The sequence below is a fragment of the Streptomyces sp. NPDC088810 genome (genome assembly GCF_044750305.1).
GTDB lineage: Bacteria > Actinomycetota > Actinomycetes > Streptomycetales > Streptomycetaceae > Streptomyces.
The window spans coordinates 57,672-281,331 of record NZ_JBIVJQ010000010.1; the positions used below are offsets into that span (position 1 = coordinate 57,672).

Genomic DNA, 223,660 nt, shown 5'->3' on the forward strand with positions numbered 1-223,660 from the left:
ACCAGTTCCTTCTCCTCGGCCTTCGGCTCCGGCGTCTCCGCCTCGCGGCGCGGCAGCAGGAAGGCCACCAGGACCGTGCCGACGCCGAGGATCACCGCGCCGACCAGGCTGGTGTGGGCGACCGCGTCGGAGAAGGCGGAGCCGACCGCGTCGGCCATCTGCCGGGCGCCGGAGGCCAGTTCACCGGCCTGCTGCTTGTACTGCGCGGCCTGCTGCGGGTCGCCCGCCTGCTGGGCCCGCGCGGCGGCCTGCTGCGCCTTCTCGCCGATGCCCTGCGCGACGGCGTACCCGGCGCCGACCGAGTCCTGCGCGGTGTCCAGGGCGCTCGCCGGGAGCTTGCTGCCGGCGGTGGCGTCGGAGAGGTGGTCGCCGTAGGAGGTGGCGAGCAGCGAGCCGAGGAGGGCGATGCCGAGCGAGCCGCCCAGCTCCAGCGAGGTGTCGTTGACGGCACCGCCGACGCCCAGTTCGGACTCCGGGAACGCGCCCATGATGGCGTCGGTGCAGGGCGAGAGGGCGAGGCCGATGGCGAGGCCCAGGATGACCAGGGGCGCCACGAAGTCGCCGTAGGCGGAACCCGCGTCCACCCGGGTGAGCAGGGCGAGGGCGGTCGTACCGCCGACCATGCCCGCGCTGACGGTCCACTTCATGCCCACCTTGGGAGTGAGCCAGCCGGTCAGGGCGGAGCCGACGAAGACCGCACCGGCGAGCGGCAGCATGCGCACACCGGTCTCCAGGGCGTCGTAGCCGAGGACGAACTGCAGGTGCTGGGTGAGGTAGTAGAAGGCGCCGAAGACGGCGAGGAAGAACAGCGCGACGGCGAGGTTGGAGCCGGCGAACCGGCGGCCGGCGAACCGGCGCACGTCCAGGATCGGGCGCGGGTGGCGCAGCTCCCACAGGACGAAGGCGACCAGGCCGACACCGGCGACGACGGCCGCCCCGACGGCCTTGGGGCCCCAGCCGAAGTGCGGGCCCTCGATGATCATGTAGACGAGCGCGCCGGTCCAGAGCACCGACAGCAGTCCGCCGACGTAGTCGATGCGGTCGTGGTGGCCGGCCTTGGAGGGCGGTACGAGGACGAAGGCGCCGACGATCGCGACGGCCGCGATGGGCACGTTGATCAGGAAGGTGGAGGACCAGCCGTGGTCGCGCAGCAGGGCGCCGGCGACCACCGGTCCGGCGGCGATGGCGAGCCCGGCGGTGGCGGTCCACAGCGTGATCGCCTTGGCCCGCTCGGCGCGCGGGAAGGTCGCGGCGAGCAGGGAGAGCGTGGCCGGCATGATCAGGGCCGCGCCGACGCCCATCACGGCCCGGGCCGCGATGACGGTCGTGGAGCTGTCGGCGAGGTAGCCGAAGACGGCCCCGCCGCCGAACACCAGCAGGCCGAGGACGAGCGCCCCGCGCCGGCTGTACTTGTCGCCGATCGCGCCGAGCAGCAGCATCAGCGCCGCGTAGGGGACGGTGTAGCCGTCGATCACCCACTGCAGGTCGGCGCTGGAGAGCCCGAGGTCCTTCGTCATGTCGGGCGCCGCGACGGTGAGGGCGGTGTTCGCCATCACGATGATCAGCAGGCTGAGACAGAGCACCAGGAGCGCCCACCAGCGCCGGGCGTAGGGGCGGTCCGTCCTGTCGACCGGTTCGGTCATGACGAGTCGCATGGCAGGGGTCGCCTTCCTCGGGTACGCGACGGATTTGCACAGTGGCGTGCAATTGCACAACCATGTGCAATGTACGTCGTTGCACAGTACTGTGCAAGTCGACTCGGGAAGGCCGCCAGAGGCTGCGGGGAGGCACAATGACCGCCATGACCACGGGTAACACCAGCCGCGCCGACGCCAACCGGCGTCGCATCCTCGACGTCGCCCTCGCCGAACTGCTGCGCGATCCCGACGCCTCCATGGACCAGATCGCGCGCGCCGCGGGCGTCGTACGGCGCACGGTCTACGGCCATTTCCCCAGCCGGGAAGCGCTGATCAGCACGCTGGTGGACGGGGCCGTGGAGGCGCTGGCGGACGCGGACGCGCACGCCAGCGCCGGCGTCACCGACCCGGCGGAGGCGGTGGCCCGCTCGGTGCTCGCCCTGTGGCCGATCGCCGACCGCTACCGGCTGCTGATCGCCCTGGCCCAGCGCACGGTCACCGTGCAGGGCATCCGCGACCGCCTCGCACCACTGCGCGAGGACAAGGTCCGCCTCCTCCAGCGCGGCCTGGACGAGGGAGCCTTCGCCTCCCCGCTGCCCGCGCCGGCCCTCGCCTACGTGCACGAGCAGATGCTGTTCGCGGTCATGGAGGCGGTGAACGACGGCCTCCTGGCAGCGGAAGAGGCGGGCCGCTCCGCCACGGTCGCCGTGCTGACCGCGGCGGGCGTACCCGCCTCACGGGCCACCGAGCTGGTGGCCGGGGTGTCGTAGCACCCCCGGAGAGAAGTGGAACCGAGCGGGGAAAGCCGCCCGGAGAAAAGCACAAGCCGGGCGGCTGGGTCACGGGGGGAGCCTCAGCCGCCCGGCGGCGTGGACCGGACGCCCGGCCCGGGTTCAGGCGGGGCCGGACGTCCGGAGCTTTCTGTGCCGGCTCAGGCCTTGGCGAGTTCCTTCTCGCCGCTCCCCTGCGCCTCGGGAACCCCGGCCACCTCGGACCGGTTCTCGTCCAGCAGCGTGGTCTCGTCGAAGGGCAGCTCACCGGCCAGCACCTGGCGCACCCGGACCTTGTCGATCTCCTTGGTCCACGTGCCCACGAGCACCGTCGCGACCGCGTTGCCCGCGAAGTTCGTCAGGGCCCGTGCCTCGCTCATGAACCGGTCGATGCCGACGATCAGCCCGACCCCGTCGACCAGGGCCGGCTTGTGCGACTGCAGACCGCCGGCCAGGGTGGCGAGCCCGGCGCCGCTGACGCCGGCCGCGCCCTTGGAGGCCAGCAGCAGGAACAGCAGCAGCGGGATCTGCTCGCCGATCGACATCGGCGTACCCAGCGCGTCCGCGATGTACAGCGACGCCATGGTCATGTAGATCATCGTGCCGTCGAGGTTGAAGGAGTACCCGGTCGGCACGGTGATGCCGACGACCGGCCGGCTGACGCCCAGGTGCTCCATCTTGGCGATCAGGCGGGGCAGCGCGGACTCCGACGAGGACGTCGACAGGATCAGCAGGAACTCGCGGCCGAGGTACTTGAACAGGGAGAAGACGTTCAGGCCCGCGACGATCCGCAGCAGCGCGCCGAGCACGACGAAGACGAACAGGAAGCAGGTGACGTAGAAGCCGAGCATCAGGACGGCGAGGCTCTTGAGCGCGTCGATGCCCGCGGAGCCGACCACGGCCGCGATCGCGCCGAACGCACCGATGGGCGCGGCCCACATCACCATGGACAGGATGCGGAAGACCAGCCGCTGGATGTGCTCGATGCCGCGCAGCACCGGCTGCCCGGCCGAGCCCATGGCCTGCAGCGCGAACCCGGCGAGCAGCGCCACGAGCAGGGTCTGCAGGACCTGGCCCTCGGTGAAGGCGGACACGAACGTGGTCGGGATGATCGACAGGACGAAGTCCACCGGCGGCAGCGCGTCGGGCGAGACCTGGCTGTGCCCGGTCGCCTTGATCGCGTTGGTGACGTGCAGCCCGTCACCGGGGTGCAGCACGTTGCCGACGACGAGCCCGATGGCGAGCGCGACGAGCGACATCACGAGGAAGTAGCCGAGGGCGATGCCGCCGACGGCGCCGACCTTGGCGGCCTTCCGCACGGATCCGATGCCGAGCACGATCGTGCAGAAGATGATCGGCGAGATCATCATCTTGATCAGGTTCACGAACCCGGTGCCCAGCGGCTTCAGCTCCACCGCCGCGTCGGGCCAGATCAGGCCCACGGCGATGCCGAGCGCGACCGCCGCGATGACGGCGATGTACAGGTAATGAGTCCGGTCCCGCTTCACGCGGGCTGCGGCAGGTGCCGTATCGGGAGTGCTGGCGGCCACGGCTGCCCTCCTTGACGTCTTCGTCGGCGTAACTACCGGCGTGCGGCTCACGTCCGGGCGTTATTGGGGAATGCCGTGACTATCTCCCGGCCTGTGAGGGCGGTCACCCTTCCGTTCATTTAGTTCACACTTAACCGGAGAGGCACACTGCTGACATGCGTCTGCCCACCCTCCCCGGACCCCGCAGCCTGGCCGGCCAGCTGTTCGCCATGCAGGCCGTGCTGATCGCGGTGGTCGTGGCCGGGTACGCGCTGTTCACCTACGTCAACGACCAGCGGCAGGCCGAGGACGCCGCCGCCCGGCAGGCCACCGCGGTGGCCCGGTCCATCGCCGACTCCCCCTCGGTCCGCGTGGCGATCCGCACCGCCGACCCCACGGCCCGGCTGGAGCCGTACGCCCTCCAGGTCATGCGGGACGCGAACGTCGACTTCGTCACGATCATGAACCCGTCCGGCATCCGCTGGACCCACCCCGACCGCAAACAGATCGGCAAACGCTTCCTCGGCACCATCGGCCCCGCCCAGCACGGCCGCACCTTCACCGAGACCTACACCGGCACGCTCGGCCCGTCCGTCCGCGCGGTCACCCCCATCACGGACAACGGCCGGATCGTCGGCCTGGTCAGCGCCGGCATCAAGGTGGAGACGATCAGCGCCCGGGTCCAGGACCAGGTCGCGGCCCTGCTCGGGGTGGCCGGCGGGACGCTGCTGCTCGGCGCCGTCGGCACCTACGTGATCAACGCCCGGCTGCGCCGCCACACCCACGGCATGAACGCCACCGAGCTGAGCCGGATGCACGACTACCACCAGGCGGCACTGCACGCCGTCCGGGAAGGGCTGCTGATGCTGGACGGCCAGTACCGGGTGGCGCTGATCAACGACGGCGGCCGGGAACTCCTGGGCGTGGGCCCGGAGGAGGAGGCGATCGGACGCTCGGTGGCCGACCTCGGCCTGCCTGCCCCGCTGACCGGCGCCCTGCTGTCCGCCGAGCCCCGCGTGGACGAGGTGCACCTCACGGAGTCCCGGGTGCTGGTCGTGAACACCTCCCCGGTGTCGGGGGGCGAGCGGCGGGGCACGGTCGTGACCCTCCGTGACGTGACCGAGCTGCAGTCCCTGATGGGCGAGCTGGACTCGGAGCGCGGCTTCACCCAGGCCCTGCGCTCCCAGGCGCACGAGGCGGCCAACCGGCTGCACACGGTCGTCTCCCTGATCGAGCTGGGCCGGGCCGAGGAGGCGGTGGAGTTCGCCACGGCCGAGCTGGAACTGGCGCAGGCCCTGACCGACCAGGTGGTGGCCGCGGTGAGCGAGCCGGTCCTGGCCGCGCTGCTGCTGGGCAAGACCGCGCAGGCGAACGAGCGGGGCGTGGAGCTGGTGGTCTCGCCGGACAGCCGGCTGGACGACGGGCTGCTCCCGGCGAGCCTGTCCGCCCGCGACCTGGTGACGATCCTCGGCAACCTGATCGACAACGCGGTGGACGCGGCGCAGGGCAGCGCCCGGGCGCGGGTCACGGTGACGGCGTACGCTACGGCCGCCGAAGTGGTGCTCCGGGTGTCGGACACCGGCCCGGGGGTCGACCCGGACCATACCGACCTGGTATTCCAGCGGGGGTTCTCCACCAAGCCGGCCGGGCCCGGCGGACGGGGACTCGGGCTGGCCCTGGCCCGGCAGGCGGTGAACCGCCACGAGGGCACGCTGACGGTGACGGAGTCCGGCGAGGACGGCGAGGGCGGAGCGGTGTTCGAAGTGCGGTTGCCGTTGCGCACACCCCTGGGCGGCGGCAGATGACGAACGAGCAGCAGCCCATCCGCGTCCTCGTCGTCGAGGACGACCCGGTGGCCGCCGACGCGCACGTGATGTACGTCGGCCGGGTGCCGGGGTTCGTCGCGGTCGGAAAGGCGCACACGGGCGCGGAGGCGCGGCGGATCCTGGACCGCACGCCGGTGGACCTGTTGCTGCTGGACCTGCACCTCCCCGACGTCCACGGCCTGCAGCTGGCCCGGTCCCTGCGGGCCGCCGGGCACCACGCGGACGTGATAGCGGTGACGTCGGCGCGGGACCTGGCGGTGGTGCGGGAGGGTGTCTCCCTGGGTGTCGTCCAGTACGTCCTGAAACCGTTCACTTTCGCGACGCTGAGGGACCGGCTGGTGCGGTACGCCGAGTTCCACGCGGCGGTGGGCGAGGCGAGCGGCCAGGACGAGGTGGACCGCGCCCTGGCGGCCCTGCGCGCCCCGTCGCCGGCCGCCCTGCCGAAGGGGTTGAGCGGGCCGACGCTGGAACGGGTCACGTCCACCCTGCGGGAGGCTTCGGAGGGGCTCACCGCGGCGGGGGTGGCCGAGGCGGTGGGGATCTCCCGGATCACCGCGCGGCGGTACCTGGAGCATCTGGTGGATGCGGGGCGGGCGGGGCGGAGTCCGTTGTACGGGCAGGTGGGGAGGCCGGAGCTGGTGTATCGGTGGGTTTCTCAGGGGCGGTGAGGGCGGCGGCGCGGGAACGGGCTCGGGCGGCTTCTGCGGGGGCGTTGGCTCGGGTGTAGGCGTCGGCGGCCTGGAGGTAGGCGGTGCAGGCTTCGGTGGAGCGGTGGCCGACTTGATGAACAAGCCCCATGTTTTCCAGGGCCCGTCCCTCATTGAACGAGTCCTCAAACTCCCGGAGGATTCCCAGGGATTTGTTGTACGCCCCGATTGCCTCCTCCACCCGGCCAGTCTCCGCCAGGGCGAGGCCCAGGTTGTTCCACGCCGTGCCCTCGCTATGGCGGTCTGCGACGGCTTGGTACAGGCCACGGGCGCGGATATGGGCGTCGATCGCCTCGTCCGCCCGGCCCGCACGCCGTAGGACGAGACCGAGGTTGTTCCACGCCATAGCCTCGCGGCGGCGGTCTCCGGCGACTTGGTACAGGCCGCGAGCGCGGGTGTGGGCGTCGATCGCCTCCTCCGTCCGGCCCGCCAGTCGCAAGGCGTTGCCCAGGTTGTTCCACGCCATGGCCTCACGGTGGCCGTCTCCGGCGGCTTGGTACAGGCCACGGGCACGGGTGAGGACGTCGATCGCCTCCTCCGTCCGACCGGCCTCCACCAGGGCATTGCCCAGGTTGTTCCACGCCGCGGCCTGACTCAGCCGGTCCCCGCTTCGCTCGGTGGCTCTCCGGGCGGCATCCGTAACGGCGATCAAGTCATCGAAATGCCGCCGCCAGCGCAGGAACTCCCCCAGGTACGGAGCGAGCCGCACCGCCGCGTCCGCGAACCGCTCCTCCCGTGCCCACGCCACTGCCGTCACCAGGCCAGCCCGCTCCCTGTCCAGCCAGGCCAACGCCTGCCCCCGGTCCTGAAACTCCTGCGGCTCCTCCCTCCCTGGCAGCCACCGCAACCGGTCATCCGCCGCGCGGGCCCGCTGGCAGTAGTACCCGAGCACCCGTTCCCGCGCCGCATCCCTCTCCTCCGCCCGCCCGACCAGAGCGCCCGCCCCGAACGCCCGCACCAGGTCGTGCATCCGCCAGGACCCTGGGATGCTCCCCCGCTCCACCAAGTGCGCGCGGGCCAGGGCCTTCAGCCCGGCCGACGCAGGCTCCTGCGCCCCGACCAGCACGCCGGCCACCTCCTCGCTCACCTCCGGCCCAGGCGCGAGAGCGAGCAGGCTCAGCAGACGTGCCTGGTCGGTCGGAAGCCTGCGGTACGAGAGGTCGAACGCGGCCCGCACGCTGCGGTCGCCGTCGTCAAGAGCGGAGAGACGGTCGTACGATGTCGCCAGCTCGTCCACGAATTCGGCGACGGACCGGCCCGGATCCTCCGCCAGCAACGCCACCGCGATCTGCAGAGCCAGCGGCAGATACCCGCACAGCCCAGCCAGCCGCGCCGCTGCCTCCGCCTCCTCCACGACCCGGTTGTCCTCCGGGTCGGCGATACGGAGCGCCCTGTCGAGAAGTTCGTACGCGGCGCCAGGCGTCAACTGATCCAACGGCACCAGCCGAGCCCCCAGCTGCGCCAGCCGGTCCCGCGAAGTGACCAGCACCCGGTGCCGCACACCCCCCGGCAGCAACGGCCGCACCTGCTCCGGCGAGGACGCGTTGTCGGCGACGATCAGGACCGCCTCCCGCTCGGCCAGCACCGACCGGTACAGCCCCGCCCGTTCGTCCGCCGTGGCCGGGATGTGCTCGGGATCCACGCCGAGCGCCCGCAGCAGGGACTGCAACGCCTGGTCGGCCGTCACCGGAACGTCGTCGTAGCCGTGCAGGTCCACGAAGAGCACGCCCCCCGGGAACCACCCGGCCTCCCGCGCCGCGTACGCCGCCTGCACCGCCAGCGCCGTCTTGCCGATGCCCCCGAGCCCCGAAACGGCCGTCACCACGACGGCCTGCTCGGCGCCGACGGCCGATGGGTCCAACGCGGCCCGCAGCCGGCCCAACTCCTCGTCGCGGCCGGTGAACCCGGCGGCAGCCGGTGGCAGCGCGTCCAAGGCGGTCGGCGCCGGCGCCTGCTGCTTGTACTCCGCCTTGCCGATGACCGGCCCCCGGAAGTCCCCGCCCCGGAAGTCGACGACATCGCTCACCCGGCCCCGCCCCCCGCCCCGAACGGCACGGCGTACTGCACCATGCACACCCCCAGCCCCACGACCGCGACCGCCTCCGGCACGGACACGATCACCAGCCCGGCCGAGACGTCACCGCCCGCCCAGTACACGACGAGCGCGCTCAACGGCACGACGCAGAAGGCCAGCAGGTCGACCACGCACTGCACGGCCTTCCGGGAGAATCGCCGGGCGTCCCCCCGGTGCGCGGTCTCCCAGCGGAAGACCTCGCCGCCCTCGGCCCGGGCCAGCGCGGCGAGGCGGGGCCCCAACTCGGCCCGTACGTACGCCCCGATCGCGGAGATCTTCTGGTCGTTGACCAGGTACGTCCAGCCCAGCACGACGCACACCGGCGGCAGCGCGAGCAGCATCGCCGGCTGCCTGGCCTGGGCCGCCGCGGCGATGACGGCCGCCACCACCGTGAGGGTGACGTAGAGCAGGTTGTCCCGGAAGCCGATCCGGGTCTTCTGCTCGTCCTTCACGGTCTGGTACTCGGCCAGCAGCAACTGCCCCACGGTGACGTCTCGTTCCGGCACACAAGCCCCTTCCCCCAGCAGTACCTTATGAGTGTGCCGGAGACTCAATCCACTGTTCTGGTCCTGACCGCGCTGCCCCTGGAATACGCCGCTGTCCGGGCGTACATCCCGGAGCGGGAGGAACTCGTCCACGCCCAGGGGACCCGTGTCGAGACAGGCCGTCTGCCGGACAGTGCCTGGCACCTGGCGATCAGCGAGCTCGGAGTGGGGGCCGAGCGTGCCGCCGCACTCACGGCCCAGCTCATCGACTGGCTGCACCCCGAGGCCGTCCTCTTCGTGGGGGTCGCGGGGAGCCTGAAGGACGACATCGAGATCGGCGATGTCGTGGTGGGCACCCAGGTCTACGAGATCCACGGCGGCAAGCAGACCCACAAGGGTTTCAAGGTCCGCCCGAAGGCCCTGCCCGGCTCGCACGCGCTGGAGCAGGCGGCGCGTTCCGCGGCGCGGGACCTGCCGGAGATGCGGGTGCACTTCGCGCCGATCGCGACCGGTGACGTGGTACTGGCCGACTCCAGATCCGACATCGCCCGGCACGTCGAGGAGCACTACAACGACGCGGGCGCCATCGAGATGGAGGGCTCCGGGGCGGCCCAGGCGGCGCACCTGAGCGGGCAGGTGGACGCCCTCGTCGTGCGGGGTGTCAGCGACCGAGCGGACCGGAACAAGCGCCGGGCCGACGCCGGCGGCTCACAGCAGCGGGCGGCCACGCACGCGGCGACCGTGGCGGTCGAGCTGCTACGCAAGCACCAGCCCCGCCGCACCGGGTCCGGCGACTCCCAGGAGGGGCCCCAAGGGGGGTACGGGGGCGACCACATCGACTTCCGGGGCGGGACCTTCCACGGGCCCGTCACCGGTAAGCAGGTCGGAGGCCGGTAAGGGCACGGTCCACGGCCCGGTCCCGCGCGCGACCGCCGCCCTGCCGCCCCGCCCCCTCGGTTTCACCGGCCGGTCGGCGGAGCTGGACCGCCTGCTGCCGCACCTCGCGCCCGGTGAGGACGACACGACCCCGCTGCCGCTGCTCATCTTCGCCGTCACCGGCATGGGCGGCATCGGCAAGACGGCGCTCGCCCTGGAGGCGGCGCACCGGGCGCGCGCGGCGGGCTGGTTCCCGGGCGGGACGCTCTTCGTGGACCTGCGCGGGTACGACGACGACCCGGTCACGGCCGATCAGGCGGTCCTGGCCCTGCTCGACGTGCTCGGCGTACGGGACCGGGACCTCCCGCCGACGACCGAGCGCCAGTACGACGCGTACCGTGCACTCCTCGCCGAACGGCGGGACCGGATGCTGCTGATCCTGGACAACGCGTCGGACCCGTCCCAGTTCGTGCCGCTGCTGCCCGGCACGGACCGGCACCGGGTGCTCATCACCTCCCGGGACCGCCCCGACGCCCTTCCGGTACGCCTGATCGACCTGGAGACACTCGATCCGGATGATTCGGTCGCCCTGGTGACCCGCGCCCTGCACGGCACCGACGAACGCGACGACCGCCCGGCACGCGAACCGGCCGCACTACGGGAACTGGCCGACCTCTGCGGACACTTGCCCTTGGCCTTGCAGATCGCCGCGGGCATGCTGCGCCGGCGCCGCCAGCGGGACGTCGCGTCCGTGGTGGCCGGGATCCGGGACGCCGGAGACGCGACCGCCGTCCTCGACCACGGCAGTCCCGGAGCGGACCTGTACGGGCGCTCACTCGTCCTGCGCCCTGTACTGGAGACCTCCTACCGCCGCTTGCCGCCCGACCAGGCTCGCCTGTTGCGCCTGCTCTGCCTCGCTCCGGGCACGGAGACCGGGACGGAGGCGGTCGCGGCCCTCGCGGACCTCGGTGCGGAGTCCGCACTGTCGCTTTTGGAGGACCTGGCCGCCACACATCTCGTCGCGCCGGTGCTGGGCGGCAGCGGGGCGGCTTCCGCAGTGCGGTGGCGGTTGCACGACTTGGTGCGGGGGTTCGGAGCGAGTGTGGTGGCGGGGGACGCGGAACTGCGGGAGGAGGGGGAAGCGGCACGGGAAAGGGTGCTGGGGTTCTACCGGCGGTGGGCGGATGCGGCCGACGACCGGTTGCGGTGGCTGCCGGGGATGGAGGAGCCGGAGCGGTTCGGGGAGCGGGGGCAGGCCTTGGCGTGGCTGGACGGGGAGCGCGCGGGTCTGGTGGCTGCGGTGGAGTGGGGGCGGGAGGAAAGGTTCGCGAAGACGGCGGTGGCGCTGGCCGTATCCCTGGGCGAATATCTGGCCTGGCGACGGTATTTCGACGACTGGATCACCGTCGCGGAGGCGGCGCGGGAGGCCGCCCGCCTTGCCGGGAACCGGCTGGGCGAGGCCATCGCGTGGGACCACCTCGGCCTCGCCTTGGAGGCGGTGGGCCGAGTGGAAGAGGCGATCGACGCCCACACCCGGGCCCGCGACCTGTACCAGACCGCCGGGGACCGCGACGGCGAGGCCGGCGCGTGGAACAACCTCGGCCTCTCCCTGGTGGCGGTGGGCCGAGTGGAAGAGGCGATCGACGCCCACACCCGGGCCCGCGACCTGTACCAGACCGCCGGGGACCGCCACGGCGAGGCCCGCGCGTGGAACAACCTCGGCCTCTCCCTGCGGGAGGCGGACCGGGTGGAAGAGGCGATCGACGCCCACACCCGGGCCCGCGACCTGTACCAGACCGCCGGGGACCGCCACCGCGAGGCCAGCGCGTGGAACAACCTCGGCCTCTCCCTGCGGGAGGCGGACCGGGCGGAAGAAGCCATCGAGGCGTACGGCAGGTCCCTGAAGCTCTGCCGGGAGTACGAGGACTGGTACGGCGCCGGGCAGACCCTGAACAACCTGGCAGTCGCCCACCGGGCCACCCACCACCCCGCCGAGGCACGCGCCGCCTACCTCCAGTCCGCCGACGCCTTCACCCGCGCCAACGCCCCCGAGCAAGCCGCCCGAGCCCGCGCCCGAGCCGCCGACCTACCGGATTGACACCGCACGCGCATTGACCTGACTAGACCACTCCTCTTACCTTCACACGGCAGCAATCTCCGCGCCACCCCCACGTGTGCTCAGGAGGTCATGCCCGTGCGCCCCACCGCCGCCCTCCCTCTCCTCCTCACCGCCGCCCTCGCCGCCACCGGCCTCACCGCCTGCGGCAGCGGCTCCGGCAGCAGCCCGGACACGATCAAGGTGTCGTACAAGCAGTCCACCGACAACTCCGTCAAGGTGATGGACACCTATCTCGCCGGGATCAAGAAGCAGTTCGAGCACGAACACCCCGGCAAGAAGGTCGAGTTCGTACCGGTCAAAGCACCGGACGCCGAGTACTACACCAAGCTCCAGCAGATGCTGCGCTCGCCGCGGACCGCCCCGGACCTGGTCTACGAGGACACCTTCCTCATCAACTCCGACATCACCAGCGGGTACTTGAAGCCGCTCGACCCGTACCTCGCGAAGTGGCCGGACTGGCGTCAGTTCATCGGCACCGCGAAGGCGGCGGCGAAGGGCCAGGACGGGAAGACGTACGGTGTTCCGGACGGGACCGACACCCGAGGGCTCTGGTTCGACAAGCGGGTGTTCGAGAAGGCCGGGCTGCCTGCCGACTGGCAGCCGAAGACCTGGGACGACGTGCTCGCCGCCGCCCGGACCATCAAGCGCAGGGTCCCCGGTGTCATCCCGCTCAACGTCTACACCGGCAAGCCGGCCGGTGAACGGGCCACCATGCAGGGCTTCGAGATGCTCCTGTACGGCACCGGCGACGGCACACAGGATCCGCTCTACGACAGCGGCAGCAAGAAGTGGATCACGGGGTCGCACGCCTTCGAGGACTCCCTGGGCTTCGTGGAGACGGTCTACAAGGAGCAGCTCGGCCCCGACGTCTCCGACGCCCTCGACCCGAACTTCAACACCACCGTCAACGGCGAACTGCTCCCCCGGGGCAAGCTCGGCATCGCCCTCGACGGCTCCTGGCTGCCGCAGGCCTGGCTGCCGGGCAGCGGGCACGAGTGGCCGGACTGGTCGAAGCAGCTGGGGATCGCCGCCATGCCGACCCAACACGGGCAGGCGCCCGGGCGGGTGAGCATGTCCGGCGGCTGGACCTGGTCCATCCCGGCCAAGGCGGCCAACCCGGACCTCGCCTTCGCGTTCGTCCGGACGATGCAGACGAAGGACAACGCCCGCACGTGGTACATCGCCAACTCCGGGATCGCCGTACGGAAGGACGTCGCCTCCGACCCCGCCTACGCGAAGGCCCAGCCCGGCCTCGCGTTCTTCACCGACCTGGTGGCGAGCACGCACTACCGGCCCGCCTACCCGGCGTACCCGAAGGTGTCGACCGCCATCCAGGAGGCCATGGAGGGGGTCACGACCGGTGACCTGTCCGTGGCGGAGGCGGCGAGCGGCTACGACGCCACGGTCGAGGACGTCACCGGCGGCCGAATGGTCCGGAAGTGAGGCGCGGGAACCCGGCCGTCCGGGCCCTTCCCCTCGCCCCCGCCCTGGTCCTGCTGCTCCTCTTCCTCGCCGGGCCGATCGCCTACTGCGTCTGGATCGCCTTCACCGACCTCCAGCTGACCGGCCAGGCCCACTCCTCGTTCGTCGGATTCGCCAACTTCCGCCGGGCGTTGCGGGACGACGCGTTCCTGAACGCGGTCTGGCTGACCCTGGTGTTCACGGTGGTGTCCTCGCTCGTCGGGCAGAACACGCTGGGACTCGCGCTGGCCGCGCTGATGAAGCGCGCGTCGAAGCCCGTCCGCACCCTCACCGGCGCGGTCGTCGTCACCGCGTGGGTGCTGCCGGAGGTCGTCGCCGGATTCCTGCTCTACGCGTTCTTCCGGCGCGAGGGCACCCTGAACGCGATCCTGGACTGGCTGCACCTGCCAAGACAGAACTGGCTGTTCACGCTGCCCATCCTGGCCGTGTCCCTCGCCAACGTCTGGCGCGGGACGGCGTTCTCGATGCTCGTGTACTCCGCCGCGCTGGACGAGATCCCCGCCGAGATCACGGAGGCCGCCGAGGTGGACGGGGCCGGCGGGTGGCGGCTGCTGTGGCACATCACGCTGCCGATGATCCGGCGCTCCATCGGCACCAACCTCATGCTCAACACCCTCCAGACGCTCTCCGTCTTCGGGCTGATCTGGGTGATGACCCGGGGCGGGCCCGGCGACCGGAGCCAGACCCTGCCGCTGTTCATGTACGAGCAGGCCTTCCAGAACAGCATGATCGGGTACGGCACCGCGGTGGCCCTGCTCCTGCTGGTCGTCGGCTCCCTGTTCTCCGTCGTCTATCTGCGGCTGCTGCGGACGGAGGTCTGATGGCCAGGAAGCGCTCCGCCCGGCGGCTCGCCGCCGATCTCTCGCTGCTGGCCGTGGCGGCCGCCTTCGTGCTGCCCCTCGCCTGGGTGCTGCTGTCCGCCGTGGACCCGCACGCCGGCCTCCGGGTCCGGGTCCCGGACGGGGTCACCCTGGACAACTTCCGGGCGATCCTGACCCCGGACATCACCTACACGCCGTTGCTCAACAGCCTGATCCTGTGCGGGGGCGCCACGGCGCTGACCGTCGGCTGCGCCGCCCTCGCCGCCTATCCGCTGTCCCGGTTCCGGTCCCGGCTGAACCGGCCGTTCCTGCTGACGATCCTGTTCGCCACGAGCCTGCCCGTCACGGCGATCATGGTGCCGGTGTACGCCCTGTTCGTCCGGGTGAACCTGATCGACACCCTCCAGGGCACGGTCTTCTTCTTCGCCGCCTCCCAGCTGCCGTTCGCGATCTGGCTGATGAAGAACTTCATGGACGGCGTGCCGCGGGAGCTGGAGGAGGCGGCCTGGACGGACGGAGCCTCGGCGGCACAGTCCCTGCTGCGGATCGTGCTGCCGCTGATGGGGCCCGGGCTCGCCGTGGTGACCGTGTTCTCGTTCGTGATGATGTGGGGGAACTTCTTCGTCCCGTTCATGCTGCTGCTGACTCCGGACCGGATGCCGGCCTCGGTGAGCATCAACGACTTCTTCGGCAACCGGGGCATGGTCGCCTACGGTCAGCTCGCCGCGTTCTCCGTCCTCTACTCGACGCCGGTGATCCTTCTGTACGTCCTGGTGGCACGGCGGCTGGGCGGCGGATTCGCGCTGGGCGGCGCGGTCAAGGGGTAGAGGAAAGGGTGTTCCGTCCGTTACATACCGAACGGCCGGAACTGTGCGTTCACACAATCCGTGGTCCTGGCTGAACGGACCGTAGCCATCCGGGGCGCGGCCCCCTAGCTTGTGCCGGGTGCGTGAACCCTCAGCTCCCCCCTTCAACGCTCCGGCCGCCCGCAGACTGCGCGCCGCGCTCGGCATGGGCCCCGAGCACGTCGCCTACGGCATGCGGGTCTCGTACGGACTGCCCTACGTCACACCCGACCTCGTGATCGCCTGGGAACGCGGTACGGCCGCGCCGAGCCACCCCGAACTCACCGCGCTGGCGGGCGTGCTGTGGTGTTCTCCGGGTGAACTGTTCGGCCGGCCGCAGACCCTGCGCGAGCACCGCATCGCCCGTGCCGTCGCGCCCGAGGACGTCGCCCGTGCCGTCGGCGTGGACGTGCGGTCGTACCTGCGGATGGAGGAGAGCGGGCAGTGGCGCGGCAACGAGCGCCAGTCGGCCGTGCTCGCCCAGGTCCTCGATCTCGCCCTGCCCGACTTCGTGAGCGTCACCGGCCGCGAGGCGAAACTCGCCGACCTGCTGCGCAGCGCGGTGACCACGCGCTGGCAGGCCTATGTACGGCCGGTACGCAAGCTGGTGCCTCTGGCCCCGGACGTCCTCGAAGGGGTGCTGCAGGAGCTCCACGAGGACTACCAGGGGCACATGGCCGCCACCCTCAGCTGGGGTGGCGGCAGCAGGAGCGCCAGCGAGTCCGGTCGGGAGTTCCTCGACCGGATCGTGGAGAACTTCTGGGCGGCGGTGGAGAAGCGGACCGCCTAGAAGACCGACTCGGCCTCGTCCATCCGGTCCTTGGGCACCGTCTTCAGCTCGGTGACCGCCTCCGCGAGCGGCACCATGACGATGTCGGTGCCGCGCAGCGCGGTCATCCGGCCGAACTCGCCGCGGTGCGCGGCCTCGACGGCGTGCCAGCCGAAGCGGGTGGCGAGGACGCGGTCGTACGCGGTCGGGACGCCGCCGCGCTGGACGTGGCCGAGGATGACCGGCTTGGCCTCCTTGCCGAGGCGCCGCTCCAGCTCATACGCGAGGGCGGTGCCGATGCCCTGGAAGCGCTCGTGGCCGTACTGGTCGATCTCGCCCTTGCCGTAGTCCATGGAGCCCTCGGCGGGGTGGGCGCCCTCGGCGACGCAGATGACGGCGAACTTCTTGCCGCGGGCGAACCGCTCCTCGACCATCTTGACCAGGTCGGCGGGGTCGAAGGGCCGCTCGGGCAGGCAGATGCCGTGGGCGCCGGCGGCCATGCCGGACTCCAGGGCGATCCAGCCGGCGTGCCGGCCCATGACCTCGACGACCATCACGCGCTGGTGGGACTCGGCGGTCGTCTTCAGGCGGTCCATCGCCTCGGCGGCCACAGTGACGGCGGTGTCGAAGCCGAAGGTGCGGTCGGTGGAGGAGATGTCGTTGTCGATGGTCTTCGGGACTCCGACGACCGGGAGGCCGGCGTCGGAGAGCATGCGGGCCGCGGTCAGCGTGCCCTCGCCGCCGATCGGGATCAGCGCGTCGATGCCGAACTCCTCGACCATGTCGGCGGCGCCCTCGCAGGCCTCGCGCAGCCGGTCGCGCTCCAGCCGGGAGGAGCCGAGGATGGTGCCGCCGCGGGCCAGGATGCCGCTGACCGCGTCCAGGTCGAGGGTGCGGTAGTGGCGGTCGAGCAGACCCCGGTAGCCGTCCTCGAAGCCGATGACCTCGTCGCCGTACTGCGCCACGGCCCGGTGCACGACCGACCGGATCACGGCGTTCAGGCCGGGGCAGTCGCCGCCTGCGGTGAGAACTCCGATGCGCATCGTGCTGTGTCTCCTGCTCGCTGTCGGTGCCGGTGAGCCGCTGTCGATTCTTTCACGTCCGCCGGGCAGGTGAAGTCTTGACGGGCGCCTTATCCGTCGGCGGGGGTATTGTCAAGAGGGTTCTGCTCACCTTGGTGGGCGATTTTTATGCCAAAGAGGCGACACAAGCGACAAGAGGAACGGAGTGGACACGTGACGCGCAGCGTGTACGTGACCGGGATCGACCGCGGTGACGGCCGCCAGGTCGTGGAGCTGGGAGTGATGGAACTCCTGACCCGGCAGGTCGACCGGGTGGGGGTCTTCCGTCCGCTCGTCCACGACGGCCCCGATCGGCTGTTCGAGTTGCTGCGGGCGCGCTACCGCCTCTCGCAGGACCCGGCGACCGTCTACGGCATGGACTACCACCGGGCGTCCGCGCTCCAGGCCGAGCAGGGCACCGACGAGTTGGTCTCCGCGCTCGTCGACCGCTTCCACCTGGTGGCCCGGGACTACGACGTCGTCCTGGTCCTCGGCACCGACTACGCCGGCACCCAGCTGCCGGACGAGCTGTCCCTGAACGCACGGCTCGCCAACGAGTTCGGCGCCTCCGTGATCCCGGTGGTCGGCGGCCGCAAGCAGTCCGCCGAGTCCGTGCTGGCCGAGACCCGCAACGCCTACCGCGCCTACGACGGCCTCGGCTGCGACGTGCTGGCCATGGTGGCCAACCGGGTGGCCCGCGAGGACCGCGACACGATCGCCGAGCGGCTCGCGAACCGGCTGCCGGTGCCGTCGTACGTGCTGCCCGACGAGCCCGCGCTGTCCGCGCCGACGGTCGCCCAGATCGCCCAGGCCCTCGGCGCCAAGGTGCTGCTCGGCGACGACTCCGGGCTGTCCCGCGACGCGCTGGACTTCGTCTTCGGCGGCGCGATGCTGCCGAACTTCCTCGGTGCCCTGACCCCGGGCTGCCTGGTCGTCACGCCGGGCGACCGCGCCGACCTGGTCGTCGGCTCGCTCGCCGCGCACAGCGCCGGCACCCCGCCGATAGCCGGCGTGCTGCTCACCCTGAACGAGGTGCCGCGCGAGGAGATCCTCACCCTGGCCGCCCGCCTCGCCCCGGGCACCCCGGTGCTCTCGGTGTCCGGCAACAGCTTCCCCACCGCCGAGCAGCTCTTCTCCATGGAGGGGAAGATGACCGCGGCCACCCCGCGCAAGGCGGAGACCGCGCTCGGCCTGTTCGAGCGGTACGCCGACACCGCCGGCCTGGCCCGCCGGGTGTCCGCGCCGAGCGGCGACCGGGTCACCCCGATGATGTTCGAGCACAAGCTCCTGGAGCAGGCCCGCTCCGACAAGCGCAGGGTCGTGCTGCCGGAGGGCACCGAGGAGCGGGTGCTGCACGCGGCCGAGGTGCTGCTGCGCCGGGGCGTGTGCGACCTGACCCTGCTCGGCCCGGTCGACCAGATCCGCAAGAAGGCCGCCGACCTCGGCATCGACCTCGGCGACAGCGAGCTGATCGACCCGGCCACCTCCGAGCTGCGCGACGCCTTCGCCGAGCAGTACGCGGCCCTGCGCGCCCACAAGGGCGTCACCGTGGAGCTGGCCTACGACGTCGTCTCCGACGTCAACTACTTCGGCACCCTGATGGTCCAGGAGGGCCTGGCCGACGGCATGGTGTCCGGCTCGGTGCACTCCACGGCGGCCACCATCCGCCCGGCCTTCGAGATCATCAAGACCAAGCCGGACTCCTCGATCGTCTCGTCGGTGTTCTTCATGTGCCTGGCCGACAAGGTGCTGGTCTACGGCGACTGCGCGGTCAACCCCGACCCGAACGCCGAGCAGCTCGCGGACATCGCCATCCAGTCGGCGGGCACGGCCGCGCAGTTCGGCGTGGAGCCGCGGATCGCGATGCTGTCGTACTCCACCGGTACGTCCGGGTCGGGCGCCGACGTCGACAAGGTGCGCGAGGCCACCGAGCTGGCCCGCTCGCGCCGGCCGGACCTGAAGATCGAGGGGCCGATCCAGTACGACGCGGCCGTGGAGCCGTCCGTCGCCGCGACCAAGCTGCCCGGCTCCGAGGTCGCCGGCCAGGCCAGCGTGCTGATCTTCCCCGACCTGAACACCGGCAACAACACCTACAAGGCCGTGCAGCGTTCGGCCGGTGCGATCGCCGTCGGCCCGGTCCTGCAGGGCCTGCGCAAGCCGGTCAACGACCTGTCCCGGGGCGCCCTCGTCCAGGACATCGTCAACACCGTGGCCATCACGGCGATCCAGGCCCAGAACTCCGCCCAGTCCCCGAACGAGAAGGCGTCCCAGCAGTGACCTCCCCCACCCGTGTCCTCGTCCTCAACTCCGGCTCCTCGTCCGTGAAGTACCAGCTGCTGGACATGCGGGACAGCAGCCGGCTCGCGATGGGCCTGGTCGAGCGCATCGGCGAGCAGACCTCCCGGATCGAGCACACCTGCCTCACCAGCGGCGACACCCGTGAGCACACCGGTCCGATCGCCGACCACGACGCCGCCCTGAAGGCGGTCGCCGAGGAGCTGGGCCGCGACGGCCTCGGTCTGGACTCCCCCGAACTGGCCGCGATCGGACACCGGGTCGTGCACGGCGGGATGTTCTTCACCGAGCCCACCGTCGTCGACGACGAGGTGCTCACCGAGATCGAGCGGCTGATCCCGGTCGCCCCGCTGCACAACCCGGCCAACCTCACCGGCATCCGCACCGCGCAGGGGCTGCGCCCCGACCTGCCCCAGGTCGCCGTGTTCGACACCGCCTTCCACACGACGATGCCGGAGTCCGCGGCGCGCTACGCCATCGACCCGAAGATCGCCGACCGGTACCGGATCCGCCGCTACGGCTTCCACGGCACCTCGCACGCCTACGTCTCCCGGGAGACGGCGCGGCTGCTGGGCAAGGACCCGGCCGAGGTCAACGTGATCGTGCTGCACCTGGGCAACGGCGCCTCCGCCTCCGCGGTGGAGAAGGGCCGCTGTGTGGACACCTCGATGGGACTGACCCCCTTGGAGGGGCTCGTGATGGGTACGCGGTCCGGTGACCTGGACCCGGCCGTCATCTTCCATTTGGCGCGTGTTGGGGATATGTCCATGGACGAGATCGACACTCTTCTCAACAAGAGGAGCGGTCTGTTCGGTCTGTGCGGGGACAACGACATGCGGGAGATCCGCCGCCGGATCGACGAGGGTGACGAAGAGGCCGCACTCGCCTTCGACATTTACATTCACCGGCTCAAGAAGTACATCGGCGCATATTTCGCGGTGCTCGGCACCGTGGACGCGGTGGCCTTCACCGCCGGGGTCGGCGAGAACGCCGTCCCGGTGCGGGAGGCGGCGATCGCGGGCCTGGAGGGCCTGGGCCTGGCGGTCGACCCGGAGCGGAACGCCGTACGCGGCGGCGGGCCGCGGCTGATTTCGCCGGACTCCGCGCGGGTGGCGGTCGCCGTGGTGCCGACCGACGAAGAACTGGAGATCGCGACGCAGACCTACGCACTGGTGGGAAAGAACAACTGAATAGCACCTGAGCGGTGTGGCACTCATTTGTATCTTCCGCCAGACGGAATATTCCGTAGCGAAACAAACCGATAGGATCGCCCCATGCGCCGTTCGAAAATCGTCTGTACTCTCGGCCCCGCGGTCGACTCCCACGAGATGCTCGTCGCCATGATCGAGGCGGGCATGAATGTGGCCCGGTTCAACTTCAGCCACGGCACCCACGCCGAGCACCAGGCGCGGTACGACCGCGTCCGGGCCGCGTCCAAGGAGACCGGCCGTCCCATCGGCGTCCTCGCCGACCTGCAGGGCCCGAAGATCCGCCTGGAGACCTTCGCCGAGGGTCCGGTCGAGCTGGAGCGCGGTGACGAGTTCGTCATCACGACCGAGGACGTGCCGGGTGACAAGCACATCTGCGGTACGACGTACAAGGGACTGCCCGGCGACGTCTCGCGCGGCGACCAGGTCCTGATCAACGACGGCAACGTCGAGCTGAAGGTCCTGGACGTCGAGGGCCCGCGGGTGAAGACGATCGTCATCGAGGGCGGTGTCGTCTCCGACCACAAGGGCATCAACCTGCCCGGCGCGGCCGTCAACGTGCCCGCGCTGAGCGAGAAGGACGTCGAGGACCTGCGCTTCGCCCTCCGCATGGGCTGCGACATGGTGGCGCTGTCCTTCGTCCGGGACGCCAAGGACGTCCAGGACGTGCACCGCGTCATGGACGAGGAGGGCCGCCGCGTCCCCGTCATCGCCAAGGTGGAGAAGCCGCAGGCGGTGGAGAACATGGAGGACGTCGTCGCGGCGTTCGACGCCGTGATGGTCGCCCGTGGTGACCTCGCCGTCGAGTACCCGCTCGAGAAGGTCCCCATGGTGCAGAAGCGCCTGATCGAGCTGTGCCGGCGCAACGCCAAGCCGGTGATCGTCGCGACCCAGATGATGGAGTCGATGATCACCAACTCGCGCCCGACCCGCGCCGAGGCCTCCGACGTCGCCAACGCGATCCTGGACGGCGCCGACGCGGTCATGCTGTCGGCCGAGTCCAGCGTGGGCGCCTACCCGGTCGAGACGGTCAAGACCATGTCGAAGATCGTCACCGCGGCCGAGCAGGAGCTGCTCTCCAAGGGCCTGCAGCCGCTGGTGCCGGGCAAGAAGCCGCGCACCCAGGGCGGTTCGGTGGCCCGCGCGGCCTGCGAGATCGCCGACTTCCTCGGCGGCCGGGGCCTGATCGCGTTCACCCAGTCCGGTGACACCGCGCGCCGCCTGTCCCGCTACCGGGCGACCCAGCCGATCATCGCCTTCACCACGGACGAGGGCACCCGCAACCAGCTGACCCTCAGCTGGGGCGTGGAGTCGCACATCGTGCCGTTCGTGAACACCACCGACGAGATGGTCGACCTGGTGGACCAGGAGATCGCCAAGCTGGGCCGCTTCGACACGGGCGACACCGTCATCATCACCGCCGGCTCGCCCCCCGGGGTCCCCGGCACCACCAACATGCTCCGCGTCCACCACCTGGGCAGCCAGAGCGGCTGACCCGCCCCGCACGGGCCTTGAACGGCACCGAGGGCGCCCCTGTCGACAGGGGGCGCCCTCGGTTTTGTGCGGCTCCCGAACCGGCTTGTGCGACCGCTCAGTCGGTCGTGTACACGTGCATGCCGGGCACGTGCAGGTTGCCGCCGAACTGCGCCGCCTGCGTCACCTTGACGTTGGTGAAGTAGATCAGCGGAATGTTCAGCGGGGGCGGGCTGTCGGGGCTGAAGGTCACCGGTATCAGCCCGAACAGGTTGCCCGAGATGCTCTCGGTGTACATCACCGTGTCGCCGCCGGTGATGGTGGACGTCGAGCCCTTGGCCGCCTGGACGTGGTAGGTCTTGTTCGCCTGCTTGTCGTTCACCGTCTGGTGCAGGTCGCCTATGTCGGTGCCGCCGGAGATGACGTACTTCAGCACCTTCTTGGTGGTGCCGTTGGCCGTCTTCACCTTGACGATGCCCTGGTAGTCGGCGCCCTTGAGGAGCAGGGAACTGGCGTTCAGGTACCAGGGGTCGTCCGCGACCGGCACCTTGTTGTCGACGCCGCCCTCGTCGTCCGTGGCCACCGGGCAGTCCTCGGCGGAGGCCGATTCGCTCGCGGACGGGCTCGGGGTGGCCGACGCGGTCGCGTCCCCGGCCGTCCCGGCGGCGTCCTCGCCGGTCTTGGAGACGGTGCCGGTGGTGTCCTTCACCGTGTCCTTGGCCGTGTCCTTGACCGTGTCGGTGGTCTTCTTCGCCGTGTCCTTCACGGTGTCGGAAGCCCCGGAGTCCTTGCCGCCGCCCGACGAGGTACCCGTCGAGGAGGTGTCCGCGGACGAGCTGTCCGCGGCCGACGACTGCGACGCGGACGGCGTCGGGGTCGCGGTCTGCGACGCCGTGCCGGAGTCCTTGCCGCCGCCGGTGAGGATGTCACCGACCGTGTCGCCGATGGTGTCCAGGACGTCCCCGCCGCCCTGGGTCGCCGTGGGCGTCGGCGTGGCCGTGTCACCGCCGGTGGCCGGACCCGAGCCGGACGAACCGGAGTCCGAGCCGCCGGAGCCGGACCCGGAGCCGGAGCCGGAGGTCGCGGTCGCGGTCGGCTTGGGCTCGGCCGTGTCACCGCCGGAACCCGGCTCATGGGTGGAGGTCTTGCCCGACTCCTGCGTCGTGCCGCTCTCGGCGGTCTTGGACGGCGACGGCGAGGCCGTGGTGCTCTGCGACGCGGACGGCGACGGCGAGGCCGAGGGGTTCTTGTCGTCGCCCAGCGCCTTGACGCAGTCCTTGTACTCGTCGGCCGTCAGGCTCTTCGCCGACGTCGACGGGGACGGGCTGCCGTTGTTGTCGGCGAGGGCGAGCGTGGAGGTGAAGCCCATGCCCATGAGCACCGCCGTGGGCATCGCCACGGAGGCTATGGCCTTGCCGGCCGGCATGTGGAACCTGGTGAACAGGGGCTTCCTGGGGGCCGCGTGGCGGGGCCCGGTTCTCGCGCGGGACCCGTCCACGTCGGTCCCGCGGGTCACCTCGTCAGCCGGCACTGTGCCTCCCGTTCGCCCCGTTGGCCGGGTTCGTTTCTGACAGGTCGTTCGGCTTGTCCAGTCCGTACACGCGCTGCTCCGGCCGGGGCGCGTCGACGGGGGAACCACCGGGGTCCGGTGCGGGGGCCGGCGACTGCGGCTGCGCAGGCGCGCCCGGTGACCAGGCCACGGCCATCGCCCCGCCGGTCAGCGCGCACAGGAAGCCGACGATGAAGCCGCCGATGTTGGACAGCGGAATGGACACCAGCGCCAGCAGGATCGCCGCGACGCCCCCGAAGACCCGGATGTGCTGCTGGAACCAGAGGATGATCCCGAGGACGAAGAGCAGCCCACCGATGATCAGGGAACTGGAGCCGCCGGGGGTCCCCATCGTCATCGTGAGGTGACCGAGCTGCAGGTGTGCGTACGGGAAGTACAGGATGAGAAAGCCGCCGAGCATGACGAACAGGCCGGCCCAGAACGGACGTGTGCCCCGCCAGGCGCGGAACTGCTGCCTCCGGCGGGTGAACTGGCCGGGCTCGGCGGCAGGGGTCTCGGCGCTCATGGAAAACAGCTCCCTGGTGCGGCGTTGCTGTGGTGGTGATGTGTGCCGCGTGTGAGAACGCGGCCGGAGTGGGGACGGGCGGGGGCGCCACCGGCTCCCCCGCCCGTCAGCGAGTGCTTAGTAGCACTCCTTGACACCCGTCGACAGCGACATCTTGAGGCCGCTGAGCTTGAAGGTGCCGGCGGTGGTCGCCCACGCCGTCTGCTTCACGTTCTTCAGCGTGGCCTTGTCGGCCTGCTGCGCGAACCCGAAGGGGTTGGCCTGCTCGCCGCCGCCCTTCATGCCCGGACCCTTGGAGGCGTCCTTGGCGGCCACGCCGATGTCGATGTTGTCGAACGTCGCGTCGGCGCTGAGGTCGGCAACGTCGATGTAGATGTTGTCGGCCTGGACCTTCTCGGCGCCCTCGCCACCGGCCCGCAGGATCAGGCTGACGTTGCCGAAGATCGGCACGTCGGGCGTGACCACGGACTGGCACAGGTTGGTGATCTCGGCGTGCTTGAACGCCGAGACGGCCACCGGGTGAGCCGTCTTCTTGCCGTCCATCGTGTAACCGCTGTCGATGGCGCCGTACTGCGAGAAGCCGGTACCGACCAGCTGGTCCGCCGACACCTTGAACGACTGGCCGGACACGCTGAACGACGCGGCGAGAGCGCCCTGCGCGAGGGCGACACCTATACACGCCGTGGCGGCCACGCTGGGCACCATGACCACAGCGAACCGCTTCCATCTGGTCCCGCCACGCACCTGGGACTCCATATTTCCTCCTTCTCGGACGTACATCTCCTGGCCCGGACTCGCCCCAATCGGCGGCTCAGCCGGGCAGGGATGGGAGAAGTGCTACGTCCTCGGAAAGGAGAGCGCCCGCGCTCGGCGGCGCGTACCGCGCCCGAATCACCGGCGATCACCCCCGAGCGACAACCACTGGTCGCGCCTGACACGCATCACGCACAACCTTGCTGGACAGGCTTCACCGGCCGGCGAAGACCCCCCTGCCCTAGACCCGGCGCCACTGCCGCCGGCTCTGCTCGGTGGGGACCCAGAGTCTCCCGTGACCCGACCGGGTGCCGGGGTACGGGAATGGACCGAGCGTCGCCGATCGTGGTGCATTCTCGGCCCGGGCACAAGGGGGTTCGTTACTGGCTAGTAACGGCCGGATAACCGGAGGACGACCGGCCGGTCTCGGAGCGCGACGCTCGGTGGTGGCGATGGGCAGAGCAAAGCCGTTGATCCCTGGACGAATCCAGACAGACCAACGGCCTCGATTTACTCGCAGTAACAGCGACCGCGATTGCCAAGATTTGGCAAAGTGCGGTCACCGTGACGCCTCGTCGGCGAACCTTTCACCCCGGCACCACATGCCGGGGCGTTTAGCGACTGGTCAGAACAGGGCGCGCGCGAGCGCGCGGCGCGCGCCCACCACGCGCGGGTCCTCCTGGCCCACGACCTCGAACAGCTCCAGCAGCCGGCGCCGTACCGCGTCCCGGTCGTCACCCGCCGTGCGCTGCACGGTCTCGATCAGCCGCCCGAAGGCGTCCTCGACGTGACCGCCCACCAGGTCCAGGTCGGCGGCGGCGATCTGCGCCTGGATGTCCTTCGGCTTCTCGGCGGCCTCCTGGCGCACCTTCTGCGGGTCCGCACCCTGCACCCGCTGGAGCAACTCGGCCTGCGCCAGGCCCAGCTTGGCCTCCGGGTGGCCCGGGTCGTCGGCCAGCACGTTCTTGTACGCCTGGACGGCCCCACCCAGGTCGCCGGCGTCCAGCGCCTGCGCGGCGGCGTTCAGCAGGGCCTCGTACGGCCCCTCCGGCGCCGCGGCCGGGGCGGCACCGCCCGGCTCGGCGTCCGGGTCGACGGTCAGGCCGGTCAGGCCGAAGCGCTGCTCGGCGACCTGCACCAGCTGGTCCAGGGTCTGCCGGATCTGCTGCTCGCCGGCCGCCCCCTGGAAGAGGGGCAGCGCCTGTCCGGCCACCACCGCGAAGACGGCCGGGATGCCCTGGATCCCGAACTGCTGCATCAGCATCTGGTTGGCGTCGACGTCGATCCTGGCGAGCAGGAAGCGCCCGTTGTACTCGACGGCCAGCCGCTCCAGGACCGGGCTCAGCTGCTTGCAGGGCTCGCACCACTCGGCCCAGAAGTCGATGACGACGGGGACTTCGGCGGAGCGTTGCAGGACGTCCCGCTCGAACCCTGCCTCATCGACGTCGATGACGAGATCGGCCGGGGAGACGGCTCCCGTCCCGCCCTGCCGGGCGGCTTCGGCGCGCGCCTGCTCGGCCTTGGCCTTGGCCTCTTGGGCCGCCTTCACCGCGGCGAGGTCGACGACACCGCTCATGGACATGTTCCGTGGCTGCATGCGTCTATCCTCCCCCGATCCCGCGCCTGAGTGAAAAAGCGATGTGCGGCGCCGGGTCCCCACCCCACGCCTCGGTCGTCGCCCGTGTACGTCCCTCACGAGCTTTCGCTACGACTCGTAGCGTAATGCCATGAGGGCACCCCGCGACACCACACCCCGGTGATCTCCCTCACGACCGCACAGATCCCGCCGGTTATGGTCGTGGCATGCAGAGCCGCACTCCCGCCAGCCGTACCGGACGCCCGCGCAGCGCCGCCGCGGACACCGCGATCCTGGCCGCGACGCGGGAGGCTCTGGTCGAGCTCGGCTGGTCCAAGCTCACCCTGGGAGACGTCGCCACCCGGGCCGGGGTTGCGAAAACCACGCTCTACCGCCGCTGGGCCGGGAAGAACGAGCTGGTCGTGGACGCCGTCGCGGAACTCTTCGACGAGCTGGAACTGCCCGACCGGGGCAGCCTCGCGGCCGACATCGAGGGCGTCGTGCTCCAGTTCGCCGCGATCCTGGCCCGGCCGGAGGCCAAGAGTGGCCTGATGGCGGTGGTCGCCGAGGCCACCCGCGACGACGCCCTGCGCGAACGCATCCGCGCCTCCATCGTGGACCGCCAGATGCGCCTGGTCCTGGAGGGCCGCGCCCGGGCCCAGCAGCGGGGCGAACTCCCGCCGGAGCCGGACCCGGGCGAGTCCGCCCGCACGGTGGACCTCATCTTCGACGTGGTCGCGGGCGCGGTGGTCCACCGCACCCTGGTCAGCGGCAAACCGGCGGACGAGAACTGGGTCCGCAGCTTCACCCGGGTACTGCTACAGGGCCTGACCTCCCAGCCGGCCGAGGGCGCCTAGAAGCCGGGGGGCTCGGTGTACACCCCCCACTCGTCCCGCAGCACCCCGCAGATCTCGCCCAGCGTCGCCTCGGCCCGCACGGCCTCCAGCATCGGCTCGATCATGTTGGCCCCCGACCGGGCAGCGGCCAGCATCCCGTCCAGCGCCCCCCGCACCGCCGCCTCGTCCCGCGCCGCCTTGCGCTCGGCGAGCACCCGCACCTGCTCCCGCTCCACCTCGTGGCTGACCCGCAGGATCTCGAGGTCGCCGGTGACGGAGCCGGTGTGGACGTTGACGCCGACGACCCTCTTCTCGCCCTTCTCCAGCGCCTGCTGGTACCGGAACGCGGACTCCGCGATCTCCCCGGTGAACCACCCGTCCTCGATCCCGCGCAGGATCCCGGACGTGATGGGCCCGATCGGGTGCCGCCCGTCCGGGTGAGCCCTGAGCCCCCGCTCCCTGATCTGCTCGAAGATCTTCTCCGCGTCCGCCTCGATCCGGTCCGTCAGCTGCTCGACGTACCACGAACCGCCCAGCGGATCGGCCACGTTGGCGACCCCGGTCTCCTCCATCAGCACCTGCTGGGTCCGCAGCGCGATCTCCGCGGCCTGCTCGCTGGGCAGCGCGAGGGTCTCATCCAGGGCGTTGGTGTGCAGCGAGTTGGTCCCGCCGAGCACGGCGGCCAGCGCCTCCACGGCCGTACGCACCACGTTGTTGTACGGCTGCTGGGCGGTCAGCGAGACACCCGCGGTCTGCGTGTGGAACCGCAGCCACTGCGCCTTGTCGCTCTTCGCCCCGTACACGTCCCGCATCCACCGGGCCCAGATGCGCCGGGCCGCGCGGAACTTGGCGATCTCCTCGAAGAAGTCGACGTGCGCGTCGAAGAAGAAGGAGAGCCCGGGCGCGAAGACGTCGACGTCGAGACCGCGGCTGAGCCCCAGCTCGACGTACCCGAACCCGTCCGCCAGCGTGTACGCCAGTTCCTGCGCGGCCGTGGCCCCCGCCTCCCGGATGTGGTACCCGGACACGGACAGCGGCTTGTACGCGGGGATGCCCGCCGCGCAGTGCTCCATCAGGTCGCCGATCAGCCGCAGATGGGGCTCCGGCTGGAAGAGCCACTCCTTCTGGGCGATGTACTCCTTGAAGATGTCGGTCTGCAGGGTTCCGTTGAGCACCCGCGGATCGACACCCTGGCGCTCGGCGGCGACCAGGTACATGCAGAAGACCGGCACGGCCGGCCCGCTGATGGTCATGGACGTCGTCACGTCCCCCAGCGGGATGTCCTTGAACAGCACCTCCATGTCGGCGGCCGAGTCGATGGCGACCCCGCAGTGCCCGACCTCGCCGAGCGAGCGCGGATCGTCGGAGTCGCGGCCCATGAGCGTCGGCATGTCGAAGGCGACCGACAGGCCCCCGCCGCCGGCGGCGAGGATCATCTTGTACCGCTCGTTGGTCTGCTCGGCGTTGCCGAAGCCGGCGAACTGGCGGATCGTCCAGGTCCGTCCGCGGTAGCCGGTCGGATGGAGCCCGCGCGTGAAGGGGTATTCCCCGGGCCAGCCGATCCGCTCGAATCCCTCGTACGTGTCGCCCGGTCGGGGCCCGTACACCGGCTCCACGGGATCGCCGGAGAGCGTGGTGAAGTCCGCGTCGCGCTTGCGCGCGGCGTCGTAGCGGGCCTGCCAGCGTCGGCGGCCCTCCTCGATGGCGTGAGCATCCATACCCACGAATTTACTAGGACGTCCTAGTAAATGTCGATGGCAGACCGCCGCACGGCATCCGTACGGCGGTGTCCGCTAGACCTTGGCGGCGGCCGGGGCCTCGTCGGCGACCCGGGCCTGGAACTCGCGGCTGATCTTCCGCTCCACGAAGAAGGCGGCGGTGGGGATCGTCCCCGCGAGCAGCACCCACAGCTGGCGTCCGACCGGCATCTTCGCCTTGGAGCCCAGGTCGAAGGCGAAGATCAGGTAGACGACGTACAGCCAGCCGTGCGCGATGGCGACGACCCGGGTGAAGTCGGCGGCACCGTCGACGTCGAGCCCGTACTTCGCGATCATGCTCAGGCACAGCAGCACCAGCAGCACACCGGTGGTGTAGGCCATGACGCGGTAGCGGGTCAGCACGCTTTTTTTCATGGAGTCGAGCGTAACCACCCGTTCCGGGAGATCTTGCCCCGGGTCACTGCTCGTCGAAGTCGTGTGCGGCGATCCGCAGCGGGCGGAGCATCGCGAAGATCTCCCGGCACTCCTCGGCGTCGTACACCCCGAGCCCGAAGTCCATGGCCATCAGGTCGCGGGTGGCCGCGTCGACCACCTCGCGGCCCTTGTCGGTGATGACGGCGAGGGTGCCGCGGCCGTCGTTGGGGTTGGGCCGCTTGGCGACCAGCCCGGACCTGACCAGCCGGTCCACGGTGTTCGTCACGGACGTGGGATGCACCATCAGCCGCTCGCCGATCTTGGACATCGGCAGCTCACCGGCCTTGGAAAAGGTGAGCAGCACCAGTGCCTCGTAGCGGGCGAACGTCAGCCCGTACGGCTTGACCACCGCGTCGACCTCGGCGAGCAGGATCTGCTGGGCCCGCATGATCGAGGTGATCGCGGCCATGGACGGCACGTTTCCCCAGCGCTGCTTCCAGAGCTCGTCGGCGCGGGCGATGGGGTCGAAGGGAAGGCTGAGAGGCTTCGGCACGTCTTCAGACCCTACCGGCCGGTCATATGGCGGTCAGCTCTGTCTCGGGTTTCGGTCACCGGACGTTCGCCATGGCCGCCCGCACCAGCACCGCCTGCACGGCCACCCAGGCCGGCGCCCTCGCCGGCCTGGGGACCGACCCCGGCGCCCGGACCCCCGCGCCCCTGGTACGCCTGCTGCCGCAACCGCGCCACGGTCCTGACCGCCCGCCGCTACGGCCACCGGGTGCTGTACGAACGGACACCCCTGGGGATGGCACTCACATCAGGAGCCTGAACCGGAGCCGGCCGAGCTAGGAGCCCCGCCCCCGCCGGCGCAGATGGAGCCGCACGGCCCGCTGGGCCACCGGCCCCAGGGACTCCACCGCACTCACCAACGCCCCCAGTTGCTCGAGCGCGTCCAACGCCGCGCCCGCCCCCGCCTCGTCCACGCCCTCGTACAACTCGATCCCCACGAACGCCGCCGCCACGGCCCGCGCCAGCCCCACCGGATCGGCGAACTCCCCGAGCGGCGTCGCCGCCAGCACCCGCCGCAGCACCTGCTCGATCTCGGTGATCCACAGCTGGAGACCGGCGGCCGTGGCCGGCCCGAGGGCGGGGTGGGCCGGGGCCCCGGCCAGCAGCTGCCCGAGCAGCGCCACGTGGCCACCGGCCCGCTCGTGCTCGTGGATCTCCCGCCCGACGGCGAGGAGTTCGGACAGCGAGCCCACCGCGGCGAGCCGCTCCCGGTACCGGCCCACGGCCTTCTCCGCGCCGTACCGGCAGGCCGCGGCGAGCAGTTCGTCCACCGATCCGAAGTGGTAGAAGACGAGCGCCTGGTTGACGCCGGCCGCCGCCGCCACCGTACGGGCCGACGTCTTGGCGATGCCCTGTTCGGTGAGCGTCCGCAGGGCGCCCTCCAGCAGCTTCGTCTTGGTCTCCTGCGACTTCGCCGTCTCGGGGCTCATGCGCGCGCCTCCTCCCGCACCGGCCGCAGTCCCGGCCGCACACCCCGCGCGCGGACGTCGGTGTACGACGCGGTGAAGGAGCCCTCGTAGCCGAAGAGCGGCCCGAACCAGCGGTTCACCACGCGCACGCGGATGCGGAAGCGGCCGGCCGTGTCGTCGTACGACTCCCGTACCTCGGCCGTGGCGCCGACGAGTTCGGGGACCCGGACGTCCACCGGCCCCTCCCGGAAGCGGTGTTCGCCGGAGCGGATCAGCAGGGAGCCGTCGGGCTCGGCGTGGAAGTGCAGCTCGCTGGCGAGGTGCTGGTGGGTGCCGAGGTAGTCGAGTACGCGGTCGCCCCGGGGGTCGAGCACCATCTGCGCGTCGAAGCGGCGGGCTCGGCCGGGGAGGTCGAAGGTACGCACGAAGCTCACCGTCTCACGGCCGAAGGTGTCGGCGTACGGCACGTTCTCGATCACGAACGGGATGTTCCGGCCGACGCGCGGGACGAGGATGTTGCGGGTGGCGCCGAGGACGAGGAAGGGCCTGACGAACGCCGGTCCGTGCCAGATCCGGTCCATCACACCCCGGCCGGTGCACGCCTCGCCGCCGGCCAGACCCACCGAGAAGCGGCGCCGCAGGGCCGGGTGGAGGCGGTGGAAGTCCGGGCCCATCGCGGTCTCGAAGATCGACGTCATCCGTGCTTCTCCAGGGTCTTCAGCAGCCGGGGCGCGCGGGTGAGGGTGGCGGGGGCGCGCCGGCAGCGGCGGGCGGCCGGGGTTGCGGCGAGGGGTGCCTTGAACAGGGCGAGGAAGATGCCGAGCACGAGCAGCAGCGGGCACAGGTAGGCCATCGAGTCCGCGAGGGGGGCCGGGCCGGGGAGCGAGCCCCGGCCGAGCGCGGTCAGGCACAGGGCGAGCAGGAGCGCGCGGGCGGTCAGTTCGGCCAGCCAGTTGGCCAGGGCCCGCTCGGGGGTGATGCCCCGCTCCAGCCAGAGCCGGAGCCGGTCGAAGGACCAGGCGGTCGCCCAGCCCATGAGGGGGCGGAACAGCAGGCGGTCGGTGAGGGCGCCGAAGGCTCCCCAGCGGGGGCGGTAGTCGTAGCCGGTGAGGAAGCGGACGCCGTGGGCGTCGGGGACGTAGCGCCAGTAGCCGCTGCCCTCGGCGATCAGGGAGAGGGGGTGCGGGGAGGCGAAGCGCAGGGCGGAGGTGCGGGTGCCGTCGGGGCGTTCCTTCTCGCCGGCGGCGACGCCGGTACCGGAGACGGTGAGGAACGGCAGTACCCGGGTGGCGTAACGGAACCGCTGCGGTTCGCCCTCCGCGCGCGGGAGGTGGTGGATCTCGGTGAAGCGCAGGTCCCAGCGCTGGTGCCGGGCCGGGTCCTGGGTGCGGTCCCATAGCTCGCCGAGATCGGCGCGGATGTGCGTCTCTATGTAGAGACCCATGTGTTCCCCCACGTGGGCACGGCGTTTGAGCGACTGCTCAAATCATCTGGCAGCGAACCTACACCCTCTTTGAGCGATCGCTCAAACAGCGGGGACGGGAAAACCCCGGCCCAGAGGACCGGGGTTCGGGCTGCCGGGGCGGGCCGGCTACTGCGCGAGGTGCCGTTCGACGGTCTCGACCTTGGAGGTGAGTCCGTCCGTCACCCCGGGCCGGATGTCCGCCTTGAGGACGAGCGACACGCGCGGGGCGCGCGCCTCCACGGCGGCGACGGCCCGCTTGACGACGTCCATGACCTCGTCCCACTCCCCCTCGATCGAGGTGAACATGGCGTCGGTGCGGTTGGGCAGGCCCGATTCGCGGACCACGCGCACGGCGTCGGCGACGTACTCCCCCACGTCCTCGCCGACTCCGAGGGGCGTCACGGAGAAGGCGACGATCATGCGTTCACGACCCCTTCCTGGCGGGCCCGGGCGGCGATGACGGCGTCCTCGGCCTCGCGGCGCAGCTTGCGCTCGGCGAAGAAGCCGCCGGTGGGCAGCACCGAGAGGACGAAGTAGAGGGCCGCCGTCCGCAGCGGCCACTTGGTGCGGTTCCACGCATCCGCCCAGAAGATCACGTACAGGACGAACAGGACGCCGTGGATCGCGCCCATCACGGGGACCGCGTTGAAGTCCGTGGTCCGCTTCAGCACCGAGCAGAGGAGCAGGATCAGGAAGGACACGGCCTCCGGGGCCGAGACCAGGCGGAGACGGCGGAGGGAGGTGGCGGTCTTGATGTCCACGGGTCACCTTCGGTGGGAGTAATCGTTTGTGAACGCACGCACAAGCGTTCCCCCATTGTGGCAAACGGCGCCCTTAAGGGTCCGCTCAGGGTGGGTCTCCACCCATGGGCCCTGTTCCGTCCACCCGCCCGGCCGCTACTTTCGCAGCGTGGCGATGTTCCGGCTCCAGGGGAGCAAGGTCCTTGCCGTCGACATGACCGGGGACGCCGTCAAGGCGAAGAACGGCTCGATGGTCGCGTACGACGGGCAGATGGCCTTCAAGAAGCTGAGCGGTGGCGGCGAGGGGCTGCGCGGGATGGTGACCCGGCGGCTCACCGGTGAGCAGATGACGGTGATGGAGGTGAGAGGGCACGGGACCTGCTGGTTCGCGGACCGGGCGTCCGAGATCAACCTGGTGAGCCTCCAGGGGGACAAGCTCTACGTCGAGGCGGGCAACCTGCTGGCCACGGACGCGGGGCTCAGAACGGGCACGACGTTCACGGGGCTGCGCGGGGCCTCGCAGGGCAACGGCCTGTTCACGACGACCGTGGAGGGCCACGGCCAGGCGGCCATCGTCTCGGACGGTCCGGCGGTCGTGCTCCGGGTCAGCCCGCAGTATCCGCTGATCGTCGATCCGGGCGCCTATGTGGCCCATCAGGGCAACGTCCGGCAGTCCTTCCAGTCCGGTGTGACGTTCCGCACGCTCCTCGGGGAGGGCGGCGGCGAGGCCTTCCAGATCCGCTTCGAGGGCGACGGCCTGGTGTACGTGCAGCCGAGCGAGCGGAACACGATCGCGGGGGACCTGTGACATGACCTTCCGAGAGATCAACTCCAAGATGGTCGAGGCGACGGTGGCACCGGGGCAGCGGCTGTTCAGCCAGCGCGGGGCGATGCTCGCCTACAAGGGGGAGGTGTCCTTCACCCCCAACGTCCAGGGCGGCCAGGGCGGCCTGATGTCCATGATCGGGCGCCGGGTGGCCGGCGAGGCGACCCCGCTGATGACCGTGGAGGGCAGCGGCACGGTCTTCTTCGGGCACGGCGGCCACCACGTCCATGTGATCACCCTCTCCGGCGACACGCTCTACGTCGAGGCCGACCGGCTGCTCGCCTTCGAGGGCACGCTGCGCCAGGGCACGGTGTTCATGGGCTCCCAGGGCGGGGTCATGGGCATGGTGCGGGGCCAGGTCACGGGCCAGGGCCTGTTCACGACGACCCTCCAGGGACAGGGCGCGGTGGCCGTGATGGCGCACGGCGGCGTCTTCGAGATCCCGATCACACCGCAGCGCCCGGTCCACGTCGACCCCCAGGCCTACGTCGCCCACCACGGCGACGTCCGCAACAAGCTGTCCACCGCGCTCGGCTGGCGCGACATGGTGGGCCGGGGCTCCGGTGAGGCCTTCCAGCTGGAGCTGAGCGGCAACGGCACGGTCTACGTCCAGGCGTCGGAGGAGAAGCTGTGAACACCTACGGAACGCCGGGCGCCGGACCGGTGGTGTACGACCCGGTGACGCTGCCCGTCGACGACAACGTGAACAAGTACACCTTCTGCGTCGAGCTCAAGAGCGGGCAGTGGTTCCTGCAGAAGGGGAAGATGATCGCCTACTACGGGGCGATCGAGTTCAACGGCATCGGGCACGGGCGACTCGACCGACTTGTCCGTACCTCGTTCCATTCGCCACTGCACGCGAGCGACTGGGTCGTGGCGGAGGGCTCCGGCAAGATGCTGCTGGCCGACCGGGCCTTCGACGTCAACTCCTACGACCTGGACGACGGGAACTTGACCATTCGCGCGGGCAATCTGCTCGCTTTTCAGCCAAGTCTCGCGCTCAAGCAATCGATCGTGCCGGGTTTTCTGACCCTTATCGGAACCGGAAAGTTTGTGGCCGCATCTAACGGGCCGGTGGTGTTCATGGAACCTCCGATCCGGGTCGACCCTCAGGCGCTCGTCGGGTGGGCCGACTGCCCGTCCCCGTGCCATCACTACGACCACGGGTACATGGCGGGTGTACTGGGCGGACTACGTGCAGTGACGGGCCTCGGCGGGGTCTCCGGGGAGGAGCACCAGTTCGAGTTCGTGGGCGCCGGGACGGTCCTGCTGCAGTCGACGGAGACCCTGATGGCCGATGCGGCCACGGGGGCGGTTCCGCCCGAACCGGGGGTCCCCGGAGGTGGCGGAACGGCACCGGGTGGACACGGTCCGCAATCGTCGGGCGTACCGCGCCTTCCCGGACAGCTGGGGGACCTCCAGCGTCGCTTCGGGCTGTGAGCGGTAGTCTGCGGAGTGTGACGTCGAACGCGTGCGCACTGTCACACCACCCGAAGTAGTTCGTCATTCAACTTCTTAGGTAGACTTCATTCATGGAGACCGAGACGGCCACGCGCTGGCTGACCGATGCGGAGCAGTGCGCTTGGCGCACCCACCTGGAGGTCAACAGGCTGTTGACGTACCAGCTCGAAAAGGATCTGCAGCCGTTCGGCCTGACAATGAACGACTACGAGATCCTGGTGAACCTGTCCGAGTCGGACGACGTGCGGATGCGGATGAGCGACCTCGCCTCCGCGACCCTGCAGTCCAAGAGCCGGCTCTCGCACCAGATCACGCGGATGGAGAACGCGAATCTGGTGCGCCGTGAAAACTGCGAGTCGGACCGGCGGGGGCTGTACGCCGTGCTCACGGAGCACGGCATGGAGACGATGAAGAAGGTCGCGCCGCACCATGTGGCATCGGTGCGGCGGCATTTCATCGATTTGTTGTCGCCGGATGCGCTGATGGAGCTGGACAAGGCGCTCAAGCCGATCGCCGAGCACCTGAGGGGGCAGCGGGGGCGCCCCTGAGCCTCGCCGGCCCCAGGGTGGCGGGCGGCTCGCTCCGGTCCTAGGGGCGCGGGGGACCGCACGGCCGGCCACCCGCGACCCGCGGCCGCACGACCGCCGCAGCCGACCCGGTCAGGGCCGCTGCGCCCGCCAGGGCGAAGCACACGGACAACGGGAGCCGGCCGATCAGCAGCCCCGCTGCCAGCGCCCCGGCCGAGCTCCCCGCGTTCACCCCGGTGTTCACCCACGCCCCGGCCCGGGTCCGGGAACCCTCCGCCGCCGTCTCGTCGGCCAGGAGGTACGCCGTCGTCAGCGCCGGGGCGATGAACGCGCCGGCGAGGACCATCGCGGCGGTGAGGGTCCACAGGTCGGAGGCCAGCCCCGCCAGGGCGAGGACCAGCCCGAGGGCCGCCGCGAACCGGCACAGCCGGGCCCGGGCGGCCGTACGCCACCGCACCGCCCCGTTGGCCAGACCGCCCAGCGCGCTGCCCGCCGAGAGCGCGCCCAGCACCCAGGGGACGAGGGCGGGGTCGTAGGAGCGCTCGGTGGCGAAGGCCATGACCAGCAGTTCCACCGAGCTGAGGGCCAGCCCGACGCCCAGGGCGACCGCCACCGGGGGCAGCAGGCCCCGGACCGCGGCGGGGCGCTCCCGCCGGTGCGCCGGGCGCGGGCCGGGCAGTACCGGGGAGGTGACGAAACCGCAGGTGCCCGCCACGTTCAGGGCCGCGCTCAGCAGGATCCCGGCGGCCGGCGGGGCGAAACCCATGAGCGCGCCGACCAGTGCCGGACCGGAGACGTACAGCAGTTCCTCGGCGACGCCGTCGAGGCTGTAGGCGCGCTGCACCAGGCCCCGGTCCGCGACCAGTTCGGACCATAGGGCGCGCATGGTCGGGCCCAGCGGCGGCGCGCAGGCCCCGGCCAGGGCGGCGGACACGGCGATGAGCCCTGCCGGGGCTCCGGGCCGCCAGGTGAGGGCCGCCAGGACGCTTAGCAGGGCGCCGTACAGCGCCGACATGGGCAGCAGGGCCCGGCGCGGGCCGTGCCGGTCGATCAGCGAGGCCCGCAGCGGCATCAGGAAGACCGTGCTGGCGCCGAACAGGGACAGCACGGTGCCGGACACGGCCCAGGACCCGGTGGCCCGGGAGACGGACAGCAGGACGGCGAGGGCGACCGTGCCGTAGGACAGGCGGGCGGTCAGGGCGGCGGTGAAGGCGCGGCGCGCATGCGGGACGCGCAGGACAGCGGCGTAGGAGGGCCGCGAAAGGTGCGTGGACACGCGGAAGTTCCCCTGGGAGAGGCGGAAGAGGGACACCGAAGGGCGCGGTGGCCGTCGCTCGGCCCCGCGATCCCGGGTGCGCTCTACGCCAAGAAGAGGAACATGCCCGTCACGCTAGCGGTGTGACCACCGGGTCGGCGAGCCCTCAGCCCTGCGTCAGGCCCGCGACCAGCTCGTCCGCCGCGCGGTAGGGATCCAGTTCACCGGCGGTGATCCGCTCGGCGAGGGCGCTCAGGCGGCGGTCCCCGTGCAGGTCGCCGATGCGCTCGCGCAGCGCGGTGACGGCGATGGTCTCCACCTCGCGGGCCGCGCGGGCCTTGCGGCGCTCGGCGAGGACGCCCCGCTCCTCCATCCAGGCCCGGTGCTTCTCCAGGGCCTCCACGACCTCGTCGACGCCTTGCGCGCGGGCCGCGACCGTCTTGACGATCGGCGGGCGCCAGTCGCCGGGGCCGCGGGACTCGCCCAGGCCCAGCATGTGGTTCAGCTCGCGGGCGGTCGCGTCGGCGCCGTCCCGGTCTGCCTTGTTGACGACGTAGACGTCACCGATCTCCAGGATCCCGGCCTTCGCCGCCTGGATGCCGTCGCCCATGCCGGGCGCCAGCAGCACCACGGAGGTGTCCGCCTGGGAGGCGATCTCGACCTCCGACTGGCCCACGCCGACCGTCTCCACCAGGATCACGTCGCAGCCCGCCGCGTCCAGCACCCGGATGGCCTGCGGGGCCGCCCAGGCGAGGCCGCCGAGGTGGCCGCGGGTCGCCATCGAGCGGATGTAGACACCGGGGTCGGAGGCGTGGTCCGACATCCGGACCCGGTCGCCGAGCAGGGCGCCGCCGGAGAACGGCGACGAGGGGTCGACGGCCAGGACGCCGACCCGCCTGCCCTGCTTGCGGTACGCGGTGACGAGCGCGGAGGTGGAGGTGGACTTGCCGACGCCGGGCGAGCCGGTCAGGCCCACCACATAGGCGTTGCCGGTCAGCGGCGCCAGCGCCGCCATCACCTCCCTGAGCTGCGGGGACGCCCCCTCCACCAAGGAGATCAGCCGGGCCACGGCCCGCGGCCGGCCTTCCCTGGCCTGGGCCACCAGAGAGGAGACGTCCTGCATCACAGCTCCGTTCACTTCACCGACGTACCGCTGCACGAGACCTACGGGACCTCAGGCCTTCGGTACCCGCACGATCAGCGCGTCACCCTGGCCACCGCCGCCGCACAGCGCCGCCGCGCCGACGCCGCCGCCGCGCCGCTTGAGCTCCAGCGCCAAGTGGAGCACGAGCCGGGCGCCGGACATGCCGATCGGGTGCCCCAGCGCGATCGCGCCACCGTTGACGTTCACCTTTTCCGTGGACACGCCGAGGTCCTTCATTGACTGCACGGCGACGGCGGCGAAGGCCTCGTTGATCTCGATGAGGTCCAGGTCGGAGACGTCCAGGCCCTCCTTCTTCAGGGCGTGCTGGATGGCGTTGGACGGCTGGGACTGCAGGGAGTTGTCCGGGCCGGCCACATTGCCGTGGGCGCCGATCTCCGCGAGCCACTCCAGGCCCAGTTCCTCGGCCTTGGCCTTGCTCATCACGACCACGGCCGCCGCACCGTCCGAGATCTGCGAGGAGGAGCCGGCCGTGATCGTGCCGTCCTTGGCGAAGGCCGGGCGCAGCTTGCCCAGGGACTCCGCGGTGGTGTCGCCGCGGATGCCCTCGTCCTTGCTGAACAGCACCGGGTCGCCCTTGCGCTGCGGGATCTCCACCGGGGTGATCTCGGCCTCGAACAGGCCGTTCTTCTGGGCGGCGGCGGCCCGCTGGTGGGACAGGGCGGCGATCTCGTCCTGCTCGGCGCGGCCGATGCCGAGGCGGGTGTTGTGCTTCTCGGTGGACTCGCCCATGGGGATGTTCTCCCACGGGTCGGTCAGGCCGTCGTAGGCCATCGCGTCCAGCATCTGCACCGCGCCGTACTTGAAGCCGTCGCGGGACTTGGGCAGCAGGTGCGGGGCGTTGGTCATGGACTCCTGGCCGCCCGCCACGACGATGTCGAACTCGCCGGCGCGGATCAGCTGGTCGGCGAGGGCGATCGCGTCGAGGCCGGACAGACACACCTTGTTGATGGTGAGCGCCGGGACGTTCATCGGGATGCCGGCCTTGACCGCGGCCTGGCGGGCCGGGATCTGGCCCGCGCCGGCCTGGAGCACCTGGCCCATGATGACGTACTGCACCTGGTCGCCGCCGATCCCCGCACGGTCGAGGGCGGCCTTGATCGCGAAGCCGCCCAGGTCGGCTCCGGAGAAGGACTTCAGCGAGCCCAGCAGTCGCCCCATGGGCGTCCGGGCGCCCGCGACGATCACCGAGCTGGTCGTTCCAGAAGACATGAGGTGCGATCCCCTTCCAGCTGAACACAGCCGAGGAGTGAACGAGGGTTTACTTCGAATGTACTGAGCGGTTGGACACGGCGTCACCGGCCTGTCGGTGTGATCGCGCGCACGTTGCGTAACCACCCCGGGAGCGCTGCACTGAATTCATGCTGACGCGAATCGACCACATCGGGATCGCCTGCCACGACCTCGACGCGACCGTCGAGTTCTACCGGGCCACGTACGGCTTCGAGGTGTTCCACACCGAGGTCAACGAGGAGCAGGGCGTGCGCGAGGCCATGCTCAAGATCAACGAGACCTCGGACGGCGGCGCCTCCTACCTCCAGCTGCTGGAACCGACCCGCGAGGACTCGGCGGTCGGCAAGTGGCTGGCCAAGAACGGGGAGGGCGTCCACCACATCGCCTTCGGCACGGCGGACGTCGACACGGACTCCGAGGAGATCCGCGGCAAGGGCATCCGGGTGCTCTACGAAGAGCCACGGCGCGGCTCCATGGGGTCGCGGATCACCTTCCTGCACCCCAAGGACTGCCATGGCGTTCTGACAGAACTGGTCACTTCGGCCCCTGTTGAGTCACCTGAGCACTGACCCCCGTACATAGGGGCCGGTAGGGTTGGGGGCGGTCGTCCCTTTCACCGGGACGACCGCATGCCGGGGTCCGGGTTTCGGGGGGCGAGCGTCGGGGCAGCAGCCCGTGCTCCGCCGTCTGTCTGACACCATTCCCCGGGGGCCCCGTTCGGCGGATGGACGGAGCTCGTTGCAGAAGCTGACCAGGGGACGGATGGGACCGCGCAGTGCGGGGCTACGAGAGCCAGGAGCGAGAGCCGGCGGCTGACGTCGACCACCTCTCTCGGTTCGAGGCCGAGATGAAGCGGCTGAGGACCGAGCGGGAGAAGGCGATCCAGCACGCCGAGGACCTCGGCTACCAGGTCGAGGTGCTGCGCGCCAAGCTGCACGAGGCGCGCCGCACCCTCATGACCCGGCCCGCCTACGACGCGGGTGACATCGGCTACCAGGCCGAGCAGTTGCTCCGTAACGCCCAGATGCAGGCCGAGCAGCTGCGCCAGGACGCCGAGCGGGAGCTGAGCCAGGCCCGCGCGCAGACCCAGCGCATCCTGCAGGAACACGCCGAGCAGGCCGCCCGGCTCCAGGCCGAGCTGCACCAGGAGGCGGTGACCCGCCGCCAGCAGCTGGACCAGGAGCTGGCCGAGCGCAGGGCCACCGTCGAGTCGCACGTCAACGAGAACGTGGCGTGGGCCGAGCAGCTGCGGGCCCGCACCGAGCAGCAGGCCCGCCGGCTGCTGGAGGAGTCCCGCGCGGAGGCCGAGCAGGCGATGGCCGCCGCCCGCGCGGAGGCCGAGCGGCTGACCCGGGAGGCCCGGGAGCGGCTGCAGAGCGAGGCCGAGGCGGCGCGTACGGAGGCCGAGCAGATCCTGCGCCGGGCCCGCACGGACGCCGAGCGGCTGCTGAACGCCGCCTCCACGCAGGCGCAGGAGGCCACCGAGCACGCCGAGCAGCTGCGTACGGCCACGGTCACCGAGTCGGACACGGCCCGCCGGCAGGCCGCCGAGCTGAGCCGGGCCGCCGAGGAGCGGATGACGGCGGCCGAGGAGGCGCTGCGCAAGGCGCAGGCCGAGGCCGAGAAGGTGGTCACCGAGGCGAAGGAGGCCGCCGCCAAGGCCCTCGCCACCGCCGAGGCCGCCAACGAGACGCGCACCCGGACGGCCAAGGAGCAGGTCGCCCGGCTGGTGGAGGAGGCCACCAAGGAGGCCGAGAACACCAAGTCGGAGGCCGAGCAGCTGGTCGCGGACGCCCGCGCCGAGGCCGAGAAGATCGTCGCCGAGGCCGCCGAGAAGGCCCGCTCGATCACCGCCGAGGAGACGGCCACCCAGCTGTCGAAGGCGGCGAGGACCGCCGAGGAGGTCCTCAACAAGGCGTCCGAGGACGCCCAGAAGACCACCAGGGCCGCCGCCGAGGAGGCCGAGCGGATCCGTTCGGAGGCCGAGGCCGAGGCGGACCGGCTGCGCGCCGAGGCGCACGACATCGCCGAGCAGCTCAAGGGCGCGGCCAAGGACGACACCAAGGAGTACCGCGCCAAGACGGTCGAGCTGCAGGAGGAGGCCCGCCGGCTGCGCGGCGAGGCCGAGCAGCTGCGTGCCGACGCGGTCGCCGAGGGCGAGTCGATCCGCGCCGAGGCCCGCCGGGAGGCGGTGGCCCAGATCGAGGAGGCGGCCAGGTCCGCCGAGGAGCTGCTGGCCAAGGCCAAGGCGGACGCCGACGAGCTGCGGCAGACCGCGACCGCCGACAGCGAGAAGGTCCGCACCGAGGCCATCGAGCGGGCCACCGCGCTGCGCCGGCAGGCCGAGGAGACCCTGGAGCGCACCCGCAAGGAGGCCGAGCGGCTGCGCGCGGAGGCCGCCGAGCAGGCCGAGAAGGTCCAGGCGGACGCCGAGAAGGCCGCGCGGGAGCTGCGCGAGGAGACCGAGAAGGCCGTCGAGGCCCGCCGTACCGAGGCAGCCCGGGAGCTGACCCGGCTCCAGGCCGAGGCACAGGAGCGGCTCGCCTCGGCCGAGCAGGCACTGACCGACGCCCGGGAGGAGGCGTCCCGGATCCGCCGGGAGGCCGGCGAGGAGACCGAGCGGCTGCGCGCGGAGGCCGCCGAGCGGATCCGTACGCTCCAGCAGCAGGCCGAGGCCGAGGCCGATCGGCTGCGGAACGAGGCGGCGTCCGACGCGTCCGCCTCCCGCGCCGAGGGCGAGGCCATCGCCGTACGGCTGCGGTCCGAGGCCGCCGCCGAGGCCGAGCGGCTCAAGGCGGAGGCCCAGGACACCGCCGACCGGGTGCGCGCCGAGGCACAGGCCGCCGCCGAGCGGCTGGGCACCGAGGCGTCCGAGACGCTGGCCGCCGCGCAGGAGGAGGCCGCCCGGCGCCGCCGCGAGGCCGAGGAACTCCTCGGCGCCGCCCGCGAGGAGGCCGGCCAGGAGCGGCAGCGGGCCCGCGAGCAGAGCGAGGAGCTGCTGGCCTCCGCCCGCAAGCGCGTGGAGGAGGCGCAGGCCGAGGCCACCCGTCTGGTGGAGGAGGCCGACCGGCGGGCCACGGAGATGGTGGCCGCCGCCGAGCAGCACGCCCAGCAGGTGCGGGACTCCGTCGCCGGGCTGCACGAGCAGGCGCAGGAGGAGATCACCGGGCTGCGTTCGGCCGCCGAGCACGCGGCGGACCGTACCCGGCGGGAGGCCGAGGAGGAGGCGGACCGGGTCCGCGCCGACGCCTACGCCGAGCGGGAGCGGGCGAGCGAGGACGCCTCCCGGATCCGGCGCGAGGCGAACGAGGAGTCGGAGGCCGCCAAGGCGCTGGCCGAGCGGACGATGGCGGAGGCGATCGCCGAGGCCGAGCGGCTGCGCGCGGACGCGGGCGAGTACGCCCAGCGGGTGCGCACCGAGGCGTCGGACGCGCTCGCCGAGGCCGACCAGACGGCGGCCCGTACCCGGGCGGACGCCCGTGAGGACGCCAACCGCATCCGCTCCGACGCGGCGACCCAGGCCGACACCCTCATCACCGAGGCCCGCAACGAGGCCGAACGGCTCCAGAACGAAACCGTCGCGGAAGCCGACCGGGTCCGTGCCGAGGCGCTCGCCGAGGCCGAGCAGCTGCAGGCGGAGACCGCCGCCCAGGCCGAGCGGATCCGCACGGAGGCGTCCGAGACGCTCACCGAGGCCAACGAGGCGGCGACGCGTACCCGGGCGGAGGCCCGCGAGGACGCCAACCGCATCCGCTCCGACGCGGCGACCCAGGCCGACACCCTCATCACCGAGGCCCGCAACGAGGCCGAACGGCTCCAGAACGAAACCGTCGCGGAAGCCGACCGGGTCCGTGCCGAGGCGCTCGCCGAGGCCGAGCAGCTGCTCGGGGAGGCCACCGACGAGGCCGAGCGGCTGCGCGCCGATGCCGCCGAGACGGTCGGTTCCGCGCAGGCGCACGCGGAGCGGCTGCGCGCCGAGGCCGAGCGGACGAAGGCGGACGCGGAGGCGGAGGCCGAACGGCTCGTCAACTCCGCGCGCGAGCAGGCCGAGCGGACCCTGGACGAGGCCCGCAAGGACGCCAACAAGCGGCGCTCGGAGGCGGCCGAGCAGGTCGACAAGCTCATCACGGAGACCACGGCGGAGGCCGACAAGCTGCTCACCGAGGCGCAGCAGCAGGCGCTGAAGACCACCGCGGACGCCGAGTCGCAGGCCGACACGATGGTCGGCGCGGCCCGCAGTGAGGCCGACCGGATCGTCTCCGAGGCGACCATCGAGGGCAACTCGCTGGTGGAGAAGGCCCGTACGGACGCGGACGAGCTGCTGGTCGGCGCCCGCCGGGACGCCACCGCGATCCGGCAGCGCGCGGAGGAGCTGCGCGACCGCATCACCAGCGAGATCGAGGAGCTGCACGAGCGGGCCCGCCGCGAGGCCGCCGAGACGATGAAGTCCACCGGCGACCGGTGCGACGCGCTCATCAAGGCCGCCGAGGAGCAGCTGGCGAAGGCCGAGGCCAAGGCCAAGGAGCTGGTCTCGGAGGCCAACTCCGAGGCCGGCAAGGTGCGGATCGCCGCGGTGAAGAAGGCGGAGGGGCTGCTCAAGGAGGCCGAACAGAAGAAGGCCCGCCTGGTCAAGGAGGCCGAGGAGCTGAAGGCGGAGGCCGTCCGCGAGGCCCGGCGCACGGTCGAGGAGGGCAAGCGGGAGCTGGAGATCCTGGTGCGCCGGCGCGAGGACATCAACGCCGAGATCTCGCGTGTCCAGGACGTCCTGGAGGCCCTGGAATCCTTCGAGGCCCCCACCTCCGGCAAGGACAACGGAGTCAAGGCGGGCGCCACGGTGGGCGCCCCCCGTTCGGGTGGCAAATCGTCGGAGAGCTAGCGCTGGAGGTGCGATCCGGTGTCTTCTGGGTGCTTTGCCCGTGTAGTTGGCAAGCCGTGCGACCGTCAGCCACTCAAAAGAGGTGCCATTCTCCAGATCAAAATCGTATCCGCTCGATGACACACCGCTTCGGCCCCTAGGATTCCCTCTATCACCTCACTCACCGGTCTCATTCGACAGGAACCCCATGAGCGACACTTCCCCCTACGGCTTCGAGCTTGTGCGGCGTGGGTACGACCGCGCTCAGGTGGACGAACGTATCTCCAAGCTCGTCTCCGACCGTGACAGCGCTCTCGCCCGCATCACCGCTCTGGAGAAGCGCATCGAGGAGCTGCACCTCGAAACCCAGAACGCCCAGGCCCAGATCACCGACGCCGAGCCGTCGTACGCGGGTCTCGGTGCGCGGGTCGAGAAGATCCTGCGCCTGGCCGAGGAAGAGGCAAAGGAGCTGCGTGAGGAGGCCCGGCGGGCGGCCGAGCAGCACCGCGACCTCGCCGAGTCGGCGGCCCAGCAGGTCCGCAACGACGCCGAGTCGTACGCGGCCGAGCGCAAGGCCAAGGCCGAGGACGAGGGCGTCCGGATCGTCGAGAAGGCCAAGGCCGACGCGGCCCAGCTGCGCGCCGAGGCCCAGAAGGACGCGCAGTCCAAGCGCGAGGAGGCGGACGCCCTCTTCGAGGAGACCCGCGCCAAGGCCGCGCAGGCCGCCGCCGACTTCGAGACCAACCTGGCCAAGCGTCGCGAGCAGTCCGAGCGCGACCTGGCCTCGCGTCAGCAGAAGGCCGAGAAGCGCCTCGCGGAGATCGAGCACCGCGCCGAGCAGCTGCGCCTGGAGGCGGAGAAGCTGCGCACGGACGCCGAGCGCCGGGCCCGCCAGACGGTGGAGACCGCCCAGCGCCAGGCCGAGGACATCGTGGCCGACGCCAACGCCAAGGCCGACCGGATCCGTTCGGAGTCCGAGCGGGAGCTGGCGGCGCTCACCAACCGCCGCGACAGCATCAACGCCCAGCTGACGAACGTCCGCGAGATGCTCGCCACGCTGACCGGTGCCGCGGTGGCCGCGGCCGGCACGTCCACCGACGACGAGCCGATCTCCCGGGGCGTGCCGGCGCAGCAGTCCCGCTGAATCCGGGCAGTCGTACGACGCTCCGAGGGGTGGTGGGCCGAGTCCCGCCGCCCCTTGGCCGTTGCCTAGCGCAGGCCGTACAGGGGCGGCTCCTTCGTGCCCTCGCCGTTGACGACGATCCAGGTGCCGTCCGCGTGCAGGAGCCGGGTGCGGGCGGCGAGCCGGTTGGTGCGGACCATGATCCCGTCGTCCTCGCCGATGCGGTCCCCGTCGGCCGTCGCGAAGGTCCACAGCCGGCCGTTCCCGCCGAGGACGGCCACCCGGTCGCGGCCCGCGGTCACCAGCCCGGCGACCCCGTCCACCCCGGCCCGCCACAGCCGGCGTCCGTCGCGCAGGGCGTAGGCCGAGACGTGGTCGGCGCCGTAGCCGCCCGGCTCGGCGGCGGCGACGACGAGGGTGTTCCCGCTGACCGTCGCCGTCAGGGCGGGCCGTGCGGTGAAGCCCTCGCCGGAGATCTGGCGCAGGAGCAGGTCCTCGTCGTCGGTGGAGAGCGGGATGCGCACCGGGTCGCCGTCGCCGGGGTAGGCGAGGACGGCCGCGACACCGCGCTCGTCGCGCTCCTCCAGCAGCAGGGTGAACGGTTCGGCACTGACCACCATGGCCGTGTCGACCGGGCTCTCCACGGGCAGCGCCCGGCTGCCGCGCTGTCTGCCGGTGGCCTCGTCCAGGGTCACCACCCGCCCGCTGCCCTGCTCCCCGGCCTGGCAGGTCACCACGACCCGCGCGGTGCCGCCGGCCGCGGAGACGACGTCCGGGGCGCACGTCTCGCCGGCCGTCTTCCCGCGCAGGCCCGCGGTCCAGCGCGGCCGGCCGTCGGTGAGGCCGTACGCCCGCACCCCGGTGTCGGTGAGAGCGAGGGCCACGTCCCCGTCGGCCGCGAGCAGGCCGTCGCTGCCCGAGGTGAACCCGGCGACGCCCTTGAACTTCCGCTCCCACAGCCTGCGGCCGGTGCGGGTGTCGACGCCCCACACGGTGTCACAGGGGTGCTCGAAGCTGGCGAAGGCGACCAGGCCGACGCCGTCGGCGACCTGCTCGCTCATCCCGCACACCGACTCGCGCACCGGCGCCCGCAGCGTCCAGCGGCGGTCGCCGTCGTGGGCGTCGTAGGCGACCAGCGCGTCACTGCGCACCCGGACCACGGTCGAGCCGTGCTCGCCCACGGTCCACACGCCCTCGGCCCGTACGCTCGACGGCCGGTCCCGGTCGGCCTGCCAGGCGAGGTCCAGCACCGGTCCGCGCATCCACAGGTACGCCTGCCATCCGGGCCACAGGGCGAGCAGCACGCCGGTGACGGCGAGGACGGCGGGCAGGCCCTTGCCCGGGCGCCGGTCGGTGAACCTTCCGATGGCGAGCAGCAGGGCGAGGTAGCCGGCGAAGGTCAGCGCGAACGCCAGGACGAGCGTGGGGGTGGTGCCGTCGGGGCAGGGCCGGTACCGGCCGCCGCAGGAGCCGCCCGGGACGGACGTCCAGCCCAGGACGTGGAACTCCACCGCGAGCCCGGCCGCGGCCCCGGCGGCCGTCACCGCTGCGCCCGCCCGCCACCCCGCGCGCGGTCTGCCGTCCTGGACCACCGTGTCCCCCACCCGTGTCCCGACCCCCGGCACCCCCCGCGCCGATCAAGGAGGCTGGAGCATACCGCGACCGCTCGAGTGGCAGCCGCCCGGAGCCCGTCCTAGCGTGGCGGCATGATCGAGCTGGAGGGGCTGACCAAGCGGTACGGCGACAAAGTGGCGGTCGACCACCTCACCTTCGCCGTCCGGCCGGGCGTCGTGACGGGGTTTCTGGGACCCAACGGGGCCGGGAAGTCCACCACCATGCGGATGATCCTCGGGCTCGACCACCCCACGGCCGGCGACGTCCGCATCGACGGCACGCACTACGACCGGCTCAAGGACCCGCTGACGTACATCGGCGCCCTGCTGGACGCCAAGGCCGTGCACGGCGGCCGGAGCGCCTACCACCACCTGCTGTGCCTCGCGCAGAGCAACGGCATCCCGCGGAGCCGGGTGGCCGAGGTGCTGGAGACCGTGGGGCTGACCGCCGTGGCGCGGAAGAAGGCCAAGGGGTTCTCGTACGGCATGGGGCAGCGGCTCGGGATCGCCGCCGCACTGCTCGGGGACCCGCGGATCGTGATGTTCGACGAGCCGGTGAACGGGCTGGACCCGGAGGGCATCCACTGGATCCGGAACCTGATGAAGTCGCTGGCCGCGCAGGGCCGGACGGTGTTCGTGTCCAGCCATCTGATGAGCGAGATGGCGCTGACGGCCGATCATCTGGTGGTCATCGGGCGGGGCCGGCTGCTCGCGGACACCTCGATGGCCGACTTCGTCCGGGCGAACTCGCGGTCGTACGTGCGGATCCGCTCCCCGCAGCGCGAGCGGCTGCTCGACGTGCTGCACCAGGCGGGGATCACCGTCGTGGAGGCGGGCGGCGGGGCACTGGAGGTGGCCGGCGGCAAGGCCGAGCAGATCGGTGAACTGGCCGCGCGCAACGGGCTCGTGCTGCACGAGCTGAGCCCGCAGCAGGCCTCGTTGGAGGAGGCGTTCATGCAGCTGACGGCGGACACCGTGGAGTACCACGCGCACGCCGGGCCCGCCGCGGTCCCGCAGGACTGGGGCGCCGGCTGGAAGGGGGCCTGAGCCATGGCGGCCGTGCAGGTCATCCGGTCCGAGTGGACCAAGATCCGGTCGGTGGCGTCCACGGTGTGGACGCTGTCGCTGGCCGTGGTGGTCACCGTCGCCCTCGGCACGCTGATCTCCGCACTGTCGAACAGTCAGTACGAGAACATGCCCGTGCGGGAGCGGCTCTCCTTCGATCCCACGGTGATCAGCTTCGCGGGCATGACCCTCGGCCAGCTCGCGATGATCGTGTTCGGCGTGCTGGTCGTCTCCAACGAGTACAGCACCGGCATGATCCGGGTCTCCCTGGCCGCCGTACCGCAGCGCGGCACCTTCCTGTGCTGCAAGGTCGCGGTGGCCGCCGTGCTCGCGCTCGCCGTCGGCATGGTGACGAGCTTCGCCGCGTTCCTCCTCGGCCAGGCCATGCTCGGCTCCCACCGGGCCGCCATCGGCGACCCCGGAGTGCTGCGCGCGGTGTTCGGCGGCGGGCTCTACATGATGCTGATCGCGATGTTCTCCATGGGCGTCGCCGCGATGCTGCGCTCGCCGATGCTGTCCCTCGGCATCCTGATGCCGTTCTTCTTCCTGATCTCCAACATCCTCGGCAACGTCGACGCCACGAAGAGGATCGGCCGTTTCCTGCCCGACCAGGCCGGCAGCCGGATCATGCAGGTGGTCCCCCGGCTGGGCGACGACACGCCGTACGGGCCGTGGGCCGGGCTCGGGATCATGGCGCTGTGGGTGCTCGCCGCGCTGGCGGGCGGCTACATTCTCCTCCGGCGCCGGGACGCCCAGTAGATCCGGCGGTCACGGCACGTAATGCTCTGGGCTTTACCCTCTCTTGGGCGGAACCGTCAGCGCCTCGATATCCTCCTAACCCTTACGGGGGCGTGTGCCCCGCTGTCCTGAACCTTTCGATGGGTGCGGAGCATGATCGAGGCTGTCGGCCTGACCAAGCGCTACGGCGACAAGACCGCCGTGTACAACCTTTCCTTCCAGGTGCGGCCAGGAGCCGTCACCGGCTTCCTCGGGCCGAACGGCTCGGGCAAGTCCACGACGATGCGGATGATCCTCGGGCTGGACAACCCCACGTCCGGGTCGGTCACCATCGGCGGCCACCCGTACCGCAAGCTGCCCAACGCCCCCCGGCAGGTCGGCGCGCTGCTCGACGCCAAGGCCGTGCACGGCGGCCGGACCGCCCGCAACCACCTGCTGAGCCTCGCCCAGATGTCGGGCATCCCGGCCCGCCGCGTGGACGAGGTGCTCGGTGTCGTCGGCCTCCAGGGTGTGGCCAGGAAGCGCTCCAAGGGCTTCTCGCTCGGCATGGGCCAGCGCCTCGGCATCGCCGCCGCGCTGCTCGGCGACCCGCAGGTGCTGCTCTTCGACGAGCCGGTCAACGGCCTCGACCCCGAGGGCATCCTCTGGGTCCGCAACCTGATGAAGGCCCTCGCGGCCGAGGGCCGTACGGTCTTCGTCTCCTCCCATCTCATGAGCGAGATGGCGCTGACCGCCGACCACCTCATCGTGATCGGGCGCGGCCAGCTGCTCGCCGACATGAGCGTGAAGGACTTCATCTCGGCCAACTCCGCCGACTTCGCGCGTGTGCGCACCCCCGACACCGAGCCGCAGCTGCGCGAGAAGCTGACCTCGGCGCTCACCGAGGCGGGCGGGCACGTGCTGCCCGAGCAGGACGGCGCGCTGCGGGTGACCGGGCTGCCGCTGCCCCGCATCAGCGACCTCGCGCACGAGGCGGACGTCCGGCTGTGGGAGCTGTCCCCGCACCAGGCCTCGCTGGAGGAGGCGTACATGCGGATGACGCAGGGCGCCGTGGACTACCGCTCCACGGTCGACCAGAAGGCGGGCCTCCAGCAGCCGCTGCCGCCCGGTGCCCAGCCGCCCATGCCGGTCCCCGGCCAGGGCCAGCCCGGCTGGTACGCCCCGCCGCCGCCCCAGCAGGGCGGCCAGCCGCCCGCCGCGGGGCTGTACGGCGGTGCTCCGGGGGCGGGTACGGCGCCGGTGGCGGCCAACCCGTACGCCCAGCCGGCCGCACCGGCCCAGCCCGCGCCCCCGGCCGCCCAGCCCGCCGCTCCGGCCGCGCAGGCCCCGTCGGCCGCCCCCGCGCCGCAGGCTCAGCCGCCGGTGCTGACCAAGGAGGCGCCGGCCGCCGCGCAGGCCCCCGCGGCCCCGCCCGTGCCCGCCGCCGCTCCCCCGGCCCCCGCGGCCGCCCCGGCGCCCGCCGCCTCCGCCCCCGCCGACCCGACCCAGCACGAGGACGCCCGATGAGCACCCACCAGCCCCCGATGCCGCAGGCCCCGGCCGCCGCGCCCGACTGGCAGGCGGCGCCCGGCGGGCCGTACCCCGGCTACACCTCGCCCATCCCGGTCGTGCGCACCCACCTCGGGCACGCGCTGGCCGCCGAGTGGACGAAGATCAAGTCGGTGCGCTCGACGATGTGGACGCTCGGCGTGTTCATCGTGCTCGTCGTCGGCATCGGCCTGCTGGCCGGCGCCCTGATCGAGGCCCACTCCGACTCCGAGAGCCTGTCCGGCGAGAACCCGCTGTCGTTCGGCTTCTTCGGCCTGCTCGTCGGCAGCATCTGCATCATCACGCTCGGCGTGCTGACCACGGCCTCGGAGTACGGCACCGGCATGATCCGTACGACGATGACGGCATGCCCCAGCCGGGCCCGGGTGCTCGCCGCCAAGTCGATCGTGTTCTTCGCCGTCGCCTTCGCCGTCACCCTGGCCGCCTCCGCCTTCGTGGCCATGGTCCAGGCGTCCATGCTGGAGAACACCGGCGCGCGGACCCCGTCCGGCGGGGACTGGCTCAAGGCCACCGTCGGCGTCAGCCTCTACATGGCGCTGCTCGGCCTGGTCTCGCTGCTGATCGGCTCGGTGATCCGGCACTCCGCGGGCGCCATCACCATCATGATCGGCGTGGTCCTCGCGCCGCTCGTGCTCGCGATGTTCATGGCCACCGAGTCGCTCTACAAGCTGCGCGAGTGGCTGTTCGAGTACTCGATCCCCAACCAGCTGAGCGTCTTCTACACCAACTCCCTCTCGGAGTCGGGACCGTCCGGCTGGGACCCGCTGTGGATCATGCTCGTGGTGGCGGCGGCGGTGTACGCGGGCGCGTACTCGCTGCTGCAGAGCCGGGACGTGTGAGCCCGGCCCGGACTCAGAATCTCGGCGCGTTACGGGACCGCTGCACCCGCGTGGTGCGGCGGTCCTTCGCGTTCCAGCAGGCCTTGTGCCAGTGCCGGCGGTCGTCGACGCCCGCGTGCTCCGGCCAGGCCACCACGTGCGGGACGCCGGAGGGGATCAGCTGGTCGCAGCCAGGGCAGCGGTAGGTCTTGCCCCCCGCGCCGGCCCCGGCGACATGCCGCACGCTCCAGTCCTCGCCCTGCCAGTTCTCGGTGGACTGCCAGCCGCCGTACCGGCCGGCGCGATCGTCCTCGGCGCTCCGGCCCGACGATCCGGCTGCCTTCGGTCGGTTGTGACGCGGGGACACGGGGCACCTCTCGGGGCTATACAGGAAGCACGGGCTCCGTCCAGCCTACGCGTCGCCGCGGGGGTACGCGTGGGTACGTGCAAGGAACCAACCCGTACAAGTCCCCCTCCAGGGCGACCCATTCTGCAGACAATCCGCAAATCTCTCCGCCAGGCCGTGTCCTGGGCACGTGTCAGACGGTTATGCCGGGTGGGGGAGCTCCGGGTCGGAGCCAAGGAAGCAGGAAATGCGATGCACGTAGGAAGTTTTGTGCTGGCGGCCCAGTTCCCGGGCCAGGGCCCCGGGGAAGCCCTGCACCGGGCGGTCCGCTCGGCCGAGGTCGCAGAGCAGTCCGGGCTGGACGCGGTGTGGCTCGCCGAGCACCACTTCGTGCCCTACGGCACATGCCCGTCCGCGGTGACCCTGGCCGCGCTGCTGCTCGGCCGCACCCGCCGCATCCGGGTCGGTACGGCGGTCAGCGTACTGCCCACGGCCCACCCGGTCGCCCTCGGCGAGCAGGCCGCGCTGCTCCACCTCACCAGCGGCGGGCGGTTCTCGCTGGGCGTCGGGCGCGGCGGCCCCTGGGTCGACCTGGAGGTGTTCGGCACGGGACTGCAGGCGTACGAACACGGGTTCCCGGAGTCCCTCGATCTGCTGCTGCGCTGGCTGAGCGAACCGTCCGTGGCGGCCTCCGGCGAGCGGTTCTCCTTCCGCGAGGTGCCGGTCGTACCCCGTCCGTCCGAGGCCCTGACGGAGACCCCCGGCCCGGAGGTCGTCCTCGCCTGCACCTCACCGGCGAGCGTACGGCTGGCCGCCGAGCGCGGGCTGCCGATGCTGCTCGGCATGCACGTCGGGGACGAGGAGAAGGCCGAGATGGTCGCCCTGTGGCGGCGCTGCGCCCGGGCGGCGGGCCGGCCGGCCGAGGAGATCGCGGACGCCGCCCACGTCTCGGCCGGGGTCTGCCAGCTCGCCGACCGGCGCACGGACGCCGTCGAGACGCTGACGAAGGCGATGCCGGGGTGGCTGAAAGAGGGACTCGCGGCTCATGTGACGGTGGACGGACGGGCGCGCACGATGCGCGACCCGCACGCCTACACCGAACTGCTCTGCGGGCTGCACCCGGTGGGCACCCCGCGGCTGGCGGCCGACCGGCTCGCCGCCACCTCGGAGCGCACCGGCATCTCCCGCTTCGCCCTCCTGGTGGAGGGCTCGGGCGACCTCGCGGCCACCGAGGAGAACCTGCGGCGCCTGGGCGCCGAGGTGCTGCCTCAGCTGCGCTGACCTCCGACTCCCCCGCGGGGGCCACCTGGGGGCTTGCCGCCCCGGTACTGCATGCACCTCCCACGGGTGGAGCGGCAAGCCGGCGGCTCCCCGGCCCGGCCGTACCGAAAGCGCGCGTCAGCAGTCCCGAAGCTCCGGCGACTGGTTCAGCAACTGGCTGCGCACCGACGTGAAGCGGGCCAACGTCTCGTCCACCGAGGCGTCCAGCGGGAACACCGCCACGCGGTGGCAGTTCTGGAAGGCCAGCCGCACACCGAAGTGCCGCTGCAGCGCGCCGCGTATGGCGTCACTCGCGAGCGCACGCAGCAGCTGACCGCGCGCCTGCTCGTCCGGCGGGGGCGTCTGGTTGTCGGCGAAGGAGCCGCCGTCCACCTTCAGCTGGGCCACCAGGGAGCTGATCATCTCCCATGCGTAGGGCAGGGAGGTCCGGACGCAGTCGACGAATGCTGCTTCGTCGACCTCGCCTCGCTCGGCCTGTTCGAGTAGGGCCGGTGAGACGTCGAGCGACATGGGTTCTCCTCTCGCACCCCCGAGGCGCAGGGGTTGCCGGACAGATAAGGGAGTTCGCGATTTCGAACACGCTCGGTACACGGGCCGCAACCTCCCGTCCCTACGGTAGGCAACGGTAGGTGACCACACCAGCAGAATGCGTATATGGAGCGGTCCCGTTACGCCCACAATCGGCCAGGGATGAACAAGAGTTTCAAGGGATAAATGGGGCGATCCACAGGGAGCGGGGCGGGCGGATCGCGAGCACCGGCGGGCGTCGAGTAGCGTTGCCGACCATGCGTCTCGTCATTGCCCGATGCTCGGTCGACTACGCCGGCCGGCTCACCGCCCACCTGCCCTCGGCGCCGCGCCTGATCCTGGTCAAGGCGGACGGCAGCGTCTCCATCCACGCCGACGACCGGGCGTACAAGCCGCTCAACTGGATGTCGCCGCCCTGCACCCTGAAGGAGGGGACGGGCGAGGACGAGGGCGTGTGGACGGTCGTCAACAAGGCGGGCGAGAAACTGATCATCACGATGGAGGAAATCCTCCACGACTCCTCGCACGAACTCGGGGTGGACCCGGGTCTGATCAAGGACGGCGTGGAAGCGCACCTCCAGGAACTCCTGGCCGACCGCATCGAGACGCTCGGCGAGGGCTACACCCTCATCCGCCGCGAGTACATGACCGCGATCGGCCCCGTGGACATCCTCTGCCGGGACGCCGACGGCCAGACGGTCGCGGTCGAGATCAAGCGCAGGGGTGAGATCGACGGCGTCGAGCAGCTCACGCGCTACCTCGAGCTGCTCAACCGCGACCCGCACCTCGCGCCGGTCCGCGGCATCTTCGCCGCCCAGGAGATCAAGCCCCAGGCCCGCGTCCTCGCCACCGACCGCGGCATCAACTGCCAGATCCTGGACTACAACGCCCTGCGCGGCATCGAGGACGACAAGCTCCGCTTGTTCTAGCCCGCCGACCCGGTCCTGCTTTCCCCGCTGCGACCGCGCGAAGGTCCGGCGTCACATCACCGTGCCGGTCGTGCCCGGGGCGGTCTGGGACGCCGACGCGCTGCTCGACGTACCCCCGGCGGAGCCGTCCGTGCCGCCGCCCGTCGTCGTGGTGCCGGTGTCGCCTCCCGTGGTGCCGTCGGTGGTGCCACCCGTGGTGCCGTCCGTCGTGCCGCCGGTGGTGCCGCCCGTCGTCCCGGTGGAGCCGCCGGCGTCGCCGCCGTCGGTGGTGCCGCCCGTGCCGCCGTCCGTCGAGCCGCCGCTGGTCGAGCCGCCCGTGGTCGTGCCGCCGGTCGTCGTGCCGCCCGTCGTGGTCCCGCCCGTGCTGCCACCGGTCGTGCCCCCCGTCGAGCTTCCGCCCGAGGAGCCCGTCGAGCCGCCCGGCCGGGGCGACTTGGACGGCGAGCCGGAGGGCGACGAGCCGGAGCGGGACGGCTCGGCGCTCTCCGACGGACGGGGTGTGCGGACCGGCGGGGCGGGATCGTCGGCCGTGCCGTACGTGCCGTCGGGGCCCGGTGACGTGGGCCGGCTGCCGACCGAACCGGTGTCCGTCGGGTCGTCGGTCACACCGCCGTCGGTCAGGCCCTGGGTCGCGGAGGGGTTGGCGTCGACCTTGCCGGCCGGGTTCCGCTCGGCGTTGTCGGGGGACGTCATGCCGAGCGTGACGACCGTGCCGAGCACGGCGGCGAGCAGCGCGCCGGAACCGGCGGCCACGACGTTGCGCCGGGCCAGCCGCCGGATGCCGCCCTTCGCCGCCGGCTGCGGGAGCCGCCGGGTGACCAGGGTGTCGCCCGCCGGGCCGTACGGCGGCGGCGTCGGCTCCTCGGGCCGCGACCGAGCCGGCTCCTCCCCCGCCGGGACCGCGGGCGGCCCGGGCACCTCGCCGGACCGGTCGGCGAGCAGGGCCAGGGCGCGGCGGCCGGCGACCGTGCCGCGCTTGTCGGCGAGGGCGCCGCGCAGCCCGCCGGAGGCCTCCAGCTCCGCGCGGGCCCGGTCGAGCTGTCCGGCGCAGAGCGCGAGGATGCCCAACTCGTGGTGGAAATAGGCTTGTTCAGTGACCTCGCCGGCCAGCCGGGAGGCCTCCGCACCGGACCGCAGGGCCCGTTCCCAGGCGCTCCAGTGGAGCCCGGCGGCGAAGGCGGGCGCGGCTGTGCGGGCCAGCCGTACCGCACTGCTCTGCTCGCCCTCGGCGGGCGGGGACGTCCGCGGTACGACGGCGGCGAGCGCGGCCAGCACCGCGTCGGCCTCCGCGCAGACCCGCTCCGGGGTGACCGAGGGATGGCCGGCCCACCAGGCGTAGTGCCGGGCGGCGGTGCGGGCGTGCTCGTCGGCGTCGTCGGCGTATCCGGCGGCCTCCAACTGGGTCTGCACGCCGGCCGCGAGCCGGTACCGGGCGCCGACCGGCGAGACCAGGCCGCAGCTCGCCAGCTCGCCGAGGGCGGCGTCCGCGTGGGTGTCGCCGACCAGCGCGGGCAGGTGCGCCTGGTGGGGTATCTCGCCGCCGAGGGCGACCGCGAAGCGGAGGGCGGCCCGGGCGGAGGCGCTCAGCCGGGAGGCGAGCAGCGGCGCGGGGGCCGCGGCCTCGCCGACGGAGGGCAGCGGAACCGCGTCCTCGAGGTCCACCGGCACGTCCGCCGGCGGGCGTACGTCCTCGAAGACGCCGTACTCGTCCACCGCGCCGGTGCTGGCCCGCAGCTCGTCGCGCTGCCGGAGCAGGGCACCGGCCTGGACGAACCGCAGGGGCAGCCCCTCGGACTCGAACCACAGGTCGCCGGCCCAGTTGGCCTCCTCCTCGGTGAGCACCCGGCCGACGGTCCGCTCCAGGATCTCCACGCCGGCGGCACGGTCGAGGCCGGCGAGGAAGACCTCCTCCACGTCGGACTCGGCGGAGGGCGCGGGCACTTCGGGGGTGGCGCCGAACAGGAACGCGCACTCGGGGGTGGCGTCGAGCAGTTCCTCCAGGGCTGTGCCGCCGAACTCCAGGTCGTCCAGGACGACGACCGCGCCGATCTCCCGGACGCCGGCGAGGAGTTCGTCCGGGTCGGGGCGGTGACCGGGGGCGTCGTAGACGGCGTGGAACAGGTCGTGCAGGAGGTCGCCGGCCGTGCGGTGGAAGCCGTTCAGGCGGACCACGCCGTCGGGGGCGAGGTCCAGGCAGTCCTCGGCGACCAGGTCGAGCAGGGCGGTGCGGCCGGAGCCGGCCGGTCCGGTGAGGCGGACGGAGCGGCCGCGGGCCAGGAGGCGGACCAGGCGTTCGCGTTCGTCCTGGCGTTCCAGCAGGGAGAGCGCCGGCTGGGCGGGGCCGGGCGGCACGGGCGGCCGGGCGGCGCGTTCGGTCTCGGCGCGCTCGGCGGCGGTGCGCTTGCGGGGGCGGCCGGGGAGCCGGGCCGGCGGGCAGGGCTCTATCTCGCTGCCGTCGACCGGGTTGACGGTCAGCTGGAGGTCGCCGGAGACGAGCTGGGCCATGCGGGCGGGCGCGGCCGTGCCCGGGGCGAAGTCGGCGGTGAGGGAGTCCCGGGGCGGGCGGCGGCTGTGCGCCTGACCGTGCTCCTCGGGTCCCGGGTTGATCGGGTCCATGGGTTCATGCCCCCCAAAAGCGTCGTGTGCCCGTGTTCCGGCCCCTCCCGGCCTTGTCGCACACCGCGCTGTCGCCTCTGGTCCGGGCCCGCTCGGTCGAGGGTTGCGAGGTGGCGGGCGACCGCACCCTAAACCTTGGCTCAGTATCTCCGACAGGGCGGGGTGCCATGCGGTCCGGGACGTCACGGTCTTGTGAGGATTTGCCCTCGCGGTGCGCTGACGTGCACTGGGGCGGGTGCGCCGGGGTCTTTCCGGTCGCCCGGTTCACCCCGAACGCGCCTCGGCCCCGCGAGCACCGCACCGCCACGAGCACCGCACCGTCGCACGCGCTTCACACCCGGGGCAGCGACTCCACCCCGATGCCGCCTTCGATGGCGAGGATGCGGTGCAGCCGGGTGGCCACCAGCAGGCGCTGCATCTGCGGGGGCACGCCCCGCAGCACCAGACGGCGACCGCAGCGGCCGGCCCGCCGGTGGGCACCCATGATCACCCCGAGTCCGGTGGCGTCCCAGGAGTCCAGTTCGGACAGGTCGAGCACCAGGTCGCCGACTCCGGTGTCGACGGCCGAGTGCAGGGCCGTACGGGCGTCCGCCGCGCTGCGGACGTCGAGGCGGCCCCCGACGACCAGCTCGGCGTGGTCGCCCCTGATGTACATATGCGCTCCCCGTTGAGTGCGGTTGGCGTACTCGGTGACGGTGCTGTGCAACGTCTGACTGTGCGGGTGGCGGTGCGGTTGCTGTTTGTAAGCGAACCGATACCGAATTCACTCCCGGGAGTGACGCTCCCGGGGTGTTCGTTCCGGGAAGGGTGACTTAGTACTTGTAGAAGCCCTGCCCGCTCTTGCGGCCGATGTCACCGGCGTCCACCATCCGGCGCATCAGCTCCGGCGGGGCGAACTTCTCGTCCTGGGACTCGGTGTAGATGTTGCTCGTGGCGTGCAGCAGGATGTCCACGCCGGTGAGGTCGGCGGTGGCGAGGGGGCCCATGGCGTGGCCGAAGCCCAGCTTGCAGGCGAGGTCGATGTCCTCGGCGGTGGCGACGCCGGACTCGTAGAGCTTGGTCGCCTCGACCACCAGGGCGGAGATCAGCCGGGTGGTGACGAAGCCGGCTACGTCCCGGTTGACGACGATGCAGGTCTTGCCCACGGACTCGGCGAACTCCCGGGCCGTGGCGAGGGTTTCGTCGCTGGTCTTGTAGCCGCGGACCAGTTCGACGAGCTGCATCATCGGCACCGGCGAGAAGAAGTGCACGCCGACGACCCGCTCGGGGTGCTCGGTGGCGGCCGCGATCTTGGTGATCGGGATGGCGGAGGTGTTGGAGGCGAGCACGGCGTCCTCGCGCACGAGCTTGTCGAGCGTGCGGAAGATCTCGTGCTTGACCTCCAGCTTCTCGAAGACGGCCTCCACGACGATGTCGGCGTCGGCTGCGGCGTCCAGGTCGGTGGTCGCGGTGATGCGCGCGAGCGCCGCCTCGGCGTCCTCCGCCGAAAGCTTGCCCTTGCCGACGAACTTGTCGTACGAGGCCTTGATGCCGTCGGTGCCGCGCTTCAGTGCCTCGTCGGTCACGTCCCGCAGGACGACCTCCCAGCCCGCCTGCGCGGAGACCTGAGCGATACCGGATCCCATGAGACCGGCCCCGATGACGGCGAGCTTCCGTGCCACTCCGACTCCCTATGAACGCGGTGAAGGTCTGCCTCTCCGGCGGACCCTAGCGCTCCGGCGCCGCTGTGTGACCGGTAAGTAACGCGCGTCACGTCTCATTTGACGGACATCACACCGCCAGGGGTCACGCCGCGGCTCGGACGGCGTAGTTGAGCACCTTTTCGCTCAACAGGTCCTCGATGTCGTCCAGGAGGACGAGTACCTCTCGTGATACTTCGGCCGGTTTGCGCCCGGCGAGCATCTCGCGGCCGATGGTGACGAAGACGGACTGGTGGATCCAGCAGATCTGACCGGCCATCAGGTCGGGCAGCGGGTCGTCGGCGGCGGCGCCGGTCTCCTCGCGCAGGGCCGCTTCCAGGGTGCCGTGGATCTCCTGCTGGAGGCTCCACAGACGGGAGCGCAGCGGCGGGGCCTCGTGGATGACCCGCATGAAGCGGTCGTAGCCCTCCATCAGGCCGACCCGGGGCGAGACCGCCTCGACCTCCCCGCGCAGTTCGCGCAGGACGGCACGCGCGGCGGACTCCCCGGCGTCCCGGCCCCGGACCCAGCGGGCCAGCCGGTCGACCATGCCGGCGGAGCGGTCGAGGAAGAGGTCCTCCTTGGCGGGGAAGTAGTTGTAGACGGTGTTGACGGAGACGTTGGCGGCCTCGGCGATCTCCGCGACGGTCACCGCCTCGAAGCCGCGCTCCAGGAACAGCCCCGTGGCCACATCCGAGATGTACTGCCGGGTCTGCCGCTTCTTCCGCTCCCTGAGCCCCTCTGCCATGCCCGCATCCTAACTTCGCTGGATACGCTGAAACCTTGGGGTCATTGCAAAATTTAAGGGACTCTGTTTTTCTGGGAGCATGACAGCAGTCATCAGCACGGCGGGCCTGGCCCGCACCTTCCAGACGAAAGCCGGCCCCGTCGACGCCGTCCGCGGCATCGACCTCACCGTCCGCGAGGGCGAGATCCTCGGCTTCCTCGGCCCCAACGGCGCCGGCAAGACGACCACCCTGCGGATGCTCACCACCCTGCTGGAGCCGACCGGCGGTGCGGCCACCGTCGCCGGCCACGACCTCGTGACCGATCCGGCCGGGGTGCGCCGGGCCAGCGGCTACGTCGCCCAGTCCGGCGGGGTCGATCCGCAGATCACCGTGCGGGAGGAGCTGGTCACCCAGGCCCGGCTGTACCGCCTGCCGAAGGCGGACGCGGTCGACCGCGCCGGGGAACTGGCCGCGGAACTGGACCTCACCGCTCTCCTCGACCGGAAGACCGGCGCGCTCTCCGGCGGCCAGCGGCGCCGCCTGGACATCGCGATGGCGCTCACGCACCGCCCGAAGGTGCTGTTCCTGGACGAGCCGACGACCGGTCTCGATCCCGGCAGCCGCGCCGACCTGTGGGATCTGGTCCGCCGGTTGTGTGACGCGCACGGTACGACCGTCTTCCTGACCACCCACTACCTGGACGAGGCCGATGCCCTCGCCGACCGCCTGGTGATCGTCGACCGGGGCACGGTCGCCGCCGAGGGCACCCCGAGCGCGCTCAAGCTCCGCTACGGCGGCTCGCTCGACGCCACCCTCCAGGACACCTTCCTCGCCGTCACCGGCCGCGGCCCTGCCCCGGCCGGCACCACCCCCGTAGCCGTTTAGGACCGGAATGCTTCTCCACGACACGGCCCTCGTCTACGGCCGCTATCTCCGTCAGTCCCTGCGCTCCCGCTTCGCCCTGCTCTTCGGGGTGCTCACGCCGCTGCTCTACCTGCTCTTCTTCGGCCCGCTGCTCACCGGTCTGCCGCTGGGCGGACAGGGCAGCTCCTGGCAGGTGCTGGTCCCCGGCCTGCTGCTCCAGCTCGGCCTGTTCGGCGCCCTGTTCGCCGGGTTCACGATCATCATCGAGAAGGGGCAGGGGGTGGTGGAGCGGATGCGGGTGACCCCGGTCAGCCGGCTCGCCCTGCTGCTCGGCCGGGTGCTGCGGGACGCCACGGTGTTCGTCTTCCAGGCGGTGCTGCTGGTACTGGCCGCGCTGGTGCTGGGCCTGCGCGCGCCGCTGGCCGGCATCCTGATCGGCTTCGCCTTCGTCGCCCTGCTCACGGTGTCGCTGGCCTCGGTGTCGTACGCGCTCGGCATGAAGGTCCGCACCCCGCAGGAGTTCGGCCCGCTGATCAACATGGTGTCGATGCCGTCGATGCTGCTGTCCGGCCTGATGCTCCCGATGACCCTGGCGCCGGCCTGGCTGGACGTGCTGTCGCACTTCGTCCCGTTCCGCTACCTGGTGGACGCCGTCCGGGACGCGTACGTCGGCCATTACACGAGCGCACACATGCTCTACGGCGTCCTGGTCGCCGTCGGCTCGGCCGCGCTGTCCGTGACGGTGGGCACACGGGTGTTCCGGACGGCCGGGGCGTAACTACGCTGGCCGTATGGTCAATCTGACGCGCATCTACACCAGGACCGGCGACCAGGGCACCACCAGTCTCGGCGACATGAGCCGGGTACCCAAGACGGACCTGAGGATCTCCGCCTATGCGGACGCCAACGAGGCGAACGCGGTGATCGGCACCGCCATCGCGCTGGGCGGCCTGGACGAGGAGATCGCCGCGGTCCTCACCCGCGTCCAGAACGACCTGTTCGACGTGGGTGCGGACCTGTCGACGCCGGTGGTGGAGAACCCCGGGTTCCCGCCGCTCAGGGTGGAGCAGTTCTACATCGACCGGCTGGAGGCGGACTGCGACCGCTTCAACGAGCGGCTGGAGAAGCTGCGCTCCTTCATCCTGCCGGGCGGCACCCCGGGCGCCGCCCTGCTGCACCAGGCGTGCACGGTCGTACGCCGGGCCGAGCGGTCCACCTGGGCGGCCCTGGAGGTGCACGGCGAGACGATGAACCCGCTCACCGCGACCTACCTCAACCGCCTCTCCGACCTGCTGTTCATCCTGGCCCGCAGCGCCAACCGGGAGGCCGGCGACGTGCTGTGGGTGCCGGGCGGCGAGCGCTAGCCCCGCTGGTCTAGTCGCCGGTGCTGCCGTCGATCTGCTCGCGCAGGATGTCGAGGTGGCCGTTGTGCCGGGCCGTCTCCTCGATGAGGTGGAGCAGGATCCAGCGCAGGTCCACCGCGCTGCCGTCCTCCCGCTTCACCTCTGCCTTGGTGTCCAGGTCCTGCGCGGCGACGAGTTCGTCGTGCCGCGCGGCCTCCTCGGCGTACTCGTCGAGCAGCCGGGACAACGGGATGCCGACGGCGATCCGCATCTCGCGGTCGGGATCCTCGTCGGTCCAGGGGCCCTCGTCCGGCTCCCCGAGGAAGACCACCCGGAACCAGTAGTACTCGACCCAGCGCAGGTGGTTGATCAGCCCGCTCAGGGTCATCAGCGGCGAGCCGGGGAGGATCGCCTTCACGGCGTCCTCGTCGGAGAGTTGCTCGCACTTGGCGCGCGCGGTGGCGCGGACGTAGGCGAGGAAGGTGGTCAGCTGGGTGCGCTCGTCCCAGGCGGGAGGCGTGTCGGTGCGTGTCATTGCCGCGATGATGTCCCCGCGTCCGCCTCGCTGTCGACAGACTTTTCGACTGAGTTCCCGCCGGACTCCGGCTCCCGCTTGGGGAACAGCGTGTAGCTCGCCGCGATCACCACGTTGATGCCGATCACCCACAGCATGCGCGTCTGCCACGCCCGCAGCGAGCCGGCGTCCCCCGCGTCGCCGACGTACCAGACCGCGCCCTGGAGCAGCGCGAGGGAGACGACCGAGGCCAGGATCCAGCGGCCGGCGACCTTCCACTCGTGCACGGCGCGGGCGGTGCCGTACCTGGGGGGTTTCACGGGAGGCGGGCCGCCGGCGAAGCGGTGGGCCACCCGGGCGTCCGCCCACCTGATGGTGGAGTGGCCGAGGCCGACCGTGAAGCCGATGTAGACCGCGGCGAGGCCGTGCCGCCAGTCCGGTTCGGCGCCGTTTCTGAGGTCGACCGCGGTGACGGCGAACAGCACGATCTCCAGGAGCGGCTCGCTCAGCAGCAGGGCCAGGCCGGTGCGCGGCATCCGGAACGCGTACCGGAAGGCCAGCCCGGCCGCCAGCAGCACCCAGAACGCCACCTCACAGGCGATGATCAGTCCGACGATCACGCTTCGCTCCCCTCGTTCACCCTTCCAGGCTCCCGGCCCGGGCCGGACGTGTCGTCGTCGGCGCAGAGGAACCCGGCGTAAGCGAAAGTCGCAGCACGGCGCCCTTCCCGGGGTGCAGGAAAGCCGCCCCGGCGGCGTGTTGGATAGGGGCATGGCCCGCATGACAGGGGGCGCGGCCCGCACGCTGCCCCGCCCGCACCGCGACGACTGGTACATCGCCGTGGGCGGACTGCTCGGCGGGGTGCTGCTGTGGCTGCCCGGCATCCATGCGCGGATGGCGGCGGACGACCTGGTGCTGTGGCACGCGCCCTGGGCCGCGCTGGTGCCGCTCGTGATCATCGCGGCGTGTGAGCCGCTGCGCCGCATCCGGCCCCGCCTCGGCCTGCTGATCGGGACCGCCGCGCTGATGGTGGACACGGTGACCGTCGGCAGCATCGCCACCGTCATGCTGTACACCGACCTGGTGTACGCGGCGGTGCTGTACGGCACCCCCGCCTCGGCCCGCCGCATTCCGTGGATCGCCGGATTCCTGACCGTTCTCGGCGTGGTCGTACCGGCCGCCCTGTGGCGGGATCCGCGCGGTCTGCTGATCGGGGTCGGGGTCGGAGTGGTGGTGCTGGCCCCCGCCGCCACCGGTGCGCTGGTGCGCGACCACCGTGACGCCGCCGAGGCCGCCCGGCTGCGGGCCGAACAGACCGCACTGCTGGCCGAAATGGACCGGAGACAGGCGGTGACGGCCGAACGAGCCCGGGTGGCACGGGAGTTGCACGATATGGTCGCCAACCACCTGTCCGCGATCGCCATCCATTCCACCGCCGCGCTCTCCCTGGACGATCCGAAGACGTCCCGGGACGCGCTGACCGTCATCCGGGAGAACAGCGTCGAGGGACTGGACGAGATGCGCCGGCTGATCGGGATCCTGCGCAGCAGCGGCGATGACCGGGAGCCTTCTGCCACGCCCACCCTGGAGGGGCTCGCCGCCCTGGTCGAGAGCGCCCGCGTCAACGGCCTGGACGTCACCCTGGACGCCGACCACGGCCGCGTGCCCGCGCCGGTCGAGCTGGCCGCGTACCGGATCGTGCAGGAGTCGCTGACCAACGCGCTCAAGCACGGGGCCGACGGGCCCGTCCGGGTCAGTCTGCGGCAGGTCGACGGCTCCCTGCGGGTGCGGGTGACCAGCCTGTACCGGCCCGGCGACCGGCCGCGCGCCCCGGGCTCGGGCGCCGGGCTCGCCGGGATGCGGGAGCGGGCCGCGCTGCTGGGCGGGCGGTTCGAGGCCGGTCCCGAGGCGGGCCGGTGGGCCGTACGCGCCGAACTTCCGCTCACCGAAGGAGACTGAGAGCATGATCCGGGTCCTGGTCGCCGAGGACCAGTCCGCCGTCCGCGCCGGGCTGGTGCTGATCCTGGGCAGCGCGCCCGACATCGAGGTGGCCGGGGAGGCGGCGGACGGGCAGCGCGCGGTGGAGCTGGCCCGCGAGCTGCGGCCCGACGTGGTGCTGATGGATGTGCAGATGCCGCTGCTGGACGGGGTGTCCGCGACCCGGCGGATCGTCGCCGAGCAGCTCGCGGACGTACTCGTGCTGACCACCTTCGACCTGGACGCGTATGTGTTCGGGGCGCTGCGGGCGGGCGCGGCCGGGTTCCTGCTGAAGAACGCCGAGGCGCGGGAGCTGCTGGAGGCGGTGCGGACGGTGGCGCGCGGGGAGCGGATCGTGGCGCCGGCCGTGACCCGGCGGCTGATCGCCGAGTTCGCCGCTGCGCCGGTACGGGGGGCGGGGGGCGATCCGGCCGTACTGGAGGCCCTCACCCGGCGGGAGCGTGAGGTGCTGGGCTGTATCGGTGAGGGGCTGTCGAACGCGCAGATCGGGGCCCGGCTGGACATGGCGGAGGGCACGGTGAAGACGCACGTCAGCCGGTTGCTGGCCAAGCTGGAGCTGCGCAGCCGGGTGCAAGCCGCCGTCCTGGCACGGGAGTTGGGGCTCTAGTCCGGCTTGCCCCGAAGTGGTCCAGACCTATTGACCTGTGGTCCAGACCTTTCTACCCTCGCAGCACCGTGGGGCATGAAGGCTCAGTCATGCCCCTGACACCCCCGACGACGAGGGAGGCGCAGCATGCGCTTCAGACACAGAGCCGCGGCAGGGTTCGCGACCCTGTTGCTCCCCCTGGCCGGCCTGGTCGGTCTCGCGAGCCCCGCCCAGGCCGCGGCGAACGCCACGGCGAGCTTCACCAAGACCAGCGACTGGGGCACCGGCTTCGGTGGCCAGTGGACCATCAAGAACACCGGCACCAGCAGCATCAGCTCCTGGACCGTCGAGTGGGACTTCCCCTCCGGCACGTCGGTCACCTCCGCGTGGGACGCGGACGTCACCGGCTCCGGCACCCACTGGACCGCGAAGAACAAGTCCTACAACGGCACCATCGCCCCCGGCGCCTCCGTCTCCTTCGGCTTCAACGGCGCGGGCCCCGGCTCCCCGTCCAACTGCAGGCTGAACGGCGACAGCTGCGACGGTACGACCGTCCCGGGCGACGCGGCCCCCTCCGCGCCCGGCACCCCCACCGCCTCCTCGGTCACCGACACCTCGGTGAAGCTCGGCTGGAGCGCGGCCACCGACGACAAGGGCATCAAGAACTACGACGTGCTGCGCGACGGCACCAAGGTCGCCACGGTCACCACCACGTCGTACACCGACACCGGCCTGACCGCCGGCACCGACTACTCCTACACCGTGCGGGCCCGCGACACCGCCGACCAGACCGGTCCGGTCAGCGGCGCGGTCAAGGTCCACACCACCGGCGGCGGCACCACTCCCCCGCCCACCGGCGACAAGGTCAAGCTCGGCTACTTCACCGAGTGGGGCATCTACGGCCGCAACTACAACGTCAAGAACCTGGTGACGTCCGGCTCCGCGTCCAAGATCACGCACATCAACTACGCCTTCGGCAACGTCACCGGCGGCAAGTGCGCGATCGGCGACTCCTACGCCGACTACGACAAGGCCTTCACCGCCGACCAGTCGGTCAGCGGCACCGCCGACACCTGGGACCAGCCGCTGCGCGGCAACTTCAACCAGCTGCGCCAGCTGAAGGCCAAGTACCCGAACATCAAGGTGCTGTGGTCGTTCGGCGGCTGGACCTGGTCCGGCGGCTTCGGCGAGGCCGCGAAGAACCCGGCCGCCTTCGCCCAGTCCTGCTACGACCTGGTCGAGGACCCGCGCTGGGCCGACGTCTTCGACGGCATCGACATCGACTGGGAGTACCCGAACGCCTGCGGTCTGTCCTGTGACACCAGCGGGGCCGCGGCCTTCAAGAACCTGATGTCCGCGCTGCGCGCCAAGTTCGGCTCGAACAACCTGGTCACCGCGGCCACCACCGCCGACGGCTCGGCCGGCGGCAAGATCGAGGCCGCCGACTACGCCGGCGCGGCCGGTTACGTCGACTGGTACAACGTGATGACGTACGACTTCTTCGGCGCCTGGGACGCCAAGGGCCCGACCGCCCCGCACTCCCCGCTCACCTCGTACGACGGCATCCCCAAGGCGGGCTTCACCACCGCCGACGCGATGGCCGCGTTCAAGGCGATCGGCGTGCCCGCGAAGAAGCTGCTCATCGGCATCGGCTTCTACGGCCGCGGCTGGACCGGCGTCACCCAGGACGCCCCGGGCGGCACGGCCACCGGCCCGGCGTCCGGCACCTACGAGCAGGGCATCGAGGACTACAAGGTCCTGAAGTCGTCCTGTCCGGCCACCGGAACCGTCGCCGGCACGGCGTACGCGCACTGCGGCAGCAACTGGTGGTCCTACGACACTCCCGCCACCATCGCCGGGAAGATGAGCTGGGCCAAGGCCCAGGGCCTCGGCGGGGCGTTCTTCTGGGAGTTCAGCGGCGACACCAGCAACGGTGAACTGGTGAACGCGATCAGCAGCAACCTGTAAAAGATCGCCTGGGGGACGTTGCCGCTCCCTCACCCAGCGAGTGAATGTGGCTACGCCACATTCACTCGCTGTCCGGGCGGAGCCGCTTCCAGCCACGCGAGGAATCCGGTCAGCGCGTCTTCGCTCATGGCGAGTTCGAGGCGCGTGCCCCGGTGCGTACAGGCCAGCACCACCATGTCCGACAGCAGCGCCAGTTCCTCCTCGCCCTCGGGCAGCCGGCGGCCGGCCACCTCGATCTGCGCCCGTTCCAGGACGCGGCGGGGACGCAGGGCGTAGGAGAAGACCCGGTACCACTCGATGCGGTCGCCGTTGTAGCGGGCGACGCCGTAGGACCAGCCCTTGCCGCCCGTGTCCGGTTTCTCGGGTACGTCCCAGCGCAGCGAGCAGTCGAAGGTGCCGCCGGAGCGTTGGATGAGCCTGCGGCGCAGCCCGAACAGGAACAGCCCCACCACCACGAGCGCGACCACGATCCCGCACACAGTCAGAGCGAGGACCATCGGCACCGACCTCCTCGTCTCCTAGGTAATGGAACGGAAAAAACACCCGCATCTACTTCAGCCGCGGCTGGGACCGTAAGGTCCCAGCCGCGGCTGAGTCATGTCAACGTACAGCGCGCGGCTAGCGCGCCGCCGCAGCACGCAGTCGGACGTCCGCGCGGCGTTCGGCGGCGGCGTCGCCCTCCGCCTTCGCGCGCTCCAGCTCCCGCTCCGTGCGCTGGACGTCGATCTCGTCCGACAGCTCGGCGATCTCGGCCAGCAGCGAGAGCTTGTCGTCCGCGAACGAGATGAAACCGCCGTGCACCGCGGCGACGACCGTTCCACCATCACTCGTACGGATGGTCACCGGGCCCGACTCCAGCACACCGAGCAGCGGCTGGTGACCGGGCATGACGCCGATGTCGCCGGACGTGGTGCGCGCCACGACCAGGGTGGCCTCGCCGGACCAGACCTGGCGGTCGGCGGCGACCAGCTCGACGTGCAGCTCAGCAGCCAAGGGTGGCTCCTCGGGTCACCACCCGGCGGGGGTGCCGGGTGTTGGGGTCAATTCTAGTGGGCGTGAGTGAGGGGGCGGGACGCACCCGCCCCCTCATATGAGCACGGGGCTCAGGAGACGCCCAGCTCCTTCGCGTTCTTCTTGAGGTCCTCGAGACCACCGCACATGAAGAACGCCTGCTCCGGGAAGTGGTCGTACTCGCCGTCGCAGATCGCGTTGAACGCGGCGATCGACTCGTCCAGGGGCACGTCCGAACCGTCCACGCCGGTGAACTGCTTGGCGACGTGGGTGTTCTGGGACAGGAAGCGCTCCACACGACGGGCCCGGTGGACGACGAGCTTGTCCTCTTCGCCCAGCTCGTCGATACCGAGGATCGCGATGATGTCCTGGAGGTCCTTGTACTTCTGCAGGATCGTCTTCACGCGCATGGCCGCGTTGTAGTGGTCCTGCGAGATGTAGCGCGGGTCCAGGATCCGGGACGTGGAGTCCAGCGGGTCCACGGCCGGGTAGATGCCCTTCTCGGAGATCGGACGGGACAGAACCGTCGTCGCGTCGAGGTGGGCGAAGGTGGTGGCCGGGGCCGGGTCGGTCAGGTCGTCGGCGGGGACGTAGATCGCCTGCATCGAGGTGATCGAGTGACCGCGGGTCGAGGTGATGCGCTCCTGCAGGAGGCCCATCTCGTCGGCCAGGTTCGGCTGGTAACCCACCGCGGACGGCATACGGCCGAGCAGCGTGGAGACCTCGGAACCGGCCTGCGTGAAGCGGAAGATGTTGTCGATGAAGAACAGCACGTCCTGCTTCTGGACGTCACGGAAGTACTCGGCCATGGTCAGGCCGGCCAGCGCGACGCGCAGACGGGTGCCCGGGGGCTCGTCCATCTGACCGAAGACCAGCGCGGTCTTGTCGATGACGCCCGAGTCGGACATCTCCTCGATCAGGTCGTTGCCCTCACGGGTGCGCTCACCGACACCGGCGAACACGGAGACACCGTCGTGGTTGTTGGCGACACGGTAGATCATCTCCTGGATGAGCACCGTCTTGCCGACGCCGGCGCCGCCGAACAGACCGATCTTGCCGCCCTTGACGTACGGGGTCAGCAGGTCGATGACCTTGACGCCGGTCTCGAACATCTCGGTCTTCGACTCGAGCTCGTCGAAGTTCGGGGCCTTGCGGTGGATGGACCAGCGCTCGCCCTCGTACTGCTCGTCGACGTTCAGCACCTCACCGAGGGTGTTGAACACCTTGCCCTTGGTGAAGTCGCCGACCGGGACGGTGATGCCGTCGCCGGTGTCGACGACCGGGGCCTGGCGGACCAGACCGTCGGTCGGCTGCATGGAGATGGTGCGGACCAGGCCGTCACCCAGGTGCTGGGCGACCTCCAGGGTCAGCGTCTTCTTCTCGCCCGCGTTGGCCGGGTCGGCGACCTCGACGTGGAGGGCGTTGTAGATGTCCGGCATCGCGTCGACGGGGAACTCCACGTCGACGACCGGGCCGATGACCCGGGCGACGCGGCCCGTAGCCGTCGCGGTCTCAACAGTGGTGGTCATTATCGGTCACTCCCCGCGGTCGCGTCGGCCAGGGCGCTCGCGCCACCGACGATCTCGCTGATTTCCTGGGTGATTTCGGCCTGGCGGGCCGCGTTGGCAAGACGGGAGAGCGTGTTGATCAGCTCGCCCGCGTTGTCGGTGGCCGACTTCATCGCGCGCCGCGTGGCGGCGTGCTTCGAAGCGGCCGACTGGAGCAGCGCGTTGTAGATGCGGCTCTCCACATAGCGCGGCAGCAGGGCGTCGAGGACGTCTTCCGCCGAGGGCTCGAAGTCGTACAGCGGGAGGATCTCACCCTTGGGGTGAGCCTCCTCGGCGACCTCTTCGAGGCGCAGCGGCAGCAGCCGGGCGTCGAGCGCCGTCTGCGTCATCATCGAGACGAACTCGGTGAAGACGATGTGGAGTTCGTCCACGCCGCCCTCGGCCGTTTCCTTCTCGATGGCCTCGATCAGCGGCGCCGCCACCTTCTTGGCGTCCGCGTACGTCGGCTCGTCCGTGAAGCCCGTCCACGACTCCGCGACCTTGCGCTCACGGAAGTTGTAGTGGGCCACACCGCGCCGGCCGACGATGTACGTGTCGACCTGCTTGCCCTCGCGCTCCAGGCGCTCGGTCAGCTGCTCCGCCGCCTTGATGGCGTTGGAGTTGAAGGCGCCGGCCAGACCACGGTCGCTCGTGAGGAGCAGGACCGCGGCACGGGTCGGGTTCTCCGCCTCCGTGGTGAGCGGGTGCTTGGTGTTCGACCCCGTACCGACCGCCGTGACCGCGCGCGTCAGCTCGGTCGCGTACGGCGTGGAGGCCGCCACCTTGCGCTGCGCCTTGACGACGCGCGAGGCGGCGATCATCTCCATCGCCTTGGTGATCTTCTTGGTCGCGCTGACGGATCGGATGCGACGCTTGTAGACCCGGAGCTGGGCTCCCATGAGTCAGGTCCCTTCCTTACGTCACTTGGCGGCAGCGGCAGGAGTGTCCTCGCCGAGCAGCTTGCCGTCGCTCGTCTCGAACTGCTTCTTGAAGTCCGCGATCGCGTCGGCGACGGCCGTGAGCGTGTCGTCGGACATCTTGCCGCCCTCGCGGATGGAGGTCATGAGGCCCTGCTCCTTGCGGTGCAGGTACTCCAGCAGCTCCTTCTCGAAGCGGCGGATGTCGGCGACCGGCACGTCGTCCATCTTGCCGGTGGTGCCGGCCCACACGGAGACGACCTGGTCCTCGGTGGACATCGGCTGGTACTGGTCCTGCTTCAGCAGCTCGACCATGCGCTGACCGCGCTCCAGCTGGGCCTTCGAGGCCGCGTCCAGGTCGGAACCGAAGGCGGCGAACGCCTCCAGCTCACGGAACTGGGCGAGGTCGACACGGAGGCGGCCGGAGACCTGCTTCATCGCCTTGTGCTGCGCGGAACCACCGACTCGGGAGACGGAGATACCGACGTTCAGCGCGGGACGCTGACCGGCGTTGAACAGGTCCGACTCCAGGAAGCACTGGCCGTCGGTGATGGAGATGACGTTGGTCGGGATGAACGCCGAGACGTCGTTGGCCTTGGTCTCGACGATCGGCAGACCGGTCATCGAACCGGCACCCATGTCGTCGGAGAGCTTGGCGCAGCGCTCCAGCAGCCGGGAGTGCAGGTAGAAGACGTCACCCGGGTAGGCCTCACGGCCCGGCGGGCGGCGCAGCAGCAGGGACACGGCGCGGTAGGCGTCGGCCTGCTTCGAGAGGTCGTCGAAGATGATGAGGACGTGCTTGCCCTCGTACATCCAGTGCTGACCGATGGCCGAACCGGTGTAGGGCGCCAGGTACTTGAAGCCGGCCGGGTCGGACGCCGGGGCGGCGACGATGGTCGTGTACTCCAGCGCGCCGTTCTCCTCCAGCGCGCGGCGCACGCCGGCGATGGTGGAGCCCTTCTGGCCGATGGCGACGTAGATGCAGCGGACCTGCTTCTTCGGGTCGCCCGAGCGCCAGTTGTCGCGCTGGTTGATGATCGTGTCGACGGCCAGGGCGGTCTTGCCGGTCTGGCGGTCACCGATGATCAGCTGACGCTGGCCACGGCCGATCGGGGTCATCGCGTCGACGGCCTTGTAGCCGGTCTCCATCGGCTCGTGCACCGACTTGCGCTGCATGACCGTGGGGGCCTGCAGCTCGAGGGCGCGGCGGCCGGACGTCTCGATCTCGCCGAGGCCGTCGATCGGGTTGCCGAGCGGGTCGACGACACGGCCGAGGTAGCCCTCGCCGACCGCGACGGAGAGGACCTCACCGGTGCGCGTGACCGGCTGACCCTCCTCGATGCCGCTGAACTCGCCCAGGACGACCGCACCGATCTCGCGCTCTTCCAGGTTCAGCGCGAGACCGAGGGAGCCGTCCTCGAACTTCAGCAGCTCGTTCGCCATGGCCGAGGGCAGACCCTCGATCTTGGCGATACCGTCGCCGGCGACGGTGACCGTACCGACCTCCTCGCGCGAGGCCGCGTCCGGCTTGTACGACTGGACGAAGTTCTCCAGCGCGTCCCGGATCTCCTCCGGCCGGATCGTGAGCTCCGCCATCTGGGTTCCCTGCTCTCCTTGTTGGGCCCGAAGTTTCACTTTGGGGGGATGGGGACTCCCCCCAACAGGAGGTGAATCCTCTGCACGGCCCAACCAGGGCCGTAATTACGTACTACTTTTCTCGAAATATCGAGTTGCTGTCGGCTAGCTCGCCATGCGGCGGGCGGCCTCGTCCAGCCGGTCCGCGAGGGAGCCGTTGATGACCTCGTCACCGACCTGCACCCGGATGCCGCCGACGACCGCGGGGTCGACGTCGAGGTTCAGGTGCATCCGACGCCCGTAGAGCTTGGTCAGGGCGGCGCCGAGGCGCTGCCTCTGCCCGTCGCTCAGCGGCACCGCCGAGGTGACGACGGCGACCATGCGGTTCCGGCGATCGGCGGCGAGCTTGGACAGGGACTCCAGTCCCGCTTCCAGGCTACGTCCACGCGGGGCGGTGGCCAGGCGCGTCACCAGACGCTCGGTGGCCGGCTTGGCCCGCCCGCCGAGGAGCCGGTGCAGCAGCTCGGTCTTGGCCGAGGTGCCGGCGGCACGGTCGGTGAGCGCGGCGCGCAGCTCGGTGCTGGAGGAGACGATCCGGCCGAACCGGAACAGCTCGTCCTCGACGTCGTCGAGGGTGCCGGTCTTCTCCGCGGCCGTGAGGTCGGCGATGCTCGCCAGCTCCTCCAGCGAGTCCACCAGGTCGCGGGGCTGCGACCAGCGGGACCGGGCCAGTCCGGACACCAGGTCGGCGGTGGTGCCGCTGACCTGGCCGCCGATCAGGCGCTGGACCAGCTGCGCCTTCGCCTCTCCGGGCTGCGCCGGGTCGGTGAGGACCCGGCGCAGGCCGGCCTCGCGGTCGAGCAGCGCGGTGACGGCCGCCAGCTCGTCGGCGAGCTGCACGGCGTCCACGGACGTGGAGTCCGTCAGCGCGTCGAGACGCTCACGTGCGGCTGCCAGGGCCTCGCGGCTCGCTCCGTTCATCGCGTGGCCTCGGCCTTCTCCTCGAGCTCGTCGAGGAAGCGGTCGATCACACGGCTCTGGCGGGCGTGGTCCTCGAGGGACTCGCCGACGAGCTTGCCGGCCAGGTCGGTGGCGAGCTTGCCGACGTCCTGACGCAGCGCGGACGCGGCGGCCTTGCGGTCGGCCTCGATCTGGGCGTGACCGGCGGCGACGATCTCCTCGCGCTGCCGCTGGCCCTCGGCCCGCATCTCGGCGATGAGCGCGGCACCCTGCTCCTGCGCCTCCTGGCGCAGGCGCGCGGCCTCGTGCCGAGCCTCGGCGAGCTGTGCCTTGTACTGCTCAAGGACGCTCTGGGCCTCGACCTTCATGGCGTCGGCCTCTTCGATGCCGCCTTCGATCGCCGCGCGACGCTCCTCCAGAACCTTGTTGATGTTCGGAAGCAGCTTCTTCCAGAAGAAGAAGAACACGATGGCGAAGGCGATGGTGCCGATGAGCAGCTCGGGCCCCGGAGGAACGAGCGGGTTCTGCTCCTCCTCGGCCGCGAGCGCAACCAGGTTGGCGATCACATCAGTGCCTTTCGTCGATTCGTGTCAGGTAAGTGCTGATTACTTACCGAACACGAACGGCATAACGATGCCGATGAGGGCGAGCGCCTCACAGAAGGCGAAGCCCAGGATCTGGTTGGCACGGATCAGACCGGCGGCCTCGGGCTGACGGGCCAGGGCCTGGGTGCCGTTACCGAAGATGATGCCGACGCCGATGCCGGGGCCGATCGCGGCGAGGCCGTAACCGATGGAGCCGACGGAGCCGTGGACGCCGGTTTCAGCAGCAAGGGTCTGGAGAGCGGACATGCCGGTTCTTCCTTCTCTTTCATGGACCGGTGGGGGTTGGCCACCGGACGACTGGGGGTTTGGGGGCGGTGGTACGACTCAGTGGTGCTCGGCGAGAGCGCCCTGAATGTAGGAGCAGGCGAGGAGTACGAAGACGTACGCCTGGACGGCCTGGACGAAAAGCTCGAAGAGGATCATGGCCATCGTCATCACGAAGGAGACGCCGGCGGCCGGGACCATCCAGCTGTTCAGCAGGTACCAGGAGGCCACGGTGAACATGGCCAGCATCAGGTGACCGGCGAACATGTTGGCGAAGAGTCGCACCGCGTGCGTGAACGGGCGCACCAGCAGGTTCGAGAAGAACTCGATGACCATGACGAGCGGCAGTACCGGGCCGAGCGACTTGTCGTAGCCGGTGACGTTCTTGAAGAAGCCGACGAAGCCGTGGCGCTTGAAGGTGAGCGCGACCCAGGTGACGTAGACGATCGCGGCCAGCACCGCCGGGTACGCGATGATCGAGGAGACCGGGAACTGCGCGAGCGGGACCACGGACCAGACGTTCATGATCCAGATGAAGAAGAAGAGGGAGACCATGAGCGGCACCCACTTCTCGCCCTCGCGCTTGCCGAGCGTCTCGTACACGATGCCGCGGCGCACGAAGTCGTAACCGGCCTCGCCGATCATCTGGAGCTTGCCCGGGACGACCTTGGCCTTGCCGAAGGCGGCCCAGAAGAAGCCGACGACGAGCACGGTGGTGATGAGCGCGAGCAGCATCACCTTGTTGAACTCGAAGCCCCCTACCGTGCCGATCGGCTTGAACAGGAAGGAGTGCAGGCCCGGAGCCGGGAAGCCACACCCGTTGTCGGACATGATCCGACAACTCCAGTCGAAGGCGAGCTGGGTCTGGTCAGCACTCACCGCGGGCTCCTTCGGCGTGACGCATAGGTACGGCAACCTCGTTGTGTCGGCGCGGCGCATGGCCGCGGATCGGCACCGGACTGGTGTTACGGATGTGGGGGCGGCTGAGGGGCATCGAGCCTCGCGATCGAGCAGGCGTCAGCTCAGATGCCCGCGCCCGCGATGCCGCAGTTGGCACCGGACGATAGCAGGAGATCTCACAGGCCTTTATCCCGCCCCTACCCCTCACGGCTTCGGCCCTGTCTTCTCGGGCTTCTCACTCTTCGCGGAGTCCGGGTCGACGTAGAAGATCTTGGCCTTCATGTGCGCGCGTGCCTGCGCGGCCATCCACACGACGGTCGCGACGACGAGCGACAGCGCGAACGTCTTCGCGTTGAAGAGGGAAGTGTCCTTGAAAACAGCGACGAAGATCAGGAGGAGCAACAGCTGCGCCATGTAGAGCATGAGCCCCATGGCCTGGAAGAGCTGCGGGAGCGTTTTTGCCGTCCACTGCAGCACGAGGAGGCCGACTCCCATGAACAGGACGGCCAGCACCGTGCCGACAGCCGCGCCGAGCGCACCCTTGCCCCCCGCGACCGCGGCGCTCACGGCGACGGCGATCGCGCCTGCGACCGCTGTGGGCACAGCGATCCGCAGTAGGTTCCGGGCGTCATTGGACGGCATGGCGGCAACTCCGCTTTCACAGGGGGCAGGTGTCGTCATGGACGAGCGTAGTCCCGGGCTGAGTGATCGAGACCTCACACCAATGGACCGTCGCACTCAGGTCCTTCGGTTCTATCCGGGGTTCTCGTGAACCGTATCACAAACTATTTGATGAGGTCTTTACCTGCTGGGTGTGCTTGCTGTCACACATGAGAGTGGCAGTGCGCGTCTGTGCAAAAACCGAGCCGACTTGTCTGGTATGGGGGCGTTCGCTCCCCCACGAGTTGGCAATGCTCTAGTCAGATTCTTACCTTGGACGTCAACGGCGATCGAGGAATCGTGACCTGGCGCCGATCGCGGTCGCCCCGTTGACGCCCGAGACACCCGCCGCGACCGGAGACCGTTCCCCGCTGCCCGGAGCCTCCGCTTCCGTGGCCGTGGCGGCCTCCGCCGCCGCCACGGCCTCGGGCGCCCGGCGCCGCCTGCGGTACCGCGGCGGCACGAACCGCTGGGCCCACACCGGCACCCGCGGGGTGAAGCGCGGGAGCAGCAGCAGGACCAGGCCCACCGCGCTCAGGAAGACCACGCCCAGCACGATCCACATGGACGCCGAGTTGACGGAGTACGCGAGCGCACCGAACCCGATCAGCGCCGACCAGAAGTACATGATCAGCACGGCCCGGCTGTGCGAGTGGCCGATCTCCAGCAGCCGGTGGTGCAGGTGCCCGCGGTCGGCGGCGAACGGCGACTGGCCGCGCCAGGTGCGGCGGACGATCGCCAGCACCAGGTCGGCGGCCGGCACCGCGATGATCGTCAGCGGCAGCAGCAGCGGGATGTAGACGGGGACCGTCTGGTGGACCGCCGCCTTCTCCGAACCGGTGAACAGGGCGAGCGCGTCCGGGTCCACCTGGCCGGTGATCGAGATAGCGCCGGCCGACAGCACCAGGCCGATCAGCATCGAGCCCGAGTCGCCCATGAAGATCCGCGCGGGGTGCATGTTGTGCGGCAGGAAGCCCAGGCACATGCCCATCAGGATGGCCGCGAACAGGGTGCCGGGGGCGGCGGCCTCGATGCCGTACGAGTACCAGATCCGGTAGGCGTACAGGAAGAACGCGCCCGCCGCGATGCACACCATGCCGGCCGCGAGACCGTCCAGGCCGTCCACGAAGTTCACCGCGTTGATCGTGATGACCACCAGGGCGACCGTCAGCAGGGTGCCCTGCCACTGGGTCAGGGCGACGTTGCCGACGCCGGGGATGGGCAGCCACAGGATCGTCAGACCCTGCATGACCATCACGCCCGCGGCGATCATCTGGCCGCCCAGCTTGATCAGCGCGTCGATCTCGAACTTGTCGTCCAGGACGCCGATCAGCCAGATCAGGGCGGCCCCGGAGAGCAGCGCCCGCGGCTCGTTCGACTTCGCGAAGACCTCGTTGAGGTTGGTCAGGTGGTCCGCGACCAGCAGGCCCGCGCACAGTCCGAAGAACATGGCGATACCGCCGAGGCGCGGGGTGGGTTCCCGGTGCACGTCCCGGGCCCTGATCTCCGGCATCGCCCCGGCCACGATCGCGAACTTGCGTACCGGCCCTGTCAGCAGATACGTCACCGCGGCCGTGATGCAGAGCGTCAGCAGGTATTCACGCACGGGCTTCCCCACAGGTCTCGCTGGCCATCACAGCCTCACACCCTAGCGACGGACGCATATGGATGAGGACTTCCGGGTAGCGACGATGGTTGCACGCCCGGCTGTGCACCCCGGTCGGCTGCCCCCGGCTCAGCCGGGATACGGCGGGAACCGGCCGGTGAGCGCGCGCACCTCCTCCCGCGCCGCGGCCGGCTCCGTCCCGCCCCGCAGCACGTCCGCCAGCAGCGCCGCGATCCGCACCATCTCCGCCTCGCCCATGCCCTGGGTGGTCACCGCCGCCGTCCCCAGACGCAGGCCCCGGCCGTCGCCGTGCGGCAGCGCGCAGCAGTCCAGCACCAGGCCGGCCGCGAGCAGCCGGCCGCGGGCACTGCGGCCGTCCACGCCGAGCGGGGCCGGGTCCGCCGTGATCAGGTGGGTGTCCGTGCCGCCGGTGGTCACGACCAGCCCCTCCGCGGCCAGGTGACCGGCGAGCACCCGGGCGTTGGCGACCACCTGATGGGCGTACACGGTGAACGCCGGTGTTGCCGCCTCGCCGAAGGCGACGGCCTTGGCGGCGATGGTGTGCATCTGGGCGCCGCCCTGGGTGAAGGGGAACACCGCCCGGTCGACGCGCTCGGCCAGTTCGGCCCCGCACAGGATCATCCCGCCGCGCGGACCGCGCAGCACCTTGTGGGTGGTCGCGCACACGATGTCCGCGTACGGCACCGGGTTGGGTGCCGCGCCGCCGGCGACCAGCCCGATCGGATGCGCCGCGTCCGCGATCAGATAGGCCCCGACCTCGTCGGCGACCTCGCGGAAGAAGGCGTAGTCGATGTGGCGGGGGTAGGCGATGGAGCCACAGACGATCGCCTTGGGCCGGTGGTTGCGCGCCAGGTGGCGCACCTGGTCGTGGTCGATCAGCCCGCTCTCGGCGTCGACGCCGTAGCCGACGAAGTCGAACCAGCGGCCGGAGAAGTTCGCCGGCGAGCCGTGCGTGAGATGGCCGCCGTGGGGCAGGCCGAGGGCGAGGACGGTGTCGCCGGGGCGCAGCAGGGCCGCGTAGGCGGCCAGGACGGCCGAGGAGCCGGAGTGGGCCTGCACGTTGGCGTGCTCGGCGCCGAACAGGTCCTTGGCCCGGTCGATGGCGGCGCGTTCGGCGACGTCGACGATCTCGCAGCCGCCGTGGTGCCGGGCACCCGGATATCCCTCGGCGTACTTGTTGGCGAACGGCGAGCCGAGGGCGGCGAGCACGGCCGGCGAGCAGAAGTTCTCGGCGGCGATCAGCTGCAGGGTGGTCGACTGCCTCTCCAGCTCGGCCAGGAGGAGCTCGGCCATCGCCGGGTCCTGGTGCCGCAGAAGGTCGGTCTCGAGGGTATGGGTGACCGACATGGCGGGCTCCCGGGCGGTCGACGGTGACGTATCCCCAATGTAGGCCCGGGTCGCGGCACACGCGCGGTCGTCACGCCCGCTTGTGTCCGCTCCTGTGCGCGTTATGTACGCGCCGGTACGCCCGTCAGCGCCGTCACCACCGGATCCAGCGCGTCCCTTATCTCGTCGCCGATCGAGCGGAAGAAGGTCAGCGGGGCGCCGTACGGGTCGTAGACCTCGTCCGCCTCGGCGTTCGGGGCGAGCAGCCAGCCGCGCAGGGCCGCCGCCGCGCGCACCAGTGCCCGGGCGCGCATCACCACGCCGTCCTCCAGCGGCGGCAGGGTGGCCGGGTCTATCGCCCGGACCAGCCGGGTGAACTCCTTCAGCGTGAAGGTGCGCAGGCCCGCCGAATGGCCCATGGAGATGACCTGGGCGCGGTGGTCGCGGGTGGCGGTCAGCACCAGGTCGGCCATGATCACGTGCTCGTCCAGCAGCTCCCGGCCGACGAAGCCGGAGGCGTCCGCGCCGAACTCGCCCAGCACGGTCTCCGCGTGGGACTCCATGGGCGCGCCCTCGTGACCCCAGGTGCCGGCGCTCTCCACGATCAGCCCGCCGCCGAGCACGCCGAGCCGCTCCGCGACGAAGTGGCGGGTCAGCCGCTCGGTGATGGGTGAGCGGCACACGTTGCCGGTGCTGACGTGGAGGATGCGGAAGGTGTCGCGGGGGAACCCGAACGTCGTCGTCTCCTCCGCGCTGTAGCCCCCGCCGCCTATGCCACGCCCCGCTTCAGGGGCCGTCAATTCGCCACCTCAAGGTCGGGTACGACCTTGCGCAGCTCCTCCGCGGAGAGCGCGCCGGCGCGCAGCAGCACCGGCACCTCGCGCGAGACGTCCACGATGGACGAGGGCACGTTGGCCGGGGTGGGGCCGCCGTCGAGGTAGACGGAGACGGAGTCGCCGAGCATCTCCTGGGCGGCGTCGCAGTTCTCCGGCGCGGGGTGGCCGGTGAGGTTCGCCGAGGAGACGGCCATCGGGCCGACCTCGGTGAGCAGCTCGATGGCGACCGGGTGCAGCGGCATGCGCACGGCGACCGTGCCCCGGGTGTCGCCGAGGTCCCACTGCAGGGACGGCTGGTGCTTGGCGACGATCGTCAGGGCGCCCGGCCAGAACGCGTCGACCAGCTCCCAGGCCAGTTCGGAGAAGTCCGTGACCAGGCCGTGCAGCGTGTTCGGGGAGCCGATGAGGACGGGGGTGGGCATGTTGCGGCCCCGGCCCTTGGCGGCCAGCAGGTCGGCGACGGCCTCGGAGGAGAACGCGTCGGCGCCGATGCCGTACACCGTGTCGGTCGGCAGCACCACCAGCTCGCCACGGCGGACGGCGGACGCGGCCTCGCGCAGACCCGTCACGCGGTCGGTCGCGTCGTTGGTGTCGTATCGCCGTGCCATGTCTAGCTGGCCTCCTCGTACACGTACTGCGGGGTCGAAGTCTGCGGTGCGCTCACGGCAGCGCCTTGCGGGCGGTGGCGAAGCGGGGGCGGTTGTTGAGGTCGGGGTGGTCGGCCGCGTCGGCCCAGCCCCGCTCCTCGGTGAAGATCCACGGCACCTGGCCGCCCTGGGTGTCGGCGTGCTCGATCACGACGACTCCGCCGGGGCGCAGCAGCCGGTGCGCGGTGCGCTCGATGCCGCGGATCAGGTCGAGGCCGTCCTCGCCGGAGAAGAGCGCCATCTCCGGGTCGTAGTCGCGGGCCTCGGGGGCGACGTACTCCCATTCGGTGAGCGGGATGTACGGCGGGTTGGAGATGACCAGGTCGACCTGGCCGTCCAGGTCCGGGAAGGCGGACAGCGCGTCGCCCTGCCGCAGGTCGACGCGGGAGCCGGCCACGTTCTTCCGGGTCCACACCAGGGCGTCCTCGGACAGCTCCACGGCGTGCACGCGCGAGCGCGGGACCTCCTGGGCGAGGGCGAGCGCGATGGCGCCGGAGCCGGTGCACAGGTCGACGATGCACGGCTCGACCACGTCCATGGCACGCACGGCGTCTATGGCCCAGCCGACCACCGACTCGGTCTCCGGCCGGGGCACGAACACCCCCGGTCCGACCTGGAGTTCCAGGTACCGGAAGTAGGCCCGCCCGGTGATGTGCTGCAGCGGCTCGCGCTGCTCGCGCCGGGCGATGGCCTCCCAGTACCGGGCGTCGAAGTCGGCGTCCTTCACGGAGTGCAGTTCGCCGCGCTTCACGCCGTGCACGAACGCGGCCAGCTCCTCCGCGTCGGTGCGCGGCGAGGGCACGCCGGCGTCGGCCAGCCGCTGGGTGGCCTGGGCCACCTCCGCGAGCAGCAGGTTCACGCGAGTCCTCCGTGTCGTACTCGTGCGTACGGGTGTTACGCGGCGGCGAGCTTCGCCGCCGAGTCGGCGTCGACGCAGGCCTGGATGACCGCGTCGAGGTCGCCGTCCAGGACCTGGTCCAGGTTGTACGCCTTGAAGCCGACGCGGTGGTCGGAGATGCGGTTCTCCGGGAAGTTGTAGGTGCGGATCTTCTCGGAGCGGTCCACGGTGCGGACCTGGCTGCGGCGGGCGTCCGCGGCCTCCCGCTCCGCCTCCTCCTGGGCGATGGCGAGCAGCCTGGAGCGCAGGATGCGCAGCGCCTGCTCCTTGTTCTGGAGCTGGCTCTTCTCGTTCTGGCAGGAGGCGACGACTCCGGTCGGGATGTGCGTGATGCGCACGGCGGAGTCGGTGGTGTTGACGGACTGGCCGCCCGGGCCGGAGGACCGGTAGACGTCGATGCGCAGGTCGTTCGGGTTGATCTCGACGTCGACCTCCTCCGCCTCCGGCGTGACCAGCACACCGGCCGCGGAGGTGTGGATGCGGCCCTGGGACTCGGTGGCCGGGACGCGCTGCACCCGGTGCACCCCGCCCTCGTACTTCAGCCGGGCCCACACGCCCTGGCCGGGCTCGATCTGCCCGCGGGCCTTCACCGCGACCTGGACGTCCTTGTAGCCGCCCAGCTCGGACTCGGTGGAGTCGATGATCTCGGTCTTCCAGCCGACGCGCTCGGCGTAGCGCAGGTACATGCGCAGCAGGTCGCCGGCGAACAGCGCCGACTCGTCGCCGCCCGCGCCCGCCTTGATCTCCAGGATGACGTCCTTGTCGTCACTGGGGTCGCGCGGGACGAGCAGCAGGCGCAGCTTCTCGGTCAGCTCCTCGCGCTGCTTCTCCAGTTCCTTGACCTCGGCCACGAAGTCGGGGTCGTCGGCCGCGAACTCGCGCGCGGTCTCCATGTCGTCGCCGGTCTGCTTCCAGGAGCGGTACGTGGCGACGATCGGGGTCAGCTCGGCGTAGCGCTTGTTCAGCTTGCGCGCGTTCGCCTGATCGGCGTGGACCGACGGATCGGCGAGCTTCTTCTCCAGATCGGCGTGCTCGGCGACGAGTTCCTCGACGGCCTCGAACATCTTGGGCTCCTGTACTGCGGTGAAGGGAAGGGCGGGCGACCAAAAACGCCGGTCCCGGGCACACCCCCGCGAGGGCGTGACCGTGGACCGGCGAAATGGGGCTCGCTACTTCTTGGAGCCGGCGGCAGCCTTGCCGAAGCGGGCCTCGAAGCGGGCCACACGGCCACCGGTGTCGAGGATCTTCTGCTTGCCCGTGTAGAACGGGTGGCACTCGGAGCAGACCTCGGCCCGGATGGTGCCGGACTCGATGGTGCTACGGGTGGTGAACGACGCACCGCAGGTGCAGCTGACCTGCGTCTCGACGTACTCGGGGTGGATGTCGCGCTTCAAGGTGTCTCCTAGGTTTCGGGAGGGCGCCGGGTCGCCGCCGCGGGATGCGGGAGCGTGAACCGGAGCCGACGTACCAGTCTGCCAGGACTGGGGCCATCCTCCCAAACCGGGGGTGCGGCTGTTCTATTCCTGCGGGTGAGCGGGGGGCCGCCCGCGCGCCCCTAGCCGGCGCTCACCACGCCCTTGGCTTCCCCTGTGGCCGTTCCCTTCGTGGCCGAAGCCGGGATCGGCTTGTCGTTCTTCAGGGCGTTCCAGACCAGCTGCGCCTTGGACTTGGCCAGGAGGACGCGGTTGGGGTTGGCCGGGTCGTACTGGACGGGCATCGTGACCATCTTCATGTGGGACGAGCTGATGCCCTTGAGGCCGTCGGCGAAGTCGATCAGGGAGTTGACCGAGCCGAGGTCGGAGTCGGTGGTGACGGCCTTGGTGGCGGTGTCGGCGAGGTCGTACAGCTTCTTCGGGTTCGTGAAGACGCCGACGTGCTTGACCTGGTCGATCAGGGCCTTGATGAAGGCCTGCTGGAGCTGGATGCGGCCCAGGTCGGAGCCGTCGCCCACGCCGTGCCGGGTGCGGACCAGGCCGAGGGCCTGCTCGCCGTTCAGGGTGTGGGTGCCGGCCTTGAGGTCCAGGTGGCTCTGCGGGTCCCGGATGTTCTTGGTGGTGGTGACCTCCACCCCGCCGAGGTCGTCGATGAGCTGCTGGAAGCCCTCGAAGTCGACCTCCAGGTAGTGGTCCATGCGGATACCGGTGATGGACTCCACCGTCTTCACCGCGCAGGCCGCGCCGCCGGTGGAGTAGGCCTCGTTGAACATCACCCCGGACGCGGCGGGGTGGGCGGTGCCCTTGGTGTCGGTGCACTGGGGGCGGTCGACGAGGGTGTCCCGGGGGATGGAGACCACGCTGGCCTTCTTGTGGCCCTCGTAGACGTGGACGATCATCGCCGTGTCCGAGCGGGCGCTGCCGTCGTCCGTGCCGCCGCCGAGCTTCTTGTTCTTGCCGGAGCGGGTGTCCGAGCCCAGGACCAGGATGTTCTCCGAGCCGTTGTCGATCTTCGTGGGCCGGTCGCTGCCGAGCGCCTGGTTGATGTCGACGCTGTGGAGGTTGCCGTTGAGCTTGAAGTAGACGTACCCGGCGCCGGCGCCGCCCAGGAGGACCACGCCCGCGGCCGTCCACACCGTGGCGCGTACCGCCTTGCGGCCGGTGCTGGGGGCCTTGCGACGGCGTCCCTTGCCCCGGCGGCGCGGGCTCGCGCCCGGCTCGGTTATGGCGGGCTGAGTGCTCTCGGCGGCCACATCGCTCCTAGGTCTCGGCGGTCGGATACCCCCTGCGGTCAGGGTCAGGCGCGGTCGTCACCGCTCCATCGTCGCTCCGCCCGGTCAGACGGAGAAACTCGGAAAAGGGTTGCACAACGCACAGTGGCCCCTCGCGTACGACGATGGGCACTGCGTGTAGTCAGTCGGTCCGCTCGAACCGCGCTCACCTGCCCATTCGGCCCCCGGGGCGGTACGCCCGGAAGCCGGCGGCCGCCGAGATCCCTGTGGCAAAGATCTCGGGTCCGCACCTGCGGGGAGCCGTCGTTTCAGCGGGCCGGCATGCCGAGCCGCAGTCCGGCGGCCGGCAAGCCGCCCGTGCCCGGCGCGTGGGCGGTGACCGGCATGCCGAGGCCGTTGCCGGCCCCTCGTCCCAGCGGTCGGCGGCACCCGGGCTGTGCTGCACAGGCCGAAGACCGGCACGGCGCCCGCGTCGGCGAGCGTGTCCGATGCCCTCGCCCGGCACCCCGACGGCCATCACCAGGCCGGCGTCGGTCCCGGCCGCCCCCGGCCCCGGTTGGCCACGGCCACCCGGGCGCCCATACGGTCACCGGCCTCGGGAGTGTACGGGGCTGCCTGGTCGACGAATCCCACATGGCACCGCCTGGCGTTCGGCTCGTGCGCCACCACGTCGGCCTGACCGTACTCGCCGCCCGCCTCCAGCGTGCCCGCCACACCCGAACTGCCCTGGAGCAGCGTCCGGTTGACGGTGCCGCGCAGATGGCCTCCGTGCCCGTGCCCTGTTCCAGGCGGAGTGCCGCCTTGCCGGTACCGAGGCCGCCGGAGGTTCCGTAGCGGTGGTGAGGGGGTCGCCGAAGCAGTCGTTCGGCTCGACCGTCGCCGGGCACCGAGGCGAGGTCACAGCGCGAAGGGCCGCCCCCGTGACGGGAGCGGCCCTTGGCTACAGCGTGCGGCTGCCTACGGCGTACGGCGCGGAGGTCAGTCGTTGCCCGGCGTCGGCGTCGTCTTCTGGATCTGCATCAGGAACTCGACGTTCGACTTGGTCTGCTTCATCTTGTCGAGAAGCAGCTCGATCGCCTGCTGCTGGTCCAGCGCGTGCAGGACACGGCGGAGCTTCCAGACGACGGCCAGCTCCTCGTTGCCGAGCAGGATCTCTTCCTTACGGGTGCCGGACGCGTCCACGTCCACCGCCGGGAAGATGCGCTTGTCGGCGAGCTTCCGGTCGAGCTTCAGCTCCATGTTGCCGGTGCCCTTGAACTCCTCGAAGATCACCTCGTCCATGCGGGACCCGGTGTCCACGAGCGCCGTGGCCAGGATGGTCAGCGAGCCGCCGTCCTCGATGTTGCGCGCCGCACCGAAGAACCGCTTCGGCGGGTAGAGCGCGGTCGAGTCGACACCACCGGACAGGATGCGGCCGGAGGCCGGCGCCGCCAGGTTGTAGGCACGGCCCAGACGCGTGATCGAGTCGAGCAGCACGACCACGTCGTGGCCCAGCTCCACCAGGCGCTTGGCCCGCTCGATGGCCAGCTCGGCGACCGTGGTGTGGTCCTCGGCCGGACGGTCGAAGGTCGAGGAGATGACCTCGCCCTTGACCGACCGCTGCATGTCGGTGACCTCTTCCGGACGCTCGTCGACGAGGACGACCATCAGGTGGCACTCGGGGTTGTTGTGCGTGATCGCGTTGGCGATCGCCTGCATGATCATGGTCTTACCGGTCTTCGGCGGGGCCACGATCAGACCGCGCTGGCCCTTACCGATCGGCGAGACCAGGTCGATGATGCGGGTGGTGAGCACGCCCGGGTCGGTCTCCAGACGGAGCCGGTCCTGCGGGTAGAGCGGGGTGAGCTTGTTGAACTCCGGGCGGCCGCGGCCGTGTTCGGGCGCCATGCCGTTGACGGAGTCCAGGCGGACCAGCGCGTTGAACTTCTCGCGGCGCTCGCCCTCCTTCGGCTGCCGCACCGCGCCGGTGACGTGGTCGCCCTTGCGCAGGCCGTTCTTGCGGACCTGGGCGAGGGAGACGTACACGTCGTTCGGGCCGGGCAGGTAGCCGGAGGTCCGGATGAAGGCGTAGTTGTCGAGGATGTCCAGAATGCCCGCGACGGGGATCAGGACGTCGTCCTCGGCGAGCTGCGGCTCGGCGATCTCGTCGCGGCCACGGCGGCCCCGGCGGTCGCGGTAGCGGCCGCGACGGCCGCGACGGCCGCCCTCGAAGTCGTCGTCGTCCTGCGGACCGGTGTTGCGGTCCTGACGGCCGCCGCCCTGCTGCTGGCCCTGCTGCTGCCGGTCCTGGCGGTCCTGGCGGTCCTGACGGCCGCCGCCCTGGCCCTGCTGGTCGTCGCCCTTGTTGCGGCGGTCGCGGTCGCGGTCCCGGCCGCGCTCGCGGCGGTCCCGGCGGCCACGGCCCTCGCCGTCACCGGCGTCGCCCTTGGCCTCGCCCTGCTGCGACTGCTGCGGCGCGGGCGTCTCGGCCTTGGGCTCGCTCTTGGCCTCGGCGGCGACGGTCTCGGCGCCGCCCTGGGCCGGGCTGCCCGCCTCGGCGGTGGCACGGCGGCGACGGCGCTCGCTCGGGGCGTCGTCGGAGGCCGGCTGGCCGGGAATCTCGATCTGCTGCTGGGCCACGGCCTTCTCGGCGGGCGCCTCGGTCTTGGCCGCCGCCTTCTTCTCGGCGTCCTCGCCGGTGCGGGCCTTGGAGGTGGCCCGGCGCTTCGGCTTGGTCTCGGTGGCGGTGTCGGCCTTGGCGGCGGGGGCTCCCCCGGCGGCCTGCGCCTCCTTGATGACCTCGATCAGCTGGCTCTTGCGCATGCGCGCGGTGCCCCTGATCCCGAGGCCCGAGGCAACCTGCTGCAGCTCGGCCAGCACCATGCCCTCGAGGCCGGTACCGCGGCGCCGCCGGGAGCCGGCACCGGTGGCAGGCGCGGAGGCGTCCGTGGCGGGCGCGGCAGCGGTCTCCTCGACACGTGCGCCCATCAGATCGGTGGTGTCGCTCACGAAGGGTCCTTCCCTGGAGCGGACGTCGGCCTGTCTGGCTCGGCGACCGGTTGTGCTGTCCGGCTACGGTCCTGTCTTCTGTGAACCGTGCCGGGGCGGTGGTCCGCCAAAGCGGCGGAAGAAATGTGCGGTGATCGGCGCTTCCGCGGACCGTGGCACCCAGTGTCACGTGGCGTGGTAGCACCGACTCCGAGGCGTGCCCGGCGGCCCGCTCAATGCCCGCATACGACGTACTGCCCAGGTACGGCGCAAGGAACACGGAGTGGCGCGGGAGGCTCCCGGAAGAATGTCTGTCCCGGACGGGGACACGAGGCACCTCGCCATGGTGGGGTCGGGTGCAGACTTGAGATTAACACTACCGGATCCAACAAACATTCCCCCTCTCCAAATCCGGCAACCGTGTGTCAGGGCGCAAGCGGCAGCACGCTCGCTCCCTGGACATCCAGGTCCAGCCGGTTGGCGGCCCAGCCCTCACCCGCGAGGTGAGAGACCTTGTCGGCGCTGTCGGCGTCGGCGAGGGCCATGACGGTGGGCCCGGCGCCCGAGATCACGGCCGGGATGCCGTCGGCCCGCAGCCGCTCCACCAGCGCGGCGCTCTCCGGCATGGCCGGGGCGCGGTACTCCTGGTGGAGGCGGTCCTCGGTGGCGGGCAGCAGCAGCTCGGGGCGCCTGGTCAGGGCCTCGACGAGCAGGGCGGCCCGGCCCGCGTTGGCGGCGGCGTCGACGTGCGGGACGGTGCGCGGGAGCAGGCCGCGCGCGGTCTCGGTCAGGACCGGCTTTCCGGGCACGAAAACCACCGGAACGATGGAATCGTGCGGCTCCATCCTGATGGCCCGGGCGGTGCCGCCCTCCATCCAGGACAGGGTGAAGCCGCCGAGCAGACAGGCGGCCACGTTGTCCGGGTGACCCTCGATCTCGGTGGCCAGCTCCAGCAGCGCGGCGTCGTCCAGACGGGCCTCGCCGCCTATGGTCACCGCGCGGGCGGCGACGATGCCGGCGCAGATGGCGGCGGAGGAGGAGCCGAGGCCCCGGCCGTGCGGAATGCGGTTGGCACACACGATCTCCAGGCCGCGCGGCTGTCCGCCCAGCAGATCGAAGGCGGTGCGCAGGGAACGGACGAGAAGGTGGCTCTCGTCCCGCGGGAGGGTCTCGCTGCCCTCACCCGCGATGTCGATATGCAGCCCGGAGTCGGCCACCCGGACGACCACGTCGTCGTAGAGCCCCAGCCCGAGGCCCAGGGCGTCGAAGCCCGGACCGAGATTGGCGCTGGTGGCGGGGACGCGCACCCGGACGGCGGCGGCGCGGAACGCTGGACCGGCCATCGCTCGAAGACACTCCTTGAGCTGCGTGGCGGTCGAATGGCCTCGAGGGACTCGGTGGACATTCGACCGATGTTCGGTGGACATCCGATGACGTACGACAGACCCGTCGGGCCGCGGAGACACCGCGGCGCCGTGCCATGCGCGAGGGCATGTGCGGAGGCGGGTTCGGTACAGCCTATCGAAGGAAGGTTCTGTGGCGACATAGGGCGCACAGGAGGCGCACGATGCGTGTCGTAAGCCCCCTGTGCACCCTGTCAGGGATTTCCCGGATCCGGGGCGCTCAGGCGAGGCCGAGGCGCTCGGCCGCGGTGGCCGCGTCGACCGGGACGGTGACCGGCTGCGGGGCACCGGCGACGGCCCAGTCGGGGTCCTTCAGGCCGTTGCCGGTGACGGTGCACACGATGCGCTGGCCCGGGTCGACCCTGCCCTGCTCGGCGGCCTTGAGCAGACCGGCCACGGAGGCGGCGGAGGCGGGCTCCACGAAGACACCTTCCTGCGCGGCCAACAGGCGGTAGGCGCGCAGGATTTCACGGTCCGTCACCTCGTCGATGGCGCCGCCGGACTCGTCGCGGGCGGCCAGCGCGTACTGCCAGGAGGCCGGGTTGCCGATGCGGATGGCGGTGGCGATGGTCGACGGGTCCTTGACGACCTCGCCGCGCACGATCGGGGCACTGCCGGACGCCTGGAAACCCCACATTCGAGGGGTTTTGCCGGCGATGCCGTCGGCGGCGTACTCCTGGTAGCCCTTCCAGTAGGCGGTGATGTTGCCCGCGTTGCCGACCGGGAGGACGTGGATGTCGGGTGCGTCGCCGAGCATGTCCACGATCTCGAAGGCGGCCGTCTTCTGGCCCTCGATGCGCACCGGGTTGACCGAATTCACCAGCGCGACGGGGTAGTTGTCGCTCAGCCCCCGCGCGAGGGTGAGGCAGTCGTCGAAGTTGCCGTCGACCTGGAGGATCTTCGCGCCGTGCACGAGGGCCTGGCCCATCTTGCCGAGGGCGATCTTGCCCTGCGGCACCAGGACGGCCGACACCATGCCGGCCCGCACCGCGTACGCGGCGGCGGAGGCGGAGGTGTTGCCGGTGGAGGCGCAGATGACGGCCTTCGCCCCCTCCTCCTTGGCCTTGCTGATGGCCATGGTCATGCCGCGGTCCTTGAAGGACCCGGTGGGGTTGGCGCCCTCCACCTTGAGGTGGACCTCACAGCCCGTGCGCTCGGAGAGCACCTGCGCGGGCACGAGGGGCGTGCCGCCCTCGCGGAGCGTCACGACCGGCGTGGTGTCGGATACCGGCAGCCTGTCCCGGTACTCCTCGATGATTCCGCGCCACTGGTGGGTCATTGCTGGTTACTCTCCTTCAACCCGCATGATGCTGGCGACACCCCGCACGGTGTCGAGCTTGCGCAGTGCCTCGACGGTCCCGGACAGGGAGGCGTCGGAGGCCCGGTGGGTGACGACGACGAGGGAGGCCTCGCCGTCCTTGCCCTGCTGCCGAACGGTGTCGATCGACACGCCGTGTTCGGCGAAGACGGTGGCGACCTGGGCGAGCACACCCGGTTTGTCGGCCACGTCGAGGCTGATGTGGTACCGGGTGACGACCTGGCCCATCGGGGAGACGGTCAGGTCGGCGTACGCCGACTCGCCCGGCCCGGTGGTCCCGCTCAGCCGGTTCCGGCAGACCGCGACCAGGTCGCCCAGCACGGCCGAGGCGGTGGGCGAACCGCCGGCGCCGGGGCCGTAGAACATCAGCTGTCCGGCCGCGTCGGACTCCACGAAGACGGCGTTGTACGCGCCGCGGACGGAGGCGAGCGGGTGGGTGAGCGGGATCATCGCGGGGTGCACGCGCGCGGTGACGGACGTACCGTCCGCGGAGCGCTCGCAGATGGCGAGCAGCTTGATGGTGCAGCCCATCTCCTTGGCGGAGCGGAAGTCGGCGGCGGTGACCTCGGTCATGCCCTCGCGGTAGACGTCGTCGAGGCGCACGCGCGTGTGGAAGGCGATGCCGGCGAGGATGGCGGCCTTGGCGGCGGCGTCGAAGCCCTCGACGTCGGCGGTCGGGTCGGCCTCGGCGTACCCCAGGGCGGTGGCCTCGTCGAGCGCCTCCTGGTAGCCGGCGCCGGTGGAGTCCATCTTGTCGAGGATGAAGTTGGTGGTGCCGTTGACGATGCCGAGCACCCGGTTGACCTTGTCGCCGGCGAGCGACTCGCGCAGCGGGCGGATCAGCGGGATGGCACCGGCGACGGCGGCCTCGTAGTAGAGGTCACGGCCGTGCTCCCCGGCTGCGGCGTGCAGGGCGGCCCCGTCCTGGGCGAGCAGGGCCTTGTTGGCGGAGACGACGGAGGCGCCGTGTTCGAAGGCGGTGGTGATGAGCGCGCGGGCCGGCTCGATCCCGCCGATGACCTCCACCACCACGTCGATGTCCCCGCGTTTGACGAGGGCGGTGGCGTCGGTGGTGACCAGGCCCGGGTCGATGCCCTCACGGACCTTGGAGGGCCGGCGTACGGCGACACCCGCCAGCTCCACGGGGGCGCCGATCCTGGCGGCGAGGTCGTCGGCGTGCGTCGTCATGATGCGCGCCACCTCTGAGCCGACAACCCCACAGCCCAGCAGCGCCACCTTCAGCGGACGCGTACGCATCATCCGACCTCGTTTCCTCATACCGTCTACGGTTGGACCAGTCTCACTCACCGGACGGCAGTTTCTACCCTTGGTCCGGATCGTGAGACATCTATTTCATTTGTACGGGGGCGGAAGACCGTAGATCTTCCGCCACCGGGTTCTTGCGGCTGCCGGTCAGCCGACGTCGAGACGCAGGAGATCCTCTTCGGTCTCCCGCCGGACGATCACCCGGGCCGCGCCGTCCTGTACCGCGACGACGGGCGGCCGGAGCACGTGGTTGTAGTTGCTGGCCATGGACCGGCAGTACGCGCCGGTCGCCGGTACGGCGATGAGATCACCGGGCGCCAGGTCGGCCGGCAGGAACGCGTCCTTGACCACGATGTCCCCGCTCTCGCAGTGCTTGCCGACGACCCGGGCGAGCATCGGCTCGGCGTCGGAGGCGCGGGAGACGAGCGCGACGCTGTACTCGGCGTCGTAGAGCGCGGTCCGGATGTTGTCCGACATGCCGCCGTCGACGGAGACGTACGTGCGCAGCCCGTCGAGCGGCTTGACCGTGCCGACCTCGTAGAGGGTGAAGGCGGTGGGACCGACGATGGCGCGCCCCGGCTCGACGGAGATCCGCGGCGTCCGCAGCCGGGCGCCCTCGCACTCCCGGGTGACGATCTCGGTGAGCGCCTTGGCGATCTCGTGCGGCTCGCGAGGGTCGTCGCCGCTGGTGTAGGCGATGCCGAGGCCGCCGCCGAGGTCGATCTCGGGAAGCTCGACCCCGTGCTCGTCCCGGATGTCCTTCAGCAGCCCGACGACCCGGTGGGCGGCGACCTCGAACCCGGACATGTCGAAGATCTGCGACCCGATGTGCGAGTGGATCCCGATCAGCTCCAGCCCGTCCAGCTGCAGGGCCCGCCGTACGGCCTCGGCGGCCTGCCCGCCGGCGAGCGGGATGCCGAACTTCTGGTCCTCGTGGGCGGTGGCGATGAACTCGTGGGTGTGCGCCTCCACGCCCACGGTGATCCGGATCTGGACCTTCTGCCGCTTGCCCAGCTCCTGCGCCGTGTGCGCGACCCGCACGATCTCCTGGAAGGAGTCGAGCACGATCCGCCCGACACCCGCGTCTATGGCGCGGCGGATCTCCTCGACGGACTTGTTGTTGCCGTGGAAGGCGATGCGGTCGGCGGGCATCCCGGCGGAGAGCGCGGTGGCCAGCTCGCCGCCGGAGCACACGTCCAGGTTGAGCCCCTCCTCGTTCAGCCACCGCACGACGGCCCGGGAGAGGAAGGCCTTCCCGGCGTAGAAGACGTCGGCGTCCGGGCCGAACGCGGTGCGCCAGGCCCGCGCGCGGGCCCGGAAGTCGGTCTCGTCGAGGACGTAGGCCGGGGTGCCGAACTCCTCGGCGAGCCGGGTGACCGGGACACCGCCGACGCTGACCACCCCGTCGTCGCCGCGCGTGACGGTCTGGGCCCACACCTTCTGGTCCAGGACGTTGAGGTCGGCGGGCGGCGCGGAGTAGTGCCCCTCGGGCAGGACGTCGGCGTGGCGGGGCCCGGCGGGATGGGCGGAACGGCTCATGACGTGACTCTCAGACTCTCTGTCTCTCCGGGGCTCATCGGCTCGGGGCCCTCAGAGGTGTTCGGGTGCGTCGATGCCGAGCAGGGACAGGCCACCGGCCAGCACCGTCCCGGCGGCTTCGGCGAGGGCCAGCCGGGCACGGTGGGCGGCCGAGGGTTTCTCCTCGCCGACGGGAAGCACGCAGGGCAGCAGGGGCAGCACGGCATCGGCGACGGTGACGAGATGCCGGGCGAGCCGGTCCGGGGCACGGTGGGTGGCGGCCGCGGAGAGGATGCGGGGGTGGTCGGCGAGGGGCGTGAGGAGACCCCGGGCGTCGTCTACGGGGCCGGGTTCGGCGTCGAACCCCAGGCGGGCGGCGTTGCGGCCGAGGGCGCGGACGCGGGCGTGGGCGTACCGCACCCGGAACAGCGGATTCCCTTCCCGCTGCACCAGGTGATCGGCGGTGATCCGGGGCCGGTCGTGCGCGGCGGGGTGGAGCAGGGCCCACCGGGCGGCGTCGGGGCCGAGCGGGGCGGGGTCCTCCGGGGCCGGCACGGGCCGCAGATTGACGGGGTCGCCGTGCTCCACGGTGGCCCGGCCGCCCTGGGTCCCCACGAGCCGTACGACGGCGTCGGCGACGACCTCGGCCCGCACCTCGTACGGCACCCGCAGCGCGACGACCTGCCCGGCCAGGGCGTCGCCGTACCCGTACCGGGCACCCTTCCGCCGGATCTCCTGCACCAGCCCGGCGACGGGGTCGACCTGCGCGTCGAGACTGATGTTGAGGAATCCCGGCCCGGTGACGACGACGTCCCGGATCCCGTGGGCACCGGCGAGCCGGGCCCGGACGATCTCGGCGACCCGCCGCGCCGGCTGTCCGGCCGGCCGGGCGAGCTGCAACGCGATGGTGGTGGCGAAGTCCCCGCACCCCCCGGGCCCCGGCACGCTCACCACGGCCCGCTCGGGCACGCTCACGCTCAGCTCCCCGTCATCGACAGCACGACGCACCGCGCGCAGCACGGTACGGGACAGCTCGACGGGGGTCACGGGACAAGCGTAGTGGGGGAGGGGGGTGGGGATGCGAGCCGGTTATCCGGGGGGTGCGTTGACGGGGGTTGCTCGAGAACGGTCGCGGAGCGGTGCTGGTGGGGCGGGCTGTGCCCGGGTGGCCTGCCGCCCGAAGGACATGCTGGCCGTCCGAACCAGCCCCTTACCGATCGGCGCTCACTGACCGGGCGAGACTCCGTGACCGGGCGAGACCCCGACTCCGTGACCGGGGGAACCCCCGTCACCGTCGATCTCCCCGTCACCCTGGTCGCCCCCACCGGGATCTCCGTCGCCCTCTCCCCCGCGCGCTTCCCCCTCATACCCCTCATACCCGGTGCCCCGCTCGATGAGGCGCTTCACGAGTCGGACCAGTTCGGCCGGCTCGAAGGGCTTGGCGAGAAACGCGTCCACGCCGACATCGAGGCCGGTCTCGACCTCGTACTGCGTGCAGGCGCTGATGATGGCGAGGGGCAGGTGGCGCGTACGGGGATCGGCCCGGAGCCGGGCGGCGGTGCGGAGCCCGTCCAGCCGGGGCATGACGACGTCGAGCGTCACGACGTCGGGCCGCACCTGGTGCACCACGTCCAGACACTCGGCACCATCGGCCGCGGTCACGACCTCTAGCCCTTCCAGCTCGAGGTTGACCCTGATCAGCTGCCGGATGACCTTGTTGTCGTCCACAACAAGCACCCGGCCCGGAGCGCCTGGCACACGTCGAGAGTAGGTCCGGACCGGCCACCGCGTCCGGGTTTTCCCCACTTCCACCCCCTACAGGGGATCCGCCGCCCCCACCCGGCGAAACGGGTTCCTGATCACCCCGCGGGACCTGCTAATGTTCTACCCGTCGCCGCAAGCGAGAGCCCAGCGCCCGACACGCCCCCGTAGCTCAGGGGATAGAGCAACGGCCTCCGGAGCCGTGTGCGCAGGTTCGAATCCTGCCGGGGGCACTCGCCGAAGATCAGCAGAAACCACGCGCTGACCAGGGCGGATGCCGACAGAAGAGGGCGGGAGTCAGTCTCACTGACTCCCGCCCTCTCTCGTTGCCTCTCAGCGTTCGCGACACACCTCCGACACACCGGGCGAGCGCGTGGCCCCGTCTCCCTTCGTCGCGTGAAGGTGGAGTGGCGTCGATGCTGTAGTGAGCCCGCTTCCTCGCGGCCGCCGCTTCGGCAGCTCACGCTGGGGGCAGCGCGATCACGGCTCGCCGACACGAACTGGGCGGGGTGAGGTCGTGGAACTGCAACAAGGGCGCCGCCCCCAGCTTGGCGAGCTGAGGGCGGCGGCTATGTGGCGGATGGCGCTTCAGTGCGGTCAGGTTGTGTTGGGACCCTGATTCAGGTACAGGATGAGCGGGATGGCCAGTCCTACGAAGACGCCGTTGAAGATGGCGACGTCGCTGAGCGGTGCATGGCCCACGAGGATGAGAGACAACGTTGTTCCGTACGCAGCCTGGGTCATGACGACGACGCCGCCGAAGAACACTCGGTCGCCGTTCCGCCTTTCCCACGCGACAATCGGCAGGAGCGTGAACGGGCTGACGGCGAGCGCCGCACCCGCGAGTGCGCAGTGTCCGATCGTGACGGAAACAGCGACAACGAGCATCTGCCCCAAGATGAGAGAGACGTAGAAGTAGAAAAAGGCTTTCACTTGCATTACCGAACCTCCGGTTCGCGGTTGAGGATCATTTGCAATTGCCGAGCGTTCGTCCACTGTCCGAACCTCCGTGGTGCTGTGAAGCACGCCACCCGCTACGCGGCCAACTATCTGCTTCGAGGCTGATGGCGACCACCGCCTTTAAATCTCAATTCAGTCACAGCCGGCGCGTTGAACTTCCAAAAACTGGACAAACTGTTCGACGGGAGAAGGCCGCGAAACGGGCGTGTTACATGGCTATCGGTCGGGGATCTCGGCATTACGGACACTCCGCACCGGGCCGGCGAACACGGGCCACCGGAAAACGGGTTGCAAAAAGCCCGGGCCTCCCTCATGCGGAGACCCGGGCACAACCGTCCTACGGATCAGCCGTGCTTGGCGCGGATCGCGGCGCGGGCGCGCTCGCGGGCGTCCAGGTTCACCTTGTGGATGCGAACGACCTTCGGGGTCACCTCAACGCACTCGTCGTCACGGCAGAACTCCAGCGACTACTCCAGGGACAGCTTGCGCGGCGGCACGATCGACTCGGCCACATCGGCCGTCAAGGACCGCATGTTGGTGAGCTTCTTCTCCTTGGTGATGTTGACGTCCGTGTCGCCGGAACGGGGATTCTCGCCGACGATCACGTCCTCGTACACCTCGGTGCCTGGCTCCGCGAACAGCACTCCGCGTTCCTACAGCTTCGTCATCGCGGTCGGCGGACTACGGAGCCGCTGTTGCCGGTCTGTAGGGTGCCGAACCAGGATCGATAACCCTCATGGCGGGGTGGGCGATACCTGTGCCGCGGGTGTTAATGAGGGCCTCAGGCGGAACCCGATAAGACCCCGCGAGGGCATCACGACTCCCATGCGAACCCAGACGGAGGCGTGGTTGGACAGGTCATTCCCTGGTTCGCCCCCAAAAGAGGCCCCCGACGCCCGCAAGGCGTGACGAGCACGGAGTGTTCGGTTTCCAGACCTCGATCCTCCTGAAGGAGAGCGCGAAGATTACCCGCTGGCAGCAAGTGCCGGCGTGCCTGCACGGCCGCCCGGACACCGTGCTGGGTGTCCTCGACTAGAGGGCCTATGAGTGGCGAACCGCGACGCCGGAGGGGGAGCGCCGACTGAGTTGGACCGGGAGGTTTGGATGCGTCATGCCGATGTGTCATGCCCTCCCAGTACCGACGCACTAGTTCATGTCCCCTTCCCCCTTCAGCGTCTTTGTGATTTTCGCATTGGCAGCCTCCTCGTGACCGTCGATACAGCCGTGGTAGCGACGGTGGATCACCTCGGGAGAGTTTCCGACTCGTCGGGCCACTTCCGCGATGGGGACCCCAGCGTTCAGCCAGCGTGTGATGCAGGCATGTCGCAGGTCGTAGGGGCGCCCAGCCAGCGGCGAGTCGACGCGTTCCGGAGGAAGCGCATACTTCCGCGCTTCCTCCCATACCCGCCAATAGGTGGAAGAGCCGACTAATCCCCCGCGCTCGTTGCCGAACACACGCCCTTCCTTGCCGGTGCCGAACTCCCTCAGGTGGGCCTGGAGGATCGTGACCAGCACGGGCGGGATGGGGACCGGCCGGTCACTGGACGCCTCACGCGCCTTCAGGCCCCGGCGGTCGTGCCGCTCGCCTGAGTCGGTCCACTGCTTGCCGGAGACGGGGCGGGTCTCCCGCAGCGTGAGCGTGCCCCAACCCGTTTCTGGCAGGTGGCAATCAGACCGCCTCAGCCCGACCGCCTCAGCGGGCCGCAGGCCCGCGTAGTACAGGACCGCGTAGAAGGCCACCAGGCGCCGTCCCCGGCAGCGATCCCATGACCCGACGTAGGAGACAGCGGTGAGCAACTGTCGGGCCTGCACGGCATTCACCAGGACGCGACGGTCCACCACCTCATTGGAACCGACGTGCTTCCGGCGGACGCGCTGAAGAGGGTTCTCCGGGAGCTCCCCCACGACCACGGCGTGTTCGAGGGCGGTATTCAGAGCGCGGCGCCGCCGCTTATACGTATCGCCCGCAGCCGGAGTGCCGTCCAGCTTGTAGCTGAGGCGGTACAACACATCCTCGAACACCTCGGGATCGGCCAAATCACCCAACGGCCGGTCGGCCGTCGTGACCCAGTGGTACGCAACCTTGAGTCCGGCCGGCGGGTCCTCTCCCGCGTTCGCGGGCACGATCCCCCACCGGAAGGCCAGCCGAAGGGCCTCGTCTTCGGGGGTGCCGTCCCCGCGCTTGACCATGGCGAGCGTCACGGCCGCGAGACCGTCGGCCATGCCCTCGCGGGTCTTGGCCGCAGCCGTACGCCACCGCCCGGCCACGTACTTCCGGCAGAACTCGAACCAGCGCACCGGCGATTCAACATCCGCTGCCTCGGTAGCTTCGGCCGCCGCGCGCACCTCGGACTCCGGCAGTCCCGATTCGATCTCAAACGCTTCACCACGCCGGTTCATGGCCTGCCACAGCTCGGATCGTCGGCTCTCCGCGAGAGCCAACGTGGTGTACGTGTCGCCGTGCACCCGTCCTGCGACCACCCACCGGAGGCGCCAGGGGCGGGACTTGCGCCCGGTCTTGGTCACCTTCCACAGCTTGACGTCGAAGGAGTAGCCCGGCCGGGCCGACCCTCGGGCGCGCCCGACCGGGGTGTCGCGCGGGGTGCTCACGCAGCGTCCTCCCGCTCCGCAAGCCAGCGCTCGTACTCCGACCGCCGGATCCGCACGTCACCGTTCGGGAGCTTGATGGCGCGGGGGCCCTTCCCGAGCTGGCGCCACCGGTAGAAGGTCGACGGAGCGACCTTCAGATCAGCGATGAACTCCTTGACGGTCATCTTCTCGTCCCGCGTACGGGCGCTCATTTTGCCATCCCTTCGGCTTCATCCCCACCGGACATGCCGGACAGCTCCAGTGCCGACTGTCCGGGGGGTTCGTACTGGTCAGAGGGGGTCGCCGGACAGTCGGACAGTCCGGACACCTCGTGGGCGCCCTGGGTCCTCGTCTCGGTGTTCGGGTAGTACCGACCGCCGGCGTCCTTGGTGAGCTGTCCGGCGTCGGCCATGCGGGAGCACGTGCGGCGGATCGTGTCGATGTCGACGTGCGGCAGCTGGCCCGCCATGTCCTTCGGTTTGGCGCCAGGGTGCGCGCGGACGTACCGCAGGATCGTGGCGCGGGTGTCGCTGACTGTGTGGTCGGTGACCGGGCCGTCCAACAAGTGCCAGGATCCGGAAGCGGGTTGGAAACTGAGGGCGTACTCGGCTTCGTCGACGTCGCGGCCGGTGACGTGCAGGATGCCGTCTGCCTGTCCGCGCGCTCGCTTCAGTACGAGCGTGGCGTCTGCGGCTCCGGCGATGCCGTTGGTGCCGGAGACCTCGGTGAGGAAGTCCTCGGAGCTTGCCTTGCGTACGTGGTGGACCAGAACGACGGCCACGCCGTAGTGGTCGGCAAGGCGCTTGGCGTAGCCGACGGCGACATAGTCCGCGTCGTAGGCCGATACCCCGGCCGGGGCCTGGCCGCGCATCTTGGCAAACACGTCGATGACGACCATGCGCGCATCCGGGTTGCGCTCCAGCCACTGTGCGATGGCTTCGGTGCCGCCCTGGGGGAAGGGTGGGCATTCGGTGACCAGGGTCAGCCCGGCGGGAGCGGGCTGTCCGCCGAGGATCTTGCCCATACGGGTCTGGAGCCGTCGCGGGGTGTCTTCCAGCGCCAGGTAGAGGACTGGTCCCCCCTCGACCGGCACGGAGTCGAACGCCTTGCCGCCGGCCGCGGCCGACAGCCCCAGTCCGAGGGAGAGCCAGGACTTGCCGACCTTGGGCGGTCCGGCGAGCACGCTGACGCCTTCGGCGAGGATACCGGGCACGGCCCATTTCGGCTCGGGGAAGTGCGCGGCCATGAGTTGATCGGCCGTCCATGCCGTCCGGGGGCGCTCCCGCTTGGGCGGCGCCATGGGGGCCGTCTCGGGGTCGCTCGGCACGGAGTACAGGTGCAGGGACGGGATGGCGTTGGCGCTCATGCTGCGACCGTCCGGGGCCGCCGCGCTCCGGCACGCAGGCCGGAGGCGATGGTACGCAGGGCCTCGCGTTCCCCCTGGCCGACTTGGAGCGCGGCCGTGAGAAGCCAGCCAGTGACGTCGCTCTCGTTCAGCTCGCCTCCGGCAACGAGCTGTCCGAGGGCTACCGCGGCGATGTAGAGGCTGTTGTTGTGCTCGTGCGGGCCAGAGCTCGTGACTCGCTCCACCTCCCCGTTGACGGCGGAGCGGAGGAAGGCGGCGCGTCGTCCGCGGCCGGTGAGGGCGACCTTAATGGGCGTCTGCGGGGGCAGTGGGGCCGGGCGCAGAAGTTCGGCGAGCCAGTCCGGCAGGGGTGCGACGGGGGCGTTGCGGGTGACCTCGTACGGGTGACCGGCGAAGGTGCTGCCCGCGCCGACTACGAGCCCGCCCCACGCGCGGGTGTCGACCTTCCAGCCCAGCCCACGGGCGCTGTCCCCAGCGGTGTTACGCAAGAGCTCGCCCTCGGGCGCGAGGAAGTACAAGTGGGTGCCGCCGCTCCACGTGCGCACCGTGTACGTGTCGTCGGGGAAGGGCTGGCTGTGGCGCTCGCAGAGCACGGCGAGCACGTCGGCGCCGTCGGTGACGCCGTGCTCGGCCCAGGCGGCCGGCGGGGTGTCGCCAGGGTGCTTGGGCCTGTCCAGGTCGATGACCACCAGGCCGGAGGGGCCGGTGGCGATGCCGACGTTGAAGGGGGCAGCAGACCACGCGCGGCTGATGCGGTCGGGGTCCGTGGTGGCGCGGGTCTCCCAGTCGGAGACGGCCGGGCGCTTGTCGCCGGCAACGAGAGGGAAGACGCGCCAGTCACGCGTCGCTGCGTCAAGCGCGGCGGTGAGCTGGGCAGAGCCGACCGAGTGCGGCATGCTGGGGGTTCTCCTGTTCTGTCTACGGATGGGCAGGGAGAACCGCGGCGGCGGGCGACCTTGCTGGGGAGTCCCGCCGCCGCGGCGTTGCTACTGGTTCTTGGCCCAGGCGGCGTACTGCTGCCGGACGTAGTAGCGCGGGTCACAGATGACGGCCGTGTTGTCCAGCTCCATAAGCCGCTGCGCGGCTCGGGTGGCGAGGTCGGCCGCGTCGCTCGTGGCGCTGTCGGCTTCGTCGCTCAGCGCGATCCGGTCCAGCAGCGCGGCCTTGCGAAGCCAGAACTCCCGGTTCAGCACGTCGTAGAACGGCCGGTCGGCGGCCGTCCTGGCAGTCCATCCGATCTCGCTCACCATGCTCGGGGCGAGCGCGTATGCCTCTTCCGGCGTGGGCCACGGCTCCGGCTCGGGGCGGTGGTCGGCCGTGACGTACAGGCGGCGACGCTTCCCGTCGCGGGTGGGGTACTGGCGTGCCGAGCCGGTTTCGAACGCGGCGGCCAGGACCCGGTTGACGCGGTCGGTGTCGGCCGGGTCGCAGATGATGCGGATCTCGAACACGGGTCAGTGCTCCTTGCTGGTGTTGATGGACGGGAGTCCCGGAAGCCCGGCGGCCTCCACGGCCGTGAAGTCGAAGCCGGGCAGGGCGGCGCGGGTGATGAGGGCCTGGGCGAGCTGTTCGGCGTAGGCGGCACCGGTGCGGGCCACCTCGATCTGGGCTCCGGCCCGCAGGGCCTCGACGCGCTCGATGTGGGCCTGTTCCTCGCGGCGGGCGGTGGCCTGCCGTTCGTGGGCGGTGCGCTCGCGGCGGTCGGTGCGCCAGTACCGTGCGGCGAGCCCGTAGGCGATGGCGGTGGCGAGCACCCACAGGAGCAGCGGCAGGGACAGCCCGTCGGCGTATCCGGCGACTCCGGCGATGGCGAGCCCTCCGGATGCGGCGAACGCGGTTCCGGCGATCACGGAGTCTCCGGCTCGGCCGATGCTCGCGCACACGCCGGCCGCGGCGGCTCCGAGGGACAGCGCGGTCATGAGGACGGCGTTGCCGATGGAGTGTTCGGCTCCGTTGGCGTTCCAGATGCGGGCCAGGATCAGCACGGTGGACGTGGCCAGGGCGGGGGCGGCCTTGGGCACGATGATGGCGAGCTGGTGTCGGGCGGTGATCTGTTCGTTCATGGCCGGGCTCCTCACAGTTGCTGGATGGCGTCGATGACGGCGGCGGCGAGCTGGTTGATGGGGCCGGCGGCGCCGGTGGAGGCGAGGAAGAAGCCGAACCCGGCGGCGGTGAAGGCAGCGCCGTAGCCGAGAGACTTGGAGCGCAGCAGGAAGAACAGGACGAGTCCGAACAGGGCCACGAGCGAGACGGTGACGGCCACGGCGGAACCTCCTTCGGGGGTGGTGTGCTGGGTGGTCAGTGGGTGCCTTCGCGGTAGATCCGCTGGGCACGGTTGAAGAGCCAGCGGCCGACGCGTATGCGCTTCCCGGTGGCCTTGCAGCGGCGGCAGCTCTTGCCGCGCTTGGGCCGTCCCTTGCGGTCGGTGTCCATGGCGAAGCCGAAGCCGTGGCACTTGCGGCAGGTGCCGAACGGGCTGGCCGCGCACATTCCGACGTAACCGAGCGTGATGGCTAACAGGCAGGCGATAGCAAGGGCGATGAGGGGCATGAGGGGCCCTTCCAGGCGGTTTCCGGGGTTTTCGCAGGTGGGGTGCTATGCGCTAGATCGCAGATCAAGTGCTGTGTGGACTGCTAGCAGGGGTGCTACCGGTAGCAGTGCGAGGTGCTACCGGTAGCACCGTTCCGGGCCTAGGCGGCGCCCCACTTCTCGTCACGCTCTGCAATGGCCTTCGTGAGGTCGGCGCGGGTGATGCCGCGGCGGGTGGTGCGGGTGCCGTCGTCGGTCGTGCCGGCCACGTCGCGGGTCTTGATGCCGTGTGGCTTGAGCGCGCTGGTGACGTTCTCGCCCTTCCAGCCGCCGTAGACCTCCGGTCGCAGCTCGGCGAGCCGGGCGGCGATCCGCTCGTTCCACACTCGCTCCTCCGACGGCGGCACGACCGCGGCGACGTCGGCGAGCAGGTCGTACGAGGGGCCGGTCACGGCCTCGGGGTCCTCTCCGAGCGCGTGCCCAGACAGGGTGCCCTCGGCCTTGCGCAGGGCGTAGGCGCGCTGGGCGATGGCGTGGGTGGCGTTGTCGTCAAGGTAGGCGGTGCGCACGACGACCGGCAGCGCGGTGGCGCCGGCGAGGTAGCCGTTACCGGCGTCGATCTCCGGGCGGAACGAGGTGGCGCGTACGCCGTTCTTGTACGCAGAGGTGCCGAGGATCATGTCGTTCTCGACCTGCCCGGCGACCTTGAGGGCGAAGCGGATGGACACGTTGCCGCTGATCCCGGTTGGGAGCGAGTCCTTGTCCGGGCGCTGCGTGGCCAGGATGAGGACCACGCCCAGCGCGCGACCGAGCTTGATGATGAACTCGGCGTCGTCACCTGCCTGTTTGCCGTACTTGGGGTGGGCGAATAGGTTCTGGCACTCGTCGAATACGCCCACGAGCGGCCACAGCTTCAGCGAGCGCTTATCGGCGATCTCCCGGGTGATGCGCTTGTCCGGGCACAGGTCCCGCGGCAGCTTCTTGATCGCAGCCGCGCGGCGCATGACTTCGTCGCGCAGCAGCTTCAGGGAGTCTGCCGCGTACTTGATCGAGTCGTCGTCGATGCCGGAGACGAACCGGTGCGAGACGCATTCGAGGGAGTCCAGGTCACCGGTGCCCTTGTTCTCGTGCAGCCACAGTTCCACGCTCGGATCCATGGCGGCGCCGCATGCCAGCACGCGCACGGAGGCGGTCTTGCCCTGGCCGGGCAGCGAGCCGATCAGGATGTTGTGCTGAATCATCGGCACGGACTGAGCCCGGCCGCGCGGGTCGATGCCGAACGGGATGCGCTTGAAGATGTCGTGCTTCCGGGCGTTGGCGAGCGGCCACTTGACGAGACCGGTCTTGGAGAGGTCCCGGTCGCCCACCCAGAGGATGAGCCGTCCCTCGTGTTCGCTCGGGTCGGCGTCGGGCCACACGCAGCCGAGGGGGCGGCGCAGGCCGGAGGCAAGTCGGGCGCGCCGGTCGGCCACGTCGGCGACCGTAACCCCAAGGGGCAGGTCGATGTCCGCGCGCCACCCCGGACCCTCGCGGGTAATGGGGGCGACGAACTTGATGCCGTCCTGGCCCTTGGCGACCGCGGACGTGATCTGACCGATGCCGATGGACGCCATGGCCTTGACCACGATGTCGCTGGTCAGCTTCTGCACCTCGGTCTTAATGACGGCCCGCGTGGCTAGCGGCGCATCTGCCGGCGCGCCGAGCCAGCCCAGCGTCAGCACGGTGAGCGTGGCGGCGATGGCCTGCGTGCGCGGCTCGGCTCCGAAGACCAGGAACAGGCCCGTGGCCAGGGCGACGAGGGCGCCGAGGACGGTGACGATCGTGCGCAGCCGTACCCGCCGGTCGCGCTGTCGCGAGAGCTTCAGGTACAGCTCGGAGTTCTCCCGCCGCGCCTCCGCCTGTCGGAGCGGCTCGCCCTCCGCGTCGACCGCCCACCGGCCGATCCTCCCCAAAGTGTTGGCCAGGCCGCGCGGCGAGCGCCAGATCAGCTTGGGCACGTAGAGGAACGGCACTCGGACCGCATGGAAGGCGATGGTGTGCCAGACGTGCCCGGCCAGCCACCGCATCGCATCGGCGAACTCCAGGCGCGACTTCACCCACGCCGGGAGGATGTCCAGCCGCTCGGAGTCGCGGATGCGGTTGACCAGACCGGGGCCCGACTGAGTCGGCGCCGAACGGTCGACCAGAGTCGGTCCGGAGTCGTCCGACTCCCCCTCGCTCGGGTCGCCCGACTCGGTCGGCTTCGCGTCGGCCGACCGGTCAGGCCCGGAGTCGGGCGACGCGTCGGGCCCGTGGTCGGCCGACTCGGTGCGGGCCGACCGGGCCTTGTCCAGGTCGACCACGTCGCCCGCCGGGGCGGCCATCTCGGCTTCCAACCGGTTGAAGAGTTCGTTGTCGTCGTCGGGGTGTTTCACTGAGTGTTCCTTCTCTCTGGGAGGGACGCGGGGCCCGGCCGCTGCTTTGGTCGGTTTGGGACCGGGCCCCGCGCTGAGCAGGTCAGGCGGCGCGCTGTTCCTTCGGGTAGGCACAGAGGACGCACACCCCGAGCGAGGTCGGGATGCAGTAGCTGTAGGTGATCCGGCACTGCGGGCACGTGCGGCGGGCGAGCATCGCCAGGGCGAGCGCACCCCACTTGCGGGAGGTCATCGGCCGAACCGGCTTCGCACGGTCGACGCGGTAGAGGTAGGCCACCTGCACCCCGGCCTTGCGGCCGCGGTGGCGGCGCATCACCTGCGCGGCGACCGGCTGTCCGCCGGGTCGCAGCCCAGCCGTGCGCAGCTGCCGGCGGGTGGCGTAGCCGTCCGGGGCGAACCGCCAGGGGTACGTGGGGATGCCGAACCGGGTGCCGGACGGGTCGAAGCACTTGGCGTAGGCGGACATCAGGCGGCCACCCCCACGACCGGAGCATCAGTCCGGGCCCCGGCGCGGCCGGCGCGCCGTCCGGTGACCGTGGCGAACAGCCGCCCCAGCCCAGCCCGACGGGTGCCGGCGCGGGCCTGCTTGGCCGCGTACATCGCCTCATCGGCCCGCCTCAGCAGGCCGGACAGGTCGTCGCCGGGGAAGTCCGCGGCACGCACCCAGCCGAGAGAGACCGTGGTGTGTACGGCCGGGTCCTGGCCGTCGACCGGGCGGGCGAGCACGCCGTGCAGGACGGCGAGCATGTCCGCAGCGGTGCCGCGGTCCTCGATCAGCACGGCGGCGAACTCATCGCCCCCGAGCCGCCCGGCCACCCCGGAATCGCCAACGTAGTGGGCAAGCCGGGCCGCGGTTGCCGTCAGCAGAACGTCTCCGGCCGCGTGGCCGAAGGTGTCGTTGATCTGCTTGAAGCGGTCGACATCGGCCAGCACCACGACCGCTCGGGCATCCCGCAGGAGTGCGGTGGCGCGGCGGGTGAATGCCTCGCGTGTCCGCAGCCCGGTCAGCGGGTCACGGCGTGCGACGTGCAGGCGTCGCCGTAGCCACAGCGTGTGGGCCGTCCAGCCGGAGGCGACCGGCGCCGCGGCGGCCAGCATGCTCAGCCAAGTGTTCATGCCGCCGCCTCCTCGGTCTCGTTGCCGTCGACGGAGTGCAGGCGTCGGCCTTCGGCCCGCTCGCTGAGCAGCAGGTCACGCAGCACACGGGAGTTGGCCGCGGAACAGTGCAGCGTGGTCCGGATGGATTCGGCGTTGATCGCGTCATCGGCCCATTCGGCTGTGGCCTCACGGGCTTCGGCAAGCAGTTCTGCCGGGGTCCGCGGTGCCTTGGAGGCCTTGCCCTTGCCCTTGGTACCGGCCGAGCGCTTGCGCGGCGGCTTGGACGCCTCCTGTTTCGGCTCCTCTGTCTGCTGCGGCTGCATGGGCGGCACGTCTTCGCTCGCCGGGGAGAGCTCGCCCAGCTTCAGCAGCACGCGTTCCGGGCGCGGGGTCTTCGACCGCCACCGCCGACCGTGCCGCTCCCGCAACCGGGCGCGGGCCAACTGCCGCTCACGCTCCCGCTTGAGCGCCTCGGAGTACGAGGTGATCTCCCACAGCGTCATCCGCCGCCACAGGGCGAACGTCGACAGCGGGGCGAGCATCCAGCGGGAGAAACGCACCTTCTCCATCCGCCGGCCGGTCGCGGCTCCGATCCGCACGGCGTAGACGTGAGCACCGATCTCGGAGAACACCACCCACAGCAGCGGCATCGTGCCGTGCGCCAGCCTCGCCCACAGCGAGTGCCCGGCCGCGACGTTCAGCCCGCAGGTGACCAGCGTCAGCGCCCACGGGACGAACCGCACCCACGCCAACGCCATGTCCATCCGGATCAACAGCAGGTTGGCCACGGTGAACACCGGAATGGCCACGTCGATACCGACGGGCAGCATCCACGGCTCACTGAAACCCCACCGGGTAGCGGCAGACGAGACCGCATCGAGTGAGGCGATCAGCCCTAGGGCGCCGACACCGGCAGCAGCCAGCGCGCCCAGTCCGGCAAGGCCCATCTCCGGCTTCGTCAGCGGCGGCACCGTCGGCCGCGCCGTCTCGGTCACGGTCGTCATGCGGCCGCTCCCTTCTGGGAGGACCGGCGGCGCCTCGCCGGGCGTGCCATCGAGACGACGTTGAACAGCTCCGGGGCGTGTGCCTCGATCACCTCGGCGGCGATGCGGGCCACGTCGTCCGGCGGGTTGTTGTACTCCGGGTCGGCGAGGATGTCGCGCGCCGCGTCCAGGCGTGCCGCACGCTCCTCGCCCGTCTCGCCCTCAACCCCGAGCCAGAGCTCAACCGGGGTACCAAGGGCCAGCTCCACGAAGTCCTCTGCAGAAACGGCCTGTTGATGGCCGACGTACGTGCGCATGGTTCTCTCCTGAGTCGAAGGAGCAGGGAGACCGCGGCGGCGGGCGACCTTGCTGGGGAGTCCCAACACCGCGGGCTTCAGATTGACCTAGGTCAATCTTACTGTCAAGGGGGGCTCACGGAAGAACAGGGATTGACCTAGGTCCGGCTACTCTCGAAGCCATGGAGCAGAGCCCAGAAGCGCCCAAGCAGACGCCGACAGCTAAGGAGATCGCCGCCGATTTCCGGGCGAAGATCACGGGCCCGTCCCGCTCGTACGAGCCGGGTGATCAGCTGCCCGCGGCTCGCCGGCTCGCCAAAGATCTCGGCGTGCAGCTCATGACTGTGCAAAGCGCGTACGGGCAGCTCCGTGACGAGGGGCTCGTGCTTACCCAGCAGGGCCGCGGAACCTTCGTCCGCGACCCCTCGGTGCCGCTGGGCACCGAGCCGGGCAGCAGCCCCGCGTTCACCGCGCTGTCCGCTGAGCTCAGCGCGATTCACGACGCGCTTCGTACGCTCGGTGAGCGGCTCGATCGTCTTGAGCGGCTCGTCGGTAGCGAGACTCCACCCGCGCCGTGAGCCCGTCCGCACGCCTCAGCAGTCGCTCAGCGGTGGCGCGCGCCTCGATCAAGCCCACCTGGATTGCGGCGAGCTCGGCACGGGTCAGGCCGCCCGAATCGCCGCTTCGCTCATTGATCCCTGGCATGCCAATGAGCATGCGGTCGGAAACAGCAGAGGACCCGGACAGACTGTCCGGGTCCTCTTTCCTTGCAGGTCAGGCTTGCTGACGACCCATCATTGGGTGGCCTCATCTACGGCGTCGAGCACTGCCTCCCAGGGGAGTTCGCGCCCGGCCGGCGCATCCCTCGGCTCGTACAGCGGCCAGACATCGGGGCCGTAGACGAGATGCACTCCTCCCGCCCGTAGCGCGTCGATGTGCCGTTGCCACGAGGGGTGGCGAGCGTGCGCCGCGTTCACCCGCGGGAAAACAACAACGGGGAGATCAAGAGTGCCGATGGCCTCGCCAACCTGCGTCAGCGCCTGATTGTCCATCAGGCCGGTCGCGAGCTTGGCGATCATGTTGGCAGACGCGGGGGCGACCACGTAGCAGTCAACCGGCGGATGCGGCCGGGCCTCGCCAGGAAGACGCGGCTCATCGCGTACGGGGAGCCCGGTCAGCTTCTCCAACCGCTCATGCTCCCCGCTCGTGCGCAGCCACTGACCTGCGGTTGGCGTGAGCGTGACGGCCACCCGCCATCCACGGCCTATGGCGGGCTCCACGAGCCCAGTGCGCAATGCCTCTACGCCCCCGGCAGCCGACCCGACGACTCCGAGCACTCCACGCTTGCCTGAACTCACTGCACCGCCCTGCACCGCTGAGCCATCGCGAACACGTCCGACGAACGCGAGCCGCCCGTCACCGGAGACTGCTTGATCAGGTCTCGCAGCGTCTCGCGCACCCTCGGATTGTTGCGTACGAGCTGCGGCGACGTGCGCTCGGCTGTGCGCAACTCTGCGAAGGCCTCATCGCCCTGCCCGGCGAGCGACAGGGCACGCGCGAAGTCGATCCGGTGCGAGACGCTGCGCTCCTGCGGCATGTGGTCGACGTTGATCCGGCCGTGCTCCACCACGTACGACACGTTGTCGAGGTCCAGCTCAATGGACAGCCGGTGAAGCAGCACGTTCGTCGGCCCGAAACCGGTCTGCCAGTAGTTCTCATCCGAGCCGAGGTCGTCCGCGAGTTCCTCGGCACGATCCAGCAGTGCCGTTGCGGTAGGCCGGTCCTGATGGCGTGCCGCCGCGACGGCGGCACGCAGGTGGATCATTCCCAGCAGGCTGAGGGCCGCCGGGTTGTGATCGGTTACCTGAGACGACAACCAGGCTGCGGCCGTGTTGCCCAGTTCGAGGGCGTCGTCATAGCGCCCATTGGCGAGCAGGGCGTGCGTACCGGAACGTGCGGCGGACGCCAATACGAGCGGGTCGTCCGACTCGTCAGCGGCTCGCATCGCGCGCTCGGCTGCGAGCCACGAGATGTCCGACTCGCCGATCTTAGCGAGTGTCGTAGCCGCAAGGTGATGCGTACGGGCTGAGACTGCCCAGCAGTCGCCACGGTCTTCGCCGCGGCGTACCGCTCGTTCCTCCAGCTCCTGAGCCGTCTGAAGCAAGCCAGGCAGTGCAGCGATGACGCTGCCAAGCCGGCCGCCCTGGTAGTCGTTCCACGCATGCTCCACGCGCACGGCCACAGGAGCTGGCGTCGGGAGCTGCGCCTCAGCGTCCGGTCCAAAGAGGAGACGCGACAGCCGGCGCGGGCTCATGAGGGCGTCGCGCACGGCGGGGACGTCGTCCTGTTGCCGCTCGTCTTCCATGAGGACGGACTGTCCGAGCAGGTCTCCCAGGGGCACGCGCAGGATGCGCGACAGCTCCGCGAGCATGTCGATGCGGGGCGGCTTCCTTCGACCGGTCTCGATCTTCGCCAGCCAGTCAGTGCTCCGACCGACCAGGCCGGCCAGCACCTCTTGCGTGTAGCCGCGCCGCTTTCGGTAGAACGCGATGCGCTCGCCGATGCTTAGGTGATCTCCAAGACCACGCATGGGGTGCTGCCTCCCGCTGCTGAGGTAAGGGCGCCATTCACGGTACCGACGCGGCGATGAACCGGTAAGTGATCTCGGCCCACCCGCCACCATGACCAGCGTGTGGCACCGGACGAGGCAGAACCCGGACGGACTGTCCGGGTCCGGCAACCGCGCTAAGAGATGTCCGCACTGTCCGGCTGTCCGGATATGGCTCTCACCTGCGCCAACACCGCGGACACCCGGAATGGAGACTGTCCGGGGTGTCCGGGTCGGGGTGGACGCGCTCAGACATCGCGTACGAGTCGGGGCCGGGGAAAGGCCCGGTTTGCCACGTCGATGTGCGCGCACGTCTTCCCTTTGTTGGTGAGCGCTGCGCCGGTCTCGCGTGCCATCACAGGGAAGAATTGCTGGCCGTCAGGTGACTGGCTGGAGGTGACCCAGTCGTATCCCGGTCCCGCACGCAGGGCCCATCGCACGAGTCGGCGCCCCAGCCCCTGACGCTGCCATTCAGGGATCATCGAGATCTTCGCGATCAGACCACACTGACAGTCATGACAGACGTTCCAGATCAGGACTGCGTGATCAAGGCCACCTCGATCGCATACCCGCAGAACCTGGGCGTCCCCAGCCCCGCTGTTTGGGTAGTACAGGAAGAACCGCGTATCCCTTGGGTTGCGTAACTTGATCCACCACCATCTGAACTCACCCACCTGCTCAGGCATTTAACCTCCGTGTTCGCCTGAGTAGACCGTACGTCGCCCGTCTGACAGAGCAAGGGCGTAGTGCGGCCACATCCATGGGCCGGCATCGACCGGCCCCACCCAGCTCCGAGAGGCTGTAACACCCAGGGCCCCCGCGTGTTACAGCTACCGGCGAGCCGGTCGCCAGGGCGCGCAGGAGCCGGAGGCGACTTCCGGCCTGGCCTGGCCGTGAGGACGCAGACAGCAGGAGCGAATCTTCCCTACCGCATCAAGGGCTCGCGCGACGAACGGGCTGGCCTTCACACGCGTATGGAAAAGGGGGCCGGCTCGTTATGCCGCCGTGAGTTGCCTCGCTTGAGAATCGTCCGGCCTGGATCTAGGAATTAAACTTCGATCCGGATCCCTTCGTGTGAATGAAGGCCGCTAAAGACAGCCTCGATAACGACTGCCGACACATTGAGGATTAACGTCGCTGGTAGGGGCTTCGTCAGACTGACGTGCGGTCGCGCGTCCGGTTCCCCTGACCCCAACCGACGACCTCGAAGGTGGTGGGCGATGTTGCGATAGATGCCCTTCGCACGATGGGTTTCCAAGCCGTCGGCCAACGAGTCCCTGTAGACCACTGCGCACCCATAAAGAGCTTCAAAACTTGACGCAGCGTGACCACAGCGTCCAATGCAAGAGTTCCACCGACAATTGCGCTAACTGGCAGAAGCCATAGTGCCGCCGCCAAACCAGCCGCAGAACCTACCACTGCTCCATTTTGCACGCGAAGCACCAATTGAGCATGGCGAAGGTCTGCGTCTCTTAGGTCGGAGCCGCGTAGGTCGGCGAAAGCAAGGTTGGCGCGATGCAGATCTGCGTCTCTTAGGTCGGAGCCGCGTAGGTCGGCGAAAGCAAGGTTGGCGCGATGCAGGTCTGCCTCTCTGAGATCAGCGCCATGCAGGTCGGCACGCCGGAGATCGAGCGGAGCACCTTTCGCTGCACGCGGAGTCAGCTTCGCAGTGAGGTGGGCAGCGAGTTCGTCCGAGAGTTGATGGTGGGTGCTGGAGAGTAGATCTACCGCATCGCTGCGGGCGTCGTCAGGGGCATCGGGACATGCTAAATAGAGGAGACCTCGCAAAACTTCCTCAACACTCTTTTCCTCCATTACACCTCCTCCCCTTCAGGTCTAGGGTAACGCTAATCGAAGGTAAGCCTACACATCGGGCATGTACTGCGCTGGAGACCCAAGTGCACCATGAGGAAATTGAGCGCCCTCTGCTCACTGTCTCGTAACGCATCCTTGGCCGTTAACCCTTCCATTTCCTTAGTTCTGAGGAATTTACTAACAAGCCGCTCCCAGTGATCCTCCGCCAAAACCCAGTCGCTCCCGTGCCATCGGACAGCGAATTGATTCGCTAGTCTTTCTTCATCTCCGCCAGCGTCGTGGAGGGCGGAAAGCGACCGCACAATCACCCTCCCTCGTCCGTCGGCGGGATCGTATAGCGTCGCAACTCGTCGAGCAGGTCTGACATCTCTTGTGTCCGATGACTGTCAATCTGTGTGGTCACGACGTAGCCAACTGCCGCCCCGATGGTTGCAGGCACCACTGCCCAACCCGCGATCGAAAGCGGCCAGGCGCACCATTGCTGCTTCACATTTCCTGGAGAGGTGATGGTCACGAGCACGTCGTAGGCGTTTACCCAACCGTTCAGGAAGCCGTTGAGAAGGTAAAGGGCAGTAAGACCGAGCATTCCGGGCACCAGTCGAAGCAGCCATCGGTGAAGACGTGGTAGAGCATCCCGGGATCTCCATAAGCGGCGCGCACGGGCACGCCAGTTCGGTTCGGGCGGCGGTATCGACACTTCCCCCGGAGTCACGACTTGAGCGTATCGTCCGTATGGCTCTCACGGGAGGGAATGCCGAGGAATCATGAAAGCACATGGTGATTGCCACAAACTTTCGAACGCGACGGTGGTTCAATCACACCAACCGCAGCAGGCCACCCCCGGCCCTGGGTGACCGTTCCGACCAGCACCCTGCGGCGCAGCTGCCCTCTCGATGAGCACAGGAGCCGCAGGCGACTTCCGCTTTGCTCGCCGACGCTTGCGACACACCTCTGACACAACCTGTGCGACTGCGCGCCTCAACCCGTACTTCGCCGCAGATCAGACAGGGTGCGGCGGTGCAATGAGGCAATCACTCCGGAGCCGTGTGCGCAGGTTCGAATCCTGCCGGGGGCACCTTGGATTAGGTGCCTAAAGACCCCGCCACCAGCGAGAACGCTGAGGACGGGGTCTTCGCGTTTGTGCAGGCGAATGCAGCCCGAAACGAACGTATGCCGGGGTCTGTGGACGAGGCGTGGACGGGATCTTGGGGCATCGTCGCAGGCCGCTGGCTGCGTTCTGGCCCTGACCTCGGCTTGCCCTCAAGGTCGGGCGACCGAACGGCCCCAGCCATGAGGTCCGGCGCAGCCGACTGCTTAGATCGCTGGCATGACGGACTGGTCTCAGCTCCACCACGCCTATGGCACGGCAGAAGACATTCCCGGCCTGCTCGACGCAGTGAGCCCGGCACCGAAGGACTCAGGATGGACCGACCTTTGGTCCCGGCTGTGCCATCAAGGGACCGTCTACTCAGCGAGCTACGCGGCCCTGCCCGCCCTGCGCGACATGGCACGCCAGTGGTCACCCGCGGACAGACAGATGCCACTCACGCTCGCCGGCGCCATCGCGGCCAGCACTGATCGGCCATACGACGAGCAAGATCCCCACGTGGCCTACGCCCCGGAGATGTCGGACCTGGTGCAACTGACCGAGGAAGCTCTTCGGGATCCCATCCTCGCCGACGACCCCGCCACTTATGTCTACTTGCTGGCTGCGCTCATCAGCTTCGAGGGGGTCGAGGTCTGGGGTGAACAGCTCGACGGACTGAACGACGATGAGTTCGAAGTCCCGTGCCCCTCGTGCAGCACAGAGAACTTCGTGGCTTTCGGCGAGTACGGCTTCTTCTCGACCACGGACAGCATGTACATGAACGAGACCACGGCGAAGAAGATGCCGCTGCAGCCTGCGGACATCTCAGCCCTGGAGAGGCTGGCCCAAAGACTGCACAGTCGCGCACTCGCAGACGGCCAGACCGATGTCGCGCATAAGTTGACCTACGTTTTCGGCACAGCTCAGTGCGCCGAATGCGACGAGGTCTTCAGCGTCGCGGAAGCCGTCACCACTCGCTGGGACGCGTGAAACACGCGACTGAGGCAAACTGGAGCCTCTCGCTGAGGCACACCGCATCAGGCATTGCTCCAAGCTTGGCGATGGCGAGCCACGCTGTAGACCTGCTCCACCTGGTCGGCCGTGAGCACGCCTGAGAGCGGAGCGAGTGCAGATAACCGGCGCTCCTGGTACACCCGGACATCGAGCTGCGTGGCGACGACCTTCAGCTCGGTGACGCCGACGAAGACGAGCGCCGGCTCCACCGGTACCGGGAAGTCGCAATAGCGCTCAAGCACTCGGGCAACCCGCTTGGCCTCTGCCCGGCTTTTGCGTGCGTAGGGCGCCGGTTTGCCGTGATCGATTTTCACGGAATCGTCCCCGACCCAGACGGCCCTCTTCTCGTGGTGCTTCGTATTGATGTTGAAGACCCCACCAGGCCCGATCAGCAAGTGATCGATATCCACCTTGTTGGCTAGAGGGATGGAGTGCAGGACGCGCCAGCCGTGGCGTCCTAAGCGGTTCAACTCGGCTCCCACTCGCCGCTCCCCCGCCAATCCCTTTCGCCAGGAGTCCCATTCCGAGGGCCGCCGCAGAAGCTGTGAGACGACTCGCTCCATCAGTCCCGGGCCGGATTCATCGAGCAGATCACGTATGGACTTCCCGGGAGGGTTGACGGCCAGGTCGTCGGCCGGCGTCAGAGGCGGCAGCACCGGACGCGCCGCAGTCTCTGGCGCCCTGCCGGACGGGACAGGCTCGGCGAGGTCCTGTAAGTGCTTGCTGAGCACAGCGATCACGTCGTCGCGGCACTCAGCCCGCAAGACCGTGATGTCTCCCGTCCTGACGTCCGCCCAGCCGACCGCGGTGCCATCAGGCAGGTTGGCGTACAGACGATCATGCCCGTACCGCTTCCAGCGTGTGACGTGCAGTTCCACAAGGCCCCCTGTGCTCCTGCGTTGACGTTGCAGATATGCCAGCAGCAAGCGAGACGAGGCCACAAGACCGCAGGGTACGCCGCTCGACTCAGCTCGCCCCTTCTGAATGAGGCATCGGTGCAGGCAGGGCCATCACGAGGGAAGCCCCAGGCGGCGTGCCTGACCGGCGACACCCATCTCACGGCCGGCGCAGCCGTCCCGCGCCACGTTGCTACCCCGCCATGCCCGAAGAAGGGAGAGAGATGGCCCGCCCTAACCGTCGCCAGGCGGCTGGTAGCTGACAGTTGCGCTTTGAAGCCGCCGGGAAGCACTGTCGACACGTAGTGCCAGAGGATCGACTTCGCCTTGTCGCCACCACCAAGCCGGTCACCGAGTAACCGAGCGCCGAAGCGCTGTCCGCATACTTCCAGGTAGATCCCGGCAGCGCGGCCGAGCTGGGCGAGGCGGATGAGCTGGGTGACCATCTCGTCCCGCCGTTCCCGCGGCAGATGTTCCCACGCGATTCCCGTGTGAAGCGCGAACAGGATGCCCTGGAACACCAACCGGTCCGGATGCCGTTCGGCCCCTGCAACGCCGAGTCCAAGCTGCTGTTGTTCGGGCATGCCTGTGATGTGAGCGCCAGGTCCCTGCCGGTCCGACGATTTCGGCGACGTCAAATCCTGGGAACGCTGTTCGCGGTCCCGCATGATCACCGTGTGAGACGTGTACCGAAATGGGTTGGACTGCTGTATGTAGTCATGGCTGGGGCGTTCCTGGCGTGGTACGTCGCAGGCGGCCACCAGGTCGAAGATCTGGTCACTGTGGTGGGCGCCTTCACTGGCCTGCTGGCGCTGCCTGCCGCAGTGATCGCAGTGCTTCACCGTGGCAAGAGCGAGCCGACGCCCGCCCGGCTGGAGGCGGTGGCCGACCAGCTCGCCCAGGGGGTGCGCCAGCAGTGGGAGGCCGAGGCGCAGGTACGCCGCCTCAATGACCCTTTTCCGCTGTCCGTCGAATGGGTCGCGGCCGACGCGGACCTGGTCGAGTCGTGGCCACACTTGAGGGAGCTCGCCGGATACTGGCCTGGCCAGTCCCCGGAAGCGGCCTCCGCGGGGGCTGTCAGCCCCAGAGGGCTCGCCGGCGAGGGAGGTGAAATCGCCAACACCTTCGAACGCGTTCCCACCCGCCGCCTGGTGGTCCTCGGCGAGCCCGGTGCCGGCAAGACCATGCTGCTGATCCGCCTCCTCCTGGCCCTACTCGAACACCGCCCTCCCGGCGGCCCCGTCCCGGTCCTCTTTCCACTGGCCTCCTGGGACCCAACACGGCAGGACCTGTACACATGGATGGCCCAGGAACTCGCGCAAGACCACCCCGCTCTACGTGCCCCCGTCCCCCCCGATCCCTCACAGGACGGCACCGGCACCCAGGCGCGCGCCTTGCTCAAGCAGCGGCTGATCCTGCCCATCCTCGACGGCCTGGATGAACTCCCTCAAGCCGTGCGTGCCCGGGCCCTGCATGCCATCAACCAGGTACTGCCCACCGGGCAGCCGCTGGTGCTCTCCAGCCGAACCGCTGAGTACCGCAGCGCCCTGACCACTCCAACCGGGACCAGAGTGCTCCTGAACGGAGCGGCAGGCATCCGCCTGCTGCCTCTGGATCCCGCGAAAGCGGCCGCCTACCTGGAGCGCGACGCCGGAGGCCCCGCCAGCCAGGCCACAGCCCGCTGGAGACGGGTAATCGTTGCGCTGGGCACCGACACCCCGGCATCAGAGGCACTGAGCACTCCACTCGGCCTGTTCCTGGCACGCACGATCTACAACCCCCGCCCCGACGAAGAGATCACCGAACTTCCGGACCCCGATGAACTCCTCGACCGCGCCCGCTTCCCAACCCGCCCCGTTCTTGACAGCCATCTGTTCACCGCCTTCATCCCTGCCGCCTACCGCCCTCACCCTCACCACCCGACACGCTGGAGTGTCCAACAAGCCCAGCGCACCCTCACCTTCCTCGCCAGCCACCTTCAGCACACCCTAGGCGGCACCCCCAACTTCGCCTGGTGGCAACTCCACAAAGCCTTCCTATATGACCATGTCGCAATTGGGTTCACGGCCGGGCTCACGGTTGGACTCACCCTTGGCCTGTACGGGCTTACCGACAGCTTCGGATTCGCGCTGTCTGTGTTCTTGACCGCAGGGGCCATTTCGGGCGTAACGGGCGCCATCATCGCCCACACCTCAAGAGAGAGAAGCCCAAGCTCAGGAATCCGCTGGAGACGGAGAGGAGAACCCTATAACCCCTACTGGCTCCCCCTTGGCTACGTGTTCGGATCTCTCTTCGGCGGCATCTTCGAGTCGGATCACGGCGGCGGACTCACCGTTTGGATCACCGTCGGGACCATCTGTGGGCTGCCCTTTGCCCTCATGGGCGGGCTCCGGTCAGTACACCCCGACCTGAACAAGGCAGTGGGGCCAGGCGCGGTGCTGGCCGGGGACCGGCACATGTTCTGGACCTTCACGCTCGTGGGCGGGTTCGGGCCACCACTGTCGTTCGTACTCGCGAGCGTGCTCATGATCGCCTTCGGGAGATGGCTCGGGTGGGGAGACCTCGGGAGCTCCGTTGCGGCCATCTCGCTATTCACGCTCCCGATCGGCCTCTTGTACGGACTCGCTCGGTCAGTGTGGATGAGGTTCTTGGTAACGCGGATCAGACTGGCGGTGACGGGGCGCGCGCCCTGGCGGTTGATGAGTTTCCTAGCCGACGCCCACCAGCGGCGAGGCGTCCTGCGGCAGGCCGGGGCTGTGTATCAGTTCCGCCACATCGACCTCCAGCGGCACCTTGCAGAAGTGCATCAACCTTGATCCATGATCTACACCTCGTCCAAAAGCTGTACCGCTGATTTTCGGTCTGGCGAAGCATCCGCGATGATGCCGTCATCGGTGGAGCTTGGAGTCAAGACGCCGTTCAGCACCTCCCACCTACTGCTTCCGGGCCTGCACAAACGTCCGGGCCTGAAGGGCTTCCGGAGCCGTGTGCGCAGGCTCGCATCCTGCCGGGGGCAATTCGCAAGAAGTGTCTAAAGACCCCGTCAGCGGAAACGCAGAGGTCGAGGTCTTCCCCTATGCGCAGGCGTATGCCGCCCGGAGCAGCCTTATGCCGGGGTCTCTGAACCGTGGACGGGATCTTGGGGTATTGCCGTAGGTGGGATGACGGGGCCGGCCGGTCAGCGAAGAGGGCTTGGCGCACGGCTGCGCTCAGCCTCGCTGTCCTGTGGTGAGGCCTCCGTCCCCCAGTCCCACAGAGCCTGGAGGACAGGGCCTAGGCGGTGTCCACTCGGGGTGAGCGCGTAGCGCACTCGCGGCGGCCAGCCCGGTCGGCGGTCGCGCTCGACGACTCCGGCCTCGCCGAGCTGGGCCAACCGGTCGGACAGCACCTTGTCGGACAGCATGGGCAGGGCCGTGCGCAGCTCGCTGTAGGAGTGGTCGCCACGCAGCAGTTCGCGGATCACCAGCGTCGTCCAGCGGCCGTGCAGAGCCGCCAGTGTGATCTCCACGGGGCACTCGGGGGTGGGCGCGGTGGTGTGCGCGTGTGGGTCGTCGGGGAGCCCTGCCGGGTGACCAACCGTTCGGTGAGTCACGAGAACGCCTCCTAGCGTGTGGGGCACTTCGATTCTCCCGGCCCGGAAGGACATCTGTCGATCATGCGAGAACTGGCCGATCGGCCCGAAGAGGTGCCCGTGGTGTTCGCCGAGCGGTTCAACAGCGGCGACGCTGCCGCGCTGGCGCACGTCTACGAGGACGCGGCAGTGCTGGTTCCGCAGCCGGGAACACCGGTGACCGGCCCGCACCTGCACGCCGCCAACGGCCGCCTGCAGAGGCTCGGAGTTCCCATCTCGGTCCGTCCGCGGCACGTGTACCACAGCGGAGACCTGGCGCTGCTGATCGTCGACTGGGTCATCGACGGGACCGACCGCGAGGGACAGGCGGTGCATGTCGAGGGCACTGCCACCGATGTCGCCCGGCGTGGTCCGGATGGCCGGTGGCGGTATGTCATCGACAATCCCTTCGGCGCCTGCGGACCGCAACACCTCACCGTGGAACCGAGGTTCTGAGCGAGCACACCTGGAAAACAGCACACCTTAAAGACATCGAGGCCCCTGGTGGACGCCAGGGGCCTCGGACGTGGTCACGCGGTCATGCGTACTCGCGCGGCAGGTCCTCGATACGCCGGTTGGCGACATCCGTGGCCGGTCGGCCGTCCGCGCCGCAAGCCGTCCTCGCTCTCCGCCGACCGCAACTATGACCAACTCCCGGAGCGAGGCATCGTGCCGGCCATTGCCCACCGCGGGACGCGGCACAGCAGCGGGCCGGGCACCTACCTCCGGGTGATCGAGCGAACCTTCGCCTGGCTCCACGGCTTCCGGCGACTGCGGATCCGATCGGAACCACGGGCGACATCCACGAAGCGTTCACCGTTGTAAGTCTCACGATGCAACCGCTCCGAGAGGCTTCACCAATACGGTCGCAGCTCACGCCGTTGCAGAACAAAGGTCTATTCACGGCTGCACCACCACAACAATCATGCTGATTGCAGCGGCACGCGCAGAGGGGGGCGGGTGGCTCAGTCAGAGATACCGGTGGCGTTGATCGGTTTGGGCGGCGCGATCGCTGGAGCAGCGGCCACGGTCGCGGTAGGCCGCCTCACAGGACGGCACAGCGTTCAGGCAGCGCTCGTCGCGAAGGTGGACGTCCTACAGGACGAGCTGACGACGTTCTGTGCACCATTCGTCGAAGCGAGGGTCCAGTTGTCCCCGACCCTCAGCGGTCGGACGCCCGCCGAGCCGTGGCGGGACTTGGCTCCCCAGATGTCCCGGGCCGCACCGCGCTGGACGTCCATGGTCGCGGATCCGCTTCGGCTGTGGGAGATGCCCGGGATCGTGCGCCGCAAAGCCGACTACGTGGACGACGAGATACGACTTCACCAGTCCCGCTCGGCTGAGCTCCTGCTTCCCGAGGTGCAGGCAGCCATACGTGAGCTGTACCAGGACACCAAGGAACTCATCGAGACGTACACCCGGGAGTTCAAACGTCTTGCCAAGCGCGGGATGGGAGTCATGTAGAGCGAGCGCCGGCGTCTGCGTAGTGTCGGTGCAGGTGAGAGGTACGCCCCCGAGGGGGTGGTCCGCGGCGTTCCCGCTCAAGTTGCGCACAGGGGTGGCGCATTAGTGTGGGAAGAGTGTGCGCCGGGCCCGGGGAGTGCGTTTGCCGGTGGCGCGAGCGGCAACGCGAAGTTCATGAGTCAGTCGAACAGCGGCACGAATCAGAGTTCTGTATCCAAGCGGGGTGCGTCCGCCAAGGCCCGACGGGCCACGGCGAAGGCGACCGCTCCCGCGTCGCAGGCGGCGGACAAGGCGGCCGAGAAGACCGGTGACGTGACGTCAGCGGCCGTTGACGGTGCCGAGCGTGTGGCCGGGAAGAGCACCGCGGTCGTGCATGGCGCGGCCGAGCGTGTCCAAGCCGGCCGCAAAGCCGTCATCGCCGCCTCGGGACAGGTCGTCGCCTTCGCCAAGACGGCAGGGACGTTGATCGCCCAGCGAAAGCTCCTCGCCGCCGGTGTGACTGCAGGCGTGTCGGCGTTGGGTGCCACGTCCTACCTGGCGGGTCGCCGGGCGGGGCGCCGCACGCTCGGTCCGATCACCCGTCTGACCGGTGGGCGGATCTGAGCGGTGCTCATCGCAGCTGCGGCCGACGGCAGTGACGGAAGCGCCGACGGCAACGGCATCGGCAGCCCAGCGCGGTTGCTCTCGTCATGTCCCCGAGCGAGATCGACTTCCTGTGGGGCTTGAGCGATGAGCCCATTCCGTCGCCGACCGCGACTGTCCCGCCGAAGACCCCGTCACCAGCGGAAACGCTGAGGCCGGGGTCTTTGCGTTTGTTCCCCCGCGTCCGGTCAGCTCCGTCCTCCCGCGTAGGGCGTGGACATGCGGCCGGCGCTTCCCTGGTTCCGGTCCGCCGGGCGGCCGATCGCGGCGGCCGTCAGGGCCAGCAGCAGGCCGATGATGCCGACGATGACGTTGTTGACGATGGTCTTCGTGGTGGAGACGTCGCCGGCCACGACCCACGGCGCGATGATCGTCCACAGGCTCAGCGCGCAGGCGGCCCACGCCATGCTGTGCACACGGTCGTAGGCCCGGCCGAAGCCACCGCTCATGAGGAGTGCGTAGGCGATGCCGGTGATCAGGTTGTTGACCGCCAGGGTGGAGAAGCCGTTGAAGCCCGTGATCCAGGGTGAGGCCGCGAGGTAGAGCCCGGTGAGGAGGGCCATGCTCTCGATGGCTTGGGCCTTCGGGGTGCTCGTGGTGCGCTCGGCCATCTCGTGGCGTTCGCGCATGGCGATGATGTCGGGATGGGTCGCCATGTCAGGCCGTGGAGAGGTCGCCATGTCACTTACCTCCGAAATATGGCTTTTGTACCAGTTCGCCGGGCGAGTACCCAAAACGCATGCAATAACCGCTGCGGGTTGAGGGTTGAGGCGACATCGGCACGGTGACTGGCAACCGGCTGTCGACCGTCCGGGCACTCAGTGTGACGGCTCGGTGTGACGGCGAGGGGGTCAGGGGCACTTCTCGTCGTTGCGGACCGCCTCGAAGAGGACGTCCGCGTCGATGGTCTCGCCGGGGGCGGGGACCGTGGTGCAGACCCGCCAGTCGTTCTCGTTGTCCGTGCTGCGCCCCGCGCCCGTGGCGTCGACCGCCCTGACCTCGCCGGTCAGTGCCGCCATCTGGTCCATCGCGTCCATGAGGCTGCGCCCGCTGTAGCCGGGCATGTCGTCGCCCGGCATGGCCAGGTAGCCGTCCGTCGAGGCGGGGCAGGACTCGCCCTGCTTGACGACCTGGAAGACCACGAGGGTGTCCGGGTCTGCGGTGCCGGGCTCGGGGTCCTGGGAGCACACGCGCCAGTTGCGGTCCCCAGACCTGGGCTCGGCCCTGGCCGGTGGCGTCCTCGGAGCCGAGGTGGGTGAAACCGGCGCTCCGGGCACGGTCCTGGGCCGCCTGGAGCTGGGCACCGGTCATGTTCGGCAGTTCCTGGTCCGAGGAACATCCGCTGGTCGCCGTCAGCAGCAGAGCCGCCGTCGCGGCAGCGTACGCGGATGTGCGAGCGCGTCGGCTCGTCGTCACCATGGCTCCCATGATCTTGGTCCGGGCAGGAGCGTGATCCTAGCTCGAACCTTCTTTCGGGAGGCCCGGCGCGCGTCCCGGGGTCCACGCGGCGACGAGGTCCAGGAGGCCGGGGAAGCGGGCGTTCAGGTCGGCGACCCGGACGTGGCTGCGCCGCTCCAGGCCGTACTGGCGCTGCCGGGTGACGCCCGCCTCGCGCAGGGCCCGGAAGTGGTGGGTCAGCGAGGACTTGGGGCGGTCCAGGCCGAACCAGCCGCAGGTGTGGTCGAACTCCTCCGACTCCAGCAGCAGTCTGCGGACGATCCGCAGCCGCAGCGGGTCGCTGAGCGCGCCCAGCACCGTCTCCAGCCGGAGGTCGGCGACGGCCGGCTCGGGCAGCGGGTCGGGCAGGCCGGGTGGCTCCGGCAGCACCTTGATCTCCGCGGCTCGCGGCGTCTCCCCGCTTCTCAGTCCGGTCAACTTCGGCCCCCTGCCCCTGGGTTCTCCCCGGTTCTCCGCCCGGCTCTCGTACGGGTCGGATCGTACTGTGTACGCAGTTCGACTCCATGCGTACTTGTACGAGTCAGGCCGTACGTCAGCGCGAGCATCCCGGGAGCGGTGGCGCCGGCCGGGGACGGGGTCGCTCACCGGCACTTCCCCGAAGGGACGCGGGGAACCGCGTGACCGGCCACAGCGGACCCGCAGGTCCGAGCCGGCCGGTGCATCAGCGCAGCGTGCGTCACGCCGAGCGTTTGCGGGGCGTGGTCTTCTTCGCCGGGGTCTTCTTCGCCGTCGTGCTCTTCGCCCCCGCAGACCCCGCCTTCTTCGTCCCCTCCCCCGCCTTGGACGTCGACTTGCGCGCGGGTGTGGCCTTCTTCGCGGTGGTCGTCTTCTTCGCGGCCGTGGAGGTCGACTTCTTGCCGGCCGGTTCCTTGGGCGCGGCCCGCCCCCGCGGCAGGGGTCTGACCTCGGCCTCCGCGCCGGCGGCCTCGCGGGACTCCCGGGCCGCGCGCACGCTGTTCTCCAGGGCTGCCATCAGGTCGAGCACCTTGCCGCCGGCGGCGGGGGCCGGGGCCTCGGGCGGGGTCTCGCCGGAGGCCTTCGCGGCGATGACCTCCTCCAGCGCCTCCCGGTACTCGTCGTGCAGGTCGTCCAGGTCGACCTCGCCGAGGGTGTCCATCAGCGCGTCCGCGAGGTCAAGTTCCTTGTCCCGGATGGTGACGTCGACGTCGGGGGCGACGCCCTCCGGGGCCCGGACCTCGTCGGGCCACAGCAGCCCGTGCATGGCGATGGCGTCGCCGACGACCCGCAGCATGCCCAGGCGTTCCCGGCCGCGCAGCGCGTACTTGGCGATGGCGACCTTGTTGCTGCGTTTCAGGGCTTCGCGCAGGAGGGTGTACGGCTTGGCGGCGGGGGCTCCGCTGGCCGCGAGGTAGTAGGCCGCGTCCATCTGGAGCGGGTCGATGCGGTCGGCCGGGACGAAGGCGACGATCTCGATCGTGCGGGCCGTGGGGATGGGCAGGTGGGAGAGGTCCTCGTCGGTGATCGGGATGATCGATCCGTCGGCGTCCTCGTACGCCTTGCCGATCTCGGCCTGCGTGACCTCGCGCTCCTCCAGTTCGCACACCTTGCGGTAGCGGATGCGGCCGTTGTCCTCGGTGTGGATCTGCCGGAAGGAGATGGCGTGGCTCTCCGTGGCGTTCACCAGTTTGATCGGGATGCTGACGAGGCCGAAGGAGATGGCGCCGTTCCAGATCGATCGCACGTGCCGCACCCTTCCTTTGTCGATTTCTCCCGTTTGTCTGGGATTGTCATCCTATGACGCCTATCACAGAGGTGGAGGGGCGCCGGGTCGCACTCAGCAACCTGGAGAAGGTGCTGTATCCGGAGACCGGCTTCACCAAAGGGGAGCTGCTGCACTACTACGCGACCACCGCCGCCGCCCTGCTGCCGCATCTGCGGGACCGGGCGGTGTCCTTCCTGCGCTATCCGGACGGCCCGGACGGGCAGCTGTTCTTCACCAAGAACGTGCCGCCGGGTACGCCCGACTGGGTCACCACCGCAAAGGTGCCGCGGTCGTCGGCGGACAGCCCGGCCCGGATGGTGGTGGTGCAGGACCTGCCGAGCCTGGTCTGGGCGGCGAACCTGGTCACCGAGTTCCACACGCACCAGTGGCTGGTGCAGTCCCCGCAGGAGGCGGACCGGCTGGTCTTCGACCTCGACCCGGGCGCGCCCGCGACGATCGTGCACTGCTGCGAGGTCGCCCTGTGGCTGCGCGAGCGGCTCGCGGCGGACGGGATCGAGGCGTACCCGAAGACCGCCGGCTCGAAGGGGCTGCATCTGCTGGCCGCCGTGCGGGGCAGTTCTTCCGAACGGACGTCCGAGTACGCGAAGGAGCTGGCGGTGGAGGCCGAGCGGGAGATGCCCCGGCTGGTGGTGCACCGCATGACGAAGAGCCTCAGGCCGGGCAAGGTGTTCGTCGACTGGAGCCAGAACGCGGCCCGCAAGACCACGGCCACCCCGTACACCGTGCGCGCCCGCCGGGCCCCGCTGGTGTCGGCGCCGGTGACCTGGGAGGAGGTCGCCGACTGCCGCAGCCCCGCGCAGCTGGGGTTCCGGGCGGAGGACATCGCCCCGCGGCTTCAGGACCTCGGCGACCTGATGGCCGCGCTGACGGACCCGGAGCGGGCCGTACCCCTGCCCTGAGCACCCCGCGCGCCCCGGCCGTCCCGGGCTACACCCTGTCCCAGGTGTTCCGGTCCCGGGCCATCCCGTGCAGGGCCTCCACGTCCGCCGGCTTGAGCACCCCGCCCAGCCGGCCCAGGTCCGTCAGCTCGGCGTCCGTCAGGATCCGCACCCCGCGCGGCTGAGCCGTCACGGTCACCTCGGCCGGGCCGACCAGGGCCAGCAGCGGGCGGACCTCGGCGGTCAGCGCGTAGGAGGCGCGGTCGGCGTCGGCGCGCAGCCGGCGCAGCAGCGGCTCGGCCTCGCGGCGGCCCAGGGTGACCATCGGGTCGGCGACCAGGACCCGGCTCCTGCGGGCGTACAGGGCGTGCACGGCGAACAGGCCGCCGGGGCCGATCACCAGGTGGTGGATGCGGTCGCCGCCGGGCAGCGGGACGGAGTGCACGGTGTGCCAGCCGGCGCCCTCCAGCCCGTCCAGGGCGCCGCCGACGGTCTGCTCGGCGGTCAGGGCGCGCCGGCGCGGGTCGGGGCGCAGCCGGTGGGCGGGGCCGGGGTCGCGGTCGAGGGCGACGAGCAGGGCCTCGCCGGGGCGGTTGGGGGCGAGGTCGTCGTCCGGGTGCAGGGTGAGCCGGGCGAGTTCCGCGGGGGTGGGCACCGGGGGCGGGCCGACGGTGACCGGGCCGGTCAGGAAGGGTTGCAGGGCGTGCAGCACGTCGTCCCTGCTGTCCTCGCCGAGCAGGTTGACCCGGCCGGTCTCGCGGTCGTACCAGGCGAGGTTGGATCCGTCCTCGCGGCAGACGTACAGCCGCTCCCGGCCGTGCCGGAAGGCCGGCACCACGCGCAGTCCGCTCATGCGCCATCACCCCTCGACCATGGGAACAGGCGGGGTGCTCCGGGGGCAAGACCGGTTACCGTGGAGGACGGCCCCGCGAGGGGGAGTTGGGGAGGCGCCGTTGCGTACCCGCGGAAAGCAGCCCGACGTACCGGCTCCGGAGAGCCCGTGGAGCGAGATCGTGCCCGGCCTGTGGATGGGCGGGCACCAGTTCCGGGGCCGTTCCGGCCGGCTGGAGTTCGTCGTCGTACGGGACGAGTTCGATCTGGTGCAGTCCCTGCTGCGGCTGCCGGGGTACGGGCCCGACGCGGGCGTGGAGCACCATGTGTGGCCGATTCCGGACGGGCCGCTGGACGGGACGCAGCTCGCCGGGGTGATCCGGCTGGCGCGGGCGGTCAACGAGGCGCTGGACGCGGGCCGCCGGGTGCTCGTGCGCTGTTACCACGGGTACAACCGCTCGGGGCTGGTCATCGCGCACGCCCTGGTCCAGCGGGGTGACTCGGCCGACCAGGCGGTCCAGCTGATCCGGGCCCGGCGCTCGGCGTGGGCGCTGCACAACGAGCTGTTCGTGGAGTACCTGCGGGCGGGCCTGGCGACCGTACGGCTGCTGGAGGAGCTGACCGAGTAGCCGCGCCCCCGCTAGGCCGCTGCGCCGCCCCGCCGGTCTACCGCTCTGCCGCCCCGCCGCCCCGCCACCGCCCCGCCGGTCTTTCGCAGGCTCGCCCCGCGCCGCACCCCGCACCCGAAGCCGTACAAAGCAGCTTCCGTCAGAATGTAGGGATGCCAGCCCGTCGTCCCCTGCGCACCGCCCTCGCCGCAGCCTCCGTGGCCCTGCTGTCGGCGACGGCGGCGGCCTGCGGCGACACCGGCGGGCTGCGCGGCGCCGGGCCGACCCCGACCGCCGCCAGCCCCGCCAGGCTCTGGCCCGATCTGCGGCCGGCGTCCAGCCCGGCCTACCCCTACGACGTGGCGACCCGGGAGACCGTCAAGGGCGTCACGGTCCGCGGCGACGACATCCGCACGGTCGATCCGGTGGACGTCGTCGAGGCGGAGCTGAAGGCGCACCCCGCCGACTACGGGTCGAAGGGGGCGTACCGGGCGACCGTGGACCGGATGAGGGAGTGCCGGCCGGGCGGTGACCGGGCCCGGTGCCCGCTGCTGAAGCCGTACTACCGGGACCTCACCGGGGACGGCCGGGCGGATCTGACGCTCGGCTTCCGGCTGTACCCGACCAACCAGACGGCGGTGCGGGTGTACACGGTCGAGCGGCACCGGCTGGTGCAGGTGCTGGCCGACAACGACGCGATCATCGGGGTGGAGCTGGCCGGCCGGTCGCTGATCGAGCGTTCGCCGGCCGACATCTCCGGCTACGAGTACCGCACCACCTGGGAGTGGGACCCGGGGCAGCGCGCGATGGTCTTCTCCCGCGACGAGTACCTGCACGTCGGCGACGGCCGCACCAGCAGGACCCCGTCCCCGTCGGCCTCCCCCGCGGCGACCCCGGCGAGCCCGCGATGAGGCTCACGCTGCCCCACTGGGCCGGGGCCCTCGCCGTCAAGGCCGCCGCGTTCATCATCGTGATGTGCTGCGCGCTGGCCGCGCTGCTCGGCGTGCTCGTCCATGTCTCGGTGACCAACCAGACCGTCGGCCAGGCCCGCAACCTGGCGCTGGCCCGGCTCGCGGACGCCACCCGGGCGTACGAGGCCGGGGACACGCTGCTGCCGGGTGCGGGGGTGGACCCCGAGGGGCTGCCGGCGCCGCTGCGGACGCTGGCGGCGGCCGGGGAGCGCGGCACGATGGTCGCCACCCACCAGGGCCGGCCGACCATGTGGGCGGCGGGGCCGGTGGCCGGGCACCGGGCGCTGGCCGTGGAGGTCGACTACTCGCAGCAGTCCCGTACCATCGCCGGTCTCGACCAGTCGATCCTGTGGTCGTCGGGGCTCGCGATCGGCGCGACCGTGCTGGTGGGCGTGTTCGCGGTGACCCGGGTGACCCGGCGGCTGCACGGCACCGCGCGGGTGGCCCGGCGGATCAGCGGCGGCGACCTGGACGCCCGGGTGAACGACCCCCGGACACAGGATCCGACCCGCCCGCAGGACGAGGTCGCCGCGGTGGCCGCGGCCCTGGACACGATGGCGTCGACCCTGCAGAGCAAGCTGCTGAGCGAGCAGCGGTTCACCGCGGACGTGGCGCACGAGCTGCGCACTCCGCTGACCGGCCTGCACGCGGCGGCCGAGCTGCTGCCGCCCGGGCGGCCGACGGAGCTGGTGCGGGACCGGGTGGCGGCGCTGCGCACGCTCACCGAGGACCTGCTGGAGATCTCCCGGCTGGACACCCGGCGGGAGAGGCCGGAGGTCGGCACGGAGCAGCTCGCGGCGCTGGCCGAGCGGGTGGTACGGGCCTCGGGCACCGACACCGAGGTGCGGATCCTGCGGGACGTCCGGGTGGAGACCGACCGGCGGCGGCTGGAGCGGGTGCTGGGGAACCTGGTGGCCAACGCGCACAAGCACGGGGCGCCGCCGGTGGTGCTGACGGTGGACGGGCCGGTGGTGACCGTGCGGGACCACGGGGGCGGGTATCCGGGGTACCTGGTGGCTCACGGGCCGCAGCGGTTCCGGACCGAGGGCGGGGCCAAGGGGCACGGGCTCGGGCTGACCATCGCGGTCGGGCAGGCGGAGGTGCTGGGCGCTGCGCTGACCTTCGCCAATGCGGTGGACGGGGGCGCGGTGGCGACACTGACGCTGCCACCGACAAAACCGACAGCTCCCTGAAAGGCCCTCCTCCCGGCACAAGACGCCCCATTTGGATAGGTTCCGGGCATGACGAACGCCGGAACCACCACGGCGGCGGTCCCCGCTCCCGCGCGCGCCGCACGCCTCCCCCGGCGCCGGGGCGTCGAACTCTCGCTGCTCGTGCTGGCCGTCCTGCTGTCCGTGTACGGCTACTGCGCGGTGGGGCTGGCCCGGACCGGCACCGTCCCGCCCGGCGCCGTCGGCTACGGGGCGGGCCTCGGCGTGCTCGCCCTGTTCGCGCACATCGCGGTCCGCATCCGGGCGCCGTACGCCGATCCCCTGCCGCTGCCCATCGGCGTGCTGCTCAACGGGCTCGGACTGGTGCTGATCTACCGGCTGGACCTGGAGACACCGGGCGACCAGGCGGCCCCCACCCAACTGGTGTGGTCCACGCTCGGGGTGGGCCTGTTCATCGCCGTCGTCCTGGTGCTGCGCGACCACCGGGTGCTCCAGCGGTACTCGTACGTCTGCGTGGTGGCCGCCCTCGCCCTGCTGGCGCTGCCGATCCTGTTCCCGGCGGTCAACGGCGCCCGGATCTGGATCCGGATCGCCGGGTTCTCCATCCAGCCGGGCGAGTTCGCGAAGGTGCTGCTCGCGGTGTTCTTCGCCGCCTATCTGGCCGCCAACCGCAGCGCGCTCGCGTACACCGGCCGGCGGCTGTGGCGGCTGCAGTTCCCGACCGGGCGGGTGCTCGGGCCGATCCTGACGATCTGGCTGGTGAGCGTCGGCGTGCTGGTGCTGGAGCGGGACCTCGGGACCTCGCTGCTGTTCTTCGGGCTGTTCGTGGTGCTGCTGTACGTCGCCACCGGGCGCACCGGCTGGATCGCGGTCGGGCTGCTGCTGGCCGTGCTCGGCGCCTTCGCCGTGGGTCGTCTGGAGCCGCACGTGGGCGGCCGGATCGAGGACTGGCTGCACCCGTTCGCCACCATCGAGGCCGGGCAGGGACCCAACCAGCTCTCCCAGTCGCTGTTCGCGTTCGCCGCCGGCGGGGTCCTCGGCACCGGGCTCGGGCTCGGCCACTCCATCCTGATCGGTTTCGCCGTCAAGTCGGACTTCATCCTGGCGACCGCCGGGGAGGAGCTGGGCCTCGCGGGCCTCGCGGCGATCGTGCTGCTGTACGCGCTGCTGGTGGAGCGCGGCTACCGGGCGGGCCTCGCGCTGCGCGAGCCGTTCGGCCGGCTCCTCGCGGTCGGGCTGGCCTCGATCGTGGCGCTGCAGGTGTTCGTGATCGCGGGCGGGGTGACCGGGCTGATCCCGCTGACCGGCATGGCGATGCCGTTCCTCGCCCAGGGTGGCTCCTCGGTGGTGACCAACTGGGCGATCGTGGCGCTGCTGGTCCGGGTGAGCGATTCGGCGCGCAGCCAGTACGACGGCCGGGAGGCACCGTGAGCGACTACGGCCAGATTCCCGAGGGCGGGCGGCCGATGGGGAAGTACATCCGGCACGCCTGCGGCTTCTGCGCCCTGCTGCTGGCGGCCCTGCTGGCCAACGCGGCCCGCGTGCAGGTCGTGCAGTCCCGGGAGTACGACGGCAACCCGGCCAACCGCCGGGCCGCCATCGCCCGTTACCAGCAGCCGCGCGGGAACATCCTGGCGGGCGGCGAGCCGGTCACCGGGTCGGTGGACACCGGCGAGCAGCTGCGCTACGAACGCGCCTACAAGGACGGCCCGTTGTACGCGCCGGTCACCGGGTTCTCCTCGCAGACGTACGGCACCACGTTCCTGGAGCACACCGAGGACGGGGTGCTCTCCGGCACCGATCCGATGCTGGCGCCGCTGCCGCTGTGGAGCGACGTGACCCGGGCGCCGAACCGCGGCGGGGACGTCGTGACGACCCTCAGCCGGCGGGCGCAGGAGGCCGCGTACCGGGGGCTCGCCGGGCGCAAGGGCGCGGTGGCCGCCCTCGAGCCGGCCACGGGCCGCGTCCTGGCGCTGGTGACCAGCCCGTCGTACGACCCGTCGGAGCTGTCGGGCAACAACGAGGCGGTGTCGGCGGCGTGGGCCCGGCTCACCCACGACCCGGAGAAGCCGATGCTCAACCGGGCGGTACGGCAGACCTATCCGCCGGGATCGACGTTCAAGGTGGTCACCGCGGCGGCGGCGCTGGACGCGGGCGTGGTCACGGACCTGGACGCGCCCACCGACTCCCCCGACCCCTACCGGCTGCCCGGCACCACCACCCGGCTGACCAACGAGGGCGACGGCTGCCGGAACGCCTCGGTGCGCGATGCCTTCGAGTGGTCCTGCAACACGGTCTTCGCCAAGCTGGGCGTGGACGTGGGGGTGCGGGACATGGCGACGACGGCCCAGGCGTTCGGGTTCAACGACACCGGCGTGCGCATCCCCTTCGCCGTGTCGCCCAGCACCTTCGACACCAGGGTGGACAGGGCGCAGCTGGCGCTGTCCTCGATCGGCCAGTACAACACGCGGGCCACCCCGCTGCAGATGGCGATGGTCGCGGCGGCGGTCGCGGACGGCGGCCGGCTGCGTCCGCCGTACCTGGTGGAGCGGACCACCCGGCACGGCGGCGAGACGGTCACCGGCAGCGGGGCCCGGCCGGGGCGGCAGGTGATGCGGCCGGACACGGCGGCCCGGCTGAAGGAGCTGATGGCCGGCGTGGTCGAGGAGGGCACCGGCACCAACGCGGCGATCCCCGGCGCGCTGGTCGGCGGCAAGACCGGCACCGCCCAGCACGGGGTCGGCAACGCCGGGGTGCCGTACGCCTGGTTCGTCTCCTGGGCGCAGCGCGAGGACGCGCCGGAGCCGCAGGTGGCGGTCGCGGTGGTGGTGGAGGACGCCTCGGCGGACCGCGGCGAGATCAGCGGCGGCGGGGACGCGGCGCCGATCGCGCGGGACGTGATGCGGGCCGTGCTCGGGCGGTGAGGGTCAGTCGACCGGCTGGAGCATCTCGGAGCGGATCCGCAGGGTGTTGCGGGCGGCCTTGTCCAGGTCCACCTCGGCGGGGTCCTTCACGGCGCGGTCGACCTCGCCGACGACGGCCGCCGTGTTTCCGTCCGCCCAGGCGCAGACCGGGTAGGTGATCGTCACCGCGGAATTCCTCTGGGTGAGGACCTGGCAGCTGACCGGGGTGTCCGCGCCGGACGGGGTGACGTCCCGCGCGGGCTCCTCGACCGTCACACCGTCGGCCTCGGTGGCGCCCTTGAGCATGCTGCGGCGCACCGTGGCCTCGTTCTTGAACCGGCCGTACATGCCGGACACGAGCAGCATGGCCTCGGAGTCGTCGCCGGGCTGGTAGCGGCCGACGGCGGCGTGGATGTCCCTGGCGTCCCAGGCGCCGTCGGCCTCCTCCTCGATCTTCTTGCCCTCGGTGCCGGAGAGGTCCTCGACGATGGTGTACTTCGCGTCCAGCAGGCTGTGGGGCAGGGTCAGCTTGTTCTCCGCCGCGGGGAAGCCGCTCTCGGCCACGGCGCCGATCAGGACGAGGGCCACGATCGCGAGCGTGACCACACCGCCCACGATCCCGAGCACCAGCCCGATCCGCCGCTTCTTCGGCGGCGGGGCCATGGGCGGCACGCCCCAGCCGGGGTACGGCTGCTGCGGGTAGGGCGGCTGCGGGGGGTACGGCTGCTGCTGCGGGTAGGGCGAGCCGTACGGGCCCGGAGCCTGCCCGCCATAGGGGTGAGGCTGGGGCTGCTGCGGGTACGGCGACTGGTGCGGCGGCTGGTGCGGCGGAGGCATGGACACGCCAGCACGCTACTGCACGCGGGTGACACCACCGGCACCGCGCCCGCGTCCGGTCAGTCCTCCGCCGCCCCCGACTCGATCGCCGCCTCCACCTCGGCCACCCGTGCCCGCTCCTCGGCGGCGAAGCGCTCGGCGTCCAGCTGCTCGGCAAGTTCCTCGTCCTGCGCCATCAGCAGGTCCAGGTCGGAGTCGCCCAGTTCCAGGACGCCCATGTCCACATAGGCCTGCTGGAGCCGCTTGCCCCACAGGCCGATGTCCTTGACGCACGGGACGATGCGGCTGAACAGCAGCTTCCGGAAGAGCCGGAGGAACTCGGACCGCTCGCTCAGCGCCTCCGCCTCGGCCTTCGGGATGCCGAAGTTCTCCAGCACCTCCACGCCGCGCAGCCGGTCGCGCATCAGGTAGCAGCCCTCGATGACGAACTCCTCGCGCTCGCGCAGTTCGGCGTCGGTGAGCTGCTTGTAGTAGTCGCGCAGCGCCATCCGGCCGAAGGCGACGTGCCGGGCCTCGTCCTGCATGACGTAGGTCAGGATCTGCCGGGGCAGCGGCTTGTCCGTGGTGTCCCGGATCATGCCGAAGGCGGCCAGCGCCAGGCCCTCGATCAGCACCTGCATGCCGAGGTAGGGCATGTCCCAGCGGCTGTCGCGCAGGGTGTCGCCGAGCAGCGACTGGAGGTTGTCGTTGATCGGGTAGACGAGTCCTATCTTCTCGTGCAGGAACCGGCCGTATATCTCGGCGTGCCGGGCCTCGTCCATGGTCTGGGTCGCGGAGAAGAACTTGGCGTCGAGGTCGGGCACCGACTCCACGATCCGCGCGGCGCAGATCATGGCGCCCTGCTCGCCGTGCAGGAACTGGCTGAACTGCCAGGAGGCGTAGTGCCGGCGCAGCTCGCCCTTGTCCTTCTCCGACAGCTTGGCCCAGTACGGGGTGCCGTACAGGGACATGGCCTCCTCGGGCGTGCCGAGGGCGTCGTACGGGTCGACCTCCAGGTCCCAGTCGATGCGCGTCCGCCCGTCCCACTGCTTGTCCTTGCCCTTCTGGTACAGGGCGAGCAGGCGGTCGCGTCCGTCGTCGTACTCCCAGCTGAACCGGGCCGCGCCGGTGGCGGGCACCGGCCAGGGGGAGTCTCCCGGGTGGTCGGCGTAGAGGTCATGCGTCGGCATACCCGGCAGGCTCACACGCAGACGCGGCGTCAACAAGTTGCGCGCAAGGGATTGACGGTCTTGCTGACAGGCAGTCTCATAAGAGCAGGACGACTACCCCCGGGTAACGAGGTGAGGGAGCCATGACGACCCTGACGGAAGCGGACGCGCTGGACGGGCTGCGCGACGCGCTCGGCCTGCTCAAGGACCGGGAACAGGTGGCCGAACGGCTGCTCGTCTCTTCCGCCAAGCACTCCTTCGACCCGGACGAGGAGCTGGACTGGGACGCACCCTTCGAGGAGGGCAAGTGGTTCTGGCCGCCCGAGCTGGTCTCGCTGTACGACACCCCGATGTGGCAGCGGATGAGCGAGGAACAGCGGATCCTGCTCTCCCGGCACGAGGCCGCCGCGCTGGCCTCGCTCGGCATCTGGTTCGAGATCATCCTGATGCAGCTGCTGGTCCGGCACATCTACGACAAGGCGGCGACGAGCGCCCACGTGCGGTACGCCCTCACCGAGATCGAGGACGAGTGCCGGCACTCGAAGATGTTCGCGCGGCTGATCTCGCACGGCGGCACGCCCTGGTACCCGGTCAGCCGCGTCCACCAGAACCTCGGCCGCCTGTTCAAGACGATCTCCACCACCCCCGGTTCCTTCACCGCCACGCTGCTCGGCGAGGAGGTCCTGGACTGGATGCAGCGGCTGACGTTCCCGGACGAGCGGGTCCAGCCGCTGATCCGGGGCGTCACCCGCATCCACGTGGTCGAGGAGGCCCGGCACGTCCGGTACGCCCGTGAGGAGCTGCGGCGCCAGATGGTGACCGCGCCGAAGTGGTCCCAGGAGTTCACCCGGGTCACCTCCGGCGAGTTCGCCCGCGTCTTCTCGGTCGCCTTCGTCAACCCGGAGGTCTACACCAACGTCGGCCTGGACAAGCGGGAGGCGATGGCGCAGGTGAAGGCGAGCGGACACCGCCGGGAGGTCATGCAGTCGGGCGCGAAGCGGCTGACGGACTTCCTGGACGACATCGGGGTGCTGCGGGGTGTGGGGCGGCGCTTGTGGCGGTCGTCCGGCCTGCTGGCGTAGGCGCGGGGCCGTATCGATCGGAGAACGGCCGGAGCCGCGCGGCGATTAGGCTGCTCACCATGACCCCGTCGGCCACCCCCGCATACCGCCGGCTCAGCGTCGAGGAGCGGCGCAGCCAGCTCCTCGACGCCGCCCTGGGCCTCTTCGCGCACCGCGCCCCCGAGGACGTCTCGCTGGACGACGTGGCGGAGGCGGCCGGGGTCTCGCGGCCGCTGGTGTACCGGTACTTCCCCGGCGGCAAGCAGCAGCTGTACGAGGCCGCGCTGCGCTCCGCCGCCGAGGAGCTCCAGCACTGCTTCGACGAGCCTCGCGAGGGCGCGCTGCTGCCCCGCCTGTCCCGCGCCCTGGACCGCTATCTGGCCTTCGTGGACCAGCACGACACCGGTTTCAGCGCGCTGCTCCAGGGCGGCAGCGTGGTGGAGACCTCCCGTACCACCGCCATCGTGGACGGGGTGCGCCGGTCCGCGGCCGAGCACATCTACCAGCACCTGGGCATCACCGGTCCGGGCCCCCGGCTGCGCATGACGGTGCGGATGTGGATCACGGCCGTGGAGGCGGCCTCCCTGATGTGGCTGGACGAGGACAAGCAGCCCCCGGCCGCGGAGCTGCGCGACTGGCTGGTGGAGCAGTTCGTGGCCGCCCTCACGGTCACCGCGGGCCGGGACCCGCAGACCGCCGACCTCGTCGGCGCGCTCGCCGGGGATGACCGAGACTGACCTTGTGAAGAGCCAGGACACCCCCTTCGAGGGCGGCCCCATGGACGGGCGCGTGCTGCCCGTCCTGGTCGGCCCCACCGGGCACCCCCCGAAGACGTACCGCATCCCCGTCCCCGACCCGGCGGGCGGCCCGCCCACGGTGCTGGTCTACCGCCGGGTGCCGCGCGGGCACAGCCGGCGGCTCGGGCTGCTCCAGGGGTGGAAGTACACCTACGACCCGGACGACAGGTCCGGCGGAAAGCTCCGCTGGCCCTGGTCGAAGCCGGACGCCACGCCGTCCGGCAAGCCGGATGACGCGAACGGGTGATTCCGCTGCGCCGAACCGCGCAGGCTTCCCCCACCCACCGCACCGACACGTCTGATTATCGGGTTGCGACGGGAGGCGGAGATTCCGCTCTCCCCGCCCCGGAGGTGATGACGTGTCAGCAAGGCTTCTGCGTCTGGCCTGTACGGCCACGGTGGCGGCCCAGGCCGTCCTCGCGCCCGCGCCCGCCGTGGCCACACCGGAACCACAGCAGTCGGTGGCCGAGCTGCTGACGGATCTCCAGCGGCTGTACCGGCAGACCGAACAGGCCACCGAGACCTACAACGCCACGACGGAGCAGCTGGAGCGGCAGCGCGCCGAGGTCGCCCGGCTCGACGGTGAACTGGCCCGCGCCCGGCTGGCGCTGCAGGACAGCCGGAGCGACGCCGGGCGCCTGGCCCGGCAGCAGTACCAGAGCAGCGGCGGCCTCGGCCCGTACGTGCGGCTGCTCCTCGCGCCCGACCCGCAGCACGCGCTGGACGAGGGCCATGTCATCGGCGAGCTGGCCCGCCAACGCGTCCGTACGGTGGGCCGGCTGGCCGCGGCCGAGAAACGCAAGGACGCGCTGGCCCGCGCGGCCCGCAAGGCCCTCGACACCCAGCTCGGCCTGGCCGGCCGGCAGAAGAGGCAGCGCGACGACGTCCGGACCCGGCTCGCCGGCGTGGAACGCCTGCTGGCCGGGCTCACCCCCCAGCAGCTCGCCGCGATCGCCCGCCTCGAACAGCAGGGGGTCGCCGAGGCCCAGCGCTCCCTCACCACCGCGGGCGCCCTGCCCGCCGACCGCGCCGCCTCACCGGCGGGCGACCGCGCCGTCCACTACGCCCTCGACCAGGTCGGCAAGCCGTACGCCTGGGGGGCGCAGGGTCCCGAGGCGTACGACTGCTCGGGCCTCACCTCGGACGCGTGGTCCCACGCGGGGATCCCGATCCCGCGCACCAGCCAGGAGCAGTGGGAGCAGTTGCAGCGGGTGCCGTTGAAAGAGCTCCGGCCGGGCGACCTGGTCGTGTACTTCCCCGAGGCGACGCACGTCGCGATGTACGTGGGCGGGGGGAGGGTCGTCCAGGCGCCGAGGCCGGGCGAGAAGGTCACCGTCTCCCCGATCGCCGGCTACCCGATCCTCGGCGCGGTACGTCCCGGTCCGGCAGAACGGGGTCAGGGCCTTTCTTCCGGATACAGCTAGCCCGCGCAGAACTTCTTCTGCGCGGCGGCCGCGCCGTCCTCGAAGCCGTTCCGGAAGGTGTCGTTGACCGGAACGCGCTTGAGGTCACGGACGTCGCAGTCGTTCTTCATGGCCGCGTAACCCGCCTTGTAGCCCGCCGCGTACTGCTCCTGGGCGTTCCCGCGCGCCCCCTGCTCTGCCGTGCCGCACCTGACCTCGGGGCCGCCGGCCTGCCGGGCGCTGACGGTGCCGGCGGCATGGCTGATCGTCGCCGAGAAGGCGCCGTCGGCGTCGGTCCGCACGGTGCCCTCGGCTCCGTGGGCCGACTCGATGAACACGGCCTTGTCCGGCGTGAAGTCCTCGCCGACGACCTCCAGGTGCTCCGGGCCGTCGGCCCGCGAGACACCACACGTGGGCGACGCCGCCACGGCCGACGGGGCGGCGAGCGTCACCGCCCCCGCCGTCAACGCCGACACCACCAGGGGCGTCAGCACCGCCAGGCGTACGCGTCGACCGTCCATGGGAACTCCTACGTGGCTCGTCCCCCTTCCGGCCCCTGCCCTCCAGCGTCTCTCCGCCGGTGGGAGGTGTCAAAAGGGGGACGGTCCCGTCAGGCCCCGGCGACCGAGGCCAGGTAGGCGCCCGTCTTCTCGGGGTCGTAGAAGAAGTTCTCGAAGTCGGCCGGGTTGTCGAAGGCGTTGGCGAATCGATCCGCCACCGGCTGCAGCTGGCCGGCCGCGCCGATGAGGTTCAGCACGTGCTCCGGCGGCGGCGCCAGCATGGCGTTGGTCCACTTGGTGACGTGCTGCGCGGTGGCCCAGTACCGGTCGAAGGTCTGCCGCATCCACTCCTCGTCGAACGGCTGGTCCCCGCGCTCCAGGATCGACGCGAGGTACGCCGCCGCGCACTTGGCCGCCGAGTTGGAGCCCTGCCCGGTGATCGGGTCGTTGGCGACGACCACGTCGGCCACGCCGAGGACGAGGCCGCCGCCGGGCAGCCGGCCGACGGGGTTGCGGACGGTCGGGGCGTACCGGCCGGCCAGCGTGCCGCCGGCGTCGGTCAGCTCGACCTTGGTGGCCCGCGCGTACTCCCAGGGCGTGAACTTCTCCATGAGCTCCAGGGTCAGGGAGAGGTGCTCCGCCGGGTCCTTGACGCCGTTGAAGACGTCGAGCGGGCCGCCGGGTATGCCCTCCCAGAACAGGATGTCGGCTCGGCCGGACGTGGTCAGGGTCGGCATCACGAACAACTCGCCGACGCCGGGGACCAGGTTGCAGCGGACCGCGTCGAACTCCGGGTGCTCCGGGCGCGGGCCGAGCCCGTGGACGTACGCCACGGCCAGCGCCCGCTGCGGCTCGCTGTACGGGGAGCGCTCCGGGTCGCGGGCGAACATCGACACCAGCTCGCCCTTGCCGGCCGCGACCAGGACGAGGTCGTAGGTGCGGGAGAAGTAGTCCAGGTCGCCGACCGCCGCGCCGTGGATGACCAGCTGGCCGCCGCGCTGCGCGAAGGTCTCCATCCAGCCGGCCATCTTCACCCGCTGGTCCACCGACTGCGCGTACCCGTCGAGCCTGCCCACCCAGTCGATCGCCCGCTGGGTGGGGCCCGGGTCGTGCGAGCCGGGGGCGGCGACCGAGACGCCGAGCCCCTCGATCCTCGGGGCCTGGGACTCCCAGAAGTTCAGCTGGAGGTCGCGCTCGTGCTGCAGCGCCGTGTCGAACATGCACTGCGTGGACATGACCCGGCCCGAGCGGATCTCGTCCGCGGTCCGGTTCGACATCAGGGTGACCTCGTAGCCGTGCGACTGCAGGCCGAGGGCGAGCTGGAGGCCGGACTGGCCGGCTCCGACGACGAGTATCTTCCGCATGCGGGTGGTGTCTCCTACGGGGGCTGGGGACGGTTCGTGGACTACTCGGGGGTTTCGTCCAGCGCGTGGGCCACCAGGGCCAGGAGGGTCTCGATCACCGAGATCCGTCGCCGCGCGTCCATGATCATGACAGGGATGTGCGCGGGTATCGTCAGCGCTTCCCGGACGTCCTCCGGCTCGAACCGCTCGCTGCCGTCGAAGTGGTTGACCGCGACGACGTACGGCAGCCCGCAGCTCTCGAAGTAGTCCAGCGCGGGGAAACAGTCCTTCAGACGGCGGGTGTCGGCCATGACGACGGCGCCGATCGCGCCGCGCACCAGGTCGTCCCACATGAACCAGAACCGCTGCTGGCCCGGCGTGCCGAACAGGTAGAGCACCAGGTCGTCGTCGAGCGTGATGCGGCCGAAGTCCATGGCCACGGTGGTGGTGAGCTTGCCCGGCGTGGCCGACAGGTCGTCGGTGCCCTCGCTGGCCTCGGTCATCAGCGCCTCGGTCTGCAGGGGCGTGATCTCCGAGACGGAGGTGACCAGGGTGGTCTTGCCGACGCCGAAGCCGCCCGCCACCACGATCTTCGTCGCGATGGGGGCGCGTGTCCGGTCCGTCTGCCAGGACTTCAGGTCCTCGTCCGGATCGGTGAAGGCGGCGAGGGGGGTGCCCCCGAAGGAGGCGGTGGCGTCAGAGACGGCGGAGTCCACTCAGCACCCTTTCCAGCAGAGCGCGGTCCGGGCGGCCGGTGCCGTGACCGGTTCCGGTGCCGTACACACGGATCTTTCCCTGGTCCGCGAGGTCGCTCAGGAGCACGCGGACCACGCCGAGCGGCATCTTCAGCAGCGCGGCGATCTCGGCCACCGTGCGCATACGGCGGCACAGTTCGACGATGGCCCGCATCTCCGGCATGACCCGGGCGGAGAGCGGCGCACTCGTCAGTTCCTTGCGCTCCTCGGGGGCCTCCAGTGCGGCCACGAACGTCTCCACGAGGAGGACGTGGCCGAAGCGGGTACGGCCGCCGGTGAGCGAGTAGGGGCGGACGCGCGCGGGTTTGCGGTCGCCGCCCCGGACGGGCAGTTTCGGTGTGCCGCTCATCGGGTGCTCCCCGTCGACTCGGCCTCCAGGGATTTGCGCAGTTCGCTGCGCAGCTCGGGCGTCAGCACGTGGCCGGCGCGGCCGACGAAGAGCGCCATGTGGTACGCCACGACGCTCATGTCGCACTCGGCGGAGCCGTGGACGCCGAGCAGCGAGCCGTCGCTGATCGACATCACGAACAGGCTGCCCTCCTCCATCGCGACCATCGTGTGCCGGACCCCGCCGAAGTCCATCAGCTTGGCGGCGCCGACGGTGAGGCTGCCGATGCCGGAGACGATGGTGGCGAGGTCGGCGGCGGAGCCCCGGGGGCCCTTCGCCGGGCGGGCCTGGCGGGACTGCTCGCTGTGGCCCGGGTCGGACGAGAGCAGCAGCAGGCCGTCGGACGAGACCACGGCGACGGACTGGATGCCGGGTACTTCCTCGACCAGGTTGGTCAGCAGCCAGTGCAGGTTTCGGGCTTCACTGCTCAGTCCGTAGGTAGTGGGCGCGGTCAACTGCTTGCCTCCTCGGCTGTGCCCCCCGTGGCTTCTTCGGCGTGTGCGTGGCTGGTCGGCCGCTTGGTGTTGGCCGTCTGTTCGGCGATCTCCGCCTCCACGTCGCGGTAGCCGGCCTCGGCACCGCGGCGGAAGCCGCCGAGCCTGCGGCGCAGGGCTTCCGCGTCCACGGACGCGGTGCGCTGGCGGGGCGGGGCGGTGGGTGCGGTGATCCTGGGTGTGCGCTTGGGGAGGCCCTTGCTGGTGAGCCGTTCCTCCTCCTCGGCTTCGCCTTCGGCGTCGTCGTCGGCGGCTTCCGGGTCGTGCGGACGGTCCGCCTCCGCGGGCGCCGGATCCGCCGGTGCGTCCGGGAGGAGGAGTTCCATCGTCGTCTCGGCGTGGGTCTCCGCCGGGGCCTTCGGGCGGGTCTCCGCGTCCTGGGCGGGCTGGGCGGCCTGCTCGTGGGCCTCCTCCGGTGACTGTTCCGGGGCCTGTTCCGACCGCTGTTCCGGTGCCTGCTCCGGTGCCTGTTCCGCTGCCTCCTCGGCGTGCTCCCGTACCGCCTGTTCCGCCAGGGTGACCAGGGGGTCCTGGTGCTTGCGGGCGGGCAGGACGTTGGAGTTGGCCTCCGCGTCGGCGCCGGGGAGGGTGAAGGTGCCGGTGGCGCCGGGGGCGGTCCGGGGCGGGAGAGCGGTGGGCGGGGCCTCGACGAGGAGGCCGGCCGGGAGCACCACCACCGCCGCGATGCCGCCCTGCTTCTGCTCGCGCAGCTGGACACGGACGCCGTGGCGGTGGGCGAGGCGCGCGACGACGTACAGGCCGAGGCCGAGGCCGTCGTCGCCCTCCTGGTCGTAGAGGGACTCGGGGTCGAAGTCGGCGAGGCGCGCGTTGAGGCGGGCCAGGCGGTCCTCCGCCACGCCGATGCCCTCGTCCTGGACCGACAGCATGACCTCGCCCGACTCCAGCAGCCAGCCGGAGACCTCGACCGGCAGGTCCGGCGGGGAGAAGGCGGTGGCGTTCTCCATGAGTTCGGCCAGCAGGTGGGAGAGGTCGTCGGCGGCGAAGCCGGCCACGTGCGCGTGCGGCGGCAGGGCGGCGATGCGGACGCGCTCGTACCGTTCGATCTCGCTGACCGCCGCCCGGACCACGTCGACCAGCGGCACCGGGCCGGGGTGCTGCTGGACGTGCTCGGTGCCGGCGAGGACCAGGAGGTTCTCGCTGTGCCGGCGCATGACCGTGGCGAAGTGGTCCAGCTTGAACAGGGTGGCGAGGCGGTCGGGGTCCTGTTCCCGGTCCTCCAGGCCCTCGATGACCGCCAGCTGGCGCTCGACCAGGCCCAGGGTGCGCAGGGCCAGGTTGACGAAGGTGGTGCCGATGCTGGTGCGCAGCCGCTCCAGCTGGGCGGCGGAGTCGGCGAGTTCGGCGCGCAGCTCCTCGCGGGCGTCGGCCATCTTCTGGCGCTGGCCGACCAGGTGCTTGCGGTCGGTCTCCAGGGTGGCCACGCGCTCGTGCAGCGTGACGGCGTGGGCGTGCAGGGCGTTGACCGAGCGGACCACCTGGGCGAACTCGTCGTTGCGGCCCGTGAAGGCGATCGGCTCCTGGCCGGCCGGGTCCTCGGCCTCGGCGAGGCGGGCCGAGCCGCGGCGCAGCACCGACAGGGGGCGGGTCAGGGTGCGGGCCATGGCGGTGGCGACGCCGACCGCGACCAGCATCAGCACGCCGAGGACGGCGATCCGGATCTCCAGGGCGGTGACGTCGTCGTCCCGGAGGTGGGCGAGGTCCTTGGTGCGGTGGTCGTAGAGCGCGGACTCGGCGCCGCGCATCAGGTCGACGCGGGCGGACAGGGCCGCGTCCAGCTTCTTGGTGCTGGTGGTCAGCTCGCTGTCGGCCAGGGTGGGCTGGTCGGTGAGCGCGGACAGGTACTTGTCCGCCGAGTTGACCTCGGGACCGGTGACCGTGGAGTCGTAGGAGTCGACGGCGGCCTTGGGCGCGGTCTCGCGGAAGTCGGCGAGGGCCGCGTCGGCGCGCAGCCGGGCCTGCTGGGCGGCGGCGGTGAGCGCGTCGCGCTGTGTGCGCTCCGCGTCGGTACTGGTGGCGGACGTGGCGGGCAGGCCGGTGGTGGGGTCGATCACCGTCTGGCTGCGGGACGGGATGTTCAGCGCGGCCAGCAGCAGGCCGCGGGCGGCGGCGGACTGCTGGACGGCGGAGTCCAGTTCGGCCAGGGCGTGGGCGCCGGAGCCGGCCCGCGGGGGCAGCTGCTCGGCCAGCCGCTCGGCCAGCCGGTGCAGTTCGGTGATCGTCGCCGAGTACGCCTGGTGGGTCCGCAGGGCGTCGGTCTTGCCGGTGAGGGCGGCCCGGCGCAGCGTGTCGATGCCGTCGAGGGCGGTGCGCAGGCGCGCCGGGGTGTCGGTGTCGGCGCGCAGCTCCTCAACCTGCCGGTCCACGCGGGCGCTGCGGTCCTCGGAGGGCGCCTTGGACTTGGGGCGGCCGGCCGCGACGTAGGAGGTGACCTCGTCGCGTTCGTCGGCGAGGGAGTGGGCGAGGGTGAGCGCGTCCTGGGTGCGGCCGGCGAGCGTCACCAGGTCCTGGGAGTCGCTGACGTCCCGGGAGGCGCTCAGCAGCGCGGGCGCGCCTGCCCCGGCGACGGCCGCGGCCACGACGGCGACGGCGACGATCAGCCGGGTGCGCACATGCGTGGGGCGGCCGGAGCCCACGGGGGTCTGGGGAACGGTCCCCTCGGGGGCCGTCTGCCTGCCTGTGCGCCGAGGCCGCTTCTTCTGCACCGGTGCTCGCATTCCTGAACTCGTCTACCCAGGGGCCCGGGTGGCGCCCCGTCAGCTCGGTGCCAAGTGGTGCGTACACCCGGTTCGTACGGTTCCCGACCCTCCCAGCGCCGGTGGGCAGTGGTCGCGCATCACCTGACCCGCCACCCGAAGGAGTGAACATCGGAGGGGAGTTGGCGGGCAAGTTCCTCTGGCGCGTGCGGGGGTCTTGCGCGGTGGGCCGGTTGGACGCACGCGGCAGGCTTTGGCAGTATTCGCCACCACGCCTTCCCGGAGTGGATCATTCTCGCCCAAACCAGGCGTCTGACCTGCGGGGCGGTGAGAATTGGCCGGTCCTTGCCAGCCTTTGGCGCCCGTGTGAAGGCCTCGTGCAGACTGGCCGGATGCGCACTGATCTCGTTTCGGACCCCGGCGACGCGACCCGCCCCAACGAGGACTTCGCCGGTGTCGGACTACCCGCCTCCGGACAGGGAGGTTGCGTGATCGTCCTGGACGGAGTCACTCCGCCCCGTGGCGGGACGGGCTGTCTGCATTCCGTCCCCTGGTTCACCGCGCGACTGGGCGGTGCGCTGACCGAACTGACCGTTTCGGGGCGAGATCTGACGCTCTCGGAAATTCTCGCGCGGGCCATCCGGCGCACCGCCGAGGCCCACGCGGACGCCTGTGACCTTTCTCACCCGCGAACCCCCCAGGCAACCGTCGTCCTGGCCCGCTGGTCCGCCGCCGAGGTCGAGTACCTGGTGCTGTCCGACTCCGCGCTGCTGGTGCGGGGGCCCGACGGTGCGGTCACCCCGGTGCTGGACGACCGGCTGGCCCGGCTGCCCCGCGCCGCGCTCACCACCGACGCCCTGATCGACGCGCACCTGCGCAACAAGGAGGGCGGCTTCTTCACGGCCGCCGCCGACCCGGCCGTGGCCGCCCGGGCGGTCACCGGCGTCCTGCCCCGGCGCGAGGTCCGGGCGCTGGTCGCGCTGACCGACGGCGCGACGCGCTGGACGGAGACGTTCCGCGAGGGCGACTGGACGGCACTGTTCGACGTGGTCGCGAAGGAGGGCGCCCGGTCGCTGGTGGAGCGGGTACGGGAGCTGGAGGCGGCGGACCGGGAGGAGCGGGCGTTCCTGGGCCGGAGCAAGACGCACGACGACGCGACGGTGGTGTACGCGGAGCTGTGACGGCTAGGGCGCCGTGACAGCGTTCATGACGGTGTTCACTTGGCCATGACGCCGTTCAGCTCGTGGAGCAGCCGGGCCAGCTCGGCGACCTCGCGGCGGTCCCAGTGGGCGAGCTGGCGGACGTAGCGGGCGCGGCGGGCCTCGCGGACCGTGCCGACGCGGCGGCGGCCCTCCTCGGTGAGGGTGACGAGCCAGGCGCGGCCGTCGGCGGGGTCGGGTTCCCGGGCGATCAGGCCCAGCTCCTCCAGGGCGCGCAGCTGGCGGGACATGGTGGCCTTGCCGACGCCGATGTAGGCGGCGAGGGCCGTGGCCCGCTGGCCGCCCAGTTCGTCCAGCCGGATGAGCAGGCCGTAGGCGGAGGACTCCAGGTCGGGGTGGACCTCCCGGGCCATCTCGCCCTGGTTGGCGCGGGCGCGCCGGAGCAGCACGGTCAACTCGCGCTCCAGTGCCAGGAATTCCTGGTCTGCACCACTGGGTGTCACCTGGCCGGCGACGCCGTGGGCGCCACCGTTTCCGTCCTCGTGCACGTCAGCACCCCTGATCGGTTTCGTGGTGGTGAAAGTTTCTGTCAAAAGTCGTCATTGCCGCAGCTCCGTAAGTATTTCGCAGGCGTAGACCAACGGCGTCGTCCGGACCCTCTTCCCACGCCGTATCTACGTGCGTAGCTTCTTTACCACGTCGTTAATGGCATGCCCACGCCAGTGGACGGCGTTCCGCGCCATTGAGCCCCCCACACGCTCTCTCCCCCCACTTCACTCCCCGGAGGCACGTCATGCCCGTGCTCAGAGCCGGCTCCTGCCGCCCGCGCCCCCTCTCCGTCCTCCTCACGGCGCTGCTCGCGGCGCTCTCGCTCAGCCTCCCGCTCAGCTCCGCCCGGGCCGCGAGCACGCCCGGCCGCGGCTCCGCCTACATGGGCATGGGCGTCCTCGCCCACGACGGCCGGGACGGCACGCCCAGCACCGGTGACGCCACCCAGACCGAGGGCGTCGACGTCTCCGCGTACCAGGGCAACGTCGCCTGGTCGACGCTGTGGGGCAGCGGGGTGCGCTGGGCGTACACCAAGGCCACGGAAGGCACGTACTACACGAACCCGTACTTCGCCCAGCAGTACAACGGCTCCTACAACGTCGGCATGATCCGCGGCTCGTACCACTTCGCCACCCCGGACACCACCAGCGGCGCCACCCAGGCCAACTACTTCGTGGACCACGGCGGCGGCTGGTCCCGGGACGGCAGGACCCTGCCCGGCGCCCTCGACATCGAGTGGAACCCCTACGGCGCCGCCTGCTACGGCAAGACCGCGAGCCAGATGGTCGGCTGGATCGCCGACTTCATCGCCACCTACAAGGCGCGCACCAGCCGGTACCCGGTGATCTACACGGCCACCAGCTGGTGGACCCAGTGCACCGGCAACTACGGCGGCTTCGCGGCGAACAACCCGCTGTGGATCGCCCGCTATGCCGCCGACCCGGGGACGCTGCCGGCCGGGTGGCCGTACTACACGATGTGGCAGTACACCTCCTCCGGCCCGACCGTCGGCGACCACGACAAGTTCAACGGCGCGCTCGACCGGGTGCAGGCCCTGGCCCTCGGCTGAGGTGTCCCCGGTGGCCCCGGCCGCCGGGGCCACCGGGTCCGCCGCGCTGCGTTGGTGCTCCGCGCCGCCCGGGATCATGCTGGTCAGGAGAGCCTGCCGAGCAAGGGCGAGATGAGCGGCGATGGAGCGACAGTCGACGTACACGGCCACGGCCACCATCGATGAGCGGGGCATCCTGACCGGCTGGAGCGAGGGCGCGCGACGGCTGCTCGGCTACGACTCCCCGGCGGTGGTCGGCCGGCCCGCCACCGCGCTGCTCGCCGCCGAGCACGCGGCGGTCCGGCGGGCGCTGGCCGGCCGCACCCGCTGGAACGGCACCCTCCCGCTGCGCCACCGGGACGGCCGGCTGCTGGAACTGGGCGTCCTCGCCCACCGCCGGACCTCGCCGGCCGGGACCACCGACTGGCTCGTGGTGAGCGCCGTGACGGCCCGCGCCCAGCCGCCCCGCGGCGAACCGCTGGAGGAGTGGACGTTCCTCCAGTCCCCCTTTCCGCTGGCGATCTTCGACGCGGACCTGCGCCTGGTGCGCGCCAACCGCCGGCTGGAGCACGCCCTCGCCCTGCCCGAGGCGGCGATGCGCGGGCTGGGCCTCGCCCACATCGTGCCGGGGACCGCGAGCGAGGAGGCCGACCGGGCGATGCGGCTGGCGCTGGAGTCCGGCCGGCCGCAGGAGGCGCCGGGCCGGCTCGGTGCGGACCTCGGCCGGACCACCGTCCTCACCCCGCTGAAGGACGCCGACGGCCGGGTGCGGGCCGTCTGCCTGTCCGTGCCGCAGCAGTCCCAGGAGACCACCGCCCCGCCGCGGCCCCCGGACGGCGCCGGCCCGCCCGCCGGGACACTGGCGGACCAGGCCCGTGCCGCCCAGGAACTCGGCGAGGTCACGGTCCCCCGGCTGGCCGACGTCATGGCGGTCGACCTGCTCGACTCCCCGCGGACCACCGCCGAGTCCGCCGCCCCGGAGCAGGTCGTGCTGCGCCGGGCCGCCCTGCGCGCGGTCCCGGACGGCGACCGGCCGGGCCACGGCACCGGCGTCGGCCAGACCCTCGTCTGCCCGGCCGGCTCGCCGGCCGCCCGCTGCCTGGCGACGGCCCGCCCGCAGCTGTACGACACGGCCGACCCGGACATCGCCGAGTGGGCGGCGCTGGACCCGGGCGCCGCGTGGCTGCGCGCGTCCGGCGCGCACTCCCTGCTGGCGGTGCCGCTGCTCGTGCCGGGGGCCACCCTCGGCGTGGCCCTGTTCGGCCGGCACCCGCAGCGGGGGCCGTTCGGCCCGGAGGAGCTGCGGCTCGCCGAGGAGTTCACCGCGAAGGCGGCCACCGGCATCGAGCAGGCCCACGGCTACTCCCGGTCCCGCACCACCACCATGGCCCTGCAGCGCAGCCTGCTGCCGCACACCCTGCCCGAGCAGGGGGCGCTGGAGATCGCCACCCGTTATCTGCCGGCCGCGACCCGGGCCGGCGTGGGCGGCGACTGGTTCGACGTGATCCCGCTGTCCGGCGCGCGGGTGGCGCTCGTGGTGGGCGATGTGGTGGGCCACGGCATCCGGGCCTCCGCCACCATGGGCCGGCTGCGCACGGCGGTGCGCACCCTGGCCGACGTCGACCTGCCGGCCGACGAGCTGCTCACCCACCTGGACGACCTGGTGCTGCGGCTGGCCGCCGACGAGGGCAGCCTTGACCCGGGTGCCGACACCGCCGGCGGCATCGGCACCACCTGCCTGTACGCCGTCTACGACCCGGTGTCGCGCCGGTGCTCCGCCGCCCGGGCCGGGCATCCGCCGCCCGCCGTGGTGAGCCCGGACGGCACCGTCCGCTTCCTCGACGTGCCCGCGGGGCCGCCGCTCGGGCTCGGCGGGCTGCCGTTCGAGGCGATCGAGGCGGAACTGCCCGAGGGCAGCCTGCTGGCGCTGTACACCGACGGGCTGCTGGAGGCCCGCGACCACGACATCGACGTGGCGCTGGACAAGATGTTCGCCGCGCTCGGCCGCCCGGCGACGTCCTTGGAATCGGTGTGCGACCGGGTCCTCACCGAGCTGCTCAGCCACCGCCCCGACGACGACATCGCCCTGCTGGTGGCCCGTACCCGGGCGCTGCACGAGGACCTGGTCGCCTCCTGGCAGCTGGACGACCGGCCCAGCGTCGTCTCCCTGGCCCGCCGGTACGCCACCGACCAGCTGACCGCCTGGGGCCTGGACGAGGCCGCGTTCACCACCGAGCTGATGGTCAGCGAGCTGGTCACCAACGCCATCCGCTACGGCCGCCCGCCCATCCGGCTCCGGCTGATCCACCAGGGCACCAAGCTGATCAGCGAGGTCTACGACTCCAGCGGCACCACCCCGCACATGCGCCGGGCCCGGATCTTCGACGAGGGCGGCCGGGGCCTGCTGCTGGTCGCCCAGCTCGCCCAGCGCTGGGGCACCCGGCACGACCGGGTCGGCAAGACGGTGTGGGCGGAGCAGTCGCTGACCGCGCTGTGACGGGCGTGCCGGGGGGTGGCCCCGGCACGCCCGTCACGCCATCAGCAGTAGGAGGAGTAGTAATAGTCGTAGTGATGACCGTGGTCGTAGTGGTGACCGTGGTCGTGGTGGGCCGGGGCCTGGGCGGCCGTCGGCGTCCGGGGCATCGGGGCCGCGCTCGCGGTGACGGCCGGCAGCATCACACCGGCGGCGACCGCACCGGCCGAGACGGCGAGCGCGGCCAGCCGCGTGCCCCGCTTCGAGCGGCGTTCCCCGAGGTTCTCGTTGGTGTGCGTCATGGCTTTCTCCTCCTGGTGTCGTGGGGCCTTCTCGGTGTCCGGTGGTTCCGGCGCGGCCCGTGCTTCCAGTAGGCCGGAGCGGTACGGAAGGGTCATGTTCCGAGGACTCGGGACTTGACGCAGGAACCCGGCGAAGCAGAATGCGCCCGCTAGCGGGGCGCCCGGAGCACGGGGCCGGCCCATGCGGGCGGCTCGGGCGGAGGCCCGGGTGCCTCGGCCCGGGCCGCCCGCAGGTCCGCGGGCAACGGCGCCGGCGCCGGCGCGGGGCCGCGCGGGCCGGCCTCGACGACGGCGCCGCGCAGGGCCGCCACGAACTCCAGGCAGGTGTCGTAGCGGTCGTCGGGGATCTTCGCCAGGGCCCGGTGCAGCACCTCGTCCACGCCGGCCGGGATGTCCGGCCGCTCCTCGCTCACCGCGGGCGGCGGATCGTACTGGTGGGCCCAGAGCAGCTCCAGCTGGTCCGCCCGGCGGAACGGCGGGGCGCCCACCAGGGTCTCGTGGACCACACAGGCCAGGCTGTACTGGTCGGACCGGCCGTCCACCGGGCGCCCGGCGATCCGCTCGGGCGCCACGTAGTCCAGCGTGCCGACGAACTCGCCCGCCGTGGTGAACCCGGTGAGCGACAGCGACTTCTTCGCCAGGCCGAAGTCGGTGAGGTAGACGTGCTCGGGGTGGTCGCTGTCGATGCCCTTGGCGACCAGCACGTTGCCCGGTTTGACGTCCCGGTGCACCAGGTCGCGGGCGTGGGCCGCGTCGAGCGCGGAGGCCAGCTGGGCGGCGATGCGCAGCGCGGCCGGCACCGGGAGCGGGCCCTCGCGGTCGAGCAGGGCGCGCAGGTCGAGGCCGGAGACGAAGCACATGGCGATGTACAGGACCCCGTCGGCCTCACCGGCCTCGAAGACGGGCACGATGTTGGGGTGGTCGATGGCGGCGGCCACCCGGGACTCCTGGGCGAAGCGGCTGCGGAAGGCCTCGTTGCGGGTGTACTCGGGCGCGAGCAGCTTCAGGGCGACCGTGCGGCCCAGGCGCAGGTCCTTGGCGCAGTAGACGACGGCCATGCCGCCGCGGCCGAGTTCGCGCTCCACCCGGTACCCCGCGATCTCGGCCCCGATCAGGCCGGAGGCGCGCTCGGATGGCCGACTCACGCCTGAATTCTACCGAGTGATCCCGTTCCGGGCGTACGGCGGAGGCCCGGGCCTCCCTCACGGAACCCGGGCCCCGCCTTTCCGGCAGCGTCCGTCAGGCCGCGACCGGAACCTCCGGCGCCGCGTCGCTCGTGGCGGGCGCGAGCGCCAGCTCCAGGACCTGGCGGACGTCGGTCACGGCGTGGACGTCCAGCTTGTCCAGCACCTCGGCCGGGACGTCGTCCAGGTCGGGCTCGTTGCGCTTGGGGATGATCACGGTGGTCACCCCGGCGCGGTGGGCGGCGAGCAGCTTCTGCTTCACCCCGCCGATCGGCAGCACCCGGCCGGTCAGCGAGACCTCGCCGGTCATGGCGACGTCCGTGCGGACCAGGCGGCCGGAGAGCAGCGAGGCGAGGGCCGTGGTCATCGTGATGCCCGCGCTCGGGCCGTCCTTCGGCACCGCGCCCGCCGGGAAGTGGATGTGCACACCCCGGTCCTTCAGGTCGGCCACCGGCAGTTCCAGTTCGGCGCCGTGGCTGCGCAGGAAGCTCAGCGCGATCTGCGCCGACTCCTTCATCACGTCGCCCAGCTGCCCGGTGAGGGTCAGCCCCGCCGCGCCCGTCTCCGGGTCGGCCAGGGACGCCTCCACGAAGAGCACGTCACCGCCGGCGCCGGTGACCGCGAGACCGGTGGCCACACCGGGCACGGCCGTACGGCGCTCGGCCGGGTCCTGGGCGGACTCGGGCACGTGGTGCGGCCGGCCGATCAGGGCGCGCAGATCGCCGTCGGTGACGGTGAACGGCAGCTCCCGCTCGCCCAGTTCGTGCTGGGCGGCGATCTTCCGCAGCAGTCGCGCGATGGACCGCTCCAGGGTGCGTACGCCCGCCTCGCGGGTGTACTCGCCGGCGAGCTTGCGCAGCGCGCTCTCGTCGAGCGTGACCTCGTCCCTGGCCAGACCGGCCCGCTCCAGCTGGCGCGGGAGCAGGTGGTCGCGGGCGATGACGACCTTCTCGTCCTCGGTGTAGCCGTCCAGGCGGACGATCTCCATACGGTCGGCGAGCGCCTCCGGGATGGCCTCCAGGACGTTGGCGGTGGCGAGGAAGACCACGTCGGACAGGTCCAGCTCGACCTCCAGGTAGTGGTCCCGGAAGGTGTGGTTCTGCGCCGGGTCGAGCACCTCGAGGAGGGCGGCGGCCGGGTCGCCCCGGAAGTCCGAGCCCACCTTGTCGATCTCGTCCAGCAGGACCACCGGGTTCATCGACCCGGCTTCCTTGATCGCGCGGACGATCCGGCCGGGCAGCGCACCGACGTACGTACGGCGGTGTCCGCGGATCTCGGCCTCGTCGCGGACGCCGCCGAGGGCGACCCGGACGAACGAGCGGCCCATGGCGTGGGCGACACTCTCTCCCAAGCTGGTCTTTCCGACACCAGGCGGGCCGACCAGGGCAAGCACGGCACCGCCGCGCCGCCCGCCGATGACGCCGAGCCCGCGGTCGGTGCGCCGCTTGCGCACGGCCAGGTACTCGGTGATGCGCTCCTTCACGTCCTCCAGGCCGGCGTGCTCGGCGTCGAGGATCGCCTTGGCGCCCTGGATGTCGTACGCGTCCTCGGTCCGCTCGTTCCACGGCATCTCCAGGACGGTGTCCAGCCAGGTGCGGATCCAGGAGCCCTCGGGCGACTGGTCGGAGGCGCGCTCCAGCTTGTCGACCTCCTTGAGGGCGGCCTCGCGGACCTTCTCCGGCAGGTCGGCGGCCTCGACACGGGCGCGGTAGTCGTCGGACTCCTCGCCCTCCTTCTCGCCGTTCAGCTCGCGCAACTCCTTGCGGACGGCCTCCAGCTGACGGCGCAGCAGGAACTCGCGCTGCTGCTTGTCGACGCCCTCCTGGACGTCCTTGGCGATGGTCTCGGCCACGTCCTGCTCGGCGAGGTGGTCGCGCAGCTGCTGCGTGGCGAGCTTGAGCCGGGCCACCGGGTCGGCGGTCTCCAGCAGTTCGACCTTCTGCTCGGTGGTGAGGAACGGCGAGTAGCCGGAGTTGTCGGCCAGCGCCGACACGTCGTCGATGGCCTGGACGCGGTCCACGACCTGCCAGGCGCCGCGCTTCTTCAGCCAGGTGGTGGCGAGCGCCTTGTACTCCTTGACCAGCTCGGCGACCTGGCCCGGCAGCGGCTCCGGGACGTTCTCCTCGACGCGGGCGCCCTCGACCCAGAGCGCGGCGCCCGGGCCGGTGGTGCCGGCGCCGATGCGCACCCGGCTCCGGCCGCGGATCAGGGCCCCCGGGTCACCGTCGGCCAGCCGGCCGACCTGCTCCACCGTGCCGAGGACGCCGGTCTTGGCGTACGTGCCGTCGACGCGCGGCACCAGCAGCACCTTGGGCTTTCCGGGTTCCGAGCGGGCGGCGGCCTGCGCGGCCTCCACCGCGGCCCGCACCTCGGCGTCGCTCAGGTCCAGCGGAACCACCATCCCCGGCAGCACGACCTCGTCGTCGAGCGGCAGCACGGGCAGGGTCAGCGTGAACGCCGGTGACTCAGCAGCCATGATCTCCCCTTAGGCAGTCAACTTGAGCTATGCCGACTCAATGTTCCGGCGGGGCTGAATGTTCCCGGGTTTTTGTTCGCTATGAGCGATCATGTGCGCGCCGGACCAACGGCCACGTCGATACGCCTATGGCGAGCGCGATCACGTGGCCCCAGTCGGTCAACGGGTCCGTGTAGGCGACGAGGTCGGTCAGCAGGACCCCGGCCGTCAGGGCCAGGGCGGACCAGCGGAACCAGGGGCGGATCAGGCCGGCCAGGGCGCCGATGCTGGCGGCCACGCCGAAGCTGATGCCGTAGTCGAGGCGGTGCAGCGAGGTGCCGGGCAGGTGCCCGGCGAGGACGGCGAGGCCCACCGGGACCTCGGTGGCGAGGGTGGCCAGGACATGCCCGGCCAGGAAGACGCAGGCGGCCCGCATCCCGCCTATCCGCCGCTCCAGCGCGGTGAGCACCAGCACGAACAGGGCCGCGTACGGCGAGACGATCCCGCCCGCGATCCACAGCGCGCTCGCCGGCAGCACCAGCACGGGCGTGCGCACCAGGTGGGCCACGTCCGTGCTGGAGCCCTGGTGGAGGGTGTGCACCAGGGCGGGGTCGGCCAGGGCCGCGACCAGGGAGGTGACGGCCAGGACGGCCCCGTAGACGAAGGTGAACGGGGTGCCGGCCGGGGTGGGCAGCAGGTGCCGCAGGCGGGTCAGGCGGGACAGCGGGAGGGACGGCGGGGCGGGAACGGCGGCGGGGGCCACGGCCGGGGTTCCGGTGCGCTGGCGGGGCATGCCGTCCAGCAGGCCGGCGAGTACCGGGGGCGGGACGGCGGCCGTACCGTCCCGGAGGGAGGCGTCCGGTGTTGGGCCCGTCGTGATGCGTTCCACGCTGAGGCGCTCCTTCCGTCACGCCCCACCCTTCGTCCTCGGCGTGCCGCTGTCTATGACCGGCGCCACGCGAGAGCGGATTCACGGCAACCTCTCACCGCCCCGGCCGCGTCCGGGCCCGGCCCGCACCACACGTCCGTGGGCGTCATCCGTAATTCCCGTGAACACCGGGCCCCGTTCGAGCAGGATGGGCTCATGACTGCCGTGTACGACACTCCCGTGGTCCTGGACCGGCGCGACGGCCCGTACGGCGAGGTGGTGCTCCGCCGGCACGGTGCGCTGCTGCAGATCATCGCCAACGGCTGTTTCCTGATGGACACCTCCGACGGCCGCTCGGAGCGGCTGCTGGTCGACGCGGCCCGCGCCGCGCTGGACGGCAGGCCGGCACCGAAGCTGCTGCTCGGCGGGCTGGGCGTGGGGTTCTCGCTCGCCCACGCGGCCGCCGACCCCCGCTGGGGACGGATCACCGTGGTGGAGCGGGAGCCCGCCGTCGTCGACTGGCACCGGGACGGCCCGCTGGCCGAGGTGTCCGCGAGCGCGCTCGCCGATCCGCGGACCTCGATCGTGGAAGCGGATCTCGTGACGTACGTCAATGAGACTTCCGACACGTTCGACGCGTTGTGCCTCGACATCGACAACGGCCCCGGCTGGACCGTCACGGAGGACAACGACGGCCTCTACGCACCGGCCGGACTCGCCGCGTGCGCAAGGGTGTTGAGGCCCGGCGGCGTACTCGCGGTGTGGTCGGCCGAGCCCTCTCCGGAATTTGAAGGAAGCTTGCGGAATGCCGGGTTCCAGCAGGTGCGTACCGAAGAGGTGCCCGTTGCCCGGGGCGTTCCGGACGCCGTCCACCTCGGCGTCCGACCTGGATAGCGACGGCGCGGTGAGTCCCCGTAATGTGCTGCCCTGACGCGGATCATTCAAGCGTCAATCGCAGACATGGGATCACCCCACTGATTCCGGAAAGCAACAACAGGGGCGGGCGATGGAGCAGACACACACCTCCCAGAGCGGCGCGGCGACGACCACCCCGGGCGCACAGCGCCGGGTGCTGGTCGTCGAGGACGACCCCACGATCGTCGACGCCATCGCGGCCCGGCTCCGAGCCGAGGGATTTCTGGTGCAAACGGCGGCCGACGGTCCGGCCGCGGTCGACACGGCCGAGGCCTGGCAGCCCGACCTGCTGATCCTCGACATCATGCTGCCCGGCTTCGACGGGCTCGAGGTCTGCCGGCGGGTGCAGGCGCAGCGGCCGGTGCCGGTGCTGATGCTCACCGCGCGGGACGACGAGACGGACATGCTGGTCGGGCTCGGCGTCGGTGCCGACGACTACATGACCAAGCCGTTCTCGATGCGGGAGCTGGCGGCACGCGTGCACGTGCTGCTGCGCCGGGTGGAGCGGGCCGCGCTGGCCGCCGCCACCCCCCGCTCCGGCATCCTGCGCCTCGGCGAGCTGGAGATCGACCACGCGCAGCGCAGGGTGCGGGTGAAGTCCGAGGACGTCCACCTGACGCCCACCGAGTTCGACCTGCTGGTGTGCCTGGCGAACACCCCGCGCGCGGTGCTCTCCCGGGAGCAGCTGCTGGCCGAGGTCTGGGACTGGGCGGACGCCTCCGGCACCCGCACGGTCGACAGCCACATCAAGGCGCTGCGGCGGAAGATCGGCGCCGAGCGGATCCGCACGGTGCACGGGGTGGGTTACGCGCTGGAGACACCGAACCCGTGAGCATCGACGGGCGCCAGGCCGCACGGAGGAGCCCCGGGACCCTCGCCGAGGAACCCTGGGGCGGCGTACGCCCGTTCTCGATCAAGACCAAGCTGGGTGCGCTGGTCGTCATCTCGGTGCTCATCACCACCGGTCTGTCGATCGTCGCGGTGCACACCAAGACGGAGCTGCGCTTCATCACGGTCTTCTCGATGATCGCCACACTGCTCATCACGCAGTTCGTGGCCCATTCGCTCACCATGCCGCTGGACGAGATGAACGCGGTGGCCCGCTCCATCTCCCAGGGCGACTACACCCGCCGGGTGCGCGAGAACCGCCGGGACGAGCTCGGCGACCTGGCCCAGACGATCAACGTCATGGCCGATGAGCTGGAGGCCCAGGACAACCAGCGCAAGGAGCTGGTCGCGAACGTCTCGCACGAGCTGCGCACCCCGATCGCCGGGCTGCGCGCGGTGCTGGAGAACATCGTCGACGGGGTCACCGAGGCCGACCCGGAGACCATGCGGACGGCCCTGAAGCAGACCGAGCGGCTCGGCCGGCTGGTGGAGACCCTGCTGGACCTGTCCCGGCTGGACAACGGCGTCGTCCCGCTGAAGCTGCGCCGGTTCGAGGTGTGGCCGTACCTGTCGGGCGTGCTGAAGGAGGCCAACATGGTCGCCTCCGCGCGCGCGGGCATGGCCACCGGCTCCGGCAGCCACACGCGTACCGACGTCCATCTGCACCTCGACGTCTCCCCGCCGGAGCTGACCGCGCACGCGGACCCCGAGCGCATCCACCAGGTCGTCGCGAACCTGATCGACAACGCGGTCAAGCACAGTCCGCCGCACGGCCGGGTGACCGTGCGGGCGCGGCGCGGGCCGCAGCCGGAGTCGCTGGAGCTGGAGGTCCTGGACGAGGGCCCCGGCATCCCCCGGTCCGAGTGGCACCGGGTGTTCGAGCGGTTCAACCGGGGTGCCGTCACCCGGCCGCACGGCCCGGGCAGCGACGGCGGTACGGGGCTGGGGCTGGCGATCGCCCGGTGGGCCGTGGATCTGCACGGCGGCCGGATCGGTGTGGCCGAATCCGAGCGGGGCTGTCGGATCATCGTCACCCTTCCGGGACTGACTTCCGTCCCAAGTTGACGTAAAGTCCGAACCGGAAGCACAAGATCCACGACGGTCGCCGCCGCTGGCGTGCAGCTGGACGCGTGTGATCGGGGCAGGCCCGCGCCACCCGTCGAACGAAGACGCGCCGGGCCCGGGCCCGCGCACCCTCTCACATCCGGAACCACGCTTGTTTCCCGCCATTTCAAGCCCTGAAACAAGATTCTTGATGTGACTTACGCGACGATGACCTTGCCCGACCTGACCTTCCCCGCCATGGGGGCGTAGCCTTTATTCCCGCTGTCCATCACCTTGTGAAGCGGAAGAGGGCGGTTGCCGCCGTGTCGCCACAGTCCCCCAGTAACTCGAGCATCTCCACCGACGACCAAGCCGGGAAGAACCCCGCTGCCGCGTTCGGTCCGAACGAGTGGCTCGTCGACGAGATCTATCAGCAGTACCTCCAGGACCCGAATTCGGTAGACCGCGCCTGGTGGGACTTCTTCGCCGATTACAAGCCGGGTGCACCTGCCACCCCGGCTCCGGCGGGTACTGCGGCCGCGGGGGCCGCAGAGACCACCTCCCCCACGCTCGACTCCGCTCGCGCGGGGGGACCCGCATCGGCCCCGCAGGCCGCCGCCCCGGCTCCCGCGCAGCCCGCCGCGGCTCCCGCTCCGGCGCCGGCCCCGGCTCCCGCGGCGAAGGCCGCCCCCGCCCCGGCCAAGCCGGCGCAGCCCGCACAGGCGCCCGCTCAGCCGAAGGCGAAGGCCGCTCCCGCCACGGAGGCCCCCGAGGGCCCCGAGTACGTGACGCTGCGTGGTCCGTCCGCGGCCGTCGCGAAGAACATGAACGCCTCGCTGGAGCTGCCGACCGCCACCTCGGTCCGCGCGGTCCCGGTGAAGCTGCTGTTCGACAACCGCATCGTCATCAACAACCACCTCAAGCGCGCCCGGGGCGGGAAGATCTCCTTCACGCACCTGATCGGCTTCGCGATGGTGCAGGCCATCAAGGCCATGCCGTCGATGAACTACGCGTTCGGCGAGAAGGACGGCAAGCCGACCCTGATCAAGCCGCCGCACGTCAACCTCGGGCTGGCCATCGACCTGGTCAAGCCGAACGGCGACCGCCAGCTCGTCGTGGCCGCCATCAAGAAGGCCGAGACGCTGAACTTCTTCGAGTTCTGGCAGGCCTACGAGGACATCGTCCGCCGCGCCCGTGACGGCAAGCTGACGATGGACGACTTCACCGGTGTCACGGTCTCCCTGACCAACCCCGGCGGCCTCGGCACCGTCCACTCCGTGCCGCGTCTGATGCCCGGCCAGTCCGTGATCATGGGCGTCGGCTCCATGGACTACCCGGCGGAGTTCCAGGGCACCAGCCAGGACACCCTGAACAAGCTCGGCATCTCCAAGGTCATGACGCTCACGTCGACCTACGACCACCGGGTCATCCAGGGCGCCGCCTCCGGCGAGTTCCTGCGCACCGTCGCCAACCTGCTGCTCGGCGAGAACGGCTTCTACGACGACATCTTCGAGGCCCTGCGGATTCCGTACGAGCCGGTCCGCTGGCTCAAGGACATCGACGCCAGCCACGACGACGACGTCACCAAGGCCGCCCGCGTCTTCGAGCTGATCCACTCCTACCGGGTCCGCGGCCACGTCATGGCCGACACCGACCCGCTGGAGTACAAGCAGCGCAAGCACCCCGACCTGGACATCGTCGAGCACGGTCTCACCCTGTGGGACCTGGAGCGCGAGTTCGCCGTCGGCGGCTTCGCCGGCAAGTCGATGATGAAGCTGCGCGACATCCTCGGTGTGCTCCGCGACTCGTACTGCCGCACCACCGGCATCGAGTTCATGCACATCCAGGACCCCAAGCAGCGCAAGTGGATCCAGGACCGCGTGGAGCGCCCGCACTCCAAGATGGAGCGCGAGGAGCAGCTGCGCATCCTGCGCCGCCTGAACGCGGCGGAGGCCTTCGAGACCTTCCTGCAGACCAAGTACGTCGGCCAGAAGCGGTTCTCGCTGGAGGGCGGCGAGTCCGTCATCCCGCTGCTCGACGCGGTCATCGACTCCGCTGCCGAATCGCGGCTCGACGAGGTCGTCATCGGCATGGCCCACCGCGGCCGCCTGAACGTGCTCGCCAACATCGTCGGCAAGTCGTACGCGCAGATCTTCCGCGAGTTCGAGGGCAACCTCGACCCGAAGTCGATGCACGGCTCCGGCGACGTGAAGTACCACCTGGGCGCCGAGGGCACCTTCACCGGCCTGGACGGCGAGCAGATCAAGGTCTCGCTGGTCGCCAACCCCTCGCACCTGGAGGCCGTCGACCCGGTCCTGGAGGGTGTGTCCCGCGCCAAGCAGGACATCATCAACAAGGGCGGCACGGACTTCACGGTCCTGCCGGTGGCGATCCACGGCGACGCGGCCTTCGCGGGCCAGGGCGTGGTGGCCGAGACCCTGAACATGTCGCAGCTGCGCGGCTACCGCACCGGCGGCACGGTCCACATCGTCATCAACAACCAGGTCGGCTTCACCGCGGCCCCCGAGTCCTCGCGTTCCTCCATGTACGCGACGGACGTGGCCCGCATGATCGAGGCCCCGATCTTCCACGTGAACGGCGACGACCCCGAGGCCGTGGTCCGCGTCGCGCGGCTGGCGTTCGAGTTCCGCCAGGCGTTCAACAAGGACGTGGTGATCGACCTCATCTGCTACCGCCGCCGCGGTCACAACGAGTCGGACAACCCGGCCTTCACCCAGCCGCTGATGTACGACCTGATCGACAAGAAGCGCTCGGTGCGCAAGCTGTACACCGAGTCCCTCATCGGTCGCGGCGACATCACCCTGGAAGAGGCCGAGCAGGCCCTGCAGGACTACCAGGGCCAGCTGGAGAAGGTCTTCACGGAGGTCCGCGAGGCCACGTCCCAGCCGGCCGCCGGAGACGTCCAGGCGCCCCAGGACGGCTTCCCGGTCGCGGTCCCGACCGCGGTCTCCGCCGAGGTCGTCAAGCGGATCGCCGAGTCCCAGGTCAACATCCCCGACTCCATCACCGTCCACCCGCGTCTGCTGCCCCAGCTGCAGCGCCGCGCGGCGATGGTGGAGGACGGCACGATCGACTGGGGCATGGGCGAGACCCTCGCCATCGGCTCCCTGCTGCTGGAGGGCACCCCGGTCCGTCTCGCGGGCCAGGACTCCCAGCGCGGCACGTTCGGCCAGCGCCACGCGGTGCTGATCGACCGGGAGACCGGCGAGGAGTACACCCCGCTGCAGTACCTCTCCGAGGACCAGGCCCGCCTGAACGTCTACAACTCCCTGCTCTCCGAGTACGCGGCGATGGGCTTCGAGTACGGCTACTCGCTGGCCCGCCCCGACGCGCTCGTGATGTGGGAGGCGCAGTTCGGCGACTTCACCAACGGCGCGCAGACGGTCGTCGACGAGTTCATCTCCTCGGCCGAGCAGAAGTGGGGCCAGACCTCCGGCGTCACGCTGCTGCTGCCGCACGGCTACGAGGGCCAGGGCCCGGACCACTCCTCGGCCCGCCCGGAGCGGTTCCTCCAGCTGTGCGCGCAGAACAACATGACGGTGGCCATGCCGACCCTGCCGTCGAACTACTTCCACCTCCTGCGGTGGCAGGTGCACAACCCGCACCACAAGCCGCTGATCGTCTTCACCCCGAAGTCGATGCTGCGTCTGAAGGCCGCGGCCTCGAAGGCGGAGGAGTTCACGAACGGGCAGTTCCGCCCGGTCATCGGCGACAGCACGGTCGACCCGGCCGCGGTCCGCAGGGTCGTCTTCTGCGCCGGCAAGGTCTACTACGACCTCGAGGCCGAGCGGCAGAAGCGGGGCGCGACGGACACCGCGATCATCCGTATCGAGCGGCTGTACCCGCTTCCGGGTGCCGAGCTCCAGGCGGAGGTCAACAAGTACCCGAACGCCGAGAAGTACCTGTGGGCGCAGGAGGAGCCGGCGAACCAGGGTGCCTGGCCGTTCATCGCGCTCAACCTGATCGACCACCTGGACCTGGCGGTCGGCGCGGACATCCCGGCCGGCGAGCGGCTGCGGCGCATCTCGCGTCCGCACTCCTCGTCCCCGGCGGTGGGTTCCGCGAAGCGCCACCAGGCCGAGCAGGAGCAGCTGGTGCGCGAGGTCTTCGACGCGTAGTGCCTCCGGCGGTCAGCCGAAGCTGAGGGCCCGGTGCCGAGTTCCGACTCGGCACCGGGCCCTTCGCCTGCCCGGTGGGGCGGTTGCGGATGGCGCGCGGCTGCGGACCGCCCACGGTTGCTCGCGCGGTTCCCCGCGCCCCTTACGGGGCGCTTCAGCCCAGGTAGGCCTCGAAGTCCCAGTAAGGGCGCACCCGTTGGCGGGCCGAGATCGTGTGCGGGTGTTGGGCGCCCAGCGTGCGGGTGAGGGCGAGCAGGGCGTCCTCCTCCAGTTTTCCGGCCTCCTCCTGTTCGTGGGCCGCGCGGAGGTCCGCAGCGAGGGCCACCTGACACGACAGCGTGAGCGGGTGCTCGTGGCCCAGCGTGTGCCGGGAACGGCGCAGGGTGTCCCGGCTCAGTTCCATGGCGTCCTCGATCCGGCCGTTGAAGTTGCGTGCGCCGGCGGCGTTGAGGGCGCAGCCCAGGACCCACGGGTGGTCCGGGCCGAGCGTGGCGCCGAGGCCGGCGAGCGCGGACTCGAACATCGACAGCGCCTCGCCCCGCTCGCCCGCCGCCTGCATGACCAGGCCGGTGTTGGACAGCATGCCGGTGGCCACCGGGTGCGCGGGACCCAGCAGCGAGCGGTAGCCGGCCTCCGCCTCGTCGATGAGGTCGCGGGCCTGGCTGAGATCGCCGTGTTCGCGCAGGTAGTTGCCGTAGTTGGTGAGGAACGCCAGCGTGCGGTAGTGCTCGCGGCCGTGCAGCTGGATCAGCTGGTCCAGCAGGCCGGCCATGGCCGGGCCGACGTCCGGGGCGTGTCCGCCCTCCCGGCGCCGGCACATGGCCAGCTGGGAGCGGGCTTCGAGGGTCTGCGGGTGCTGCGGCCCGAGCACCTGCACATGGAGCCGTACGACGGGTTCCTGGCGGGCCAGGGCCTCCCGGTAGCGGCCGAGCAGACGGAGGCTGTGGGTGACGGCGTTGCCGGAGTGCAGGGTGTTGATGTGCCGGGCGCGCAGCACGCTCTCGCGCCGGGCCAGGGTCTCCAGGTCGAGGTCGAGCGCCTCCGCGTACCGGCCGAGCATGCGCAGGATGACGCCGAGGTTGTGCCGGGCGACCAGGGTGGGCGGCTCGTCGGGGCCGAGGAGCCGCTCGTTGCCGTCGAGGACCTCGCGCTGGAGGTCGTAGGCCTCCTGGTAGCGGCCCAGGGAGCGCAGGCCGGAGGCGATGGCGCTCTTGCTGACCAGTTCGCCGATCTCGTTGCGCCGGGGCGCGGCCCGCAGCTGCTTCAGCACGCCCCGGTGCAGCTCGTACAGCTCCCGGAACCGGCCGCTGTTGCGGAGCATGTTGCCCTCCTGGGTGGCCAGGTCGAGCATCGGCTGGTCGATCGGGTCCATGAACCGCGACCAGTGCTCGCGCACCTGCTGGGCCAGTTCCAGGCCGCCGCTGTACTCGCCGCTGCGGGTGCAGTACCGCAGACAGTTCAGGACCAGCTCCTGCACCCGCGGCTGCCGGCTCTCCAGCGCCCCGGAGGGTTCGAGGTGGGGCAGCAGTTCGGCGTAGCGCGGCCAGTTGCGGCTGTCGGCGGGGTTGCCGGGGTCGGCCTCGGCGAGCAGGGTGCGCACCGCGCGCCGGTGCAGTTCGTGGCTGCCGTCGCCGGTCAGCTTGGAGACGATGTCGTGGACCAGCCGGTGCATGTGCACCGACTCCTGGTGCGGGCCCATCTCGGCGGCCAGCGGGCCGCGGGTCTCCCGGGTCAGCACCGAGTAGTTGACCAGGGTGTCCAGGGCGCGGGTCCAGGCGGGCAGGTCGGTGGACATCCAGCGCAGTTCCTCGGGCAGCTCGGCGCGCGGGTAGGCGCGGATGAGGCCGAGCGGGATGCGTCCGGGGGCGAAGGAGGTGCACAGCCCGAGCACCTCGATGGCCTGCGGCTGGGAGCGGCGCAGCCGGTTGAGCAGTATGGCCCAGGAGGTGAGGGAGGACTGCGGGAAGCCCTCGCCGGTGACGGGCTCGTCGACGGTGGACAGCCGGCGTTCGCGGACCATCCGCAGGTACTCGGCGGCCTCCATGCCGGACTCGCCGAGCCAGGACGCGGCCTGCACCAGCGGCAGCGGCACGTCCCCGAACTCGGCGGCCACCTCGTCGGCCTCGTGGGCGGTGATGTGCGGGGCGCGGCGCATCAGGTAGGCGGTGGACTCGGGGCGCAGGAACGCGGGGATCTCCAGCACGTCGGTGTGCTCGCTCCAGCCCCGGTTGCGTGAGGTGACCAGCACGTGTCCGGTGCCCTGCGGGAGCAGCGAGGTCACGCCTTCGGTGTCGTCCCAGCCGTCGAAGACCAGCAGCCAGTTGGCGTACGGCTCGCCGCGCCTGAGCGCGTTGCGGACCGCGCGGATGCGTTCGCCGGGCTCGCTGCCGATGCGCAGGCCGAGTTCGACGGCGAGTTCGCCGAGCCGGTCGCGCTGGATGGTGCGGTCGTCGCTGTTGACCCACCACACCAGGTCGTAGTCGGTGCTGAAGCGGTGCGCGTACTCGGCGGCCAGCTGGGTCTTGCCGATGCCGGACATGCCGACGAGCGTGCAGGCGGCGGCGCCGCGCTCGGCGTCGGCGAGCCGCTGGTGGAGTTCGCCCAGCAGGTCGTCGCGGCCGGTGAAGCGCGGGTTGCGGCGCGGCACCTCGCCCCAGATCTCGCAGCGCTCGTCCGGGTAGCGGATCCGGCCGGGCACGGTGCGGGGGCGGGCGAGCGGCTCCAGGCCGAGCCGGCGCAGCAGGCGCTCCTCGGCGGCCTCCTCGCTCAGCGCCCACAGGCTGGCCGGTTCCAGGACGGCGGTGGCGGGCAGCAGCGGCCGGTTGGTGAGGTTGACCGCGGCGAACCGGTCGACGTGCGCGGCGACGAAGCCGCGCAGCGCGTCGTTCCACTCGCCGGGCGGGCGCGGGCCCAGCTCGAAGAACCAGTCGTTGAGGACCAGCAGCACCTTGCCGCTGGCCAGCAGCAGGTCGCCGAGGGAGTCCTCCAGCGCCACCTCGCGCGGCGGGTCCCAGCGCTGCAGGGTGGCCCGGTGTCCGTGCCGCTCCAGGCACTGCGCGATCCACGCCGCCCACGAGCGGTAGTACCCCGGGAAGACCACGAGCACGTGCTCGGGTGCCGCCGCACCGTTCGCGCCCGGTCGCCGCTGTTCCGCCATCGCCGCTCCCTGCTTCCGCCACGGCCGCCGGTCACATGGGCAGCCGTACGCATAACGTAACGCACCTGTCCGTCTACGGAGCGTCAGACCGGCGAGCGGGCGCTCCCCGCGAGACGCGCGTGGTGGCTCCCCATGCCCCGGACGAACTCCCTGCCGTACGGGGTCAGTTCATCGGACTCGGCCAGCACGGACAAGGCCTCGGCGACCTGCTCCCGGCACGCCTCGAACCGCTCGGCGGCGCGCCGCCGCCACGCCCGGGCGGGTCCGGTGCGGGCCCGCCCCCACAGGTCCAACAGCGCCAGGTGGGCGTACGCGCCCTGGAGCACGCCGGGGACCGGGCGCGGGTCCCGCCGCCAGCCGACCCGGTGCAGGCTGCCGCCGGGCCGCCACAGCGGGACCAGTTCGTCCAGGACGGCCAGCTTGGTGTGGTGCGTCTCGTGCACCAGCAGCTCGACCAGTTCGCGCCGGTCGGCCGGCAGCTGGGCCAGGACGGCGCCGGGCGCGGTCCGCACGGTGGCGCTCAGCGCCGGTCCGGTGCGCGCGGGCGGCGCGAGCGGGACGACGGCGCGGACCAGGGCGAGGGTCTCGGCGGCCCGGGCGGGGTGGGTCGCGGCCAGCAGGGCGTGCGCGTCCCGCCAGCGGGCGGCCCACGCGGCAGGGCCGGAGTGCGGGCGCTCGGCCGCGGGCAGCGCCGCCGGCCCGATGCCGCCCGTCGGCACCCGGTGGGGGTCGACGTCGTCGAGTACGGCGGTGCCGCCGGGCAGGGTGTGCAGCGCCGACCAGGCCAGGGTGGAGCCGGCGGTCCACCGGGTGCCGGGTCCGGCGTGCGCGGTGCCGGGCAGCAGCAGGGTCCGGCCGGCCGCGTCGGTGATCCGTACGGCCCCGGCCCGGCCGGACAGCCGTACCGGGCCGCGGGCGCAGCGCAGCAGCCCGATGCCGGGCAGCGGCAGGGTGCCGGCCGGCAGCACGCGGGTGGTGGTGAACCGGCAGCCGGCGCGCAGCGCGGCGGCGACGGCCACCGCGCCGAGCCCGGCGAGGCCGCCCTCGAACTCCGGGCCGTCGGGCGCGGCGAGCGCCGCGGCCAGCCAGGCGCCGGTCGTCGGGTAGTCGAGTACGGCGCGGACGGCTGCGGCGTCGGTGCGCTCGGCCCGCTCCAGCAGCGCCCAGTCGTCCGCGAAGCGCCGCCGTGCCGCCGCGGGCAGGGTGCCGCGGGCGTCGTCGGCCCGGACCAGGAGGGACTTCAGCAGCAGCATCCGGCGGGCGTGCAGGGCGGCGCGCAGGGCCGCGGTGGCCGCGGGCAGCGGACGGGTGCGGGCCAGGGCGGCGAGGGTCTCGGGCGGGACCGGTCCGGGAGCGGGGGCGGCCGGCCGTACGTCTCCCAGGGCTCCCGGGGTCATGCCACGGTGTCCTCGTCGCGTAAGGGCTGCCGCGCGGGACCGGCCGAAAACGCACGCCCGGGCCTGCCCGGCATGATCTCGTCGTCACCGCCGGTGGTGTACCAGACCCGGTTCAGCCCCTCCGGGTCGGCGAGCACCCCCGCGACGGCCGCGAGCACCGCCGGATCGTCCATGGCACGCAGTGTCCGCAGGTCGACGTCGGTGAGGTCGGGCGGGAACACGACCTCTCCGGCGTCCTCGCCGAGGCCGGCCACCCGTGTCCTACGCTCCCCCACCTCGGCTCCTCCCTGCCCTACGCCCGCCCCGCACAGCCGCAGTGGCTGCCCACTTCTTCCCGACAGGCCGGAACCAGAAACCCTGGACGGCTCAACTCCGGCCAGTCTCGCTCGCGTTGGCCCAGTCCTGGGACCACGGCCACCACGGCGGCGCGGTCTCCCGCCAGGACGGCTCCGGCAGCGACCGCGGATCCACGACCGACGGTGGCTCCGCCTCCGCCCGCCGGGTCAGCTCGACATCCGCCCAGTCGACCTCGCGCAGCGCCCCGACGAGCCGCTGCCACTGCTCCCGGGCCGTCCGGAAGGCACCGCGGGCCGCGCCGGGCCGGCCCATCAGCGCCAGTACCGCCCCGCAGCCGTGCCGGGCGCGGGCGGCCGTCACCGAGCCGGGGTCGCCGCCGTGGGCCGCCTCGGCCTCCCGCTCGGCGTTCTCGTACGCCTGGAGCGCCTCCACCAGCACCGGCGCGCCCGCGTGGTACCAGCCCTCCAGCCGCACCCGGCCCAACTGGAGCCACACCTCGGCCCGTACGGCCGCGTCGGTCGCCGCGCGCACCGCCTGGCCGAGCAGGTGCCGGCTCTCGAACAGGTCGGGCAGGAAACCCAGGTGGCGGAAGCGCTGGGCGAGGGCGCTGCCGACCAGGCCCTGGAGCCGGCCGCGGTGCGCGGACCGGGCGGGCAGCGACTTCAGCGCCTCGCGCAGCACGGACTCGGCCCGGTCCACCACACCGGCTCCGTCGCCGGCGGACGCCCGCCTGAGCAGCGACTCGCCCCAGGCGGTGAGGAGCCGGACGCGCAGGGGGTCGTCGGCGGGGGCGAGCAGCGCGGCCCGCTCGTACGCCGCGTCGGCCTCGCCGGTCTCCCCGGCGGCGTCGTGGAACGCGGCCAGTGCGGCCAGGCAGGGCAGCAGCAGCGCCGGGTCGTCCCCGGCGGCCGCCAGCGCCTCGCCGAGCGCCTGCCGGGTCTCGACGTCCTCGGCCCCGGCCCCGCGCAGCGCCCGCGCCAGGTCGAGCAACGCGGGCCCCCGCACGGCGTCGGCCGCCCGTTCCCGATGCAACACTCCGCAGGCTTCCCGTAGTTCGGGTACGGCGGCCCCGGGATGCCGCAGGTCGAGCAGAATCCGCCCCCGCAGCAGCAGCCGGGCCCGGTGTGCGGCCACCTCCCAGGGCACATCGGCGGGGCTTGCGGAGTCCGCGGGCCCACCGTCCTGCCCTCGGGCCGGCACGGCCACACCCTCCGGGTACCGCCCGCGCCCCGGCACAGCGGCACCCCCGCGACCGGAGGGCACACCATCCGGCTCCTCAGCCGGCCCGGCCACGCCGTCCGGGTGCGCCCCGTCGCCCGGAGCTGCGGCAGTCTCCTCGGCGGCGCCCGGTGCGGACGTGTCCTCGCCCGGCCCGCCGGGGGCGCCGTCGTCCGGTGGCGCCGCGCCCCCGGCGTCCGCCTGCCAGGCGCGGGCGGTGGTGGTGATGCGGGGCCAGGGCGGGGTGTCGGCGTCCAGGGTGCCGAGGGCTGCCGACAGGTGGTCCGTCTCGGCCGTCACATGCCACAACTCCCGGCGGCAGGACGCCAGTTCCAGCGAGGATTCGGCCCGCTCCCGGCTGTCGGCGGGGGCGGCCGCGTAGGCGGTGGCGAGTTCGGCCTCGGCCTCCCGCAGCAGCCCGGCGCGCCGCCCCTCCGCGCGGGCGCCCGCCGTACCGGCCTCCGCGCGCAGCACGCGGCCGAGGACCAGCCGGGCCCGGACCGCGGGGCCGGCGCCCGTGGCGACGCGGGCCTGTTCCCGGGCCCGGCGCAGCATCTCCGGGTCGGCGAGCTGCCGCCACCGGGCGAGCAGCCGCTCGGCCTCGGTCAGCGGGTCGGGGGTGACCAGGTCCGGCAGGTAGAACCGCAGTACGCGCGCGGGGATGCGGGCGAACAGCTCGGCCTCCACGCTGCCGGTGCCGTCCCGTGCCGCGCCGTCCTCGGTGAGCTGCCCGGCGCCGGCGGCCGGGTCGTGGTCGGCGAGCCGGGCCGCGGCCAGGGCGGCGAAGTTACGGGTGCCCTTGCCGAAGTGCCGTTCCACGTAGGCCGAGCAGTGTTTGAGGACGAGTCCGGCGGTGTCCTGGTCGAGGGAGGACAGGAGCAGGTCCTGCATCCGGGGCGAGTAGGCGAAGCACGGCTGGTCCTCGGTGCCGGGCAGCTGCCGCAGCAGCCCGCCGAGCAGCACCTCGGCCAGTTCCATGGGCCCGGTGTCGGGCAGCATGGCCCGCTGGACCAGCTGCATCACGGGCAGGGTGAGGGGCGCGGCGGCGAGGTAGACGGCCAGCCGCAGGGCGCCCGGTGAGGCGCCGGCGCGGAAGGCACGCAGCAGCTCGTCGTCGCTGCGCGCGGGCGGGGCGAGGCCGGCGGCCGCCGGTGCGGTGGCGGGGTGGGCGTAACCGGCCCAGGCGTGCTCGCGGGTCGGTCCGGTGCCGGCGAGCAGCCGGGCGAAGACCGTGAACGCCTCCGGGGTGGGCTGGAGCACCGGAACCGGCCGGGCGCCGGGCGGTGGTTCCTCCCAGGGCTCGTCCTCGGGCAGGAAGTCGAGGCGCCCGCCGGTCTCCCCGGTGCGGAGGAGCAGCCCGGGTTCGGCGGGCAGCGCGGTACGGCCCCACAGCCGGGGCGGCAGCGGCTGGACCACGGCCAGCGGGGCGGTGCGCGGCCAGCCGTGCAGCAGGCGCTGCACGGTGCCGTTCTGCCACAGCGGGCCGACGCAGTCGCTGATGACGAAGGTGAGCCGGCGCCCGCTGGGGTCGTGCAGTTCGTCGGCGGGGCGCAGCCGGGTGCGCCGGCCGGGACCGGCGGTCGTACCGACGAGCGGGGTGCCGGAGCCGTCGGCGTAGAGGTGGTGGACGCGGACGGAGGCGAACGCGCCGGACTGCTGGCAGGCCTGGCGCAGTTCCTCGACCATCTCGCCCCAGACGGCCATGGCGGGCCCGGTGTCCATGAGCAGCTGGACGTCGCAACGCCGGCGGCGGCCGGGCCGGGTGACGGGCAGCAGGATGCCGCTGGCGGCGGCCCGGTCGGCGGTGGCCGCCTCGTCGATCCGCTCGTCCCGGCCGCGTACGGAGGCCGTGCGGTACCGGCCGAGGGCACGCAGTGCCTTCTGCAGGCCGAGCAGCCCGGGCAGGGCGCCGGCGGCGGGAGCGCGGACCGGGAAGGCGGGGGCGCCGCCGGTCCGGTCGTACGGGCCGCCGTCGGTCCCCCTGCGCGGGGCGGGGCTCGGGGTGTGCAGCGGGACGGCCGCGGTGGGGGCCTCCGCGTGCGGCGGCTGCGGGCCGGTGACCTCGGCCGGTGTGCGGTCGTCCGAGGCTACGGCCCCCCGCCCCGGGTCCGGCGGTCCGTCCGTGCCGGTGCCGGACGTGCCCGTGTCGCCCCCGGGCGGGGCCGCGCCGAGCCGCCGGGCCAGCCAGAGCGCGTCCGCCACGTCCTCGGCGGTCGGCTGGAGCCCGCCCTGGCGCAGCTTGCCGATCAGCTCGTCCAGGCGCATCCCCGGCATCCGCCTCTCACCTCGTACGGTCGAGCGGTTGCATCAGCATCTCGGCGATCCGCTCGCGGGTGAGGCCCTGGGCGTGCGGATCGTGCTGGGTGAGGAACAGGGCGTTCAGGAGCTGGTCGGCGGCGAGCACCTCGCCGGGTTCGCGCTCCAGGAACCGGCGGATCAGGTCCGCGCCGGCGGCGACGCCGTCGCCTCCGAGGTGGGCCTCGACCATGGCGGTGAGCTGCTCCTCGCCGGGCGGGTCCAGCTCCAGCTGGACGCAGCGGCGCAGCAGCGGGGCGGGGAAGTCGCGTTCGCCGTTGGAGGTCAGCACGATCACCGGGAACGCGGTGCAGGCGATGCGCCCGCCGTGCACGGCCACCCGGTCGCCGTCGTGCGTGAGCACCTCCACCACGGGTTCCCGGTCGGCCAGCCGCTCCAGCTCGGGGATGGAGAACTCGCCCTCCTCCAGGGTGTTCAGCAGGTCGTTGGGCAGGTCGAGGTCGCTCTTGTCCAGCTCGTCGATGAGCAGGACGCGGGGCTCCTCGGCGGGCAGGAGCGCGGTGCCGAGCGGGCCGAGCCGGATGTAGGAGCCGATCCCGGAGGCCGCGGCGCCCCGGTCGTCGCCGCGGGCGCGCTCCAGCTGGACGTCCTGGAGCCGGGCGATGGCGTCGTACCGGTACAGGCCGTCCTGGAGGGTGGTGCGGCTGACGATGGGCCAGCGCAGCACCCTGCCCAGGCCGAGTTCGTGGGCGACCGCGTACGCCAGGGTCGACTTGCCGGTCCCCGGGTTGCCGGTCACCAGCAGGGGCCGGCGCAGATAGAGGGCCGCGTTGACCGCGTCCACCTCGGCCGGCCGGGGCGCGTAGTTCTCGACCAGGCGGCGGCGCACACCGAGCCGGCGGGCGCTGCTGGGGTCCTCCGGGCCGCTCTCCGCGCCGTCCCGGGAGGCGGCGAAGTCGCGCCAGGGCGGCGGCGCCGGCAACCGCCGCATGCCGTCGTGCGGCTGACCCACTCCGCGGTAGATCCGCCAGTCGTTCACCTTGGGCTCCTCCCGGCTCTGGTGATCATGCAGCGGGCCCGGCCGTCCGACGTACGAGGCTACCGCCCGCCGGCCGCGCCCGCCGAGGTTCGCGGCGTCCGACGCCCCCTGTCCCATCTCGCGAACACCCGTACGACTTAACAGAGTTGACGGAGCGTCCACCGGGAGCGGCGGGAGCGCCGGCGGGGTCAGCCGCCGGGCGCGGCCAGCGGCGGCGGCCGCATGCTCTCCGTCCCGTACGGCGACCGGTCCGGCGGGTCGAACAGCACGGCGATCTTGCCGCGCAGGCCCTGCGCCCGGGCGGTGTCCGGGTCGGCCAGGCGGATGCGCAGGTCGCGGACCGGGCCGTGCAGCCCGTCCGCGTGTCCGGCGAACCCCAGCACCGCCGCGGCCTGCCGATGGAAGTCCCCGCACTCGTCATGATCATGCCGGTCGCGGCGCCACAGCACCACGGAATGCCCGGAGCGCAGCGCGTCCCGCATCGCCGCGTAGCCCTCGCCGCTGCCGACGGGACCGCAGTAGACGGGCACGGACGCGTCGCCCATCGCCGACAGGGCGCCGTAGTACGGGTACTTGCCCCCGGCCACGGCCCCCGGCGGATGCCCCTCGGCGGCGGGCCGGCCGTGCAGCGTCGCGTGCGCCAGCGGGCCGCGCAGGACGCCCTTCCAGCGCCGGCGCCACTCCGGTGCGGGCGGCAGGCCGTTGCGCCGGACCTCCCGGATGACGACGGTCCGCCGCATCCCGAGGGGAAGGGCCCGCGCGTCCACGAAGTCGTCGTCCTCGTCGTCGCCGCCGGCCTCGGTGCCGGCCGGGCCGGGCAGCAACTGCCAGTCGTCGACCGGGAGATCGAACAGCTTGCGGGGGAGGAAGACCTCGATCGCGGCGAGCTGCTCCCCGTGGTCCCCCTGGCTGAGCGCCTGCGCCAGCGGCTCCCGCAGCACCTGTGCCAGCTCCTCGGCGGGCACGCCCCGGTCGTCGCCGTCGACCGGGGTGACGTCCCGCCCGTCGTAGATCAGCTGCACGCTCCAGGGATGCCGGCCGTACGCGGCCGGGCCGACCCTGACGAGGACGTCGGTGCGGGTGCCGGAGGAGGGCATGCCGACGGGCAGGGTCCGAGGGGTCGGCTCGGGGACGGTCAGGGTGAGGGCTTCTACGGGATCGGCGGGCGCGGGTACGACCTCTGCCGGGAGCGGCGTACCGACGTGCGCGAGGGGGCCGGCGACGGGCGGCGCTTCCCCCACGCCGCCCTCCGTCGAAGGGATCTGCGAGGCGGTGACGACCGCCCCGTTGGCGACCGGCACGCCGTGGGACACGCCACCGGGACCACCGGGCGGATCGGCCGGACCGTCGACCCCCTCGGCACCCTCCAGCAGCGCACGGATGGCCTCGCCGACGGCCCAGTGCCGGTGGCCGGCGGCCTGCCCGGCTATCCACGCGGTGAACTCCCGCAGCCGCGCCTCGTCCACCTCCCCGGCCCGCTCCCGGGCCCTGCGCGCCACCCGGGCCGCGTAGAGCAGTACGGCGTCCAGGTCGACCAGCGTGCCGCCGCCGCCCGGGTCCAGCGTGCGCAGGCCGTGCAGCAGGGCGGCGCCCTCGCGCCAGGTGCGGACGTTCCGCAGCACGAGCGAGGGCAGGCGTTCGCCGCGCACCTGCGCCTTCACGTCCTCCACGAGGTGGACGACCTCGCCGGCCCCGGCCGGCGGCGGCAGGTGGGCGAGATGGCCGTGGAGCCGGGTACGCAGCTCGGCGGTGATCCCGGAGGCGGCGGGCCCGTGACCGGGCAGGGCGGCCTGGAAGGCGGTCCAGTCCGGGTACGGCGAGGGGGTGTCGAGAAGGCGCGCGTGATGCAGGTCGTGCGCGCGCAGCACCTCTTGCACCGTGCGTGCCGCCTCGCGCACGTCCAGCAGCTCGTACAGCGCGGTGACCGGTACGGCCACGCCCTCCTCGCGCCGGCGCCCCTTGATCACGCCGATGACGGAGCCGTGCCGCAGATCGAGCACCGGGCCGCCGGACAGTCCGCCGATGGGCAGGCTCCCGGCGAGCAGCAGGGCGCGCGCGTCGGACCCGGCGAGTTCGCCGGTGCCGTGCCGGATGCCCAGCTCGCCGGTCTGCACCGACCAGCCGTAGAGCCCGAGCGGGGTGCGCGGGCCCGCCTCCCGGTCACCGAGCCACAGGCAGCGCACGTCGTCGGCGCCGGCCACCCGGACGAGCGCGAGGTCGGGGAAGGGCCAGGGGTCACGCGCCGGTTCCGCACCCTCGGGCCGGGGCGCGACGACGACGGCCGTGCCGGTGCCGCTGCGCGGCTCCCAGGCGCCTGCGGCGGTGCGCTCCTGCCAGGTCACGCTCAGGGCGCTGTTCCCTCGGCACACCGCGGCTCCCCCCTTCCCCACGACGTGGGCGCAGGTCAACAGCCAACCCGGGGCGATGAAGAACCCCGACCCCCAGTACGAGTCACGGTCCGTTGCATACCCGTCACCCGGTGCGCCGATGCGCGCGAGGGAGGGGCGCACCATCTCGTCGAAGGCGCTCATACGACGCCGGGGGCCGGGGACTGCGGCGGTACGAATCCGCCGCCCGGCGCCGCGGGATCCGCGCCGTCCGCCGCCGCGGCGGGTTCGGTCCAGGTCAGGGAGACGGTGAGCGAGGACGTGCCGCCGCCCTCGGCGATGGCGCTCACGATCTTGCCGGACTGCGCCGTCAGTTCGATTCCGAAGCTGACCGAGACCTCGACGGGGGCCGGTGTGTCCAGACCGGCGCGCAGGGAGCGCACGACGCCCCCGACCGTGCCGGCCAGTCCCCCCGCCATGTCGAGGACCCGGTCACCGAGCCCGGTGTCCCAGTAGCCGCCCCCGTCCAGCGCCTCCTCGTCGGCGGCACCGATCCTGGCCCAGACGACGGTTCCGTCGTCCAGTCGTACGCGTTCGACTCCTCCAGCCATGACGCCCCCGTTCGCCGATGGGAGGAGAAGGCTAACTCCCGGGCAGGGAGAGAGGGAGAGGAAAGGCAGGGAAGGGAGGGAAAGAGAGGGGTAGCGAAGATCAGCCGGGAGATACGGCCGACGACCGCCCCCGCGCTCCGCCCGCCCTCACTCGTCGTCCTCGTCGTCGAGCCGCGCGAGCCAGGTGGCCAGCCGCTCCACGGGCACCTCGAAGTCCGGGTTCAAGTCCACGAACGTCCGCAACTGCTCCGCGAGCCACTCGAAGGTGACCTCTTCCTCGCCACGCCGCTTCTCCAACTCCTCGATACCGCGGTCGGTGAAGTACATAGGGCCACGTCTCCTGAGCAAACATCCGGCAACCAACAACAACCACCAGCGTAAGCGCCGTGGGCGCGGGGGCAGCCCGCCGGCGCGGGTCAGCGCAACCCGCCCCCGCGCGCACCCCACCCGCGCCCGCGCACCAGGAGCAGCGCCCGCGCGCCCACCCCGAAGAGTCCCTTGACTTCCCCGAACCGCGATATATCGTGTTCACAGGAGGACGCGATATGGCGCGTCGTAACCGTGCCCGGCCAAGGAGGCCCCATGTCGGAGTGGTCCGTCACCGAACCCCGGAAGCTGACGTTCGACAGCCCCGTCCGCGACCTCGAGGTCCGCATCGTCAACGGCACGGTGAACGTGGTGGGCACGGACGACCCCACCCCCCGCCTGGAGGTCTCGGAACTCGAAGGCCCACCCCTGGTGGTCACCCAGACCGGCACCACCCTCACCGTGGCCTACGACGACCTGCCCTGGAAAGGCTTCCTCAAGTGGCTCGACCGCAAGGGCCGGCGCCGCAGCGCGGTCGTCTCCCTCGCCGTCCCCGCCGACACCCGCGTGGAGGTCGGCGTGGTCGGCGCCGCCGCGGTCGTCTCCGGCATCCGGGGCCCCGCCGTGATCAAGGGCGTCACGGGCGACACCACCCTGGTCGGCGTCTCGGGACCGGTCCGCGCGGACACCGTCTCGGGCAACCTGGAGGCCCAGGCGGTCACCGGCGACCTCCGCTTCCACTCGGTCTCGGGCGACCTCACCGTGGTCGAGGGCTCCGGAACCTCCGTGCGGGCCGAATCCGTCAGTGGCTCCATGATCGTCGACCTGGACCCGGACGGCCCCACGGACATCGGCCTGACCAGCGTCTCGGGCGAGATCGCCATCCGCCTGCCGCACCCGGCGGACGCCGAGGTGGAGGCGAACACCGCGAGCGGCACGGTCTCCAACGCCTTCGACGGACTGCGGGTGCACGGCCAGTGGGGCGCACACAAGATCACCGGCCGCCTCGGCGCGGGCACCGGCAAGCTGCGCGCCACCACGGTCTCCGGCTCGATCGCCCTGCTGCGCCGCCCGCCCCGGGACGACGAGGAGAACACCCCCTGGGAGACGGAGCCCCCGGAGACCGGAGACAATTCCGTCTCCGGCCAGGACGCCACCGCCACCGAGGCCCCCGGTACCAGCGGCGCCCCGGCCGACGGCACGACCGACAAGAAGGTGCTCTGACATGCCTCCCGTCTTCGCCCACGGGCGCCTCCGCCTGTACCTGCTCAAGCTGCTCGACGAGGCCCCGCGCCACGGCTACGAGGTGATCAGGCTCCTCGAGGAACGCTTCCAGGGCCTTTACGCCCCCTCGGCGGGCACGGTCTACCCCCGCCTGGCCAAGCTGGAGGCGGAGGGCCTGGTCCGGCACTCCACCGAGGGCGGCCGCAAGGTGTACGCGATCACGGACGCCGGCCGGGCCGAACTGGCCGACCGCAGCGGCGAGCTGGCCGACCTGGAGCTGGAGATCCGCGAGTCGGTCGCGGAGCTGGCCGCCGAGATGAGGGCCGACGTGCGCGGCGCGGCCGGCGACCTGCGCCGCGAGATGCGCGCCGCCGCCTCGGAGGCCCGCCGGGGCGCGAAGACGCCCGGGGGCGAGAACCCCTACGGGGAGTACGGCGAGCCGAGCGACAAGGAGGCCTGGAAGGCCGCCAAGGAGGAGATGCGCCGGGTCAAGCAGGAGTGGAAGGAGCAGGCACGGCGCGCCAAGGACGAGAGCCGCCGGGCCCGCGAGGAGGCCGAGCGGGCCCGCCGCCAGGCCCAGGAGGCGCAGGCGCGGGCGCGGGCCCAGGCACAGGAGGAGATCCAGCGCATCGCGCGCCGCGTCCAGGACCGCGTCCAGGACCACTTCACGCGCGGTGACTGGCCGACGGGCGTCCGCGAGGGCCTGACGGAACTGGCCAAGGAGTTCGGCGACTTCGGCAAGGACGTCGGCAGGGACTGGGTCTTCCCCCGCTCCACCGGGTCCACGCCCTCCCCGAAGCCGCACTACACCGCCCCGCCGGAGGACTTCCCCGTCGAGTACGAGCCCTCCTGGGCCCACGAGGACACCACCGGCGACCCGGCCCGCGACCTGGACCGCCTCCTGGACCGCTTCCGCGACGACATCCGCGACGCGGCCCGCGACCACGGAGTCACCCCCAGCCAACTCCACGAGGCCCGCGACCACCTCGCCACGGCAGCGGCCCGCATCGCAGCAATCCTCCACACCCACTGACCCCGAACCACCGGCCGGCAAACCGAGCCCTCCGGCGCGTCGCCCCCGAGCGCCTCGGGGGCCGGGGCGGAGCCCCCGGGGGGCAGGCCTCAGCCGACCGAGTCGGGTGGGCGGGTGGGCGAACCAGCCGAACCTACGGAGGGATCGGTGCGGGCCGGTGGGCAGACCCTCGTCACCCCCGCGAACGTCACACCGCTGTCGGCGAGCACCTCGCCCGCCACTCCCGGCAACACGGTGAGCGCCAGCAGCAGATGCTCATCCCCGACACACCGGTCCCGCCGGGCGAGAGCAACCCGCAACGCCCGCTCCAGCACCCCCTTCGCCCCCCGGCCGAACCCCGGCCGGCGCCGGACCCGGCCCCGCGACCGCGCACCCCTCCGGTCACCGGACATCGCCCCGACGCCGTGCACCTCCTCCACCCGCGCCACGATCTCCGACACATCGATCCCCAGCCCCGCCAGCGCATCCGCCTCGGCCCGGGTCAGCCCGGCCCGCCGCCGCGCCTCACGCAGGGCCCGCCGTACCGCCTCGCGTTCGTGCGGCTGCGCGAGCCCGAGGGCGGACAGGGCCAACGACCCCCGGCTGCCCTCCCGGTCGAGAAGCGCGAGCAGCAGATGCTCGGCGTCCACCGACTCCGACCCGCCCTCCTCCGCGTAGGCGTACGCCCCCTCGACCACCGCCCGGGCGTCCTTCGTCAACCGCTCGAACATCAACGCCTCCCGTACTTCTTGTGCACGGCCTGCCTGCTGACACCGAGCTCCGCGGCGATCTCCTGCCACGACCAGCCCTGATTGCGCGCACTGCGCACCTGTACCGCCTCCAGTTGCTCCAGCAGCCGGCGCAGCGCGGCCACGGCCCGCAGTCCGATCCGGGGATCCCGGTCACCGGCGCGCTCGGCGAGATCGGTTGCCTCACTCATGCTGTCAATGTAGGTTGACACTCCTCATCAGTCAACCCAAGTTGACAAGAAGGCCGCGCAAAAGGCGGGCCCGGCACCCGGACCCGCCTCTCAGCGCACCTTCCAGCCGAGGCCTCAGGAGTTGGTCAGCACGATCTTCCCGAACTGCTCCCCGGACGCGAGCCGCTCGAAGCCCTCGCGGGCCCGGTCCAGCGGCAGCTCCTCGTCGATGACGGGCCGTACCCCCGTCGCGGCGCAGAAGGCGAGCAGATCCTCCAGCTCGTCCTTGGTGCCCATGGTGGAGCCGACGACCTTCAGCTCCAGGAAGAAGATCCGGGTCAGCTCGGCGTGCGAGGGCCGGTCCCCGCTGGTGGCCCCGGAGATGACGAGCGTGCCCCCGGGCCGCAGGGACTTCACCGAGTGGGACCAGGTGGCCGCGCCCACGGTCTCGATGACGGCGTCCACCCGCTGCGGCAGCCGCGCCCCCGGCTCCACGGCCTCCACCGCGCCGAGCTCCAGGGCCCGCTTGCGCTTGGCCTCGTCCCGGCTGGTGGCGAAGACCCGCAGCCCGGCCGCCTTGCCGAGGACGATCGCGGCCGTGGCGACACCGCCGCCCGCGCCCTGCACGAGGACCGAGTCACCGGGCCGTACCCCGGCGTTGGTGAACAGCATCCGGTACGCCGTCAGCCACGCGGTCGGCAGACAGGCGGCCTCGGCGAAGGACAGCTCCTTCGGCTTGGGCAGGATGTTCCAGGTCGGCACGGCGACCTGTTCGGCGAAGGTGCCCTGGTAGCGCTCGGTCAGGATGGAGCGCGGCTCGTCGGGGCCGACGCCGTGGCCGGTCTGGCCGATGACGGAGTGCAGGACGACCTCGTTGCCGTCCGCGTCGACACCGGCGGCGTCGCAGCCGAGGATCATCGGCAGCCGGTCCTCCGGAAGGCCGACGCCCCGCAGGGACCAGAGGTCGTGGTGGTTGAGGGAAGCGGCCCGCACAGTGATGGTGCTCCAGCCGGGACGGGCCTCGGGAGCCGGACGCTCCCCCAACTCGAGGCCGCTGAGCGGCTGGTCGCGGTCGATTCGGGCGGCGTAGGCAGCGAACATGCTGCCGACGATAGGTGCGCGGTGCAGCCGACGGAACCAGGGCCCCCTGTGACACATGCCCTCTTGCGCAACGGCACCCTTGCGGCGCAGCAGTACGCCGGCGCCCTCCGCATCCCCCGAACGGGCGGGCGGGCAGGTAAAAGGGAATGGCCCCGCCCTGACGGACGGGGCCATTCGGCGCAACGTCAGCGACGGGCGACACCCTCGGCCCGAGCGGCGGCGGCGACCGCGGCGGTGACCGCGGGAGCGACGCGCTCGTCGAACGGCGAGGGGATCACGTAGTCGGCGGCGAGGTCGTCACCGACCACCGAGGCCAGTGCCTCGGCCGCGGCGATCTTCATCCCCTCGGTGATCCGCGTGGCCCGCACCTGGAGGGCGCCCGCGAAGATCCCGGGGAAGGCCAGCACGTTGTTGATCTGGTTGGGGAAGTCCGAGCGCCCGGTGGCGACGACCGCCGCGTACTTGTGCGCGACGTCCGGGTGCACCTCGGGGTTCGGGTTGGCCATCGCGAACACGAAGGCACCCTCGGCCATGGAGGCCACGGCCTCCTCGGCGACCGTACCGCCGGAGACGCCGATGAAGACGTCCGCGCCCGCGAGGGCGGCCTCCAGCGAGCCGGTGAGACCGGCCTTGTTGGTGAATCCGGCCAGCTCGCGCTTGACCGACGTCAGGTCCTCCCGGTCGGCCGACACGACGCCCTTGCGGTCCGCCACGGCCACGTCCCCGATGCCGGCCTCGACCAGCATCTTGGCGATGGCGACACCGGCCGCGCCGGCACCCGAGATGACGGCCCGCAGCTGCCCGATCTCGCGCCCGCTCAGCCGCGCCGCGTTCCTGAGCGCCGCGAGCGTCACGACGGCCGTACCGTGCTGGTCGTCGTGGAAGACCGGGATGTCCAGGCGCTCCTGGAGCCGGCGCTCGACCTCGAAGCACCGGGGCGCCGAGATGTCCTCGAGGTTCACTCCGCCGAAGGAGGGAGCGAGCCGGACGACGGTCTCGACGATGTCGTCCACCTCGGTGCAGTCGAGCGCGATCGGCACCGCGTCGACGCCGCCGAACTGCTTGAACAGGATGGCCTTGCCCTCCATCACGGGGAGGGAGGCCTGGGGACCGATGTCCCCGAGTCCGAGCACGGCCGTGCCGTCGGTGACGACGGCGACCACGTTGGACTTCCATGTGTAGTCGTTGACCAGCTCCGGCTGCTGAGCGATCGCGGTGCACACGCGAGCGACGCCGGGCGTGTACGCGAGGGAAAGGTCGTCCTTGTCACGGACCGGCACGGTGGCCTGCACGGCCATCTTGCCGCCGCGGTGCAGCGCGAACGCCGGATCGAAGGAATCGAGGGGCTCGGCCCCGCCGTCCTGGTCCGTACTGCTGTCGCTGCGAGGATTGACGATCTCCGCTGCCACTTTGTTTTACCCCTTAGGTATGCATGGTTTGAGGGTCGACCACTCCTGGTGAGGGGTGGGCGGGCACCGCGTACGGCTCGATTGCGGATACGTACGAGCACATACGCGACGGGCGCGCCGCACACGCGCCCTGAGCCCCGGATGAGGGGTGTAAAGAACCTTCATACCGGACGGACAGCACCCGCGACGAGTCCATTAGGTGCAAGGTCACATTCCGGAAGGGGCAGGCGACCCGCGGATGACGCGCGGCCGACGGGCCGCAAGGGCGCGAATGCGCCCAAGGCGGCCGTGGGGCCCGGCGAAGGGGTGACCACATCCTGAGACATGCCGAAGATTTTCCGGCCGGAGCGCTGGATTCCCGCAGATGTTCGGCGGTGGCGCACCGGGGATGTACCGACCTGATGTGGTTCGGGGGTCACCCGTTATCCGATTTTGACATAGCGACGCCCCTGAATGGCGTAGTCCGAATGGCAAGATGCCGTAAACCCACGAGGTCGCGACACCCGAAGGTGTGTGTTTCCGTCGACCCATCGGCAACTCTTCCCATCCGCCGGAGGAACCACGATGACCGCAAGCTCCACCCGTCGTACGACCGCAGCGCGCTCCCGTCTGGCCGCGGCCGGTGCGATCGCGGTCGCAGGGGCCCTGCTGCTCACCGGCTGCGGTGACCAGACGAAGGACACGAACCAGAACTCCGGCAGCGCGTCCACCAGCAACGCACCGCTCGCCGACAAGCTCCCGCAGGAGATCCGGAGCAAGGGCAAGATCAGGGTCGGCTCCGACATCGCGTACGCCCCGGTCGAGTACAAGGACTCCGCCGGCAAGGTCGTGGGTCTCGACCCCGACCTGGCGGCGGCCCTGGGCAAGCAGCTCGGCGTGACGTTCGACTTCCAGAACGGCACCTTCGACGCCCTGCTCACCGGTCTGCGCTCGGACCGCTACGACATCGCGATGTCGGCGATGACGGACAACAAGAACCGTCAGGAGGGCGTCGACCCGGACACCGGCAAGAAGGTCGGCGAGGGCGTCGACTTCGTCGACTACCTGACCGCCGGTGTCTCGATCTACACCCGCAAGGGCGACACCAAGGGCATCACCACCTGGGACGACCTGTGCGGCAAGAAGCTCGCCGTCCAGCGCGGCACCACCTCCGAGGACCTGGCCAAGCAGCAGGCCAAGAAGTGTCCGGCCGGCAAGAAGCTCGCCATCGAGGCCTTCGACGACAACCAGCAGGCCCAGACCCGCCTGCGGTCGGGCGGCGCGGACGCCGTGTCCGCCGACTTCCCGGTCGCCGCGTACGCGGTGAAGACCTCCGGCGGCGGCAAGGACTTCGAGGTCGTCGGCGACCAGGTCGAGGCGGCCCCGTACGGCATCGCGGTCTCCAAGAAGGAGACCCAGCTGCGCGACGCCCTGCAGGCCGCGATGAACGCGATCATCGAGAACGGCGAGTACAAGAAGATCCTCGAGAAGTGGGGCGCCCAGGACGGCGCCGTCAAGGAGTCCGTGATCAACGGCGGCAAGTGACCCGCGGCAATCGAGCGGCCACTGAGAGGCAATACCCGTGACTGACATCGACAAGACGGCGGGGCACCAGGACACGCCCCCGGCCGGCGCGGAGGCCATCAAGGCCATCCCGGTCCGGCACTACGGACGCTACGTCTCCGCCGTCATCGCGATCGCTCTCCTCTTTGCGATCGTCTACGCGTTCGGCCAGGGCAGGATCAACTGGCACGCGGTACCGGACTACTTCTTCGACGACCGGATCCTGACCGGTGTCGGCAAGACCCTGCTGCTGACCGTGCTCTCGATGGTGATCGGCATCGTCGGCGGCATCGTCCTGGCGGTGATGCGGCTGTCGAAGAACCCGGTGACCTCGTCGATCGCCTGGTTCTACATCTGGTTCTTCCGCGGCACCCCGGTCCTGGTCCAGCTGTTCCTCTGGTTCAACCTGGGCCTGGTCTTCGAGTACATCAACCTGATGCCGTTCTACAAGGACTACTGGTCGAACTTCATGACGCCGCTGCTGACGGCGTTGCTCGGCCTGGGTCTGAACGAGGCGGCGTACATGGCCGAGATCTGCCGGGCCGGTCTGCTCGCGGTGGACGAGGGCCAGACCGAGGCGGCCCACGCGCTCGGCATGAGCCACGGCAAGACGCTGCGCCGGGTGGTCATCCCGCAGGCGATGCGCGTGATCGTGCCGCCGACGGGCAACGAAGTGATCAACATGCTGAAGACGACCTCGCTCGTGGCGGCCGTCCAGTATCCCGAGCTGTTCCGTTACGCCCAGGACATCGGCCAGAACTCCGGCGCCCCGGTGGAGATGTACTTCCTCGCCGCGGCCTGGTACCTGATCATGACCTCCGTGCTGAGCGTGGGCCAGTACTACATCGAGCGGTACTACGCCCGCGGCTCCAGCCGCAGCCTCCCGCCGACCCCCTGGCAGAAGGTCAGGGCCCACCTGACGACCCTGTCGAGCAGGAAGGTCACGGCATGACCGACAAGCTGAGCAAGACGCAGGACAGCGCGCCCCAGACCACCGTCCCGATGGTCAAGGCGGAGGGCGTCCACAAGTCCTTCGGCCACGTCGAGGTGCTCAAGGGCATCGACCTGGAGGTGAAGCCGGGCGAGGTGTTCTGCCTCATCGGCCCCTCCGGCTCCGGCAAGTCGACCTTCCTGCGGTGCATCAACCACCTGGAGAAGATCAACGCCGGGCGGCTGTACGTCGACGGCGAGCTGGTCGGCTACCGCCAGCAGGGCGAGAAGCTGTACGAGCTGCGCGACCGCGAGGTCGCCATGAAGCGCCGCGACATCGGCATGGTCTTCCAGCGCTTCAACCTGTTCCCGCACATGACGTCCCTGGAGAACGTCATGGAGGCGCCGGTGCAGGTCAAGGGCGTGAGCCGGGCGCAGGCCCGAGAGCGGGCCCTGCAGCTGCTGGAGCGGGTGGGCCTGGCCGACCGGGCCGGGCACTACCCCTCCCAGCTCTCCGGTGGCCAGCAGCAGCGCGTGGCGATCGCCCGGGCCCTTGCGATGGAGCCGAAGCTGATGCTGTTCGACGAGCCGACCTCGGCCCTGGACCCGGAGCTGGTCGGTGACGTCCTGGACGTCATGCGGGACCTCGCCGAGTCCGGTATGACCATGGTCGTCGTCACGCACGAGATGGGCTTCGCCCGCGAGGTGGGCGACAGCCTGGTGTTCATGGACGACGGTGTGGTGGTGGAATCCGGCCACCCGCGGGACGTCCTGACGAACCCGCAGCACGAACGGACGCAGTCCTTCCTGTCGAAGGTCCTCTGACGCTCCGCACGGCGAAGGGCGGTACGGCTCCCCGTACCGCCCTTCGCCGTGTCACGCGCCGTCCGGACGAGGCCGTCCGTCTCGCCTCCGCGCCCCTACTTGAGGGCGAGCAGCAGCGTGTCGGAGGGCGAGCACCACACCGGCCTGGCCTCGGCGAACCCCTTCTCGCGCAGCACGCGCGCGTGCCAGGCGGCCGGCGGCGTGTCCCCGTCCGCGTGTTCGCCGTAGATCTCGAAGCGGCGGGCGGTCGGCTCGGCGAGGACCGGGTCCTGGGCCGCCAGCTGCCACCACTCGGCCCAGTCCAGGGCGCCGTCCCGCTTGGCCTGATCCATGCGGGCGCGGCGCTGGGCGCGTTCGGCCGCGTTGATCCGGGGCGTGGTGTCGTCGATCATGTGGTCCGCGTTCATGAAGACACCGCCGTCGCGGACCAGCCCCGCGACCTGACCGTAGAGGGCCGCGAGGGGTTCGCTGTGCAGCCAGTGGAGGGCCGTGGCGGTCAGGACGGCGTCGTAGGAGTCGTACGGCAGCTTCGCCGGCCAGTCGGGGTCCGTGAGGTCGGCGGTGACGAGGGTGACGCGGTCGTCGCCCGCGAAGGTGCCGTCCGCGATGGCGAGCAGCGCCGGGTCGAGGTCGACGCCCGTGCTGGTGGCCTCGGGGAAGCGGCGCAGCAGCCGGGCGGTGATGCTCCCGGTGCCGCAGGCGAGGTCGAGCACGCGCGGGGTGGTGCCCACGAGCGCCTCGACCATGTCGAGCATGATCCGGAAGCGTTCCTCGCGGTCCGGCATGTACCACTCCTGCTGCCGGTCCCAGCTCTCCTGCCACGCTGCCCAGTCGGTTCCGGCGGTTGTGGTCATGGAACAACGACTCCCCTCGGTTCGCGTAATACCCTGGAAGCACGACCGGCTGTTACCCGACCGCAGACACGACGATAATGCGCCTCCGTAAGGACTACAAGTGGAACTGGCCTATTACTCGGATTACGCCGTCCGTCTCGTCAACAGCGAGGAGCCGGCCCGGGGCAAGGACATCCTGACCACGGTCGAGGCCGTCCGCGACCTGTTCGGCGACAACGCGTCGGCGGCCCGGCGCGCCACCGACGCCGACGTCACGCGGTTCCGCTCGGTCCGGGCGCGGCTGCGCGGGGTTTTCGAGGCCGCCGACAAGGGCGACGAGACCCTCGCCGTGGACCTGCTGAACTCGCTCCTGCTGGAGTTCCCGGTCAGCCCGCAGATCTCCGGGCACGACCACCGCGACGAGGACGGCCGCCCGCTGTGGCACATGCACCTGGCCGACCACCCGTCCAACGCCACCGCCGGCTACGCGGCGATCGCGGCGATGGGCCTGGCCTTCCACCTCACCGAGTACGGCGTGGACCGCCTCGGCCTGTGCCAGGCACCCCCGTGCCGCAACGTCTACCTGGACACCTCCACCAACCGCTCCCGGCGCTACTGCTCGGACCGCTGCGCGACCCGCGCCAACGTGGCCGCCTACCGGGCCCGCAAACGCCTGGAGGCCGACCGGTCCGGCAACAGCGGCCTCGCCGCCGAGAGCGCCCAGCGCACCAGCGCGAGCGGCGAGCGCTGACCGGCCTTGACCGGCCTGAACCGGAACCACGCCTTCCCAAGGATCAGCTCCTCGGGCACGACCCCGTAGTCCGTGCTGTCCCCGCCGGCGTACGGGTTGTCCCCCAGCACCCACCAGCCGCCCTCGCGCCGCTCCACGGCCCGCTTGACCACCAGCAGGTCCTGCTGGAACGGATGACGCAGGACCACGACGTCCCCGGGCCTGACCACACCCCCGTACCGCACCAGCAACTGATCGCCGTGGTGCAGGGTGGGCACCATCGACGGACCGGTCACCTCGGCCAGCCCGAAGGGCGCCACGGCCCTTCCCCGCTCGGTGTCCTGCGACAGCTCCGGCATCCCCGGCACCTCCCCGGTCCGTTCCTCCACCAGTCTCAGTCTCACCCTGGACTTTTGTCCTAAGCCCTAGGGGGCACCCGAGAAATCGCCTTCCCCAGGGAGTAATGTCGCACCTGAGAAGACGATCACGAGGAAGGAATGCTCCATGCTTTCCCGCCTGTTTGCCCCCAAGGTCAAGGTCAGCGCCCACTGCGACCTGCCCTGCGGCGTGTACGACCCGGCCCAGGCCCGCATCGAGGCGGAGTCGGTGAAGGCCGTCCAGGAGAAGATGGCCGCCAACGACGACCCCCACTTCCAGGCGCGCGCCACCGTCATCAAGGAGCAGCGCGCGGAGCTGGCCAAGCACCACGTCTCCGTGCTCTGGAGCGACTACTTCAAGGCCCCGCACTTCGAGAAGTACCCGGAGCTGCACCAGCTGGTCAACGACACCCTGAAGGCCCTCTCGGCCGCCAAGGCGTCCACCGACCCGGCGACGGGCCAGAAGGCGCTGGACTACATCGCCCAGATCGACAAGATCTTCTGGGAGACCAAGAAGGCCTGACCCGAGGCCCCTTGGTTTCGAGTGCGGAAGCGGCCCGCCCGGACACCCGGGCGGGCCGCTCTCGTGTCCTGGTTGAACTTCTCGCCCGGCGGCCGCGTACCAGTGGCTGCGGGCGGTGCTGTGCTGCCCGGCGTACGAACGCGGTGCCCGGAGAAGTGCCCGGGCGCCAGGTCGGGGCGGTTCAGCGCGGCCGGCAGGACGCCTCCGGCGTTGCGGTGCGTGGGGTAGAACCGTGCCGTGTCGTCGGTGTGCCGCGGTTCGAGCCAGTCCAGGGCGATGCCGAGGGCCTTCCTGGTCTGCTCCGCGGCATTGCCGCCCGGAGTGCTGATGCTGCCGCATCGGCCCCAGGACACGCACTGCCAAGTGCCCGTGGCGCTGTGCGAAGCTGAGCGGGTGACCGCCCTGGAGGATCTGAGACGGCTGCGGCGGGTGCGCGACCGCATGGACCGGGAGTACGCGGAGCCGCTCGACATGACCGAGCTGGCCCGTGACGCCCTGATGTCCCCGGGCCACTTCCAGCGCAGCTTCCGCAAGGCGTTCGGGGAGACGCCGTACGGCTACCTGATGACCCGGCGCATCGAGCGGGCCAAGGTGCTGCTGCGCCGGGGCGATCTGAGCGTGACCGAGGTGTGCCTCGCCGTCGGCTGCACCTCCCTCGGCTCCTTCAGCTCCCGCTTCACCGAGTTGGTCGGCGAGACGCCGAGCGCCTACCGCGCCCGCGACCACGAGGAGAGCGCGGCGATCCCGCCCTGCGTGGCCCGCCGGCTGACCCGGCCGCGGCGGCGCCCGTACTGAGGCGCGGCGCGCCCGCCGGTTCTAGGGTGAGTCCATGGACGTGAAACTGGCGCAATGCTTCCTCGCCGTGGACGACCACGACAAGGCCATCGCCTTCTACCGCGACGTGCTCGGTCTGGAGATCCGCAACGACGTCGGCTTCGAGGGGATGCGCTGGGTGACCCTGGGTTCCCCGCTCCAGCCGGACGTCGAGATCGTCCTGGAGCCGCCGGACGCGAGCCCGGACGCCTCCCCCGCGGACAAGCAGGCGCTCAACGAACTCCTGGCCAAGGGCCTGCTGCGCGGGGTCATCTTCACCACGCCGGACTGCGACGCGCTGTACGAGCGGGTGCGGGAGTCCGGCGGCGACGTCCTCCAGGAGCCGATGGACCAGCCGTACGGGGTCCGCGACTGCGCCTTCCGGGATCCGGCGGGCAACCAGCTCCGCTTCATCGAACGCCCCGCCGGCTGAACTTGCCGCCCGCACCCCCCTACACTCCCCGGATGACGATCCGCTGGACCTACGCCTTCGCAGACCGCCCCGCCGCGCGCCTCGCCGAGGCGTGCGCCTTCTGGACGGCCGTCACCGGTACCGGGCTGTCCGCCTTCCGCGGCGACGACGGCGAGTTCGTGACGTTGCTGCCCGAGGGGACGGACCCGAGCGTGAAGCTCCAGGGCGTCACCGAGGGCGACGGCGGCGCCCACATCGACCTGTGCGCCGAGGACGTACGGGAGGTGGTCGCACTCGCCCGGGGCCTCGGCGCCGGCCTGGTGGCGGACCACGGCGACTGGGCCGTACTGCGCTCTCCCGCCGGGCAGTTGTTCTGTGCCGTGCCCTGGCAGGGGGAGACGGTACGGCCGCCGGTGGTGTCCGGCAGCCGCCTGGACCAGGTGTGCCTGGACACCCCGCCGTCCCGCTACGACGCCGAGTCCGCGTTCTGGGCCGGGCTGACCGGGTGGGAGCAACGGGCGGGCTCCCGGCCGGAGTTCACCGTGCTGCGACCGCCGGCGGGCTTCCCGGTGCGGCTGCTGCTCCAGCGGCTCGACGAGGAGCGCCCGGCCTCCGCTCACCTCGACCTTGCCTGCGCGGACATCGCGGCCGTCCGCGAACGGCACGAGAAGCTCGGCGCCGTGGTCGTGCGTGAGGGCGCCCACTGGACGGTGCTGCGCGATCCGGCCGGCGGCACGTACTGCCTGACCGGCCGCGACCCGGAGACGGGCGGACTGCCGGCCGGCGGCGCCCGTCCCGTCGGGTAGGCCCCGCGGCAGGGGTCTTACTGCCGGGTCACCCCCAGGCCTCCACGTCCACCACGGCCTCGACCGGCACGGGTCCGTACACGTGCGGGAACTCCTCCCCGCCCGGTTCGACGGACTCGTACTTCACCGGCACGCCGACCAGGGCCGGGTCCACCACCAGAACGACCAGCTCGTCGGGGCCGTCGTAGCCGCCGTAGAGGAAGCCGGCGACGGCCGGGAGCTGGTCACGGGTGGAGAAGTGGATGAAGCCCTCCTCCTGGAGGGTGCGGCCCCGGGTGGACATCTCATAGGCGCCGCGCTCGCGCGCCGCCTCCCACAGGGAGCGCTCGGTGATGTGGAGGATGTACGGAAGTTTCGGCATGCGCCCACGCTACGGCGTCCCCCCAACCGCCTCCGTGACGGGACGGCCCGCGCTCAGACGGCGCTGTTCTCGGCGCCGGCCGCCGACGGGTTCTCCGGGCCGCTGCCGCCCGGGCGGGCCGGCGCACCGGCGGACCGGTCGTCGTGGGCGGGCCGACCGGGTTCGGCGGGCCGGTCGGTCGCGTCGTACCTCGCACAGTCGGCGTTGCGGCACGGGCCGGGGCCCCAGACCGGCACCCAGGCACCCAGGGTCTTGTGCCGCTTGACGACCGTTTCCACGGGCTGTCCGCAGACGGGACAGGCATGTGCGTCGCTGTCCATGCCCTCAGGGTAGGTCGGCGGCGGCCTCAGCGCTTCCTGCCGTAGGTGCGCACCACCACGCCGTTGCCGAAGGCGCGCACGGACTCCAGGGCGAACTCCTTGAGGTCCAGGCCGGTGCCGAACATCGGCATGCCCGTGCCGTAGACGAGGGGGTAGCTCTTGATGACGAGTTCGTCGATCTCGTCGAGCAGCGCTCCGGCGACCTGCGAGCCGCCGCACAGGTAGATGCCGAGCCCGCCGTCCTCCGCCTTCAGGGCGCGGACCCGGCCGACCAGGTCGTCGGCGACGATCTCGACGTTCGGATCGGGCGAGGCACCCAGGCTGCGGGAGGCGACGTACTCGCGCAGGTGGCCGTAGGGGCTGGTGACGCCCTCCCGCAGCGCCAGCTCGTAGCTGGCCCGGCCCTGGACGATCGTGTCGAACCGCTTGTTCTCCAGGTGGTCGACACCGAGCGCCTTGCGGCTCTGGGTGGGCAGGGTCTCGGGCAGTTCCGCCGCGAGGAAGGCCGTGTACTCCTCGTCCAGGTAGCGGAACATCGCGGAGGCGTCACCGTGCTCGTCGCCGATGAATCCGTCGAGCGAACAGGCGACGAGGTACGAGAGCTTGCGCAAGCGGGTCTCTTTTCGTGGGACGGCGGGGCGGGGGGCGGCCGGGGCAGGCACCCCGCGAACCGCTTCGCATGTAGTGGTTCATTTGTAGTACTCCAACTGTCGTGGTGCAAGGGTTTTTCGACATCTGTTCGAACTGGACGCGGCCCCGCACACCGCGGGGGTGTACGGGGCCGCCCGGCCGGAGCCCCCGCGGCCCGTGCGGGGTCAGGAGCCGCACGGGCCGGGAACTCCGGGTTCTTCTCGGCCGCCGGGACGGGCCGCCCTCAGCTGGTGCGCCGGGTGACGAACTCGGCGAGCGCCAGCAGCCCGCCCGCCGCCTCGGGATCGGGAACCGCGCGGGCCAGCTCCTGCACGGCGCGGGCCATCCGGTCGGCCGCCTCGGCCTGCGCCCAGTCCCGGCCGCCGGCCCGCTCCACCGCCAGTGCCGTACGCGCGATCTCCCCGGCCGCCGCCTCCTGGTCCAGGCACGGCTTCCCGTACAGCGCGGCGAGTTCGGCCGCTGCCGGGGTGCCGGAGGTCAGCGCCGCCACCACCGGCAGGGACTTCTTGCGGGCGGCGAGATCCGCGCCGGCCGGCTTGCCGGTGTGCCGTGGGTCGCCCCATATGCCGATGACGTCGTCGATCAGCTGGAAGGCGAGCCCGGCCTGCCGGCCGAAGCCGTCCAGCGCGGCCACCTCCTCCTCGCCCGCGCCCGCGTACAGCGCGCCGATCGCGCAGGCGCAGCCCAGCAGGGCGCCGGTCTTCGCCTCCGCCATGACGAGCACCTCCTCCAGGGTGACCGCCTCCGGTGCGCGCCGCTCCAGGTCCGTGTCGGCGTGCTGGCCCTCGCACAGTTCCATGACACAGGCCGCGAGCCGGGCCGCGGCCGGGACGGAGGCCGGGTGCGGGTCCTCGGCGAGCAGCCGGAGGGCCAGCGCCTGGAGGGCGTCCCCGGCGAGGATCGCGTCGGCGTCGCCGAACACCGTCCAGACCGTCGGCCGGTGCCGGCGGGTGGTGTCCCGGTCCATCACGTCGTCGTGCACCAGCGTGAAGTTGTGGACCAGCTCGACCGCCGCCGCCGCCCGCACGGCCGCGGTCCGGGCCTCCGGCCCGCCGAGCGCGGCGGCGGCCGCCAGCACCAGCGCCGGTCTGATCGCCTTGCCCGTGTGGCCCGCCGCCGGGCTGCCGTCGGCGTGCCGCCAGCCGAAGTGGTACAGCCCGATCCGGCGCATGGCACCGGGCAGCGACTCCACGGCCGCGCGCAGCTCCGGGTCGACCAGCGCCCGGGTGCGCTCCAGCTGTACCGCCGCCTCCTGCGCGTCGAGCGGGCCGCCGGTTTCCCCGGTCTTCTCCCGCGGCTCCGCCACCGTGCCGGGACGCGGCACGCCGGAGGGACGTTCTTCGGTCTCCGTCATGAACTCGGCCATGCCTCCCCCTCGCCAGGTCCGCGGAGGCCGGCGCCGCCGGCCCCGCCGGACGCACACCCCGAGGGCCTACCCGCGACGGCGGGCGGGGACACGGCCGCGACGCGCGGAGACGTCACCTCCACCGGCCGATCTCGACGTTCTCCAGCACGCCGAGCGCGTCGGGCACCAGGACAGCGGCCGAGTAGTACGCCGTCACCAGGTACTTGATGATGGCCTGCTCGTTGATGCCCATGAACCGGACCGACAGGCTCGGCTCGATCTCGTCCGGGATGCCGGACTGCCTGAGGCCGATGACACCCTGGTCGGCCTCGCCGGTACGCATCGCGATGATGGAGGTCGTACGAGCCTCGCTGATCGGGATCTTGTTGCACGGGTAGATCGGCACCCCGCGCCAGGTGGGGATGCGGTTGCCGGAGATGTCGATGGTCTCCGGGACCAGTCCCCGCTTGTTCAGCTCCCGCCCGATCGCGGCGATCGCCCGCGGGTGGGCCAGGAGCAGCTTGGTGCCGCGGCGGCGGCTGAGCAGTTCGTCCAGGTCGTCCGGGCTGGGCACGCCGTCGTGCGGCTGGATCCGCTGGTCGTACTCGCAGTTGCTGAGCAGGCCGAACTCCGGGTTGTTGACCAGCTCGTGCTCCTGGCGTTCCTTCAGCGCCTCGACCGTGAGCCGCAGCTGCTGCTCGGTCTGGTTCATCGGCTGGTTGTACAGGTCGGCGACGCGCGAGTGGATGCGCAGCACGGTCTGGGCGATGCTGAGTTCGTACTCGCGGGGCCGCGGCTCGTAGTCCACGAAGGTGTGCGGGATGTCGGGCTCGCCGGAGTGGCCGGCCGCCAGCTCGACCTCCTTCTCGCCGTACTTGTTGGTCCGCTGCTCCGGGATCGAGCGCAGCCGTTCGAGGTGGGCGCGCAGCGAGTCGGCGCGCTCGGCGACCTGCTCGAAGTCCTGGCGGCTGAGGATCAGCACGGTGGTCGGGGTGTCCGCGCGGACGGTGTACTCCCAGATCGCCTCCGGGTCGAGCAGCGCCTGGTCGCCGAAGTAGGCGCCGTCGGCGAGGACCCCGAGCACGGCGTCGTCGCCGTAGGGACCCGTGCCGACCTTCTCCACCCGGCCGTGGGCGAGCAGATAGACCTCGTCCGTGCGGTTGCCGAAGTCGGCGATCACCTCACCGGCCGCGAAGTCGCGCTGGCGGCACCGCCGGGCCAGCTCCGTCAGCACGTCCTCGTCCTCGAACGACCGCAGTGCCGGCAGCTCGCCCAGTTCGTTCGGGATGACCTCCACCTGGTCCCCCGTCTTCACAAAGGTGATCCGGCCGTCGCCGACGGCGTAGGTCAGCCGCCTGTTCACCCGGTAGGTGCCGCCCTGGACGTCCACCCAGGGAAGCGTGCGCAGCAGCCAGCGGGAGCTGATCTCCTGCATCTGCGGAACGGACTTGGTGGTGGTGGCCAGGTTCCGCGCTGCCGCCGTCCCGAGGGACTGCTGCGGCTTGCCCTGCTCCGTGCGGACCTCTTCGCCTACCGACATAAAGAAATGCCTCCCATGTATGCCCGGTGCCGGATCGCACGGGTACCGGTCTCGCCTTCGAGCGTTCCAGCACGGGCCGTGATGGCGCCATAACCCGAAAGAGCGGGAATGGATCATCGGATTACCGGGCACAGAGAGGGACCTCGCCCCGGCCCACGGCATCCGCAGGCTGTCCGGATCGGCTCGCACACCGTACGAACGATGTGTCCCGGGACGTCCGGTTTCGGTAGAACCAGGCAGGACATCCGGACGCGATCGGCGGCCGGACGGGCACGGCACGAAGGAGTCGGGCATGGCCCCACCCATGTCGGCGAGCGAATTCCTGGACGCGCTCAGGGCGGAGGGCGTCGCGGTCGCCGAGGTCGGCGACTGGCAGCACCACAACCGCAACCACAAGGGCCCCTGGGGGCCGGTGCACGGCGTGATGATCCACCACACGGTGACCCGGGGCAGCGCGCGGACGGTGGAGCTGTGCCGCGACGGCTCCGATGAGCTGCCGGGACCGCTGTGCCACGGTGTGATCACCAAGGACGGCACGGTCCACCTGGTCGGCTACGGCCGCGCCAACCACGCCGGGCTCGGTGACGACGAGGTGCTGCGCGCGGTGATCGCCGAGAAGGGGCTGCCGCCGGACAACGAGGCGAACACCGACGGCAACCGGCACTTCTACGGCTTCGAGTGCGAGAACCTCGGCGACGGGGAGGATCCGTGGCCGCCGGAGCAGCTGGAGGCGATCGAACGGGCCGCCGCGGCGCTGTGCCGGCACCACGGGTGGACGGAACGGTCGGTCATCGGGCACCTGGAGTGGCAGCCGGGCAAGGTGGATCCGCGGGGCTTCTCGATGGCGTGGCTGAGGGAACGGGTGCGGGAACGGCTGAAGGATTAAGGGCGACAATGAAGCGGTGACCAGCCCGGACCTGCTCGACCCCCGCCTGCCCTCCCCTCTGCACGACATACGTGACGACCGGTTCGAGCGCCACGCGCTCCGGCTGCTGCTCAAGCGCGACGACCTCATCCACCCCGACCTCATCGGCAACAAATGGCGCAAGCTCGTGCCGAACCTCGCGGCAGCCCCCGGCCGCCCTCTGGTCACCTTCGGCGGGGCCTACTCCAACCACCTGCGCGCCACCGCCGCCGCGGGCCGCCTGCTGGGCCTGCCGACCACGGGCGTGGTCCGCGGCCAGGAGCTGGCCGGCCGCCCCCTCAACCCGTCCCTGGCCCGGTGCGCGGCCGACGGCATGCGGCTGCACTTCGTCGACAGATCGACGTACCGCCGCAAGACCGAGCCGGAGACCCTGGCCCGGATCCTGCGCGCGGCCGGTGCCGAGGACGCGTACGTCGTACCCGAAGGCGGCAGCAACGCCGAGGCGGTCCGGGGCTGCCGCACCCTCGGCGCGGAGCTGCGCGGCCACGCCGATGTCGTCGCGGTCGCCTGCGGCACCGGCGGCACCCTCGCGGGCCTCGCCGCCGGGCTGGCGGCCGGGCAGCGCGCGCTCGGCATACCGGTCCTGAAGGGCGGCTTCCTGGAAGCCGACGTACAGGCCCTGCAGGAACGTGCCTTCGGCGCCCGCAGCGGCACCTGGTCCCTGGACGACCGCTTCCACTGCGGGGGTTACGCCCGTACGACCCCGGAGCTGGAGGCATTCGCACAGGACTTCGAGCAGCGCCACGGACTGCCCGTGGAACGTCTCTATGTCGCCAAGTTGCTGTACGGACTCGCCGCTCTGGCGGAGGAGGGCGCCTTCGCGCGCGGGACGACGATCGCCGCCGTCGTCACGGGGCGGCCGTTCCCGGAGCCCGGGACGGCCGCCCCGGGACGCTAACCGGCCTCCCGATAGGCCGCCGCCTCCTCCAGGTCCAGGCGTCGCAGCAGCGCGCGCAGCATCTCGTCGTCGATGTAGCGCAGGTCGCGCAGCTTGACGAAGACCTCGCGCTCGGCGCTGATCATCTCGCGGGACAGCCGGCGGTAGGTGTCGTCCACGGACTCGCCGGTGACCGGGTTGACCTGGCCGAGCCGCTCCCAGACGGCGTTGCGGCGGCGCTCCAGGACGTTGCGCAACCGGTCGGCCAGCGGCGGCGGCAGGGCGTTGCGCTCGTCGGAGAGAAGCTCGTCGAGCCGGGCCTCCGCGGCGCGCGAGGCCTGTGCCTGGGCGTTGGCCTCGGCGAGCGTCTCGGCCTGCCGGTCGCGGCCGGGGAATTTCAGCAGCCGGATCAGCGGCGGCAGTGTCACGCCCTGGACGACGAGGGTGCCGATGACGGTGGTGAAGGTCAGGAAGAGGATCAGGTTGCGGGGGCCGTCGGCCATGGTCGACGGGATGGCGAAGGCGATGGCCAGCGAGACGACTCCGCGCATCCCGGCCCACGAGGTGACCATGGCGCCCCGCCAGGTGGGGTTGTCCTCGCGCTGCCTGATGCGCGCCGACAGCAGTCTGGGCAGGAAGGTGGCGGGGTAGACCCAGACGAACCGGGCCACCACGACGACCACGAAGACGGCGACCGCGTACCAGACGGCGGAGCCGCCCTCGTACTCGCCGAGCCGCTTGAGGACGATCGGCAGCTGGAGGCCGATCAGGGCGAACACCGCGGACTCCAGGACGAAGGCGACCATCTTCCACACCGCCTCCTCCTGGAGCCGGGTGGCGAAGTCGACCTCCCACGCGCGGTGGCCGAGGTAGAGGGCGACGACCACGACCGCGAGCACCCCGGAGGCGCGCGCCTGCTCGGCGACTCCGTAGGCGACGAACGGGATCAGCAGCGAGAGCGTGTTCTGCAGCAGGGGCTCGGTCAGGTGCGTGCGCAGCCAGTGCAGGGGCGCCATGAGGACGAGGCCGATGCCGACACCGCCGACCGCGGCGAGCGCGAACTCGCCGATACCCCCGGCCCAGGTGGCCCCCTCGCCGACGGCGGCGCCGAGGGCCACTTTGTAGGCGGTGATCGCCGTGGCGTCGTTCAGCAGGGACTCGCCCTGGAGGATGGTGGTGATCCGGGAGGGCAGGCCGACCCGGCGCGCGACCGCGGTGGCGGCCACCGCGTCCGGCGGGGCCACCACCGCGCCCAGCACCAGTGCCGCGGGCAGCGACAGCCCGGGGACCAGCAGATAGGCCGCCCAGCCGACCACGACGGTAGCGAAGAGCACATAGCCCACGGAGAGCAGCGCCACCGGCCGCAGCTGCGCCCGCAGGTCGAGGTAGGAGCTGTCGCTCGCGGAGGTGTACAGCAGCGGGGGCAGCAGCAGCGGCAGGACGATGTGCGGATCGAGGGTGTAGGACGGCACTCCGGGGATGTACGAGACCGCCAGACCGACCGCGACCAGCAGCAGCGGCGCCGGCGCGGGGGTGCGCCGGGCCGCGGCGGCCACCGCGGCACTGCCCGCCACCAGCAACAGCAGGGGCATCACGTCCATGGTCCTCGCCCACCCTCGTGTTCCGCGCGGCCACCCGCACACCCGTCGTAATCTGGCAATCATGAAACAGTGCACGCACGCCGACGCGCTGCCGCACCCGGAACCGGAGCCCCTCGGCGAGACCTGTCCCGAGTGCCTGCGCGACGGCACGCACCCGGTACAGCTGCGGCTGTGCCTGACCTGTGGCCACGTCGGTTGCTGCGACTCCTCGCCGGGGCGGCACGCGACGGAGCACCACGCGAACTCGGGTCACCCGGTGATGCGTACCTTCGAGCCCGGCGAGGACTGGCGGTGGTGCTTCGTCGACCACGTGCTCGTCTGAGTGTTCCCGTCCGACCGCGTTCTCGTGTGACACTGCATGCGGCGGCTGCCGCACGACGGTTCGAGCGTCTGACGTCTGGGTACGTCAACCCGGCGCGCGCTCTTCCCTTTTGGGCCCGCAAACCCTCTAGACACGGAGCGTATCCACAGCTTTACTGTGAGTGACGCCAGGGGGTTGGGGTCCCGGGACAGGAACGTTCGGAGCGCGATAGCGTCACCGCTTGAACCACGTATGCGTTACCCCGGGGGGCGACCCTCGGCCCCGTAAAGCTTGTACCACCATGGAGGTGAGGGTGTCCCAGATCGCAGGCGAGCCCGCGGCGAACCAGGACTTCGTGGAAGTCCGGCTGCCGGCTGCGGGTGCCTACCTGTCGGTGCTGCGGACGGCCACGGCCGGTCTGGCGGCCCGCTTGGACTTCACCCTGGACGAGATCGAGGACCTGCGCATCGCCGTGGACGAGGCCTGCGCGATCCTGCTTCAGCAGGCCGTGCCGGGCTCGGTGCTCAGCTGTGTCTTCCGGCTCGTCGACGACTCGCTGGAAGTCACGGTGTCGGCGCCGACCACGGACGGCCACGCCCCCTCGCGGGACACCTTCGCCTGGACCGTGCTGTCGGCTCTGGCGGGCAAGGTCTCGTCCGCCGTGGACGAGGACAAGACGGTGTCGATCAGCCTCTACAAACAGCGTGGCGCCGGCCCCGGGCCGGCGTGAGGAACGGGGACGGGCCGGTGCGGGACGAAGAGCGCGGCACGCGTGAGCTGCCGACCGGGGACGGGGGTGCCCCCTGGTCGAGCAGCGCCGAGACCTCCGGGGCGGACCCCCGGGACGGTTCCCGGCGCATGGCGGACGGCATCGACGGCATCCCCGAGCAGGCCAGGCCGCACCCGGAGGACGACTCCGCGCGGGTCGACGGAGACGGTGCCGGAGACGGCACGCCACCGGAGGCACGCGACGGCGCCGATCCCGGCGTCCGAGCGGGGGCCACGGCTCGGGGAAGGGCTACGGGCGGGACGATGAGCGAGCACGAGCGGGACGCCGAGGACGAGGCGCCGGGCGCGGAGGCCGTGCAGGCCGTGCAGCACGGCCCGCAGGACCGCAGCGGGGCGCGGGCGAAGTTCGTGGAGCTGCGCAAGCTGGACGCGGGCAGCGCGGAGTACGCGGAGCTGCGCAACCAGCTGGTCCGTATGCACCTGCCGCTCGTGGAGCACCTGGCGCGCCGGTTCCGCAACCGCGGCGAACCGCTGGACGACCTCACCCAGGTCGCCACGATCGGTCTGATCAAGTCCGTCGACCGGTTCGACCCCGAGCGCGGCGTGGAGTTCTCCACGTACGCCACCCCGACCGTCGTCGGCGAGATCAAGCGGCACTTCCGCGACAAGGGCTGGGCGGTCCGGGTGCCGCGCCGGCTGCAGGAGCTGCGGCTCTCGCTGACCACCGCCACGGCCGAGCTGTCCCAGCTGCACGGCCGCTCCCCGACGGTCCACGAGCTGGCCGAGAAGCTCGCCATCTCCGAGGAGGAGGTCCTGGAGGGCCTGGAGTCCGCGAACGCGTACTCCACGCTGTCCCTGGACGTCCCCGACACGGACGACGAGTCGCCGGCGGTCGCCGACACCCTGGGCGCCGAGGACGAGGCGCTGGAGGGCGTGGAGTACCGCGAGTCCCTCAAGCCGCTGCTGGAGGACCTGCCGCCGCGCGAGAAGCGGATCCTGCTGCTGCGCTTCTTCGGGAACATGACCCAGTCGCAGATCGCGCAGGAGGTCGGCATCTCACAGATGCACGTCTCCCGGCTGCTGGCCCGCACGCTGGCCCAGCTGCGGGAGAAGCTCCTCGTCGAGGAGTGAGCGCCGTCTCGGCGGCTACTCGGCCCGGCCCGGTCCCTTGATCCCGAGGGCCCGGGTCGTCTCGCCGTTGACGAGGAGCACCAGCGCCGCCACGGCGACCACCGCGAGGGCGATGCCGGCCGGGATGGCCATGCTGTCGGCCCGGAGCAGGTTGTAGGCCACCGGAAGCGCCATGACCTGGGTGATCACCGCAGGGCCCCGGCTCCAGCCGCGGCGCAGCAGCAGGCCGCGCGCGGCGAGCAGCGGCAGCAGCGCGAGCACGACCAGCGTGATCCCGAGCGTCACGGCCTGCTGCCGGTCGTCCGGGGCCCCGGTGAGTCCGAGGACGAGCACCCACAGACCGCCGGCCAGCAGGGCGGTGCCCTCCAGCGCGGCCAGCGCCGCCGCATACGTCAGCCGGCGCGGGCGCGGCCCCGCGGCCGCGGCGGCTTCGGCGGTGTCCGGGGCGGGGTTCTGCTGACTGCTCACCCCAGCAGGGTAGCCCTCCCGCGCGGGCGCGTCGCCGCGCCCCGCGCCCCCGAGTGTCCAGGCTCACGCCCCGGCCTCTTACCGGATCCCTACCTCGGTCTGGGCCCGATACCCCCCAGTAGGTACGCTGCCATGCATGCGTGCACTCCTCGTGGTCAATCCGGCGGCAACCACCACAAGCGCACGCAGACGTGATGTGCTGATCCACGCGCTGGCGAGCGAGATGAAGCTGGAGGCGGTCACCACCGAGTACCGCGGCCACGCCCGCGACCTCGGCCGGCAGGCGGCGCAGAGCGACGACATCGACCTGGTGGTGGCCCTGGGCGGCGACGGCACGGTCAACGAGGTCGTCAACGGCCTGCTGCACGCCGGCCCCGCCCCGGACCGCCTGCCTGGCCTCGCCGTCGTTCCCGGCGGCTCCACGAACGTCTTCGCCCGCGCCCTGGGCCTGCCCAACGACCCCGTCGAGGCCACCGGCGCCCTGCTGGACGCGCTGCGCGAGGGCAGCGAGCGGATCGTCGGCCTCGGGCTGACCTCGGGCACGCCGGGCACCGAGGACGAGGCGGTGCCGGCCCGCTGGTTCACGTTCAACGCCGGGCTCGGGTTCGACGCGGGCGTGGTGGGCCGGGTCGAGCAGCAGCGCGAGCGCGGGAAGAAGTCGACGCACGCGCTCTACGTCCGTCAGGTGGTCCGGCAGTTCCTCGGCGAGCCGAACCGCCGGCACGGCACGATCACGCTCGAACGGCCCGGCGCTGACCCGGTCGGGGATCTCGTCGTGGCCATAGTCTCGAACACGTCCCCGTGGACGTATCTCGGCAATCGCGCCATGTATACGTCACCTAAGGCATCGTTCGACACCGGCATCGACGTGCTCGGTCTCAGCCGCCTGTCGACCGCCGCGGTTGCCCGGTATGGCACCCAGTTGCTCACTTCGTCCCCCGAGCGGGGCCCGCACGGCAAGCACGCCCTCTCCCTGCACGACCTGGACCAGTTCACCTTGCATTCGAAGGTGCCGCTGCCCTTGCAGATGGACGGTGACCACCTCGGGCTGCGTACCAGCGTGACGTTCACAGGCGTACGCCGTGCACTGCGTGTGATTGTGTGAGCGGAACGGGCGAAAGTCCTTTCACTCGAACGTTTAGGCCAGGATCCACCCCATGGAAGTACGGCTGTGACCTAGTCGACACCGAGGAATCAAAAAAAACTTTCCGGAAGGGGTTGTATCCGCCGCTGAGGTTTGCGAGTCTCTACGTGGCGATCGGGACGGCCCGCAACACCAGCCTCCACTGATCACCGGAACCCCTCTTCAAACACAGGACCACGCCGGGTGAAGACTCGGCGGTCGGCCCTTCACTTGTTGAGGGATTCGTGAAAGCGTTCACATTCACAAGCAACTTGCACGTAATACCAAGGAGAGGTAGCAGCCATGGACTGGCGTCACAACGCCGTTTGCCGCGAGGAAGACCCCGAGCTCTTCTTCCCCATCGGCAACACCGGTCCTGCGCTGCTGCAGATCGAGGAAGCCAAGGCCGTCTGCCGTCGCTGCCCGGTGATCGAGCAGTGTCTGCAGTGGGCGCTCGAGTCCGGCCAGGACTCCGGCGTCTGGGGTGGTCTCAGCGAGGACGAGCGCCGCGCCATGAAGCGCCGCGCCGCTCGCAACCGGGCTCGTCAGGCCTCCGCCTGACACACCCACCCCTGCTGACAGCCTGAGCTTGGCGGCGCGCACAGCACGTACGCATCTCCCGCCCCCGAGCCGCAGCGCGCAGTTCATCAACGAGCATCAGCCTCGGACCAACGGTGGTCCGGGGCTTTTTGCTGTGCCCGCTCTCCTGTGCGCCCGTCGGCTCACTTCTGTGCGCGCACCGGGATGTCGAGGATCACCCGGGTCCCCCGCTCCGGCGCCGGCACCATGTCGAACGTGCCGCCCAGCTCGCCCTCCACCAGCGTCCGCACGATCTGCAGGCCGAGGTTGCCCGAGCGGTGGGGGTCGAAGCCCTCGGGCAGGCCGACGCCGTCGTCCTGGACGGTGACCAGCAGCCGGGCCTCCTTGGTGGTGCCGCCCCGGACCGCCGAGACCTCGACCGTGCCGGTGTCGCCCTCGCGGAAGCCGTGCTCCAGGGCGTTCTGCAGGATCTCGGTGAGGACCATGGACAGCGGGGTGGCGACCTCGGCATCGAGTATGCCGAACCGTCCGCTGCGCCGGCCGGCCACCTTGCCCGGGGAGATCTCGGCGACCATGGCGAGCACCCGGTCGGCGATGTCGTCGAACTCCACCCGCTCGTCCAGGTTCTGGGACAGCGTCTCGTGGACGATGGCGATGGAGCCGACCCGGCGGACCGCCTCCTCCAGTGCCTCCCGGCCGCGCTCGGACTCGATGCGCCGGGCCTGGAGGCGGAGCAGCGCGGCGACCGTCTGGAGGTTGTTCTTCACCCGGTGGTGGATCTCCCGGATGGTGGCGTCCTTGGTGATCAACTCGCGTTCGCGGCGCCGCAGTTCGGTGACGTCCCGGAGCAGCACCAGCGAACCGATGCGCGTCCCCTTGGGCTTGAGCGGGATGGCCCGGAACTGGATGACGCCGTCGTGGGCCTCGATCTCGAACTCGCGCGGCGCCCAGCCGCTGGCCACCTTGGCGAGCGCCTCGTCCACCGGGCCCCGGGTCGGGGCGAGTTCGGCGGTGGTCTGCCCGAGGTGGTGGCCTACCAGGTCGGCGGCGAGGCCGAGCCGGTGGTAGGCGGACAGGGCGTTCGGTGAGGCGTACTGGACGATGCCGTCCGCGTCCAGCCGGATCAGGCCGTCGCCGACGCGCGGGGAGGCGTCCATGTCGACCTGCTGGTTGGGGAACGGGAAGGAGCCCGCCGCGATCATCTGTGCCAGGTCGGAGGCGCTCTGGAGGTAGGTCAGCTCCAGGCGGCTCGGGGTGCGCACGGTGAGCAGGTTGGTGTTCCGGGCGATCACGCCGAGGACGCGGCCCTCACGCCGCACGGGGATGGACTCGACCCGTACGGGGACCTCTTCGCGCCACTCCGGGTCGCCCTCGCGCACGATCCGGCCCTCGTCCAGGGCCGCGTCCAGCATGGGCCGCCGGCCGCGCGGGACGAGGTGGCCGACCATGTCGTCCTGGTAGGAGGTCGGACCGGTGTTGGGCCGCATCTGGGCGACCGAGACGTACCGGGTGCCGTCCCGGGTGGGGACCCACAGCACCAGGTCGGCGAAGGAGAGGTCGGAGAGCAGCTGCCACTCCGAGACCAGCAGGTGGAGCCACTCGAGATCGGAGTCGTCGAGGGCGGTGTGCTGGCGTACGAGTTCGTTCATGGAGGGCACGTGTGCGAGCGTACCCGGGGCCTCCGGGTGGCCGAAAAAACACCCGCGGGCCGCGGCGCCTGGAAGGGACCCTCAACCCTCCCGGCACCGCAGCCCGGAGCATCATCGGCCGTGGGGTGTGCGGTCCCGGTCGGCCGAAGGTCGAGGAGCCGGGGCAGTCAGGGCAGAGAGCGCCGGTTCCTCGATCCGCCTTCCTGTGCGGGGAAGACGGAGGCTTGTCATACTCGATTGTGGACTAGACCACGAAGGCGTGTCCATGGTGTGGAGGCGTCCCGCGCAGGGGAAGCAACGGCACGCGATGCCACGCAGCCTAGCCCGCCCGGGTCAATCATGGGGCCAGATGGCCACGGCAATTTCCGCGAGCGCCCCCGTTCCGCCCGGACGCGGGCCTCCGGGCCGGCGATGTGCCGTTGCGCCCCTCCCGCGGCAGCGCCTTCCGCGCCGCGCGAGGAGGCTCCCCCACCCGAGAGTTTCCCCGGCCTTCCGCCGCTCTTCCCGCGCTCTCGTACGTCGATTCTGTTAGATTGGTCTAAACCACATAGAGACGCACAGAGCCCTCTCCAGAACGGCAGGCCCAGCGTGGAAGTTGTCATCGTTCCGGACGCCGCTGCGGGCGGCGAGCTGATCGCCGAGGCCATGGCCCAGCTGCTGCGACGCAGGCCCGACGCCCTGCTCGGCGTGGCCACCGGCTCCACCCCGCTGCCCGTCTACCAGGCGCTGACCGCCAAGGTGCGCTCCGGCGCCGTGGACGCCTCGCGGGCGCGGATAGCGCAGCTCGACGAGTACGTGGGGCTGCCCGCGGACCATCCCGAGTCCTACCGCTCGGTACTGCGCCGCGAGGTGCTGGAGCCGCTCGGGATGGGCATGGACGCCTTCATGGGGCCGGACGGCACCGCCGAGGACGTCCAGGCGGCGTGCGAGGCGTACGACCGCGCGCTCGCCGAGGCCGGCGGGGTCGACCTCCAGCTGCTCGGCATCGGGACCGACGGGCACATCGGGTTCAACGAACCGTGCTCCTCGCTCGCCTCGCGCACCCGGATCAAGACGCTGACCGAGCAGACCCGGATCGACAACGCCCGCTTCTTCGACGGCGACATCGAGCAGGTCCCGCACCACGTCATCACCCAGGGCATCGGCACGATCCTGGAGGCCCGGCACCTGGTGCTGCTGGCGACCGGCGAGGGCAAGGCGGACGCGGTCGCCGCGACCGTCGAGGGACCGGTGGCCGCCGTGTGCCCCGCCTCCGCGCTCCAGCTGCATCCGCACGCCACGGTGGTCGTCGACGAGGCCGCCGCGTCCAAGCTGAAGCTGGCCGACTACTTCCGCCACACCTACGCCAACAAGCCGGAGTGGCAGGGGATCTAGCCCCGGGCGGCGGCACCCCGGAGCAGAGCGGGGAACGCTCACCCTCCCGGTGGACTAGACCAACAGCGGGTGCAACGGTATATAGAGGAGATCACGGAGCGTGCGGGCTGGAGTGCTGAGACGACAACCCGTGCCACGATGTGAGCCGTGGCCGATGGGGATGTCGGTCGCTTTCGGCATTCGGAGCCGGGAAGGCAGAGCATGAGCACCGACGTCAGCAGTGCGGAGAACGAGGCCGGCACCACCCGTACCGCGCGTGTGCCCAAGTACTACCGCTTGAAGAAGCACCTGCTCGACATGACGGAGACCCAGGCGCCGGGCACGCCGGTCCCGCCGGAGCGCACGCTGGCCGCCGAGTTCGACACCTCCCGCACCACGGTGCGCCAGGCCCTGCAGGAGCTGGTGGTGGAGGGCCGGCTGGAACGCATCCAGGGCAAGGGCACGTTCGTGGCCAAGCCCAAGGTCTCCCAGGCCCTCCAGCTCACCTCCTACACCGAGGACATGCGCGCCCAGGGCCTGGAGCCGACCTCGCAGCTGCTGGACATCGGGTACATCACCGCCGACGACCGGCTCGCCGAGCTGCTCGACATCACCCCCGGGGGGCGCGTGCTGCGCATCGAGCGGCTGCGCATGGCCAACGGTGAGCCGATGGCGATCGAGACCACCCACCTGTCCGCCAAGCGCTTCCCGGCGCTCCGGCGCTCGCTGGCGAAGTACACCTCCCTGTACACCGCGCTCGCCGAGGTCTACGACGTCCACCTCGCCGAGGCCGAGGAGACCATCGAGACCTCCCTCGCCACCCCCCGCGAGGCGGGTCTGCTCGGCACCGACGTGGGCCTGCCGATGCTGATGCTCTCCCGCCACTCGCTGGACCGCGAGGGCCAGCCGGTGGAGTGGGTGCGCTCGGTGTACCGCGGTGACCGGTACAAGTTCGTGGCCCGGCTGAAGCGGCCCGCGGAGTAACCGCCGGGCACGTTCGCCGAATCGAGATACCGATATGCGGACGAGGTCTTCCACTCCCACGACGGCGTCACCTAGATTGCCTGCGCATTACACAGGTGATCAGCGAGGGGACGGAGCCGTGGCATGTCCGAAACGCCTGAAGTGAGACCGCCGGTGGTGACACCGGGCCGGGTGATCATCGCCCTGTGTCTCGTCGCGCCCTTCGTGGCGATGCTCTGGGTCGGCTCGTACGCCAAGACGGATCCCGCGTTCATCGGGATCCCGTTCTTCTACTGGTACCAGATGCTCTGGGTGCTGATCTCCACCGCGCTCACCATGCTGGCGTACAAGCTCTGGCAGCGTGACCAGCGCTCCCGCCAGGGCGCGCAGGGGGGTGCGGCGAAGTGAAGGACGGCGTCAACGGCGTCGCGCTCGGCGTCTTCATCTTCTTCTTCCTGGCCGTCACGGTCATGGGCTTCCTGGCCGCGCGCTGGCGCAGGGCCGAGAACGAGCAGTCCCTGGACGAATGGGGTCTGGGCGGCCGGTCCTTCGGCACCTGGATCACCTGGTTCCTGCTCGGCGGTGACCTGTACACGGCGTACACCTTCGTCGCGGTACCGGCGGCGATCTACGCGGCGGGCGCGTCCGGCTTCTTCGCGGTGCCGTACACGATCCTGGTGTACCCGCTGATCTTCACCTTCCTGCCGCGCCTGTGGTCGGTCTCGCACCGGCACGGGTACGTCACCACCTCCGACTTCGTGCGCGGCCGGTTCGGCTCGAAGGGCCTGTCGCTGGCGGTGGCGGTGACCGGCATCCTGGCGACCATGCCGTACATCGCGCTCCAGCTGGTCGGCATCCAGGCGGTGCTGGACGTGATGGGCGTCGGCGGCGGCGAGAACACCAACTGGTTCGTGAAGGACCTGCCGCTGCTGATCGCCTTCGGTGTGCTGGCGGCCTACACGTACTCCTCCGGCCTGCGCGCCCCCGCGCTGATCGCGTTCGTCAAGGACACGCTGATCTACATCGTCATCGGTGTGGCGATCATCTACATCCCGATCAAGCTGGGCGGGTTCGACGACATCTTCGCCAAGGCGGGCCACGCGTTCAGCCAGGTGAATCCGGCCACGAACAAGCCGCGCGGCGCGCTGGCGCCGGCGGACGCGAACCAGTGGACGTACGCCACGCTGGCCCTCGGCTCCGCGCTGGCGCTGTTCATGTACCCGCACTCGATCACCGCGACCCTGTCGTCCAGGAGCCGTGAGGTGATCCGCCGCAACACCACGATCCTGCCGCTGTACTCCCTCATGCTGGGTCTGCTGGCCCTGCTGGGCTTCATGGCGATCGCGGCCGGAGTGAAGGTCACCAACGGCCAGCTGGCCATCCCGCAGCTGTTCGAGGACATGTTCCCGGACTGGTTCGCGGGCGTGGCCTTCGCGGCGATCGGCATCGGCGCCCTGGTCCCGGCGGCAATCATGTCCATCGCGGCGGCCAACCTCTTCACCCGCAACATCTACAAGGACTTCATCAAGCCCGACGCCACGGCCGCGCAGGAGACCAAGGTCTCCAAGCTGGTCTCGCTGCTGGTGAAGGTCGGCGCCCTGGTCTTCGTCCTCACCATGGACAAGACCGTCGCGATCAACTTCCAGCTGCTGGGCGGCATCTGGATCCTGCAGACCTTCCCGGCCCTGGTCGGCGGCCTGTTCACCCGCTGGTTCCACCGCTGGGCACTGCTCACCGGCTGGGCGGTCGGCATGATCTACGGCACGGCCGCCGCGTACGGCATCGCCTCGCCGACCCAGAAGCACTTCGGCGGCAACGCCAAGGAGATCCCGGGCATCGGCGAGATCGGCTACATCGGCCTGACGGCGTTCGTCCTGAACGTTGCGGTGACCGTGGTCCTGACCGTCGTCCTGCGGGCCGTGAAGGCCCCCGACGGCGTCGACGAGACCAGGCCGGAGGACTACACGGCCGACGCCGGCGACCCGGGCGTCCAGGTGGAGCTGCCCCCCGCGACCGCAGGCGCCAGCCACTAGGCAGCCGCCGCTCGACGGGCCGTCGGAGGCACCTCCGGCGGCCCGTCGTCGTACCGGCGGGCCGCTCCCGACGCGTACGACGACCGGGCGCGATCACAGCCGGGGCCCATGACACCGTCGTCGCCTCCGGTGGCCCCCGGCCGGCCCTGCGGCCGGGACAGGCCGACGTACGAGTTGCCTCTCCGACACCGGACCGGCACAACATCTGGGGGTGCCACGGGAACCCGGCACTAGATGTATGCTCGTGATCGCTGTCGCCGCAGGGGAATCCGGTGTGAGTCCGGAACTGTCCCGCAACGGTGTACCTGCGTGCATCCGCACGCCTGTTGAGTCCGAGGACCTGTCGGCAGCACACCCGGACGTCCGGTCCGGGTGGGTTCTGAACGTCCGGGCCTCGTGGAGTGGGCCGGTGGACGCGACGCCGTGCGCGCTCGTGGCTGCCCCCTGCCCTCCGCCAGGCCCCCGTGCCGAGCGAGGGAGAGCCCCACGTGACCATCGCGCCAGCCGACCCGGCTTCAGTCAGCGAGCTGGAGACCGACGGTCCCGGTACCGCACTGCTGCGGACCCTGACCGAGCTGACCGCCGACCTGCCCGACGCGGACCCGGGCCGGATCGCCGCCGCCGCGTTGCGCGGCCGGTCCGCGCGGGCCGACGAGGCGGAGCTGCGTGAGCTGGCCACGGAGGCGGCCGCCGGCCTGATCTCCGAGGACCCCGCCTACTCGAAGCTGGCCGCCCGGCTGCTGACCCTCACCATCCGGGACGAGGCCGCCTCGCAGGGCGTGACGTCCTTCACCGAGTCCGTCGTGGTCGGGCACCGCGAGGGCCTCATCGCCGACCGCACCGCCGAGTTCGTGCGCCTGCACGCCGAGCGGCTCGACGCGCTGGTCGACGCCTCCGCCGACGACCGGTTCGGCTACTTCGGCCTGCGCACCCTCTACTCCCGTTACCTGCTGCGCCACCCGATCACCCGCAAGGTGATCGAGACGCCCCAGCACTTCATGCTGCGCGTGGCGAGCGGTCTGGCGGAGGACGACACGACCCGCTCGGTGGACGAAGTCGCGTCCCTGTACGGCCTGATGAGCCGCCTGGACTACCTGCCGTCCTCCCCCACCCTGTTCAACTCCGGCACCCGGCACCCCCAGATGTCGTCCTGCTACCTGCTGGACTCGCCGCTGGACGAGCTGGACTCCATCTACGACCGCTACCACCAGGTCGCCCGGCTCTCCAAGCACGCCGGCGGCATCGGCCTGTCGTACTCCCGCATCCGCTCGCGGGGTTCGCTGATCCGGGGGACGAACGGGCACTCCAACGGCATCGTGCCGTTCCTGAAGACCCTGGACGCCTCCGTGGCCGCGGTGAACCAGGGCGGCCGGCGCAAGGGCGCGGCCGCGGTCTACCTGGAGACCTGGCACTCCGACATCGAGGAGTTCCTGGAGCTGCGGGACAACACCGGCGAGGACGCCCGCCGCACCCACAACCTCAACCTCGCGCACTGGATCCCGGACGAGTTCATGCGCCGGGTCAACGCCGACGAGCAGTGGTCGCTGTTCTCCCCCGCCGACGTCCCCGAACTGGTCGACCTGTGGGGCGAGGAGTTCGACGCCGCCTACCGCAAGGCCGAAGCCGCCGGACTGGCCAAGAAGACGCTCCCCGCGCGGGAGTTGTACGGCCGGATGATGCGCACCCTGGCGCAGACCGGCAACGGCTGGATGACCTTCAAGGACGCCGCCAACCGCACCGCGAACCAGACCGCCCTGCCCGGCAACGTCATCCACTCCTCCAACCTCTGCACCGAGATCCTGGAGGTCACAAGCGACGGCGAGACCGCCGTCTGCAACCTCGGCTCCATCAACCTCGGCGCCTTCGTGCAGGGCGAGGACATCGACTGGGAGCGCCTGGACGAGACCGTCCGCACCGCCGTGACCTTCCTCGACCGCGTGGTGGACATCAACTTCTACCCGACCGAGCAGGCGGGCCGCTCCAACGCCAAGTGGCGCCCGGTCGGCCTCGGCGCGATGGGCCTGCAGGACGTCTTCTTCAAGCTGCGCCTGCCCTTCGACTCCCCCCAGGCCAAGGCCCTCTCCACGCGGATCGCCGAGCGGATCATGCTCGCCGCCTACGAGGCCTCCGCCGACCTCGCCGAACGCAACGGCCCCCTGCCCGCCTGGGAGCAGACCCGCGCCGCCCGCGGAGTCCTCCACCCCGACCACTACGACGTCGAGCTGACGTGGCCGGAGCGGTGGGACGCCCTCCGCACGCGCATCGCGGAGACGGGCATGCGCAACTCGCTGCTCCTCGCGATCGCGCCGACGGCCACCATCGCGTCCATCGCGGGCGTGTACGAGTGCATCGAGCCGCAGGTCTCCAACCTGTTCAAGCGCGAAACCCTGTCCGGCGAGTTCCTCCAGGTCAACTCCTACCTGGTCCAGGACCTGAAGAACCTCGGCGTCTGGGACGCCCGCACCCGCGAGGCCCTGCGCGACTCCAACGGCTCCGTACAGGACTTCCTCTGGATCCCGGAGGAGGTGCGTGAGCTGTACCGCACGGCCTGGGAGATCCCCCAGCGCGGGCTGATCGACATGGCCGCCGCCCGCACGCCCTTCCTCGACCAGGCCCAGTCCCTGAACCTGTTCCTGGAGACGCCGACGATCGGCAAGCTCTCCTCGATGTACGCCTACGCCTGGAAGTCCGGGCTGAAGACGACGTACTACCTGCGCTCGCGTCCCGCGACGCGTATCGCGCGCGCCGCCCAGGGCCAGGCGCAGGCCGCCAAGCCCGTCCCCGCGCAGCAGGTCGCCGAGCCCGACGCGATCGCCTGCTCCCTGGAAAACCCCGAGTCCTGCGAGGCCTGCCAGTAATGACCAGCCGAAACACCAACCTGCTCGACCCCGGCTTCGAGTTGACTCTCCGCCCCATGCGCTACCCCGACTTCTACGAGCGCTACCGGGACGCCATCAAGAACACCTGGACCGTCGAAGAGGTCGACCTCCACTCCGACGTCGCCGACCTCGCCAAACTCACGCCCGAAGAGCAGCACCTCATCGGCCGCCTCGTCGCGTTCTTCGCGACCGGCGACTCGATCGTCGCGAACAACCTGGTGCTCACGCTCTACAAGCACATCAACTCCCCCGAAGCCCGCCTCTACCTCTCCAGGCAGCTCTTCGAGGAAGCCGTCCACGTCCAGTTCTACCTGACCCTGCTGGACACCTACCTGCCCGACCCGGACGACCGCGCCGCAGCCTTCGACGCCGTGGAGAACATCCCCTCCATCCGCGAGAAGGCCGAGTTCTGCTTCAAGTGGATCAACGAGGTCGAGAAGATCGACCGGCTGGAGAGCAAGGCCGACCGCCGCCGCTTCCTGCTCAACCTCATCTGCTTCGCCGCCTGCATCGAAGGACTGTTCTTCTACGGCGCCTTCGCCTACGTCTACTGGTTCCGCAGCCGCGGCCTCCTGCACGGCCTCGCCACCGGCACCAACTGGGTGTTCCGTGACGAGACCATGCACATGAGCTTCGCCTTCGACGTCGTCGACACCGTCCGCAAGGAAGAACCCGACCTCTTCGACGACCAGCTCCAGCAGCAGGTCACCGACATGCTCGCCGAAGCCGTCGAAGCCGAGCTGCAGTTCGCCCGCGACCTGTGCGGCGACGGCCTGCCCGGCATGAACACCGACTCCATGCGGCAGTACCTGGAGTGCGTCGCCGACCAGCGCCTCACCCGCCTCGGCTTCGCCCCCGTCTACGGCTCCGAGAACCCCTTCTCGTTCATGGAGCTCCAGGGCGTCCAGGAACTGACCAACTTCTTCGAGCGCCGTCCGTCGGCGTACCAGGTCGCCGTGGAAGGCACGGTCGACCTGGACGAGGACTTCTGAGCGACCGCTGCTTCGGCTCCCCGGCGCCGCCCGTCCGTACGGCCTCGACCGTGCGGTACGGGCGGCGCCGTCCGCTGTGACGGGAGATCCGGGGGCTGTCAGGCGGGGCGAGCCGCGCCGTGGCGCCTCCCGTGGGGCCTAGCCTCCTGGGCCGGCCCGGTGTGCGTCCCCGGCTGTTGGGCCTGCCTGAGCTGCCGGTCGATGCGCCTGTCACGCAGGACACCGAGCACGGAGGGCAGGATCAGGAGGACCAGGATCCCAAGGGTGGCGAGCATTCCGATCAGGCCTTCGATCTGGTTTCCGTTCATGGACACCACTGTCGCGCCGAATGCTCCTTACCGGCAGTGGCAGGACTGCCGTAGACCCTCGAATTACTGCCACCGTCGAGGCACACTGGCAGCATGCTGAAGAACGTGGCCGCCGTGCTGCTGAACGGGGTGCACCCCTTCGAGCTGGGTGTCGTGTGCGAGGTGTTCGGCATCGACCGCAGCGATGACGGGCTGCCCGGGTACGACTTCGCCGTGGTGTCGGCGGAGGGACCCGAGCTGGGCACGCACTGCGGGTTCACCGTGTCCACGCCGTACGGCCTGGAGCGGCTGGAAGAGGCCGATCTGATCGCCGTACCGGCCGGTGAGTCCTATGCGGAGCGCGCGTATCCGCCGGAACTGCTGGCGGCGCTGCGGCGGGCCGTGGACCGTGGCTCGCGGGTGCTGAGCGTCTGCTCCGGGGTGTTCGTGCTGGCCGCGGCCGGGCTGCTGGACGGGCGGCGGTGTGCGGTGCACTGGCACCATGCCGAGCAGCTCTCCCGGCGCTTCCCCCGGCTCACGGTCGAGCCGGACGTGCTGTACGTGGACGAGGATCCCGTGATCACCTCGGCCGGCACCGCCGCCGGGATCGACGCCTGTCTGCACCTCGTGCGCAAGGAGCAGGGGCCGGAGGTGGCCAACAAGATCGCCCGCCGGATGGTGGTGCCGCCGCACCGGGACGGCGGGCAGGCGCAGTTCATCGAGCGGCCGCTGCCGAAGGCACCCTGCGACACGGTCGGGGAGGTGCTGGCCTGGATGGAGGCCCACCTCGATCAGGAGGTCACGGTCGAGCAGCTCGCCGCCCGCGCCCACATGGCACCGCGCACCTTCGCGCGGCGCTTCCAGCAGGAGACGGGGACCACCCCCTACCGCTGGATTCTGCGCCAACGGGTACTGCTGGCGCAGGAGTTGCTGGAGGGCACGGACGAGACGATGGACGCCATCGCCTGGCGTACCGGGTTCGGTACGGCCGCGGCGCTGCGCCACCAGTTCCTCCGGGCGCTGGGCACGACCCCGAACGCCTACCGACGCGCGTTCCGGGGCCCGCAGGCCGCCTGAGCGCGCGCCGGCACCGGGCCTACCAGGGGATCGCCCGCAGGAGCAGGTTGTGCGGGCGGAGCGTGATGCCCACGCGGGTGGTGTCGTCGGACCCGCCGGCCTGCTCGAAGCGGTACTTCGCCGAGACCGCCGCGGTGATCAGGCTGAGCTGGGTCATGGAGAAGTGGTCGCTGGGGCACTTGCGGTTGCCCACGCTGAACGGGCTCATGGCGTACTTCGGTACGTCCTTGGCCCGCTCGGGCAGCCAGCGGTCGGGGTCGAAGTCGAGGGAGCGCGCGTAGGAGCGGCCGTCGCGCTGGATGGCGTAGGGGCTGTAGACGATGTCCGCCCCCGCGGGGATGCGATAGCCGCCGAGTGCGGTGTCGGTCACCGCGCGCCGCGTCAATATCCATACGGCGGGCCTGAGCCGCATGGCCTCGACGACGACATTGTTGGTGTGCGTGAGTGAGCGAACGTGCTCGAATCCGACGGGTCGGCCACCGGTCACGGATTCGACCTCGGTCCGTACCTTCTCGGCGTGTTCCGGGTGTTCGGCGAGGACCTGCAGCAGCCACATGATCGTGGACGCGACTGTTTCGCTGCCGGGGGTGAGTATCGCGACGACCTGATCGTGGATCTCCTGTTCCCCGATGGGGTCGCCATTGTCGTCCTTCGCCTCCAGCAATGCCGTCAGCAAATCGTCCGGCTTTTGACCAGATGCCCTCCGCTCGGCGACGATCTCGTCGACCAGCAGATGCAAATCGGCCAGCGCCCGGTTGAATTCGCGGTTGGCCGGGAACGGCAGCCGGTAGAGCGGCCCGAGCGGGATCACCATCCGGCGGTACATACCGCGGAAGACGGTGGCGAGGTCGATGCTGAGCCGTTCCGCGCGCTCGTCCATGTACTCGCCGCGCAGCAGGCAGCGGGCGGCGATGCGGACGGCGACCCGGAAGGACTCGGAGATGCAGTCGACGGTCTCGCCGGGCTGCCAGCGCTCGGTCAGCGCGTGCGCCTCCTCCTCCATCACCGGGCCGTAGTGGGGTATGGCGTCGAGCCGGAACGCGGGCTGGATGGTGCGCCGCTGCCGGCGGTGCCGGGGGCCGTTCGCGGTGGCCACGCCCTCCTTGCCGAGCAGGCCCTCCAGGGACTCCCACAGCGGGCCGTCGATCTTGAAGTCGGGGCTCAGGGCCAGGGCTCCGGTGAGGGCCGGCGTGGTGACGGCGTACACCGTCTTGGGGCCGAGCTTCAGGCGTACGACGTCTCCGTGGTCGCGCAGCCCGGACATGAAGGCGAGCGGGTCGCGGACCAGTTTCAGGCCGTGGCCGAGGACCGGTACGGCCCCTCCGGCCAGCGGCGGTACGCGCAGTTCGGGCGTCTCGGGGGTGGCGGGGGTCTGGGGGCTCACCGACTCGACGGTCATTTCTCACCTGCCGTTTCGTTCGTGACGTACGGGGGCGTGGACCGGTCGTCCCAGCTGTCGACCATGTACCGGCCGGACTCGTGGTGGAACCAGTAGACGGAGCTGAACCAGTTGCGCATGGCGCCGACGCAGGACCGGACGGCGGCGCTCAGTTCCTTGCCGCGCACCGTTCCGTCGTCGAGGTCGCGGGCGAATGCCAGGGCTTTTCGTTCGGCGTCGAGGAATTCGCTGATGCATTCCTCGACGCGCCGCCTGATGTCGTCCACCGCTTCTTCGAGGGTCAGCCCCGCATGGGTGACGAGGCTGATTCCGAGATTGTGCACCTCGTCGCCCGCTATTTCCTTCGGCAGCGAGCAGAGGTCGTTGTACCAGGCGGCGAATTCCTGACTGAGAAGTGCCGCCCGACGGTACGCCGGATTTTTCCGTACCCTGTCCGGCAGTTCACATCCGGCACTGGGTTCGAGCAGGTCCGTCCATATCCAGTGCGCGAAGGTGAGACGGCGCAGGGCGAGGTACTCCTCGACGCCGGGTATGTGTCCCCGGGTGCGGTTGCGGAATTCCCGGTCGTAGGCCTCGATCACCGCGTGGAAATGCCGGGCGAACCGCCGGTTCCAGGTGTGCGGCAGGAAGCCGTACAGCCGCAGCACGCTGTCCGCGAAGCCCGCCACCAGCGGGTCGGGGTGGTGCAGGTGGTGCCTGGGTGCGTCGAGAGCCGCGTGCAGCCGGTACCGCAGCCGCCGCCAGTCGTCCGCCCGGCCGTGCACGATGTCGCGGTCGTGGCGGTCGTCCCAGACGAAGAACCAGGCGCTGTAGTCGGCTATGGCCTGCAGGACCTCGTCGGAGGCGTCTGTGTAGTAGCCCGCCATGAGGTCGGTGTAGCACAGTCCATCGGCATATTCCTGCACCTTGGCCGGTGGCATGAGCCGTTTTTCCAGGAGCCAGACGCGTGTCTTCTCCTGGAGTCTCGGCCAATACGGATGCAGTTGCCGGGGAAAGGCGGACTCGATCACCGGGAGTGCCAGTGAGGGTGGGACTACGACCGCCGTCTGCGTCGCTGTGGTGCTGTGTGGGAAAGCTTGCACAGAACAAACCCCTCTCAGCCGCCAGGAAGCGCACACCCCTACCGTTGTGCCGGGCGTGCGCCGTTGCGTATCCCCGCACTTCCATTCAGCACCACAACTGACCGCCGTGGGAACGGATTTGCTTCACTCACTACCCCAAGGTGCCGAGAATCTCCCCCTGCGTGACTGATTAAGGATCACTAGGAGCGCGGAAGGGATCGGTTGTACGACGCACGTTCGAGCGAACCGCGGCAGCACGAGGGCGCCCGGCCAGGGAGGATCCCCGGCCGGGCGCCCCAAGTGCGCTGCGCCGGTCAGTCGTTGGCGACGACGGGGTAGCGTGGCTCGTTCTCGGCCATCTGCCGCAGCGCGTCCTTGCGGTCCCGCTTCGACAGCCGGTCGATGTACAGGTAGCCGTAGAGGTGGTCGGTCTCGTGCTGCAAACAGCGCGCGAAGTAGCCGGTGCCGCGGACCTTGACCGGGTTGCCCTGCTCGTCCTGCCCGGTCACCTCGGCGTAGTCGGGACGGGCGAGCGACGCGTACGCCGTGGGCACGGACAGGCAGCCCTCGTTGCTGTCGTCCAGCCGGCGCTTCTCGGCGGGCAGGTCGACCAGCTTCGGGTTGCACACCACGCCGACGTGCCGGACGCCCTCGTCGTCCTGGCAGTCGTAGACGAAGACCTTCAGGTCGACACCGATCTGGTTGGCGGCCAGGCCCACGCCCTCGGCGGTGCGCTGGCTGGCGAACATGTCGGCGACCAGCTGCTGCAGCTCCTCGCCGAACTCGGTGACGTCCTTGCACTCCTTGTGCAGCACCGGGTTGCCGACGACCGTGATCGGCCGCGAGGTGCCGCGCTCGCGCCAGGCCCTCTCGCGCTCCTCGCAGTCCTCCGTGTCGACGACATAACCCTCGTCGTCGACGGGGAGCACGCCCGCGTGCTGCTGATCGGTGTCCTGCTGCGCCATGACCGACGTACGCCTTCCTCAAAGAACCGGGGAGATGTTGCTGATACAGGGTACGGCGCCTGGTCAGCAGACCTCTTCCAGATCGCGCCAGTCCCGCGAGTCCGGACTGTCCGCGACCCACCCGTCCAGCAACCCCCGGACCAGCGACGCCGGCGCAGCCACCCCGCACTCCCGCTCCGGCACCCACAGCTGCCCGTCCGTCCGGTGTCCCAGCGGCCCGGGGTGCCCCGGCTCGCTGTGGTCGTGCGGGTCGAGGTGGACGCCCTCGCCCTCGTCCGACGGCATCCGGGACTCGCTGCACATCCGGCACAGCAACCGCACCGAGGACGACCAGTCCTCCGCGGCGAACCCCGCGTCGGAGGCCAGCTGCTCCAGCGCGTCCCGGTCCGCCTCGGTGGCCGCCTCCAGCAGGACCACCCAGGTGGGCACGGGCGACGGCGCCCACAGCTCGATCTCGTCGAAGACCGGGTAGGAGTGCCCGGTGGAGGTGGTGCGTTCACCGTGCGGGACACCGTCGTGCAGCACGACCTCGCCCCAGCGCCGCCCGGACGAGGGAAGCGGGATGGAGAGCACCTCCAGCCGGGCCGGGTCCAGCCGGCGGCCCCAGACCACCTCGGCCTCGCCCTCCGGGGACAGCCGTACGGCCGCGCTGCCCAGCTCCATGCCGACGGGTTCCGCGGCGGCCGCGGAGCCCCCGGGCACCTTCAGCCCGTACGCCTGCCAGGCACGGCGGGCCAGCGGCCAGTCCTGCAGGGCGGTCGCGGCGATGCCGACGTTCCACCAGTCGGGCGCCCCGGTCTCCCGGTCGAGCAGGGCGACCGCGCGCAGTCCGGCCGCGCGGGCCTGCTCCCAGTCGTGCCGGAACTTGTGCAGCAGGGCGAGGTTGAACCAGGACTCCGACAGCCAGGGTTCCAGATCGGCGGCGCGTGTCAGCAGCTCGCCCGCGTCCTCGTACCGGCCGTCGCCGATGAGTGTGAACGCCCGGTCGGTGGCCTGCCGCCAGGAGGCGGAGGGCCGGTGCCGTCCCTTGCCGAAGATCCTCACGATTCCCGCCTGCCAGTTCCATTTCCCGCTGTGGGCTGGCTTGTGCCCCCGGACACCCTCTCCCTCGCATCCAACCACGTGCGGCGGGAAAGGCGCTCATTACCCATGGGTTACCCAGCCGGGCACGGGGTCAGACAGTCCCGTTCGCCGCACCGGCACCCGCTCACGGCCGCCCGGGGGCCGGGCCAGCACCCGGGCGAGCGACTCCACGACCTCGGGAGCGTAGTCCCCGGCGGTGCCGAGGCGCAGCTCCTCCAGCGCACGCAGGGGGCCCTCCGGACCGGCGTCCCGGGTCATCTCGTCGTAGGCGTTGACGGCCCGGACGATCCGGGCGGCGAGCGGCTGCTCCCGGCAGGGGTCGGCCTGCCGCTCCACGACGACGGCGACGGCCGCGTCCACGCCGGTCTGCCGGACGACGGCCCCGCCGAGCAGTGCGATGCGCCGCTGCTCCGCGGCGGGCAGGGTCGCGGTGGCGCCGCCCGGGACCGGGTCGACCAGGCTGAGCTGGCCGATGTCGTGCATCAGGGCCGCGTACTCCAGGACGGTCAGTTCGGGGCCGGTCAGGCCGAGGTCCCGGCCGACGGCCCGGCTGAGCGCGGCGACGCGGTGGGCGTGCCCGGCGGGGGTGCAGCCGGCGATCTCGGTGGCGCGGGCGAGGGAGGCGATGGTCTGCCGGTAGGTGGCGCGGACGGCCGCGTACCGGCGCAGGGACAGCTGGACGAGCAGCATGGGCAGGCAGAACACGGGCAGCGCCCACAGGCCGACGACGGCGACCGCGAGTGCCATCACCGCGCCGGTCGCGCAGACGGTGGAGCCGATGCCGAGCAGCCCGCACAGTTCCTCGCGCAGCAGCGGGCCGAACGGCCAGCGGGTGCGGCTGTGGGCGAGCGCTGCGGCCAGGACGGCACCGCACAGGGAGGTCAGGGCGAGCAGGGTGAGTAGCAGGAGGGCGTAGGCGGGGCCGCCCCAGGAGGCGAAGACGCCCTGGCTGTAGAGGGGTTGGAAGCAGACGGCGGCGAAGCCGACGGTGAGCAGGCGGCGGGCCAGGTGGTCGACGGTGGGGCTGCTGCCGGACCAGATGTGCGGTACGGCGCCGAGCACGGTGGCGACGAGGACGACGGTGACGACCTGGGCGGCGTCGTGGTGGCCGGGCCGCCCGGCGTCGGCGCCCAGCAGGGCGTACGCGAGGGAGCCGGCGGCACCGAGGGGCGCGGCCTGCCGCTGTGCCTGCGCGTCGCTCCACCGGGTCAGCTCGCCGACGGCTATGAGCACCCCGAAGGCGAGCGCGACGCCCCGGTCGTCGAGGCCGGTCCACAGGGTGACGGCGAGGGAGCCGGCCGCGACGAGGGCCGCGGCGCCGTGGATGAGCCGCAGGAGGGTCATCGGGGCGCCCCGGTGCCGGCGGCCCGCTCGGCGGCCGGGGTGTCGTGGGCCGGTTCGTCGGCGGTGACCGCCGGGTGCCAGCCGGAGCGGGCCAGGGCGCGGACGAGCGCGCCGACCATGCGGGGGTCGAAGTGCTTCCCGGCGCAGCGCTCCAGCTCGGCGACGGCGGCCTCGACCGGGCGGGCCCGGCTGTAGCAGCGGGTGGAGGTCATGGCGTCGAAGGCGTCCGCGACGGCGACGATCCGGGCGCACTCGGGGATCCGGTCGCCGGCCAGGCCGTACGGGTAGCCGGTGCCGTCGAGCCGTTCGTGGTGGTGGAGGATGGCGGCGCGGGCCTCGCCGAGGAAGGAGATGCCGCGGACCATCTCGTGGCCGTACTCCGGGTGCAGCTCGATGATCCGCCGTTCCTCCGGGGTGAGCGGGCCGTTCTTGCGCAGCAGCCGGGTGGGGACGCCGAGCTTGCCGACGTCGTGCAGGATGCCGGCGAAGCGCAGCACCTCGACGCGTTCGTCGTCCATGCCGAGTTCGCGGGCGATCAGGACGGAGGCCTGTCCGACGCGTTCGCTGTGGCCGCGGGTGTAGCCGTCCTTGATGTCGACGGCCTGGACGAGGGCGCGGATGGTGGCCTGGTGGGCCGCGCGTTCACGGTGGTACTGGGCGAACACCCACCAGGAGACGCACATCGGCAGCAGCACGAGCAGCGCGGCCACCGGGCCGTACGGGCTGCGCCACAGTACGGCCATCATCAGTCCGGCGAGTCCGTGCACCGCGACGGGCGCGACGGAGCGGGCCAGCAGCCCGCGCCAGGCCCGGCGCAACGGCACCAGGCCCACGGCCGCGCGCAGCCCGCCGTCGAGCACGGTGAGCACCAGGCAGAAGGCGAGCACGGCCGCGCCGGCGGGCAGCAGGGCGTGCGGGAAGTCGGAGCCGGCGACGGTGTCCCGGCCGCCGAGCGTGCCGTGCACCCGGGCGGCGGCCCACACGGCGAGCGCGGGCTGCGCGGCCCGCCACACCCGGCGGGGCAGGGCGGGCCGGTGCTCGACCGGGGAGAGCAGCCCCGCGGGCACCGGGACGAGCGCGGCGGCGGCCGGGGGCAGCAGGAACGCACCGGCGAGCAGGACGGGGTAGAAGGTGCCGCCGAAGCGGCGGCGTACGGCGTGCTCGCAGGCCGCGCAGAGGACGGCGAGCAGGCCCAGCGCCCACCAGGGGGTGTGTTCGGCCGGCAGGGGCAGCAGGCAGAGGGCGGCCAGGAGGGCGACGGCGGCCACATATCCGCGTGCCCTCGCCGTTACCGCGTCCATCAGCCCCTCCCCGATCGCCCGACCGTGCCCGTCCAGGCTCGGAGCGTAGGGCGGGATCGGGGGGTTCGGGGCTTATGACCTGAGGATTAGCACGTTCGGGTGATACGACCCTTCCGTGCTCCTTCGGCTGGTCCCGGGCGGGTCAGGACTCCTGGGGTGCCGCCGGGGCCTTCGTCACGTCGTGCTCCGGCACGGTCTGCCCGGAGCGGATCAGCTCGATCCGGCCCATGACCTTGGCCCGCAGGTCGGCGGGCACGTCGTCATGGCCGCAGCACCGCTTCACCAGCTTCTTCACGGCCTGCTCCAGGCCGTACTTCTCCAGGCAGGGCGAGCATTCCTCGAAGTGGTGCTGGAACTTGTCGCGGTCGACGGCCGGCATCTCGCTGTCGAGGAACTCGTACAGGTGGTCGAGGACCTCACTGCAGTCCGTCTCGTGCGGCTCTCCGCAGCTCATGAGCCCGAGCCTTTCGCTTCGTTCGACTCTCCGGCGCCGGCCGGGACCAGGCCGCGCTCACGGGCGTAGTCCTCCAGCATCCCGCGCAGTTGACGGCGGCCCCGGTGCAGCCGGGACATCACCGTACCGATGGGTGTCCCCATGATGTCCGCGATCTCCTTGTACGCAAAGCCCTCGACATCCGCGAGGTAGACGGCGATGCGGAACTCCTCGGGGATCGCCTGCAGCGCTTCCTTCACGTCCGAGTCGGGCAGGTGGTCGAGCGCCTGCGACTCGGCGGAGCGCAGACCCGTCGACATGTGCGACTCGGCGCGGGCGAGCTGCCAGTCCTCGATCTCCTCCGCGGCGGAGCGCTGGGGCTCGCGCTGCTTCTTGCGGTAGGAGTTGATGAAGGTGTTGGTGAGGATCCGGTACAGCCACGCCTTGAGGTTGGTGCCCTCGCGGAACTGGTGGAAGGACGCGTACGCCTTGGCGTACGTCTCCTGCACCAGGTCCTCGGCGTCGGCCGGGTTGCGCGTCATGCGCAGGGCGGCCGAGTACATCTGGTCGAGGAATTCGAGCGCGTCCCGTTCGAAGCGCGCGCTGCGCTCCGCGGTCGTCTCATCGGACGCGTCCGCGCTGACGCCCTGGCCCTCGGGCAGCTCCGCCTGGCCGTTGTCGGTCCCTGCGTCGGTCCCAGTGACCGGACCCACCTCCTCAAGATCCCGGGCGGGACCGAAACCGGCCCCACTCGTTTCGGAGGATAGAACACGACCCGTGCCTGCCGCCCCTCGAATAGGTGCGGTCTTCGCCGCGTGCAGCACCGTCCAGTCCAGGTCAGCGCTACGCGTACGGCTCGGGCAGATGGTCGAACCCATGCGGCGGACTTCCTCTCCTACGACGTCGGTGCCGAGGCCTCCAGCACTTCTGTCGGCCACAACAGCGGGGCGCCGCCCGGCATTCCCGGGTCACCGGAGTGACACGACCCACTCCCCGACCGCGCCGGTGACGATCTCCAGCGCCCGCTCCTGGGTGAGCTGCGCGCGCTTGGGCACGGCGAAGCCGTGATCGCCGTACGGCACCTCGACCAGTGCGAAGTCGCCCTGCGGGAACTCCGCCGGCCTGCCGAAGGGGTCGTTCCCGCCCTGCACGACCAGCGTCGGCACCCCGGCGCCCAGCAGCTCCTCGGCCCGGGACTTCTCCGGCTTTCCCGGCGGGTGCAGCGGGAAGCTCAGGGCGAGCACGGCGTGCGCGCCCAGCTCGGCCGCCGTACGGCAGGCGACCCGGGCGCCCGCGCTGCGGCCGCCGGAGATCACCGGCAGGCCCGGCTCGGTGAGCGCGGGCCACACCCCGCGCCACCCGGTGTCCAGGGTCTTCGGCGCGGGCGCGACCTTCCTGCCAGCGACCCGCCAGGGCTGTTCGACCAGGGCGACGGTGACGCCGTGCGCGGGCAGCGCGGCGGCGAGGGCCCGGAGGTCGCGGGCCTCGATGCCGCCGCCCGCGCCGTGGCCGACGGCCAGCACCAGCCGTGCCTTGCTCGCCGTGTGCCAGGTGATCCGGGCGTCCCCGGCGTCCGTACCGACCGTCTGTGTAGTCACGTCAGAAGAGTGTGCCCTCTTCCGGTGCCTCCAGTTCCTTCAGCAGCTCCGGGCCGTTGTTGCGGACATTGCTGACGGCGGTGGAGACCGGGTAGGCGCGCATCAGGCCGGCCGGCGGCGGGGCGAGCAGTTCGCGCAGGCCGTCGGGGTCGGTGCGGGAGGGGTCGAGCCAGGCGTCCCAGCGGTCCGGGGTGAGCATGAGCGGCATCCGGGGGTGGATGTCGGCGAGGGAGTGCGGGCCCTCGGCGGGGGCGACGGCCAGCGGGGTCTCCTCCGCCTCGGTGGTGATCACCGAGCAGGTGGCCCACCAGGCCTGCGGGTGGTCGTCGGGCAGGGTCCGGTCGCGCCAGAACTCGTACAGCCCGGCCATCGCGAACACCGAGCCGTCGGCGGGCAGCACGAAGTACGGCTGCTTGCGCGGCCGCTTCTTCCTGCCCTCCACCTCCAGCTCGCGCTCCTGGCTGCCGGTGACCCACTCGTAGTAGCCGTCGGCCGGAAGGATGCAGCGGCGGGCGGCGAAGGCGCGCCGGTAGGCGGGCTTCTCGTGCACGGTCTCCGCGCGGGCGTTGATCATCCGGGCGCCGCCCTCCGGGGTCTTGGCCCAGGACGGGACCAGGCCCCACTTCAGCCGGCGCAGCTGACGAACCGGACGCGGGGAGTCCGCGTCTTTCAGGGGGCGGTCCAGGACGGCGTAGACCTCCTTGGTCGGCGCCACGTTGTAGTCGGGCTCCAGGGTCTCCTCGGGCTCCCACTTCTCGATCTCAAAGACTCCTGCGAGATCCTCGGGCCTACGACTCGATGCATACCGTCCGCACATACGTGCCACACTGCCAGATTCCGCACAGGGAAAGGGACCCATCAGCCCCTATGGACAGCCTCGCCGCCACCGCGCTGCCCGACGTCTGGGACCGGCTCACCGGCACCCAGCCCGATCCCGACCTGTGGGTGGTGCTGGCCACCCTGGCCGCGGCGCTCGCCGTGGTCCTCCCGCACCCGGTGTGGCGGATATCCCGCAACGCGGTCACCATCGCGCACGAGGGCGGCCACGGTCTGATCGCCCTGCTCACCGGCCGGCAGCTCACGGGTATCCGGCTGCACTCCGACACCAGCGGGCTCACCGTGAGCCGGGGCAAGCCGTACGGGCTCGGCATGATCCTGACCGCCGCCGCCGGGTACACCGCACCCTCGCTGCTGGGCCTCGGCGGCGCCGCGCTGCTGGCCACCGGGCGCATCACCCTGCTGCTGTGGGCGGCCACCGCCCTGCTGGTGGCGATGCTGGTGATGATCCGCAACGCGTACGGCGTGCTGACCGTGGTCCTCGCGGGCGGGGCGTTCCTGCTGGTGTCGTGGCTGACGGGACCGCAGGTGCAGGCGGCGTTCGCGTACGCGGTGGTGTGGTTCCTGCTGTTCGGAGGGGTACGGCCGCCGTTCGAGCTGCAGGCCAAGCGGTCCCGGGGCGGGGCCGGGGACTCGGACGCGGACCAGCTGTCCCGGCTGACGCACGTACCGGCGGGCCTGTGGCTGTTCCTGTTCCACGCGGTGTCCCTGTGCTCGCTGATCGGCGGAGGGCGCTGGCTGCTGGAAGGTTGAGACCGGGCCCTCCTTATAAAGTGGCCCCATGGCCCCGAACACCTCCTCCACCGCCCTCTGGCCCGCCCCGCACGCGAGCGGAGCCGTCGACGCGACGGTCCACGTGCCGGGGTCCAAGTCGGTCACCAACCGCGCCCTGGTCCTGGCCGCCCTGGCCTCCGAGCCCGGCTGGCTGCGCCGCCCGCTGCGGTCCCGGGACACCCTGCTGATGGCCGGGGCCCTCAGGGCCCTGGGTGTGGAGATCGAGGAGGGGGTCGGCCCGGACGGCACCGGTGAGGCCTGGCGGGTGCTGCCCGCGGAGCTGCGCGGCCCGGCCACGGTCGACGTCGGCAACGCCGGCACGGTGATGCGGTTCCTGCCGCCGGTGGCCGCGCTGGCCGACGGTCCCATCCGGTTCGACGGGGACCCGCGGTCGTACGAGCGTCCGCTCAACGGTGTGATCGACGCGCTGCGGGTGCTCGGCGCCCGGATCGACGACGACGGCCGGGGCGCGCTGCCGCTGACCGTGCACGGCGGCGGGGCCCTGGACGGCGGCCCGGTGTCGGTCGACGCCTCCTCCTCGTCCCAGTTCGTCTCCGCGCTGCTGCTGTCCGGCCCACGCTTCAACCAGGGGGTGGAGGTCCGGCACACCGGGGCGACGCTGCCCTCGATGCCGCACATCCGGATGACGGTGGACATGCTGCGCGCGGTCGGCGTCCAGGTGGACACCCCGGAGTCGGGCGGCGAGCCAAACGTGTGGCGGGTGACGCCGGGCGCGCTGCTCGGCCGGGACCTGACGATCGAGCCGGACCTGTCCAACGCGCAGCCGTTCCTGGCGGCGGCGCTGGTCACCGGCGGCAGGGTGCTGATCCCGGACTGGCCGGCCCGCACCACCCAGCCGGGTGACCGGCTGCGGGAGATCTTCACCGAGATGGGCGGTTCCTGCGAACTCACCGAGTACGGGCTGGAGTTCAGCGGTTCCGGGGCGATCCACGGCATCGACGTGGACCTGGGTGACGTGGGCGAGCTGACGCCCGGGATCGCGGCGGTGGCCGCGCTCGCCGACTCGCCGTCGACCCTGCGGGGCGTGGCCCACCTGCGGCTGCACGAGACGGACCGGCTGGCCGCGCTCACCAAGGAGATCAACGAGCTGGGCGGTGACGTCACGGAGACGGCCGACGGCCTGCACATCCGCCCGCGCCCGCTGCACGGCGGGGTGTTCCACACCTACGAGGACCACCGCATGGCGACCGCCGGCGCGGTCATCGGCCTCACCGTGCCGGGCGTGCGGATCGAGAACGTGGCGACGACGGCGAAGACCCTGCCGGACTTCCCCGAGCTGTGGACCGGGATGCTCGGGCAGTAGGGACTTGAGTCATGCGCCGTTACGGCAAGCACACCGACGAGGACGACATCCGCAGCCGTCCCAACCGCAAGGGCAACCGGCCGCGGACGAACATCCGGCCCAAGCACGAGGACGCGGCCGAGGGCATGGTCCTCACCGTCGACCGGGGGCGGCTGACCTGCCTGGTGGAGGACCGGGCCGTCCTGGCAATGAAGGCCCGGGAACTGGGCCGCAAGGCGGCCGTGGTGGGCGACCGGGTGGCCCTGGTCGGTGACCTGTCCGGCAAGAAGGACACCCTCGCGCGGATCGTCCGCATCGCGGAGCGGTCGTCGGTGCTGCGCCGTACCGCCGACGACGACGATCCCTACGAGCGGGTGGTCGTCGCCAACGCCGACCAGCTGGCGATCGTGACGGCCCTGGCCGACCCGGAGCCGCGGCCCCGGCTGATCGACCGCTGCCTGGTCGCGGCCTACGACGGCGGCCTGGAGCCGCTGCTGGTGCTGACCAAGTCGGACCTGGCCCCGCCGGACAAGCTGCTGGAGCTGTACGGCGACCTGGACATCCCCTACGTCGTCACCAGCCGGGAGGAGCTGGAGAGCGGCGGTGCGGCGGACCGGGTGCGCGAGCACCTGGCCGGCAAGATCACCGCGTTCGTGGGGCACTCGGGCGTCGGCAAGACGACGCTGGTCAACGCGCTGGTGCCGCAGGAGCGCCGGCGTCTGACGGGTCATGTCAACGCGGTGACGGGCCGCGGCCGGCACACCACCACCTCCGCCCTGGCGCTGCCGCTGGCCGGCGCGGACGGCTGGGTCGTCGACACCCCGGGCATCCGTTCCTTCGGGCTCGCGCACATCGATCCGTCGCGGGTGATCCACGCTTTCCCGGACCTCGAACCGGGCACGGAGGGCTGCCCGCGCGCGTGCAGCCACGACGAGCCGGACTGCGCGCTGGACGCGTGGGTCGAGAAGGGTCACGCGGACCGGGCGCGGCTGTACTCGCTGCGCCGGCTGCTGGCCACCCGGGAACGCAAGGAAGGCGACTGAGGCTGGCGTTGTTTGGGGTGGTGCCGGTTCGGTAAGTGCATAATCGCACCGAGCCGGAGATCCGGACCCAACGGGAGGACCGCACATGGCGTGGCTGCTGGTCATAGTGGCCGGGATTCTGGAGACCGGCTTCGCCGTGTGCCTGAAGCTCTCGCACGGGTTCACGCGCCTGTGGCCGACGATCGCCTTCGCGTCGTTCGCTCTGGGCAGCTTCGGTCTGCTCACCCTGTCCCTGAAGAAACTGGACGTCGGCCCCGCCTACGCCGTGTGGACCGGCATCGGCGCGGCGGGCACCGCGATCTACGGCATGGTCTTCCTCGGTGACCTGGTCTCCACCCTGAAGATCGTCTCCATCAGCCTGGTCATCGTCGGGGTGATCGGGCTGCAGCTGTCGGGCTCCGCCCACTGATCGGCGTTGTCGCCCCCGGCTCGGGCAGCCCGTCCCGGCGGCCGTCACACCAGGTGCCGCGGGAGCACCGCCCGCACCAGCTCCTCCATCCCGCCCTCCCCCGGCGGTGCCGCGACGCAGGACAGGGCGAGGCGGACGACCAGTTCGCACGAGCGCAGCAGCTCCGCGGTGTCGGCCGGGGCGGCGCCGGGACCGGCCAGCGCGGTCGCCGCGCGGTCCCTCACGATCCGCACGAAGTCGCGGGGCGCCGGCAGCGGCCCGTCCGCCCGGCGCTGCGCCGGCACCGGGGAGGTGGAGGGTACGGCGGTGAGCGGCGGGCTCGGCAGCCGCTCGGTCCAGCAGCCGGTGAGGATCGCCCGGACCAGCGCGTTGTCCCGGGCGGCGGCCGCCGTCCACTCGGCGGTGGCGGTCAGCCGGGTGCGCGCCTCGGCGGAGCCGGCCAGGGCCCGCTCGACACCGGCGAGGTACCCGTCGGCCTCCCGCAGCACCAGCGCCCGGGCCAGGCCGTCCTTGCTGCCGAACTCGTTGTACAGGGTCTGCCGGGACACGCCCGCCGACGCCGCCACGTCGACCATCCGCACCGCCGACCACGGCCGGCGCGTCAGCGCCGTGGAGGCGGCGTCCAACAGCGATTCCCGGGCAGCAGGCATCCACGCCTCCCTGGACCACAGCGACATTGCGCCCAGATTTGACGCCCTTGTATGCACTGTCAAGGGTTCGCGGGCAAGTACGGGGGTTGTTCGGCCGCAGCCGTGTCGCCGAGGCCCCTGTGGCCCCGTACCGGCCACGGCGGATACCGTTCGTTGCATGCCCGACTACCTGGACGACCTCCGCCTCGCCCACGTCCTCGCGGACGCGGCCGACGCCGCCACCACGGCCCGCTTCAAGGCTCTCGACCTGAAAGTGGAGACGAAGCCGGACATGACCCCGGTGAGCGAAGCGGACAAGGCGGCGGAAGAACTCATCCGCGGCCAGCTCCAGCGCGCCCGCCCCAGGGACGCCGTCCTCGGCGAGGAGTACGGCATCGAGGGCACCGGCCCCCGCCGCTGGGTGATCGACCCGATCGACGGCACCAAGAACTACGTCCGCGGTGTGCCCGTCTGGGCGACGCTGATCTCCCTGATGGAGGCGGGCGAGGACGGCTACGAGTCCGTCGTCGGCCTCGTCTCCGCCCCCGCCCTCGGCCGCCGCTGGTGGGCCGCGAAGGGCCACGGCGCCTTCACCGGCCGCAACCTCACCTCCGCGACCCGCATCCACGCCTCCCGCGTCGGCAAGCTCGCGGACGCCTCCTTCGCGTACTCCTCGCTGTCCGGCTGGGAGGAGCAGGGCCGCCTGGACGGCTTCCTGGACCTCACCCGCCAGGTGTGGCGCACGCGCGCGTACGGCGACTTCTGGCCGTACATGATGGTCGCCGAGGGATCCGTCGACATCTGCGCTGAGCCCGAGCTGTCCCTGTGGGACATGGCCGCGAACGCGATCATCGTGACGGAGGCGGGCGGCACCTTCACCGGCCTCGACGGCCGCCCGGGGCCGCACAGCGGCAACGCGGCGGCGTCCAACGGCCTGCTGCACGACGAGTTGCTGGGGTATCTCGACCAGCGCCGCTGAGGCACGGGGAAACCCACGCACGCCCTCAACTCGCGTCGCGCTCCCTCTTGTTGACCCTTCCTTTACCTGGCACTCTGAGCCCACTCCCACTTGTGAATTTGTGAATCCGTGAACCAAGCACGGGTTCCAAGGAGGTGGCCCGTCCATGCTCGTCCGTGACGCCATGAGCTCGGTGATTCTCACCCTCGGCCCCGCCCACACCCTGCGCCAGGCAGCAGCCCTGATGTCCGCCCGCCGCGTCGGCGCGGCCGTGGTCCTCGACCCGGACGCCGGCGGCATCGGCATCCTCACCGAACGCGACATCCTCAACTCCGTCGGCCTGGGCCAGAACCCGGACACGGAACGCACCCACGCCCACACCACCACCGACGTCGTCTTCGCCGCCCCGACCTGGACCCTGGAGGAAGCGGCCCGCGCCATGGCGCACGGCGGCTTCCGGCACCTGGTCGTCCTCGACCGCGGTGACGTCGCCGGGATCGTCTCGGTCCGCGACATCATCCGCAGCTGGGTCCCTGCCCGCGAGCCCACCCCCGTGCCCTGAACGCACGAAGCGGGCCGGACCCCAGAGCACCGTGGGGTCCGGCCCGCCCGGCCGCAAAGGCGGCCGGCTCAGCCGCGCAGCGCCTGCACCGCCGCCTCCAGCCGCTTGCCGAAGTCGGCGTCGGCGTTGCGGAAGTTGCCGATCGCGCGCTCGACGATGTCCTCGCGGGACACCTGGGAGATCGCCCCCGCCAGGTTGGCGACGAGCCGTTCCTTCTCCTCCTCCGACATCAGCCGGTAGAGGTTGCCCGCCTGCACGAAGTCGTCGTCCTCGGCGTGCACGGGCGTCGGGTGGTTGCCCGTGCCGCCGGTGAAGCCGTCGAACGGCTGCCACAGCGCACGGCCGGTCTGCTGCGGCCCGCCGAAGCTGTTCGGCTCGTAGTTCTTCGCACCACCGTGCCGGCCGTCGTAGAGGAAGCCGTCCCGGGAGTTGGTGCGCGCCTCGGTGGCGTGCGGGCGGTTCACCGGCAGGTGGTCGGCGTTGATGCCGACGCGGTAGCGGTGCGCGTCGCCGTACGCGAAGAGCCGGCCCTGGAGCATCTTGTCCGGGGACGGGCCGATGCCGGGCACGAAGTGCGCCGGGGAGAAGATCGACTGCTCGACCTCGGCGAAGACGTTCTGCGGGTTGCGGTTCAGCTCCAGCTTGCCGATCTCGGTGACCGGGTAGTCCGCGTGCGGCCACACCTTGGTCAGGTCGAACGGGTTGAAGCGGTACGTCGCCGCGTCCGCCGCCGGCATGATCTGCACGCCCACGGTCCAGCTCGGGAACTCGCCGCGCTCGATCGCCTGGCGCAGGTCGCGCTGGTGGGAGTCGGGGTCCTTGCCCGCGAGGACCTCGGCCTCCTCGGCGGTGAGGTTCTTGATCCCCTGATCGGTCTTGAAGTGGTACTTGACCCAGAAGACCTCGCCGGCAGCGTTGTTCCACTGGTAGGTGTGCGAGCCGAAGCCGTCCATGTGGCGGTACGACGCCGGGATGCCGCGGTCACCGAAGAGCCAGGTCACCTGGTGGGTCGACTCCGGCGACAGCGACCAGAAGTCCCACACG

215 protein-coding genes, 1 tRNA gene, 2 pseudogenes and 1 riboswitch (2 of these 219 only partly in view) are annotated in these 223,660 nt (G+C 71.3%); of the genes and pseudogenes, 87 read left to right on the forward strand and 131 right to left on the reverse strand.

Features of this window, described 5'->3' with window-relative positions:
* On the reverse strand, window positions 1–1,655 hold the 5' portion of the coding sequence (locus ACIP4Y_RS28080) for an MFS transporter (protein WP_401398497.1). The gene continues 19 nt to the left of window position 1, outside the view; 1,655 of the gene's 1,674 nt are visible here — the first part of the coding sequence; its start codon is at window positions 1,653–1,655; its stop codon lies beyond the left edge, outside the window.
* A gap of 137 nt (window positions 1,656–1,792) precedes the next feature.
* Here ACIP4Y_RS28080 and ACIP4Y_RS28085 point away from each other — a divergent pair, with 137 nt between their 5' ends.
* Window positions 1,793–2,407 (forward strand): TetR/AcrR family transcriptional regulator, encoded by a 615-nt coding sequence (locus tag ACIP4Y_RS28085; protein WP_401398499.1) that lies wholly within the window; start codon window positions 1,793–1,795, stop codon window positions 2,405–2,407.
* 161 nt (window positions 2,408–2,568) lie between these two features.
* Here the strand turns inward: ACIP4Y_RS28085 and ACIP4Y_RS28090 are convergent, their stop codons facing one another.
* Complete coding sequence (locus ACIP4Y_RS28090) at window positions 2,569–3,957, reverse strand: cation:dicarboxylate symporter family transporter (RefSeq protein WP_401398501.1); 1,389 nt, start codon at window positions 3,955–3,957, stop codon at window positions 2,569–2,571.
* 155 nt (window positions 3,958–4,112) lie between these two features.
* Between ACIP4Y_RS28090 and ACIP4Y_RS28095 the strand changes: the two genes are divergently transcribed.
* Both ACIP4Y_RS28095 and ACIP4Y_RS28100 read left to right on the forward strand, forming a co-directional pair.
* Window positions 4,113–5,741 carry an ATP-binding protein gene (locus ACIP4Y_RS28095; RefSeq protein WP_401398503.1) on the forward strand — a complete coding sequence of 543 codons (1,629 nt, stop codon included), beginning with the start codon at window positions 4,113–4,115 and terminating at the stop codon, window positions 5,739–5,741.
* Window positions 5,738–6,430 carry a response regulator gene (locus ACIP4Y_RS28100; protein ID WP_401398505.1) on the forward strand — a complete coding sequence of 231 codons (693 nt, stop codon included), beginning with the start codon at window positions 5,738–5,740 and terminating at the stop codon, window positions 6,428–6,430. The genes ACIP4Y_RS28095 and ACIP4Y_RS28100 overlap by 4 nt, the downstream gene beginning before the upstream one ends.
* Here the strand turns inward: ACIP4Y_RS28100 and ACIP4Y_RS28105 are convergent.
* Together ACIP4Y_RS28105 and ACIP4Y_RS28110 are read right to left on the reverse strand one after the other, a co-directional pair.
* Entirely contained in the window at window positions 6,312–8,495 is a 2,184-nt protein-coding gene (locus ACIP4Y_RS28105) for a tetratricopeptide repeat protein (protein ID WP_401398507.1), read from the reverse strand. The genes ACIP4Y_RS28100 and ACIP4Y_RS28105 overlap by 119 nt on opposite strands.
* Entirely contained in the window at window positions 8,492–9,049 is a 558-nt protein-coding gene (locus tag ACIP4Y_RS28110; protein WP_401398509.1) for a hypothetical protein, read from the reverse strand. The genes ACIP4Y_RS28105 and ACIP4Y_RS28110 overlap by 4 nt, the downstream gene beginning before the upstream one ends.
* A gap of 27 nt (window positions 9,050–9,076) precedes the next feature.
* Between ACIP4Y_RS28110 and ACIP4Y_RS28115 the strand changes: the two genes are divergently transcribed.
* From ACIP4Y_RS28115 to ACIP4Y_RS28140, 6 genes are all read left to right on the forward strand, one after another.
* Window positions 9,077–9,925 (forward strand): nucleosidase, encoded by an 849-nt coding sequence (locus ACIP4Y_RS28115; RefSeq protein ID WP_401398511.1) that lies wholly within the window; start codon window positions 9,077–9,079, stop codon window positions 9,923–9,925.
* Window positions 9,926–10,064: 139 nt separating this feature from the next.
* Window positions 10,065–12,002 carry a tetratricopeptide repeat protein gene (locus ACIP4Y_RS28120; RefSeq protein WP_401398738.1) on the forward strand — a complete coding sequence of 646 codons (1,938 nt, stop codon included), beginning with the start codon at window positions 10,065–10,067 and terminating at the stop codon, window positions 12,000–12,002.
* 90 nt (window positions 12,003–12,092) lie between these two features.
* Complete coding sequence (locus ACIP4Y_RS28125; RefSeq protein ID WP_401398513.1) at window positions 12,093–13,466, forward strand: extracellular solute-binding protein; 1,374 nt, start codon at window positions 12,093–12,095, stop codon at window positions 13,464–13,466.
* The gene (locus tag ACIP4Y_RS28130) at window positions 13,463–14,326 is read left to right on the forward strand and encodes a carbohydrate ABC transporter permease (protein ID WP_401398515.1); all 864 of its coding nucleotides are present in this window, start codon (window positions 13,463–13,465) and stop codon (window positions 14,324–14,326) included. The genes ACIP4Y_RS28125 and ACIP4Y_RS28130 overlap by 4 nt, the downstream gene beginning before the upstream one ends.
* Window positions 14,326–15,153 (forward strand): carbohydrate ABC transporter permease, encoded by an 828-nt coding sequence (locus ACIP4Y_RS28135; protein ID WP_401398517.1) that lies wholly within the window; start codon window positions 14,326–14,328, stop codon window positions 15,151–15,153. Before ACIP4Y_RS28130 ends, ACIP4Y_RS28135 begins: the two co-directional genes overlap by 1 nt.
* Window positions 15,154–15,271: 118 nt before the next feature.
* The gene (locus ACIP4Y_RS28140) at window positions 15,272–15,961 is read left to right on the forward strand and encodes a helix-turn-helix domain-containing protein (RefSeq protein ID WP_401398518.1); all 690 of its coding nucleotides are present in this window, start codon (window positions 15,272–15,274) and stop codon (window positions 15,959–15,961) included.
* Here ACIP4Y_RS28140 and ACIP4Y_RS28145 read toward each other — a convergent pair.
* On the reverse strand, window positions 15,958–16,983 hold the full coding sequence (locus tag ACIP4Y_RS28145; RefSeq protein WP_358640036.1) for an ATP-dependent 6-phosphofructokinase: 1,026 nt from the start codon (window positions 16,981–16,983) through the stop codon (window positions 15,958–15,960). The two genes, ACIP4Y_RS28140 and ACIP4Y_RS28145, sit on opposite strands and share 4 nt — an antisense overlap.
* Before the next feature lie 192 nt (window positions 16,984–17,175).
* Between ACIP4Y_RS28145 and pta the strand changes: the two genes are divergently transcribed.
* The 3 genes from pta to pyk all read left to right on the forward strand — a co-directional run bounded on the left by pta (window position 17,176) and on the right by pyk (window position 21,998).
* Entirely contained in the window at window positions 17,176–19,278 is a 2,103-nt protein-coding gene (gene pta, locus ACIP4Y_RS28150; protein WP_401398521.1) for a phosphate acetyltransferase, read from the forward strand.
* Window positions 19,275–20,486, forward strand: coding sequence for an acetate kinase (locus tag ACIP4Y_RS28155; protein WP_358640039.1), 1,212 nt, complete (start codon window positions 19,275–19,277; stop codon window positions 20,484–20,486). Before pta ends, ACIP4Y_RS28155 begins: the two co-directional genes overlap by 4 nt.
* Window positions 20,487–20,570: 84 nt before the next feature.
* Window positions 20,571–21,998, forward strand: a complete 1,428-nt coding sequence (gene pyk, locus ACIP4Y_RS28160) for a pyruvate kinase (protein ID WP_401398523.1) — start codon at window positions 20,571–20,573, stop codon at window positions 21,996–21,998.
* Window positions 21,999–22,095: 97 nt separating this feature from the next.
* Here the strand turns inward: pyk and ACIP4Y_RS28165 are convergent, their stop codons facing one another.
* The 4 genes from ACIP4Y_RS28165 to ACIP4Y_RS28180 form a co-directional block, all read right to left on the reverse strand.
* Complete coding sequence (locus tag ACIP4Y_RS28165; protein WP_401398525.1) at window positions 22,096–23,508, reverse strand: hypothetical protein; 1,413 nt, start codon at window positions 23,506–23,508, stop codon at window positions 22,096–22,098.
* Window positions 23,498–24,052 (reverse strand): DUF6114 domain-containing protein, encoded by a 555-nt coding sequence (locus ACIP4Y_RS28170; RefSeq protein WP_401398527.1) that lies wholly within the window; start codon window positions 24,050–24,052, stop codon window positions 23,498–23,500. Before ACIP4Y_RS28170 ends, ACIP4Y_RS28165 begins: the two co-directional genes overlap by 11 nt.
* 117 nt (window positions 24,053–24,169) lie before the next feature.
* Window positions 24,170–24,808 (reverse strand): DUF6230 family protein, encoded by a 639-nt coding sequence (locus tag ACIP4Y_RS28175; protein ID WP_208034478.1) that lies wholly within the window; start codon window positions 24,806–24,808, stop codon window positions 24,170–24,172.
* A 622-nt stretch (window positions 24,809–25,430) separates the two neighbouring features.
* Window positions 25,431–26,402, reverse strand: coding sequence for a tetratricopeptide repeat protein (locus ACIP4Y_RS28180; RefSeq protein WP_401398529.1), 972 nt, complete (start codon window positions 26,400–26,402; stop codon window positions 25,431–25,433).
* Between the two features lie 206 nt (window positions 26,403–26,608).
* Here ACIP4Y_RS28180 and ACIP4Y_RS28185 point away from each other — a divergent pair, with 206 nt between their 5' ends.
* Entirely contained in the window at window positions 26,609–27,238 is a 630-nt protein-coding gene (locus tag ACIP4Y_RS28185; RefSeq protein WP_358640047.1) for a TetR/AcrR family transcriptional regulator, read from the forward strand.
* Here ACIP4Y_RS28185 and ACIP4Y_RS28190 read toward each other — a convergent pair.
* The 8 genes from ACIP4Y_RS28190 to ACIP4Y_RS28225 form a co-directional block, all read right to left on the reverse strand.
* Window positions 27,235–28,935 (reverse strand): methylmalonyl-CoA mutase family protein, encoded by a 1,701-nt coding sequence (locus ACIP4Y_RS28190; protein ID WP_358640049.1) that lies wholly within the window; start codon window positions 28,933–28,935, stop codon window positions 27,235–27,237. The two genes, ACIP4Y_RS28185 and ACIP4Y_RS28190, sit on opposite strands and share 4 nt — an antisense overlap.
* Before the next feature lie 75 nt (window positions 28,936–29,010).
* On the reverse strand, window positions 29,011–29,349 hold the full coding sequence (locus ACIP4Y_RS28195) for a DUF3817 domain-containing protein (RefSeq protein WP_358640050.1): 339 nt from the start codon (window positions 29,347–29,349) through the stop codon (window positions 29,011–29,013).
* 43 nt (window positions 29,350–29,392) lie between these two features.
* The gene (locus tag ACIP4Y_RS28200) at window positions 29,393–29,902 is read right to left on the reverse strand and encodes a MarR family transcriptional regulator (protein WP_358640051.1); all 510 of its coding nucleotides are present in this window, start codon (window positions 29,900–29,902) and stop codon (window positions 29,393–29,395) included.
* Between the two features lie 292 nt (window positions 29,903–30,194).
* Window positions 30,195–30,848, reverse strand: coding sequence for a TetR/AcrR family transcriptional regulator (locus tag ACIP4Y_RS28205; RefSeq protein ID WP_358640052.1), 654 nt, complete (start codon window positions 30,846–30,848; stop codon window positions 30,195–30,197).
* Window positions 30,845–31,525 carry a DUF4166 domain-containing protein gene (locus tag ACIP4Y_RS28210; RefSeq protein ID WP_401398532.1) on the reverse strand — a complete coding sequence of 227 codons (681 nt, stop codon included), beginning with the start codon at window positions 31,523–31,525 and terminating at the stop codon, window positions 30,845–30,847. Before ACIP4Y_RS28210 ends, ACIP4Y_RS28205 begins: the two co-directional genes overlap by 4 nt.
* A complete protein-coding gene (locus ACIP4Y_RS28215) occupies window positions 31,522–32,271 on the reverse strand; it encodes a hypothetical protein (RefSeq protein ID WP_401398534.1) in 750 nt (249 codons plus the stop codon). The genes ACIP4Y_RS28210 and ACIP4Y_RS28215 overlap by 4 nt, the downstream gene beginning before the upstream one ends.
* 147 nt (window positions 32,272–32,418) lie before the next feature.
* Entirely contained in the window at window positions 32,419–32,712 is a 294-nt protein-coding gene (locus ACIP4Y_RS28220; RefSeq protein WP_014675047.1) for an MTH1187 family thiamine-binding protein, read from the reverse strand.
* Window positions 32,709–33,053, reverse strand: coding sequence for a DUF3817 domain-containing protein (locus tag ACIP4Y_RS28225; RefSeq protein ID WP_358640057.1), 345 nt, complete (start codon window positions 33,051–33,053; stop codon window positions 32,709–32,711). The genes ACIP4Y_RS28220 and ACIP4Y_RS28225 overlap by 4 nt, the downstream gene beginning before the upstream one ends.
* A 154-nt stretch (window positions 33,054–33,207) precedes the next feature.
* Here ACIP4Y_RS28225 and ACIP4Y_RS28230 point away from each other — a divergent pair, with 154 nt between their 5' ends.
* From ACIP4Y_RS28230 to ACIP4Y_RS28245, 4 genes are all read left to right on the forward strand, one after another.
* Window positions 33,208–33,840 (forward strand): AIM24 family protein, encoded by a 633-nt coding sequence (locus tag ACIP4Y_RS28230; RefSeq protein ID WP_401398739.1) that lies wholly within the window; start codon window positions 33,208–33,210, stop codon window positions 33,838–33,840.
* Window position 33,841: 1 nt separating this feature from the next.
* Window positions 33,842–34,492, forward strand: a complete 651-nt coding sequence (locus ACIP4Y_RS28235; protein WP_401398537.1) for an AIM24 family protein — start codon at window positions 33,842–33,844, stop codon at window positions 34,490–34,492.
* Window positions 34,489–35,298, forward strand: a complete 810-nt coding sequence (locus tag ACIP4Y_RS28240; RefSeq protein WP_401398539.1) for an AIM24 family protein — start codon at window positions 34,489–34,491, stop codon at window positions 35,296–35,298. Before ACIP4Y_RS28235 ends, ACIP4Y_RS28240 begins: the two co-directional genes overlap by 4 nt.
* A 92-nt stretch (window positions 35,299–35,390) precedes the next feature.
* Complete coding sequence (locus ACIP4Y_RS28245; RefSeq protein ID WP_030339333.1) at window positions 35,391–35,867, forward strand: MarR family winged helix-turn-helix transcriptional regulator; 477 nt, start codon at window positions 35,391–35,393, stop codon at window positions 35,865–35,867.
* A 40-nt stretch (window positions 35,868–35,907) separates the two neighbouring features.
* Here the strand turns inward: ACIP4Y_RS28245 and ACIP4Y_RS28250 are convergent, their stop codons facing one another.
* From ACIP4Y_RS28250 to ACIP4Y_RS28260, 3 genes are all read right to left on the reverse strand, one after another.
* The gene (locus ACIP4Y_RS28250) at window positions 35,908–37,122 is read right to left on the reverse strand and encodes an MFS transporter (RefSeq protein ID WP_401398541.1); all 1,215 of its coding nucleotides are present in this window, start codon (window positions 37,120–37,122) and stop codon (window positions 35,908–35,910) included.
* 145 nt (window positions 37,123–37,267) lie between these two features.
* Window positions 37,268–38,224: a methylmalonyl Co-A mutase-associated GTPase MeaB gene (meaB, locus tag ACIP4Y_RS28255; RefSeq protein WP_358640066.1), complete on the reverse strand. Its 957-nt coding sequence runs from the start codon at window positions 38,222–38,224 to the stop codon at window positions 37,268–37,270.
* 51 nt (window positions 38,225–38,275) lie between these two features.
* Window positions 38,276–39,475: an acetyl-CoA C-acetyltransferase gene (locus ACIP4Y_RS28260; protein WP_358640068.1), complete on the reverse strand. Its 1,200-nt coding sequence runs from the start codon at window positions 39,473–39,475 to the stop codon at window positions 38,276–38,278.
* 149 nt (window positions 39,476–39,624) lie between these two features.
* Here ACIP4Y_RS28260 and mce point away from each other — a divergent pair, with 149 nt between their 5' ends.
* From mce to ACIP4Y_RS28275, 3 genes are all read left to right on the forward strand, one after another.
* Complete coding sequence (mce, locus tag ACIP4Y_RS28265; protein WP_358640070.1) at window positions 39,625–40,065, forward strand: methylmalonyl-CoA epimerase; 441 nt, start codon at window positions 39,625–39,627, stop codon at window positions 40,063–40,065.
* A gap of 206 nt (window positions 40,066–40,271) precedes the next feature.
* Entirely contained in the window at window positions 40,272–44,372 is a 4,101-nt protein-coding gene (gene scy, locus ACIP4Y_RS28270; protein ID WP_401398544.1) for a polarized growth protein Scy, read from the forward strand.
* 187 nt (window positions 44,373–44,559) lie between these two features.
* Window positions 44,560–45,495, forward strand: coding sequence for a cellulose-binding protein (locus ACIP4Y_RS28275; protein WP_189306135.1), 936 nt, complete (start codon window positions 44,560–44,562; stop codon window positions 45,493–45,495).
* A gap of 65 nt (window positions 45,496–45,560) precedes the next feature.
* On the opposite strand, the gene ACIP4Y_RS28280 is transcribed toward ACIP4Y_RS28275, so the two are convergent.
* A complete protein-coding gene (locus tag ACIP4Y_RS28280) occupies window positions 45,561–47,078 on the reverse strand; it encodes a PQQ-binding-like beta-propeller repeat protein (protein ID WP_401398547.1) in 1,518 nt (505 codons plus the stop codon).
* A 102-nt stretch (window positions 47,079–47,180) separates the two neighbouring features.
* On the opposite strand from ACIP4Y_RS28280, the gene ACIP4Y_RS28285 reads away from it, so the two are divergent.
* The 4 genes from ACIP4Y_RS28285 (at window position 47,181) to ACIP4Y_RS28300 (ending at window position 51,277) form a co-directional block, all read left to right on the forward strand.
* Window positions 47,181–48,134 (forward strand): ATP-binding cassette domain-containing protein, encoded by a 954-nt coding sequence (locus ACIP4Y_RS28285; protein ID WP_358640077.1) that lies wholly within the window; start codon window positions 47,181–47,183, stop codon window positions 48,132–48,134.
* A gap of 3 nt (window positions 48,135–48,137) precedes the next feature.
* Window positions 48,138–48,911, forward strand: coding sequence for an ABC transporter permease (locus ACIP4Y_RS28290; protein ID WP_401398549.1), 774 nt, complete (start codon window positions 48,138–48,140; stop codon window positions 48,909–48,911).
* Between the two features lie 132 nt (window positions 48,912–49,043).
* The gene (locus tag ACIP4Y_RS28295; protein ID WP_401398551.1) at window positions 49,044–50,396 is read left to right on the forward strand and encodes an ABC transporter ATP-binding protein; all 1,353 of its coding nucleotides are present in this window, start codon (window positions 49,044–49,046) and stop codon (window positions 50,394–50,396) included.
* The gene (locus ACIP4Y_RS28300) at window positions 50,393–51,277 is read left to right on the forward strand and encodes an ABC transporter permease subunit (RefSeq protein WP_401398553.1); all 885 of its coding nucleotides are present in this window, start codon (window positions 50,393–50,395) and stop codon (window positions 51,275–51,277) included. The genes ACIP4Y_RS28295 and ACIP4Y_RS28300 overlap by 4 nt, the downstream gene beginning before the upstream one ends.
* Before the next feature lie 13 nt (window positions 51,278–51,290).
* On the opposite strand, the gene ACIP4Y_RS28305 is transcribed toward ACIP4Y_RS28300, so the two are convergent.
* Complete coding sequence (locus ACIP4Y_RS28305) at window positions 51,291–51,623, reverse strand: ATP/GTP-binding protein (RefSeq protein WP_401398555.1); 333 nt, start codon at window positions 51,621–51,623, stop codon at window positions 51,291–51,293.
* A 231-nt stretch (window positions 51,624–51,854) separates the two neighbouring features.
* Between ACIP4Y_RS28305 and ACIP4Y_RS28310 the strand changes: the two genes are divergently transcribed.
* Window positions 51,855–52,883, forward strand: coding sequence for an LLM class flavin-dependent oxidoreductase (locus tag ACIP4Y_RS28310; RefSeq protein ID WP_401398557.1), 1,029 nt, complete (start codon window positions 51,855–51,857; stop codon window positions 52,881–52,883).
* A gap of 117 nt (window positions 52,884–53,000) precedes the next feature.
* Here ACIP4Y_RS28310 and ACIP4Y_RS28315 read toward each other — a convergent pair whose 3' ends face one another.
* Entirely contained in the window at window positions 53,001–53,393 is a 393-nt protein-coding gene (locus tag ACIP4Y_RS28315) for an SCO5389 family protein (protein ID WP_317445441.1), read from the reverse strand.
* 275 nt (window positions 53,394–53,668) lie between these two features.
* On the opposite strand from ACIP4Y_RS28315, the gene nucS reads away from it, so the two are divergent.
* On the forward strand, window positions 53,669–54,340 hold the full coding sequence (gene nucS / locus ACIP4Y_RS28320; protein WP_358640089.1) for an endonuclease NucS: 672 nt from the start codon (window positions 53,669–53,671) through the stop codon (window positions 54,338–54,340).
* 51 nt (window positions 54,341–54,391) lie between these two features.
* Here the strand turns inward: nucS and ACIP4Y_RS28325 are convergent, their stop codons facing one another.
* The 4 genes from ACIP4Y_RS28325 to ACIP4Y_RS28340 all read right to left on the reverse strand — a co-directional run bounded on the left by ACIP4Y_RS28325 (window position 54,392) and on the right by ACIP4Y_RS28340 (window position 59,383).
* On the reverse strand, window positions 54,392–56,956 hold the full coding sequence (locus ACIP4Y_RS28325) for an ATP-binding protein (RefSeq protein WP_401398560.1): 2,565 nt from the start codon (window positions 56,954–56,956) through the stop codon (window positions 54,392–54,394).
* A gap of 331 nt (window positions 56,957–57,287) precedes the next feature.
* Window positions 57,288–57,611 carry an STAS domain-containing protein gene (locus ACIP4Y_RS28330; protein WP_030656141.1) on the reverse strand — a complete coding sequence of 108 codons (324 nt, stop codon included), beginning with the start codon at window positions 57,609–57,611 and terminating at the stop codon, window positions 57,288–57,290.
* Between the two features lie 157 nt (window positions 57,612–57,768).
* Window positions 57,769–58,617, reverse strand: a complete 849-nt coding sequence (locus tag ACIP4Y_RS28335) for a 3-hydroxyacyl-CoA dehydrogenase family protein (protein WP_401398562.1) — start codon at window positions 58,615–58,617, stop codon at window positions 57,769–57,771.
* A gap of 124 nt (window positions 58,618–58,741) precedes the next feature.
* Window positions 58,742–59,383 carry a TetR/AcrR family transcriptional regulator gene (locus ACIP4Y_RS28340; protein WP_401398563.1) on the reverse strand — a complete coding sequence of 214 codons (642 nt, stop codon included), beginning with the start codon at window positions 59,381–59,383 and terminating at the stop codon, window positions 58,742–58,744.
* Window positions 59,384–59,462: 79 nt separating this feature from the next.
* Here ACIP4Y_RS28340 and ACIP4Y_RS28345 point away from each other — a divergent pair, with 79 nt between their 5' ends.
* From ACIP4Y_RS28345 to ACIP4Y_RS28355, 3 genes are read left to right on the forward strand one after another with little or no spacing between them, the layout of a single operon-like run.
* Window positions 59,463–60,248 carry an ABC transporter ATP-binding protein gene (locus tag ACIP4Y_RS28345; protein WP_401398565.1) on the forward strand — a complete coding sequence of 262 codons (786 nt, stop codon included), beginning with the start codon at window positions 59,463–59,465 and terminating at the stop codon, window positions 60,246–60,248.
* A 7-nt stretch (window positions 60,249–60,255) separates the two neighbouring features.
* Window positions 60,256–61,005 carry an ABC transporter permease gene (locus ACIP4Y_RS28350; RefSeq protein WP_401398567.1) on the forward strand — a complete coding sequence of 250 codons (750 nt, stop codon included), beginning with the start codon at window positions 60,256–60,258 and terminating at the stop codon, window positions 61,003–61,005.
* Between the two features lie 13 nt (window positions 61,006–61,018).
* On the forward strand, window positions 61,019–61,591 hold the full coding sequence (locus ACIP4Y_RS28355) for a cob(I)yrinic acid a,c-diamide adenosyltransferase (protein WP_401398569.1): 573 nt from the start codon (window positions 61,019–61,021) through the stop codon (window positions 61,589–61,591).
* A gap of 10 nt (window positions 61,592–61,601) precedes the next feature.
* On the opposite strand, the gene ACIP4Y_RS28360 is transcribed toward ACIP4Y_RS28355, so the two are convergent.
* Together ACIP4Y_RS28360 and ACIP4Y_RS28365 are read right to left on the reverse strand one after the other, a co-directional pair.
* Complete coding sequence (locus ACIP4Y_RS28360) at window positions 61,602–62,105, reverse strand: DinB family protein (protein ID WP_401398571.1); 504 nt, start codon at window positions 62,103–62,105, stop codon at window positions 61,602–61,604.
* Window positions 62,102–62,704 (reverse strand): hypothetical protein, encoded by a 603-nt coding sequence (locus ACIP4Y_RS28365; RefSeq protein WP_401398573.1) that lies wholly within the window; start codon window positions 62,702–62,704, stop codon window positions 62,102–62,104. Before ACIP4Y_RS28365 ends, ACIP4Y_RS28360 begins: the two co-directional genes overlap by 4 nt.
* 151 nt (window positions 62,705–62,855) lie before the next feature.
* Here ACIP4Y_RS28365 and ACIP4Y_RS28370 point away from each other — a divergent pair, with 151 nt between their 5' ends.
* The 3 genes from ACIP4Y_RS28370 (at window position 62,856) to ACIP4Y_RS28380 (ending at window position 66,636) form a co-directional block, all read left to right on the forward strand.
* Window positions 62,856–64,043, forward strand: coding sequence for a sensor histidine kinase (locus ACIP4Y_RS28370; protein ID WP_401398575.1), 1,188 nt, complete (start codon window positions 62,856–62,858; stop codon window positions 64,041–64,043).
* A gap of 4 nt (window positions 64,044–64,047) precedes the next feature.
* Window positions 64,048–64,689: a response regulator gene (locus tag ACIP4Y_RS28375; RefSeq protein ID WP_401398577.1), complete on the forward strand. Its 642-nt coding sequence runs from the start codon at window positions 64,048–64,050 to the stop codon at window positions 64,687–64,689.
* A gap of 126 nt (window positions 64,690–64,815) precedes the next feature.
* A complete protein-coding gene (locus tag ACIP4Y_RS28380; RefSeq protein ID WP_401398579.1) occupies window positions 64,816–66,636 on the forward strand; it encodes a glycosyl hydrolase family 18 protein in 1,821 nt (606 codons plus the stop codon).
* A gap of 50 nt (window positions 66,637–66,686) precedes the next feature.
* Here ACIP4Y_RS28380 and ACIP4Y_RS28385 read toward each other — a convergent pair whose 3' ends face one another.
* From ACIP4Y_RS28385 to ACIP4Y_RS28510, 26 genes are all read right to left on the reverse strand, one after another.
* Window positions 66,687–67,133 (reverse strand): DUF2550 domain-containing protein, encoded by a 447-nt coding sequence (locus ACIP4Y_RS28385; RefSeq protein ID WP_358640113.1) that lies wholly within the window; start codon window positions 67,131–67,133, stop codon window positions 66,687–66,689.
* Between the two features lie 121 nt (window positions 67,134–67,254).
* Window positions 67,255–67,629 (reverse strand): F0F1 ATP synthase subunit epsilon, encoded by a 375-nt coding sequence (locus ACIP4Y_RS28390; RefSeq protein WP_067129289.1) that lies wholly within the window; start codon window positions 67,627–67,629, stop codon window positions 67,255–67,257.
* Window positions 67,630–67,739: 110 nt separating this feature from the next.
* Window positions 67,740–69,176, reverse strand: coding sequence for a F0F1 ATP synthase subunit beta (gene atpD, locus ACIP4Y_RS28395; protein WP_014675014.1), 1,437 nt, complete (start codon window positions 69,174–69,176; stop codon window positions 67,740–67,742).
* Complete coding sequence (locus ACIP4Y_RS28400; RefSeq protein WP_401398582.1) at window positions 69,176–70,093, reverse strand: F0F1 ATP synthase subunit gamma; 918 nt, start codon at window positions 70,091–70,093, stop codon at window positions 69,176–69,178. Before ACIP4Y_RS28400 ends, atpD begins: the two co-directional genes overlap by 1 nt.
* Before the next feature lie 21 nt (window positions 70,094–70,114).
* Window positions 70,115–71,707 (reverse strand): F0F1 ATP synthase subunit alpha, encoded by a 1,593-nt coding sequence (gene atpA, locus ACIP4Y_RS28405; RefSeq protein ID WP_358640119.1) that lies wholly within the window; start codon window positions 71,705–71,707, stop codon window positions 70,115–70,117.
* Window positions 71,708–71,851: 144 nt separating this feature from the next.
* Window positions 71,852–72,667, reverse strand: a complete 816-nt coding sequence (locus ACIP4Y_RS28410) for a F0F1 ATP synthase subunit delta (protein ID WP_401398585.1) — start codon at window positions 72,665–72,667, stop codon at window positions 71,852–71,854.
* Window positions 72,664–73,212, reverse strand: a complete 549-nt coding sequence (locus ACIP4Y_RS28415; protein ID WP_358640123.1) for a F0F1 ATP synthase subunit B — start codon at window positions 73,210–73,212, stop codon at window positions 72,664–72,666. The genes ACIP4Y_RS28410 and ACIP4Y_RS28415 overlap by 4 nt, the downstream gene beginning before the upstream one ends.
* Before the next feature lie 39 nt (window positions 73,213–73,251).
* Window positions 73,252–73,497, reverse strand: coding sequence for an ATP synthase F0 subunit C (gene atpE, locus ACIP4Y_RS28420; protein WP_014675009.1), 246 nt, complete (start codon window positions 73,495–73,497; stop codon window positions 73,252–73,254).
* A gap of 78 nt (window positions 73,498–73,575) precedes the next feature.
* The gene (atpB, locus tag ACIP4Y_RS28425) at window positions 73,576–74,346 is read right to left on the reverse strand and encodes a F0F1 ATP synthase subunit A (protein ID WP_401398740.1); all 771 of its coding nucleotides are present in this window, start codon (window positions 74,344–74,346) and stop codon (window positions 73,576–73,578) included.
* A gap of 273 nt (window positions 74,347–74,619) precedes the next feature.
* Window positions 74,620–75,057 carry a hypothetical protein gene (locus tag ACIP4Y_RS28430; RefSeq protein WP_358640125.1) on the reverse strand — a complete coding sequence of 146 codons (438 nt, stop codon included), beginning with the start codon at window positions 75,055–75,057 and terminating at the stop codon, window positions 74,620–74,622.
* A gap of 298 nt (window positions 75,058–75,355) precedes the next feature.
* On the reverse strand, window positions 75,356–76,681 hold the full coding sequence (locus ACIP4Y_RS28435; RefSeq protein WP_401398588.1) for an MraY family glycosyltransferase: 1,326 nt from the start codon (window positions 76,679–76,681) through the stop codon (window positions 75,356–75,358).
* 129 nt (window positions 76,682–76,810) lie between these two features.
* Complete coding sequence (gene glyA / locus ACIP4Y_RS28440; RefSeq protein ID WP_401398590.1) at window positions 76,811–78,049, reverse strand: serine hydroxymethyltransferase; 1,239 nt, start codon at window positions 78,047–78,049, stop codon at window positions 76,811–76,813.
* 101 nt (window positions 78,050–78,150) lie between these two features.
* Window positions 78,151–78,828, reverse strand: a complete 678-nt coding sequence (locus tag ACIP4Y_RS28445; protein WP_358640130.1) for a protein-tyrosine-phosphatase — start codon at window positions 78,826–78,828, stop codon at window positions 78,151–78,153.
* Window positions 78,825–79,472, reverse strand: a complete 648-nt coding sequence (locus ACIP4Y_RS28450; RefSeq protein ID WP_358640132.1) for an L-threonylcarbamoyladenylate synthase — start codon at window positions 79,470–79,472, stop codon at window positions 78,825–78,827. Before ACIP4Y_RS28450 ends, ACIP4Y_RS28445 begins: the two co-directional genes overlap by 4 nt.
* A 52-nt stretch (window positions 79,473–79,524) precedes the next feature.
* A complete protein-coding gene (prmC, locus tag ACIP4Y_RS28455) occupies window positions 79,525–80,370 on the reverse strand; it encodes a peptide chain release factor N(5)-glutamine methyltransferase (RefSeq protein ID WP_358640134.1) in 846 nt (281 codons plus the stop codon).
* A 35-nt stretch (window positions 80,371–80,405) separates the two neighbouring features.
* Window positions 80,406–81,473 carry a peptide chain release factor 1 gene (gene prfA, locus ACIP4Y_RS28460; protein ID WP_401398593.1) on the reverse strand — a complete coding sequence of 356 codons (1,068 nt, stop codon included), beginning with the start codon at window positions 81,471–81,473 and terminating at the stop codon, window positions 80,406–80,408.
* Between the two features lie 105 nt (window positions 81,474–81,578).
* Entirely contained in the window at window positions 81,579–81,803 is a 225-nt protein-coding gene (gene rpmE, locus ACIP4Y_RS28465) for a 50S ribosomal protein L31 (RefSeq protein WP_019326867.1), read from the reverse strand.
* 161 nt (window positions 81,804–81,964) lie between these two features.
* Entirely contained in the window at window positions 81,965–83,095 is a 1,131-nt protein-coding gene (locus ACIP4Y_RS28470) for an LCP family protein (RefSeq protein WP_358640138.1), read from the reverse strand.
* A 495-nt stretch (window positions 83,096–83,590) separates the two neighbouring features.
* On the reverse strand, window positions 83,591–83,788 hold the full coding sequence (locus tag ACIP4Y_RS28475; protein WP_401398595.1) for a hypothetical protein: 198 nt from the start codon (window positions 83,786–83,788) through the stop codon (window positions 83,591–83,593).
* A gap of 264 nt (window positions 83,789–84,052) precedes the next feature.
* Entirely contained in the window at window positions 84,053–86,062 is a 2,010-nt protein-coding gene (gene rho / locus ACIP4Y_RS28480; protein ID WP_401398597.1) for a transcription termination factor Rho, read from the reverse strand.
* A 404-nt stretch (window positions 86,063–86,466) separates the two neighbouring features.
* Window positions 86,467–87,384, reverse strand: coding sequence for a homoserine kinase (gene thrB, locus ACIP4Y_RS28485; RefSeq protein WP_401398599.1), 918 nt, complete (start codon window positions 87,382–87,384; stop codon window positions 86,467–86,469).
* A gap of 280 nt (window positions 87,385–87,664) precedes the next feature.
* Window positions 87,665–88,723: a threonine synthase gene (gene thrC / locus ACIP4Y_RS28490; RefSeq protein WP_358640145.1), complete on the reverse strand. Its 1,059-nt coding sequence runs from the start codon at window positions 88,721–88,723 to the stop codon at window positions 87,665–87,667.
* A 6-nt stretch (window positions 88,724–88,729) separates the two neighbouring features.
* Window positions 88,730–90,022 carry a homoserine dehydrogenase gene (locus ACIP4Y_RS28495; protein WP_030339235.1) on the reverse strand — a complete coding sequence of 431 codons (1,293 nt, stop codon included), beginning with the start codon at window positions 90,020–90,022 and terminating at the stop codon, window positions 88,730–88,732.
* A 153-nt stretch (window positions 90,023–90,175) separates the two neighbouring features.
* Window positions 90,176–91,567: a diaminopimelate decarboxylase gene (gene lysA, locus ACIP4Y_RS28500; RefSeq protein WP_401398602.1), complete on the reverse strand. Its 1,392-nt coding sequence runs from the start codon at window positions 91,565–91,567 to the stop codon at window positions 90,176–90,178.
* Between the two features lie 51 nt (window positions 91,568–91,618).
* Window positions 91,619–92,593, reverse strand: a complete 975-nt coding sequence (gene nrtL / locus ACIP4Y_RS28505; protein ID WP_401398604.1) for an ArgS-related anticodon-binding protein NrtL — start codon at window positions 92,591–92,593, stop codon at window positions 91,619–91,621.
* Between the two features lie 177 nt (window positions 92,594–92,770).
* Window positions 92,771–93,304, reverse strand: a complete 534-nt coding sequence (locus tag ACIP4Y_RS28510) for a response regulator (RefSeq protein ID WP_401398606.1) — start codon at window positions 93,302–93,304, stop codon at window positions 92,771–92,773.
* 164 nt (window positions 93,305–93,468) lie between these two features.
* Between ACIP4Y_RS28510 and ACIP4Y_RS28515 the strand changes: the two genes are divergently transcribed.
* Window positions 93,469–93,540, forward strand: a tRNA-Arg gene (locus ACIP4Y_RS28515).
* Between the two features lie 364 nt (window positions 93,541–93,904).
* On the opposite strand, the gene ACIP4Y_RS28520 is transcribed toward ACIP4Y_RS28515, so the two are convergent.
* The 15 genes and pseudogenes from ACIP4Y_RS28520 to ACIP4Y_RS28590 form a co-directional block, all read right to left on the reverse strand.
* A complete protein-coding gene (locus tag ACIP4Y_RS28520; protein ID WP_401398608.1) occupies window positions 93,905–94,303 on the reverse strand; it encodes a hypothetical protein in 399 nt (132 codons plus the stop codon).
* A gap of 308 nt (window positions 94,304–94,611) precedes the next feature.
* Window positions 94,612–95,130, reverse strand: a pseudogene (locus tag ACIP4Y_RS28525) (translational GTPase TypA); the annotation flags it as partial.
* A 283-nt stretch (window positions 95,131–95,413) separates the two neighbouring features.
* Window positions 95,414–96,877 carry a tyrosine-type recombinase/integrase gene (locus ACIP4Y_RS28530; RefSeq protein WP_401398610.1) on the reverse strand — a complete coding sequence of 488 codons (1,464 nt, stop codon included), beginning with the start codon at window positions 96,875–96,877 and terminating at the stop codon, window positions 95,414–95,416.
* A complete protein-coding gene (locus ACIP4Y_RS28535; RefSeq protein WP_401398612.1) occupies window positions 96,874–97,068 on the reverse strand; it encodes a helix-turn-helix transcriptional regulator in 195 nt (64 codons plus the stop codon). Before ACIP4Y_RS28535 ends, ACIP4Y_RS28530 begins: the two co-directional genes overlap by 4 nt.
* Window positions 97,065–98,222: an AAA family ATPase gene (locus tag ACIP4Y_RS28540; protein ID WP_401398614.1), complete on the reverse strand. Its 1,158-nt coding sequence runs from the start codon at window positions 98,220–98,222 to the stop codon at window positions 97,065–97,067. Before ACIP4Y_RS28540 ends, ACIP4Y_RS28535 begins: the two co-directional genes overlap by 4 nt.
* Complete coding sequence (locus ACIP4Y_RS28545) at window positions 98,219–99,118, reverse strand: bifunctional DNA primase/polymerase (RefSeq protein WP_401398616.1); 900 nt, start codon at window positions 99,116–99,118, stop codon at window positions 98,219–98,221. Before ACIP4Y_RS28545 ends, ACIP4Y_RS28540 begins: the two co-directional genes overlap by 4 nt.
* 90 nt (window positions 99,119–99,208) lie before the next feature.
* Window positions 99,209–99,673 (reverse strand): hypothetical protein, encoded by a 465-nt coding sequence (locus ACIP4Y_RS28550; RefSeq protein ID WP_401398618.1) that lies wholly within the window; start codon window positions 99,671–99,673, stop codon window positions 99,209–99,211.
* A gap of 3 nt (window positions 99,674–99,676) precedes the next feature.
* Window positions 99,677–100,285 carry a hypothetical protein gene (locus tag ACIP4Y_RS28555; RefSeq protein WP_401398620.1) on the reverse strand — a complete coding sequence of 203 codons (609 nt, stop codon included), beginning with the start codon at window positions 100,283–100,285 and terminating at the stop codon, window positions 99,677–99,679.
* Window positions 100,286–100,296: 11 nt separating this feature from the next.
* Window positions 100,297–100,485, reverse strand: a complete 189-nt coding sequence (locus ACIP4Y_RS28560; RefSeq protein WP_108708704.1) for a hypothetical protein — start codon at window positions 100,483–100,485, stop codon at window positions 100,297–100,299.
* A gap of 35 nt (window positions 100,486–100,520) precedes the next feature.
* Entirely contained in the window at window positions 100,521–100,772 is a 252-nt protein-coding gene (locus ACIP4Y_RS28565; RefSeq protein ID WP_401398622.1) for a hypothetical protein, read from the reverse strand.
* Between the two features lie 140 nt (window positions 100,773–100,912).
* Complete coding sequence (locus ACIP4Y_RS28570; protein ID WP_401398624.1) at window positions 100,913–103,165, reverse strand: cell division protein FtsK; 2,253 nt, start codon at window positions 103,163–103,165, stop codon at window positions 100,913–100,915.
* Between the two features lie 82 nt (window positions 103,166–103,247).
* Window positions 103,248–103,631, reverse strand: a complete 384-nt coding sequence (locus tag ACIP4Y_RS28575) for an RRQRL motif-containing zinc-binding protein (protein ID WP_401398626.1) — start codon at window positions 103,629–103,631, stop codon at window positions 103,248–103,250.
* Window positions 103,631–104,281 carry a GGDEF domain-containing protein gene (locus ACIP4Y_RS28580; RefSeq protein ID WP_401398627.1) on the reverse strand — a complete coding sequence of 217 codons (651 nt, stop codon included), beginning with the start codon at window positions 104,279–104,281 and terminating at the stop codon, window positions 103,631–103,633. The genes ACIP4Y_RS28575 and ACIP4Y_RS28580 overlap by 1 nt, the downstream gene beginning before the upstream one ends.
* On the reverse strand, window positions 104,278–105,267 hold the full coding sequence (locus ACIP4Y_RS28585) for a DUF2637 domain-containing protein (RefSeq protein WP_401398629.1): 990 nt from the start codon (window positions 105,265–105,267) through the stop codon (window positions 104,278–104,280). Before ACIP4Y_RS28585 ends, ACIP4Y_RS28580 begins: the two co-directional genes overlap by 4 nt.
* Window positions 105,264–105,563 carry a hypothetical protein gene (locus tag ACIP4Y_RS28590; RefSeq protein ID WP_401398631.1) on the reverse strand — a complete coding sequence of 100 codons (300 nt, stop codon included), beginning with the start codon at window positions 105,561–105,563 and terminating at the stop codon, window positions 105,264–105,266. The genes ACIP4Y_RS28585 and ACIP4Y_RS28590 overlap by 4 nt, the downstream gene beginning before the upstream one ends.
* 161 nt (window positions 105,564–105,724) lie before the next feature.
* Here ACIP4Y_RS28590 and ACIP4Y_RS28595 point away from each other — a divergent pair, with 161 nt between their 5' ends.
* Window positions 105,725–106,120: a GntR family transcriptional regulator gene (locus ACIP4Y_RS28595; protein ID WP_401398633.1), complete on the forward strand. Its 396-nt coding sequence runs from the start codon at window positions 105,725–105,727 to the stop codon at window positions 106,118–106,120.
* Between the two features lie 216 nt (window positions 106,121–106,336).
* Here ACIP4Y_RS28595 and ACIP4Y_RS28600 read toward each other — a convergent pair whose 3' ends face one another.
* The 6 genes from ACIP4Y_RS28600 to ACIP4Y_RS28625 form a co-directional block, all read right to left on the reverse strand.
* Window positions 106,337–106,915 (reverse strand): flavoprotein, encoded by a 579-nt coding sequence (locus ACIP4Y_RS28600; RefSeq protein WP_401398635.1) that lies wholly within the window; start codon window positions 106,913–106,915, stop codon window positions 106,337–106,339.
* On the reverse strand, window positions 106,897–108,132 hold the full coding sequence (locus ACIP4Y_RS28605; RefSeq protein ID WP_401398637.1) for a helix-turn-helix domain-containing protein: 1,236 nt from the start codon (window positions 108,130–108,132) through the stop codon (window positions 106,897–106,899). Before ACIP4Y_RS28605 ends, ACIP4Y_RS28600 begins: the two co-directional genes overlap by 19 nt.
* A 266-nt stretch (window positions 108,133–108,398) precedes the next feature.
* Window positions 108,399–108,836, reverse strand: coding sequence for a hypothetical protein (locus tag ACIP4Y_RS28610; RefSeq protein ID WP_401398639.1), 438 nt, complete (start codon window positions 108,834–108,836; stop codon window positions 108,399–108,401).
* A gap of 466 nt (window positions 108,837–109,302) precedes the next feature.
* Entirely contained in the window at window positions 109,303–109,965 is a 663-nt protein-coding gene (locus ACIP4Y_RS28615) for a pentapeptide repeat-containing protein (RefSeq protein ID WP_401398641.1), read from the reverse strand.
* Window positions 109,966–109,997: 32 nt separating this feature from the next.
* A complete protein-coding gene (locus ACIP4Y_RS28620; protein ID WP_401398643.1) occupies window positions 109,998–110,273 on the reverse strand; it encodes a DUF6313 family protein in 276 nt (91 codons plus the stop codon).
* Window positions 110,270–110,551 carry a DUF6313 family protein gene (locus ACIP4Y_RS28625; protein ID WP_401398645.1) on the reverse strand — a complete coding sequence of 94 codons (282 nt, stop codon included), beginning with the start codon at window positions 110,549–110,551 and terminating at the stop codon, window positions 110,270–110,272. The genes ACIP4Y_RS28620 and ACIP4Y_RS28625 overlap by 4 nt, the downstream gene beginning before the upstream one ends.
* A gap of 741 nt (window positions 110,552–111,292) precedes the next feature.
* On the opposite strand from ACIP4Y_RS28625, the gene ACIP4Y_RS28630 reads away from it, so the two are divergent.
* The gene (locus ACIP4Y_RS28630; protein WP_401398647.1) at window positions 111,293–112,042 is read left to right on the forward strand and encodes a hypothetical protein; all 750 of its coding nucleotides are present in this window, start codon (window positions 111,293–111,295) and stop codon (window positions 112,040–112,042) included.
* A gap of 47 nt (window positions 112,043–112,089) precedes the next feature.
* On the opposite strand, the gene ACIP4Y_RS28635 is transcribed toward ACIP4Y_RS28630, so the two are convergent.
* Window positions 112,090–112,944 (reverse strand): nuclease-related domain-containing protein, encoded by an 855-nt coding sequence (locus ACIP4Y_RS28635; RefSeq protein WP_401398648.1) that lies wholly within the window; start codon window positions 112,942–112,944, stop codon window positions 112,090–112,092.
* A gap of 509 nt (window positions 112,945–113,453) precedes the next feature.
* Between ACIP4Y_RS28635 and ACIP4Y_RS28640 the strand changes: the two genes are divergently transcribed.
* Window positions 113,454–115,778: an NACHT domain-containing protein gene (locus ACIP4Y_RS28640; RefSeq protein ID WP_401398649.1), complete on the forward strand. Its 2,325-nt coding sequence runs from the start codon at window positions 113,454–113,456 to the stop codon at window positions 115,776–115,778.
* Window positions 115,779–116,140: 362 nt separating this feature from the next.
* On the opposite strand, the gene ACIP4Y_RS28645 is transcribed toward ACIP4Y_RS28640, so the two are convergent.
* The gene (locus ACIP4Y_RS28645; RefSeq protein WP_401398650.1) at window positions 116,141–116,554 is read right to left on the reverse strand and encodes a winged helix-turn-helix transcriptional regulator; all 414 of its coding nucleotides are present in this window, start codon (window positions 116,552–116,554) and stop codon (window positions 116,141–116,143) included.
* Window positions 116,555–116,617: 63 nt separating this feature from the next.
* Between ACIP4Y_RS28645 and ACIP4Y_RS28650 the strand changes: the two genes are divergently transcribed.
* The 4 genes and pseudogenes from ACIP4Y_RS28650 (at window position 116,618) to ACIP4Y_RS28665 (ending at window position 118,639) form a co-directional block, all read left to right on the forward strand.
* Complete coding sequence (locus ACIP4Y_RS28650) at window positions 116,618–117,028, forward strand: YybH family protein (RefSeq protein WP_401398651.1); 411 nt, start codon at window positions 116,618–116,620, stop codon at window positions 117,026–117,028.
* 141 nt (window positions 117,029–117,169) lie between these two features.
* Window positions 117,170–117,504, forward strand: a pseudogene (locus ACIP4Y_RS28655) (hypothetical protein); the annotation flags it as partial.
* A 277-nt stretch (window positions 117,505–117,781) separates the two neighbouring features.
* On the forward strand, window positions 117,782–118,036 hold the full coding sequence (locus ACIP4Y_RS28660) for a hypothetical protein (protein ID WP_358640157.1): 255 nt from the start codon (window positions 117,782–117,784) through the stop codon (window positions 118,034–118,036).
* Between the two features lie 174 nt (window positions 118,037–118,210).
* Window positions 118,211–118,639 carry a hypothetical protein gene (locus ACIP4Y_RS28665; protein ID WP_401398652.1) on the forward strand — a complete coding sequence of 143 codons (429 nt, stop codon included), beginning with the start codon at window positions 118,211–118,213 and terminating at the stop codon, window positions 118,637–118,639.
* A gap of 227 nt (window positions 118,640–118,866) precedes the next feature.
* Here ACIP4Y_RS28665 and ACIP4Y_RS28670 read toward each other — a convergent pair whose 3' ends face one another.
* From ACIP4Y_RS28670 to ACIP4Y_RS28685, 4 genes are all read right to left on the reverse strand, one after another.
* The gene (locus ACIP4Y_RS28670; RefSeq protein ID WP_358640159.1) at window positions 118,867–119,334 is read right to left on the reverse strand and encodes an SPW repeat protein; all 468 of its coding nucleotides are present in this window, start codon (window positions 119,332–119,334) and stop codon (window positions 118,867–118,869) included.
* A gap of 195 nt (window positions 119,335–119,529) precedes the next feature.
* Window positions 119,530–119,868, reverse strand: coding sequence for a hypothetical protein (locus ACIP4Y_RS28675; protein ID WP_401398653.1), 339 nt, complete (start codon window positions 119,866–119,868; stop codon window positions 119,530–119,532).
* A 265-nt stretch (window positions 119,869–120,133) separates the two neighbouring features.
* Entirely contained in the window at window positions 120,134–120,553 is a 420-nt protein-coding gene (locus ACIP4Y_RS28680) for an ArsR family transcriptional regulator (RefSeq protein WP_401398654.1), read from the reverse strand.
* A gap of 259 nt (window positions 120,554–120,812) precedes the next feature.
* A complete protein-coding gene (locus tag ACIP4Y_RS28685) occupies window positions 120,813–121,838 on the reverse strand; it encodes a Ku protein (protein WP_401398655.1) in 1,026 nt (341 codons plus the stop codon).
* A gap of 53 nt (window positions 121,839–121,891) precedes the next feature.
* On the opposite strand from ACIP4Y_RS28685, the gene ligD reads away from it, so the two are divergent.
* Entirely contained in the window at window positions 121,892–122,779 is an 888-nt protein-coding gene (ligD, locus tag ACIP4Y_RS28690; RefSeq protein ID WP_358640166.1) for a non-homologous end-joining DNA ligase, read from the forward strand.
* A gap of 28 nt (window positions 122,780–122,807) precedes the next feature.
* Here the strand turns inward: ligD and ACIP4Y_RS28695 are convergent, their stop codons facing one another.
* The gene (locus ACIP4Y_RS28695) at window positions 122,808–123,611 is read right to left on the reverse strand and encodes a nuclease-related domain-containing protein (protein WP_401398656.1); all 804 of its coding nucleotides are present in this window, start codon (window positions 123,609–123,611) and stop codon (window positions 122,808–122,810) included.
* A 100-nt stretch (window positions 123,612–123,711) separates the two neighbouring features.
* Between ACIP4Y_RS28695 and ACIP4Y_RS28700 the strand changes: the two genes are divergently transcribed.
* The 5 genes from ACIP4Y_RS28700 (at window position 123,712) to ACIP4Y_RS28720 (ending at window position 129,264) form a co-directional block, all read left to right on the forward strand.
* Complete coding sequence (locus ACIP4Y_RS28700; protein WP_401398657.1) at window positions 123,712–124,218, forward strand: protein phosphatase; 507 nt, start codon at window positions 123,712–123,714, stop codon at window positions 124,216–124,218.
* A gap of 152 nt (window positions 124,219–124,370) precedes the next feature.
* Window positions 124,371–125,108, forward strand: coding sequence for a hypothetical protein (locus ACIP4Y_RS28705; RefSeq protein ID WP_401398658.1), 738 nt, complete (start codon window positions 124,371–124,373; stop codon window positions 125,106–125,108).
* A complete protein-coding gene (locus ACIP4Y_RS28710; RefSeq protein WP_401398659.1) occupies window positions 125,105–126,361 on the forward strand; it encodes an ATP-binding protein in 1,257 nt (418 codons plus the stop codon). Before ACIP4Y_RS28705 ends, ACIP4Y_RS28710 begins: the two co-directional genes overlap by 4 nt.
* Window positions 126,362–126,409: 48 nt before the next feature.
* Window positions 126,410–127,771, forward strand: a complete 1,362-nt coding sequence (locus ACIP4Y_RS28715; RefSeq protein WP_358640172.1) for an FtsW/RodA/SpoVE family cell cycle protein — start codon at window positions 126,410–126,412, stop codon at window positions 127,769–127,771.
* 35 nt (window positions 127,772–127,806) lie between these two features.
* Window positions 127,807–129,264: a penicillin-binding transpeptidase domain-containing protein gene (locus ACIP4Y_RS28720; protein WP_401398741.1), complete on the forward strand. Its 1,458-nt coding sequence runs from the start codon at window positions 127,807–127,809 to the stop codon at window positions 129,262–129,264.
* Between the two features lie 3 nt (window positions 129,265–129,267).
* Here the strand turns inward: ACIP4Y_RS28720 and ACIP4Y_RS28725 are convergent, their stop codons facing one another.
* Together ACIP4Y_RS28725 and ACIP4Y_RS28730 are read right to left on the reverse strand one after the other, a co-directional pair.
* Entirely contained in the window at window positions 129,268–130,080 is an 813-nt protein-coding gene (locus ACIP4Y_RS28725; protein WP_401398742.1) for a hypothetical protein, read from the reverse strand.
* A 59-nt stretch (window positions 130,081–130,139) separates the two neighbouring features.
* The gene (locus ACIP4Y_RS28730; RefSeq protein ID WP_401398660.1) at window positions 130,140–131,249 is read right to left on the reverse strand and encodes a ferritin-like domain-containing protein; all 1,110 of its coding nucleotides are present in this window, start codon (window positions 131,247–131,249) and stop codon (window positions 130,140–130,142) included.
* A 122-nt stretch (window positions 131,250–131,371) separates the two neighbouring features.
* Here ACIP4Y_RS28730 and ACIP4Y_RS28735 point away from each other — a divergent pair, with 122 nt between their 5' ends.
* The 4 genes from ACIP4Y_RS28735 to ACIP4Y_RS28750 all read left to right on the forward strand — a co-directional run bounded on the left by ACIP4Y_RS28735 (window position 131,372) and on the right by ACIP4Y_RS28750 (window position 134,510).
* Window positions 131,372–132,310, forward strand: coding sequence for a diiron oxygenase (locus ACIP4Y_RS28735; protein WP_401398661.1), 939 nt, complete (start codon window positions 131,372–131,374; stop codon window positions 132,308–132,310).
* A 59-nt stretch (window positions 132,311–132,369) separates the two neighbouring features.
* Window positions 132,370–133,026, forward strand: coding sequence for a helix-turn-helix domain-containing protein (locus ACIP4Y_RS28740; protein ID WP_358640175.1), 657 nt, complete (start codon window positions 132,370–132,372; stop codon window positions 133,024–133,026).
* A gap of 4 nt (window positions 133,027–133,030) precedes the next feature.
* The gene (locus ACIP4Y_RS28745) at window positions 133,031–133,333 is read left to right on the forward strand and encodes a hypothetical protein (protein ID WP_358640213.1); all 303 of its coding nucleotides are present in this window, start codon (window positions 133,031–133,033) and stop codon (window positions 133,331–133,333) included.
* Window positions 133,334–133,445: 112 nt separating this feature from the next.
* Window positions 133,446–134,510, forward strand: coding sequence for an NlpC/P60 family protein (locus tag ACIP4Y_RS28750; RefSeq protein WP_401398662.1), 1,065 nt, complete (start codon window positions 133,446–133,448; stop codon window positions 134,508–134,510).
* Here ACIP4Y_RS28750 and ACIP4Y_RS28755 read toward each other — a convergent pair.
* The 6 genes from ACIP4Y_RS28755 to ACIP4Y_RS28780 form a co-directional block, all read right to left on the reverse strand.
* Window positions 134,507–135,010, reverse strand: coding sequence for a hypothetical protein (locus ACIP4Y_RS28755; RefSeq protein ID WP_401398663.1), 504 nt, complete (start codon window positions 135,008–135,010; stop codon window positions 134,507–134,509). The two genes, ACIP4Y_RS28750 and ACIP4Y_RS28755, sit on opposite strands and share 4 nt — an antisense overlap.
* 89 nt (window positions 135,011–135,099) lie before the next feature.
* On the reverse strand, window positions 135,100–136,353 hold the full coding sequence (locus tag ACIP4Y_RS28760) for a styrene monooxygenase/indole monooxygenase family protein (RefSeq protein WP_401398664.1): 1,254 nt from the start codon (window positions 136,351–136,353) through the stop codon (window positions 135,100–135,102).
* A gap of 41 nt (window positions 136,354–136,394) precedes the next feature.
* Entirely contained in the window at window positions 136,395–137,048 is a 654-nt protein-coding gene (locus ACIP4Y_RS28765; protein WP_358640182.1) for an ATP/GTP-binding protein, read from the reverse strand.
* Window positions 137,029–137,436, reverse strand: coding sequence for a DUF742 domain-containing protein (locus ACIP4Y_RS28770; protein ID WP_358640183.1), 408 nt, complete (start codon window positions 137,434–137,436; stop codon window positions 137,029–137,031). The genes ACIP4Y_RS28765 and ACIP4Y_RS28770 overlap by 20 nt, the downstream gene beginning before the upstream one ends.
* Window positions 137,433–137,930: a roadblock/LC7 domain-containing protein gene (locus ACIP4Y_RS28775; protein WP_401398665.1), complete on the reverse strand. Its 498-nt coding sequence runs from the start codon at window positions 137,928–137,930 to the stop codon at window positions 137,433–137,435. The genes ACIP4Y_RS28770 and ACIP4Y_RS28775 overlap by 4 nt, the downstream gene beginning before the upstream one ends.
* On the reverse strand, window positions 137,927–140,692 hold the full coding sequence (locus ACIP4Y_RS28780) for a nitrate- and nitrite sensing domain-containing protein (RefSeq protein WP_401398666.1): 2,766 nt from the start codon (window positions 140,690–140,692) through the stop codon (window positions 137,927–137,929). Before ACIP4Y_RS28780 ends, ACIP4Y_RS28775 begins: the two co-directional genes overlap by 4 nt.
* Before the next feature lie 383 nt (window positions 140,693–141,075).
* Between ACIP4Y_RS28780 and ACIP4Y_RS28785 the strand changes: the two genes are divergently transcribed.
* Complete coding sequence (locus ACIP4Y_RS28785; protein WP_401398667.1) at window positions 141,076–141,864, forward strand: protein phosphatase 2C domain-containing protein; 789 nt, start codon at window positions 141,076–141,078, stop codon at window positions 141,862–141,864.
* 35 nt (window positions 141,865–141,899) lie between these two features.
* On the opposite strand, the gene ACIP4Y_RS28790 is transcribed toward ACIP4Y_RS28785, so the two are convergent.
* Window positions 141,900–142,391, reverse strand: coding sequence for a MarR family transcriptional regulator (locus tag ACIP4Y_RS28790; protein ID WP_358640191.1), 492 nt, complete (start codon window positions 142,389–142,391; stop codon window positions 141,900–141,902).
* A 245-nt stretch (window positions 142,392–142,636) separates the two neighbouring features.
* Here ACIP4Y_RS28790 and ACIP4Y_RS28795 point away from each other — a divergent pair, with 245 nt between their 5' ends.
* Both ACIP4Y_RS28795 and ACIP4Y_RS28800 read left to right on the forward strand, forming a co-directional pair.
* Window positions 142,637–143,461, forward strand: coding sequence for a lysozyme (locus ACIP4Y_RS28795; protein ID WP_401398668.1), 825 nt, complete (start codon window positions 142,637–142,639; stop codon window positions 143,459–143,461).
* A 121-nt stretch (window positions 143,462–143,582) separates the two neighbouring features.
* A complete protein-coding gene (locus ACIP4Y_RS28800) occupies window positions 143,583–145,937 on the forward strand; it encodes a SpoIIE family protein phosphatase (protein WP_401398669.1) in 2,355 nt (784 codons plus the stop codon).
* Window positions 145,938–145,978: 41 nt separating this feature from the next.
* Here the strand turns inward: ACIP4Y_RS28800 and ACIP4Y_RS28805 are convergent, their stop codons facing one another.
* From ACIP4Y_RS28805 to ACIP4Y_RS28820, 4 genes are all read right to left on the reverse strand, one after another.
* A complete protein-coding gene (locus ACIP4Y_RS28805; RefSeq protein WP_401398670.1) occupies window positions 145,979–146,215 on the reverse strand; it encodes a hypothetical protein in 237 nt (78 codons plus the stop codon).
* A 149-nt stretch (window positions 146,216–146,364) separates the two neighbouring features.
* Window positions 146,365–147,360: a serine/threonine-protein kinase gene (locus tag ACIP4Y_RS28810; RefSeq protein ID WP_401398671.1), complete on the reverse strand. Its 996-nt coding sequence runs from the start codon at window positions 147,358–147,360 to the stop codon at window positions 146,365–146,367.
* Between the two features lie 94 nt (window positions 147,361–147,454).
* Window positions 147,455–149,875, reverse strand: coding sequence for an endopeptidase La (gene lon, locus ACIP4Y_RS28815; RefSeq protein WP_401398672.1), 2,421 nt, complete (start codon window positions 149,873–149,875; stop codon window positions 147,455–147,457).
* Between the two features lie 79 nt (window positions 149,876–149,954).
* On the reverse strand, window positions 149,955–150,743 hold the full coding sequence (locus ACIP4Y_RS28820) for a rhomboid-like protein (protein ID WP_401398673.1): 789 nt from the start codon (window positions 150,741–150,743) through the stop codon (window positions 149,955–149,957).
* A 195-nt stretch (window positions 150,744–150,938) separates the two neighbouring features.
* On the opposite strand from ACIP4Y_RS28820, the gene ACIP4Y_RS28825 reads away from it, so the two are divergent.
* The 4 genes from ACIP4Y_RS28825 (at window position 150,939) to ACIP4Y_RS28840 (ending at window position 157,708) form a co-directional block, all read left to right on the forward strand.
* Window positions 150,939–151,616, forward strand: coding sequence for a spermidine synthase (locus tag ACIP4Y_RS28825; protein ID WP_401398674.1), 678 nt, complete (start codon window positions 150,939–150,941; stop codon window positions 151,614–151,616).
* Between the two features lie 112 nt (window positions 151,617–151,728).
* On the forward strand, window positions 151,729–152,469 hold the full coding sequence (locus ACIP4Y_RS28830) for a response regulator transcription factor (protein WP_358643944.1): 741 nt from the start codon (window positions 151,729–151,731) through the stop codon (window positions 152,467–152,469).
* A complete protein-coding gene (locus ACIP4Y_RS28835) occupies window positions 152,466–153,590 on the forward strand; it encodes an ATP-binding protein (RefSeq protein WP_358643946.1) in 1,125 nt (374 codons plus the stop codon). The genes ACIP4Y_RS28830 and ACIP4Y_RS28835 overlap by 4 nt, the downstream gene beginning before the upstream one ends.
* A gap of 302 nt (window positions 153,591–153,892) precedes the next feature.
* Window positions 153,893–157,708: a multifunctional oxoglutarate decarboxylase/oxoglutarate dehydrogenase thiamine pyrophosphate-binding subunit/dihydrolipoyllysine-residue succinyltransferase subunit gene (locus ACIP4Y_RS28840; RefSeq protein WP_358643948.1), complete on the forward strand. Its 3,816-nt coding sequence runs from the start codon at window positions 153,893–153,895 to the stop codon at window positions 157,706–157,708.
* A 154-nt stretch (window positions 157,709–157,862) separates the two neighbouring features.
* On the opposite strand, the gene fxsT is transcribed toward ACIP4Y_RS28840, so the two are convergent.
* From fxsT to ACIP4Y_RS28880, 8 genes are all read right to left on the reverse strand, one after another.
* The gene (gene fxsT, locus ACIP4Y_RS28845) at window positions 157,863–160,865 is read right to left on the reverse strand and encodes an FxSxx-COOH system tetratricopeptide repeat protein (protein WP_401398675.1); all 3,003 of its coding nucleotides are present in this window, start codon (window positions 160,863–160,865) and stop codon (window positions 157,863–157,865) included.
* Window positions 160,866–160,948: 83 nt separating this feature from the next.
* Complete coding sequence (locus tag ACIP4Y_RS28850; RefSeq protein WP_401398676.1) at window positions 160,949–162,262, reverse strand: aKG-HExxH-type peptide beta-hydroxylase; 1,314 nt, start codon at window positions 162,260–162,262, stop codon at window positions 160,949–160,951.
* Window positions 162,259–162,537, reverse strand: a complete 279-nt coding sequence (locus tag ACIP4Y_RS28855) for a hypothetical protein (RefSeq protein ID WP_401398677.1) — start codon at window positions 162,535–162,537, stop codon at window positions 162,259–162,261. Before ACIP4Y_RS28855 ends, ACIP4Y_RS28850 begins: the two co-directional genes overlap by 4 nt.
* 91 nt (window positions 162,538–162,628) lie before the next feature.
* A complete protein-coding gene (locus ACIP4Y_RS28860) occupies window positions 162,629–166,051 on the reverse strand; it encodes an SAV_2336 N-terminal domain-related protein (RefSeq protein WP_401398678.1) in 3,423 nt (1,140 codons plus the stop codon).
* Between the two features lie 7 nt (window positions 166,052–166,058).
* A complete protein-coding gene (locus ACIP4Y_RS28865) occupies window positions 166,059–167,072 on the reverse strand; it encodes an AAA family ATPase (protein WP_401398743.1) in 1,014 nt (337 codons plus the stop codon).
* Between the two features lie 188 nt (window positions 167,073–167,260).
* Entirely contained in the window at window positions 167,261–169,603 is a 2,343-nt protein-coding gene (locus ACIP4Y_RS28870; RefSeq protein ID WP_401398679.1) for a trypsin-like peptidase domain-containing protein, read from the reverse strand.
* Window positions 169,600–170,010 (reverse strand): CU044_2847 family protein, encoded by a 411-nt coding sequence (locus ACIP4Y_RS28875; RefSeq protein ID WP_401398680.1) that lies wholly within the window; start codon window positions 170,008–170,010, stop codon window positions 169,600–169,602. The genes ACIP4Y_RS28870 and ACIP4Y_RS28875 overlap by 4 nt, the downstream gene beginning before the upstream one ends.
* Before the next feature lie 147 nt (window positions 170,011–170,157).
* Window positions 170,158–170,337, reverse strand: a complete 180-nt coding sequence (locus tag ACIP4Y_RS28880; RefSeq protein WP_003992906.1) for a DUF6104 family protein — start codon at window positions 170,335–170,337, stop codon at window positions 170,158–170,160.
* Window positions 170,338–170,592: 255 nt separating this feature from the next.
* Between ACIP4Y_RS28880 and ACIP4Y_RS28885 the strand changes: the two genes are divergently transcribed.
* Together ACIP4Y_RS28885 and ACIP4Y_RS28890 are read left to right on the forward strand one after the other, a co-directional pair.
* Window positions 170,593–171,540, forward strand: a complete 948-nt coding sequence (locus ACIP4Y_RS28885) for a DUF4097 family beta strand repeat-containing protein (RefSeq protein WP_401398681.1) — start codon at window positions 170,593–170,595, stop codon at window positions 171,538–171,540.
* A gap of 1 nt (window position 171,541) precedes the next feature.
* Window positions 171,542–172,573, forward strand: coding sequence for a PadR family transcriptional regulator (locus tag ACIP4Y_RS28890; protein WP_401398682.1), 1,032 nt, complete (start codon window positions 171,542–171,544; stop codon window positions 172,571–172,573).
* 89 nt (window positions 172,574–172,662) lie between these two features.
* Here ACIP4Y_RS28890 and ACIP4Y_RS28895 read toward each other — a convergent pair whose 3' ends face one another.
* The 4 genes from ACIP4Y_RS28895 to ACIP4Y_RS28910 all read right to left on the reverse strand — a co-directional run bounded on the left by ACIP4Y_RS28895 (window position 172,663) and on the right by ACIP4Y_RS28910 (window position 175,981).
* Window positions 172,663–173,283, reverse strand: a complete 621-nt coding sequence (locus ACIP4Y_RS28895) for a Clp protease N-terminal domain-containing protein (protein ID WP_401398683.1) — start codon at window positions 173,281–173,283, stop codon at window positions 172,663–172,665.
* Window positions 173,283–173,492: a helix-turn-helix domain-containing protein gene (locus ACIP4Y_RS28900; protein WP_361477002.1), complete on the reverse strand. Its 210-nt coding sequence runs from the start codon at window positions 173,490–173,492 to the stop codon at window positions 173,283–173,285. Before ACIP4Y_RS28900 ends, ACIP4Y_RS28895 begins: the two co-directional genes overlap by 1 nt.
* A gap of 114 nt (window positions 173,493–173,606) precedes the next feature.
* Window positions 173,607–174,572 (reverse strand): zinc-binding dehydrogenase, encoded by a 966-nt coding sequence (locus ACIP4Y_RS28905; RefSeq protein ID WP_358643970.1) that lies wholly within the window; start codon window positions 174,570–174,572, stop codon window positions 173,607–173,609.
* Window positions 174,573–174,757: 185 nt separating this feature from the next.
* Complete coding sequence (locus ACIP4Y_RS28910; protein WP_401398684.1) at window positions 174,758–175,981, reverse strand: NADP-dependent malic enzyme; 1,224 nt, start codon at window positions 175,979–175,981, stop codon at window positions 174,758–174,760.
* Window positions 175,982–176,545: 564 nt separating this feature from the next.
* Between ACIP4Y_RS28910 and ACIP4Y_RS28915 the strand changes: the two genes are divergently transcribed.
* The 3 genes from ACIP4Y_RS28915 to ACIP4Y_RS28925 are packed head-to-tail and all read left to right on the forward strand — an operon-like array spanning window position 176,546 to window position 179,278.
* A complete protein-coding gene (locus tag ACIP4Y_RS28915) occupies window positions 176,546–177,505 on the forward strand; it encodes an ABC transporter substrate-binding protein (RefSeq protein WP_401398685.1) in 960 nt (319 codons plus the stop codon).
* A 37-nt stretch (window positions 177,506–177,542) separates the two neighbouring features.
* The gene (locus ACIP4Y_RS28920; protein WP_358643976.1) at window positions 177,543–178,475 is read left to right on the forward strand and encodes an amino acid ABC transporter permease; all 933 of its coding nucleotides are present in this window, start codon (window positions 177,543–177,545) and stop codon (window positions 178,473–178,475) included.
* Between the two features lie 50 nt (window positions 178,476–178,525).
* Complete coding sequence (locus tag ACIP4Y_RS28925; protein ID WP_358644066.1) at window positions 178,526–179,278, forward strand: amino acid ABC transporter ATP-binding protein; 753 nt, start codon at window positions 178,526–178,528, stop codon at window positions 179,276–179,278.
* Between the two features lie 95 nt (window positions 179,279–179,373).
* On the opposite strand, the gene ACIP4Y_RS28930 is transcribed toward ACIP4Y_RS28925, so the two are convergent.
* The gene (locus ACIP4Y_RS28930) at window positions 179,374–180,132 is read right to left on the reverse strand and encodes a class I SAM-dependent methyltransferase (RefSeq protein WP_401398686.1); all 759 of its coding nucleotides are present in this window, start codon (window positions 180,130–180,132) and stop codon (window positions 179,374–179,376) included.
* 100 nt (window positions 180,133–180,232) lie between these two features.
* Here ACIP4Y_RS28930 and ACIP4Y_RS28935 point away from each other — a divergent pair, with 100 nt between their 5' ends.
* A complete protein-coding gene (locus tag ACIP4Y_RS28935) occupies window positions 180,233–180,862 on the forward strand; it encodes a CGNR zinc finger domain-containing protein (protein ID WP_401398687.1) in 630 nt (209 codons plus the stop codon).
* On the opposite strand, the gene sodX is transcribed toward ACIP4Y_RS28935, so the two are convergent.
* Window positions 180,766–181,200 carry a nickel-type superoxide dismutase maturation protease gene (gene sodX / locus ACIP4Y_RS28940; protein WP_358644068.1) on the reverse strand — a complete coding sequence of 145 codons (435 nt, stop codon included), beginning with the start codon at window positions 181,198–181,200 and terminating at the stop codon, window positions 180,766–180,768. The genes ACIP4Y_RS28935 and sodX overlap by 97 nt on opposite strands.
* Window positions 181,201–181,345: 145 nt before the next feature.
* On the opposite strand from sodX, the gene sodN reads away from it, so the two are divergent.
* The 4 genes from sodN (at window position 181,346) to ACIP4Y_RS28960 (ending at window position 183,772) form a co-directional block, all read left to right on the forward strand.
* Window positions 181,346–181,741: a superoxide dismutase, Ni gene (sodN, locus tag ACIP4Y_RS28945; RefSeq protein ID WP_100828187.1), complete on the forward strand. Its 396-nt coding sequence runs from the start codon at window positions 181,346–181,348 to the stop codon at window positions 181,739–181,741.
* A 393-nt stretch (window positions 181,742–182,134) separates the two neighbouring features.
* On the forward strand, window positions 182,135–182,536 hold the full coding sequence (locus tag ACIP4Y_RS28950; protein ID WP_358643986.1) for a helix-turn-helix transcriptional regulator: 402 nt from the start codon (window positions 182,135–182,137) through the stop codon (window positions 182,534–182,536).
* A gap of 34 nt (window positions 182,537–182,570) precedes the next feature.
* Window positions 182,571–182,987, forward strand: a complete 417-nt coding sequence (locus ACIP4Y_RS28955) for a VOC family protein (RefSeq protein ID WP_358643988.1) — start codon at window positions 182,571–182,573, stop codon at window positions 182,985–182,987.
* Window positions 182,988–183,019: 32 nt separating this feature from the next.
* A complete protein-coding gene (locus ACIP4Y_RS28960) occupies window positions 183,020–183,772 on the forward strand; it encodes a VOC family protein (RefSeq protein WP_401398688.1) in 753 nt (250 codons plus the stop codon).
* Window positions 183,773–183,800: 28 nt separating this feature from the next.
* Here ACIP4Y_RS28960 and ACIP4Y_RS28965 read toward each other — a convergent pair whose 3' ends face one another.
* The 5 genes from ACIP4Y_RS28965 to ACIP4Y_RS28985 all read right to left on the reverse strand — a co-directional run bounded on the left by ACIP4Y_RS28965 (window position 183,801) and on the right by ACIP4Y_RS28985 (window position 187,989).
* A complete protein-coding gene (locus ACIP4Y_RS28965) occupies window positions 183,801–184,133 on the reverse strand; it encodes a DUF952 domain-containing protein (RefSeq protein WP_401398689.1) in 333 nt (110 codons plus the stop codon).
* A 53-nt stretch (window positions 184,134–184,186) separates the two neighbouring features.
* The gene (locus ACIP4Y_RS28970) at window positions 184,187–184,453 is read right to left on the reverse strand and encodes a hypothetical protein (protein ID WP_401398690.1); all 267 of its coding nucleotides are present in this window, start codon (window positions 184,451–184,453) and stop codon (window positions 184,187–184,189) included.
* 26 nt (window positions 184,454–184,479) lie between these two features.
* On the reverse strand, window positions 184,480–185,064 hold the full coding sequence (locus ACIP4Y_RS28975) for a dihydrofolate reductase family protein (RefSeq protein WP_401398691.1): 585 nt from the start codon (window positions 185,062–185,064) through the stop codon (window positions 184,480–184,482).
* Between the two features lie 263 nt (window positions 185,065–185,327).
* Entirely contained in the window at window positions 185,328–186,458 is a 1,131-nt protein-coding gene (locus ACIP4Y_RS28980; protein WP_401398692.1) for a family 2 encapsulin nanocompartment cargo protein polyprenyl transferase, read from the reverse strand.
* 124 nt (window positions 186,459–186,582) lie between these two features.
* The gene (locus ACIP4Y_RS28985) at window positions 186,583–187,989 is read right to left on the reverse strand and encodes a family 2B encapsulin nanocompartment shell protein (RefSeq protein ID WP_401398693.1); all 1,407 of its coding nucleotides are present in this window, start codon (window positions 187,987–187,989) and stop codon (window positions 186,583–186,585) included.
* Between the two features lie 292 nt (window positions 187,990–188,281).
* Between ACIP4Y_RS28985 and ACIP4Y_RS28990 the strand changes: the two genes are divergently transcribed.
* Window positions 188,282–188,875, forward strand: coding sequence for an N-acetylmuramoyl-L-alanine amidase (locus ACIP4Y_RS28990; RefSeq protein WP_401398694.1), 594 nt, complete (start codon window positions 188,282–188,284; stop codon window positions 188,873–188,875).
* Window positions 188,876–188,891: 16 nt separating this feature from the next.
* Window positions 188,892–189,812, forward strand: a complete 921-nt coding sequence (locus tag ACIP4Y_RS28995; RefSeq protein ID WP_401398695.1) for a 1-aminocyclopropane-1-carboxylate deaminase/D-cysteine desulfhydrase — start codon at window positions 188,892–188,894, stop codon at window positions 189,810–189,812.
* On the opposite strand, the gene ACIP4Y_RS29000 is transcribed toward ACIP4Y_RS28995, so the two are convergent.
* Window positions 189,809–191,392 carry a Na+/H+ antiporter gene (locus ACIP4Y_RS29000; RefSeq protein ID WP_401398696.1) on the reverse strand — a complete coding sequence of 528 codons (1,584 nt, stop codon included), beginning with the start codon at window positions 191,390–191,392 and terminating at the stop codon, window positions 189,809–189,811. The genes ACIP4Y_RS28995 and ACIP4Y_RS29000 overlap by 4 nt on opposite strands.
* A 61-nt stretch (window positions 191,393–191,453) precedes the next feature.
* On the opposite strand from ACIP4Y_RS29000, the gene ACIP4Y_RS29005 reads away from it, so the two are divergent.
* The 3 genes from ACIP4Y_RS29005 to ACIP4Y_RS29015 all read left to right on the forward strand — a co-directional run bounded on the left by ACIP4Y_RS29005 (window position 191,454) and on the right by ACIP4Y_RS29015 (window position 193,553).
* The gene (locus ACIP4Y_RS29005; RefSeq protein WP_358644009.1) at window positions 191,454–191,714 is read left to right on the forward strand and encodes a UBP-type zinc finger domain-containing protein; all 261 of its coding nucleotides are present in this window, start codon (window positions 191,454–191,456) and stop codon (window positions 191,712–191,714) included.
* Window positions 191,715–192,006: 292 nt separating this feature from the next.
* Complete coding sequence (locus ACIP4Y_RS29010) at window positions 192,007–192,423, forward strand: anti-sigma regulatory factor (protein ID WP_009190566.1); 417 nt, start codon at window positions 192,007–192,009, stop codon at window positions 192,421–192,423.
* Between the two features lie 17 nt (window positions 192,424–192,440).
* Window positions 192,441–193,553, forward strand: coding sequence for an RNA polymerase sigma factor SigF (locus ACIP4Y_RS29015; RefSeq protein ID WP_401398697.1), 1,113 nt, complete (start codon window positions 192,441–192,443; stop codon window positions 193,551–193,553).
* Window positions 193,554–193,568: 15 nt separating this feature from the next.
* Here ACIP4Y_RS29015 and ACIP4Y_RS29020 read toward each other — a convergent pair whose 3' ends face one another.
* Window positions 193,569–194,021 carry a hypothetical protein gene (locus ACIP4Y_RS29020; protein WP_401398698.1) on the reverse strand — a complete coding sequence of 151 codons (453 nt, stop codon included), beginning with the start codon at window positions 194,019–194,021 and terminating at the stop codon, window positions 193,569–193,571.
* 136 nt (window positions 194,022–194,157) lie between these two features.
* On the opposite strand from ACIP4Y_RS29020, the gene ACIP4Y_RS29025 reads away from it, so the two are divergent.
* Window positions 194,158–195,126 carry a diacylglycerol/lipid kinase family protein gene (locus ACIP4Y_RS29025; RefSeq protein ID WP_401398699.1) on the forward strand — a complete coding sequence of 323 codons (969 nt, stop codon included), beginning with the start codon at window positions 194,158–194,160 and terminating at the stop codon, window positions 195,124–195,126.
* 321 nt (window positions 195,127–195,447) lie between these two features.
* Entirely contained in the window at window positions 195,448–195,705 is a 258-nt protein-coding gene (locus ACIP4Y_RS29030) for a WhiB family transcriptional regulator (RefSeq protein WP_003992873.1), read from the forward strand.
* A gap of 161 nt (window positions 195,706–195,866) precedes the next feature.
* Here ACIP4Y_RS29030 and ACIP4Y_RS29035 read toward each other — a convergent pair whose 3' ends face one another.
* Window positions 195,867–197,333 carry a PAS domain-containing sensor histidine kinase gene (locus tag ACIP4Y_RS29035; protein ID WP_358644070.1) on the reverse strand — a complete coding sequence of 489 codons (1,467 nt, stop codon included), beginning with the start codon at window positions 197,331–197,333 and terminating at the stop codon, window positions 195,867–195,869.
* Between the two features lie 588 nt (window positions 197,334–197,921).
* Here ACIP4Y_RS29035 and nagB point away from each other — a divergent pair.
* The 6 genes from nagB to ACIP4Y_RS29065 all read left to right on the forward strand — a co-directional run bounded on the left by nagB (window position 197,922) and on the right by ACIP4Y_RS29065 (window position 205,553).
* Complete coding sequence (nagB, locus tag ACIP4Y_RS29040) at window positions 197,922–198,707, forward strand: glucosamine-6-phosphate deaminase (protein WP_401398700.1); 786 nt, start codon at window positions 197,922–197,924, stop codon at window positions 198,705–198,707.
* A gap of 201 nt (window positions 198,708–198,908) precedes the next feature.
* Window positions 198,909–199,670: a GntR family transcriptional regulator gene (locus ACIP4Y_RS29045; protein WP_358644022.1), complete on the forward strand. Its 762-nt coding sequence runs from the start codon at window positions 198,909–198,911 to the stop codon at window positions 199,668–199,670.
* 123 nt (window positions 199,671–199,793) lie between these two features.
* Entirely contained in the window at window positions 199,794–200,057 is a 264-nt protein-coding gene (locus tag ACIP4Y_RS29050; RefSeq protein WP_358644024.1) for a DUF3311 domain-containing protein, read from the forward strand.
* Window positions 200,054–201,682 (forward strand): monocarboxylate uptake permease MctP, encoded by a 1,629-nt coding sequence (gene mctP, locus ACIP4Y_RS29055; RefSeq protein WP_401398701.1) that lies wholly within the window; start codon window positions 200,054–200,056, stop codon window positions 201,680–201,682. Before ACIP4Y_RS29050 ends, mctP begins: the two co-directional genes overlap by 4 nt.
* A gap of 228 nt (window positions 201,683–201,910) precedes the next feature.
* Window positions 201,911–202,045: riboswitch (cobalamin riboswitch) on the forward strand.
* A gap of 125 nt (window positions 202,046–202,170) precedes the next feature.
* The gene (locus ACIP4Y_RS29060; protein ID WP_401398702.1) at window positions 202,171–204,540 is read left to right on the forward strand and encodes a ribonucleoside-diphosphate reductase subunit alpha; all 2,370 of its coding nucleotides are present in this window, start codon (window positions 202,171–202,173) and stop codon (window positions 204,538–204,540) included.
* A complete protein-coding gene (locus tag ACIP4Y_RS29065) occupies window positions 204,540–205,553 on the forward strand; it encodes a ribonucleotide-diphosphate reductase subunit beta (protein WP_358644029.1) in 1,014 nt (337 codons plus the stop codon). Before ACIP4Y_RS29060 ends, ACIP4Y_RS29065 begins: the two co-directional genes overlap by 1 nt.
* Before the next feature lie 98 nt (window positions 205,554–205,651).
* Here ACIP4Y_RS29065 and ACIP4Y_RS29070 read toward each other — a convergent pair whose 3' ends face one another.
* On the reverse strand, window positions 205,652–205,861 hold the full coding sequence (locus ACIP4Y_RS29070; protein WP_401398703.1) for a hypothetical protein: 210 nt from the start codon (window positions 205,859–205,861) through the stop codon (window positions 205,652–205,654).
* Between the two features lie 93 nt (window positions 205,862–205,954).
* Here ACIP4Y_RS29070 and ACIP4Y_RS29075 point away from each other — a divergent pair, with 93 nt between their 5' ends.
* A complete protein-coding gene (locus ACIP4Y_RS29075; RefSeq protein WP_401398704.1) occupies window positions 205,955–206,917 on the forward strand; it encodes a GlxA family transcriptional regulator in 963 nt (320 codons plus the stop codon).
* A gap of 19 nt (window positions 206,918–206,936) precedes the next feature.
* Here the strand turns inward: ACIP4Y_RS29075 and ACIP4Y_RS29080 are convergent, their stop codons facing one another.
* The 10 genes from ACIP4Y_RS29080 to ACIP4Y_RS29125 form a co-directional block, all read right to left on the reverse strand.
* Window positions 206,937–208,316 (reverse strand): cytochrome P450, encoded by a 1,380-nt coding sequence (locus tag ACIP4Y_RS29080; protein WP_401398705.1) that lies wholly within the window; start codon window positions 208,314–208,316, stop codon window positions 206,937–206,939.
* The gene (gene cyc1 / locus ACIP4Y_RS29085) at window positions 208,313–209,398 is read right to left on the reverse strand and encodes an epi-isozizaene synthase (protein WP_401398744.1); all 1,086 of its coding nucleotides are present in this window, start codon (window positions 209,396–209,398) and stop codon (window positions 208,313–208,315) included. The genes ACIP4Y_RS29080 and cyc1 overlap by 4 nt, the downstream gene beginning before the upstream one ends.
* A 293-nt stretch (window positions 209,399–209,691) precedes the next feature.
* On the reverse strand, window positions 209,692–210,342 hold the full coding sequence (gene def, locus ACIP4Y_RS29090; protein ID WP_401398706.1) for a peptide deformylase: 651 nt from the start codon (window positions 210,340–210,342) through the stop codon (window positions 209,692–209,694).
* 63 nt (window positions 210,343–210,405) lie between these two features.
* Window positions 210,406–211,386 (reverse strand): hypothetical protein, encoded by a 981-nt coding sequence (locus ACIP4Y_RS29095; protein WP_358644039.1) that lies wholly within the window; start codon window positions 211,384–211,386, stop codon window positions 210,406–210,408.
* A 99-nt stretch (window positions 211,387–211,485) separates the two neighbouring features.
* Window positions 211,486–212,769 (reverse strand): metal-dependent phosphohydrolase, encoded by a 1,284-nt coding sequence (locus ACIP4Y_RS29100; RefSeq protein ID WP_358644040.1) that lies wholly within the window; start codon window positions 212,767–212,769, stop codon window positions 211,486–211,488.
* On the reverse strand, window positions 212,766–214,070 hold the full coding sequence (locus tag ACIP4Y_RS29105; protein WP_401398707.1) for an HD-GYP domain-containing protein: 1,305 nt from the start codon (window positions 214,068–214,070) through the stop codon (window positions 212,766–212,768). Before ACIP4Y_RS29105 ends, ACIP4Y_RS29100 begins: the two co-directional genes overlap by 4 nt.
* 142 nt (window positions 214,071–214,212) lie before the next feature.
* Window positions 214,213–214,524 (reverse strand): mycothiol system anti-sigma-R factor, encoded by a 312-nt coding sequence (rsrA, locus tag ACIP4Y_RS29110; RefSeq protein ID WP_401398708.1) that lies wholly within the window; start codon window positions 214,522–214,524, stop codon window positions 214,213–214,215.
* A complete protein-coding gene (gene sigR, locus ACIP4Y_RS29115) occupies window positions 214,521–215,216 on the reverse strand; it encodes an RNA polymerase sigma factor SigR (protein WP_358644046.1) in 696 nt (231 codons plus the stop codon). The genes rsrA and sigR overlap by 4 nt, the downstream gene beginning before the upstream one ends.
* Window positions 215,217–215,471: 255 nt before the next feature.
* Window positions 215,472–216,101, reverse strand: a complete 630-nt coding sequence (locus tag ACIP4Y_RS29120; RefSeq protein WP_358644048.1) for an alpha/beta family hydrolase — start codon at window positions 216,099–216,101, stop codon at window positions 215,472–215,474.
* Window position 216,102: 1 nt separating this feature from the next.
* Complete coding sequence (locus ACIP4Y_RS29125; protein WP_358644050.1) at window positions 216,103–216,918, reverse strand: SOS response-associated peptidase; 816 nt, start codon at window positions 216,916–216,918, stop codon at window positions 216,103–216,105.
* Between the two features lie 50 nt (window positions 216,919–216,968).
* On the opposite strand from ACIP4Y_RS29125, the gene ACIP4Y_RS29130 reads away from it, so the two are divergent.
* The 4 genes from ACIP4Y_RS29130 (at window position 216,969) to ACIP4Y_RS29145 (ending at window position 220,467) form a co-directional block, all read left to right on the forward strand.
* Window positions 216,969–217,691 (forward strand): M50 family metallopeptidase, encoded by a 723-nt coding sequence (locus ACIP4Y_RS29130; protein WP_358644052.1) that lies wholly within the window; start codon window positions 216,969–216,971, stop codon window positions 217,689–217,691.
* A 28-nt stretch (window positions 217,692–217,719) separates the two neighbouring features.
* Complete coding sequence (gene aroA, locus ACIP4Y_RS29135) at window positions 217,720–219,036, forward strand: 3-phosphoshikimate 1-carboxyvinyltransferase (protein WP_401398709.1); 1,317 nt, start codon at window positions 217,720–217,722, stop codon at window positions 219,034–219,036.
* Window positions 219,037–219,047: 11 nt separating this feature from the next.
* Window positions 219,048–220,058 (forward strand): ribosome small subunit-dependent GTPase A, encoded by a 1,011-nt coding sequence (gene rsgA, locus ACIP4Y_RS29140; protein ID WP_401398710.1) that lies wholly within the window; start codon window positions 219,048–219,050, stop codon window positions 220,056–220,058.
* Between the two features lie 85 nt (window positions 220,059–220,143).
* Window positions 220,144–220,467 (forward strand): multidrug efflux SMR transporter, encoded by a 324-nt coding sequence (locus tag ACIP4Y_RS29145; RefSeq protein ID WP_030787784.1) that lies wholly within the window; start codon window positions 220,144–220,146, stop codon window positions 220,465–220,467.
* A 44-nt stretch (window positions 220,468–220,511) separates the two neighbouring features.
* Here ACIP4Y_RS29145 and ACIP4Y_RS29150 read toward each other — a convergent pair whose 3' ends face one another.
* Window positions 220,512–221,117: a helix-turn-helix domain-containing protein gene (locus tag ACIP4Y_RS29150; protein WP_358644058.1), complete on the reverse strand. Its 606-nt coding sequence runs from the start codon at window positions 221,115–221,117 to the stop codon at window positions 220,512–220,514.
* Window positions 221,118–221,274: 157 nt separating this feature from the next.
* On the opposite strand from ACIP4Y_RS29150, the gene hisN reads away from it, so the two are divergent.
* Together hisN and ACIP4Y_RS29160 are read left to right on the forward strand one after the other, a co-directional pair.
* On the forward strand, window positions 221,275–222,075 hold the full coding sequence (gene hisN, locus ACIP4Y_RS29155; RefSeq protein WP_401398711.1) for a histidinol-phosphatase: 801 nt from the start codon (window positions 221,275–221,277) through the stop codon (window positions 222,073–222,075).
* A gap of 145 nt (window positions 222,076–222,220) precedes the next feature.
* Window positions 222,221–222,616, forward strand: coding sequence for a cyclic nucleotide-binding/CBS domain-containing protein (locus ACIP4Y_RS29160; RefSeq protein WP_401398712.1), 396 nt, complete (start codon window positions 222,221–222,223; stop codon window positions 222,614–222,616).
* Window positions 222,617–222,684: 68 nt separating this feature from the next.
* On the opposite strand, the gene ACIP4Y_RS29165 is transcribed toward ACIP4Y_RS29160, so the two are convergent.
* On the reverse strand, window positions 222,685–223,660 hold the 3' portion of the coding sequence (locus ACIP4Y_RS29165; protein WP_401398713.1) for a catalase. It continues 479 nt past the right edge of the window; 976 of the gene's 1,455 nt are visible here — the last part of the coding sequence; its start codon lies off the right edge, out of view — the gene reads right to left on this strand; its stop codon occupies window positions 222,685–222,687.

Bases quoted from the DNA above. Each gene is read 5' to 3' on its own strand.
- ACIP4Y_RS28085 (WP_401398499.1), top strand. From the start codon at position 1,793: ATGACCGCCATGACCACGGGTAACACCAGCCGCGCCGACGCCAACCGG.
- ACIP4Y_RS28095 (WP_401398503.1), top strand. From the start codon at position 4,113: ATGCGTCTGCCCACCCTCCCCGGACCCCGCAGCCTGGCCGGCCAGCTG.
- ACIP4Y_RS28100 (WP_401398505.1), top strand. From the start codon at position 5,738: ATGACGAACGAGCAGCAGCCCATCCGCGTCCTCGTCGTCGAGGACGAC.
- ACIP4Y_RS28115 (WP_401398511.1), top strand. From the start codon at position 9,077: ATGAGTGTGCCGGAGACTCAATCCACTGTTCTGGTCCTGACCGCGCTG.
- ACIP4Y_RS28125 (WP_401398513.1), top strand. From the start codon at position 12,093: ATGCCCGTGCGCCCCACCGCCGCCCTCCCTCTCCTCCTCACCGCCGCC.
- ACIP4Y_RS28135 (WP_401398517.1), top strand. From the start codon at position 14,326: ATGGCCAGGAAGCGCTCCGCCCGGCGGCTCGCCGCCGATCTCTCGCTG.
- ACIP4Y_RS28145 (WP_358640036.1), bottom strand. From the start codon at position 16,983: ATGCGCATCGGAGTTCTCACCGCAGGCGGCGACTGCCCCGGCCTGAAC.
- pyk (WP_401398523.1), top strand. From the start codon at position 20,571: ATGCGCCGTTCGAAAATCGTCTGTACTCTCGGCCCCGCGGTCGACTCC.
- ACIP4Y_RS28170 (WP_401398527.1), bottom strand. From the start codon at position 24,052: ATGAGCGCCGAGACCCCTGCCGCCGAGCCCGGCCAGTTCACCCGCCGG.
- ACIP4Y_RS28175 (WP_208034478.1), bottom strand. From the start codon at position 24,808: ATGGAGTCCCAGGTGCGTGGCGGGACCAGATGGAAGCGGTTCGCTGTG.
- ACIP4Y_RS28180 (WP_401398529.1), bottom strand. From the start codon at position 26,402: ATGCAGCCACGGAACATGTCCATGAGCGGTGTCGTCGACCTCGCCGCG.
- ACIP4Y_RS28185 (WP_358640047.1), top strand. From the start codon at position 26,609: ATGCAGAGCCGCACTCCCGCCAGCCGTACCGGACGCCCGCGCAGCGCC.
- ACIP4Y_RS28190 (WP_358640049.1), bottom strand. From the start codon at position 28,935: ATGGATGCTCACGCCATCGAGGAGGGCCGCCGACGCTGGCAGGCCCGC.
- ACIP4Y_RS28195 (WP_358640050.1), bottom strand. From the start codon at position 29,349: ATGAAAAAAAGCGTGCTGACCCGCTACCGCGTCATGGCCTACACCACC.
- ACIP4Y_RS28205 (WP_358640052.1), bottom strand. From the start codon at position 30,848: ATGAGCCCCGAGACGGCGAAGTCGCAGGAGACCAAGACGAAGCTGCTG.
- ACIP4Y_RS28210 (WP_401398532.1), bottom strand. From the start codon at position 31,525: ATGACGTCGATCTTCGAGACCGCGATGGGCCCGGACTTCCACCGCCTC.
- ACIP4Y_RS28215 (WP_401398534.1), bottom strand. From the start codon at position 32,271: ATGGGTCTCTACATAGAGACGCACATCCGCGCCGATCTCGGCGAGCTA.
- ACIP4Y_RS28220 (WP_014675047.1), bottom strand. From the start codon at position 32,712: ATGATCGTCGCCTTCTCCGTGACGCCCCTCGGAGTCGGCGAGGACGTG.
- ACIP4Y_RS28230 (WP_401398739.1), top strand. From the start codon at position 33,208: ATGTTCCGGCTCCAGGGGAGCAAGGTCCTTGCCGTCGACATGACCGGG.
- ACIP4Y_RS28235 (WP_401398537.1), top strand. From the start codon at position 33,842: ATGACCTTCCGAGAGATCAACTCCAAGATGGTCGAGGCGACGGTGGCA.
- ACIP4Y_RS28245 (WP_030339333.1), top strand. From the start codon at position 35,391: ATGGAGACCGAGACGGCCACGCGCTGGCTGACCGATGCGGAGCAGTGC.
- meaB (WP_358640066.1), bottom strand. From the start codon at position 38,224: ATGCAGGACGTCTCCTCTCTGGTGGCCCAGGCCAGGGAAGGCCGGCCG.
- ACIP4Y_RS28260 (WP_358640068.1), bottom strand. From the start codon at position 39,475: ATGTCTTCTGGAACGACCAGCTCGGTGATCGTCGCGGGCGCCCGGACG.
- mce (WP_358640070.1), top strand. From the start codon at position 39,625: ATGCTGACGCGAATCGACCACATCGGGATCGCCTGCCACGACCTCGAC.
- ACIP4Y_RS28275 (WP_189306135.1), top strand. From the start codon at position 44,560: ATGAGCGACACTTCCCCCTACGGCTTCGAGCTTGTGCGGCGTGGGTAC.
- ACIP4Y_RS28285 (WP_358640077.1), top strand. From the start codon at position 47,181: ATGATCGAGCTGGAGGGGCTGACCAAGCGGTACGGCGACAAAGTGGCG.
- ACIP4Y_RS28290 (WP_401398549.1), top strand. From the start codon at position 48,138: ATGGCGGCCGTGCAGGTCATCCGGTCCGAGTGGACCAAGATCCGGTCG.
- ACIP4Y_RS28295 (WP_401398551.1), top strand. From the start codon at position 49,044: ATGATCGAGGCTGTCGGCCTGACCAAGCGCTACGGCGACAAGACCGCC.
- ACIP4Y_RS28300 (WP_401398553.1), top strand. From the start codon at position 50,393: ATGAGCACCCACCAGCCCCCGATGCCGCAGGCCCCGGCCGCCGCGCCC.
- ACIP4Y_RS28310 (WP_401398557.1), top strand. From the start codon at position 51,855: ATGCACGTAGGAAGTTTTGTGCTGGCGGCCCAGTTCCCGGGCCAGGGC.
- ACIP4Y_RS28315 (WP_317445441.1), bottom strand. From the start codon at position 53,393: ATGTCGCTCGACGTCTCACCGGCCCTACTCGAACAGGCCGAGCGAGGC.
- nucS (WP_358640089.1), top strand. From the start codon at position 53,669: ATGCGTCTCGTCATTGCCCGATGCTCGGTCGACTACGCCGGCCGGCTC.
- ACIP4Y_RS28325 (WP_401398560.1), bottom strand. From the start codon at position 56,956: ATGGACCCGATCAACCCGGGACCCGAGGAGCACGGTCAGGCGCACAGC.
- ACIP4Y_RS28330 (WP_030656141.1), bottom strand. From the start codon at position 57,611: ATGTACATCAGGGGCGACCACGCCGAGCTGGTCGTCGGGGGCCGCCTC.
- ACIP4Y_RS28340 (WP_401398563.1), bottom strand. From the start codon at position 59,383: ATGGCAGAGGGGCTCAGGGAGCGGAAGAAGCGGCAGACCCGGCAGTAC.
- ACIP4Y_RS28345 (WP_401398565.1), top strand. From the start codon at position 59,463: ATGACAGCAGTCATCAGCACGGCGGGCCTGGCCCGCACCTTCCAGACG.
- ACIP4Y_RS28350 (WP_401398567.1), top strand. From the start codon at position 60,256: ATGCTTCTCCACGACACGGCCCTCGTCTACGGCCGCTATCTCCGTCAG.
- ACIP4Y_RS28355 (WP_401398569.1), top strand. From the start codon at position 61,019: ATGGTCAATCTGACGCGCATCTACACCAGGACCGGCGACCAGGGCACC.
- ACIP4Y_RS28360 (WP_401398571.1), bottom strand. From the start codon at position 62,105: ATGACACGCACCGACACGCCTCCCGCCTGGGACGAGCGCACCCAGCTG.
- ACIP4Y_RS28370 (WP_401398575.1), top strand. From the start codon at position 62,856: ATGGCCCGCATGACAGGGGGCGCGGCCCGCACGCTGCCCCGCCCGCAC.
- ACIP4Y_RS28375 (WP_401398577.1), top strand. From the start codon at position 64,048: ATGATCCGGGTCCTGGTCGCCGAGGACCAGTCCGCCGTCCGCGCCGGG.
- ACIP4Y_RS28380 (WP_401398579.1), top strand. From the start codon at position 64,816: ATGCGCTTCAGACACAGAGCCGCGGCAGGGTTCGCGACCCTGTTGCTC.
- ACIP4Y_RS28385 (WP_358640113.1), bottom strand. From the start codon at position 67,133: ATGGTCCTCGCTCTGACTGTGTGCGGGATCGTGGTCGCGCTCGTGGTG.
- atpD (WP_014675014.1), bottom strand. From the start codon at position 69,176: ATGACCACCACTGTTGAGACCGCGACGGCTACGGGCCGCGTCGCCCGG.
- ACIP4Y_RS28400 (WP_401398582.1), bottom strand. From the start codon at position 70,093: ATGGGAGCCCAGCTCCGGGTCTACAAGCGTCGCATCCGATCCGTCAGC.
- atpA (WP_358640119.1), bottom strand. From the start codon at position 71,707: ATGGCGGAGCTCACGATCCGGCCGGAGGAGATCCGGGACGCGCTGGAG.
- ACIP4Y_RS28410 (WP_401398585.1), bottom strand. From the start codon at position 72,667: ATGAACGGAGCGAGCCGCGAGGCCCTGGCAGCCGCACGTGAGCGTCTC.
- atpE (WP_014675009.1), bottom strand. From the start codon at position 73,497: ATGTCCGCTCTCCAGACCCTTGCTGCTGAAACCGGCGTCCACGGCTCC.
- atpB (WP_401398740.1), bottom strand. From the start codon at position 74,346: ATGTCCGACAACGGGTGTGGCTTCCCGGCTCCGGGCCTGCACTCCTTC.
- ACIP4Y_RS28430 (WP_358640125.1), bottom strand. From the start codon at position 75,057: ATGCCGTCCAATGACGCCCGGAACCTACTGCGGATCGCTGTGCCCACA.
- glyA (WP_401398590.1), bottom strand. From the start codon at position 78,049: ATGTCGGTCACCCATACCCTCGAGACCGACCTTCTGCGGCACCAGGAC.
- ACIP4Y_RS28450 (WP_358640132.1), bottom strand. From the start codon at position 79,472: ATGGCACGGCGATACGACACCAACGACGCGACCGACCGCGTGACGGGT.
- prfA (WP_401398593.1), bottom strand. From the start codon at position 81,473: ATGTTCGAGGCCGTCGAGGAACTCGTCGCCGAGCACGCCGATCTGGAG.
- thrB (WP_401398599.1), bottom strand. From the start codon at position 87,384: ATGGCCGGTCCAGCGTTCCGCGCCGCCGCCGTCCGGGTGCGCGTCCCC.
- thrC (WP_358640145.1), bottom strand. From the start codon at position 88,723: ATGACCCACCAGTGGCGCGGAATCATCGAGGAGTACCGGGACAGGCTG.
- ACIP4Y_RS28495 (WP_030339235.1), bottom strand. From the start codon at position 90,022: ATGATGCGTACGCGTCCGCTGAAGGTGGCGCTGCTGGGCTGTGGGGTT.
- lysA (WP_401398602.1), bottom strand. From the start codon at position 91,567: ATGAGCCGTTCCGCCCATCCCGCCGGGCCCCGCCACGCCGACGTCCTG.
- ACIP4Y_RS28535 (WP_401398612.1), bottom strand. From the start codon at position 97,068: ATGAGCGCCCGTACGCGGGACGAGAAGATGACCGTCAAGGAGTTCATC.
- ACIP4Y_RS28540 (WP_401398614.1), bottom strand. From the start codon at position 98,222: ATGAGCGCCAACGCCATCCCGTCCCTGCACCTGTACTCCGTGCCGAGC.
- ACIP4Y_RS28545 (WP_401398616.1), bottom strand. From the start codon at position 99,118: ATGCCGCACTCGGTCGGCTCTGCCCAGCTCACCGCCGCGCTTGACGCA.
- ACIP4Y_RS28555 (WP_401398620.1), bottom strand. From the start codon at position 100,285: ATGAACGAACAGATCACCGCCCGACACCAGCTCGCCATCATCGTGCCC.
- ACIP4Y_RS28565 (WP_401398622.1), bottom strand. From the start codon at position 100,772: ATGCCCCTCATCGCCCTTGCTATCGCCTGCCTGTTAGCCATCACGCTC.
- ACIP4Y_RS28575 (WP_401398626.1), bottom strand. From the start codon at position 103,631: ATGTCCGCCTACGCCAAGTGCTTCGACCCGTCCGGCACCCGGTTCGGC.
- ACIP4Y_RS28580 (WP_401398627.1), bottom strand. From the start codon at position 104,281: ATGAACACTTGGCTGAGCATGCTGGCCGCCGCGGCGCCGGTCGCCTCC.
- ACIP4Y_RS28585 (WP_401398629.1), bottom strand. From the start codon at position 105,267: ATGACGACCGTGACCGAGACGGCGCGGCCGACGGTGCCGCCGCTGACG.
- ACIP4Y_RS28590 (WP_401398631.1), bottom strand. From the start codon at position 105,563: ATGCGCACGTACGTCGGCCATCAACAGGCCGTTTCTGCAGAGGACTTC.
- ACIP4Y_RS28595 (WP_401398633.1), top strand. From the start codon at position 105,725: ATGGAGCAGAGCCCAGAAGCGCCCAAGCAGACGCCGACAGCTAAGGAG.
- ACIP4Y_RS28605 (WP_401398637.1), bottom strand. From the start codon at position 108,132: ATGCGTGGTCTTGGAGATCACCTAAGCATCGGCGAGCGCATCGCGTTC.
- ACIP4Y_RS28610 (WP_401398639.1), bottom strand. From the start codon at position 108,836: ATGCCTGAGCAGGTGGGTGAGTTCAGATGGTGGTGGATCAAGTTACGC.
- ACIP4Y_RS28615 (WP_401398641.1), bottom strand. From the start codon at position 109,965: ATGGAGGAAAAGAGTGTTGAGGAAGTTTTGCGAGGTCTCCTCTATTTA.
- ACIP4Y_RS28625 (WP_401398645.1), bottom strand. From the start codon at position 110,551: ATGCTCGGTCTTACTGCCCTTTACCTTCTCAACGGCTTCCTGAACGGT.
- ACIP4Y_RS28630 (WP_401398647.1), top strand. From the start codon at position 111,293: ATGACGGACTGGTCTCAGCTCCACCACGCCTATGGCACGGCAGAAGAC.
- ACIP4Y_RS28650 (WP_401398651.1), top strand. From the start codon at position 116,618: ATGCGAGAACTGGCCGATCGGCCCGAAGAGGTGCCCGTGGTGTTCGCC.
- ACIP4Y_RS28660 (WP_358640157.1), top strand. From the start codon at position 117,782: ATGTCCCGGGCCGCACCGCGCTGGACGTCCATGGTCGCGGATCCGCTT.
- ACIP4Y_RS28665 (WP_401398652.1), top strand. From the start codon at position 118,211: ATGAGTCAGTCGAACAGCGGCACGAATCAGAGTTCTGTATCCAAGCGG.
- ACIP4Y_RS28670 (WP_358640159.1), bottom strand. From the start codon at position 119,334: ATGGCGACCCATCCCGACATCATCGCCATGCGCGAACGCCACGAGATG.
- ligD (WP_358640166.1), top strand. From the start codon at position 121,892: ATGACGCCTATCACAGAGGTGGAGGGGCGCCGGGTCGCACTCAGCAAC.
- ACIP4Y_RS28695 (WP_401398656.1), bottom strand. From the start codon at position 123,611: ATGAGCGGACTGCGCGTGGTGCCGGCCTTCCGGCACGGCCGGGAGCGG.
- ACIP4Y_RS28705 (WP_401398658.1), top strand. From the start codon at position 124,371: ATGCCAGCCCGTCGTCCCCTGCGCACCGCCCTCGCCGCAGCCTCCGTG.
- ACIP4Y_RS28710 (WP_401398659.1), top strand. From the start codon at position 125,105: ATGAGGCTCACGCTGCCCCACTGGGCCGGGGCCCTCGCCGTCAAGGCC.
- ACIP4Y_RS28715 (WP_358640172.1), top strand. From the start codon at position 126,410: ATGACGAACGCCGGAACCACCACGGCGGCGGTCCCCGCTCCCGCGCGC.
- ACIP4Y_RS28720 (WP_401398741.1), top strand. From the start codon at position 127,807: ATGGGGAAGTACATCCGGCACGCCTGCGGCTTCTGCGCCCTGCTGCTG.
- ACIP4Y_RS28725 (WP_401398742.1), bottom strand. From the start codon at position 130,080: ATGCCTCCGCCGCACCAGCCGCCGCACCAGTCGCCGTACCCGCAGCAG.
- ACIP4Y_RS28730 (WP_401398660.1), bottom strand. From the start codon at position 131,249: ATGCCGACGCATGACCTCTACGCCGACCACCCGGGAGACTCCCCCTGG.
- ACIP4Y_RS28735 (WP_401398661.1), top strand. From the start codon at position 131,372: ATGACGACCCTGACGGAAGCGGACGCGCTGGACGGGCTGCGCGACGCG.
- ACIP4Y_RS28740 (WP_358640175.1), top strand. From the start codon at position 132,370: ATGACCCCGTCGGCCACCCCCGCATACCGCCGGCTCAGCGTCGAGGAG.
- ACIP4Y_RS28755 (WP_401398663.1), bottom strand. From the start codon at position 135,010: ATGGACGGTCGACGCGTACGCCTGGCGGTGCTGACGCCCCTGGTGGTG.
- ACIP4Y_RS28760 (WP_401398664.1), bottom strand. From the start codon at position 136,353: ATGCGGAAGATACTCGTCGTCGGAGCCGGCCAGTCCGGCCTCCAGCTC.
- ACIP4Y_RS28770 (WP_358640183.1), bottom strand. From the start codon at position 137,436: ATGAGCGGCACACCGAAACTGCCCGTCCGGGGCGGCGACCGCAAACCC.
- ACIP4Y_RS28785 (WP_401398667.1), top strand. From the start codon at position 141,076: ATGCGCACTGATCTCGTTTCGGACCCCGGCGACGCGACCCGCCCCAAC.
- ACIP4Y_RS28795 (WP_401398668.1), top strand. From the start codon at position 142,637: ATGCCCGTGCTCAGAGCCGGCTCCTGCCGCCCGCGCCCCCTCTCCGTC.
- ACIP4Y_RS28800 (WP_401398669.1), top strand. From the start codon at position 143,583: ATGGAGCGACAGTCGACGTACACGGCCACGGCCACCATCGATGAGCGG.
- ACIP4Y_RS28805 (WP_401398670.1), bottom strand. From the start codon at position 146,215: ATGACGCACACCAACGAGAACCTCGGGGAACGCCGCTCGAAGCGGGGC.
- lon (WP_401398672.1), bottom strand. From the start codon at position 149,875: ATGGCTGCTGAGTCACCGGCGTTCACGCTGACCCTGCCCGTGCTGCCG.
- ACIP4Y_RS28825 (WP_401398674.1), top strand. From the start codon at position 150,939: ATGACTGCCGTGTACGACACTCCCGTGGTCCTGGACCGGCGCGACGGC.
- ACIP4Y_RS28830 (WP_358643944.1), top strand. From the start codon at position 151,729: ATGGAGCAGACACACACCTCCCAGAGCGGCGCGGCGACGACCACCCCG.
- fxsT (WP_401398675.1), bottom strand. From the start codon at position 160,865: ATGGCGGAACAGCGGCGACCGGGCGCGAACGGTGCGGCGGCACCCGAG.
- ACIP4Y_RS28850 (WP_401398676.1), bottom strand. From the start codon at position 162,262: ATGACCCCGGGAGCCCTGGGAGACGTACGGCCGGCCGCCCCCGCTCCC.
- ACIP4Y_RS28860 (WP_401398678.1), bottom strand. From the start codon at position 166,051: ATGCCGGGGATGCGCCTGGACGAGCTGATCGGCAAGCTGCGCCAGGGC.
- ACIP4Y_RS28870 (WP_401398679.1), bottom strand. From the start codon at position 169,603: ATGAGCGCCTTCGACGAGATGGTGCGCCCCTCCCTCGCGCGCATCGGC.
- ACIP4Y_RS28875 (WP_401398680.1), bottom strand. From the start codon at position 170,010: ATGGCTGGAGGAGTCGAACGCGTACGACTGGACGACGGAACCGTCGTC.
- ACIP4Y_RS28880 (WP_003992906.1), bottom strand. From the start codon at position 170,337: ATGTACTTCACCGACCGCGGTATCGAGGAGTTGGAGAAGCGGCGTGGC.
- ACIP4Y_RS28885 (WP_401398681.1), top strand. From the start codon at position 170,593: ATGTCGGAGTGGTCCGTCACCGAACCCCGGAAGCTGACGTTCGACAGC.
- ACIP4Y_RS28890 (WP_401398682.1), top strand. From the start codon at position 171,542: ATGCCTCCCGTCTTCGCCCACGGGCGCCTCCGCCTGTACCTGCTCAAG.
- ACIP4Y_RS28895 (WP_401398683.1), bottom strand. From the start codon at position 173,283: ATGTTCGAGCGGTTGACGAAGGACGCCCGGGCGGTGGTCGAGGGGGCG.
- ACIP4Y_RS28900 (WP_361477002.1), bottom strand. From the start codon at position 173,492: ATGAGTGAGGCAACCGATCTCGCCGAGCGCGCCGGTGACCGGGATCCC.
- ACIP4Y_RS28905 (WP_358643970.1), bottom strand. From the start codon at position 174,572: ATGTTCGCTGCCTACGCCGCCCGAATCGACCGCGACCAGCCGCTCAGC.
- ACIP4Y_RS28915 (WP_401398685.1), top strand. From the start codon at position 176,546: ATGACCGCAAGCTCCACCCGTCGTACGACCGCAGCGCGCTCCCGTCTG.
- ACIP4Y_RS28925 (WP_358644066.1), top strand. From the start codon at position 178,526: ATGGTCAAGGCGGAGGGCGTCCACAAGTCCTTCGGCCACGTCGAGGTG.
- ACIP4Y_RS28930 (WP_401398686.1), bottom strand. From the start codon at position 180,132: ATGACCACAACCGCCGGAACCGACTGGGCAGCGTGGCAGGAGAGCTGG.
- sodX (WP_358644068.1), bottom strand. From the start codon at position 181,200: ATGCCGGAGCTGTCGCAGGACACCGAGCGGGGAAGGGCCGTGGCGCCC.
- sodN (WP_100828187.1), top strand. From the start codon at position 181,346: ATGCTTTCCCGCCTGTTTGCCCCCAAGGTCAAGGTCAGCGCCCACTGC.
- ACIP4Y_RS28955 (WP_358643988.1), top strand. From the start codon at position 182,571: ATGGACGTGAAACTGGCGCAATGCTTCCTCGCCGTGGACGACCACGAC.
- ACIP4Y_RS28960 (WP_401398688.1), top strand. From the start codon at position 183,020: ATGACGATCCGCTGGACCTACGCCTTCGCAGACCGCCCCGCCGCGCGC.
- ACIP4Y_RS28965 (WP_401398689.1), bottom strand. From the start codon at position 184,133: ATGCCGAAACTTCCGTACATCCTCCACATCACCGAGCGCTCCCTGTGG.
- ACIP4Y_RS28970 (WP_401398690.1), bottom strand. From the start codon at position 184,453: ATGGACAGCGACGCACATGCCTGTCCCGTCTGCGGACAGCCCGTGGAA.
- ACIP4Y_RS28980 (WP_401398692.1), bottom strand. From the start codon at position 186,458: ATGACGGAGACCGAAGAACGTCCCTCCGGCGTGCCGCGTCCCGGCACG.
- ACIP4Y_RS28985 (WP_401398693.1), bottom strand. From the start codon at position 187,989: ATGTCGGTAGGCGAAGAGGTCCGCACGGAGCAGGGCAAGCCGCAGCAG.
- ACIP4Y_RS28990 (WP_401398694.1), top strand. From the start codon at position 188,282: ATGGCCCCACCCATGTCGGCGAGCGAATTCCTGGACGCGCTCAGGGCG.
- ACIP4Y_RS29000 (WP_401398696.1), bottom strand. From the start codon at position 191,392: ATGGACGTGATGCCCCTGCTGTTGCTGGTGGCGGGCAGTGCCGCGGTG.
- ACIP4Y_RS29005 (WP_358644009.1), top strand. From the start codon at position 191,454: ATGAAACAGTGCACGCACGCCGACGCGCTGCCGCACCCGGAACCGGAG.
- ACIP4Y_RS29025 (WP_401398699.1), top strand. From the start codon at position 194,158: ATGCGTGCACTCCTCGTGGTCAATCCGGCGGCAACCACCACAAGCGCA.
- ACIP4Y_RS29030 (WP_003992873.1), top strand. From the start codon at position 195,448: ATGGACTGGCGTCACAACGCCGTTTGCCGCGAGGAAGACCCCGAGCTC.
- ACIP4Y_RS29035 (WP_358644070.1), bottom strand. From the start codon at position 197,333: ATGAACGAACTCGTACGCCAGCACACCGCCCTCGACGACTCCGATCTC.
- ACIP4Y_RS29045 (WP_358644022.1), top strand. From the start codon at position 198,909: ATGAGCACCGACGTCAGCAGTGCGGAGAACGAGGCCGGCACCACCCGT.
- ACIP4Y_RS29050 (WP_358644024.1), top strand. From the start codon at position 199,794: ATGTCCGAAACGCCTGAAGTGAGACCGCCGGTGGTGACACCGGGCCGG.
- ACIP4Y_RS29065 (WP_358644029.1), top strand. From the start codon at position 204,540: ATGACCAGCCGAAACACCAACCTGCTCGACCCCGGCTTCGAGTTGACT.
- ACIP4Y_RS29070 (WP_401398703.1), bottom strand. From the start codon at position 205,861: ATGAACGGAAACCAGATCGAAGGCCTGATCGGAATGCTCGCCACCCTT.
- ACIP4Y_RS29075 (WP_401398704.1), top strand. From the start codon at position 205,955: ATGCTGAAGAACGTGGCCGCCGTGCTGCTGAACGGGGTGCACCCCTTC.
- ACIP4Y_RS29080 (WP_401398705.1), bottom strand. From the start codon at position 208,316: ATGACCGTCGAGTCGGTGAGCCCCCAGACCCCCGCCACCCCCGAGACG.
- def (WP_401398706.1), bottom strand. From the start codon at position 210,342: ATGGCGCAGCAGGACACCGATCAGCAGCACGCGGGCGTGCTCCCCGTC.
- ACIP4Y_RS29100 (WP_358644040.1), bottom strand. From the start codon at position 212,769: ATGACCCTCCTGCGGCTCATCCACGGCGCCGCGGCCCTCGTCGCGGCC.
- ACIP4Y_RS29105 (WP_401398707.1), bottom strand. From the start codon at position 214,070: ATGGACGCGGTAACGGCGAGGGCACGCGGATATGTGGCCGCCGTCGCC.
- rsrA (WP_401398708.1), bottom strand. From the start codon at position 214,524: ATGAGCTGCGGAGAGCCGCACGAGACGGACTGCAGTGAGGTCCTCGAC.
- ACIP4Y_RS29125 (WP_358644050.1), bottom strand. From the start codon at position 216,918: ATGTGCGGACGGTATGCATCGAGTCGTAGGCCCGAGGATCTCGCAGGA.
- ACIP4Y_RS29130 (WP_358644052.1), top strand. From the start codon at position 216,969: ATGGACAGCCTCGCCGCCACCGCGCTGCCCGACGTCTGGGACCGGCTC.
- aroA (WP_401398709.1), top strand. From the start codon at position 217,720: ATGGCCCCGAACACCTCCTCCACCGCCCTCTGGCCCGCCCCGCACGCG.
- rsgA (WP_401398710.1), top strand. From the start codon at position 219,048: ATGCGCCGTTACGGCAAGCACACCGACGAGGACGACATCCGCAGCCGT.
- ACIP4Y_RS29145 (WP_030787784.1), top strand. From the start codon at position 220,144: ATGGCGTGGCTGCTGGTCATAGTGGCCGGGATTCTGGAGACCGGCTTC.
- ACIP4Y_RS29150 (WP_358644058.1), bottom strand. From the start codon at position 221,117: ATGCCTGCTGCCCGGGAATCGCTGTTGGACGCCGCCTCCACGGCGCTG.
- hisN (WP_401398711.1), top strand. From the start codon at position 221,275: ATGCCCGACTACCTGGACGACCTCCGCCTCGCCCACGTCCTCGCGGAC.
- ACIP4Y_RS29160 (WP_401398712.1), top strand. From the start codon at position 222,221: ATGCTCGTCCGTGACGCCATGAGCTCGGTGATTCTCACCCTCGGCCCC.